Origin of the sequence: Bacillus sp. SDLI1 (genome assembly GCF_001553895.1) — a bacterium.
GTDB classification, from domain to species: domain Bacteria; phylum Bacillota; class Bacilli; order Bacillales; family Bacillaceae; genus Bacillus; species Bacillus siamensis.
This window is the reverse complement of record NZ_CP013950.1, coordinates 630,878-861,563: the sequence shown is the minus strand read 5'-3', so window position 1 is coordinate 861,563 and position 230,686 is coordinate 630,878. Positions and strand designations below refer to the sequence as shown.

The 230,686-nt window shown below is 45.6% G+C and carries 183 protein-coding genes, 3 pseudogenes, 2 riboswitches and 1 other annotated feature (2 of these 189 cut by a window edge); of the genes and pseudogenes, 153 read left to right on the top strand and 33 right to left on the bottom strand.

The window, feature by feature from the left end:
- Positions 1–1,741, top strand: the 3' portion of a protein-coding gene (locus AUL54_RS03685; RefSeq protein ID WP_060965046.1) for a methyl-accepting chemotaxis protein. The gene continues 227 nt to the left of window position 1, outside the view; 1,741 of the gene's 1,968 nt are visible here — the last part of the coding sequence; its start codon lies off the left edge, out of view; it ends in the stop codon at positions 1,739–1,741.
- Between the two features lie 79 nt (positions 1,742–1,820).
- Positions 1,821–2,687, top strand: a complete 867-nt coding sequence (locus AUL54_RS03680) for an NAD(P)-dependent oxidoreductase (RefSeq protein WP_060962928.1) — start codon at positions 1,821–1,823, stop codon at positions 2,685–2,687.
- A gap of 556 nt (positions 2,688–3,243) precedes the next feature.
- On the opposite strand, the gene AUL54_RS03675 is transcribed toward AUL54_RS03680, so the two are convergent.
- On the bottom strand, positions 3,244–3,636 hold the full coding sequence (locus tag AUL54_RS03675; protein WP_082761602.1) for a hypothetical protein: 393 nt from the start codon (positions 3,634–3,636) through the stop codon (positions 3,244–3,246).
- A gap of 380 nt (positions 3,637–4,016) precedes the next feature.
- Positions 4,017–4,793 (bottom strand): CAP domain-containing protein, encoded by a 777-nt coding sequence (locus tag AUL54_RS03670; RefSeq protein WP_060962927.1) that lies wholly within the window; start codon positions 4,791–4,793, stop codon positions 4,017–4,019.
- Positions 4,794–5,133: 340 nt separating this feature from the next.
- On the opposite strand from AUL54_RS03670, the gene AUL54_RS03665 reads away from it, so the two are divergent.
- Positions 5,134–7,266 carry a peptidoglycan D,D-transpeptidase FtsI family protein gene (locus AUL54_RS03665; protein ID WP_060962926.1) on the top strand — a complete coding sequence of 711 codons (2,133 nt, stop codon included), beginning with the start codon at positions 5,134–5,136 and terminating at the stop codon, positions 7,264–7,266.
- Between the two features lie 177 nt (positions 7,267–7,443).
- The gene (locus AUL54_RS03660) at positions 7,444–9,264 is read left to right on the top strand and encodes a PAS domain-containing protein (RefSeq protein ID WP_060962925.1); all 1,821 of its coding nucleotides are present in this window, start codon (positions 7,444–7,446) and stop codon (positions 9,262–9,264) included.
- Here AUL54_RS03660 and AUL54_RS03655 read toward each other — a convergent pair.
- Together AUL54_RS03655 and AUL54_RS21445 are read right to left on the bottom strand one after the other, a co-directional pair.
- Positions 9,245–10,458, bottom strand: a pseudogene (locus AUL54_RS03655) (aminotransferase A). The gene AUL54_RS03660 and the pseudogene AUL54_RS03655 sit on opposite strands and share 20 nt — an antisense overlap.
- Positions 10,459–10,659: 201 nt before the next feature.
- Positions 10,660–10,821: a hypothetical protein gene (locus AUL54_RS21445; RefSeq protein WP_167388676.1), complete on the bottom strand. Its 162-nt coding sequence runs from the start codon at positions 10,819–10,821 to the stop codon at positions 10,660–10,662.
- 188 nt (positions 10,822–11,009) lie between these two features.
- On the opposite strand from AUL54_RS21445, the gene cheV reads away from it, so the two are divergent.
- The gene (gene cheV, locus AUL54_RS03650; protein ID WP_060962923.1) at positions 11,010–11,921 is read left to right on the top strand and encodes a chemotaxis protein CheV; all 912 of its coding nucleotides are present in this window, start codon (positions 11,010–11,012) and stop codon (positions 11,919–11,921) included.
- A gap of 43 nt (positions 11,922–11,964) precedes the next feature.
- Here cheV and AUL54_RS03645 read toward each other — a convergent pair whose 3' ends face one another.
- The 4 genes from AUL54_RS03645 to AUL54_RS03630 form a co-directional block, all read right to left on the bottom strand.
- A complete protein-coding gene (locus AUL54_RS03645) occupies positions 11,965–12,429 on the bottom strand; it encodes a YkyB family protein (protein WP_013352067.1) in 465 nt (154 codons plus the stop codon).
- Between the two features lie 122 nt (positions 12,430–12,551).
- A complete protein-coding gene (locus AUL54_RS03640; RefSeq protein ID WP_060962922.1) occupies positions 12,552–13,844 on the bottom strand; it encodes an MFS transporter in 1,293 nt (430 codons plus the stop codon).
- A gap of 75 nt (positions 13,845–13,919) precedes the next feature.
- Positions 13,920–14,414, bottom strand: coding sequence for a L,D-transpeptidase family protein (locus AUL54_RS03635; RefSeq protein ID WP_095240832.1), 495 nt, complete (start codon positions 14,412–14,414; stop codon positions 13,920–13,922).
- 74 nt (positions 14,415–14,488) lie between these two features.
- Complete coding sequence (locus AUL54_RS03630) at positions 14,489–15,352, bottom strand: metallophosphoesterase (protein WP_060962921.1); 864 nt, start codon at positions 15,350–15,352, stop codon at positions 14,489–14,491.
- Positions 15,353–15,495: 143 nt separating this feature from the next.
- Here AUL54_RS03630 and fadH point away from each other — a divergent pair, with 143 nt between their 5' ends.
- The 14 genes and pseudogenes from fadH (at position 15,496) to AUL54_RS03555 (ending at position 25,724) form a co-directional block, all read left to right on the top strand.
- Positions 15,496–16,260 carry a 2,4-dienoyl-CoA reductase gene (gene fadH, locus AUL54_RS03625; protein ID WP_060962920.1) on the top strand — a complete coding sequence of 255 codons (765 nt, stop codon included), beginning with the start codon at positions 15,496–15,498 and terminating at the stop codon, positions 16,258–16,260.
- Between the two features lie 114 nt (positions 16,261–16,374).
- Positions 16,375–16,859: pseudogene (locus tag AUL54_RS03620) on the top strand (hypothetical protein).
- Positions 16,860–16,992: 133 nt separating this feature from the next.
- On the top strand, positions 16,993–18,213 hold the full coding sequence (locus AUL54_RS03615; protein ID WP_060962919.1) for an EAL domain-containing protein: 1,221 nt from the start codon (positions 16,993–16,995) through the stop codon (positions 18,211–18,213).
- Positions 18,214–18,658: 445 nt separating this feature from the next.
- The gene (locus AUL54_RS03605) at positions 18,659–18,898 is read left to right on the top strand and encodes a YkuJ family protein (protein WP_003154613.1); all 240 of its coding nucleotides are present in this window, start codon (positions 18,659–18,661) and stop codon (positions 18,896–18,898) included.
- 124 nt (positions 18,899–19,022) lie between these two features.
- A complete protein-coding gene (locus tag AUL54_RS03600; RefSeq protein WP_016936302.1) occupies positions 19,023–19,541 on the top strand; it encodes a ribonuclease H-like YkuK family protein in 519 nt (172 codons plus the stop codon).
- Between the two features lie 140 nt (positions 19,542–19,681).
- Positions 19,682–19,873, top strand: coding sequence for an antirepressor AbbA (gene abbA / locus AUL54_RS03595; protein WP_013352076.1), 192 nt, complete (start codon positions 19,682–19,684; stop codon positions 19,871–19,873).
- Between the two features lie 143 nt (positions 19,874–20,016).
- A complete protein-coding gene (cbpB, locus tag AUL54_RS03590; protein WP_060962917.1) occupies positions 20,017–20,460 on the top strand; it encodes a cyclic-di-AMP-binding protein CbpB in 444 nt (147 codons plus the stop codon).
- A 139-nt stretch (positions 20,461–20,599) separates the two neighbouring features.
- The gene (gene ccpC, locus AUL54_RS03585; protein ID WP_060962916.1) at positions 20,600–21,481 is read left to right on the top strand and encodes a transcriptional regulator CcpC; all 882 of its coding nucleotides are present in this window, start codon (positions 20,600–20,602) and stop codon (positions 21,479–21,481) included.
- A 111-nt stretch (positions 21,482–21,592) separates the two neighbouring features.
- The gene (locus tag AUL54_RS03580; protein WP_016936300.1) at positions 21,593–22,066 is read left to right on the top strand and encodes a flavodoxin; all 474 of its coding nucleotides are present in this window, start codon (positions 21,593–21,595) and stop codon (positions 22,064–22,066) included.
- Positions 22,056–22,949: a WD40/YVTN/BNR-like repeat-containing protein gene (locus AUL54_RS03575; protein ID WP_060962915.1), complete on the top strand. Its 894-nt coding sequence runs from the start codon at positions 22,056–22,058 to the stop codon at positions 22,947–22,949. Before AUL54_RS03580 ends, AUL54_RS03575 begins: the two co-directional genes overlap by 11 nt.
- Positions 22,950–22,975: 26 nt before the next feature.
- The gene (locus AUL54_RS03570) at positions 22,976–23,431 is read left to right on the top strand and encodes a flavodoxin (protein ID WP_060962914.1); all 456 of its coding nucleotides are present in this window, start codon (positions 22,976–22,978) and stop codon (positions 23,429–23,431) included.
- An 81-nt stretch (positions 23,432–23,512) separates the two neighbouring features.
- Positions 23,513–24,223 carry a 2,3,4,5-tetrahydropyridine-2,6-dicarboxylate N-acetyltransferase gene (gene dapD, locus AUL54_RS03565; protein ID WP_060962913.1) on the top strand — a complete coding sequence of 237 codons (711 nt, stop codon included), beginning with the start codon at positions 23,513–23,515 and terminating at the stop codon, positions 24,221–24,223.
- 70 nt (positions 24,224–24,293) lie between these two features.
- Positions 24,294–25,418, top strand: coding sequence for an N-acetyldiaminopimelate deacetylase (locus AUL54_RS03560; protein WP_060962912.1), 1,125 nt, complete (start codon positions 24,294–24,296; stop codon positions 25,416–25,418).
- A 60-nt stretch (positions 25,419–25,478) separates the two neighbouring features.
- On the top strand, positions 25,479–25,724 hold the full coding sequence (locus AUL54_RS03555; protein ID WP_013352084.1) for a YkuS family protein: 246 nt from the start codon (positions 25,479–25,481) through the stop codon (positions 25,722–25,724).
- Between the two features lie 33 nt (positions 25,725–25,757).
- On the opposite strand, the gene AUL54_RS03550 is transcribed toward AUL54_RS03555, so the two are convergent.
- Positions 25,758–26,564 carry a mechanosensitive ion channel family protein gene (locus AUL54_RS03550; protein WP_060962911.1) on the bottom strand — a complete coding sequence of 269 codons (807 nt, stop codon included), beginning with the start codon at positions 26,562–26,564 and terminating at the stop codon, positions 25,758–25,760.
- Positions 26,565–26,859: 295 nt separating this feature from the next.
- Between AUL54_RS03550 and AUL54_RS03545 the strand changes: the two genes are divergently transcribed.
- Together AUL54_RS03545 and rok are read left to right on the top strand one after the other, a co-directional pair.
- Positions 26,860–27,318, top strand: coding sequence for a TlpA disulfide reductase family protein (locus tag AUL54_RS03545; protein ID WP_060962910.1), 459 nt, complete (start codon positions 26,860–26,862; stop codon positions 27,316–27,318).
- A 468-nt stretch (positions 27,319–27,786) separates the two neighbouring features.
- A complete protein-coding gene (rok, locus tag AUL54_RS03540; RefSeq protein WP_060962909.1) occupies positions 27,787–28,383 on the top strand; it encodes a transcriptional regulator Rok in 597 nt (198 codons plus the stop codon).
- A 24-nt stretch (positions 28,384–28,407) separates the two neighbouring features.
- On the opposite strand, the gene AUL54_RS03535 is transcribed toward rok, so the two are convergent.
- Complete coding sequence (locus AUL54_RS03535; protein WP_060962908.1) at positions 28,408–29,379, bottom strand: coiled-coil domain-containing protein; 972 nt, start codon at positions 29,377–29,379, stop codon at positions 28,408–28,410.
- A gap of 144 nt (positions 29,380–29,523) precedes the next feature.
- On the opposite strand from AUL54_RS03535, the gene AUL54_RS03530 reads away from it, so the two are divergent.
- From AUL54_RS03530 to lepB, 14 genes are all read left to right on the top strand, one after another.
- On the top strand, positions 29,524–30,126 hold the full coding sequence (locus tag AUL54_RS03530) for a molybdenum cofactor guanylyltransferase (protein WP_060962907.1): 603 nt from the start codon (positions 29,524–29,526) through the stop codon (positions 30,124–30,126).
- 51 nt (positions 30,127–30,177) lie between these two features.
- Entirely contained in the window at positions 30,178–31,197 is a 1,020-nt protein-coding gene (locus tag AUL54_RS03525; protein ID WP_060962906.1) for a MoeB/ThiF family adenylyltransferase, read from the top strand.
- Between the two features lie 17 nt (positions 31,198–31,214).
- Entirely contained in the window at positions 31,215–32,507 is a 1,293-nt protein-coding gene (locus AUL54_RS03520; RefSeq protein WP_060962905.1) for a molybdopterin molybdotransferase MoeA, read from the top strand.
- On the top strand, positions 32,468–32,989 hold the full coding sequence (gene mobB / locus AUL54_RS03515; protein ID WP_060962904.1) for a molybdopterin-guanine dinucleotide biosynthesis protein B: 522 nt from the start codon (positions 32,468–32,470) through the stop codon (positions 32,987–32,989). The genes AUL54_RS03520 and mobB overlap by 40 nt, the downstream gene beginning before the upstream one ends.
- Positions 32,990–33,460, top strand: coding sequence for a molybdenum cofactor biosynthesis protein MoaE (locus AUL54_RS03510; protein WP_045926916.1), 471 nt, complete (start codon positions 32,990–32,992; stop codon positions 33,458–33,460). It begins immediately after the preceding gene.
- Positions 33,457–33,690, top strand: a complete 234-nt coding sequence (gene moaD / locus AUL54_RS03505; RefSeq protein WP_060962903.1) for a molybdopterin converting factor subunit 1 — start codon at positions 33,457–33,459, stop codon at positions 33,688–33,690. The genes AUL54_RS03510 and moaD overlap by 4 nt, the downstream gene beginning before the upstream one ends.
- Positions 33,691–34,034: 344 nt before the next feature.
- Positions 34,035–34,733, top strand: coding sequence for a YknW family membrane protein (locus AUL54_RS03500; protein WP_060962902.1), 699 nt, complete (start codon positions 34,035–34,037; stop codon positions 34,731–34,733).
- A 1-nt stretch (position 34,734) separates the two neighbouring features.
- Entirely contained in the window at positions 34,735–35,871 is a 1,137-nt protein-coding gene (locus AUL54_RS03495) for an efflux RND transporter periplasmic adaptor subunit (protein WP_060962901.1), read from the top strand.
- On the top strand, positions 35,872–36,564 hold the full coding sequence (locus AUL54_RS03490; RefSeq protein ID WP_060962900.1) for an ABC transporter ATP-binding protein: 693 nt from the start codon (positions 35,872–35,874) through the stop codon (positions 36,562–36,564).
- Positions 36,561–37,754, top strand: a complete 1,194-nt coding sequence (locus AUL54_RS03485) for an ABC transporter permease (RefSeq protein ID WP_045926920.1) — start codon at positions 36,561–36,563, stop codon at positions 37,752–37,754. Before AUL54_RS03490 ends, AUL54_RS03485 begins: the two co-directional genes overlap by 4 nt.
- A 284-nt stretch (positions 37,755–38,038) precedes the next feature.
- Complete coding sequence (locus AUL54_RS03480) at positions 38,039–38,794, top strand: DeoR/GlpR family DNA-binding transcription regulator (protein ID WP_060962899.1); 756 nt, start codon at positions 38,039–38,041, stop codon at positions 38,792–38,794.
- Positions 38,791–39,702: a 1-phosphofructokinase gene (gene pfkB / locus AUL54_RS03475; RefSeq protein ID WP_016936279.1), complete on the top strand. Its 912-nt coding sequence runs from the start codon at positions 38,791–38,793 to the stop codon at positions 39,700–39,702. Before AUL54_RS03480 ends, pfkB begins: the two co-directional genes overlap by 4 nt.
- A 14-nt stretch (positions 39,703–39,716) precedes the next feature.
- Complete coding sequence (locus AUL54_RS03470) at positions 39,717–41,621, top strand: PTS fructose transporter subunit IIABC (protein ID WP_060962898.1); 1,905 nt, start codon at positions 39,717–39,719, stop codon at positions 41,619–41,621.
- Positions 41,622–41,715: 94 nt separating this feature from the next.
- Entirely contained in the window at positions 41,716–42,333 is a 618-nt protein-coding gene (gene lepB, locus AUL54_RS03465; protein ID WP_395940959.1) for a signal peptidase I, read from the top strand.
- Positions 42,334–42,369: 36 nt separating this feature from the next.
- Here the strand turns inward: lepB and AUL54_RS03460 are convergent, their stop codons facing one another.
- On the bottom strand, positions 42,370–42,639 hold the full coding sequence (locus tag AUL54_RS03460; protein ID WP_007409641.1) for a hypothetical protein: 270 nt from the start codon (positions 42,637–42,639) through the stop codon (positions 42,370–42,372).
- A gap of 163 nt (positions 42,640–42,802) precedes the next feature.
- On the opposite strand from AUL54_RS03460, the gene AUL54_RS03455 reads away from it, so the two are divergent.
- Both AUL54_RS03455 and AUL54_RS03450 read left to right on the top strand, forming a co-directional pair.
- Positions 42,803–44,422, top strand: coding sequence for an ABC-F family ATP-binding cassette domain-containing protein (locus AUL54_RS03455; protein WP_016936276.1), 1,620 nt, complete (start codon positions 42,803–42,805; stop codon positions 44,420–44,422).
- 111 nt (positions 44,423–44,533) lie between these two features.
- Positions 44,534–45,442, top strand: coding sequence for a ketopantoate reductase family protein (locus tag AUL54_RS03450; RefSeq protein WP_060962897.1), 909 nt, complete (start codon positions 44,534–44,536; stop codon positions 45,440–45,442).
- A 29-nt stretch (positions 45,443–45,471) separates the two neighbouring features.
- On the opposite strand, the gene AUL54_RS03445 is transcribed toward AUL54_RS03450, so the two are convergent.
- The 3 genes from AUL54_RS03445 to mreBH all read right to left on the bottom strand — a co-directional run bounded on the left by AUL54_RS03445 (position 45,472) and on the right by mreBH (position 48,018).
- Positions 45,472–46,704 carry an aminopeptidase gene (locus AUL54_RS03445; RefSeq protein WP_060962896.1) on the bottom strand — a complete coding sequence of 411 codons (1,233 nt, stop codon included), beginning with the start codon at positions 46,702–46,704 and terminating at the stop codon, positions 45,472–45,474.
- Between the two features lie 100 nt (positions 46,705–46,804).
- A complete protein-coding gene (locus tag AUL54_RS21055) occupies positions 46,805–46,939 on the bottom strand; it encodes a protein YkpC (RefSeq protein ID WP_101605501.1) in 135 nt (44 codons plus the stop codon).
- A 71-nt stretch (positions 46,940–47,010) separates the two neighbouring features.
- Positions 47,011–48,018, bottom strand: coding sequence for a cell shape-determining protein MreBH (gene mreBH, locus AUL54_RS03440; RefSeq protein ID WP_029575211.1), 1,008 nt, complete (start codon positions 48,016–48,018; stop codon positions 47,011–47,013).
- Between the two features lie 270 nt (positions 48,019–48,288).
- Between mreBH and AUL54_RS03430 the strand changes: the two genes are divergently transcribed.
- From AUL54_RS03430 to ade, 5 genes are all read left to right on the top strand, one after another.
- Positions 48,289–48,573 (top strand): transcriptional regulator AbhA, encoded by a 285-nt coding sequence (locus tag AUL54_RS03430; RefSeq protein WP_013352109.1) that lies wholly within the window; start codon positions 48,289–48,291, stop codon positions 48,571–48,573.
- Between the two features lie 171 nt (positions 48,574–48,744).
- A complete protein-coding gene (locus AUL54_RS03425) occupies positions 48,745–50,049 on the top strand; it encodes an ATP-binding protein (RefSeq protein WP_060962895.1) in 1,305 nt (434 codons plus the stop codon).
- 1 nt (position 50,050) lies between these two features.
- Positions 50,051–50,878: a gamma-glutamylcyclotransferase family protein gene (locus AUL54_RS03420; protein ID WP_082761601.1), complete on the top strand. Its 828-nt coding sequence runs from the start codon at positions 50,051–50,053 to the stop codon at positions 50,876–50,878.
- A gap of 40 nt (positions 50,879–50,918) precedes the next feature.
- A complete protein-coding gene (ktrC, locus tag AUL54_RS03415) occupies positions 50,919–51,584 on the top strand; it encodes a Ktr system potassium transporter KtrC (protein ID WP_003154554.1) in 666 nt (221 codons plus the stop codon).
- A gap of 149 nt (positions 51,585–51,733) precedes the next feature.
- Positions 51,734–53,467 carry an adenine deaminase gene (gene ade, locus AUL54_RS03410; protein WP_060962893.1) on the top strand — a complete coding sequence of 578 codons (1,734 nt, stop codon included), beginning with the start codon at positions 51,734–51,736 and terminating at the stop codon, positions 53,465–53,467.
- A gap of 33 nt (positions 53,468–53,500) precedes the next feature.
- Here ade and rnjA read toward each other — a convergent pair whose 3' ends face one another.
- Positions 53,501–55,168 (bottom strand): ribonuclease J1, encoded by a 1,668-nt coding sequence (gene rnjA / locus AUL54_RS03405; protein ID WP_029575210.1) that lies wholly within the window; start codon positions 55,166–55,168, stop codon positions 53,501–53,503.
- A gap of 5 nt (positions 55,169–55,173) precedes the next feature.
- On the bottom strand, positions 55,174–55,383 hold the full coding sequence (locus tag AUL54_RS03400) for a DNA-dependent RNA polymerase subunit epsilon (RefSeq protein ID WP_060962892.1): 210 nt from the start codon (positions 55,381–55,383) through the stop codon (positions 55,174–55,176).
- 353 nt (positions 55,384–55,736) lie between these two features.
- Between AUL54_RS03400 and AUL54_RS03395 the strand changes: the two genes are divergently transcribed.
- Positions 55,737–56,510 carry a Cof-type HAD-IIB family hydrolase gene (locus AUL54_RS03395; protein ID WP_060962891.1) on the top strand — a complete coding sequence of 258 codons (774 nt, stop codon included), beginning with the start codon at positions 55,737–55,739 and terminating at the stop codon, positions 56,508–56,510.
- 34 nt (positions 56,511–56,544) lie between these two features.
- Here AUL54_RS03395 and def (AUL54_RS03390) read toward each other — a convergent pair whose 3' ends face one another.
- Positions 56,545–57,099 carry a peptide deformylase gene (gene def, locus AUL54_RS03390; RefSeq protein ID WP_060962890.1) on the bottom strand — a complete coding sequence of 185 codons (555 nt, stop codon included), beginning with the start codon at positions 57,097–57,099 and terminating at the stop codon, positions 56,545–56,547.
- A gap of 112 nt (positions 57,100–57,211) precedes the next feature.
- On the bottom strand, positions 57,212–57,388 hold the full coding sequence (locus AUL54_RS03385) for a YjcZ family sporulation protein (RefSeq protein ID WP_060962889.1): 177 nt from the start codon (positions 57,386–57,388) through the stop codon (positions 57,212–57,214).
- A 252-nt stretch (positions 57,389–57,640) separates the two neighbouring features.
- Between AUL54_RS03385 and AUL54_RS03380 the strand changes: the two genes are divergently transcribed.
- The 14 genes from AUL54_RS03380 (at position 57,641) to lpdA (ending at position 117,410) form a co-directional block, all read left to right on the top strand.
- Positions 57,641–58,279, top strand: a complete 639-nt coding sequence (locus AUL54_RS03380) for a YkyA family protein (protein WP_060965044.1) — start codon at positions 57,641–57,643, stop codon at positions 58,277–58,279.
- A gap of 452 nt (positions 58,280–58,731) precedes the next feature.
- Positions 58,732–61,038: an ACP S-malonyltransferase gene (gene fabD / locus AUL54_RS03375; RefSeq protein ID WP_060962888.1), complete on the top strand. Its 2,307-nt coding sequence runs from the start codon at positions 58,732–58,734 to the stop codon at positions 61,036–61,038.
- 21 nt (positions 61,039–61,059) lie between these two features.
- On the top strand, positions 61,060–73,317 hold the full coding sequence (locus AUL54_RS03370) for an SDR family NAD(P)-dependent oxidoreductase (RefSeq protein WP_060962887.1): 12,258 nt from the start codon (positions 61,060–61,062) through the stop codon (positions 73,315–73,317).
- Positions 73,317–78,080, top strand: a complete 4,764-nt coding sequence (locus AUL54_RS03365; protein ID WP_060962886.1) for a type I polyketide synthase — start codon at positions 73,317–73,319, stop codon at positions 78,078–78,080. The genes AUL54_RS03370 and AUL54_RS03365 overlap by 1 nt, the downstream gene beginning before the upstream one ends.
- A 47-nt stretch (positions 78,081–78,127) precedes the next feature.
- Positions 78,128–86,839 (top strand): type I polyketide synthase, encoded by an 8,712-nt coding sequence (locus AUL54_RS03360; RefSeq protein WP_060962885.1) that lies wholly within the window; start codon positions 78,128–78,130, stop codon positions 86,837–86,839.
- Positions 86,832–93,836 (top strand): SDR family NAD(P)-dependent oxidoreductase, encoded by a 7,005-nt coding sequence (locus AUL54_RS03355; protein ID WP_060962884.1) that lies wholly within the window; start codon positions 86,832–86,834, stop codon positions 93,834–93,836. Before AUL54_RS03360 ends, AUL54_RS03355 begins: the two co-directional genes overlap by 8 nt.
- A 23-nt stretch (positions 93,837–93,859) precedes the next feature.
- Positions 93,860–99,571, top strand: coding sequence for a type I polyketide synthase (locus tag AUL54_RS03350; RefSeq protein WP_060962883.1), 5,712 nt, complete (start codon positions 93,860–93,862; stop codon positions 99,569–99,571).
- Entirely contained in the window at positions 99,571–106,953 is a 7,383-nt protein-coding gene (locus AUL54_RS03345; protein WP_060962882.1) for a type I polyketide synthase, read from the top strand. Before AUL54_RS03350 ends, AUL54_RS03345 begins: the two co-directional genes overlap by 1 nt.
- 50 nt (positions 106,954–107,003) lie before the next feature.
- Positions 107,004–110,852 (top strand): alpha/beta fold hydrolase, encoded by a 3,849-nt coding sequence (locus tag AUL54_RS03340; RefSeq protein ID WP_060962881.1) that lies wholly within the window; start codon positions 107,004–107,006, stop codon positions 110,850–110,852.
- 32 nt (positions 110,853–110,884) lie between these two features.
- Complete coding sequence (locus AUL54_RS03335) at positions 110,885–111,976, top strand: serine hydrolase domain-containing protein (RefSeq protein WP_060962880.1); 1,092 nt, start codon at positions 110,885–110,887, stop codon at positions 111,974–111,976.
- A gap of 469 nt (positions 111,977–112,445) precedes the next feature.
- Positions 112,446–113,561: a pyruvate dehydrogenase (acetyl-transferring) E1 component subunit alpha gene (gene pdhA, locus AUL54_RS03330; protein ID WP_060962879.1), complete on the top strand. Its 1,116-nt coding sequence runs from the start codon at positions 112,446–112,448 to the stop codon at positions 113,559–113,561.
- Positions 113,562–113,564: 3 nt separating this feature from the next.
- The gene (pdhB, locus tag AUL54_RS03325; RefSeq protein WP_003154528.1) at positions 113,565–114,542 is read left to right on the top strand and encodes a pyruvate dehydrogenase complex E1 component subunit beta; all 978 of its coding nucleotides are present in this window, start codon (positions 113,565–113,567) and stop codon (positions 114,540–114,542) included.
- Between the two features lie 122 nt (positions 114,543–114,664).
- A complete protein-coding gene (gene pdhC / locus AUL54_RS03320; RefSeq protein ID WP_014417649.1) occupies positions 114,665–115,993 on the top strand; it encodes a pyruvate dehydrogenase complex dihydrolipoyllysine-residue acetyltransferase in 1,329 nt (442 codons plus the stop codon).
- Positions 115,994–115,997: 4 nt separating this feature from the next.
- Positions 115,998–117,410, top strand: coding sequence for a dihydrolipoyl dehydrogenase (gene lpdA / locus AUL54_RS03315; protein WP_007409663.1), 1,413 nt, complete (start codon positions 115,998–116,000; stop codon positions 117,408–117,410).
- A gap of 49 nt (positions 117,411–117,459) precedes the next feature.
- Here the strand turns inward: lpdA and AUL54_RS03310 are convergent, their stop codons facing one another.
- Positions 117,460–117,834: a hypothetical protein gene (locus tag AUL54_RS03310; RefSeq protein WP_016936259.1), complete on the bottom strand. Its 375-nt coding sequence runs from the start codon at positions 117,832–117,834 to the stop codon at positions 117,460–117,462.
- Positions 117,835–118,082: 248 nt separating this feature from the next.
- Between AUL54_RS03310 and AUL54_RS03305 the strand changes: the two genes are divergently transcribed.
- Together AUL54_RS03305 and AUL54_RS20435 are read left to right on the top strand one after the other, a co-directional pair.
- Positions 118,083–118,886, top strand: coding sequence for a polysaccharide deacetylase family protein (locus AUL54_RS03305; RefSeq protein ID WP_060962878.1), 804 nt, complete (start codon positions 118,083–118,085; stop codon positions 118,884–118,886).
- A 113-nt stretch (positions 118,887–118,999) separates the two neighbouring features.
- The gene (locus tag AUL54_RS20435; RefSeq protein ID WP_076982563.1) at positions 119,000–119,119 is read left to right on the top strand and encodes a GapA-binding peptide SR1P; all 120 of its coding nucleotides are present in this window, start codon (positions 119,000–119,002) and stop codon (positions 119,117–119,119) included.
- A 48-nt stretch (positions 119,120–119,167) separates the two neighbouring features.
- On the opposite strand, the gene AUL54_RS03300 is transcribed toward AUL54_RS20435, so the two are convergent.
- On the bottom strand, positions 119,168–120,640 hold the full coding sequence (locus tag AUL54_RS03300) for an aminotransferase class I/II-fold pyridoxal phosphate-dependent enzyme (RefSeq protein WP_060962877.1): 1,473 nt from the start codon (positions 120,638–120,640) through the stop codon (positions 119,168–119,170).
- A gap of 179 nt (positions 120,641–120,819) precedes the next feature.
- On the opposite strand from AUL54_RS03300, the gene AUL54_RS03295 reads away from it, so the two are divergent.
- On the top strand, positions 120,820–121,086 hold the full coding sequence (locus AUL54_RS03295; protein WP_060962876.1) for a UPF0223 family protein: 267 nt from the start codon (positions 120,820–120,822) through the stop codon (positions 121,084–121,086).
- A gap of 34 nt (positions 121,087–121,120) precedes the next feature.
- Here AUL54_RS03295 and AUL54_RS03290 read toward each other — a convergent pair whose 3' ends face one another.
- On the bottom strand, positions 121,121–121,753 hold the full coding sequence (locus AUL54_RS03290; RefSeq protein WP_060962875.1) for a YktB family protein: 633 nt from the start codon (positions 121,751–121,753) through the stop codon (positions 121,121–121,123).
- Between the two features lie 238 nt (positions 121,754–121,991).
- Between AUL54_RS03290 and AUL54_RS03285 the strand changes: the two genes are divergently transcribed.
- The 3 genes from AUL54_RS03285 to AUL54_RS03275 all read left to right on the top strand — a co-directional run bounded on the left by AUL54_RS03285 (position 121,992) and on the right by AUL54_RS03275 (position 123,553).
- On the top strand, positions 121,992–122,180 hold the full coding sequence (locus tag AUL54_RS03285; protein WP_003154513.1) for a hypothetical protein: 189 nt from the start codon (positions 121,992–121,994) through the stop codon (positions 122,178–122,180).
- A 133-nt stretch (positions 122,181–122,313) separates the two neighbouring features.
- Positions 122,314–123,114 (top strand): inositol-1-monophosphatase, encoded by an 801-nt coding sequence (gene suhB / locus AUL54_RS03280; protein WP_060962874.1) that lies wholly within the window; start codon positions 122,314–122,316, stop codon positions 123,112–123,114.
- On the top strand, positions 123,101–123,553 hold the full coding sequence (locus tag AUL54_RS03275) for a GNAT family N-acetyltransferase (RefSeq protein WP_060962873.1): 453 nt from the start codon (positions 123,101–123,103) through the stop codon (positions 123,551–123,553). Before suhB ends, AUL54_RS03275 begins: the two co-directional genes overlap by 14 nt.
- A 49-nt stretch (positions 123,554–123,602) precedes the next feature.
- Here AUL54_RS03275 and AUL54_RS03270 read toward each other — a convergent pair whose 3' ends face one another.
- Complete coding sequence (locus AUL54_RS03270; protein WP_060962872.1) at positions 123,603–125,168, bottom strand: M4 family metallopeptidase; 1,566 nt, start codon at positions 125,166–125,168, stop codon at positions 123,603–123,605.
- Positions 125,169–125,490: 322 nt separating this feature from the next.
- Here AUL54_RS03270 and AUL54_RS03265 point away from each other — a divergent pair, with 322 nt between their 5' ends.
- The 5 genes and pseudogenes from AUL54_RS03265 (at position 125,491) to AUL54_RS03240 (ending at position 129,761) form a co-directional block, all read left to right on the top strand.
- Complete coding sequence (locus AUL54_RS03265) at positions 125,491–127,428, top strand: hypothetical protein (protein ID WP_060962871.1); 1,938 nt, start codon at positions 125,491–125,493, stop codon at positions 127,426–127,428.
- Positions 127,418–127,687, top strand: a complete 270-nt coding sequence (locus AUL54_RS03260; protein ID WP_060962870.1) for a hypothetical protein — start codon at positions 127,418–127,420, stop codon at positions 127,685–127,687. Before AUL54_RS03265 ends, AUL54_RS03260 begins: the two co-directional genes overlap by 11 nt.
- The gene (locus tag AUL54_RS03255) at positions 127,688–128,209 is read left to right on the top strand and encodes a sigma-70 family RNA polymerase sigma factor (protein WP_060962869.1); all 522 of its coding nucleotides are present in this window, start codon (positions 127,688–127,690) and stop codon (positions 128,207–128,209) included.
- On the top strand, positions 128,206–128,499 hold the full coding sequence (locus AUL54_RS03250; protein ID WP_047475184.1) for an anti-sigma factor family protein: 294 nt from the start codon (positions 128,206–128,208) through the stop codon (positions 128,497–128,499). Before AUL54_RS03255 ends, AUL54_RS03250 begins: the two co-directional genes overlap by 4 nt.
- A 112-nt stretch (positions 128,500–128,611) precedes the next feature.
- Positions 128,612–129,761 (top strand): annotated as a pseudogene (locus AUL54_RS03240) (IS3 family transposase).
- Positions 129,762–129,823: 62 nt separating this feature from the next.
- Here the strand turns inward: AUL54_RS03240 and AUL54_RS03235 are convergent.
- Positions 129,824–130,441: a hypothetical protein gene (locus AUL54_RS03235; RefSeq protein ID WP_060962867.1), complete on the bottom strand. Its 618-nt coding sequence runs from the start codon at positions 130,439–130,441 to the stop codon at positions 129,824–129,826.
- Positions 130,442–130,750: 309 nt separating this feature from the next.
- Complete coding sequence (locus tag AUL54_RS03230; RefSeq protein ID WP_016936245.1) at positions 130,751–130,939, bottom strand: YlaF family protein; 189 nt, start codon at positions 130,937–130,939, stop codon at positions 130,751–130,753.
- 111 nt (positions 130,940–131,050) lie between these two features.
- Between AUL54_RS03230 and typA the strand changes: the two genes are divergently transcribed.
- Positions 131,051–132,889, top strand: coding sequence for a translational GTPase TypA (gene typA / locus AUL54_RS03225; protein ID WP_016936244.1), 1,839 nt, complete (start codon positions 131,051–131,053; stop codon positions 132,887–132,889).
- Positions 132,890–132,944: 55 nt separating this feature from the next.
- The gene (locus AUL54_RS03220; protein WP_015239793.1) at positions 132,945–133,265 is read left to right on the top strand and encodes a YlaH-like family protein; all 321 of its coding nucleotides are present in this window, start codon (positions 132,945–132,947) and stop codon (positions 133,263–133,265) included.
- A 41-nt stretch (positions 133,266–133,306) separates the two neighbouring features.
- Here AUL54_RS03220 and AUL54_RS03215 read toward each other — a convergent pair whose 3' ends face one another.
- Complete coding sequence (locus AUL54_RS03215) at positions 133,307–133,516, bottom strand: YlaI family protein (RefSeq protein WP_016936243.1); 210 nt, start codon at positions 133,514–133,516, stop codon at positions 133,307–133,309.
- 102 nt (positions 133,517–133,618) lie between these two features.
- A complete protein-coding gene (locus AUL54_RS03210) occupies positions 133,619–134,245 on the bottom strand; it encodes a YhcN/YlaJ family sporulation lipoprotein (RefSeq protein WP_060962866.1) in 627 nt (208 codons plus the stop codon).
- Positions 134,246–134,401: 156 nt separating this feature from the next.
- On the opposite strand from AUL54_RS03210, the gene AUL54_RS03205 reads away from it, so the two are divergent.
- Positions 134,402–135,730: a PhoH family protein gene (locus tag AUL54_RS03205; RefSeq protein ID WP_060962865.1), complete on the top strand. Its 1,329-nt coding sequence runs from the start codon at positions 134,402–134,404 to the stop codon at positions 135,728–135,730.
- Here AUL54_RS03205 and AUL54_RS03200 read toward each other — a convergent pair.
- On the bottom strand, positions 135,725–136,201 hold the full coding sequence (locus AUL54_RS03200; protein ID WP_060962864.1) for a hypothetical protein: 477 nt from the start codon (positions 136,199–136,201) through the stop codon (positions 135,725–135,727). The genes AUL54_RS03205 and AUL54_RS03200 overlap by 6 nt on opposite strands.
- A 102-nt stretch (positions 136,202–136,303) precedes the next feature.
- Between AUL54_RS03200 and glsA the strand changes: the two genes are divergently transcribed.
- From glsA to pyc, 4 genes are all read left to right on the top strand, one after another.
- Positions 136,304–137,233, top strand: a complete 930-nt coding sequence (gene glsA / locus AUL54_RS03195; RefSeq protein WP_060962863.1) for a glutaminase A — start codon at positions 136,304–136,306, stop codon at positions 137,231–137,233.
- Positions 137,234–137,340: 107 nt separating this feature from the next.
- Positions 137,341–137,622, top strand: coding sequence for an Fpa/YlaN family protein (locus AUL54_RS03190; protein ID WP_016936238.1), 282 nt, complete (start codon positions 137,341–137,343; stop codon positions 137,620–137,622).
- Between the two features lie 204 nt (positions 137,623–137,826).
- The gene (locus AUL54_RS03185; RefSeq protein WP_049628415.1) at positions 137,827–139,038 is read left to right on the top strand and encodes an FtsW/RodA/SpoVE family cell cycle protein; all 1,212 of its coding nucleotides are present in this window, start codon (positions 137,827–137,829) and stop codon (positions 139,036–139,038) included.
- A 75-nt stretch (positions 139,039–139,113) separates the two neighbouring features.
- Positions 139,114–142,560 (top strand): pyruvate carboxylase, encoded by a 3,447-nt coding sequence (gene pyc, locus AUL54_RS03180; RefSeq protein ID WP_060962862.1) that lies wholly within the window; start codon positions 139,114–139,116, stop codon positions 142,558–142,560.
- Positions 142,561–142,653: 93 nt separating this feature from the next.
- Here the strand turns inward: pyc and ctaA are convergent, their stop codons facing one another.
- On the bottom strand, positions 142,654–143,580 hold the full coding sequence (ctaA, locus tag AUL54_RS03175; RefSeq protein ID WP_060962861.1) for a heme A synthase CtaA: 927 nt from the start codon (positions 143,578–143,580) through the stop codon (positions 142,654–142,656).
- A 343-nt stretch (positions 143,581–143,923) separates the two neighbouring features.
- On the opposite strand from ctaA, the gene cyoE reads away from it, so the two are divergent.
- The 6 genes from cyoE to ctaG all read left to right on the top strand — a co-directional run bounded on the left by cyoE (position 143,924) and on the right by ctaG (position 149,896).
- The gene (gene cyoE, locus AUL54_RS03170; RefSeq protein ID WP_060962860.1) at positions 143,924–144,841 is read left to right on the top strand and encodes a heme o synthase; all 918 of its coding nucleotides are present in this window, start codon (positions 143,924–143,926) and stop codon (positions 144,839–144,841) included.
- 217 nt (positions 144,842–145,058) lie between these two features.
- The gene (gene coxB / locus AUL54_RS03165) at positions 145,059–146,129 is read left to right on the top strand and encodes a cytochrome c oxidase subunit II (protein WP_060962859.1); all 1,071 of its coding nucleotides are present in this window, start codon (positions 145,059–145,061) and stop codon (positions 146,127–146,129) included.
- Between the two features lie 31 nt (positions 146,130–146,160).
- Positions 146,161–148,029 carry a cytochrome c oxidase subunit I gene (ctaD, locus tag AUL54_RS03160; RefSeq protein ID WP_060962858.1) on the top strand — a complete coding sequence of 623 codons (1,869 nt, stop codon included), beginning with the start codon at positions 146,161–146,163 and terminating at the stop codon, positions 148,027–148,029.
- Entirely contained in the window at positions 148,029–148,652 is a 624-nt protein-coding gene (gene ctaE / locus AUL54_RS03155) for a cytochrome c oxidase subunit III (RefSeq protein ID WP_013352146.1), read from the top strand. The genes ctaD and ctaE overlap by 1 nt, the downstream gene beginning before the upstream one ends.
- A gap of 2 nt (positions 148,653–148,654) precedes the next feature.
- A complete protein-coding gene (gene ctaF, locus AUL54_RS03150; RefSeq protein ID WP_007409686.1) occupies positions 148,655–148,987 on the top strand; it encodes a cytochrome c oxidase subunit IVB in 333 nt (110 codons plus the stop codon).
- 24 nt (positions 148,988–149,011) lie between these two features.
- Positions 149,012–149,896 (top strand): cytochrome c oxidase assembly factor CtaG, encoded by an 885-nt coding sequence (ctaG, locus tag AUL54_RS03145; protein ID WP_101605498.1) that lies wholly within the window; start codon positions 149,012–149,014, stop codon positions 149,894–149,896.
- Positions 149,897–149,929: 33 nt separating this feature from the next.
- Here the strand turns inward: ctaG and AUL54_RS03140 are convergent, their stop codons facing one another.
- Positions 149,930–150,289: a YugN family protein gene (locus tag AUL54_RS03140; protein ID WP_016936230.1), complete on the bottom strand. Its 360-nt coding sequence runs from the start codon at positions 150,287–150,289 to the stop codon at positions 149,930–149,932.
- A 140-nt stretch (positions 150,290–150,429) separates the two neighbouring features.
- On the opposite strand from AUL54_RS03140, the gene AUL54_RS03135 reads away from it, so the two are divergent.
- The 8 genes from AUL54_RS03135 (at position 150,430) to coaD (ending at position 155,024) form a co-directional block, all read left to right on the top strand.
- Positions 150,430–150,873 carry a CBS domain-containing protein gene (locus tag AUL54_RS03135; protein ID WP_016936229.1) on the top strand — a complete coding sequence of 148 codons (444 nt, stop codon included), beginning with the start codon at positions 150,430–150,432 and terminating at the stop codon, positions 150,871–150,873.
- An 83-nt stretch (positions 150,874–150,956) separates the two neighbouring features.
- Positions 150,957–151,997 carry a CAP domain-containing protein gene (locus tag AUL54_RS03130; RefSeq protein ID WP_060962857.1) on the top strand — a complete coding sequence of 347 codons (1,041 nt, stop codon included), beginning with the start codon at positions 150,957–150,959 and terminating at the stop codon, positions 151,995–151,997.
- 171 nt (positions 151,998–152,168) lie between these two features.
- Positions 152,169–152,579 carry a YlbD family protein gene (locus AUL54_RS03125; RefSeq protein WP_047475165.1) on the top strand — a complete coding sequence of 137 codons (411 nt, stop codon included), beginning with the start codon at positions 152,169–152,171 and terminating at the stop codon, positions 152,577–152,579.
- Positions 152,580–152,594: 15 nt separating this feature from the next.
- The gene (locus tag AUL54_RS03120; protein ID WP_003154475.1) at positions 152,595–152,834 is read left to right on the top strand and encodes a YlbE-like family protein; all 240 of its coding nucleotides are present in this window, start codon (positions 152,595–152,597) and stop codon (positions 152,832–152,834) included.
- A gap of 70 nt (positions 152,835–152,904) precedes the next feature.
- Positions 152,905–153,354: a regulatory iron-sulfur-containing complex subunit RicF gene (locus AUL54_RS03115; RefSeq protein WP_016936226.1), complete on the top strand. Its 450-nt coding sequence runs from the start codon at positions 152,905–152,907 to the stop codon at positions 153,352–153,354.
- A gap of 57 nt (positions 153,355–153,411) precedes the next feature.
- Positions 153,412–153,684: a YlbG family protein gene (locus tag AUL54_RS03110; protein ID WP_016936225.1), complete on the top strand. Its 273-nt coding sequence runs from the start codon at positions 153,412–153,414 to the stop codon at positions 153,682–153,684.
- A 298-nt stretch (positions 153,685–153,982) separates the two neighbouring features.
- On the top strand, positions 153,983–154,537 hold the full coding sequence (gene rsmD, locus AUL54_RS03105; protein WP_045927180.1) for a 16S rRNA (guanine(966)-N(2))-methyltransferase RsmD: 555 nt from the start codon (positions 153,983–153,985) through the stop codon (positions 154,535–154,537).
- A 4-nt stretch (positions 154,538–154,541) separates the two neighbouring features.
- Positions 154,542–155,024, top strand: a complete 483-nt coding sequence (gene coaD / locus AUL54_RS03100; protein ID WP_016936222.1) for a pantetheine-phosphate adenylyltransferase — start codon at positions 154,542–154,544, stop codon at positions 155,022–155,024.
- A gap of 17 nt (positions 155,025–155,041) precedes the next feature.
- Here coaD and ylbJ read toward each other — a convergent pair whose 3' ends face one another.
- On the bottom strand, positions 155,042–156,268 hold the full coding sequence (ylbJ, locus tag AUL54_RS03095) for a sporulation integral membrane protein YlbJ (protein ID WP_060962856.1): 1,227 nt from the start codon (positions 156,266–156,268) through the stop codon (positions 155,042–155,044).
- Between the two features lie 178 nt (positions 156,269–156,446).
- On the opposite strand from ylbJ, the gene AUL54_RS03090 reads away from it, so the two are divergent.
- Positions 156,447–157,226, top strand: a complete 780-nt coding sequence (locus tag AUL54_RS03090) for a patatin family protein (protein ID WP_014304961.1) — start codon at positions 156,447–156,449, stop codon at positions 157,224–157,226.
- Between the two features lie 5 nt (positions 157,227–157,231).
- Complete coding sequence (locus AUL54_RS03085; RefSeq protein WP_060962855.1) at positions 157,232–158,254, top strand: SepM family pheromone-processing serine protease; 1,023 nt, start codon at positions 157,232–157,234, stop codon at positions 158,252–158,254.
- Positions 158,255–158,272: 18 nt separating this feature from the next.
- On the opposite strand, the gene AUL54_RS03080 is transcribed toward AUL54_RS03085, so the two are convergent.
- Positions 158,273–159,520, bottom strand: a complete 1,248-nt coding sequence (locus AUL54_RS03080; protein ID WP_060962854.1) for a nucleotidyltransferase — start codon at positions 159,518–159,520, stop codon at positions 158,273–158,275.
- Positions 159,521–159,728: 208 nt separating this feature from the next.
- Between AUL54_RS03080 and AUL54_RS03075 the strand changes: the two genes are divergently transcribed.
- From AUL54_RS03075 to gerR, 3 genes are all read left to right on the top strand, one after another.
- Positions 159,729–160,247 (top strand): YceD family protein, encoded by a 519-nt coding sequence (locus AUL54_RS03075; RefSeq protein ID WP_016936218.1) that lies wholly within the window; start codon positions 159,729–159,731, stop codon positions 160,245–160,247.
- 21 nt (positions 160,248–160,268) lie between these two features.
- Positions 160,269–160,448 (top strand): 50S ribosomal protein L32, encoded by a 180-nt coding sequence (rpmF, locus tag AUL54_RS20425; RefSeq protein ID WP_003154457.1) that lies wholly within the window; start codon positions 160,269–160,271, stop codon positions 160,446–160,448.
- 156 nt (positions 160,449–160,604) lie between these two features.
- Positions 160,605–161,180, top strand: a complete 576-nt coding sequence (gene gerR / locus AUL54_RS03070; protein ID WP_016936217.1) for a sporulation-specific transcriptional regulator GerR — start codon at positions 160,605–160,607, stop codon at positions 161,178–161,180.
- Positions 161,181–161,221: 41 nt separating this feature from the next.
- Here gerR and AUL54_RS03065 read toward each other — a convergent pair whose 3' ends face one another.
- A complete protein-coding gene (locus AUL54_RS03065; protein ID WP_060962853.1) occupies positions 161,222–161,704 on the bottom strand; it encodes an N-acetyltransferase in 483 nt (160 codons plus the stop codon).
- A gap of 163 nt (positions 161,705–161,867) precedes the next feature.
- Between AUL54_RS03065 and AUL54_RS03060 the strand changes: the two genes are divergently transcribed.
- The 50 genes from AUL54_RS03060 (at position 161,868) to AUL54_RS02815 (ending at position 218,932) form a co-directional block, all read left to right on the top strand.
- Positions 161,868–162,749 carry a 2-dehydropantoate 2-reductase gene (locus tag AUL54_RS03060; RefSeq protein ID WP_060962852.1) on the top strand — a complete coding sequence of 294 codons (882 nt, stop codon included), beginning with the start codon at positions 161,868–161,870 and terminating at the stop codon, positions 162,747–162,749.
- A gap of 86 nt (positions 162,750–162,835) precedes the next feature.
- Complete coding sequence (gene bshC / locus AUL54_RS03055) at positions 162,836–164,455, top strand: bacillithiol biosynthesis cysteine-adding enzyme BshC (RefSeq protein WP_060962851.1); 1,620 nt, start codon at positions 162,836–162,838, stop codon at positions 164,453–164,455.
- A 125-nt stretch (positions 164,456–164,580) separates the two neighbouring features.
- Positions 164,581–165,012, top strand: coding sequence for a division/cell wall cluster transcriptional repressor MraZ (mraZ, locus tag AUL54_RS03050; protein ID WP_013352164.1), 432 nt, complete (start codon positions 164,581–164,583; stop codon positions 165,010–165,012).
- Positions 165,013–165,078: 66 nt separating this feature from the next.
- On the top strand, positions 165,079–166,014 hold the full coding sequence (gene rsmH, locus AUL54_RS03045; RefSeq protein ID WP_016936213.1) for a 16S rRNA (cytosine(1402)-N(4))-methyltransferase RsmH: 936 nt from the start codon (positions 165,079–165,081) through the stop codon (positions 166,012–166,014).
- Positions 166,015–166,052: 38 nt separating this feature from the next.
- Positions 166,053–166,406, top strand: a complete 354-nt coding sequence (gene ftsL, locus AUL54_RS03040) for a cell division protein FtsL (protein WP_060962850.1) — start codon at positions 166,053–166,055, stop codon at positions 166,404–166,406.
- Between the two features lie 6 nt (positions 166,407–166,412).
- On the top strand, positions 166,413–168,557 hold the full coding sequence (gene pbpB, locus AUL54_RS03035; protein ID WP_060962849.1) for a penicillin-binding protein 2B: 2,145 nt from the start codon (positions 166,413–166,415) through the stop codon (positions 168,555–168,557).
- A gap of 112 nt (positions 168,558–168,669) precedes the next feature.
- Entirely contained in the window at positions 168,670–170,589 is a 1,920-nt protein-coding gene (locus AUL54_RS03030) for a stage V sporulation protein D (RefSeq protein WP_003154438.1), read from the top strand.
- 195 nt (positions 170,590–170,784) lie between these two features.
- The gene (locus AUL54_RS03025) at positions 170,785–172,257 is read left to right on the top strand and encodes a UDP-N-acetylmuramoyl-L-alanyl-D-glutamate--2,6-diaminopimelate ligase (RefSeq protein WP_060962848.1); all 1,473 of its coding nucleotides are present in this window, start codon (positions 170,785–170,787) and stop codon (positions 172,255–172,257) included.
- 107 nt (positions 172,258–172,364) lie between these two features.
- Positions 172,365–173,339: a phospho-N-acetylmuramoyl-pentapeptide-transferase gene (gene mraY / locus AUL54_RS03020; protein ID WP_007409707.1), complete on the top strand. Its 975-nt coding sequence runs from the start codon at positions 172,365–172,367 to the stop codon at positions 173,337–173,339.
- Positions 173,340–174,695 carry a UDP-N-acetylmuramoyl-L-alanine--D-glutamate ligase gene (gene murD / locus AUL54_RS03015; protein ID WP_060962847.1) on the top strand — a complete coding sequence of 452 codons (1,356 nt, stop codon included), beginning with the start codon at positions 173,340–173,342 and terminating at the stop codon, positions 174,693–174,695.
- Positions 174,696–174,753: 58 nt separating this feature from the next.
- The gene (gene spoVE / locus AUL54_RS03010; protein WP_003154430.1) at positions 174,754–175,854 is read left to right on the top strand and encodes a stage V sporulation protein E; all 1,101 of its coding nucleotides are present in this window, start codon (positions 174,754–174,756) and stop codon (positions 175,852–175,854) included.
- A gap of 116 nt (positions 175,855–175,970) precedes the next feature.
- Positions 175,971–177,062: an undecaprenyldiphospho-muramoylpentapeptide beta-N-acetylglucosaminyltransferase gene (gene murG, locus AUL54_RS03005; protein WP_016936207.1), complete on the top strand. Its 1,092-nt coding sequence runs from the start codon at positions 175,971–175,973 to the stop codon at positions 177,060–177,062.
- A 25-nt stretch (positions 177,063–177,087) separates the two neighbouring features.
- Complete coding sequence (murB, locus tag AUL54_RS03000) at positions 177,088–177,999, top strand: UDP-N-acetylmuramate dehydrogenase (RefSeq protein WP_047475120.1); 912 nt, start codon at positions 177,088–177,090, stop codon at positions 177,997–177,999.
- A 128-nt stretch (positions 178,000–178,127) separates the two neighbouring features.
- The gene (locus AUL54_RS02995; RefSeq protein ID WP_060962846.1) at positions 178,128–178,919 is read left to right on the top strand and encodes a cell division protein FtsQ/DivIB; all 792 of its coding nucleotides are present in this window, start codon (positions 178,128–178,130) and stop codon (positions 178,917–178,919) included.
- Between the two features lie 547 nt (positions 178,920–179,466).
- Entirely contained in the window at positions 179,467–180,780 is a 1,314-nt protein-coding gene (gene ftsA / locus AUL54_RS02990; protein ID WP_060962845.1) for a cell division protein FtsA, read from the top strand.
- Positions 180,781–180,815: 35 nt separating this feature from the next.
- Positions 180,816–181,964 carry a cell division protein FtsZ gene (ftsZ, locus tag AUL54_RS02985; protein WP_060962844.1) on the top strand — a complete coding sequence of 383 codons (1,149 nt, stop codon included), beginning with the start codon at positions 180,816–180,818 and terminating at the stop codon, positions 181,962–181,964.
- A 272-nt stretch (positions 181,965–182,236) separates the two neighbouring features.
- A complete protein-coding gene (locus AUL54_RS02980; protein WP_060962843.1) occupies positions 182,237–186,526 on the top strand; it encodes a S8 family peptidase in 4,290 nt (1,429 codons plus the stop codon).
- Between the two features lie 215 nt (positions 186,527–186,741).
- Positions 186,742–187,671, top strand: coding sequence for a sigma-E processing peptidase SpoIIGA (gene spoIIGA, locus AUL54_RS02975; RefSeq protein ID WP_060962842.1), 930 nt, complete (start codon positions 186,742–186,744; stop codon positions 187,669–187,671).
- A 57-nt stretch (positions 187,672–187,728) separates the two neighbouring features.
- Entirely contained in the window at positions 187,729–188,448 is a 720-nt protein-coding gene (gene sigE / locus AUL54_RS02970; RefSeq protein ID WP_016936200.1) for an RNA polymerase sporulation sigma factor SigE, read from the top strand.
- Positions 188,449–188,588: 140 nt separating this feature from the next.
- Positions 188,589–189,371, top strand: coding sequence for an RNA polymerase sporulation sigma factor SigG (sigG, locus tag AUL54_RS02965; protein ID WP_013352181.1), 783 nt, complete (start codon positions 188,589–188,591; stop codon positions 189,369–189,371).
- A 127-nt stretch (positions 189,372–189,498) separates the two neighbouring features.
- On the top strand, positions 189,499–190,296 hold the full coding sequence (locus AUL54_RS02960) for an ABC transporter ATP-binding protein (RefSeq protein WP_060962841.1): 798 nt from the start codon (positions 189,499–189,501) through the stop codon (positions 190,294–190,296).
- Positions 190,297–190,300: 4 nt separating this feature from the next.
- A riboswitch (TPP riboswitch) is annotated at positions 190,301–190,409 on the top strand.
- 73 nt (positions 190,410–190,482) lie between these two features.
- A complete protein-coding gene (locus AUL54_RS02955; protein ID WP_060965042.1) occupies positions 190,483–191,763 on the top strand; it encodes an acetylornithine deacetylase in 1,281 nt (426 codons plus the stop codon).
- A gap of 60 nt (positions 191,764–191,823) precedes the next feature.
- Complete coding sequence (locus tag AUL54_RS02950; RefSeq protein ID WP_003154415.1) at positions 191,824–192,075, top strand: YlmC/YmxH family sporulation protein; 252 nt, start codon at positions 191,824–191,826, stop codon at positions 192,073–192,075.
- Positions 192,076–192,227: 152 nt separating this feature from the next.
- On the top strand, positions 192,228–193,064 hold the full coding sequence (gene pgeF, locus AUL54_RS02945) for a peptidoglycan editing factor PgeF (protein WP_060962840.1): 837 nt from the start codon (positions 192,228–192,230) through the stop codon (positions 193,062–193,064).
- A 6-nt stretch (positions 193,065–193,070) separates the two neighbouring features.
- Positions 193,071–193,763, top strand: coding sequence for a YggS family pyridoxal phosphate-dependent enzyme (locus tag AUL54_RS02940; RefSeq protein WP_060962839.1), 693 nt, complete (start codon positions 193,071–193,073; stop codon positions 193,761–193,763).
- On the top strand, positions 193,760–194,218 hold the full coding sequence (sepF, locus tag AUL54_RS02935) for a cell division protein SepF (RefSeq protein ID WP_060962838.1): 459 nt from the start codon (positions 193,760–193,762) through the stop codon (positions 194,216–194,218). The genes AUL54_RS02940 and sepF overlap by 4 nt, the downstream gene beginning before the upstream one ends.
- Positions 194,219–194,224: 6 nt before the next feature.
- A complete protein-coding gene (locus tag AUL54_RS02930; RefSeq protein ID WP_016936193.1) occupies positions 194,225–194,503 on the top strand; it encodes a YggT family protein in 279 nt (92 codons plus the stop codon).
- 61 nt (positions 194,504–194,564) lie between these two features.
- Positions 194,565–195,335, top strand: coding sequence for a YlmH family RNA-binding protein (locus AUL54_RS02925; protein WP_047475109.1), 771 nt, complete (start codon positions 194,565–194,567; stop codon positions 195,333–195,335).
- A 95-nt stretch (positions 195,336–195,430) separates the two neighbouring features.
- Positions 195,431–195,925, top strand: coding sequence for a septum site-determining protein DivIVA (divIVA, locus tag AUL54_RS02920; RefSeq protein ID WP_003154406.1), 495 nt, complete (start codon positions 195,431–195,433; stop codon positions 195,923–195,925).
- Between the two features lie 61 nt (positions 195,926–195,986).
- Positions 195,987–196,214: a binding site (T-box leader), on the top strand.
- Between the two features lie 51 nt (positions 196,215–196,265).
- Positions 196,266–199,031 carry an isoleucine--tRNA ligase gene (gene ileS, locus AUL54_RS02915; protein ID WP_060962837.1) on the top strand — a complete coding sequence of 922 codons (2,766 nt, stop codon included), beginning with the start codon at positions 196,266–196,268 and terminating at the stop codon, positions 199,029–199,031.
- 150 nt (positions 199,032–199,181) lie between these two features.
- A complete protein-coding gene (locus AUL54_RS02910) occupies positions 199,182–199,553 on the top strand; it encodes a TraR/DksA family transcriptional regulator (protein ID WP_060962836.1) in 372 nt (123 codons plus the stop codon).
- Between the two features lie 101 nt (positions 199,554–199,654).
- Entirely contained in the window at positions 199,655–200,116 is a 462-nt protein-coding gene (lspA, locus tag AUL54_RS02905; protein ID WP_060962835.1) for a signal peptidase II, read from the top strand.
- A 1-nt stretch (position 200,117) separates the two neighbouring features.
- The gene (locus AUL54_RS02900; RefSeq protein ID WP_047475104.1) at positions 200,118–201,032 is read left to right on the top strand and encodes an RluA family pseudouridine synthase; all 915 of its coding nucleotides are present in this window, start codon (positions 200,118–200,120) and stop codon (positions 201,030–201,032) included.
- Between the two features lie 188 nt (positions 201,033–201,220).
- Positions 201,221–201,766, top strand: a complete 546-nt coding sequence (pyrR, locus tag AUL54_RS02895; protein ID WP_003154392.1) for a bifunctional pyrimidine operon transcriptional regulator/uracil phosphoribosyltransferase — start codon at positions 201,221–201,223, stop codon at positions 201,764–201,766.
- A gap of 153 nt (positions 201,767–201,919) precedes the next feature.
- Entirely contained in the window at positions 201,920–203,230 is a 1,311-nt protein-coding gene (pyrP, locus tag AUL54_RS02890; RefSeq protein WP_060962834.1) for a uracil permease PyrP, read from the top strand.
- Between the two features lie 141 nt (positions 203,231–203,371).
- Positions 203,372–204,286, top strand: a complete 915-nt coding sequence (locus tag AUL54_RS02885) for an aspartate carbamoyltransferase catalytic subunit (protein ID WP_060962833.1) — start codon at positions 203,372–203,374, stop codon at positions 204,284–204,286.
- On the top strand, positions 204,270–205,556 hold the full coding sequence (locus tag AUL54_RS02880; RefSeq protein WP_060962832.1) for a dihydroorotase: 1,287 nt from the start codon (positions 204,270–204,272) through the stop codon (positions 205,554–205,556). Before AUL54_RS02885 ends, AUL54_RS02880 begins: the two co-directional genes overlap by 17 nt.
- The gene (locus tag AUL54_RS02875; RefSeq protein ID WP_049628440.1) at positions 205,553–206,647 is read left to right on the top strand and encodes a carbamoyl phosphate synthase small subunit; all 1,095 of its coding nucleotides are present in this window, start codon (positions 205,553–205,555) and stop codon (positions 206,645–206,647) included. Before AUL54_RS02880 ends, AUL54_RS02875 begins: the two co-directional genes overlap by 4 nt.
- Positions 206,632–209,847: a carbamoyl-phosphate synthase large subunit gene (gene carB, locus AUL54_RS02870; protein ID WP_060962831.1), complete on the top strand. Its 3,216-nt coding sequence runs from the start codon at positions 206,632–206,634 to the stop codon at positions 209,845–209,847. The genes AUL54_RS02875 and carB overlap by 16 nt, the downstream gene beginning before the upstream one ends.
- Positions 209,844–210,614: a dihydroorotate dehydrogenase electron transfer subunit gene (locus AUL54_RS02865; protein WP_060962830.1), complete on the top strand. Its 771-nt coding sequence runs from the start codon at positions 209,844–209,846 to the stop codon at positions 210,612–210,614. The genes carB and AUL54_RS02865 overlap by 4 nt, the downstream gene beginning before the upstream one ends.
- Positions 210,614–211,549, top strand: coding sequence for a dihydroorotate dehydrogenase (locus AUL54_RS02860; protein WP_060962829.1), 936 nt, complete (start codon positions 210,614–210,616; stop codon positions 211,547–211,549). The genes AUL54_RS02865 and AUL54_RS02860 overlap by 1 nt, the downstream gene beginning before the upstream one ends.
- On the top strand, positions 211,518–212,237 hold the full coding sequence (gene pyrF / locus AUL54_RS02855) for an orotidine-5'-phosphate decarboxylase (RefSeq protein ID WP_060962828.1): 720 nt from the start codon (positions 211,518–211,520) through the stop codon (positions 212,235–212,237). Before AUL54_RS02860 ends, pyrF begins: the two co-directional genes overlap by 32 nt.
- Positions 212,234–212,866, top strand: coding sequence for an orotate phosphoribosyltransferase (gene pyrE, locus AUL54_RS02850; protein ID WP_016936179.1), 633 nt, complete (start codon positions 212,234–212,236; stop codon positions 212,864–212,866). The genes pyrF and pyrE overlap by 4 nt, the downstream gene beginning before the upstream one ends.
- Positions 212,867–212,966: 100 nt before the next feature.
- Positions 212,967–213,071, top strand: a riboswitch (SAM riboswitch).
- 126 nt (positions 213,072–213,197) lie between these two features.
- The gene (locus AUL54_RS02845; protein ID WP_047475086.1) at positions 213,198–213,899 is read left to right on the top strand and encodes a phosphoadenylyl-sulfate reductase; all 702 of its coding nucleotides are present in this window, start codon (positions 213,198–213,200) and stop codon (positions 213,897–213,899) included.
- Between the two features lie 12 nt (positions 213,900–213,911).
- Positions 213,912–214,976, top strand: a complete 1,065-nt coding sequence (locus AUL54_RS02840) for a sulfate permease (RefSeq protein ID WP_060962827.1) — start codon at positions 213,912–213,914, stop codon at positions 214,974–214,976.
- Positions 214,977–215,023: 47 nt separating this feature from the next.
- Positions 215,024–216,172, top strand: coding sequence for a sulfate adenylyltransferase (sat, locus tag AUL54_RS02835; protein WP_016936175.1), 1,149 nt, complete (start codon positions 215,024–215,026; stop codon positions 216,170–216,172).
- 13 nt (positions 216,173–216,185) lie between these two features.
- A complete protein-coding gene (cysC, locus tag AUL54_RS02830) occupies positions 216,186–216,779 on the top strand; it encodes an adenylyl-sulfate kinase (protein ID WP_060962826.1) in 594 nt (197 codons plus the stop codon).
- A 124-nt stretch (positions 216,780–216,903) separates the two neighbouring features.
- A complete protein-coding gene (cobA, locus tag AUL54_RS02825; RefSeq protein ID WP_060962825.1) occupies positions 216,904–217,677 on the top strand; it encodes a uroporphyrinogen-III C-methyltransferase in 774 nt (257 codons plus the stop codon).
- Positions 217,678–218,463, top strand: a complete 786-nt coding sequence (locus AUL54_RS02820; RefSeq protein ID WP_060962824.1) for a sirohydrochlorin chelatase — start codon at positions 217,678–217,680, stop codon at positions 218,461–218,463.
- On the top strand, positions 218,444–218,932 hold the full coding sequence (locus tag AUL54_RS02815) for a precorrin-2 dehydrogenase/sirohydrochlorin ferrochelatase family protein (RefSeq protein WP_060962823.1): 489 nt from the start codon (positions 218,444–218,446) through the stop codon (positions 218,930–218,932). The genes AUL54_RS02820 and AUL54_RS02815 overlap by 20 nt, the downstream gene beginning before the upstream one ends.
- Positions 218,933–219,240: 308 nt before the next feature.
- On the opposite strand, the gene AUL54_RS02805 is transcribed toward AUL54_RS02815, so the two are convergent.
- Positions 219,241–220,947 carry an Rqc2 family fibronectin-binding protein gene (locus AUL54_RS02805; RefSeq protein WP_060965041.1) on the bottom strand — a complete coding sequence of 569 codons (1,707 nt, stop codon included), beginning with the start codon at positions 220,945–220,947 and terminating at the stop codon, positions 219,241–219,243.
- 119 nt (positions 220,948–221,066) lie between these two features.
- Between AUL54_RS02805 and AUL54_RS02800 the strand changes: the two genes are divergently transcribed.
- The 9 genes from AUL54_RS02800 to fmt form a co-directional block, all read left to right on the top strand.
- Positions 221,067–223,739, top strand: a complete 2,673-nt coding sequence (locus tag AUL54_RS02800; RefSeq protein WP_060962821.1) for a calcium-translocating P-type ATPase, SERCA-type — start codon at positions 221,067–221,069, stop codon at positions 223,737–223,739.
- An 81-nt stretch (positions 223,740–223,820) separates the two neighbouring features.
- Entirely contained in the window at positions 223,821–224,696 is an 876-nt protein-coding gene (locus tag AUL54_RS02795; RefSeq protein WP_060965040.1) for a YicC/YloC family endoribonuclease, read from the top strand.
- A gap of 76 nt (positions 224,697–224,772) precedes the next feature.
- A complete protein-coding gene (gene remA, locus AUL54_RS02790) occupies positions 224,773–225,042 on the top strand; it encodes an extracellular matrix/biofilm regulator RemA (protein ID WP_003154355.1) in 270 nt (89 codons plus the stop codon).
- 7 nt (positions 225,043–225,049) lie between these two features.
- Positions 225,050–225,664 (top strand): guanylate kinase, encoded by a 615-nt coding sequence (gene gmk, locus AUL54_RS02785; protein ID WP_016936166.1) that lies wholly within the window; start codon positions 225,050–225,052, stop codon positions 225,662–225,664.
- Positions 225,665–225,667: 3 nt separating this feature from the next.
- The gene (rpoZ, locus tag AUL54_RS02780) at positions 225,668–225,871 is read left to right on the top strand and encodes a DNA-directed RNA polymerase subunit omega (RefSeq protein WP_003154346.1); all 204 of its coding nucleotides are present in this window, start codon (positions 225,668–225,670) and stop codon (positions 225,869–225,871) included.
- 89 nt (positions 225,872–225,960) lie between these two features.
- Positions 225,961–227,181 carry a bifunctional phosphopantothenoylcysteine decarboxylase/phosphopantothenate--cysteine ligase CoaBC gene (gene coaBC, locus AUL54_RS02775; RefSeq protein WP_060962820.1) on the top strand — a complete coding sequence of 407 codons (1,221 nt, stop codon included), beginning with the start codon at positions 225,961–225,963 and terminating at the stop codon, positions 227,179–227,181.
- Entirely contained in the window at positions 227,178–229,589 is a 2,412-nt protein-coding gene (gene priA / locus AUL54_RS02770) for a primosomal protein N' (RefSeq protein WP_060962819.1), read from the top strand. The genes coaBC and priA overlap by 4 nt, the downstream gene beginning before the upstream one ends.
- A gap of 23 nt (positions 229,590–229,612) precedes the next feature.
- Entirely contained in the window at positions 229,613–230,095 is a 483-nt protein-coding gene (gene def / locus AUL54_RS02765; protein WP_047475069.1) for a peptide deformylase, read from the top strand.
- Positions 230,096–230,099: 4 nt separating this feature from the next.
- Positions 230,100–230,686: the 5' portion of a methionyl-tRNA formyltransferase gene (fmt, locus tag AUL54_RS02760; RefSeq protein WP_060962818.1), read on the top strand. 367 nt of this gene lie beyond the right edge of the window; 587 of the gene's 954 nt are visible here — the first part of the coding sequence; the start codon lies at positions 230,100–230,102; its stop codon lies beyond the right edge, outside the window.

Here is a 230,686-nt window from a genome sequence, read left to right as displayed (position 1 = left end):
CACATTTTTGACAGATGGGAATAAAGAAACAGCGCGGCTCTTTAACGATGAGTTAAAGCAGATCGGACAGAATGACAAATATGTCGCGCTTGCATACGTCGGAACCGCAGACAAACAAATGTTTACATATCCGAAGGCTGACTTTGCCAAAGACTATGATCCGACAAATAGAACGTGGTATAAAATGGCGGCCGAAAAACCCGATAAGGTTGTCTGGACTGAGCCTTATAAAGATGCTGTGACAGGGGATATGATCGTGACGGCTTCAAAAGCCATTCAAAACAGCGGAACCGTCATCGGAGTGGCGAGCTTAGATTTGAAGCTGTCCTCCATTCAGAGTATGGTCAATCAGCAAAAGGTTCCGTATAAAGGATTTGCGTTTTTAGCGGATGAAAACGGTTCTCTTCTGGCGCATCCGTCAAAACAGGGGAAAAATATTTCGGAAGATCAGGCATTAAAAGACATCAGCTCAGACAAAGAAGGCATCAAAGAGCTGCAAGGGAATATGGTCGTCTATCAAACGATAAAAGAAACCGGATGGAAAGTCGGAACGCAGTTTGAAAAAGATCAGCTGATGGGAGTAGCCGACAAAATGAATACGGTGAGTATTTTTATGTCGCTGATCACCCTTGTGATTACGATCGGGCTCAGCTATTTCCTTGCGAAAACGATAACCGGACCGATTCAGCAGCTGATCGCCAAAACAAATTCGGTCTCAGCGGGAGATTTAACCGTCCGCGCCCAGACAAAATCAAAAGATGAAGTAGGCGAATTAACAAAAGACTTTAACCAAATGGTTGAAAATATGAAAGACATGGTCGAACAGGTCAAGACTTCTTCAGAAAAAGTGTCCGATACATCTGACCAATTAACGGTCATTTCACAAGAGACAAATGAAACGAGCGGACAAATCGCAAAAGCGATAGAGGAAGTCGCCGCCGGAGCGACTGAGCAAGCGTCAGAGGTTGAGACGATCAATGAAAAATCTGAAAATCTCTCAGTCAAAATAAGAGGAATCGCCGATCGCGCGGGCAGCATAAAACAACTCTCAAAATCTTCAGAGGACGCCAGCTACAAAGGCCTGGATGCGCTCGGCCAGCTGCTGATGAAGTCAAATGAAGCCAATTCAGAAACGAAAAAAGTAGAAGCAATGCTGACTGGTCTGGAAAACCAAACGAAAAACATAGAGGAAGTCGTAACGGCAATATCCGCGATTTCGGATCAGACGAATCTCTTGGCGCTGAATGCGAGTATTGAAGCCGCAAGAGCGGGAGAAAGCGGACGGGGTTTTGCCGTTGTCGCTGAAGAAGTCCGCAAGCTTGCTGAACAATCAGCTCTTTCCTCCGGCCATATCAGTGAGACGGTCCGGCTGATTCAATCAGAGACGAAAGAAGCGTCGCACGCAATGATCGAGGCAAGCAGAATGAATGATGAACAAAACAGCGCCATTCATGAAACGGGCGAAGTGCTCAATCTGATTACGACGGAAATGCAGTCTCTCGTTCAAGGAATAGATCATATTTACAATGACATTCAAAAAATGAGTGAAGAACAAGCCGCGATACAAGAAGCGATTCAAAGCATCTCCGCCATTTCTCAAGAATCAGCGGCAGCCGCGGAAGAAGTGAATGCTTCAACTGATGAACAGCTAGTTACGCTTGAAAAAGTGAAGCAATCGACCGACATGTTAAAGAGCGCGAGCGAAGATCTGATCAGCGCCATTTCTAAATTCACCTTGTAACGCGGGCTCTATCAGCCTGTCATATGGTAATATAGACATGAAATAGTATATATGAAACGCAGCAGGGGAGGAAAGCGCAGTGAACAAAACGGTCGGATTTATCGGTTTAGGTGTCATGGGAAACAGTATGGTATCGCACATTTTAGAAGCGGGCTATCCTGTTTTAGTCTACACGCGGACGAAACAAAAAGCGGAAGAGATTCTGAATAAGGGAGCGGTCTGGCAGGAGACGGTCAAAGACCTTTCGGAGAAAGCTGACATCGTTATTACCATGGTCGGCTATCCGAGTGATGTCGAAGAAATCTATCTCGGCGAAAACGGCATTCTCCGTCATGCAAAAGAAGGAGCGTTTGTCATTGACATGACGACATCAAAACCGTCTCTGGCGAAGAAGATTGCGGAGAAAGCCAAAGAAAAATCGATTCACGCCCTGGATGCACCCGTTTCCGGCGGTGACATCGGCGCCCGGAACGGAACGCTTGCCATTATGGCCGGAGGAGAAAAAGAAGCGTTTGAAGCATGTCTGCCGCTTTTCTCCGTAATGGGGGAAAATATTCAGTATCAAGGGCCGGCAGGGAGCGGCCAGCATACGAAAATGTGCAACCAGATCGCGATTGCAGCGGGAATGGTCGGAGTGGCTGAAGCGATGGCTTACGCTGAAAAATCCGGTCTGAACCCGGAACAAGTGCTGAAAAGCATTACAACCGGAGCTGCCGGAAGCTGGTCATTGTCCAACCTCGCTCCCCGTATGCTGAAAGGCGATTTTGCACCAGGATTCTACGTGAAACACTTTATTAAAGACATGGGAATTGCTCTTGAAGAAGCGGAGCTCATGGGAGAAGAAATGCCTGGATTGGCGCTGGCCAAATCATTATACGACAAGCTTTCCGCGCAAGGAGAAGAAAACAGCGGGACTCAAAGTATTTATAAGCTTTGGGTGAAATGAAATAAGATTGCCCGAACGCGACTATTTTATGGATGCCGAGGAAGCGAATACTTACGATATTGTTGGTAGTGTTTTGTAAACAATGATCTGCAAACCTTGTATTCTTAGGGCCTTAATGAAGACAGGAACTTGGCAGGATAATGTATTAATGTATATCCGTTTATAATATTCTACTGTTTGGAATCCCCCTCGTTTGTTTGATGCAGATTGTCTATTATAAATCAAAAGGGGGATTTCCGAATAATTATAAGGATTAATACAACTTTCCAACAGTAGGATGTATCATGTTTGATTCAACTATGAATTCGAGTAACCCAAATGTACATAGCAATAAATCGAGTTGATTCCCGCAATTAAAACCTAATAATTTGGCATCCGAAAATTGAAATACTATAGATTAGCCTTCTAGCAAAACTGAAAAATAAAAGAGGATGTATCGTAAAAATTCAAGAGATTTACGAAAACATCCTCGATTCAGAGATTTCATCATTACATGTTGTTTTTTGAGAATTCCAGATGAAATCAACGTTAAATCCATTTGTTAATAATATGAATTTTAATGTTGTACAGTAATATAGTGTTTCAGTTCTCCTATATGGGTTTGAGTTCCCCAGGTCAATGCTACTTGCACATCATACTTGCCTGCTGGAATATTTTTCGTCAAAAAGCTTACTTTAAAATTGCGAACATTATGTCTATTAACATCTATATATTTGACTATATCTCCTTTTTTATTTTCAAGAAAAACTGTAACACCCCAGTTTACCTCATATTTTGAAGGCACAGTACCTGTTACGACAATAGAAGTAGCGTGTTTTGAGTAAGTATTAGCATCTGTTTGGAATTTAATTGCTCCTTTTGAAGTCATGGCTAACGCTTCTGAACTGTTTGAGAAAATCCCGAATGTCAAAAGAGCAGCTGTGAATAGTGTCATTACAATTTTTTTCAATTGAAACTTCCTTTCGCCATTTATTTAGAAACCCATTCACTATACTAATAAATTTTGGAAAAGTATTCAACGGAAAAATAGGTAAATTCTACTTTTTATTATAAAAAAGTATTACTAAAGAAGTAAAGGCTAGCAAAACCACTTTAATCCTCACGTTTAAGATTTTACAAAAAAGCTCCCGGCACAGAGGTGCCGGGAGCTTCAAAAGTTTATAAATTTATAAAATGTCAGGCCCTTGCCCGTACGCATGTTGATTATGTTGTGAATTTCATAAATAAAGATTTTGGCGTCTCCGGGTTACCGGTTTTGAGCACTTTTGCGCCGTCTCATTCACTTTTTCGACAGAAAAAAGATTGCCCCGCGGGGCAATCTTTTTTTGTTTATTTTCCGATGAATTGCTGTGTCCAGATGTTTCCTGATTCTACATAACCGACACCGATTTGAGTGAACTCAGGATTCATGATGTTCTCTCTGTGGCCTTCACTGTTCATCCAAGCTTTGACGACTGCTTCCGGAGTCGGCTGCCCTTTGGCGATATTTTCACCGGCAGTTTTATAAGTGATTCCGAAAGACTTCATCATATCGAAAGGTGAACCGTAAGTAGGGCTTTGGTGATCGAAATAGTTTTTGTCTTTCATATCTTGTGATTTTGCGTGAGCTGATTTGCTTAGTTTATCATCAATCTGCAGAGGTTTTAAGCCTTGCTTTTGTCTCTCTGCGTTTGTCAATTCAACGACTTTCTTTTCATACGCACTGACAGATGAAGGAGTTTTCTCGCTGCTGTTGTTTGTGTTATCTGTCTGTTTTGCATTGTCAGCCGTCTGGTTTTGATCGGCTTTCGGTTTTTCAGCAGCTGCCGGTGCCGTTTTTGCCGGTGTTTCTTTTTGAACGTCTTTAACTGTCATATCAGAATGCTTTGCGTGTTTTTGCAGCTGTTGTTTCAGTTCTTTCTCATTTTTAAAGCTCAGCTGTTTCGCGCTCTTTTTCATATGTAGTTTTTCAACAGCCTCTTGAAGAGTCAGATGCTGTACGGTGTTTCCTTTTTTCACAGTAACGACGTGCTGGCATGACAGCTCTTTGGCAGATGCCTGCTGAATGCCTCCGAATGTAATCAAACTGACTGCCGCGGCGGCAGATAAGAGAAATGCTTTCTTCATAAGTTTATAGCCTCCCAGAGAAGTTGTTTTTTTCTACATGAAAAATCTTATCACAGCTTTTTTGTCATAATGCAGGCATTTATTTCCTTTGACAACAAACGTTTGTCATAATTGTAATTGAGCATAGAAAAATGGCTTTATATCAGGAAAAACGATCTGTATTTATATTTTAAAATCCGTTACATCACTTCAAGTTATTTGAAGTGTTAGATATTTTTTAAGATAATTTGATCTTGACAGTTTTTTTTACCTGTTTTCGCTGTAACAACTTTTACAAAAATGTTACAATTAAAATCTGTTTATGTAAATATATTCAATGATTTGAGAGGTGTAACAGAAAGTGGCTGAAGTCGCGCGTGAACCAAAGAAAAAAACGAAACGTTACAGAGCGCTGAGAATGAATCTCTATTTTTTAGTTGTTTTCCTTCTCTTTACGGCACTGATTTTTAAACTCGGCATCGTCCAGATTGTCGAAGGGGATAAACACCGCCAGGATGCGGAGAAAGCAAATGCAAAAACCGCCTATTATCCGACACCGCGGGGAAAGATGTATGACAAGCGGAACAGAGTGGCGGTTGATAACCAGGCTGTGCCTGAAATTGTATACGTTTCTACCTCAAAAACCTCGGCAAAGGACAAATTGAAAACGGCAAAAAATCTTGCCGCACTGATCCATATTGATACTGAATTTATGAAGGATCGAAATATCATTGATTACTGGCTTGCCGCACATCCGAAGAAGGCGGAAAAGCTTATGAAGGATTCAGAAAACAGCCTGAAATCCCAAGAAGTGTACAAACGCCAGATTGAACGCGTCCCGAAGCAGGAGATTGATGCGATCAAAAAAGATAAAAAAGAGCTGCAAATTGCGGCGATTTATACGCGTTTTTCAAGCGGAAACGCCTATCAGCCGCAAGTCGTCAAATCAATGGACCCGAATAAGCTGAACGGAAACGGAAACAGCGGTTCACTGCTTGACGAACATGAAAACAACAAACAGAAACCGAAAAGCGACCTGACATATGAAGAAGTTTCCGTCGTATCCGAGCACCTGAAAGAGCTCCCCGGCATTGACGTAATCAATGACTGGACGCGGAAATATCCGTACGACAAAACGCTGTACTCTCTGTTCGGCGGTGTGACGACACCGGAACAGGGATTGTTGGGCGAACGGAAAGATTATTATGTCACAAGAGGCTACTCACTGAATGACCGGGTGGGTAAAAGCTACATTGAATATCAGTATGAAGACTATTTAAACGCACATAAAGAAAAAGTAGAGTATGTGGAAAACAGCAAAGGTGAAGTCATCAGCCAAAAGCCCGTCGATGAAGGCAGCAGAGGCTACGATCTGCAGCTCTCGCTCGATATGGAATTACAGTCGAAAGTCGAAAAAGTCATTGAAAAAGAGCTGAGAAGAAGCCGCGCCGCCGGCAACTATATGGTTGACCGAGGATTTGCCGTCATGATGGATCCGAACAACGGGGATATTCTCTCAATGGCGGGAAAACGCATTGATCTCGAAACGAATAAAACACAGGATTTTGCGATCGGAGCATTTACGACCCAATATGAGATGGGATCTTCTGTTAAAGGAGCGACTGTTCTTGCGGGTTACCAAAGCGGCCTCCCGCATTATAAAACGTTTGTCGATGCGCCCCTTACGTTTAAAGGCGGAACGAAAAAACAATCGTGGACACAAATGGGAGCCATTACTGAGCTGACCGCGCTGCAAAGAAGTTCAAACGTATATATGTTTCATGTGGCCATGCATATAGCTGGCATTACCTACAAGCCGTACGGCACACTGCCGGCCGGATTAGACGATATTAAAAAAATGCGCAACTACTACGCCCAATTCGGCCTAGGTGTGAAAACCGGGATTGACCTTCCTCAGGAATCAGCGGGAATGCAGTCAAATCCGCAATTGGTCGGGGGATTGCTGCTTGACTTTGCGATTGGCCAGTTTGATACATATACGCCGCTTCAAATGGCTCAATATATCTCGGCCATCGCAAACGGCGGATATCGCGTGCAGCCGCGGATCGTCACAAGCATTCATGAACCGGACAGCAAAAACAAACTTGGAAAAGCGATTGAACAGCGTGATATTAAAGTTTTGAACAAAGTAAATAACAGCCCGAGCGATTTTGATCAGGTTCATAAAGGAATGAAATTGGTCACAAGCTCACCTCAAGGAACGGCTTATTCAACATTCCAAGGTTCCGGCTCTGATGTTTCCGGAAAAACGGGAACCGCGCAGACGCACTATTACGGCACGAACAAAAACTGGTGGGGAAAAGAGCCGTATAATCTGACCTTTGTCGGTTATTATCCGTCAGAACATCCACGAGTGGCATTCAGCGTCGTCGTTCCGTCTGTTCGAGATGATCACGATCCCGTCAGTAAAAACATTGCCAAGGGAGCAGTTGACGCTTACAAAGAGCTTGAAAAGAAATACAATAAAAAATAACAAATGAAAGGGCGGCCGAACATATCGTGCGCCCTTTCTTTCATTCAGGAAAATTGACGTTCACAATAAGAATAGAAGGAGAATGCTCATTTTTTAGCGAATCAATCTAGTGGAAATTCTTTTAATATCAGCCTGTGACCAGCCTGCAGTGTGAGTAAAATGCAAAGGAGGGATTCTGTGGAACAGGATACTCAGCATGTCAAACAGCTTCAATCGAAAACCGATCTTCATGCCGTTTTGACGTCTAATGGGCGTATTATGTATATTTCTGCAAACTGCAAATCGTATTTCAGTTATTCCCAGGAAGAGATGATCGGATCGTTTCTCAAAACGTTCCTGCATGAGGAAGATCAATTTTTGGTTGAAAGTTACTTCTATAATGAGCATCATTTAATGCCTTGCACCTTTCGCCTTATTAAAAAAGATCATACCATTGTTTGGCTTGAAGCAGGTGTGGAAATTGTCACACCGCAAATGGAGGGGACAGATCGGGAAATTATCCTTAAAATCAAGGTGCTTAAGGAGAAGACACCGTGCAGGTCTTATATGTATGAACAAAAGAAGCCAAAGGCAGAACAACAGTCAGCAGAAGCGGCTGGAAACGGCGAATTTGAGCGTCTTGTTGAAACGCTGCCGAATCCTCTATACGTCAGTATCAACGGCACAATCGCCTATGCCAATAACGCGATGCTTGCCATGCTGGGAGCCGAAAGCAAAGACGAGGTGATCGGCAGGCGCTCTTATGAGTTTATCGAAGAAGAGTATCATGACATTGTGAAAAACCGAATTGTGCGGATGCAAAAAGGAATGGAAGTCGGAATGATTGAACAGACGTGGAGAAGGCTTGACGGCACGCCCATTCATTTAGAAGTGAAGGCGGCGCCGACGACATATAAAAATCAGCGGGCGGAATTACTGCTTCTGATTGATATTTCTTCACGGAAAAAATTCCAGACGATTCTTCAAAAAAGCAGAGAGCGCTATCAGCTCCTCATTCAGAATTCAATTGATACGATCGCCGTGATTCACAATGACAAATGGGTATTCATGAATGAGTCGGGTATTTCGCTGTTTGAAGCCGAAACCTATGAAGATTTAATCGGAAAAAACGTCTATGATCAGCTTCATCCCTGTGATCATGACGACGTGAGACAGCGGATTCAACATATTATCGACCGAAAGACCGAGTCCGAAATCATTAAACAATCGTGGTTTACTTTTAAAAACCGGCTGATCTACACGGAAATGGTCTGCATTCCGACGACGTTTTTCGGAGAAACGGCCGTGCAGGTCATTCTGCGTGACATTTCTGAGCGGAAGCAGACGGAGGAATTAATGCTGAAGTCGGAAAAGCTGTCTATCGCAGGGCAGCTGGCGGCGGGAATCGCTCACGAAATCCGCAACCCCCTGACGGCGATCAAAGGATTTTTACAGCTCATGAAGCCGACGATGGAAGAAAACGAACATTATTTTGAAATTGTGTTTTCTGAACTGAGCAGAATCGAATTGATTTTAAGTGAACTTTTAATGCTTGCCAAACCTCAGCATAACGCAGTGAAAGAGCGTGTAAACTTAAAGAAAATTATAAGTGAAGTAACCGCTCTTTTAGAGACGCAGGCAAATCTTAAAGGGATTTTCATCAAAACGGATTACGAACGGGACAGCATGTTTATTAACGGTGATCAAAATCAGCTGAAGCAGGTGTTTATCAATCTGATAAAAAATGCCGTTGAGTCGATGCCTGATGGAGGAACGGTCCACATTCTCATGACAGAAGATGAATATTCCGTTAAGGTGACGATCAAAGACGAGGGTGACGGGATACCAGAAAACGTGCTGAAACGAATAGGCGAACCGTTTCTGACAACGAAAGAAAAAGGAACCGGCCTGGGGCTGATGGTCACATTCAACCTTATTAAAAACCATCAGGGAGCGATCCAAGTAGACAGCAAACCGGATAAAGGCACAGCTTTTCACATTACATTCCCGAAACAATAAAAAACAACGGCGTAACGCCGTTGTTTAAATAGTCTGCATGGATTCTCTCGTTTTTAAAATAAACGCTTCCAGCCGGTCCAAACCTTCTCTCAATGTATCCAGTGAATATGCGAATGACAGCCTCACATACCCTTCACCCAACTTTGAAAATGAGCTGCCGGGCACCAGAGCCACACCTGCATCCTCTAAAAGAGCCATACTAAAATCAAACGATGACATTCCGAATGACTTAATGGAAGGGAAGATATAAAATGCGCCTGACGGCTTTACGACGTCAAGCCCCATTGACACAAGACGGTCATATACATAATCAAGCCGCTTTTTATACTGTTCTCTCATAATAAGCGCATCATCAACGCCGTTTGTCACCGCTTCAAGCGCCGCTTTCTGGGAGATCGAGGAGGCGCATGTCACACTGTATTGGTGAACTTTTAAGATGTGCTTGGCAATGTCTTTCGGTGCGAAAATGAAACCGATTCTCCAGCCCGTCATGCTGTGTGATTTTGACAGGCCGTTGATCACGATCGTCTGGTCTCTCAAATAAGACGCAATCGAATAATGCGGCCTGTCATAGGTTAATTCGCTGTAAATCTCATCCGACAGTACAAAAACATTTCTGCCTTTCAGTACGGCTGCGATGTTTTTCAGCTCTTCTTCTGACAATGTCACTCCGGTCGGATTTGACGGATAAGGAAGAATAACGCATCTTGTTTTAGGCGTCAGCGATTCTTCAATGAGCCGCGCCGTCAGCTTAAATCCGTGTGTCGTCGTGTCCACATGAACGGGAACGGCGCCGGACATGCGGATAATCGGTTCATAGCCGGGATAAATCGGTCCGGGCAGAATGACTTCATCGCCGGGAGATAAAATCGTCCGCAAAGACGCGTCAATCGCTTGGCTCGCCCCGGTTGTGACGATGATTTCCGTTTCGGCCTCATAATTCAGATCCGCTTTTTTCTTCATATAAAGCTGTACGGCCTGTCTCAGCTCAAGACCGCCCGCATTCGGAGTATACGCCGTAGCGTTCTCGTCGATTGCTTTTTTGGCCGCCGCTTTGACATGGTGCGGCGTGAAGAAATCCGGCTGGCCGATCGTAAGCGAAATGACATTATCGTGCTGAGCTACAAGATTTGAGAATTTGCGAATTCCTGAAATTTCAATTTCTTTTACATTCGGATTAAGCAAATGTTCCATAATTCATCACCTTATACTATATATTGAGTTTATCCTATTTTACCACTAGCTGAGCATTTGTCATCTATTTAAGTGAACTATCCCGAGTATATGTCCGATATGTGAAAACATACCTTCTTTCAGAAAAAAATAAGACAACCAGCTGAAATGATTGTCTTCATTGTATCATGATCTATCTATTGTGATATGTGGCGAATGTCATTAATACCCGTATTCAAAGCTGATGTTTTCCCGCCATACGATATACGGAGCGGGCTTATCGGGACACTCATTCGCTTCTTTTTTCATTTGCAGGTAAGCCGTTTTACTGATATCTTCTAGCACCGTCATTTGATCTTGGTCGAATATAACTACTGTACCCATTTATTACACCCTTCTTCCTGAAAAATCCTTGACTATTTTACCACTCGATGTCAAAAAGTCAATGGGATATCAGAAAAAAGAATCTTTTTATAAAGAGTTAATAGCCAGTTGGCCTGAATACATTCACTTTTTCCGTTTACAGCCGATATAAACAGTACAATACTGAATGCGGATAGCGAGGGATTGAATTGTCTTTACAACAATACGATATTTTATTGGATTCAGGCACAAATGAATTAGAAATCGTCAAATTTGAAGTAGGCGTCAATACATTTGGCATAAATGTGATGAAAGTCCGGGAAATCATTCAGCCGGTAGATGTCACATCTGTGCCCCAGTCTCACAAAGACGTAGAAGGGATGATTAAGCTGAGAGGCGAAATTCTTCCCGTCATCAGCCTGTATACCTTTTTCGGCGTTGATGCCGAAGGGGCAAAAGACGATAAATATATCGTGACGGAATTCAACAAGCGGAAAATCGTCTTTCACGTCGGTTCCGTATCACAGATCCACAGGGTGTCCTGGGAGGCGATTGAAAAGCCGACTTCGCTGAATCAGGGCATGGAGCGGCACTTAACGGGTATCATTAAACTGGAAGACACGATGATCTTTTTACCTGATTATGAGAAGATCATTTACGACATTGAATCGGCATCCGGAGTTGAGACTTACCATGTCCATCAGGAAGGATTTGATGAAAGACGGGCGGGTAAAAAACTGATTATCGTAGAAGATTCTCCGCTTCTGATGCGCCTTTTGACGGATGAACTGACTGAAGCGGGGTACAGTGAAATCGTTACGTTTGAAAATGGAAAAGAAGCGTATGAATATGTCGTGGAATTAACGGATAAAGGAGCAAATCTGTCAGACCATATTGACATGATCATCAGCGACATTGAGATGCCGAAAATGGACGGGCACCGTTTGACGAAGCTCCTTAAGGATAACCCGCAAAGCTCTGACGTGCCGATTATGATCTTTTCGTCCCTGATTACGGATGATCTGCGCCACCGGGGCGAAGTCGTCGGAGCGGATGAACAGATCAGCAAGCCTGAAATCAGCGAGTTAATTAAAAAAGTGGATACGTACGTGATTGAATAGAAAAAAAGCCGATGCGTCATGCATCGGCTTTTTTGCAGTGGAATTAAAAATAACTCTCACCAAGTTTTTTAAACACGGGTTTATGATAAGCGGGCTGCTGCCTGTTGGCGGCTAGCGGTTTTTCCTTTAAGCCCACATATTTTTGCAATAAGTTTTTCGCTTTTGTCAAAGACATTTGTGCTTTAGGATTGCGGTACGATTGATTTAATGTACCTAAATGCGGAAGATGCTGGAAGTCTTCTTTTGTTGGAGGCATGTGAAAATAGTAGTCTCCGATAGAGATAAGTACGTCTGACTGCTGTTGGCTAAACCTGGGATTATTTGAAAAGTGAAGCCCTATTTTTTTCCCTTTGCCTTCTTTCACAAGCTTTTGTAATGCCCGTTTTTTCAGCAGATAAAGGTATTTAGGGTTGGGGGCGGTTTTGGCATGGCGGTTCACAGTATAAACAGCTTTTGAAAGATTCTCGATGGTTGGCTGCAGCTCTTTCGAATAAGCGTGGTCGTCCATTATTTCTCTCCTTTGCATTGATCAAGTTCATATATAGATTATACTTTTTTAGCGTTGAAATGCAAATATTGAATATAAAAATACGCCTTTTTCTGATGAAAAGGGCGCATTTTTTTCCTTTATTAGACAGGATTTGCATGTTTTTCAGAATCAGCTTTTAATGATTGCTGCACATCGATTTCCGCCGCCTCGGCGCTGTACTTCGGAAGGGCGATAAAATAGAACACAAATACCGCCAAAATCACGATTCCCATGCCGTAATAAAGGTAATCAATATTGGAAACGAATTTCGGGAATAACAGGGCGACAAGTCCGAGTGTAATCGATTGGGCAAACATCATAAAGGGATCCTGCCAGCCGCTGACCCGGCCCATTATTTTCGGATGAACGATTTTCGGCATCCAGCCGCCGATGGCGATATTGACAGGGCCGATGCACATGCCGAGGACAAAAGCCGCCGCATAATAAATCCACAGCTGATCCGTATAGCCGAGGACAAAAATGAGCAGTCCGGCAGCCAAAATCGGAAGCGACATCAAATGATGCGGTTTGACTTTTTTTGCGATCATCGTTCCGATCACACTTCCGGCAAGCAAACCGAAGCCGAGTGCGACGGTGAAGATGGAAGTGTGTGATTCGTAATGATCGGGCGCTAGTCCGTATTTCATCGTAAACATCGGAAGTACGGCAAAGCCGCCGTTGACAAATCCAAAAATAAAAAAGCCGAAAATAAGAGAAGCAAGCAATTTGTTTTTAATAATATATACGATCCCTTCTTTAAAATCAGCGACCGAGTCTTTCAGAAACGAATCTCCCCATTTAAAAGGGCCGTTCGGCTGACGGGCTTCTATCGGAATGCGGCAGGCGCGGATCAGAAAGCCTGACACAATAAAGCTGACAAAATCAAGGATGATGGCTCCGTGAACACCGATCGTTTTATACATAAACGCACCCATACCGACGCCGAATACCATAAAGATGCTGAACAGGATCTGGTTAAGCCCCGCTGCTTTCGCATAATGCTCCTTAGGCAGAATAGCTTGTACAAGGCTGGCTTCTGCCGGGAAAAAGAACTTGGTCACGGCGCTTCTGATGAACAAAATGCAGAACACGAGAGGAATATTCCCGCTGTATAATGCCGCAAACAATACGATCGTCAGTCCCGCCCTGATCCAGTCACAATTTTCTGCGACCTTTTTCCTGTCGAGCCGGTCAGCTGCGACACCGACAATCAGAAATACGAAAACTGTCGGCAGCGAATACATGAGCTCTGCCAAAGTCGTGTATGCCGGCTGGTTGGCAAAGCGATCCAGCAAGTAAAAAGCGAAAGCCATATTACCTACAGTCGTTCCCATTTGAGAAGCGAGTGCTGCGAAAAATAAACGGACAAAATTGCGATTTTTAAATATATCCATAAACACGCTCCTTACCCTAAAGGTCCCACTGTAATATATTATCATCAGCTCGTTCCATAAACAAATGAGATCTTTCTATCTTATAATCGTCACCCTTGTTCCATTAGGGACGGTAGCGGCAAGTTCAGTGACGTCCTGATTATACATGCGGATGCATCCTTTTGATACCGCTTTGCCGATGGAGGAAGGATTATTTGTCCCGTGAATGCCGTAATGGAGCTTAGAGAGGCTGAGCCAATAAGCGCCGAACGGACCGCCGGGCTTAGGCTGGCGATTCACGATGTAAAATTCTCCGGTCGGCGTGGTCGTCAATATTTTTCCGACTGCGATCGGATACGTACGGATGAGCCTGCCAAGGCGGTATAACTCCAGTTTCTTCGCTCCGATATACACGACAATGGAATAGGGAATAGTGGATGGGTCGGGAAGATTCGGTATGATAATATGCTGTCCCGCATAAATGACCGATTGGATTGAGGGATTTGCCTGAAGGAGAGCGGCCGTGCTTATTCTGAAGTCTTGCGCAATGCTTGAGATGGTTTCTCCTTGTTTCACTTGATAGGTCAGCAGTTTCATCACCCTCCTTTTTGTTCTTTTCCATATACATATTAAGGAGGGGCTGTTTGCGCATCGGGATAAAAGTCTTATTTTTGTGCGGTTTTCAATGTGAACAGCGTGATTTCCGGTCTTGCTAAAAATCGATACGGCAGCCTTGTCGTACCGAGCCCGCGATTGACATAAACGGTTGTGTCATGCAGCGAATACATGCCGTCGGTATACGTTTTTCCGTAAGGGGGCGTAATGAGAGGCCCGAAAAACGGAAGCTGCACCTGACCGCCGTGAGTATGTCCCGACAGCTGCAGGTTTACGGGATGTCCGCCGATCTTGAGTGCGGCATCCGGCTCGTGAACGAGTAAAATGGAAAACGCATCTTCGGAAAGACGGGATAGAGTGCCTTCATAATCTGGCTTTCCGAGCATTAAATCATCCAAAGACGCAAGTTCAATCCGGCTTCCATCTGCCAGCTGCACCTGACGAAAGCCGTTTCGAAGCACTTGAAAATCAGCTGCTTCCATCAGGGTCTTGTACGTGTTCGTGCCATAGCCTCCGTGGTCATGGTTTCCGTATACACAAAGCTTGCCGAAAGGAGCTTCAAGCCTTTGCAGCACGGCGAGCGCATGCTGATGATCATGATATAAATGCGGCTTATCAATTAAATCTCCCGTAAAGATAAGCAGATCGGGCTTCAGCTGATTGATCTTTTCCGCTGTTTTATTCAAGTCTTCGGCTGTAAACACGTCACTGAGATGCGTATCGCTGAATTGAACGATTTTAAAATTGTCAAATCCGCGTGGAATCAGGCGGCTGGTGATTGTATGCCGAGTGATTTCAATCATGCGCGGTTCAATATACCGGGCATAGCCGTAGCCTCCGCAAGCCGTCGCAAGAACCGTGCCAAAAATGCCGAATCCTCTTTTTAAAAATGTTCTTCTCGTCATTTTCTCCATATGTAAAACCAACCTTTGTCAGAGTTTTTCTATTATATCATCAGCTTGGCCGGAAAATCCCTTCTCAGCATGTAATGACGGGCAGAGCCATCTGTGATAGAATTATGAATGATTATTCATTCAATAAAAGGGGTGGGGTTGTTATGGATAAGAAAGCGGTAATCATTACAGGCGGTTCAAGCGGCATGGGAAAAGCCATGGCGAAAAAACAGGCTGAACTGGGATGGCACGTCATGGTGACGGGGAGGAACCAGGAAGCACTTGAGGAAACAAGAAAAGAAATTGAGACCTTTGAGGGACAGGTCGCCTGTTTTCAAATGGATGTCCGTTCAGAATCCGCCGCTTCAGACATGATGACAGAAGCGGTAAAAGTCTTTGGCCGGCTTGATGCGCTGATTAACAATGCGGCCGGTAATTTTATTTGCCCGGCAGAAAAGCTGACGCCCAACGGATGGAAAGCGGTTATTGAGATTGTTTTAAACGGCACTTTTTTTTGCAGCCAAGCTGCGGCAAGACATTGGATCGAGCAAAAGCAGAAGGGTGTCATATTGAATATGGCCGCCACATACGCATGGGGAGCGGGAGCAGGGGTCGTTCATTCCGCTGCAGCCAAAGCGGGGGTATTGTCACTGACAAGAACGCTGGCCGTTGAATGGGGGAGCAAATACGGCATCCGCACAAACGCGATAGCCCCAGGCCCGATTGAACGAACAGGCGGTGCGGAAAAGCTGTTTGAATCGGAAAAAGCAATGTCCCGCACTATGAACAGTGTCCCGCTTGGCCGGCTGGGCACACCGGAAGAAATCGCCGCGTTGGCAGCGTTTTTGCTTTCTGATGAAGCGTCCTACATAAACGGGGATTGTATCACAATGGACGGCGGGCAGTGGCTGAATCCTTATCCGTTTTAATTTTTCGTATATTGACTATTTTGCAAAACAAGCGAACGCCAAAGCCGGCCGTTCGCTTGTTTTATTTTCTATTCAAAATTATGATATAATTTTGAAAGATTAAGGGGCGATTAATTGAAGAAATTATTAAAATGGTTCGTTGTACTATTTTTAAGCAGTTTAGTTATCATCTTTAATATTTGGTACTTTATGATTTGTGCTTTTACTCCACAGTATTATCAAAATACCAATCTTACATCTGATGAAATAATCAGATTTGAAAAGCTATATCACATCGATTTTCCTGATGAAACGAAATTTATTAAAGCCAGGGAGTATTTGAGTGGGCTCGGAGGCGATACATCGGCTGTAGTATATGTGTCTCTGCCAACTAAGCTGGCGGAAACAATTTTATCTGATTATACGTATATGCCAATAAATTTGGCACTTTAGATAAAAAAGGAACTTTCTTTCAGTTGGAACATGAGGATGATTGGATATATAACAGAACTGATTGGAGCCATTATTTTTGGACAGCTGCCGGTTATAATGCTCTTATATTTATCCTTTTATTTGTGATTGTGAAACAAATGAATAACGTCCTTAATGAATCGGTCTAAAGAGTGATCTTAAAAATGTTCCCCCTTTTATTTTAAGCTGCTGCCATACTCCCTCCTTTTCCCCTAATCTAAACATTTGTGGTGCTGATATAATTGTGTATAATCAGACAAAGATAGAGAAGCAGGTGATAACATGTTGGACCCACTTGATATACTGACGAATATTGATGATGTCATTCCGTATTACCAAGCGATTTTTAACGCTGAGGAACAAAGAGTCGCAGGCTACGAAGTGCTTGGCCGGATTTTGGCAGATACGGAGATTGAGAGCCTAGGGCCGTTTTTCTTAGATTCCGGCATTCCGGAAGAATATAAGCTTGAGGTCGATGACAGAGTCATCAGGCAGGCGCTGGAGAGGTTTAAAGAAGCTGATCGTGATCTGTTGATTTTTATCAATCAGGATGCGAATGTATTGATGCTTGACCACGGCGAAAGCTTTCTTGAGCTTTTGAAAGAATACGAAGAGCAGGGCATTGAATTGAACCGTATTGTGCTTGAGATCACCGAGCACAATTTCGAAGGCGACATTGAACAGCTGTACCATATGCTTGCCTACTATCGTACATACGGCATTAAAATCGCAGTGGACAATATAGGTAAGGAGAGCAGCAACCTGGACAGAATCGCGCTCCTTTCACCGGACCTTCTGAAAATAGATTTGCAGGCGCTGAAGGTATCTCAGCCGTCACCATCATATGAGCATGTGCTGTACAGCATTTCATTGTTGGCGAGAAAAATCGGCGCCGCGCTGCTGTATGAAGATATAGAAGCTGATTTCCAGCTCCAGTACGCATGGAGAAACGGAGGCCGATTTTTTCAAGGCTATTATCTGCAGGCGCCGAGCGGCGATTTTATAGACCGGAGCCTGTTAAAAGCACGCTTGAAAACGGAGTTTCAGCAATTTATCACGAGAGAAAAAAAGAAGCTGGAGACAGTATACGAACACTCTGAGAATTTTTATAAGCGGGTCAATCAGGCAGTGTCCGAGCTGAAGAAAACCCATCAGGCGGATGATGAGTTTATTAAGAAACTGGCGGAAAACCTGACGGACTGCTGTTTCAGAATTTATATGTGTGATGAAGAAGGCTATCAGCTGACGGGAAATGTGTTCAAGCAATCAGGCGAATGGCTTTATCAGCCTGAATATAGGGAGAAAAACTGGAGCTGGCGTCCGTACTTTCTAGAAAACATCATGAAAATGCGTAATTCAAGAAAAGGCTTTTTCAGTGACCTGTACAGTGATATTGAAACGGGTGAGATGATCAGAACCTTTTCATACCCGATGGATGACAATATGTATTTATTTATCGATCTGCCTTACTCTTATTTATATGAACAGGACGGATTACTATAAAGCTGCTGCTGTAGGCCGCTTTTTTTATAAATGTGAAAAAGTTTATAAAAAACGATTGACAATGATACTGATAATCATTATCATTTAGTTATAGAGAGAAGTTACTCTCTGTTCCCCAACCCCTCTATCAGATCAAGATCCGAAAAAGCTTGGCGCTACCCCCGCCAAGTTTTTTTATGCCTTCCTGCGCATAAAAAGGCTCCTTCTCACATATATCTGACAATGGCGGCTCAAAAAGCGAAAAATCATTTATAAAAGGTGTATGACATTCCGAAAAAAGCTTCAAACTATTCGAAAACACGGTTTTCCCGTTTATTTTCTTATTGAAAATCCAGCGGGAAAATGCCATCCCGGTCTACTTTATGGTATGATGCTCTGTAGAACTTGTATTATAATAAATACTTGTTGATTTGAAGTTGTTTTTTGAAAGGAGTCTTTTTTTAGAATGTCACAATTAATGGGTATCATCACACGGCTGCAAAGTCTGCAAGAAACAGCCGAAGCGGCTAATGAGCCGATGCAGCGTTACTTCGAAGTAAATGGTGAGAAAATATGCAGTGTTAAATATTTTGAAAAGAATCAAACGTTTGAGCTGACGGTTTTCCAAAAAGGTGAAAAACCTAACACATATCCGTTTGATAACATTGACATGATTTCTATTGAAATTTTTGAGCTCCTTCAGTAATTTGGTTTGATTTTTCAGGCTGACCAAGCTTCCCGTCTTTTAGCAAGCGGAGCTTTATTAAATCATGCAAAGGAACCGTGCTCGTTCGTTTGGTTGTAGATTTTGGAAAGAGGAGTGTCCGTACATGGCTGATTCTTTTCTGTTTTATAATCTTTCTGAGGCACAGATGACCTTTCAAGACGTGATGGAGCGGCTGAAACGCTTTGTCAATAAAGACCCCCGATCAGCATACGTGCTGTCTGTGGGGACTGATTCACAAGTTTACCGCGACTTCACGAAGTTTATTACGGCTATACACTTGCACCGTACAGGCAAGGGAGCTTGGGGCTGTTTGAAAAATCACGATCTCGCCAGACCGATACATAGCCTTCGCGAAAAAATTTCGTTGGAAACCGCATTCAGCCAGGAGATGGCTGCGCATATCCTCGACGGACGTTTCATGGAAATTACCGATTTGCTCCTGCCTTTCGCTGATGAAGGAGCGGATCTTACATTTGAAGTGCACTTGGATATCGGCCAAAAAGGGCTGACAAAAGAATTGATACAAGAAATGACCGGCCGTATTACCTCGATGGGCATTGAAGCGAAAATCAAGCCCGATTCCTGCACAGCATTCAGTTATGCCAATCGTTACACAAAATAATATGTCATACAGAATCCGCAAATTGTCGAATTATGCGGTTGACGATTTTTTTCTGTTTACTTATCCTAGCGGTAGAGCTGAAAGCAAATATCAACTTGCTTTCAGAGGTATTCAGTTAAAAATAGGGGGCCTGATTACGTATGAGTCTTATCGGTGAACGATTTACGGAAGAAGAACAAAAACTTCTGCTGAATATCCTGATCAATCATGAATATGCCATTGAGCTTTTGACCAGCGAAATCAACGATATAGAAGCAGGGTCAAAAAGCGTTGATGGAACCACTTATAAAAAACTCGTAACGCTTTATGACCGTTTCCGGAATGAAAATTAATCAGCGGCCTAAAAATTGATACTCGATTGCAAAGAGTATCTTTTTTATTGACGGAAACTTTTCGACAAAAAATGATAATGTTTATATTATGGCGATATAGGGAATACATGTTTTGATGAAAAATGTAAAGGGGTCGAAGTGACATGATTAGCTTACAATCAGATCAGCTTCTTGATGCAACAGTCGGACAATTTATGATCGAGGCGGATAAAGTGGCGCACGTACAAGTCGGAAACAACCTTGAGCATGCTCTTTTAGTGCTGACGAAAACCGGCTATACCGCTATTCCAGTCCTTGACGCTTCGTACCGTCTGCATGGTTTGATCGGCACAAATATGATTATGAACAGCATTTTCGGACTTGAGCGGATTGAGTTTGAGAAGCTGGATCAAATGACGGTTGAGGAGGTCATGCTGAAAGACATTCCCCGTCTCCACATCAATGATCCGATTATCAAAGGGTTCAGCATGGTCATTAACAACGGCTTTGTCTGCGTTGAAAATGATGAAGGTGTCTTTGAAGGCATCTTTACGAGAAGAGTCGTATTAAAGCAGCTGAGCAGCCATCTCAGGTCATTGAATAAGTAGGCTCGTACGATCAGCCTATTTGTTCTTTGTATGTCAGAAAAAGAAAGCGCATACATATTTGTTGCACTTGCTTCGGCAGCCTTTATTTTATTAGAATGGTAGATAAGAAATACGAAAAGGCATTGAAAAGGAGGACGACATGCAGCTTCAAGAGCTTCATATGCTCGTAGTTTTAGCTGAGGAATTAAACATGAGGAAGGCTGCCGAACGGTTATTCGTGTCACAGCCGGCCCTGTCCCAGCGATTGCAGACCATTGAAAAAGCCTGGGGAACAAAGATCTTTCTAAGATCTCAAAAAGGACTCACGGTAACGCCGGCAGGAGAAAAAATCATACAATTTGCAAATGATGTCACGGACCGGCAAGAGAGAATAAGAGAAAATATTGATGAACTTGAAGGGGAAATTCACGGTACATTGAAGCTTGCCGTCGCCTCCATTATCGGGCAGCACTGGCTTCCGAAAGTGTTAAAAACATATGTGGAGCGTTATCCGAATGCAAAGGTTTCCCTCATTACAGGATGGAGCAGCGAAATGCTGAAAAGTCTGTATGAAGATCAGGTACATATCGGCATCATCCGGGGAAATCCGGAATGGAAAGGCCGAAAAGAATATCTAATGACCGATCATTTATATTTGGTCGATACGGAAATTTCCTGCATTGATGATATAGCCCATACCGACCGGCCGTTTATCCAGTTCAAAAGTGACAGTACATATTTTCAGGAAATTCAGCATTGGTGGCATCAAAAATTCAAAACCTCGCCGAAACAGACGATCCTCGTCGATCAGATTGAAACGTGCAAGCAGATGGCGCTGCACGGAATCGGTTATGCCATTTTGCCGTCAGTCACCTTAGCTGAGGAAGACAAAGTAAATAAAATGCCCCTGCTTGATGCAAAGGATCATCCGATCGGCCGCGACACATGGCTGCTCGGTTATGAGCCGGCATTTGAATTAAAACAGGTGCAGGCTTTCGTTTCTGTCATCAAAGATATGCTGAAGCAGGAGAACCCTTTTTAGAAAGACAGCAATGAGGCTGTCTTTTTTTATTTTTTATTGACAATGAAAATCATTATCATTTAAAGTAATGTATATGTTAATGAAAATCATTATCAATTACGAGGTGATCATATGCAGAAAGCATTAATGATATACGCAAGCATGTCGGGGAATACGGAGGATATTGCCGGCATTATAAAAGAAACACTGAGCGAGCATCAGATTGCAATTGACTGTCTTGACATGGATGAGGCAGATGCAGATTGTCTCGAAGCATATGATTATGTTTTTGTCGGCACGTACACATGGGGAGATGGTGATCTTCCTTACGAAGCGGAAGATTTTTATGAAGATATTCTGCACCGCCAGCTCAACGGACTGAAAACGGCTTGTTTCGGTTCAGGCGATCACGCCTATCCGAAGTTTTGTGAAGCGGTTACGCTGTTTTGCGATGCGTTTGAACAGGCCGGAGCCAATTTATATCCGGAAACGCTGAAAATCGAATTGGCGCCTGAGACGGCTGAGGATCAGGAATGCTGCAAAGAATTTGTCCGCGGTTTTCTTGCATGGGCTGCTCACCAAGGAGACCGGTGCCATGTTTCATAAAGGCGCGACGGCTGTCATGGCATCAGTGTCTTCAGGATTTTTTGTCGCAGTAAAAGGCGAAGGCATTTTTCATTTTTCTGCAGAAGAAGGCTGGAATAGACTGTACCGGATGAAAAGCAAGATTCATGTGCTGACTTACATCGGACCTTACATATTCGCGGCGGGGGAAAAAGGCGCCGTCCTCAGATCGGCCGATCAGGGAAAGACCTGGACGGCATCTCGATTTCCGACCAGCGCCTCCGTTTGGGCCGTTGCCGGGCGGAATGACGGTTTTGTCTGTGCGCACGGCACGCACTGCCTCTACTTATCTGATGATTTCGGCGTCACTTGGCATGTGGCTAAGCCCTTTTCACATTTAAAGGAGCCGCCTGTCATCCGCTCGCTTTGTTTGCACGGTCAGACGATTTATATCGGCACCCGGATTCATATGAATTATGGCGGCATTTGGGCGTATGATCTGACAGAAGACCGCATCCGGCGTATAAGCCGTGAAAGACAGCGCATGACGGCTTCCATGCTCATGTACAAGAAGGACTGGCTCATTGCCGCAAAGGGAGCGGCAAAGGGAGAACGGGGCGAGGTTGCCGTCCGAAACGTGCGGACGCAAGAGGCGTTTGCCATTACAGCCGCGCCCGCCGTACGGGAAAAATCATTTCTCGACGTTTCTGAGGATGACGGTATTATTTATGTCACTTCGGCACAGGACGAAAACGGATTTTCGCGCATTTACCAAGCTGATTTCGCCGCCGGAGAATTAAAATGGTTTGATACGATCCGCGGTCACGGATGGCGGGTGGCCAATCAGAAAGAAAGCTTTTTTTGCGCGGGCCTTTACGAATGTAAGTTTGTCAGACCGTATGAGGCGGCCCGGCTCGCACATTAGTTTCTATACATAAAGGAGAGACGGAGATGGGGAAAGTATTGCTTGTTTATGCGACAATGTCAGGAAACACCGAGGCAATGGCGGATTTGATTGAAAAAGGGCTGATCGAAGCACAAGCATCTGTAGACAGATATGAAGCGATGGATATCCATGCCGAACTTTTTAATGACTACGAGTATATTTTATTAGGCACATATACGTGGGGAGACGGGGATCTTCCTGATGAAATGCTCGATATCGCTGAAGATATGGAAAACCTGGAGTTTGCAGGGAAAACATTTGCTCTGTTCGGTTCCGGAGATACGTCCTATGCGTTTTTTTGCGGAGCGGTTGACGAATTGGAAAAAGTGATCACGGCCCGGGGAGGACGGGTGGTGCTGCCATCGGTCAAAATTGAAAACAACCCTGAAGACAGCGAGGAAGAAGAGCTCAGGGAATTCGGAAGACAGTTTGCCGCACTGTGCAGACAGCCGGCAGAATAAAGGCTTGTTCCTTTTTTTCTTGTTTTTGCATCCTTCCTTTGTTACAGTAATGAGGTAGAAAATCAGAGGAGGACAATACATATGAAAATGATGGATGCAAATGAAATTATTTCATTTATTCAAAATAGTACAAAATCAACGCCTGTAAAAGTGTATGTAAAAGGCAATCTTGAGGGAATCAGCTTTGGCGATTCCGCTAAAACATTCCTGAACGGCCAATCCGGCGTTGTTTTTGGCGAATGGACTGACATTAAAGCGGCAATTGAAGAAAACAAAGACAAAATTGAGGATTACGTCATTGAAAATGACCGCCGCAACTCTGCGATTCCGATGCTTGACTTGAAAGATGTAAAAGCGCGCATCGAGCCCGGCGCTATTATCCGCGACCAAGTCGAAATCGGCGATAATGCCGTTATCATGATGGGGGCGTCCATTAATATCGGTTCAGTCATCGGCGAAGGCACAATGATTGATATGAACGTTGTGCTCGGAGGACGCGCGACTGTCGGAAAAAACTGTCATATCGGAGCGGGTTCTGTATTAGCGGGCGTTATTGAGCCGCCAAGCGCTAAGCCTGTTGTCGTGGAAGATGATGTTGTCATCGGCGCAAATGCGGTTGTGCTTGAAGGCGTAACAATCGGAAAAGGCGCGGTTGTCGCTGCGGGAGCCATCGTAGTAAATGACGTTGAGCCATATACCGTTGTAGCAGGAACACCAGCGAAAAAAATCAAAGATATCGATGAAAAAACAAAAGGCAAAACAGAAATCAAACAGGAATTACGCCAGCTGTAAGGAATGGTTTGATAGAATGGGCGTGGATGATAAAATCCACGCCTTATTCTTATCTTAAGGAGGAATACATATGGAAAAAGAGCGGCTCATAGCAATCCGGAGAGATCTGCACCGCATCCCGGAAATCGGCTTTCAGGAATATAAAACACAGCAGTACCTGCTGAATATATTAAAACAATATCCGGAAGATAGAATTGAAATCGAAACGTGGAGAACCGGCATCTTTGTCAAAGTCAACGGCACGGCTCCGGAAAAAATGCTCGCCTACAGAGCGGATATAGATGCTTTATCGATTGAAGAACAGACGGGGCTTCCGTTTGCATCTGAACATCCCGGTTTTATGCACGCATGCGGCCACGATATGCACATGACCATCGCGCTCGGCATTATTGATCATTTTGTCCATCACCCGGTCAAGCATGATCTGCTCTTTTTATTCCAGCCGGCTGAAGAAGGACCGGGCGGAGCGGAACCGATGCTTGAAAGCGATGTGCTGAAAAAATGGACGCCGGATTTGATCACGGCTCTCCATATAGCACCTGAGCTGCCGGTCGGCACAATCTCCACCAAAAGCGGATTGCTGTTTGCAAATACGAGCGAGCTTGTCATCGACCTTGAGGGGAAAGGCGGACATGCGGCATATCCGCATACAGCAGATGACATGGTCGTCGCCGCAAGTACGCTTGTCACGCAGCTGCAGACGGTCATATCCAGAAATACGGACCCGCTTGACAGCGCGGTAATTACTGTCGGAACGATTACCGGAGGCACGGCGCAAAATATCATCGCAGAGCGTGCTCATCTGGAAGGAACGATCCGGACGCTTTCTGAAGAATCAATGCATATGGTGAAAAAGCGGATTGAAGAACTCGTCAAAGGAATTGAAATCGGCTTCCGCTGTAAAGGAAAGGTCACGTACCCGTCCGTTTATCATCAAGTTTATAATACAAGCGGCCTGACCGAAGAATTTATGCAATTTGTCAGTGATCATCATCTTGCAGAAGTGAAGACGGCGAAAGAAGCGATGACCGGAGAAGATTTCGGGTATATGCTGAAAAAATATCCCGGCTTCATGTTCTGGCTCGGTGCCGATTCTTCCCACGGGCTTCATCACGCAAAGCTGAATCCGGATGAAGCTGCGATGGAAACCGCAGTAAATGTCATGGTCGGATATTTTTCGGAGTATGCCAATTAAATCCGAAAAGAAGAATAATCTAACAAAAATTGAGCATTCTACGTAACGGAGGTGTTCAATATGACGAAAAAAATTGGAATTGAACAATCTTTATCGGATGTAGAACAGGCGTTAAAACAAAAGGGATATGACGTAGTGATGATGAAGACTCCTGAGGATGCGAAGGATTGTGACTGCTGTGTCGTAACCGGACTTGACAGCAATGTCCAAGGCATTGCCGATACGTCAACTCAGGCTCCCGTCATTACGGCTTCCGGAATGACAGCTGACGAAATCTGCAGCGAAGTAGAAAAAAAATTTCATTAAAAAGAAAAAACCGAAGCTTATGCTTCGGTTTTTCTATTCGGCAGAAGAGGCGTTTTTCAAACGGTCGAGCGCGATTTTCATTTCTCTCCGCAGCACGCGTTCAACCCGCCATTGCTCCATATTTTCTGTTTTGGCGATGATTCTGATGACCATTTCTGATGTGCTTAAATCCTGAACCCCGATAACGTCCGGTCCTTCCTTAATCTGCGGAAGCTCAAGGGCTGCTTTGTCACAGGCGTTTTGCAGGACTTGAATGGTTTCATCAAGGTTTTTTTCAAGCGGCACCTTAATATCGACAAGCGCCTGCATCGTTCCGCGGGAATGGTTGCTCACATTCGTGATCCCCCGGTTGGGAAGATAGTGAAGCGTGCCGTCAAAGCTCCGGATTTGCGTCGTACGCAGCCCGACCTGCTCGACAATGCCGCTGTAGCCGGCAACCGTAATATAATCACCGACATCGATCTGTTTTTCCAAAAGGATAAAAAATCCGGTGACAATGTCACTGACAAGCCCCTGAGCGCCAAAGCCGACTGCAAGACCGACCACGCCGGCGCCTGCTATGAGAGCGCTCGGATTGTAGTGAAATAAATCCAATATCATGACGATGAAAACGAAAATCAGTATGTATCCGTACAAATTCAGCGCGAGACTCCGCAAAGTATAAGCGCGGCCCGTGGAGAGGTTGTTTTGCTGCTCGAATTTCTGAAACAGATGTTTAATCAGCTTTTTGCCTGCCGTTCTGAAAATAAAATACGCTAAAATAATAAGTGCCAGCTTGACGATGATAATCCCCGCAGAAGTGATGAGCCCGGCCCAATCAAAGTGTTTTAAATCAATCATAGTGATGTCTTCCTTTCAAGTCTATTGCAGAAAAAGCTAAAAGTTATTTACCCGTTTTTCAATAGAATAAACCTTTTAATAGAAATCAGTTATTTACCGTTATGATTTTTTCTATTGAACGGTTTCAATCTCATTATTTTCGTGAAGATATTAACTAAAGATTCTCCGCTCTCATTTTAACATGGCAGTTCAGCCAAATCATTTACTTTAGAGGGGAAAACAGCCTGATGTTGCCCGATCGAAATGAGAGTGCGGACGAAAGCTCACAAATCTTTTTCATAAGGAGGGACATCAGATGAAATTACATCAGCAAATGCCTGAATTGACAGGCGCCAAAGCCTGGATTAACGGAGTAGTCACGAAGGAACAGCTGATCGGTGACAAGCCGGTATTGATTCACTTCTGGTCCGTCAGCTGCGGCATGTGTAAAGAAGCGATGCCTGAGGTGAACGGGCTTCGTAATAAATATAAAGATCAGCTGAATGTGGCAGCCGTTCATATGCCCCGTTCCGAAGATGATCTTGACCTTGAGAAAATCAAGGAAACAGCGGCTGAACACGATATCTCTCAGCCGATTTACGTGGACAGCAACCATACGCTGACTGAAGCATTTGAGAATCAATATGTGCCGGCTTATTACGTTTTTGATAAAACCGGACAGCTCCGTCATTTTCAAGCGGGAGGAGACGGGATGACAATGCTTGAAAAACGCGTCAGCCGCGTACTTTCAGAAATGGAGCATGCTTCTGAATAATTGGGACAATCTCCATCGGACTATTGTCTCGGTTCTGCAAACCCTTTGCCGTTAGGTAATAGGGTTTTTTTGTGCTTATTGGATAAAAAATTCCAAAATGACGTGCATGATTGTTGAGCCGGAGTGAAAACGAAAATGAAGAAAAACAGGAGAAAACACGCTGTATCGCATGTTTTCTCCGTATCTTTAGCTTTTACATATTATAGTCGAAAATTGTAGATATTACGCTAATTTTCATTAAACAAGTAATTTCAAGTTATATTTTGAAGTGATTGAATAAAATGGAACACCGCCCAGAATCCCCTATATGATAAGGGTTTTTGTATAGAAAGTACCATTTTCAGAAAATAAGCAATTTTTCATAGAGTAAATAAAATAGTAAAATGCTAAAATAATAGTTGATAAAATTACTTTTGTAATCTAATATCTAAATAAAAGCGTTTAAATTTTTGACAGGGGGTTTTACACATGTTTAATGAAAGAGAAGCGCTGCGCTTACGTTTAGAACAATTGAACGAGGCAGAGGTAAAAGTCATTCGTGAATATCAAATAGAACGTGATAAAATATATGCAAAACTGAGAGAATTAGACAATACGGGCAGCCTGTCCGATACAAAAAAAGAGTTTCGTCCGGAGAAAAAAAGTGACTCTCTCCCAGTGCTTGCAGAGCTTGCGGCACAGGAAATGAGAAGCTACCAAAAGCCGCAGACACAGCCTCAATCCTCACAGTCGCAAATGCAGTCTATTACGTCTCTTCCCGCCGGCATTCCGGACGGTTCTACAAGAAGAAGAAGAGGGACGGCAAGACCGGGTTCAAAAGCGGCAAAACTGCGCGAAGCAGCCATTAAAACATTGAAGCGCCACAATGCGGCGATCAAAAGTTCGGAGCTGCAAAAGGAAATTGAGAAGGAAAGCGGCCTTGAAATCCCTAATATGACAACGTTTATGCAAAGTTTAATTAAAATGTATCCGGAAGTGAAAAAACCATACCGCGGCCAATATATTCTTGAGGGAGAAATTTCTCAGGAAACAGAAGAAACGGCAAATGATACGGCTGCTGAATAAACAGTAAAAAACTGCTTGCGTTACTCAAGCAGTTTTTTTTGCGTTGTCCCGCGTATCTTTTAACGCCTTTTTTTCAAGCTTGACGACATATTTCTGGAACGGTTTTTCTTCATCAGCCCGTTCTTTCAACGCGTCGAGCTTTTCTTCAAACGACTGATCACGGGACTCTGATTGTGCAAACTGTTTTTGCAGGGAGATGACTTGTTCGGTGACCGCTTTAAGCAAGTCTTCTGCCTGAACAGTCCCGGCCGCAGCGGAAGGAAGTTCCAGCTCTTTTTCTGCCGGTTCCGCCGTCCGGCTGTCAATATCAGCAAAATGGCCGGCAATCCAAGCATCACTTTCGTCCAGCTGCCTTTTGTACGAGAGAATGGTTTCTTGAAATAACTTTTCTTTCGTTTTTTCTATTTCTACAAGCCGTTCTTTTGTTTCTAGTATTCGATCTCTCATATGATTAATTTCTATTTTAATATGTTTGAGCTGGTATTCTTTTTCTGTCATTTGTGTTTGCAGCCGGATATTTTCTTCTGCAGCAGCCTGAAAACGCTGTTTCGTATCTTCGTGAGCAGTCTGTTCGGTTTCCATGGCGGTCTCAAGTGAGCGGATACGGGTATGTAAGTTTTTATTTTCTTCTTCAAATTTTACATTCGTAAGATGGAGACGGTGTTTTTCTTCCATCTCATTTTTCCGCCGAAACGTTTCCTTCTGCAGCAGTTCTTGCAGAATGACGATTTTATCGAGCAGCCCGGCCCTGATTTCATGCAGAGACCGTTCCGTGTTACTTGTCTGTTTGTGTTTTTGAGCCATTGCTTCCAGTTCGTCAGTAAGCTTGTGAAGCCGCTCTTTAATATTAGCGTTTTCCTCTTGAAGCTTATTGTTTTTTTGATGAAAGTAGCTTGCTTCAAACTCAGAAATCAGTTTTCTGCATCTCGAAAGTTCAGACTTCAAATAAAGGTTCTCTTGAGAAGTGTCGTGGAAAAACGGACCTGATATTTTCATAAGAACCATCTCCCTCATGATGTTAACACTACAATATGGGATGGGACAGACGGCTATTCCTCTTAATTAAACTGACAAGCACTGTAATATTGTATTTCGGCTGAGGCGTTTGCTATGCTTTTATATAGAATGGGGAGAGATGACATGAAACGGGTGAATGTAATATTAGCAGGGGGAGCTTCCCGAAGGTTCGGGGAACCGAAAGCTTTTGCAAAGTGGAAGGGCGGCATGTTTTATGAACAGGCGAAAAAAGCCTTCGGCTGCGGAGAGACGGTGATGATCAGCCGCCCTGAACATATAAAAAGGTTCTTAGCAAACAAAGAGAGACATGTTTTTGCCGATGTGCCGCAGTTTCGGGGAATGGGGCCGCTGGCCGGCATATATACGGCAATGAAACAAACGGAAGGCGAAACATACACGGTCATATCCTGTGACACGCCGCTCGTGACTAGAAAGACCATGGCAGCGCTTGAAATGAAGCTGACCGGAAATGTGGACGCTGTCATTCCGATTTGTGAAAACAGAGCGCAGCCTCTCTTGGCGGTTTATCATAAACGGGTGCAAGAGGTGCTTTTTGATCAGCTGGCACAAAACAAGCTGAAAATGGCAGACACGCTGAAACATCTGTCTGTCTGTTATGTTCAGGCTGAAGACATCGGCGCCGGGCCGGAAGAGTTCGTCAATATCAACACCCGGGATGATTACGCCAGACTTTTGGCGCTTATCGAGTCTTCACATCAGGACTGATGGTGAGGAAACATGGTATGATGGAAATAAAAATGCAAGGGGACAACACAGATGGAAGAGCGCTATTCGCGGCAGACAAGATTTAAGCCGATAGGGGAAAAAGGGCAGAAGGCGCTGGCTGACAGCAGTGTCCTGATTGTCGGGGCCGGGGCCCTCGGAACAGCCGCAGCAGAGGGGCTGGCAAGAGCCGGAGCAGGCCGTATGGCGATTATTGACCGGGATTATGTGGAATGGAGCAATTTACAAAGACAGCAGCTGTATACAGAAGAAGACGCGAGAGGACGCCTGCCGAAAGCCGTGGCGGCAAAGACGCGTCTTTTGGCGATAAACAGTGACATACATATAGATGCTTATGCAGCCGAAGGTACGGCGGAAACGCTCGAACCGCTGATCGAACAAGCGGATTGCATCGTGGATGCGACAGATAATTTTGAAACGAGAATGGTCATCAATGATCTGGCGCTGAAAACGAAAACGCCTTGGATTTACGGTGCCTGTGTCAGCAGTCAGGGGATGTGTATGACGATTATCCCTGAGGTTACGCCGTGTTTATCCTGTCTGTTTGAGCAAATACCCGTAGGCGGAGCGACATGTGATACAGCAGGCATCATACCTCCGGCGGTTCATATCGTCTCTGCTTATCAGCAGGCTGAGGCGCTGAAATTGCTGACAGGTAACCATGAAGCGGTCAATCGGCGCTTTTTTACGTTTGATGTGTGGAATAACACCAATATGAGCGTAAATGTGGATCAGACCAAACGGGATCATTGCCCTTCCTGCGGCGCGGAGCCCGTATACCCGTACCTGCAGCCTGAAAACAGGCCGAAAGCAAGCGTGCTGTGCGGAAGAGACACCGTTCAAATCAGATCGGAAGCGTTAAAGAGGCTGGACAAAGAAGAGCTCGTCAAACGTCTGAAGCAGATCGGCAAAGTCGAAGCAAATGAATTTCTGCTGCACATGGCATACGAGCGCTTCAGAATCGTTATTTTTCAAGACGGACGGGCTCTGATTCACGGTACAAATGACATCAAAGAAGCAAATTCAGTTCTGGCCAGAGTGATCGGACTGTAGTAAGGGGAGGTATTGCTATGCTTGAAAAAAGAACGCCGATACAGGTGGGCGAAGCAGTCCGCCGAGTGAGCCGATATAAAAAACAGGGGGATACCGAATGGGTGCCGCTGGAGGACAGCCTTCACCGCTATTTGGCGGAAGATGTTAAGGCGGACCATGATGTGCCTGCCTTTGACCGTTCTCCGTATGACGGTTTTGCCATCAGGGCGTGCGATTCAAAGACGGCTTCCCGTGACAATGCCGTCACGTTTGAAGTCATTGACCATATCGGAGCCGGCGCCGTGTCAGAAAAAGAGCTCGGACCGTATGAAGCGGTCCGCATTATGACAGGGGCGCAGATTCCAAAAGGCGCGGATGCCGTAGTGATGCTTGAGCTGACAAAAACGCACTCTGAAAACGGCACGGATTACATGTCGGTAAAACGCCCTTTCCATGCGGGTGATAATATATCATACCAAGGAGAAGATGCGAAAAAGGGCAGCTCGCTTTTAAAAAAAGGAACGAAAATCACGCCGGGCGTCACCGCTCTTTTGGCAACCTTCGGCTATTCTTCTGTTCCTGTAGTGAGAAAGCCGGTGGTCGGGATTATCGCCACGGGAACCGAACTTCTTCATGTAAGCGATCCGCTTGAACCCGGGAAAATCCGCAATAGCAACGCGGCCATGGTGTATGCCCAGATCATTGAAGCGGGTGCGGTGCCGCTGAACTTAGGCAAAATTTCCGATGATTTTGATGACAGTTATGCGGCGGTGAAGGAAGCCATGAAAAAAACCGATTTTCTGATCACGACCGGCGGCGTGTCAGTCGGTGATTTTGATTTTCTTCCTGACATTTATGCTAAGCTGGGAGCGGACGTTTTATTTAACAAAGTGGCAATGCGCCCGGGGAGTGTGACAACTGTCGCACGGGCTGATGACATGCTGCTGTTCGGCCTTTCAGGCAATCCGTCGGCATGTTACGTCGGTTTCACCCTGTTTGTCAAACCGATGATTCAGTCGTGGCTTCTGAATGAAAAACCTCACGCCGGATGGGCGGAAGCCGTGTTAACAAACGACTTTCCAAAGCCGAATCCGTTTGCGAGATTTGTGAGGGCGTTTGTTTATCACAAAGATGGAAAGATGATGGCGTCACCGGTCGGTCTCGACAAGTCAAGCTCAGTCACATCTCTTGCTGAAGCAAACGCGTTTATCCTTCTGCCGGGAGGAACGAGGGGATATGAAGCGGGACGGACGGTTCACGTGCTTCTCATCCGCGATGAGAATGGAAGTGAATGGCCGTGGTCAATTCTTTCCCGATCGTCCAGATCGTAGGCTTTCAAAACAGCGGTAAAACAACGTTTATCGAACGTATACTGAAAGCGGCGCCGAAAGAATGCACGGTTGGATGTTTAAAGCATCACGGACATGGCGGAGAGCCGGAACCTTTTTCTGACGGAAAGGATTCAGAACGCTTATCAAAAGCCGGTGCCGCGGTTACGGCAGTAGAAGGGGACGGGGTCTTGCAGCTTACGGCGCGAAAAAAATGGGATCTGGCTGGTTTGATCGGCCTGTATGAATATGTGGGAATCGACTGTCTTCTCATTGAGGGTTTTAAACATGCGCTGCATCCGAAAATCATTATGATTAAAAGCAGCGAAGATTGGCAAAAGCTGAAGCATTTGGAGCGCGTGCTCGCGGTTGTCAGCAGAAGTACGGAGCATATGCCTGCAGATGCGGGCATACCCGTATTCCATGCGGATGATCCGGATGCCATTATGTTTGTGCTTTCGCAGCTGAAAGGGGGATCTGCATAAATGGAACGTTTTCAAATTACAAGGGAACCTATCATTGCGGAAAATATCGTGAAAAAAGTTGAAAAGCGCGAAGCCGGGGCCATCACAACGTTTATCGGCACGGTCAGAGAGTGGACTGCCGGACGGCGGACGGTGCGTCTTGAATATGAAGCATATGAACCGATGGCTGTTCAAATGCTTTCTCAAATCGGCGATGAAATCAGCGCGAAATGGGAGGGAGCCGAAGCTGCGATCACTCACCGCGTCGGCGTCCTTGATATCGGAGAAGCAGCGGTCGTAATCGCCGTGTCTTCTCCGCACAGAAAGGCGGCATATGAGGCGAATGAATATGCCATTGAACGGATAAAACAGATTGTTCCGATTTGGAAAAAAGAGATCTGGGAAGACGGCGAAGAATGGATAGGCGATCAGCTGGAAACGACGCCTTATCCGAACGGAAAACCGGATTTAAATAAAGGGGAATCACGATGATTAAAGTACTTTTGTTTGCCGGGCTTGCGGAGCAGGCGGGAACACCGGTCATTGAACTTGACGAAAAGAAGGCGGCAGCGTCTGCTGTAAAAACGCTGTTAAAAGAACGGTATGGCCTTCAGACGATAGACAATGCCATGATCGCAATCAATGAAACTTACGTAAAAGACAACAGCATCGTAACAGAAGGCGATACCATTGCCTTTATCCCGCCTGTAAGCGGAGGGTGAATAAAAGCCGGATGTGCATTATTGTCATCCGGCTTTTTTGCACAGTACGCCGATAACATCGGCAAGAAAGGCTAAATTCCCGGGGGAGACCAAATGGAATTTAAAGGGGATTTTTAATTGTGTGGTTTTCTTTACATACACAGGCTTAAAACGGTGTCATCACAAGGTTTTGAGCCTGCTTTCATATCTGTCTGGCGCTAGTCATTTTTTACATAATTATGGAACGTACATTTAAGATTTTGTGTTACAATTTAGCATAAATACGCAAACGGCAAAAAAATTGAAACTTTTATAAGCCGGATGCGTACGTATAAACAGAATAATACATAGGAGGCATCAGCAATATGGAACCAAATCTGGAAAAAAACAATACGGCAGTAACGGAAAAGCCGTCAATTTTCGGCGTCATTACAAGTCCTGTTGTGCAGTTTAAAAGATTAAGAGAACACCCGGTCATCGGCCTTCCTCTCCTGATTGTCATCATTCTCATCGCGGCGGGGAGTATTTTGCGCGGGCTCGGAATGAATTATGAAGAACTGCTTAACAGCTCATCTCTTGACGGATTGACCGATGATCAGATTGAAATGACCAAAACCATCGCGAAATTCGGCTCGATTTTCGGCTCGATTTTCGGAGGCATTATCGCTCTCTTTATCGTTCCGCTTATTTATTGGCTGTGCGTCAAAATTTCAGGCGGCGTGACAACTTATAAAAAAATGCTCTCACTCGGCCTCTTTACTGCATTGATTACTAACATCGGCTTAGTCATTAACGGACTTGTCATTTATTTTACCGGTGCGGGCTCACTGTACCCTGTCACATCTTTGGCGAGTGTCATACCTGCCGGAGACGGCGTATCGGTCTTTTTAAGCGCGATCGATATTTTCAGCATCTGGAGCTATATTCTGCTCGCGTTAGGTCTGCGCTATACCGGCGGCATTTCTAAAAAAGCAGGCTGGATTTCCGCAATTGTCCTGTTTGTTATTATGCTTTTGGTATCGGCAGTCGGAGGACTGTTAAATTCAGTGGCAGCAGGTGTATAACATGAAAAAACTTTGGATCGGAATCGGCATCGCAGTCATTGTAGCAGTATTCATCAGTATCAATATTTATAAGTCGGCCGCTCCCGCGGGTGGCAGCGCCGGGGAAAAAGTCGATACCGGGACTATGGAAAAAAGAGAAATCTCATCTGCGGTCATGGTTCCGGGAACACTTAAATTCTCCAAAGAACAGTATGTTTTTTATGAAGCGGATAAAGGAACCCTTGATAAAGTAAAAGTAAAAGAAGGCGACAAAGTAAAAAAAGGGTCATCGCTAGTCACGTATACAAACGAACAGCTCAACCTTGATAAAGAGCAAAATGAGTTGACAGAACAATCAAAACGGCTGCAAATCGAACAAATTCAAGAAAAACTACAAGCCTTAAACAGTAAAGAAAAAGATTTGGCAAAACAAGCGGGAGAAGCGGAAGCAAAAAAACAAATTGAATCCGAACGGACTGATCTGCAGCTTCAGCAAAAAACGGCTGAAATTGAATTAAAGCAATCTGACCTGCAAAAGCAATCTCTTGAAAACCAGGTGGCGAATCTCAATGTCAAGAGTGAGATGGACGGAATGGTTATCTCGGTAAATCAAGAAGCCGCTTCTAAAAAATCGGATATTCAAGAACCGGTAATACATATAGGCGACCCGGAACACCTGATCGTTGCCGGCAATTTGTCTGAATATGACACACTGAAAGTGAAAAAGGGACAAAGCGTTACAATTACATCAGACGCCATTCCGGATAAAACATGGAAGGGAAGAGTGACGGCTGTCGGTCTCGTTCCGGAACAAAAGTCAGGAGCTGCTTCGGGTGAAAGCACGGAACAAGCCGTGCAGTATCCGTTTCAGGTCAAGCTGATCGGAAAGCTTCCGGAGGGCAAACCGGGGTTTAAACTCATTATGAACATTGAAACCGACAAGCGGAAAGCCGATACGCTGCCGTCCTCCGCAGTTAAAAAAGACGGAGATGAGCACTGGGTCTTTACGGTAAAAGACGGGAAGGCCAAACGCGTGAAAGTCAAAGTCGGCGACACCTCGAATCAGTTAACGGAGATAAAAGAGGGACTTTCAAAAAATGATAAAGTCATTCTTAATCCGGCTGACGGTTTGACTGACGGAACGGATGTGAAAGCATAGATGATTCAGCTTTCAAAGGTGAAAAAAAGCTATCAGATCGGCAAGGAAACGTTTGATGTTCTCCGTTCAATCGACCTGACGATTGAACAAGGGGAATATGTATCCATTATGGGACCGTCGGGATCAGGTAAATCTACGATTATGAATATCATCGGCTGTCTGGACAGACCGACATCAGGCAGTTACAGACTTGCGGGAGAAGATGTATCTTCATGCACGGAAAAAGAACTTGCGGCGGTCCGGAACAAATCAATCGGATTTGTCTTTCAGCAATTTCAGCTGCTGCCGCGATTGAATGCAAGAAAAAATGTCGAACTTCCCATGATTTACGCAGGTATCGGCAAAAAAGAGCGTGAGGAACGGGCCGAATATGCACTGGAAAAAGTCGGCTTAGCGGATCGGATGCTTCACATGCCGAATGAGCTGTCCGGCGGCCAAAAGCAGCGTGTCGCGATTGCAAGAGCCATCGTTAACGAACCGAAGCTTATCTTGGCTGATGAGCCGACCGGCGCGCTGGATACGAAAACAAGCATTTCCATTATGGAGCAGTTCACAGAGCTTAATACAGAGGGCGTGACCGTGGTGCTTGTCACACATGAGCCTGAAGTGGCGGATTGTACAAACAGAGTGATCTTCGTCCGTGACGGCAGTATCGTTTCCCGCGATTCTGAGCAGAGGAGAGTGGGGGAATGAGCCTGTTAGAAAATCTCCGGATGGCTCTCAGCTCCGTCAGAGCTCACAAGATGAGATCGATTCTGACGATGCTCGGCATCATTATCGGCGTCGGTTCAGTAATCGTTGTTGTGGCTGTCGGCCAGGGCGGAGAGCAAATGCTGAAGCAATCCATCAGCGGGCCGGGCAATACAATTGAATTGTATTATCTGCCGAGCGATGAAGAATTAACAGCCAATCCGAACGCTTTGCAGCAAGCGAGTTTTACAGAAGAAGATATTAATGGATTAAAAGGAGTGGACGGCGTAAAGCAGGTTGTCGCTTCCGCTGTAAAATCAATGACGGCCCGTTATCATGAAGAAGAAACGGACATTACGCTGAATGGCATTAACAGCGGCTACACGGACGTAAAAAAGCTGGACGTTCAGGATGGGCGGACATTTACGGATAACGATTTCCTTTCCGGGAAAAGAGCGGGCATCATCTCGAAAAAAATGGCTGAAAAGCTGTTCGGGAAAACATCTCCGCTTGGAAAAATCGTCTGGGCCGGCGGACAGCCCGTAGAAGTAATCGGTGTATTAAAAGAAGAGAGCGGGTTTTTATCATTAGGGCTCAGTGAAATGTATGTCCCGTTCAACATGCTGAAAACGTCTTTCGGCACAAATGACTACAGCAACGTTTCGATTCAGACGGAATCCGCTGATCAAATCAAAACAACAGGAAAAGAAGCGGCCCGCCTCTTAAATGACAATCACGGCACAAAAGAGGCCTATCAAGTCATGAATATGGAGGAAATCGCCGCGGGCATCGGTCAGGTCACGACCGTCATGACGACTATCATCGGTTCGATCGCCGGTATTTCTCTCGTCGTCGGCGGAATCGGGGTCATGAATATTATGCTCGTATCAGTAACGGAACGGACAAGAGAAATCGGCATCCGCAAATCGCTCGGTGCCACGAGAGGCCAGATTCTGACACAATTCTTAATTGAATCCGTTGTGCTTACTTTAATCGGCGGCTTAATCGGAATCGGTCTCGGCTACGGGGGAGCATCACTCGTTTCCCTTATCGCGGGCTGGCCGTCGCTCGTTTCCTGGCAGGTGGTTTGTATCGGCGTGCTGTTCAGTATGCTGATCGGTGTCATCTTCGGCATGCTGCCGGCCAACAAAGCATCCCGCTTAGATCCGATTGAAGCGTTACGGTATGAATAGTGAAACGTCCCCATGCAGTCCGCATGGGGTTTTTTCTGTGTTTTAAAGATTGAATGAATATAATAGACTTTTTTCATTTATGATAAAAAGAAATGTCATACAATTGTCCCCCTTTTTGTCGAATTTACAGTTTACAAACCCTATGTACATACGTTAATATGAACAAATGTGAAAGATTTTGATAGTTATTGAATGAATTTGAGTGATTTTAGTTGCTCGAAGTAAAAAAAGCGTTTACAATAATCTTGTAGGTGAAATGAATACGTTTTCAAAGGAGGCGGAATATGCTCACTCCTGAAAGGTATCAGCTGATCCTTGATCAGATTGAAAAGCGTGACGTGGTAAAGATTCAAGAGCTGATAAGCATGACAAACGCTTCTGAATCAACGATAAGAAGAGATTTATCAACGCTTGAAGAGCGCGGGTTTTTAAAGCGCGTTCACGGCGGGGCATCTAAGCTTTCCAACAGCCGGCAAGAACCCGATATGCTTGAAAAATCCTCCAAAAACCTTCAAGATAAGCTGAAGATTGCAGAAAAAGCGGCATCTTTATTAGAAGAAGGTGACTGTATTTATCTTGATGCGGGAACAACTGCATTGCACATGATTGATTTTATAGATCAAACAAAGGATATTGTGGTTGTCACAAACGGAGTTATGCATATCGACGCTTTAATAAGGAAAGGGATCCCCTTTTATCTTCTCGGAGGATATGTGAAGCATCGAACAGGTGCGATGATCGGCGGCGCCTCATTAACAGCAGTCAGCCAGTACCGGTTTGACAAAAGCTTTCTCGGAGTGAACGGCGTGCACATTGAAGCCGGTTTTACAACACCCGATCCGGATGAGGCTCTTCTGAAGACAAAGGCTGTGAGACAGGCGAAAAACGCGTATGTTTTAGCCGACCCTTCCAAATTCGGCGAGATTTCTTTCGCAGCGTTCGCCGCTTTGGGCGATGCCGTTATCATTACCACTGAAGCTGAAGAACTTGCATTCGATAATTACCAAGAAAAAACTGTCGTAAAGGTAGTGAAATCATGATTTACACTGTAACCCTCAATCCGTCTGTTGACTATATCGTTCACGTTGAAGATTTTGCCGTAGGCGGTTTAAACCGTTCCAGCTATGACACGAAGTACCCCGGCGGGAAAGGCATTAACGTTTCGAGATTACTGAAAAGACACCATGTGCCGTCAAAAGCATTGGGGTTTGTCGGCGGATTTACCGGAAATTATATCACGTCATTTTTGCAGCAGGAAGGTCTGGAAACGGCTTTTTCTGAGGTGGATGAAGACACGCGTATAAATGTAAAACTGAAAACGGGCGATGAAACGGAAATTAACGGTCAGGGCCCGACGATTTCAGACGAAGTGTTCAGTGCCTTTTTAGAACAGTTCTCCGCTCTGAAAGAAGGAGACATCGTCGTTTTAGCGGGAAGCATCCCATCTTCTCTTCCGCATAACACGTATGAAAAAATTGCTGAGGCATGCAGAAAGCAGAATGCCCGGGTTGTGGTAGACATCTCCGGTGAAGCGCTTATGAAAGCGACAGAAATGAAACCGTTTTTGATGAAGCCGAACCATCATGAGCTTGGTGAAATGTTCAATACGGTCATTGACTCAGCCGAAGCAGCCGTTCCGTACGGCAAAAAATTAATTGAACAAGGCGCTGAACATGCGATTGTTTCGATGGCTGGCGACGGTGCGCTTTTATTTACGAAAGAGGCGGTTTTCCTCGCTAATGTTCCTAAAGGAAAGCTGGTCAATTCGGTAGGCGCGGGTGATTCCGTTGTCGCGGGATTCCTTGCGGGAATCTCAAAACAGCTGCCTTTGGAAGACGCATTCCGTCTAGGTGTTGCTTCCGGAAGCGCGACGGCGTTTTCTGAGGAGCTCGGAACTGAAGAGTTTGTACAGCAGCTTCTTCCTGAAGTTAAAGTCACACGTCTATAGAGGAGGAAAGAAAAGTGAAGATAACTGAGCTGTTAACAAGAGATACAATTCATCTCAATATAGAAAGCAAAGAGAAAGAAAACGTTATCGATGAAATGGTGACAGTGCTTGACAAAGCCGGCAGATTAAATGACAGAGAGGCTTACAAAGCAGCCATTTTAAATCGTGAAAGCCAAAGCTCGACGGGAATCGGCGAAGGCATTGCCATTCCTCACGCGAAGACGGCGAGCGTCATTAACCCGGCCATCGCATTCGGACGTTCAAAAGAAGGTGTGGACTATGAATCATTAGACGGTCAGCCGGCACACCTGGTCTTTATGATTGCGGCAACCGAAGGAGCAAACAATACGCACCTTGAAGCATTATCAAGACTTTCAACGCTTCTCATGCGTGAAGAAATCCGCAAACAGCTTCTTGAGGCTGAATCAGAAGATGCGATCATTGACATCATCAATCAGCATGACAAAGATGACGATGAGGAAGAAGAAGAGCAGGAAGAACAGGCAGCGCCGTCAGGAAAGGGCAAAATTCTTGCGGTTACTGCATGTCCGACGGGTATCGCCCATACATTCATGGCTGCTGACGCACTGAAAGAAAAAGCGAAAGAGCTCGGCGTCGACATTAAAGTAGAGACAAACGGCTCAAGCGGAATCAAGCATAAGCTGACGGCTCAGGAAATTGAAGATGCACCTGCGATTATCGTAGCGGCTGATAAACAGGTTGAAATGGAGCGCTTTAAAGGCAAACATGTTCTTCAAGTGCCCGTAACGGCCGGTATCAGACGTCCTCAGGAACTGATTGAAAAAGCGGTTAATCAAGATGCGCCGATTTACGAAGGCAGCGGCGGAGGATCTGCCTCTTCTAATGAAGACGGCCCGAAACAGAAATCAGGCACAAGCATCGGAAGCACTTTCTATAAACACTTAATGAGCGGTGTCAGCAACATGCTGCCATTTGTCGTCGGCGGCGGAATCCTCGTTGCGATTTCATTCTTCTGGGGAATTCATTCAGCTGATCCGAAAGATCCGACATACAACACGTTTGCTGCAGCGCTGAACTTTATCGGCGGCGATAATGCGTTAAAACTGATTGTTGCCGTTCTTGCCGGATTCATCGCAATGAGTATTGCGGACCGTCCGGGATTTGCGCCGGGTATGGTCGGCGGATTTATGGCTACGCAGGCGAATGCCGGATTCTTGGGCGGACTGATTGCCGGATTCTTAGCCGGTTATGTCGTAGTCCTGCTGAAAAAGCTGTTTGTCTTTATTCCTCAGACTCTTGACGGATTAAAACCTGTATTGATTTATCCGCTGCTCGGTATTTTTATCACCGGTGTCCTGATGCAGTTTGTCATTAACACACCTGTAGCAGCGTTTATGAATTTCTTAACAAATTGGCTTGAAAGCCTTGGAACCGGAAACCTTGTCTTAATGGGTATTATTTTAGGCGGTATGATGGCTATCGACATGGGCGGCCCGCTCAATAAAGCGGCGTTCACTTTCGGTATTGCGATGATCGATGCCGGAAACTATGCCCCGCACGCAGCCATCATGGCGGGCGGAATGGCCCCGCCGCTTGGAATCGCACTTGCGACAACATTCTTTAAACATAAATTCTCTAAACGTGACCGTGAAGCCGGTATTACGTGCTACTTCATGGGAGCTGCTTTCGTTACAGAAGGCGCCATCCCGTTTGCAGCGGCTGATCCGCTTCGCGTCATCCCTGCAGCCGTTATCGGTTCTGCGGTAGCGGGCGGACTGACAGAGTTTTTCCGGGTAACACTCCCTGCACCGCACGGAGGAATATTCGTTGCATTCATTACGAACCATCCGCTGCTTTACTTAATGAGCATCGTAATCGGAGCGGTTGTAACAGCGGTTATCTTAGGAATCATCAAAAAACCGGTAGTAGAGAAATAAGCAAAAAGCGTCCTTTACGGGCGCTTTTTTCAATCATATGCGCATAGAAGCGTTATGTATTTTGTGATGAGTTGTGATAAAGTAAAGATAGTACATGAACCGTAACAGTGATCGTCTAGGAGGAACCACGTTGACTGAAGAACAAAAACCTACTTCTGAAAAATCGGTAAAAAGAAAATCCAACACGTATTGGGAATGGGGAAAGGCCATTATTATAGCGGTCGCTCTTGCGCTTTTAATCCGCCATTTCCTGTTTGAACCGTACTTAGTGGAAGGATCATCAATGTACCCGACATTACATGACGGTGAAAGGCTGTTTGTCAACAAAAGCGTCAATTATATCGGAGAAATCGAGCGGGGGGACATCGTCATTATTAACGGCGATACATCGAAAGTCCATTATGTAAAGCGGCTCATCGGAAAACCCGGAGAAACGGTGGAAATGAAAAATGATACGCTTTATATAAACGGCAAAAAAATCGATGAACCGTACCTCGCGAGCAATAAAAAAGAAGCGAAAAAACTGGGAGTCAACCTGACGGGAGATTTCGGCCCCGTAAAGGTTCCGAAAGGCAAATACTTCGTCATGGGCGACAATCGGCTGAACTCAATGGACAGCCGGAACGGACTCGGTTTAATTGCCGAGAAACGGATCGTCGGCACCTCGAAGTTTGTGTTCTTCCCGTTTCATGATATGCGTCAGACAAAATAAAAACGCCGCGCTGCCCGATTCGGACGGCCGGCGTTTTTATTTGGCAAACGAGGCGGCGACGGCGATGAACATTACCGTGGCCAGCACTGATCCGACAATGGCCAGAACGCTGAAAAAAAGATTCACCTGCTGCTTCTCTTTGCCGCGTTTTTCAAGCATCCGTTTTGAAAAGAGATGCGAAAACGTGTAAATGAGGGCGATTCCGACGTACAGGCCGATGTCACGTGCGGTAAAGCCTGTGACGGCCAGAAAAACCCCGGTAAAGAAAATCATAAGACAATATTCTGTGAGTGTTAAAAGCTTCAACTTGTTCCTCCGTGATGAATATGTATATATATCTATTGTATCACAGGGCTTCGGGTTTGGCGCTTGCGTCTTTTCAAAACCCTTATATTCGCAGGGAAACATTTCTCTTCCCCTTTATTCATGGTATACTTTTATTGATGTTAGACACGATGGAGGATTATAAATGATTGCTGTAAATAATGTGAGCTTGCGTTTTGCGGATCGCAAGTTATTTGAAGATGTCAATATTAAATTTACGCCGGGCAATTGCTACGGATTAATAGGCGCAAACGGTGCCGGAAAATCAACATTCTTGAAAATTTTATCCGGTGAACTGGAGCCTCAGACCGGCGATGTCCATATGAGCCCGGGCGAACGCCTTGCCATTCTGAAACAGAACCATTTTGAATATGAAGATTACGAAGTTCTGAAAGTCGTCATTATGGGACATAAACGTTTATACGAAGTCATGCAGGAAAAAGACGCGATTTATATGAAACCGGATTTTTCTGATGAGGACGGCATCCGCGCCGCCGAGCTTGAAGGAGAGTTTGCGGAATTAAACGGATGGGAAGCTGAAAGTGAAGCCGCTATTTTGTTAAAGGGTCTGGGCATCTCTGAAGACCTGCATACGAAGAAAATGGCGGACTTAGGCGGTTCAGAAAAGGTGAAAGTGCTTTTGGCGCAGGCGCTGTTCGGCAAGCCGGACGTTCTGCTGCTTGATGAACCGACGAACCACTTGGATCTGAAAGCGATTCAGTGGCTGGAAGAGTTTCTGATCAACTTTGAGAACACAGTCATCGTCGTATCCCATGACCGTCACTTTTTAAATAAAGTGTGCACGCACATCGCCGATCTTGATTTTAATAAAATTCAAGTGTATGTCGGCAACTATGATTTCTGGTATGAATCCAGCCAGCTTGCTTTAAAGCTTTCTCAGGAAGCCAATAAGAAAAAAGAAGAGCAGATTAAACAGCTTCAGGAGTTCGTGGCCAGATTCAGCGCCAACGCCTCTAAATCAAAGCAGGCGACATCAAGAAAGAAACTCCTTGATAAAATTACGCTTGATGATATCAAACCGTCATCACGCCGTTATCCTTACGTCAATTTCACGCCGGAACGCGAGATCGGAAATGACGTGCTGCGGGTAGAAGGCTTAACGAAAACGATTGACGGCGTTAAAGTGCTTGATAACGTCAGCTTTATTATGAACAGAGAAGACAAAATCGCGTTTACGGGCCGCAATGAGCTTGCCGTTACGACATTGTTCAAAATCATTTCCGGGGAAATGGAAGCTGACAGCGGCACATTCAAATGGGGCGTCACCACTTCTCAGGCGTACTTCCCGAAAGACAACAGCGAATATTTCGACGGTAGCGATGCGAACCTTGTAGACTGGCTCCGCCAATACTCGCCGCATGACCAAAGCGAAAGCTTTCTGCGCGGCTTCTTAGGACGCATGCTGTTCTCTGGGGAAGAAGTCAACAAAAAATCAAACGTTCTTTCCGGAGGAGAAAAAGTACGCTGCATGCTTTCAAAAGCGATGCTTTCCGGCGCGAACATTTTAATTCTGGATGAACCGACAAACCACTTAGACCTGGAATCCATTACGGCGCTTAACAACGGTTTAATCAGCTTTAAAGGCGCTATGCTGTTTTCATCTCATGACCATCAGTTTGTACAGACAATTGCCAACCGCATCATTGAATTAACGCCTAAAGGCATCGTTGACAAACAAATGTCTTATGACGAATTTCTTGAAAATGCGGATGTGCAGAAAAAGCTTGAAGAGCTATACGCGTAATAAAAAAGCAGAGGAGACTCTGCTTTTTATTTGCGGGAAAAGTTTTCAATCTTCTGACTTCCCGTTACAATAAAGGAACATATGAATTGAAAAGAGACGGAGGAATGCATCATGAAGTTTTTAGTTGTCGGAGCAGGGGGAGTGGGCGGATATATCGGCGCACGTCTTGCAGAGAAGGGAAATGACGTTACGTTTCTCGTCCGTCAGAAGCGGGCGGAACAATTAAAAGAGACGGGATTGACCGTCAAAAGTGCAAATGGTGATGTTTCAATCAAGCCGAAAATAATCATGGCGGGCGAAGAAGGAGAGTTTGACGCCGTTATCATCGCATCAAAAGCGTATTCTTTACAGGACGTTATTCGAGATGTCAAACCGTTTGTCAAACCTTCGTCGGTCATTATTCCTTTTTTAAACGGGTACAGGCACTATAACGAGCTGTTCGAAGCTTTTTCAAAACGGCAGGTGTTAGGAGGCCTCTGCTTTATTGAGAGCGCTCTTAACGAAAAAGGGGACATTCTTCATACGAGCGCTGCCCACCGCTTTGTGTTCGGTGAATGGAGCGGGGAACGCACAGAACGTATAAATGAGCTGGAAAAAGCGTTTGCGGGTGTGAAAGCGGATGTCATCATCAGCCGGGATATTGAAAAGGATATTTGGAAAAAGTACATGTTCATTGCCGCGCAGGCGGGAGTAACCACTTTGTTTCAACAGCCGGTCGGACCGATTTTAGATACAGAAGGCGGCCGCAATACGGCAAAGCGTCTTTTTGCAGAAATCGGAGCCATTTTCAAGGCTGCGGGCATTCCGAAGGACGCTGACCTTGAAGAAGAGAGTTATCGTACGTTGACAAGCATGTCTTATCACATGAAATCGTCGATGCTGAGAGACATGGAAAAGGGCCGGGTGACAGAAGGTGATCATTTACACGGTTTTCTGCTTGAGAAAGCGAAAGGCTTGTCAGTTGATACCCCTGTTTTGGAAACTGTCTTTGCCAACCTGCAAATGTATGAAGCAAAATAAAAAAGGAGGCCGAAGCGCCTCCTTTTTTATTAAAATGCCCAGTTTCCGTTTCTGAAGATCGGTTCTCTTTTGCCGTCAGCGGTAATCCCGTCGATATTCATATCTTTGGAGCCGACCATGAAATCTACGTGCGTAATGCTTTCATTTAAGCCCTCTTTGACAAGCTCTTCCCGTGTCATTTGCTTGCCGCCTTCGATATTAAAGGCATACGCGCTGCCGATCGCCAAGTGGTTTGATGCGTTTTCATCGTACAGTGTGTTGTAAAATAAAATATTCGATGTTGAAATCGGTGAATCGTACGGCACTAAGGCCACTTCTCCGAGATAATGCGAGCCTTCATCGGTTTCGACGATGCCTTTTAAAATCTCCTCGCCTTTTTCAGCTTTCACATCAACAATGCGGCCGTTTTCAAAGGTAAGTGTAAAGTTATCAATAATGTTGCCGCCGTAGCTCAGCGGTTTCGTGCTGGAAACCGTGCCGTTCACCCCATCACGCTGCGGAAGAGTGAAAACCTCTTCTGTCGGCATGTTGGCCATGAATTCGTTCCCGTTCTCATTCACGCTTCCCGCACCCGCCCATACATGTTTTTTCGGCAATTCAATGGTTAAGTCTGTTCCTTCAGCTTGATAGTGCAGGGCGCTGTAATGTTTTTTATTCAGGTGTTCCACTTTCTCATGAAGGTTTTGGTCATGTTTTTTCCATGCTTCCACTGGGTTTTCTTCATTTACGCGGGTCGTTTTGAAAATTTCTTCCCATAAAAGCTGAACGGCTGTTTCTTCCGGCCGATCCGGGAACACTTTTTTCGCCCAGCCTGTTGAAGCGGCTCCGATCACCGTCCAGCTGACCTTATCTGATTGAATATATTGTCTGTATGTATGCAATGCTTTTCCGGCGGCTTTTTGGAACGCTGCAATCCGTTTCCCGTCAGTGCCTTTTAACAGGTCGGGGTCGGATGAGACGACAGAAATAAACGCAGCTCCTTTTTTCGCGAGCTCTTCTTTGCCTTTCGCTTCCCATTCAGGATATTCTTCAAACGCTTCAAACGGAGCCATTTCGTATTTTAATCTGGACAATTCATCGTCCTGCCAATTTACGGTGACGTTTTTTGCGCCTTTTTCATACGAATGTTTGGCCAGCAGTCTGACAAGTTCCCGGACATCGGTTGAGGCATTGATGACGACATGCTGTCCTTTTTGGACATTGACGCCGACTTCTACCGCCAGCCGAGCATATGTATTTAACTTTTCAGTAAACGAACTCATCGTTCATTCCTCCTCATCGGTTTTTCTCATCATATCAAATATCGCCTCATAAAGAAAAGAAAGGAGCGCAAATGAAAAAGACACAGCCTTTGCTGCGTCTTTACGGATGATTCAGTTTTACGGTGCTGCCGGCCGGAGAATGGGGCATATTGGCCAGCGAAATGCTCATACCCCCCAAGATAATTCCGCTTAAAATGACAGCTACCGCTATGCGTCTTCCCACATCTCTAAGCATATGCTTCCTCCTTAATGTTTCTCCAGTTCTCACAATATGAGCCGGCCGGAGAAAAAAGAAGCACAATCTTATTATTTAATCGCTTTTTGCAGCTTGTCGATGACGTCTAACGAACGCCCCGTGCCGATAGCCACTGATTCAAGCGGATTTGCGGCCAAATGAACGGGAACGACGATTTCTTCTGTCAGCCATTCTTTCATCCCGTTTAAAAGCGAACCCCCGCCGGTTAACACGACGCCGCGGTCAACGATGTCCCCGCTGAGTTCCGGCGGACAATCTTCAAGAGTCGCTCTGATGGCTTCAAGAATATGTAGGAGCGATTCACGCATCGCGTGCTGAATTTCATTAGACTGCAGTCTGATCGTCTTCGGCAGACCGGTTACGAGGTCACGGCCGCGGATTTCCATCGTTTCCGGCACATGTTCAATCAATGCAAAACCGATTTCCATTTTCACCTGTTCTGCCGTACGTTCTCCGATCAGCAGGTTGTATTTTTTTCTGACGAACGAAGCGATATCTTCATCAAGCTGGTCGCCGCCGATTCTGATAGAGTGGCAGGACACGACGCCTCCGAATGAGATGATGGCGACTTCAGTCGTACCGCCTCCGATATCCACGACGACGTTTGCGACCGGCTCGTCAACCGGCAGGTCGGCTCCGATTGCAGCTGCTACGGGTTCTTCAATTAAGTGAACGTTTTTTGCTCCGCAGTTTTTGACAGCGTCACTGATGGCGCGGCGTTCAACGGCTGTTGATCCTGAAGGTGTGCAGACGACGACATTCGGTTTGCGGAAGGTCATCCCGATTTTTTTTCCGGCTTTTTTCATAATGTGTTTTAATAAGTCAGTTGTCATATCATAATCAGCAATGACACCGTCTTTCATCGGCCGTACGGCGACGATTTTCCCCGGCGTCTTTCCGATCATGTTTTTGGCATCCGTTCCGATGGCAAGCACCGCTTTCGTTGTTGTATCTACAGCGACAACGGAAGGCTCGTTTAAAATAATTCCTTTATTTTTACTGTAAACAAGTATATTAGCGGTTCCTAAGTCGATTCCGATCTCAGTTGATTGAAACATATTTTCACCCAATCCCTATCCTGATTTAATTGATTCTACATTTAAAGTTTCTGAGAAAAACCACGATTTTTGGGGGTTTCCGCCGGGAATGAAATGTTTTTGTAAAAAAGGAGGGAAAGTCTGTATCCCGTATTTCAAAAAGGCTTTCTTCTGTAAAAAAACATTCATTACCGGATGCGGAGAAACTTTTGCTCCGTTACTTTCGTCTACGTTTATGAAGGATTTTCCTTGGACATATATAAGAGACATTAAAGGAAGTAGGGGATTTCTATGAAATCAATTGGTGTAGTAAGAAAAGTAGACGAACTAGGGCGTATTGTCATGCCGATTGAATTGAGAAGAGCATTGGATATCGCTATTAAAGATAGTATTGAATTTTTTGTTGACGGAGACAAAATTGTCTTGAAAAAATACAAACCGCACGGCATTTGCTTAATGACCGGAGAAATTACCCCCGACAATCAGGAATACGGCAACGGTAAAATCATCTTAAGCCCTGAAGGAGCGAAAATGCTGCTTGAGGAAATCGAGGAAGCGTTAAAAGATAAATCATAATGATAAAAAGGGCGGAGCGTCATTCCGTCCTTTTATTATGAACTTGTGCAAAAACTCACGGTAAAATCAAGCAAACCTGCTCAAATAATTGGGAATAGTTATCATTTTTTAGTCAATAATGCGGTCAACAATGTTACAATATATGTAGAAATGCTAGCGGCAGGTGGGACTATGGGAAAATATCAAGCGCGTATCATTTCATTAATCTTGGCAATGATTTTTATTATGTTTTGGGATTATTTATTTTACATAATTGAGCGGAATCCGATTAACTGGCCTGTTGATATCACCTTTACCGCCGTCACGTTAATCAGCGTCTGGCTGCTGGCTTATTATGTAGATCATAAAAAGCAGCTGCTGGCGGAGCTGAAGGACAGCGAGCAGAAAGCAAAGGCGCTTTCAGATGAGAAAAACCGGATCATGGACAATCTGCAGGAAATTGTTTTTCAGACGGATTCACAAGGGAATATTACATATTTGAATCAAGCTTGGACGGCGATTACGGGCTATTCCATCAGCGAATGTATGGGCACGATGTATAATGATTATTTTATAAAAGAGAAGCATATCATTGATTATATTATCTCCCAAATTAAGCAGCTGTCCCCGTCAGGAATGTTCACGGCTAAATATATTAAAAAAGACGGCACTATCTTTTGGGGAGAAGTTCATTATAAGCTGTATTATGACCGCAGACAGAAATTTGTCGGAAGCCTGGGGACGATGTCTGATATCAGTGAACGGAAAAAAGCGGTTGATGAGCTTCTGGAAACGAATGAACGGCTTGCCATGCAATCTCAAAAGCTGGCTATCGCCGGTGAACTTGCGGCAGGAATCGCCCATGAAGTAAGAAATCCTTTAACATCAGTCAGCGGCTTTCTTCAGCTGATGAAAGCTCAGTATCCGGAACGAACGGATTATTTCGATATTATTTTTTCGGAAATTAAAAGGATAGATCTTGTGCTGGGAGAGCTGCTACTGCTCGCCAAGCCGCAGACCGTGACGTTTACCGCCCATCATCTCAACCATATTTTAAGGCAGGTGGCGACGCTTCTTGACACAAACGCGGTGCTGTCAAACACTGTGATTGAGAAGGATTTCAGGCAGACTGAGTCCTGTATGGTCAACGGTGACGAAAACCAGCTGAAACAGGTATTTATCAATATTATTAAAAATGCGATTGAGGCGATGCCTGACGGCGGGAATATTCATATTTACACAAAACGGGATGAAGAATACGCGGTGATCAGCATACAGGATGAAGGAAACGGCATGTCGAAAGAAAAGCTTAAAAACATCGGGAAACCGTTTTTCTCGACAAAAGATCAGGGGACAGGCCTCGGCCTTCCGATTTGTTTACGAATTCTCAAGGAGCATAATGGTAAACTTAACATTAAGAGCAAAAATGGAGAAGGCAGTACGTTTCAGGTATTTCTGCCGTTAGAAGCGGATGCTGTCCAAAAGGAGGAAAAATAACTTGCTTCTTTTTGTATACGGTTTGTTACGGAAGCGTGAAGAAAATCATGAGCTGCTGAAAGGCGCTCCGTGTGTGTGCGAGCAGGCCGCGATAAACGGCGTGCTGTATAAAACAGAAAAAGGCCAGCCCGCGGCGTCTTTAGCAGAAACAGCTTTTGTATACGGAGAATTGTATGAAACAGATCATCAGATGATCCGTAAGCTGGATGCGCATTATGCCGATTTTGACCGGGAGGAAGTCGCTGTGACGACGGATCTCGGGAATAAAACGGCCTTCGCATATGTCGTAAAGCCCGAGCAGTGTGCTTCATTCAGCCGGATCAAAAGCGGAGACTGGAAAGAATATCGTTTTATGAAACGGGAGGATGACAGCCCGGTTTATTATTTCGCTTACGGTTCATGTATGGATAATGCCCGTTTTAAACAGGCGGGGGTCGATCACTTTTTCGCCGAGCCGGTCGGAGGGGCGGTTGTTAAAGGGTATTCGACGAGATTCACGTTAAGGCGTCCTGACGGTTCCAGAGCCGATCTTGTTGAAGACGGCGGCCGTACTGAAGGCGTGCTGTACAAGCTCCCGTTTGAAGCGGCAACCTATCTGTATAAAAGGGAAGGTGTTGATAGCCATACATATCGTCCCGCGTTCATAGAAGTGAATGCCGGCGGCCGTATATACAGGGGCTGCCTGACGTTTCTTGTGCTTGATAAAGCTGAGGAAATTGCGCCTCCGGGTCACTATCAGGAAGAAATCGAACGCGGAGCAGACCTGTATTTATCGCCCGCCTTTTCAGAAAAGCTCAAACGCCATATGAACTCATTGCCGAAAATGTGATACTATTCCTATTAGAGATATTGTTTAAAGGAGTACTGTTATGAGAAAAGAGTTTGCCGTTATCGGTCTCGGACGCTTCGGCGGGAGTATTTGCAAAGCATTAAGTGAAGAAGGCCTTGAAGTCATGGCAATGGATATTGATGAAGATAAAGTAAATGAATATGCCAAAATCGCATCACACGCCGTCATCGGCGATTCAACCGATGAATCGGTGCTGAAAAATCTGGGGCTGCGCAATTTTGACCACGTTATTGTGGCAATCGGCGAAAATATACAGGCGAGCATTTTAACGACGCTGATCTTAAAGGAACTCGGCGTGAACACGATCACGGTCAAAGCGCAGAACGACTATCATGAAAAAGTGCTTGCGAAAATCGGGGCCGACCACATCGTCCACCCTGAACGTGACATGGCAAAACGCATTGCCCACAACATCGTATCAAATAATGTGCTTGATTATTTAGAGCTGTCTGACGAACACAGCATCGTGGAGATCGTAGCCAACAGCAGGCTTGCGGGCAACACACTGCTTGATCTGGACATACGCGCGAAGTACGGCATTAACATCGTGGCCATCAAGAGAGAAAAAGAAGTAATCGTATCTCCGCTGGCGACTGAAATGATCCAAAAAGAAGATATTCTCATCGTTATCGGCTCTCTTACGGACATTTCCCGATTTGAAAAAAGAGTGCTTCATACAAAGTGAAAAGCCGTCCGTAAAAGGACGGCCTTTTTTATATGTCAGAATAGAAAGACATTTATCGTGTAAGCGGTATATTCTGCAGTTTTTATTGACTATGATCAGGCGATCCGATAGCATATTGTACCATATAAAGAAAAAGAGGAGGCCTCATTTTGAACAAAGAAACACTGGCTGAACGGCTGAATGCATCGGCCGGCCGACAAAAAGCCGATACCGTCATTAAAAACGGAAAAATCATGGATGTATTTAACCAGGAATGGATTTCTGCAGATATCGCCATTACGGACGGAGTGATCGTCGGGTTGGGCGAGTATGAAGGGGAAGAAGTCATTGATGCAGAAGGCCAAATGATCGTTCCGGGCTTTATTGACGGACATGTTCATATCGAGTCCTCTATGGTTACTCCGATTGAATTTGCAAAAGCAGTCCTCCCTCACGGAGTGACGACTGTCATTACTGATCCTCACGAAATCGCGAACGTTTCCGGGGCAAAAGGCATTTCATTTATGATAGAGCAGGCGAAAAAAGCGCCGCTGAACATCCGTTTCATGCTTCCTTCCTGTGTTCCGGCCGCAAGCTTTGAACGCTCGGGAGCCGTATTAAAAGCCAAAGATTTAAAGCCTTTTTATCAGGAAAAAGAGGTGCTTGGACTGGCGGAAGTAATGGACTACGTGTCTGTTGCCGAAGGTGAAGAGGATATGCTTCAGAAACTGCTTGACGCCAAGCTTCACGGAAAACGGATTGACGGACATTTAGCCGGCCTGTCTTCAGATATCATCAATATATACAGAACCGCGTTAGTGTCAAATGATCATGAAGTGACGACAAAAGAAGAGGCGCTGGACAGAATCCGGCGGGGAATGTATGTCATGCTGCGCGAAGGATCGGTGGCCAAAAATACGCTTAATGTGCTGCCGGCGGTGAACGAAAAAAATGCGCGCCGCTTCTTCTTTTGTACGGATGATAAACATGTAGACGATCTGCTTTCAGAAGGAAGTGTGAACCACCAAGTCAAAATGGCAATAAAAGCGGGACTTGATCCATTCCTTGCGTATCAGCTCGCCAGCTTAAATGCGGCCGAGTGCTACGGCCTTGAAACAAAAGGCGCGGTGGCACCGGGTTTTGACGCGGATCTCTTGTTTATTTCAGATTTACGGGAGGCTGCCGTCACAAAGACCTTGGTCGCCGGCCGGACCGTTGCCGAGAACGGCTGCCCGGTTTATGAGCAGTCCGCCGGCTCTTATTCTCAGGATCAGGCGCTGTTAGATACAGTACGGCTGAAAGCGCCGCTGACTGAATCAGATTTTCGCATGCCGATTCAAGAGGGCAGGCTGATGAATGTAATCGAAATTATACCAAATCATTTAGAGACGAGGAAAAGAGAAGTCCCTGCACCGTCTGCCGGCACATTTTGCCCTGATACAGAAAATGATTTATTAAAAATCGCCGTCGTTGAACGCCACAGCGGAGAAAAAATGATAGGTCTCGGGATTGTACAAGGGTTCGGGTTAAAAGAAGGCGCCATTGCCACAACCATTTCTCACGATTCCCATAACATCATCGCTGTCGGTACAAACGATGCCGATTTGGCAAAAGCAATCAACAGACTGCGTGACACCGGAGGAGGGCTGACAGCCGTGAAAAACGGAGAATTGCTTCACTCTGTCCCGCTTCCGATCGCCGGGCTTTTGTCTGATAAGTCTGCGGAATGGGTGAATGACAGCCTGGGCGTGCTTCATGAAAAGCTTCCTTTGCTCGGATTCACCGGTAATTTCAATCCGTTTCTTACATTATCGTTTTTAGCGCTTCCGGTGATTCCGGATATTAAAATGACGGCAGCCGGTCTGTTTGATGTCAAAGCCTTTCAGCATATTCCGCTGCAATAAAAAAACTGCACTCATCACGAGTGCAGTTTTTTTTTAGACCTCCATAATGATCGGAAGGATCATCGGACGGCGTTTTGTTTTTTCATATAGGAACGGAGCGAGCGTGTCGGTAATTTCGTTTTTAATTTCGGACCACTGCGTTGTTTTCCGATCCATTACTTTCTCAAGATGGTTCGAAATGAGCTGCTGTGCGTCGTTGATTAAATCACCGGATTCTCTCATGTATACAAAACCTCTTGAAATTAAATCAGGTCCTGCCGATACTTTAAAGTCGTCCATGTTGATGCTGACAACAACGATAACAAGGCCTTCTTCTGAAAGAATGCGGCGGTCGCGGAGCACGATATTGCCGATGTCACCGATTCCGCTTCCGTCAATGTACACGGAACCGGACGGGATTTTGCCTGCCACAGCGGCTTCTTCGCCTTTGAGCGCCAGCACTTCGCCATTGTCCATGATAAAGCAGTTTTCTTCAGGAATGCCGCAATCAGTCGCGAGTTTGACGTGCATTTTCTGCATTCTGTATTCCCCGTGAATCGGCATGAAGAACTTCGGTTTAATCAGACGGAGCATTAATTTTTGTTCTTCCTGTCCGCCGTGTCCGGATGTATGGATGTCATTCAGCGAACCGTGAATGACTTCTGCGCCCGCACGGTACAACTGGTTGATAGTGCGGCTTACGCTGATTGTGTTTCCGGGAATCGGAGAAGAAGAAAAGACAACCGTATCTCCGGGATTAATGGATATCTGACGGTGCGTGCCGTTAGCGATGCGTGATAGCGCCGCCATCGGTTCACCTTGACTGCCCGTACATAAAATCGTTACTTTATTGGCGGGTATACGATTGATTTCGTTATGCTCAATAAACGTATTTTTAGGGCAGCTGATGTAACCGAGAGTCTGTCCAATTTCAATAGCCGATTCCATACTGCGTCCGAATACGGCAACTTTTCTGCCGTTTAAAACGGCAGCTTCAATCACTTGCTGAAGACGGTGTATGTTCGAAGCGAATGTCGCAAATATAATTCTGCCGTCCACTTTTCGGAAAATATCGTGAATGCTTTCGCCTACACGGCGTTCTGACATGGTGAAATCGGGCACCTCACTGTTCGTGCTGTCAGAAAGCAGGCACAAAACACCTTCTTTCCCGATTTCGGCCATCTTTGTCAAGTTTGCCGGCTCGCCTACCGGTGTGAAATCGAACTTAAAGTCCCCGGTATGTACGATATTGCCCGGCGGTGTTTTGACGACGATTCCGTATGAATCCGGAATGCTGTGTGTCGTTCTGAAGAAGGATACAGACGTCTTCCGGAACTTAACGATGTCGTCTTCACCGATGATGTTTAATTTTGTCTGTCTTAACAGCCCGTGCTCTTCAAGTTTATTCCGAAGTAAGCCGATCGCGAGTTTACCGCCGTAAACGGGAATATTTACTTGTCTGAGCAGGTACGGAATACCGCCGATATGGTCTTCGTGACCGTGGGTGATAAACAGACCTTTAATTTTGTCTTCGTTTTTTACTAAATACGTGTAATCGGGGATTACGTAATCAATGCCGAGAAGTTCATCTTCAGGAAACTTAATTCCCGCATCAATCAGTACAATTTCATCCTGAAACTGCACCCCGTACGTATTTTTCCCGATCTCGCCCAATCCGCCGAGGGCAAAAACGGCAGTCTGGTCATTTTTTACAAATTTCATTCCGCTCATAACTCCAATACTTTAAAATTTTCGCTCTGCTTCTCATATTCTAAAAAAGCACCGTCCACAGGCTGAACAAATTCAATGTTGTATTTCTTATCTTTCAGTTTCGTTCTGACGTCCCGTTCTGAAACGCCCTCAATGTAAAGTGAATCTGTTTTTTCCCGAACAGGTACTTCGTCAGCCTTCTTTTGATAAAATACCTTATAAATCATCCAAATCTCTCCTTAAATGCCGTATGTTAGACTCGCTTATTCTATTATATTCGAAAACGGATTATAAGGAAAGTCTCGAGCAAAAAAGGGACTTTCAAAAACCGAAAGATCCCTTCTACGCGATGACTTTTTTCCGGAGCATTCCGCCCCACTGTCTTCTGAGTTTCTTCCGTAATCGGCGCAGCATCATATACCTCCTTTAAAGCCCTTTATAGCAGTAGTATGCGGCAAAACCGGATTTGTTTTCGTGGGTAAAATTGGAATTTCATCAAGGCTGTTTGCCGGAAGAAAAACTTTCTGTATGATGATATTGAACAAGACACGACTGATAACGGGATAAAGGAGAAATTGACATGAAACCAAAACTGATCTTTTTTGATATTGACGGCACGATCTATGACCATGATAAACATATCCCCGATAGCGCAAGAAACGCCGTGGCGGCGCTTCAAGAGGCCGGCCATCACGTTTTTATCGCCAGCGGGCGGTCTCCGTTTATGGTAAAACCGATTCTGGAAGAGCTGGAGATTGAATCATTTATTTCATACAACGGCCAGTTTGTCGTGTTTGAAGGCAATGTTATTTATAAAAATCCGCTGCCGGAAGATGCGGTCGCGCGTTTATTAAAGCAGGCGGCGGAAGGGGAGCACCCCGTCGTATTCATGGCGGAAGACACGATGAAAACGACCGTTCCGGGACATCCGCACGTCTCGGAAGGAATCGGCAGTCTGAAAGCGCCTTATCCCGAAGTTGATGAAACATTTTATAAAGGAAAAGATATTTATCAGCTGCTTTTATTCTGCCGCGGACATGAAGAAAAAGCATACGCTGCTTTTCCGGAGTTTGATTATGTCCGCTGGCATGAACTGTCAACGGATGTGCTTCCGAAGGGCGGTTCAAAAGCGGAAGGCATTAAAAGAGTGCTTGAGCGCCTTCCGTACAGCATAAGCGACACTTATGCCTTCGGAGACGGACTAAATGATCTTGAGATGATCCGTTTTGTCGGTACCGGGGTGGCGATGGGAAATGCAGTTCCGGAATTAAAGGATGCCGCTGATTTCGTCACAAAGCCGGTTGATGAAGAGGGAATCATCTGGGCTGTCAAAGAACTGGGGCTTTTGAAATGAAGAAAACCGGCACTTCAAGAAGTGCCGGTTCTTTTTAACGGTCAATAGCAATGGCGTTTTCAGGTTCTTTTAACGGATTTTCCTGATCGATATGATCGTAAAACATCACACCGTTCAAATGGTCGATTTCATGCTGGAACACGATGGCCGGAAAACCTTTGAGGCGGATGTCAATCTGTTCCCCTTCAAGCGTCGTCGCCTTTACTCGGATGCGTGCGTAGCGCGGCACATAGCCGGGAATGGGTTCGTCTACTGACAGGCAGCCTTCTCCGCTCGTCAAGTAGCTTTTTTCCACTGAGTGGCTGACGATTTTAGGATTGAAAAGGGCATAGCTGTATAAAGTGCCTTTCGCATCTTCAGCATGAACGGCGATCATCCGTTTTTTTACGTCTATTTGAGGAGCGGCAAGACCGACTCCGGGACGAAGGTTGTATTTCTCGGCTAATTCAGGATTTTGGCTGTTTTTCACAAACTCAATCATATCAGCAAGTTGCTGTTTTTCTTCGTCAGAAGCGGGAAGCCGGACCTCTTCAGCGATCTCTCTGAGCACGGGATGTCCGTCGCGGACAATATTTTCCATAGTAATCAAGAAACTTCACTCCTAAAGCTTAATATGTAAATTATAGCGAACTTCCTTATCGCGGCGCAACGAAACAATTGGCCGGCCATAGCAGGCCGGCCGATGTTCATGGTGTATAAGGTCAGCAGCCGCAGCCTAAATAAGCGGCACCGACGATGATTAATAAGATAAACAATACGACGATTAATGCGAATGTGCGGCCGTAACCGCCTCCGCAGCCATATCCGTATCCGCCGCCATAACCGTATCCGCCGCAGCAACCGCCGCCAAATCCGCCGCCAAATCCATATCCGTACATAAAAAAACCTCCTCTTTTAATTACGCTGACCCTTTTCAGCAGGGCCGGCGTCTACTATAAACTATGTAAAAGCCAAAAAGATGTATGGTCATCCGCCCTGTTTTCTCAATTTTTTACGCAAGTACGCTCTCGCGGCGCCATAAATGTCTTTTCCCAAAAATTCCGGGAATACCAATTACAGCTCAGCTATTGTCAAAAGGCGTTCGGGCTTCTATAGTGGAAATTGTCAAGATTGGGGGATTTTAAGTGAATATGTTACAAAAAAAGATGCTGGCGGGAATCGGAGCGCTCGCCGCCGCAAGTATGCTGCTTGCAGGCTGCGGGGGGAAAGACCCGGTTGAAACGATTCATGATTCGATGGAAAAAGCCGTACAGGCGGAAAAACCGTTTCAAAAAGAGCAGAAAACATTAGAAAAATTGGAGAAAAAAGAGCATCAGCTATACGACAGCGCGGTTAAGTTGAATATGGATGATTACCAGAAAATTGTCACACTGTCTGATCAGGCTCTGAGCAATGCAAATCAGCGAAAAAAACATCTGAAAGCAGAAAAAGACAGTATTGATGATTCAAAAAAAGCGTTTGAATCCGCAAAAAAAACTTCTCAAGAAATAAAGGATAAGAAAGTAAAAGAAAAAGCCGGGCATGCTGTCGCTTTAATGGGGAAAAGGTATGCATCTTATGATCTTTTGTACAAAAAGTACGAAAAAGCCATTTCACTTGACCAGGACCTTTATAAACTGATTAAAGATAAAAAGCTCACATTAGCGCAGCTGGAAGAGCAAATCAGCAAAGTAAACTCAGTTTACGAAAAGGTGCATAAACAAGCAGATGAGTTCAATCAATATACTAAAGACTACAACAAAGAGAAAGAACTATTATTCCGCAAATAGTATAGTGAAGGCAAATCGGCATGGGCTGATGAACTGATAACAACCGAGTTCAGCCGCCTGTAAAAAGGCGGCTGAAGAATTGGTATTTACGTGTGTTTCCCATTGACAACAAGTAAATCATGGTATAGGATTTATTTAGGGAAATATTCACATAAAACCAATCGTTGTTTCGGCACGTTGGAATGTTTTTATTATATTGATATATATATAAAGCAGAATGAAAATGCGATTTTAATTATCAGAAAATTCTATCTATTTATATTTACGGTAACATGGTATTTGTACATGCTTTTTGCTTTTAAACCTTTATCCGGCATAAAGGTTTTTTTATTTTGCTTAGTAATGCAAGTAAGGGTGCTGAGAGTAAACGACAATTTTAAAATTGAAGTGAAAAAGTTAATCAAAATCGGAACGAAAAGAAACGGCAGAAATACGGAACAGGAGGAAAACAAATGCTTGCTTACGTCTTTCCCGGACAGGGAGCGCAGTTTAAAGGAATGGGCAGAGACTTATTCGATGAATTCAGTGAGCTCATTAAAAAGGCAGATCATATTTTAGGATACTCCATAAAGGATTTATGCCTTTCAGATGAAAAAGAGAGGCTGACTGATACAAAGTATACACAACCTGCAATTTATACAGTGAGCGCACTGCAATATTTAAAGAGTTTAAAAGAAGGTCATATACGCCCTGATGCTGTTGCAGGACATAGTCTGGGTGAATATACTGCGCTTTTGGCGGCCGGCGTTTTTAATTTTGAGACAGGTCTCCGGCTGGTTGCTAAAAGAGGCGAGTTAATGAGTGAGGCTTCCGAGGGCGGAATGGCTGCTGTGATCGGACTGGATGAGGATCACATAAAAAAAATACTTCAAAAGTATGAATTCGGCCAAATAGATATCGCCAATTACAATACATCTTCACAAATTGTGATAGCAGGGGCTGCAGATGAGATAAAGCAGGCAGCCTCTTTTTTTGAAAAAGAAGGGGCGAAAGCTTATATCGTATTGCAAGTCGGCGGAGCTTTTCATTCTCGTTTCATGGAAAGTGCACAGCGTGAATTTGCGGAATTTATCGAGGAGTTTCATTTTTCTGAATTGAATTTCCCAGTCATTTCTAACTATACGGCAAGACCTTATAAACAAGAAGATATCAAACGGAATTTAATTGAACAAATAACAAACTCGGTAAAATGGACTGAAAGCATCAGGTATCTAATGGGACAAGGCGTAACTGTGTTTGAAGAGATCGGTCCCGGCAACATTCTGACTAAATTAATTCACACCATACAAAGAGATGAGGAACCGCTTACTATCAGTGCGCCGGAAGACAGTCTCTTTTTTTCTGAAGGGAACAAGGACAATTCGGAAAGCGGGAAAGAGCATAGGCTCTTGGCCGAAAATATAGAGAGCGGTACAGCTTCACCGGTGTCCCGATTGGGTGATCAATCTTTCAAAGAAGATTACGGTTTGACATACGCGTATTTGGCTGGTGCGATGCATAGAGGGATCTCTTCTGCTGAAATGCTGATCCGCCTCGGGAAGAAAGGAATGCTGGGGTTCTTTGGCACAGCGGGTTTACTTATAAGGGAAATTGAACAGGCCCTTATTTCTATTAAGAAGACACTCAAAAATGGTCAGCCCTACGGAATGAATCTGCGATTTGAGCCGGATCATCAAGATAGAGAAAAGGAATTGATAGATTTATATATCAAGCATGACGTACGAGTAATAGAAGCGTCTTCGTATCTTTCCGTCAGCGCACCATTAATTTATTACAAAGCGCATCAGTTGAAGATAGACAAAAGCGGCAGGGTTATACCTCATAATCGGATCATTGCCAAAGTTTCACGGCCGGAAGTTGCGGCCGCATTTCTGAGTCCGCCTCCTCAAAGTATCGTAAAGAGAATGTGTCAGCACGGTATGCTGACGGAAGAGCAGGCGGAGTGGCTCAGCCGTATTCCGGCAGCAGACGATATCATTATTGAAGCAGATTGTGGTAGTAATACTGAACAGGGCTCATTGACGGCGATGCTGCCGTTTTTTGTTAACCTGCGGGATGAGATGATGGAAACACACAAATACGCAAGGAAGATCAGAGTCGGGGCTGCGGGAGGAATCGGAACTCCCGAGTCTGCGGCGTCTGCTTTTTTAATGGGCGCTGATTTTATTATGACGGGATCCATTAATCAATGTACAGTTGAAGCCGAAACAAGCGGTTTTATTAAAGAAATGCTGAGTGAGACAGGAATATGCGATACTGCTTATGCGCCTTCGGAGACTCTGTTTGAGTTCGGAACAAAGGTTCAGGTGCTGAAAAAGGGCACGCTGTTTCCGGTCAGGGCAAATAAATTATTTCAAATCTACCAACAATATGAGTCTTTGAGTGAGATAGATGAAAAGACAAAGATTCAGCTCGAAAATGATTATTTTAACAAGACTTTTGATGAAATCTACGAAAGCATAATAGAAAAACAGCCGAACCTGGCCCAAAAAGCTGAGCGCAATCAAAAATATAAGATGCTGTTACTATTTAAGTGGTATTTGCAAAGAGGATGTCTGCTTGCTTTGGAAGGGCAGGAAGAACAAAAGGTGAATTTCCAAGTTCATTGCGGCCCGTCTTTAGGCGCTTTTAATCATTGGGTAAAGGGCACGGATTTGGAATCATGGAGAAACAGACATGTCGATGACATTGGTGAAAAATTGATGAATGAGACCGAAAGTCTGCTAAGGCGCAGATTGGATACGTTATTTCTACACTAAAGAAGGGGCGGGTGGAGGCCAATGGTTCATTTGAATAAACAGGGTGCGGATATCGCGATAATCGGGGTTGCTTGCAGATTCCCCGATGCAGATCATTATCATGAATTCTGGGAAAACATAAATAGCGGCAAAGATTCCATCCGGGAAGTGCCGATTGAACGGTGGGATCCCGATCTTTATTATTCAGCTGATATCAGTATACCGAACAAAACAATCAGCAAGTGGGGAGGTTTTATTCATAAAGCTGACCATTTCGACCATAAGTTTTTTAATATCTCTCCCCGGGAAGCGAAAAACATGGATCCTGAGCAAAGAATCCTTTTAGAAGAAACTTGGCGGTGCATCGAAGATTCCGGGGTCTCTTTACAGGATCTCCAGCGTAAAACCACTTCTGTTTTTGCGGGCATTATGAATTCTGACTACCGGCAGACAGGTCATGCTGAATCGGAAATCGACAGTTATGCCTGTTTAGGAAGTTTCGAAGCTATGCTTTCCAACCGGCTTTCATACACATTCGGTTTGACCGGAAAAAGCATGTCTGTAAATGCCGCTTGTGCATCGTCGCTTGTTGCTTTACATGAAGCGGTTAAGTCATTGCGGACAAAAGAAAGCGATTATGCAATCGCATCGGGAGTAAACTTGAATTTCCAACCCGGAAAATATATTTCTTTTTCTAAAGCCAGAATGCTGAGTCCTGACGGCAAATGTAAAACTTTTGACGCAGCGGCGAACGGGTACGTTCCCGGAGAAGGGGCAGGCGTTGTATTGTTGCAGCGCCTTGGTGATGCAGTAAAAGCCGGTCACCATATATACGGGATCATAAAAGGGACAGCTGTTAATCATGGCGGTAAATCCCGTTCCATAACCGCTCCCAGAGCAGAAGCGCAGTGCCGGGTCATCTCAGAAGCTTTACACAACGCTGCTGTCGATGCTGCGACGGTTTCTTATGTAGAAGCACATGGCACAGGTACATCTCTGGGCGATCCGATAGAAATAGAAGCATTGACAAAAGCGTATCGGCAATATACTGAGGATACTCAATATTGCAGGATCGGAAGTGTGAAAACAAATATCGGTCATACAGAAGCAGCAGCGGGAATGGCCGGATTGATAAAAGTTCTAATGATGATGAAACACCGGAGGGTGCCGAAAAGCCTGAATGTACATACGGTAAATCCAATTATACAGTTTGAAAAAACACCGTTTAGGCCGGCGCTTGATTCAAGTGATTGGAAGGCGGCAGACGGGGCTCCGCTCAGGGCGGGAATCAGCTCCTTCGGTTTTGGGGGTGTTAACTCTCACGTCATCATCGAAGAATTTATACATACAAAAGACGAATCTGACAGAAAAGGAAGGGTACCCTTCCTTTTTTCCGCTAAAAGTGAAGAAAGCATGAAACAAATGATACATCATTGGAGAACCTTTGCTGACGATTCAGAGGAATTTTGCAAAATATCAAATGAAGTGATCAGCAGCACCCTTTTAACAAGGACATCGTTTGATTACAGGGCTGGTTTATTGGCAGGCAGCAAGGAGGAATTTAAAAATCAGCTTAAAGAGGGATTAAGTTTTCGGAGGAAACAAGATTCTGAATGGGCGCTTGCCATCGGTGATTTCAAATGGGAAAGTTATAAACAATTTGCCGTTTTGAAACGGGTGTTCCCTGATTTAGAAAAGAACGTAAGGCCGGTGCTGAAGGGTATACCAACATTGCACAGTTCATTTAAAAGAAAATGGACGCCTGAGAAAATCCGCTTGTATTCTTTAGTTATCAATACGGAAATCATAAAAAGTATCCTGGCATCCGGTTTTAAGCCAAGCCTCATTACAGGCGCCGGAGACGGATATTACGTCGCTCTTGCAGCAGCGGATATCATCAAAATTGAAAAGGCCATTTCTGTAATCACAGGCGCTGAAAAACCTTCGCACATATCCTGTAAGCCGCCGTCCATTCCATTTGTCAATCCGTACACTTCAAAAACGTACCCGCCGGTTCGATTAAATGAAGATTATGTAAGGATGCTGCTGAACGGTCTGAGCTTCCCGGCTGATTTTACAGACCGTCTGTACGGGAAAACACGGCTGCTTCTTGAGCACCAATATACGTTTAAAGGGTTTTTAGAAGAGTGGGATAAAGCGGGAAAGACTCAGGAAATCGAGATTTTATCTTTAATTGTGAATCGCACGGCGGATAAAAGAAACGCATTGCCGGCTGATGAGGAAGCGGCGATCATGGCTATCCTTGCCTCTTTGAGAAGACTGTATAAGAGATGGGATTTAACAGATTATGATGGATTCTTTAATAATGATTATGTTCTGGAAATATTAAATTTACTGGACGAAGGAATCTTGTCTAAAGAACTTTTTCTGAGCATGTTATTGAAAAAGCAAGACGGAATTAAACAGGCTGTTGCTTGTATGAATGAGCAGCCGGCAGGTTTTTATGATAAAACTCGTTTTCCGTTGATGACAGAATACAATCAAATGGATGCCGTGTCTCAGGAGATAGCTGATCATATGCCGGATCACACGGAAGAAAAGGGAACGGAGCCGGATATGGATATTTCTGATTTTTCAGTTTTTCAATTCGGATCGCTCCCTCCATCAGCAAAACTAAACAAAGCGGCTGCTTTTGAAACGGACAAAGCAGCTGATGAGGCTCTTTATCATTCATTTATGCAAATGTGGCTTTCAGGAGAAGAGATTGAATGGGCGAAACTAGGTGTCCATCATAAAAGAAAAGCCCCGCTTCCGCCTTATCCGTTTGAGCGCTGTCAATTTTCTTTAAACCCTCAGCAGGTAAAATCAGACGCGGCTTTTTCAGAAAAGAAGAATCAGGCACTTTATACGCCGGTATGGAAAGAAACCGCACTTGAGAATGAAGCGGACAGCGGACAAGCCTGTACTATTTTGTTGTTCTCCGGAAACAAAGACTATTTTGAAGAGTTGAAAAAAAGAGAGAATACGTCCGCATATCTTATTATGCCCGGTGACCGTTTAGAGCAGATAAGCGACAGTGTTTTCACGATCAACAGGCAGCGTCCCGAAGATTATCAAGGTGTCATTCGTTTGTTAAAAGAAAAAGGCGCAGCGACTGATGCAATTTTGCATACGTGGTCTGAAAAACGGCCTGAACTGGAAGAAACACTCGAATCAGGAATTTATTCCGTGTTTTATCTGACTAAGGCTTTAATCAGCGAGAACCTTATAAACAAAGTAACGTTCATTTATACATTCAGCGCAGATCAAAAAGAAAAATTGCCGTATTTTGAAGGTGTGAACGGTTTTTTAAAATCGGTAAAACAAGAATATCCGCAGCTGCATTGTAAGACGGTTTGCTTTGAACATGATTCTGCAACCGTTTCATTTTCAGAGAAGGCTGCCATTCTTTATAAAGAAATAAACACAGCGCCTGATCGGCATATTCATATCACTTACAGAGGCTGCGTAAGATATGCACGGATGTTAGAGAAGCAGAGAGAAACATACACAAAGACCATTCAATACCCTGAAAAAGATAAAGTGTATTTAATTACAGGGGGATTTGGGGGGATTGGCAGTAAAGTCGCTGAATATTGCGCGAAAACTGAAAAATCCACCATTATTCTATCGGGGCGATCTGTTTTAAACGGGGATAAGCAGAAACATTTAGAATACCTGAACAGCTTTAAAGCAAAGGTTTATTATATACAGGCGAATATATCCGATAAAGAAGCGGTAAAAAAAATGATTGACGGTATTACAGATCAGCATGCAGGTCTTCATGGCGTCATTCATTGTGCAGGAGTTATCAGAGACTCGCTGCTTTTTCGAAAAACAAAGCAGGAACTTTCAGAGGTGATTGCTCCAAAAGTTCATGGTGCATTGAATCTTGATCATGCAACGAAGTCGCTGGAATTGGATTTTTTCGCCGTTTTTTCTTCAGTCGTCTCTATTGCAGGGAACGAAGGACAGTGTGATTATGCATATGCAAACGGCTTTTTAGATCATTTTGCAGAATATCGGGAACAGAAACGGCAAAATTCTCTGCGCAGCGGCCGCACGCTGACAATCAATTGGCCTTTATGGAAAGACATCGGAATGGGGGCGAACCTGTCAGGTCAAGGGCGGACGTCTCTTTTTCATGGTTCCGGGCTCGAAGAACTTCCTGCTGAAGACGGAACGCAATGGTTTTCGCGGATTGTAACTTCGGGTCAGCTGCATAATATTGCAGTCTGCGGTGATCATGAGCGCTTTGAACAATTTATGCAGCAGCGATTTTTGACGGACGAAACAGAGACAGGCAGTGCTATTCCTTTGGCTCAAGGCGATATTTTGGATCAGACAGTTTTGTTTTTAACCAATATCATCTCCTCTGAGATCGGTGCAGAACGGGAAGAGATCGATCAAAATGTGCATCTGGCTGAATATGGAATGGATTCGGTTATGATTCATCAATGCAACACAAAGCTGGAGCAGTCACTGGGAGCAATTTCGAAAACGCTTTTATTTGAATTTCATACAATCAGAGATTTAGCAGATCATCTTGTAAAGGAATATCCGGATCGGCTGGGGCGTTTATTTTCACGGGAGGAAAAAGGAAAACAGATTCAGAGCATTACCCCTGCCAGGCCGGAACAAAACATCACTGCACCTGCGGCGGAGGAAAAAGAACATCTTGACGGGATAGCGGTAATCGGTATCAGCGGCCGTTATCCCGGGGCTGAAAATATCGAAGAATTGTGGGAGCTTCTATCAAAAGAGAGAACCGCAATCACAGAAATTCCGAAAGAACGATGGAATTATGAGACCTACTATGATCCAGATCCCGCTAAAGCGCATGAGGGGAAAATTTATTGCAAATGGGGCGGATTTTTAAAGAATGCTGAATCATTTGATTCTTTGTTTTTCCAAATATCGCCGAGAGAAGCAGAAGCGATGGATCCTCAGGAACGAATATTTCTCGAAACCGTGTGGAAAGCATTTGAAGATTCGGGTTATACCATTGAAGGGTTGAGAAAGCAGACCGAAAAACATGTCGGTGTATTTGCGGGAGTGACAACCAATTCTTACAAGCTGTTCGGCGAAAGAATACCGACGGATAAAAACGATGTACTTCCAAATTCGTTCCCATGGTCTCTCGCGAACAGAGTGTCTTACACATTTGACTTTACGGGTCCCAGTGTCCCTGTAGATACGGCTTGCTCTTCATCCTTAACGGCAATTCACATGGCTTGCCAAAGTTTAACAAAGGGTGAGTGCTCGGTTGCGGTTGCGGGAGGAGTAAATTTGTATCTTCATCCTTCTGACTATTTATACCGATGTCAGATGGGGATGCTTTCAAAATCGGGAAAATGCAGAAGTTTTGGAGAAGGCGGCGACGGTTTCGTACCCGGGGAAGGTGTCGGGGCCGTTATTCTTAAACCGCTTAAAGATGCCATACGTGATAATGATACTGTGTACGCCGTCATTAAAGGAACGGCAATTAATCACGGCGGAAAGACGAATGGCTATACGGTGCCTAATCCTGCCGCACAGGCGGATTTAATTCAAGGAGCTCTTAAAGCGGCCGGGTGGAGCGCCAGAAGTGTCAGCTTTATTGAAGCCCACGGCACGGGGACGCCGCTGGGTGACCCAATTGAAGTCCGAGGCCTGACCAAGGCGTTTAGAGCTTATACCGAAGATGTTTCATTTTGCTCTCTCGGATCGATTAAATCTAACATCGGTCATCTCGAAGCGGCTGCGGGTATTGCCGGCCTGACAAAGATTATCTTACAAATGAAGTATAAAAAAATAGCCGCAACACTGCATGCTGAACGGGTGCATCCGGATCTTTATCTGGAAGAGACACCTTTTTGCCTTCAGCAGGAAACCGCCGACTGGATAAAACCCGCGAATGAAAAACATTCTGACAGCAAATATCCGCGGCGCGCGGGATTAAGTTCTTTCGGAGCGGGCGGGGCAAATGCTCATATCCTTGTGGAAGAGTATGAGTCTGCTGCTGACTGTCATACGGATTGTGAGGAAAGTGAGGAACTTATCGTACTCTCAGCCAAGCATTCACTGAGTTTACGGGAATCGGCAAAACAGCTGGAGGAATATCTTCAAAAGGCCCGTCATAAGCAGGACGAGTTTTTGCAGCCGGCGGGAACAAATAAGCCGCTTCACCTTTCTGATATTGCGTATACCCTTCTTGAAGGGCGTGAAGCCATGCCAGAAAGGCTTGCTGTCATTTCAAATAATATCGATGATCTGATGTTGAAATTAAATCACTTTTATAATGGAATTGACGATCACGAAATATTTAGAGGAAAAAAACCGAATCATAAACGCGGACAGCGGCAATCGGATCTTCCGCTCAAATCCGGCAGAACCACATTAGCCGAAATGGCTGAATTTTGGGTATCAGGAGGCAATTTAAGCTGGGGTGACTTCCGCACCGGCAGAAAACCGGCAAAAATTGCGCTGCCGACTTACCCTTTCTTAAAAAACAGACTGTGGGTGTCAAATAAGGCGCAAACAAAATCAGCAGCCGGTACAGCTCCTTTATTTGATTTTTCTGCAGGTGAGTGCCGATTTTATAAAACGCTTTCAGATTCTGAATATTATTTAAAAGACCATGTTGTGCATGGGAAAACCGTTCTGCCTGGAGCGGCAATCATCGAAGCGGCCAGAGAAGCGGGAGAGAGGCTGTACGGAAAATCAGTCATAAAACTGAGTCAGGTTGTATGGGCGGTTCCGATAACCGTTGAAAAAGAAAAGACGATAATGATAGATCTGCTGCCGAATCAAAAGGACGGCAGATTTGTGGTGAAAACCGATATGCAACCTGATGCGGCAGTTCATTGCCAAGGAAACATTATCACATGCGGAGATAAAGATGCCTCTCATACAGAGCATTTTAAGTTGGACAGCTGGTTAACCGGACAGAAAAGATTAATCAGCGGCGCAGAGTGTTATAGGAACTTCCGGCAGAGCGGTTTGGACTATGGAGCCAGCTTTCAGGTAACAAAACAGCTGTTTATCCATGAAAATGCTGTTCTTGCACGAATATCACTTCCTGAGAGCATTCATAAAAAATCCGGCACGCTGCTGGAACCGTGTTTATTGGATGGGATTTTTCAATCCACAACCGGGTTTATGTCCGGTCAAGAAGGGGATCACACCGCATATTTGCCTTTTGAATTAGGTGAGCTGGAGATTCTTCACGCACCTTCGGCAAACGGCTATGCTTACATTACAGCTGCCGATGAAAGACAACATGATGATGTCAAAAGGTTTCATATACTATTTATGGATGAAAACGGATCTGTAAGTCTTAAAATAAAAAACTTAGCGTTGAAGGCATTAAGGGTTACACCGCAGACTCAAAATGAGCGGCATTCAGCTAAGTATTACACTGATATGTGGAAGCGGGCCCCTATGCTTCATCAGCCTGAAGGCAGCGGTTTAAACAGCTGCCTTGTGATTTCACTCCGTCAGGATATATCAGAACCGCTGATCCGCAAGGCATATAAAGATATCGGCCTGAACATGATCTTTGTCCGCCATGGCGGCAGTTTTCAAGAAAAAGAAGCTGATTCCTTTGAATTGAACAGCGTCAAACTTGAAGGCTATAAGAAATTGCTGGCGATTCTTAAAGAAAGACAAGTGACAATTGACCGCGTCATTTTAATCGGGATGAGCCCTGAAACGGGAATTGAGCATAACATTCATGAAAAGCTGGAAGAGGCTGTTTTGCCGGTTTTCAATGTAACGAAAGCTCTGCTAGCAACAATCCCAAGACATAAAATCCTGATATCACATGTATTTTTCACAAGGAACAATCAAATCTACCCTTATCAAATGGCAATCAGCGGCTTTTTTAGGTCGCTTCATTTAGAACATCCAATGTTGTCCGGTAAAAATATTGAAATACACAGCGATGAAATTCAGTTACAGCTGAACACCGGTCTGCCTGAATTAAAAAACCTTGTGAAAGAAACAGTCACAAGCGATGATACTTCTTCAGAAATCAGATACAGAGATGGAATCAGGCAGGTGAAACACTCTGCAGAAATTGAAAGTGCAGAGCCCCCCAAAAAGATGGAAGTAAAAGAAGGGGGAGTTTACCTCATTACAGGAGGAACAGGCGGTCTGGGACTGATTTTCGCCAGACATCTTGTGCGAAAAGGGAGAATCAAGCTTGTGCTTATCGGCAGGTCAGAGCTTTCTGAGGAAGCCGTAAGCAATGTAAAAGAGCTCGAAAAAAACGGATCAGAGGTTTTTTATGTAAGAACCGATATTTCTGATAAGGAAAATGTCAACAACCTGATAAAACTCGTCAAAAGCAAATTAGGTCCTGTTAAAGGAATTATTCACAGCGCCGGTGTGATAAAAGATTCATTACTCATCAATAAGCGTGAAGAGGATCTCGATTCAGTCTTGGCCAGTAAGGTTTACGGAACGATATGGCTTGACCGGTATACAGACAGAGAACCTCTGGACTTTTTTGTTATGTTTTCATCTATCAGCGCAATAATCGGGAATGCCGGACAAACCGATTATGCTTATGCAAACCGGTTTATGGATTATTTTGCGGAAATGAGAGCGGCGGAAAATAAACCTGGAAAAACAGTCTCGATTAATTGGCCTTTATGGAAAGAAGGCGGTATGCAAATTGATATTCATTCAGAGAAGTTCCTTTATGACCGTTTCGGAATGCTGCATCTGGAAAAACGAGAAGGCCTTGCAGCATTTGATCAAGCAATGACAGGGTGTGAACATCAAATAATGGTATTTAGCGGTAATGAATTAAAGCTGGAACGAATGATAACGATTGACAGCGGAAAAAGTGACCCGGCAATCGCCGACGAAAATCACGAACCGAAAAAGCTGTCAATAACTGAATCTTTAAAAAGCACTTTGACGCGCATCATCACCGGCGTATTAAAAATTGAAGAACGGGAATTTGATTTTGAACTGCCGATAAGTGAATACGGATTTGATTCAATTATGTTTACAATGCTAGGCAACGAATTAAACGAAACATTAGAAATATCAATGATGCCGTCAGATTTTTTCGGCCTTACTGATTTTAATGAACTTCTTGACTTTTTAAAGAGTGAGTATTCCGAAGAGCTTCATCTGTACGGCTCTTTTTCTTCGGAGGAATCTGAAGCGAAAGACCGGAGAGAAATGCTGATTGAGGGCATCGCAAAGATGATGTCAAGTATTTTAAAGATTGACAGAAAGGAAATAGAAGAAGAGACTTCATTCGGCGAGTACGGATTTGATTCTATTACGTTTACCAGACTCGGAAATGAAATCAATCAACAATATGGTACGGAATTATTGCCGTCCATTTTCTTTGAATGTAATTCACTGGCTGAATTTACTGATTATGTAATCGAGCAATACGGAGAAATCCTTTTTGCTGAGACAGAATCTTTTTCTGCAGCTGACGAAAAAACATTGTACAGCGCGCCTCCGGCGGAATCCTATGAACATTCCCCTGAGCCTGAAAACAAAACCAGGCAAGAGGAAAGACATATGAATGAGCCGGTTGCAATAGTGGGAATAAGCGGCCGTTTCCCCCAAACAGATTCGCTGGAAGACTTTTGGGAAGGAATTGAAAAAGGGCGGGATATGATTACACACATTCCTGAAGACCGTTGGAACTGGAAAGAGTTTGACGGCGATCCGATCAGGGACGTCAATAGAACAAAAATAAAAAAAGGCGGATTTATCAAAGGCGCGGACAGTTTTGATCCGTTGTTTTTCGGGATTTCTCCCGCCGAAGCAGAATTTATGGATCCCCAGCAAAGAATTTTTATGGAGACTGTATGGAAAACAATAGAAGATGCGGGCTATAAGCCGTCTGATTTGGCAGGGACGAAAACCGCGGTGTTTGCAGGGGTCGCCACAACGGATTATGCGGAACGTCTGAATGAAAATGGTGTCTCTGTTCAGGCGCAGACCGCAACCGGTTTAAATCATTGTATATTGGCAAATCGTATTTCTTACCAGCTGAATCTGACGGGTCCGAGCGAACCGATTGACACTGCCTGTTCAAGTTCGTTAGTTGCGCTTCATCGTGCGGCTGAGGGGATTCAAAGAGGCGATTTTGAAATGGCGATTGCAGGCGGTGTGCATATTATGACAAGCCCTACTCTGTTTATAGCTTTTGATAAAGCAGGTATGCTTTCCAAAGATGGAAAGTGCAAAACGTTTGATAAAAGCGCTGACGGCTATGTAAGGAGTGAAGGGGCGGCTGCAGTATTGCTTAAGCCGCTCAGCAAAGCACAGGCAGACGGTGATCATATATATGGTTTGATTAAAGGGTCAGCTGTAAATCACGGCGGCCGCGCCAATTCTTTGACAGCTCCGAATCCGAACGCACAGGCGGACTTATTAACCGAAGCTTGGCGGAAGGCGGGGGTCAGCCCTGCCACTGCGGGATATATAGAAGCGCATGGCACAGGGACAAGTCTTGGCGATCCGATTGAAGTGAACAGCATCATAAAGGCATTTAAAACGTTATATCATGAATGGGACATTCCCTTTACGAAACAGAAATGCTGCGGAATCGGGTCTGTGAAAACAAACATCGGCCATCTCGAAACCGCTGCCGGAATAGCCGGAGTGATGAAAGTGTTACTGGCTTTTAAATATCGCAAACTACCGGGACTCGCCCATTTTTCAGAACTCAATCCATACATCAAACTGGAAAATACGCCATTTTATATCACAGAAACCGCTCAAAAGTGGAATCCGATAAAAGATGAAGAGAACAACGATCTGCCGAGGAGAGCAGGTGTCAGCTCATTCGGATTCGGCGGTGTGAACGCGCATATTGTTTTAGAGGAATATAGGGAACCTCAAAAAGAAGTGCCGGAAAACAACGGTAAAACACACATTTTTGTTTTATCTGCGAAAACCAAAGATCAATTACTTGAGTATATCCGGCTTATGGTTCAGTACTTGGATCGTGTGATTGCCGGTGACAGGACCGTTAATGCCAGTGACATGGAATTTACATTGCAAAACGGCCGGGAAGCAATGAACGAAAGAATTGCCGTATGTGCAGCGAGTCTGACTGAGCTGAGAGATAAGTACGTCAGCTTTCTTGATGACAGCAAGGTGCAAAAAGGCGTATTTATAAGCGAAAACACTGAAGAGCGTACAGCTGTTTCTGAATATATAATTCAGGAGGCTCTTCAAAGCGGAAAAGAGGAGCTGCTCGCACAATGGTGGGCCAATGGAGCCGAGTTTGAATGGAAGACAATCGGCAATCAGAAATTGAATAGAGTGCCGCTGCCAACCTATCCGTTTGCAAAAGAGAGTTATTGGTTTACTCCGAAAAAGAACAAAAGCGAGGTTAATAGCAAAAGTCTTCACCCATTAATCAGCGAGAATGTCTCAACATTAAAGAAACAAGCATTTAAAACTGTTATTTCCGGAATTGAATTTTTCGTCACTGATCATCTTGTTTCAGGAGACTACGTGTTGCCGGGAGCCGCTTCGCTTGAAATGGCTCTTGTTTGTGCGGAAATAAGCGGAGAAAGTAAAGTATATAAAATAAAAGACGTGATGTGGAACAGACCTATATTATATAAAGGAAAAACACTGCACATTTATACCGACTTGGAAATGAAACAAGATAAGTTGAACGTAACGATATGTAAAGAGGGTCCGGATGGCGTGCAGCAAATCTGCACACAAAGTGAAACAGTATTCGGAGACATAAACAGCAATCCTGAGTATGTCGATATTGATAAGTTCAAACGCAGCAGTAAGGCTGCCATAACCCGGGAAGAGTGTTATCACCGCTTCAGTCGTATGGGCCTGACATATTATAGCAGTTTTCAAACGTTGAAAGCCGTATACCGCAGTGATATGGAGTTAATGGCAGAATTGGAGCTTCCGGCTCATTTAGCGAACGGGTTTTCACATTTTACACTCCATCCTTCATTAATTGACGGCGGTTTTCAGGCGGCGGCATTTTTGTTAAGAGATAATGAGAAAGAGGGCTTATTTGTTCCATATTCACTTAGAGAGCTTCACATTAAGAGGGCGCTTACTGCCCGATGCCATGTCTCGGTGAGAGAAACCGGTTTTTATACGTATAACATTGATTTTATTAACGAGAGCGGCGAACTAGCCGTGAGCATGAAAGACTTTTCTGTCAGAAAAGTGACCGGGGGAGAATTAACCGCAGGACGTAAAAATGAAGATCAGGAAATTCTCTTCTTATTAGAACAATTGAAAAACGGTGAACTTTCTGCTGACCAAGTTTATCAGCTGCTGGAGGGAAAATAGTGCAGATCAAACAAATACTTTCCTTAATTGAAGAACAGCAAATGTCTCCTGATGCAGGACTGGAGCTAATTCGCACTTACAGAAAAGAACAAATGGAAAAAAAGGCGGAGCAAGCTCCGTCCCCAACCATTTTTTTAAAGAACGATTGGGTAAGGACAAATAACATTGATATGCCGAATCAGCAGGCACCGGGGAATATGCTGATTTTTGATCAGGATAACCGTCTTTTTCAGCATGCCGAGATGATGAATGGAGATCATAACCGTGTCATTCTCGTAACGCCCGATTCTGATTATAGAATTGAACGGAATAGATGCACAATCAATCCTTCTGATGAAAGTCATGTCGAAATGCTGCTGTCTGATTTGGATGAAAACGGATTTACACCTGATGTCGTGCTTTATTTATGGAACGGAGAAATCAGAGAATTTACTGAAAAATCCGTTAATGAAACTCTTTGCAGAGGGATAAACTCGCTCTTTTTATTATCAAAAGCTTTAATGCGGAGAAACGAACCTGTTACGTTATTGCATATTTATTGGACAAGGGGTCTGAATCAGCCGTTTCATGAAGCTGTCGGAGGTTTCATTAAAACGGTAAACATGGAAAGCTCCAAGCTTAAAGCGAAAACCATACAGATTCGCCATGAGCATTCTGACATAAATCCTCCGGTTTCTGAGATATGGGGTGCTGCAATCAGTGAAATACAGCGCTTTCAATCCGATGAATGTGAGATTTTAATAGACTCACATACCCGTTTTGTGAAAGGGCTGCAGCATATTGATATTCCGGAACACAATAAAGGATCTGTAACGTATCAAAAAGGCGGCATATATATCATTACCGGAGGAGCCGGAAAACTCGGGCTGCTGTTTGCGGAACACATCGCTAAAGAAAACCAAGCCGTGATTATACTTACAGGCCGTTCTGTTTTAACAGCTGATCAAAAAGAACGGATCGGTAAGCTTAATGAGAGCGGCTCTATTGTTGAATATCAGCGGACGGACATAACAGATCGAACAGAGGCAGAGCGATTCATTTTCGGCGTTAAACAGCGGTACGGCAGCATAAACGGGATCATTCATGCTGCCGGCATCCTTCGTGACTCATTTCTTGTAAATAAAAGTCTCAGTGATTTTACGGACGTACTGAAACCGAAAGTTTACGGGACAATCTGGCTGGATGAGCTGACAAAAGACGAAGATCTTGATTTTTTTGTTCTCTTTTCTTCTTTTTCCGCTTACGGAAATGCCGGCCAAAGTGACTATGCGTACGCAAATCATTTTATGGACAGTTTTGCAATGCTTCGATCTCAGCTCTCCCGAAACGGAAAAACCCTTTCAATCAATTGGCCGTTATTGAAAGATGGCGGGATGAGTCTCGACAGCAATGGAATCATTCAAATAAAAGAAAAATACGGAATGACTCCGATGCGAACTTCCTCTGTTCTGGAAGCGTTTCTGAAAATGCTGCGGTCTTCATTTACCAGCTTAATGCCTGCAGAAGGAGAGCGGGATAAAATGATAAAAGCGCTTTCGATTCAAAGAAACACAGCTGCAGCAGATCAAGATACACTCACGGCGGAACACAATGAAGAAGAGGAATATGCTGCGAAAGAAAAAGTCAATGACTATTTAATCAAGATCATCAGCGGTGTCTTGAAAATCCAAGCTCATAAAATAAATGCGAAAGACTCTTTTGAGAAATTCGGAATCAACTCACTTATGATCATGTCACTTATTTCAAAGCTTGAAGATACTTTCGGGGATCTTCCAAAAACAATCTTTTTTGAATATCAGAACATTGAAGAGCTTTCAAACTTCTTCCTAACATCTTTTAAAGAAAAAGTGCTTAAGGCCGCAGGGGCAGCTCCGGTAACAAGAGTGCCGAAGAAAAGAGAAAATCTGAGTAAAAAACAGCACCGGCAGCATAGAGTTGCAGCTGAACCGAGCATGGTTCAGCCGGGTGAGGATATTGCCATTATCGGTGTGAGCGGAAGATATCCGAATTCCGATACTCTTGAGGAGTTCTGGGAAAACATTGCCGGAGGGAAAAACTGTATTATTGAAATCCCCGAGGAACGTTGGGATTTCAGATCGATTTACAGTCCCGACAGAATGGAGAAGGGGAAAATCAACAGTAAGTGGGGCGGTTTTATCAGCGGTGTTGATCAATTCGATCCGCTGTTTTTCCACATTTCTCATAAAGAAGCTGAGCTGATGGACCCTCAGGAGCGAATTTTTCTCGAAACCTCCTGGCATACGTTTGAAGATTCAGGATATACAAAAGAGAAGCTTAACGGTATGAAAGCCGGTGTGTTTGTCGGAGCCATGTACGGACAATATCAATTATTCGGCGCAGAAGAAACTGCGCGGGGCAATCCGATTGCGCTCAGTTCCTTCTTTTCATCTATTGCGAACAGGGTTTCATACTTTTTTAATCTCTCCGGTCCGAGCATTGCACTGGATACGATGTGTTCATCATCGCTGACGGCCATTCACTTGGCATGTGAGAGCATTAAAAGAGGGGAAAGTGAAATTGCGCTTGCGGGCGGCGTTAATGTGTCCATACACCCCAGCAAATACCTTTGGCTGAGTCAAGGTAATTTTGTTTCCACCGAAGGATTGTGCAGAAGTTTCGGAGAGGGCGGAGACGGCTATGTCCCGGGAGAAGGTTCGGGAGCCGTCCTGTTGAAACCTCTGGAAAAAGCAATTGCTGATCAGGATCATATATACGGAGTAATTAAAGGAACATCTGTAAATCATGGCGGAAAAACCAATGGATTTACGGTTCCGAATCCGAATGCACAAGCTGAGCTGATTGCTGAAAATTTCAAGAAATCGGGCATCAGTCCGCGATCCGTCAGCTACTTGGAAGCACACGGAACGGGTACCTCGCTCGGAGATCCGATTGAGATCGCAGGATTGACAAAAGCTTTTGAGAAATTTACGGACGATAAACAATTTTGTGCCATAGGTTCAGTGAAGTCTAATATCGGACATTTGGAGTCTGCTGCAGGTATAGCAGCCCTTACAAAAGTTCTTTTACAATTTAAGCACCAGAAATTGGCGCCATCCATCCACTCGGAACAGCTGAACCAAAATATCCGATTTGAAAAGACGCCTTTTTACGTTCAGCAGAAAGAAGAAGAGTGGCGGAAAGAATCAGGCGCCTCCAACAGGAGAGCAGCAATCAGTTCGTTCGGAGCGGGAGGAGCAAATGCCCATGTCATTGTGGAAGAATATCAAAACCATGCGGACACACAAACAATAAGCGGTCCGTTTGCCGCAGTTCTCTCTGCCAAAAATGAAGACAGACTGAAAGAATACGCTCGGCGCCTTCTGCAATTCACAGAGCGGGAGACAAAGGCCTCGGCAGCTGATATCGCTTTTACATTGCAGACATGCAGGGAACCGATGGAAGACAGACTTGCTGTTGTAGCTTCTGATTTGCCGGAACTTAAGGAGAAGCTGAGAACTTTCTGTACTGAAGGAACAATTGGAGAGGGCGTATACAAAGGCAATGTTACGAAAGATTTTGATAAAGTCTTTATCTTTCATGATCAAAAGATGAAAGATAAATTCCTCGAGGTGATGATGGAGACAAAGGACTTGAATCTTCTTGCAAAATTATGGTCTTTCGGGGCTGATATTCAATGGAGAGAGTTATATGAAGAATATACCCCGCAAAAGGTCAAGCTTCCTTTATATCCATTTGCTGAGGAGTCTTACTGGGTGCCTGGAAACCAAAGTGCAGTATTTCCAGAAATATTGCCGCAGCAGTCTTCACTGCACCCGCTTCTGGATTCGAATGAATCTACTCTGGAACAGCAGTTTTTTAAAACGACATTAAGAGAAAAAGAGATTTGGTTAAAAGACCACATTGTAAAAAACAAGAGCATTCTCCCGGCAGCTGCTTTTCTTGAAATGGCATGCGCAGCGGGAACACGGTCATATCGAAAGAAAAAGGTCACTCGTTTAAAAAACGTGATATTTGCCAGACCGGCCATGCTTTTGCAAGCGAGCCTGACCATTTACACTCACATTTCCGTAAAAGACGGCAGCATATTATTTAACATGTCACCTGACGAGGATGCTGCTGTAAGGACTGGATTTGTGACGGGTGAATTAGATTATGATCATGATTACGGTGATGATGATATAGAGAATACGGACAGACAAGAGATAATAAACAGAAGTGCTTTTGTCCGTGAACAAGATGAATGTTACGAGTATTTTCGGGAAAACGGGTTCCTGTATGGGCGCGCTTTTCAGCCGATTCAACGTTTATGGGGCGGCGGAACGGAAGCGGTTGCACACTTATTGCTGCCAAAAGAAGCCGCATATGCTCTTGAAAATTATACATTGCATCCGTCTTTAATTGATGGGGCTCTGCAATCTTTGTTCGGCATTACGGACGGAAGAGAAGAGGCATCTGTTTATGTTCCTTTTTCAATAGGAGAGATTACGATTCGGAAAAAAGTTTCAGCAGAATGCTGGGCTTATGCGCGTAAAACAGGCCAAAAAGGTCAATCCGAGCTTATTTACGATATTCAGCTGCTTAATGAACACGGAGAGAGACTTGCAGGTTTAAAGGATGTAACCATTCGTAAAAAAGAAACGTTTTCCGCGGAGCCACAGAATCATGCAACAGCGGATTCCAATCGAAAGAACGAGAGAGTAAAAGAGCTCCTCAGACAATTAAAAGCGGGCGAACTGACTGCGGAGGAAGCAGATTATGCGCTGGAGCGTATGCAGGATTAGTTTATCATTTTGCGGCAGTGCCATTTGTAAAGGGGATGAAGATTTTTATGAAAGAAGCCCGTCATATTAGAAAAAAAGTACTTTCTGACATAGAAAGCGGCATCATTTCTTTGGAAGAAGGAGTAAAGCGGATACAGCAGCTTGGTTCTCATTCCGCAGGGGGTAACGGACAGGCGATATATTATCAGATGGTCTGGCAGCGGACAGATCTCAGCATTCATGTAAAAGGCGGCCGACGTGAGGGCAGCCTTTTATTATTTGATAAAAGTGAAGATGTGAGTAAAGAACTTGCTGCATTGCATGATACAAGGGTTATTTTGGTTAAGCCGGGGAAAGAGTTTCGAAAAATCGGGGACGGTGTATTTGAAATCGATCCCCGTTCTGAAAGAGATTACATAAACCTGTTAGGATGGCTTATAGAAGAAGAGAAGTCAGATATACGGGAAGCGGTGCATTTGTGGTCAGACATGCCGTTTGAAAAGACAGAGAGAGCGATTCGTGAACAATGCGACAGCGGAGTCTATTCTTTGTTTTTACTACAACAGGCGCTCTTCAAAAATAACTGCCGCAAACCGATCAAGCTGTTATATGGATATTTTTCGCATCTTTCTGGAGAACAGCCTCTTTACGCGGCGGCAAGCGGATTTTTGCGGACATTGCAGCTGGAAAATCCGTTAATCTCAGCAAAAAGCATTGAAATGGAGCAGTCAATAGCAGCCGTTCACGCAGCTGATATCATACGCAATGAGCTGAGTGATTTCCAGCCTTCAGATGTAGAGATCCGTTATAAAGACATGCAGCGTTATGTCAAACAGCTCAAAACGTATGAACCCGAAAAAAATTCCGGAAGCGGAGATGTGCCGCTGAGAGAAAATGGAGTATATATTATCGCAGGAGGCGCGGGCGGATTAGGATTTACTTTTGCAGAATATTTGGCTTTTCAAACAAAATGCTGCCTTGTTTTAACGGGGAGATCTCCGCTTTCAGATCATATAAGAAAACAGCTGAGACGATTGGAGGATGCCGGTTCTTCAGCTGTTTATGTTCAGGCTGATATTACCAATAAGGAAGAAGCCGAATATGTAGTCAAAAAAGCCAAAACTTCTTATGGAAAAGTAAACGGGGTCATTCAGGGCGCGGGAATCATCCGTGACTCTTTCCTTCTTAACAAGTCACGAGAGGAATTCGATCAGGTAATCAGACCGAAAGTATTGGGCACGATGTGGCTGAATGATGCTGTTGAGAAAGAAAATCCTGACTTTTTCATTTGCTTCTCCTCTACTTCCGCAGTGTTGGGAAATGTCGGGCAATCTGATTACGCGTTCGGAAACAGTTATATGGATCATTTCATGAATATGCGTTCTGCCCAGGATTCTGATACGATTTCTCTCTCTCTGAACTGGCCGCTGTGGAAAGAAGTCGGCATGCAAGTGGATGAGCGCACGGTAGAGACAATGAAAAAGGCGGGTTTTTATCCTTTAGAAAAAGAAGAAGGTAAAGAAGCGTTTGCAGTCGCATTGTCCTCCGGTTTTTCGCAATTTACTGTATTTTACGGAGATGAGCAAATTGACAATCATGTTCATCAATTATATGAACGAAAAGACAATATTCCGGCAGATGAAGGAACAGGGAGAAATATCGAATCATTTGATTCAGAGAAACTGACAGCTGAAACATCTGATTTTATTATAAAAATGATTGCTGCAGAATTCAGGATGCCTGCGGACAAAATAGATGCAGAAGAGGCATTGGAAAAATACGGACTTGATTCCGTTATGATTATCAATATGACGAATGAGCTTGAAAAACATTTCGGCGCGCTCTCAAAAACGCTGTTATTCGAATATCAGACTGCGGCAGAATTGTCACAGTATTTCGTTGAGGAGCACAGGGATACTCTTCTTCATAAACTCCGGTTAGGAGAAAACAGGAGCAGCACCCCATCTCAGAAGAAAAAAGACAATAAACAGACAGCCGAAGTTAACGGGAAACAGAAAATCCAGATGAAAAATCAGGTGCAGCAGCAGGAGAAGTATCATGACAATGATATCGCGATTATCGGTATCAGCGGACGTTACCCGATGGCAAATGATCTTGATACTCTGTGGGAAAACTTATTGAACGGTAAAGACTGTATAACTGAGATACCTAAGGATCGGTGGGATTCGGGGCTGCACTATCAGCCCGCAGCGGGCGATGAAGTAAAAAACCAAAGCAAATGGGGGGGATTTATTGACGATGTGTATCATTTTGATCCGTTGTTCTTTAATATTTCTCCTGCCGAAGCTGAATTAATTGATCCGCAGGAGAGACTGTTTTTAGAGACGGTTTGGCACACCATAGAAGATGCGGGGTACGCAAAGAAAACGCTTGAAAGAAAAAACGTCGGTGTTTTTGCAGGGGTTATGTACGGCCAATATCAGCTGTACAGCGTTGGTCACGAAGCGGCCGTTTCTTCCTCATATGCATCAATCGCCAACCGGGTATCTTACTTCTTTAATTTCAGCGGGCCAAGTATTGCTTTGGACACGATGTGTTCCTCATCATTAACGGCTGTTCATTTTGCCTGTGAAAGTTTAATCAGGAATGAATGTGAAATTGCAATTGCAGGAGGCGTCAATTTATCCATTCATCCCCATAAATATGAACTCCTGACTCAAGGCGGATTTTTATCCAGTGATGGCCGGTGCAGAAGCTTCGGTTCAGGAGGAGACGGCTATGTGCCGGGAGAAGGGACAGGTGCCGTGCTGCTGAAACCCGTAAAAAAGGCTATTGCCGACGGTGATCAGATTTATTCAGTTATTAAGGCAACAGCCATCAACCACGGTGCTAAGACGAATGGATATACCGTGCCGAATCCCAAAGCTCAAAGTGAGGTCATTACGAGAGCCTTAAAAAAAGGATTTATTGATCCAAACAGCATCAGCTATATAGAGGCTCACGGAACAGGCACCGCGTTAGGAGATCCGATTGAAATCACCGGTCTGACCAAAGCATTTTCAGGTGCCGAACGCGATAAGAAGACATGCGCGATCGGGTCGATTAAATCAAATATCGGACATCTTGAGGCTGCTGCAGGCATAGCGGGCATTACGAAAGTTATTCTTCAAATGAAACATAAAACAATTGTTCCGTCACTGACTCATTCTGCTGAATTGAATGAAAATATACCGTTTCAAAAAACACCTTTTTATGTACCGGACAGTGCCGAAAAATGGGAGTCATCCGTTCCCAGGCGTGCCGGAATCAGTTCTTTCGGGGCAGGAGGAGCTAATGCCCATGTTATTTTAGAAGAATTTGCGGATGAAGCTATCTCTCCTCTCGCGGCTGAAGAACCTGAACAGCTTTTATTTGTTTTTTCTGCAAAAAATGCCGACAGGCTGGCAGAATATGCAAAACGCGCAAAAGAACATATAGCAGCCAGAGATTATCCATTAGAAACACTTAGAAATACAGCATTTACTTTACAAACCGGCAGAGAAGAAATGCCGCACAGATTGGCTGTTATCGCCTCCACAAGAGATGAATTGCTTAAAGGACTGACAGACTATACCCTCGGAAACGCGATGGATCATATTTTTACAAGCGGCAAAGGCACAACAGAAGCAAAAAGGATGAACAAAGCTGAGATTGAAGAAGCAGCCGCAAACAGGGATCTTGTGAAGATTGCTGAATACTGGGTTGCCGGAAACGGGGTAGATTGGCCGTCACTTTATAAAGGTGCTACTCTGAGACGGGTATCAGCACCCGGATATCCATTTGCCAAAGAGCTGTGCAGAATAGATGCGCAAAATACGGGAAGCCGCCGGATGAACGGTAATAACGATCTGCATCCTTACATTTCATGCAATATATCTGATTTTAAAGCACAGAAGTTTCTTATCAATGTAAGCGATACCGGTTTGTATATAAAAACAAAGTATCAAGACAAGGAAATGTTTCCGTTTCTCAGCCAGATTGAAATGGCGAGAGCTGCCGGAGCGATGGCTTCAGGGAATCCGATTATTAAATTAACAGAGCTCTCCTTTAGAGAACCGATGTTACAAAGCGGAAGCAATGAGCAGATCCGGATTGTATTAACCGCGGATAATCAGGGTGCATCGTATTCTATAGAAAAACAGAGCGACTCATCCATTTATTCCTCAGGGCGGCTCGAATTAGAAGGCGGGGCGTACGAGAACGGAAATATTCATCTTGAGCCGTTCCTGTCTCAGCGCGCAGACCGCATACCGTACGAAGCGTTTTATCAGCGGCTTGCCGAATTCGGATACAGCTGCAGTGACAGTCTGAAAGCCGCAGAGCACTGCGTCAGCAGGAACGGACAGGTACTTTTAAAGATAAAAGCAAAGGCCGAGCCGAAAGGGTGCATAATCAAACCGGAAGTTATTGAGAGCGTATATCAAGCCGTCATATACCTTGCGGGGGAAAATGCCGGCGAGCTCCCGGAAAATATTAAAGAATGTACGATTTTTGATCATGAGACTGAACCCGTTTATGTATATGCAGAACAAACTGAAGAAAGCGATTCGGCTTATGATGTGTATGTATTAGACAATGCCGGCGGGATTTTGATGGAACTGAGCGGACTGGTTTTTGGCGGAAAGCCTAATAAAAATGTACGTTTTTATGAGCATAAGTGGGATCAAAAAAACCCTCTGATTGAAATGAAAGATAGGGAGCCTAAAACAATTCTGGTCTTTGCAAAAGATGAAGCATTGGCTGGAGCTCTGAAAAATCAATCAGACAGCCGTGTCATTCTCGTCACGCCGGATCAGCGGCAGACCGATCAAAACCTGCTGACATTCTGTATAAACCCGGAAGTGACGTCAGATTACATTCGTTTATTCGAAGAATTGGAGAAAAAGGGGTTTTCTCCTGATGTCATCTTGCACACGGGAGAAACATTTTACGCGGGTGACCGCCTTCTCAGCGGCCTGGAATCAATTTTTTATTTATTAAAAGCGCTGAGCGCCCGCAGTGACGCCTCTCTTTATCTTCATTCTCTGCTTCTTGTTCACTCTTTTAAAGAAGGCGTGAATGATCCGTATACGGGCGCTCTTGCAGGCTGTTTAAAAACGGCGAATATGTTGGTGCCATCCGCAGAGAATGTGAAGTCAATCGGTTTTTCAGAACGTATATCAATTGAAAAAATGGCTGAATTTTGTCTTAACGAAATGGTTTCAGGCGTGGAACGGCAGGCGGAAGAAGTTAAATATATAAATGACAAGAGGTATGTTAAGACATTAAAGGAGTATGTATTCAATCATACAGAGCACTCTCATCAGCTGAAACAGAAAGGGATTTACCTCATAACGGGCGGTTTGGGCGGTCTGGGCCTGATTTTTGCAAAGTATTTAGCCTCTCAATATCAAGCAAAATTAGTATTGACGGGAAGGTCACCGTTAACAGCTGATAAACGACATAACATTGACCGGCTGCAGGCGCTTGGAGGAGATGCGGTATATTATCAAGCTGATGCCGCAGATCAAAAGACGATGGGACGGGTCATAGAAGAAACGAAACGGACTTGGGGCTCCATTCAAGGTGTTATTCATTCAGCTGGTCATGCCGATGATCGGTTATTTACAGAGATGAATCTGACTGATTTTTCAGAAGGCATGACTGCTAAAATTGAAGGAACGATATGCTTAGATGAATTAACGAAAGATGAGCCGCTTGATTTCTTTATCGTATTTTCTTCTATTTCTTCGGTCTTCGGAGATTTTGGACAGGTTAATTATGCGTTGGGCAATTATTTTCAAGATCAATATATAAATTGGAGATCCGAACAGAGCCGCCGGCAAGAGAGACAAGGCAAGAGCATTTCGATTAACTGGCCGTTGTGGCGTAAAGGCGGAATGCATTTAAACAAAGAAGCTGAAGAAGCATATCTTTCCGCATCCGGGTTTGATTATTTGGAAACGGAAGAAGGGATAGCGGCTTTTGAGACGATTTTGGCAAGTGACTGTCCGCAAATTTCGGTTGTTACCGGGGATGCCGAAACGACACCAACAAAAAAAGATCTGCCGCATCAAAAAGTAAATACGCTTCCGGTTCGTCAAGAGGAAATTTCTTATACAGCACCGGCTTATACAGACAATGTCCTGGAAGAACTGAAGCAAATGGTATCGGAATTATTGAAAATTAACATTGAACAGCTGGATACGGCAGAGAATTTCGGCAATCTCGGCTTTGATTCTATCAGTTTGAAAACATTAGCTGTCCGACTGAATAAAAAATACAAGCTTAAGCTGACACCTGCCGTTTTCTTTACTTACAGCCATATTAAGTCTCTTTCAGAATTTCTAAACAGTGAACTGCGTACTGTTGCAAAAGGGAATACAGATGCAGAAAAAAACATTTCTGAAAAAAGGAAAGTAGTGCACGCTGGGAAAACCGCCGGGAAAACCGTGAAGCCGCCGCGAAGTTTTCCGTTTGAAAAAAAGACAACAAGACAGGCTGACCATCATCCAGAGAAGCAGCCAGTTGCCATTATCGGGATGAGTTGTGTTTTTCCGGGATCAAAAAATGCAGATGAGTTTTGGATCAATTTAATCAATGAAAAAGATTTGATTCAGGAAATTCCCCCGGATCGCTGGGATTGGAAAAAATACGCCGAAGGCAAAGGAAGCAGCGAAGTACATTCGAAATGGGGCGGCTTTATCACAGATGCCGATAAATTCGATGAGGCGTTTTTCAATATTAATCCGCGGGAAGCAGAACTCATGGATCCTCAGCACAGAATTTATTTGCAGGAAACCTGGAAAGCGATAGAAGATGCGGGTTACAAAGCTTCAAAGCTGTCTGGCAAAAATATCGGGGTGTTTACGGGCATTCAATTTAATGATTACCGCCAGCTGCTGATGAGGCATTCGGACGGGGCGCATGCGTTTGCGGGAACCGGAAACAGCCAGGCGCTCATCAGCAATCGTGTATCCCACTATTTTAATTTCAGAGGTCCGAGTGAGTCCATTGATACAGCCTGCTCAAGCAGTCTTGCAGCAATCCACAGAGCTGTGCGCTCGATTCAAAATGGCGAAAGTGAGCTGGCGGTAGCAGGCGGGGTTTCGCTGCTCTTAGATCCAGTCACGCATATGTATACTGATAAACTCGGTATTTTGTCTAGGGACGGCCGGTGTAAGACGTTTGATAAACTTGCCGACGGTTATGTCCGCGGTGAAGGTGCAGCTGTTCTGTTATTGAAACCATTGCAAGCGGCAATGAATGACAGAGACAATATTTACGGAGTCCTGAGAGGAACCGGAGAAAATCACGGAGGAAGATCTGCTTCATTGACCGCTCCGAACCCGGAAGCTCAGGCTGAACTGTTAACATCTGTTTACAAAAATGCCGATATTCCTGTTGATACGATATCTTATATTGAAGCACACGGAACCGGGACAGAACTGGGAGATCCGATTGAGATTGAAGGCTTGAAAAAAGCGTTTGGATCTTTTGAGCCGCATCCAGGAAAGAATCATGACCAATATTGCGGCATCGGTTCAGTAAAAACGAATATCGGTCATTTAGAGCCCGCCTCTGGAATGCCGGGGCTGATTAAAGTATTACTATCCATGAAGTATAAAACATTGCCTGCCACACTTCATGTCAAGGAGCTGAACCCTTACATTCAATTAAGCGGAACACCGTTTCATATTGTCAATAAAACGATGAAGTGGGCCAGATTAAAAGATCGAAAAGGAAATGAAATTCCGCGCCGTGCCGGAGTCAGTTCCTTCGGATTCGGCGGGGCAAATGCTCATGTCCTTGTGGAAGAATTTGAATACGGACAAGATAAAGCAGTAACTGCCGAGCGGGAACAAATCATTGTTCTATCGGCCAAAACAAAGGAAAGGCTGATGGTTAAAGCCAAAGAGTTAACAACATTTTTACATGAAGAACGATCAGTTCAATTCAGTCAGCAAGAGGTGCAGGAACGTGATTTACAAGAGGCGGTTCGGGAAGCGGCAGCGGGTATCCTGCGTTTAGATACCGCAGATATAGATGCAAAGACACCTCTTTCGGAATTCGGATTTGATCCGTTGGCTTATTCCGAATTAATCTCTTTTATAAACCAAATGTACGGCACAGAAATATCACTTGACATATTTCAGGAATTAATGACCCTGAGCGAGCTGTGCCGCTATATCAGCAGCGTCCGGAATCGATCAGCTGATAAACCGCATAACGGCAATTTTAGAGAAAAGTCCGGAATCGGTCTTGAAGAAATAGCATATACGCTGCAAACCGGAAGGGAACCATTTGAATGCCGCCTTGCGATTACTTGCTCGAATACCGGAGATCTTCTTGAAAAATTAAACGGTTACATCCGGGGGAGCAGGCTGCAAGGTGTTTATGAAGGAAATGTAACGGATTTTGATAGTCTGTACGCTCCTTTATTCGGCGGCCCCGAAGGTCATGCATATGTTCAATCACTGATTCAGCAAAACAAGCCGGCCAAACTGGCTCAGTTGTGGACGATCGGTTGTGAAATCAGCTGGGAAGACTTGTATGAGGAGGAACTCAAACCGGTTAAACTGTCTCTTCCTCTTTATCCTTTCAGCAAGAACAGGCATTGGATTCATTTAAATAAAGATGAAGCGCAGAAGGCTGAGGCTTTCTCGGGTACTGAGCTTCACAACTCAAATAAAGATGCAGCAGATGGAACAATCATGTCGCTTCTTGAAAAAGCACAAACAGGTGAGATGAATACGAAAGAGACGTCAGAGCTGATAGAGGAGTTGCTTTTCCATGAATGAAAAAACGATGCAAATTGAGCAAATCGTGAAAAAGGTGAAAGAATGCAGCCTGACGCCTGAAGAAGGGCTGGAATTAATTAAGAGCTTGGGGAAAACCCATCTATATGAAATGGTATGGGATAGACATGAATTTAAAGGCAGTGAAAAATTCCCGCATACGAAAGAGCCAATTTTATTTTTTTGCGAAGACGACAGCATGTATACCGTAATGAAGAGGCAGCTTGAAGGCTATGAGGCACCTTTCATTTACGTGACTTCCGGCGAGCGTTTCGAAGATTGCCGGAACGGTCGTTTTACAATGAACTTTGCAAAAGATGAGGATTATGATGCGTTATGCGGGGTTCTGCGTTCTCAAAATATAAGACCCCGTCATATTATTCATTTTTTGGCTGCCGGTCTCTTCAAAAATACAGAAGATGCAATGAGAAAGCAGCTCAATAAAAGTCTGTATTCCTTGTTTCACATGTTTCAGGCCTTCATGGCGAACAAACTTTGTCCGAAAGCAGAAATTTTGTACCTGTATGAAAATACCGAGGGCGAGGTTCAGCCGATTTATAACGCGGTTGAAAGTTTTCTTAAGACCGTACAGACCGAAAATCCGAATTTCACATGTAAGGCTGCAGAGCTGAAATCAATGTTTGACGAGCCGTTTACAAAGCAGCATGTTGCAGATGTCATCTCTTTTGAATGGAACAATCAATGTAAGACGAACCACGTTACCTGTTATGAGCCGAGGCATTATTATAAAAGGCAGCTTCAAAGAGTAAAAAAAGAAGATGGGGAGAAACATAGTTTCAGTGTAAAAAAGAACGGTGTGTATTTAATTACGGGAGGAGCCGGCGGTCTCGGGTACCTGTTTGCGGAATATCTGGCGAAACAGGCAGAAGTCAAGCTGATATTAACCGGGCGTTCCCCGGCCTCCCGTGAAACGGCTCAAAAATTGAGCGCTCTTGAAAATCTTGGCGCTGAAGCCTTATATGTCCCGGCAGATATTTCAAAGGAAAAAGAGACGGCCGCGTTAATGAAGCACATTAAGCAGACATTCGGAGAATTAAACGGAATTTTGCACAGCGCCGGACTTGTTAAAGATGCATTTATCATAAAAAAAACAAAAGAAAGCATAGAAGAAGTTATAGCGCCTAAAGTATTCGGAACCGTTTGGCTGGATAAAGCAGCTGAAGAAGAGCCTCTTGATTTCTTCGTTATGTTTTCGTCCCTTTCGGCCGTTCTGCCTAATGCGGGTCAAAGCGACTACGCCTTCGCTAACGGATGTATGGACGGATTCACCCAGTATCGAAGCATTAAAGGACGTCCCGGGAAAACACTTTCTATTAATTGGCCGTTATGGGATGCGGGGAATATGACAGTCGGGCCGGGAGAGCTGCAGGCTTTAAGACATGCAGGGCTGGAACTTTTATCCGCTCAAGCCGGCCTTGCCGCTTTTCAGGACAGTATGAGCCGCTCTGCTTCTCAGCTGGCTGTTATCAGCGGAGACAAAGATAGAGTAAATGAATTACTCTCAACGGATCATAAAGAAATAGAGACTGTGCCTGGAAACAACAGTAATCTGCTGCAATTAAATGAAAAAGATCTGAAAAAGCAAACGATCCGTCTTTTGACAGAGATCGTCGGTGCGGAAACGGGAAGACCGGCGGACAGTATTTTACCCGAGGAAACGTTTGACTGTTACGGAATTGATTCTCTAACGATTTTAGGTCTTAACTCCCGTCTGGAAAAATATTTTGGAAGAGTGTCTAAGACTCTTTTCTTTGAATACAGCAGTGTTGAAGAGCTGTCAGAGTATTTTCTTGAACACTATCATCATGAGTTGAAGAAGGTGTTTTTACCGGCAGCCGAACAGCGAATTGATCATTCGGCGCCGGCGAAACGAGAGAAGCTTTCCGTTTCCCGCATACCATCCGCACCTTCCGAGGAAGATATTGCAATTATCGGTATATCCGGCCGCTACCCGATGGCGAAGGATGTGGAACAGTTTTGGGAAAATATTTCTTCCGGAAAAGATTGTATAACGGAAATACCGAAAGAGCGCTGGGATTTTCGGAAATATTATCACACAGGTGACAATGCCCGTCATGACAGCAAATGGGGGGGGTTTATAAAAGACGCTGATAAATTCGATCCGCTGTTCTTCTCAATTTCGCCCCGTGATGCCGAGTTAATTGATCCTCAGGAACGGTTATTTTTAGAGACAGCGTGGCACACGTTTGAAGATGCGGGTTACACAAAGAAAAAGTTGAAACGGCATAAGACAGGTGTATTTGTCGGTGTCACCTACAGCCACTATCAGTTATTTGCAGCCGGTGCTTCAGATGATGAGGAACGTCAGGCGCTCCTGTCTTCTTATTCGTCTATCGCAAACCGGGTATCATATTTCTTTGACCTGCATGGACCCAGCCTTGCAATTGATACAATGTGTTCTTCTTCACTTTCTGCTGTTCATTTTGCATGTGAAAGTTTAAAAAGGGGAGAATCCACCCTCGCCATAGCCGGAGGAGTGAATTTATCCTTACACCCGGATAAATATACTTTGCTTTCACAAAATCATTTTGTTTCAAGCGATGGGCGCTGCAGAAGCTTTGGAGCGGGAGGAGACGGATATGTGCCGGGAGAAGGAGTCGGGGCCGTTCTTTTGAAACCGCTTTCTGCCGCAAAGGCTGACGGGGACAGGATTTACGGTGTGATTAAGGGAACATCTGTAAATCACGGCGGAAAAACAAACGGATACACTGTGCCAAATCCGGGCGAGCAGGCAAACGTCATCAGTGAAACTCTTGATAAGGCGGGGATTGATGCAGACAGCATAAGTTATATTGAAGCGCATGGCACTGGAACATCTTTGGGAGACCCGATTGAAATTTCAGGTTTAATCAAAGCTTTGCACAGCTCGAAAAGCGATTATCGTTGTGCAATTGGTTCGGTTAAGTCAAATATCGGACACCTAGAGGCTGCGGCGGGAATTGCTTCTATCACAAAAGTGCTGATGCAAATGAAATATAAACAGCTTGCTCCTTCCCTTCATTCCGGTAACTTAAATCCTAATATTGATTTTGAGGAAACACCGTTTTACGTGCAGTCTGAACTGACCGATTGGGAGACGCCGCAAAATCAAGCCAGAAGGTCAGGCATCAGTTCTTTCGGCGCTGGAGGATCTAATGCCCACATTATCATCGAAGAGTATAAGAATGAAGAAAAGATGGAAACGGTACAGAGCAACAAGACGCAAATTATTCTGCTTTCTGCTAAAAATGAAGAACGGCTCAGACTCTTGATTGATGCATATATAAAAGAGCTGGAGCCAAAAACGTCACTAGCTGATGCTGCGTACACTTCGCAGACCGGGAGAAACGCTATGGAAGAGCGGCTCGCTGTTGAGGTTAGCAGCATTGACGATCTTCGCAATAAGCTGACGATGTATTTGCGGTCAGATCAGAAGGTAAACGGTTTATATAGGGGAAAGGCCCGCCGAGGCGCTGGTCAAAAGAATGCCCTGTCAGCCGCTCACTTTAAAAGTGCAAGAGAAATGGCCATTCACTGGGTGAACGGAGGAGACGTTGAATGGGAAGAGATGTACACTGCGGAATTACCGAAGCTTATCTCTCTTCCTGTATATCCTTTTGAACGGAACAGATATTGGGTGCCTGCCGCAAAAGCAGCACAGAAAGAGAAAAAAACAGGTGTACCGCAAAGTCTGCCCCATGCACCGATTGACTTATCATTTGATGTATTAAAAAAATCATGGAAAAAACAAAAGGCTGCGCCTTCCGCTTTTATGAAAGGACAGGTGATGATCCTGGCTAATAGTGAAAGTGAGCGGCTTGCATTCAAATTGTTTGATTCAGATCCTCTGATTGAATCCGCTGTCATTTGCGCAGATAACTGGGATCCTTCGGATGGGGAAGCCAAAAAAACGGCTCTAGCAGTCATAGAAGAAAATCCGGAAATCATCGGCATAATTGACCTGTCAGATTTGCGGAGTGATCAAAACGGGGCTCGCACCGGCACAATCGGGAAGCTGACACTGCTGCAGGAAATCATAAAGACACGTAAACAGCTTTTCGTTTTACATGTGACCAGAGGGCTGCAGACATTTCTGAATGACAAGCCGTCGTTAGCCGGAGCCGAAACAGCCGGACTATATAAAATGCTGAGTGCGGAGTATCAAAAGATAAAATCAAAAACAATAGATGTAGACGGGCATGTCGGGACTGCGGCGGAATTGAGACAGGTAATCACAGATGAAGCTTGTGCTGACGGGCTGTATAGTGAAATCTGCTACCGGAACGGTGAACGTTATATTCCATACGTCGAGAAATTACATGCAGCGGAAATAAACCGGAAACTATCCGGCCTGCCGGTATGCCGTACGGATCAAACTCTGGTTATTACAGGGGGAACAAGAGGGATCGGGGCAGAACTTGCCAGACATTATGCCGGAAAGGGAGTCAAAAAACTTGTGTTGATGGGAGTAACCGACCTTCCGGAATCTGATAAAATAGCCGGCATGTTAAAAGACACCGATGAAAAGTCACCTCTTTATTCGAAATTACAACTGCTGCATGAGTTGGATCAAAAGGGAGTTCAGGTGGAAGTGTATTCCGGGCCGCTCACGGAAAAAGAAAAATTACAACGCTTCTTTTCAGAGGTGAGACTGAAGTTCGGCAAAATCGGCGGGGTCATTCATTGCGCTGGTGCAGCCAATCATTCGAATCCGGCTTTTATTCATAAATCTGATCAAGAAATAAGAGAAGTATTTGAGCCAAAGGTGCAGGGGATGCAGGTACTCCATGACATTTTTATTGATGACAAACTTGATTTCTTCATTTTGTTTTCATCTGTTGCGAGCGCCTTTCCTTTATTAGGCGCCGGAACAAGTGACTATGCCGCAGCGAACGCTTTTATGGATTACTTTGCGGCGTATCAGCATGCAGCCGGCAGAACATATTATCAATCAATTAACTGGCCGAGCTGGAGGGACATTGGGATGGGCGAGGTGACAAGTCCATCATATCAGGCACTTGGTTTACTTTCACACTCAACAGAAACAGGTATTGCCATGCTGGATGAAATGATGACGATAAACGGATACCCCTGCCTTATACCGGCAAAGACACATCCGGAGAAATTCAAGCTGGAGCAGCTGCTTCAGACAAGAATTCAAGTTGCTAAAAATAACCCGGATGCTGAAGAAAAAGAGATCTCTGGTCAGGGAGACAATGAAGCTATGATCAGGAAGTTAATGGAGATTTTTTCCGCGGAGCTGAAAATACCTTACGAGAATTTAGATCAGGATACGTCTTTTGCGGATTACGGAGTTGATTCAATCTTACTGGTTCAGCTTGTCAAAAAAGCGGAAGATGCATTTCAAATAAAAATTGAACCATCAGCTTTTCTGGAGTATCCGAGTTTTTCACAACTGGGCGTCTATTTAAACGAATTATTTGCAAGTGAGGGGATCAGTCCTCAAATTGATTCAGAAAACATTGAGATTCGGAAAAAAGAGCAACATATAAATCAAAATGCTTCCGAAGTACGGGACAGCGGATCTCAAATACAACAAACCAGTCTGAACCAAATCGCTATTATCGGAATGGGCTGTGAGTTTCCGGATGCTCCGGACACAGAAACGTTCTGGAGAAATTTGAAGAAAGGACAAAATAGTGTCCGCGAAGTCCCGGCGTCGCGATGGGATATTTCTTCATACTACTCTGACACCTATGAAAAGGGAAAAAGTATCAGTAAGTGGGGCGGATTTCTTCAAGATATTGAGTCTTTCGATCCCGCGTTTTTTAATATGAACAAAAGTGAGGCATCAGAGCTTGATCCGTTAATCAAAAAATGCCTTGAGGTCAGCGTCCAGACATTGAGAGATGGCGGCTATACAAAAGAAGAAGTATCAAACAAAGAAGTCGGCGTCTTCATCGGTTCGCGGACCGGGACGTTTATGTCCAAAATAGGTTCCCCTTCAAAAAATACGATCGTGGGTATAGGACAAAATTTCATAGGTGCGCATATCTCACACTTTTTTAATCTGAAAGGACCGAATCTGGTTGTAGACACGGCTTGTTCTTCTTCATTGGTCAGCGTCCATCTCGCTTGTCAAAGCCTGATGTCAAAAGAGTCAGATATGGCGATTGCGGGCGGGGTTGACATTTTGCTGGATCAAAAGCCTTACGTCATGCTGAGTGAGGCTCGGGCGCTTTCACCTGAAGGAAAGTGTCATACATTTGATGAGAAGGCAGATGGATTTGTACCGGGAGAGGGATGCGGCGCAGTCCTTTTGAAAAGACTTGATGACGCCCTTGCCGAAGGTGACAGAATTTACGCGGTAATTGACTCATCCGCGGTTAATAATGACGGACAGACAATGGGAATGACAACACCTAATCCGAAAGCGCAAAGCGCAGTGATAAAAAAAGCCCTGAAAAAAGGCGGAATTGATGCAGATACTCTCAGTTATGTCGAGACGCATGGCACCGGTACGATGATAGGAGATCCGATTGAATTAAAAGCGCTGACAGAAGTGTTCCGGGAGGTTACGGAAGAAACGCAATTTTGCGGAGTGGGCAGCGTAAAAACGAATTTCGGACATTTAATGAGTGCAGCGGGGATAGCGAGTATTATAAAGGTTGCCTTATCCATAAAAAATCAGATGCTCCCGCCGACATTACATTGTAAAACGCCAAATCCGCGTTTTAAATTTGATCAGTCGCCATTCTTTCCGAACACGTCTTTAAAAGAATGGTGTCCCAGAAAAGGGGTTTTGCGAGCCGGAATCAGCTCTTTTGGATTCGGGGGCACGAACGCACATATGATATTAAGCGACAGCCATCTCACATTAGGATATGGAGAGACAAAAAGACACCCGCTTTCTCCGATTATATTCAATAAGGAACAATGCTGGATCGACAATGGAGAAACTCCAGAAAAGGAAGAGTCAGAATTGCTGATTCCTTTACTTGATTTCAAAGAATTATAAAGAAAAGAAAAGGAATGAGACAGGTGGCCAGTAATCAAAACTATCAGTTCACATTAACAATTAAACATACGGACTATATTGTCAGGGATCACCGGGTGCATGGCACCCGGATTATACCCGGTGTCACATTTTTAGATATGATATACCGTATGGCGCTGAGCAAAGGTTTGCCTATTGAAGAACTCGAGTGTCAGAATATTTTGTATTTGGAACCTGTAGCAACATCGGATACCTTTGACAGAGAAATCCGCATCCGTTTTCAGGGATTGGAACAGGGATGGGAAATTCAGGCGAAGAGCAGAAAGGTAAAAGATGACCGCATTCTGGATGAAAGCTGGGATGAGAATATGAACTGCAGGCTCATGCCGAAAATCCCGGAAAGCATGAGTTCAATTCATATCCATGAAATCAAACATGCCTCCGTCCGTGAAGCTGATATGGAGATATGTTATGACTATTTAAAAAAGGTTGATATAGAGCATTTTGAATTTATGAAGAGTCTGGGGAAGGTTTATGCGTCTGACCATTCTGTACTTGCAGAGTTGACGCTCAGCCAAATTGCAAATCAATATACCGGCTATTTTCAATTGCATCCCACTTTTCTTGATGCGTCTACCATCATATCGATCCTTTATCAGGCATGTCCCGAATATTTTACACAAGGATCTCCGGCAAGCCGGATGAAAACGTATATTCCCATTCATATTGAATCTTTCCGTATGACGAAGCGCCTGGAAGACAGGTGTTATGTGTACATAGAGAAGCAAGACCAAAATCATGATTCAGGGGATGTCATCCAAGTAAGTTACGGTTTGTACGATGCACACGGGGAGATGATCGCTTATTTTACGCGGCTGTCTGTGAAACATATTCGCTCAAAAGATTTAATTGAAAACCTGAAGCAGACTCGTTTGGAAACTGAAGCGGCTTCTCAGCCAAAAGACAGCCTGGTCAGAAAAGATTCAATCATAAATCGAAGCGAAAGCATCGAGACACACCTTAAAGAATTAATATCCGGGGTTTCAAATATAGATCTGCGTGACATAAGGACAGACATTGGTTTTTATGAACAGGGCCTGGATTCAGCTTCTTTGCTTGCCATTGTCAAAGAACTTGAAAACAAAACAGGGGAACAGCTGTATCCTACACTCCTGTTTGAGCAGAAAACGATCCGGGAACTCGCCGCATATATTAAAGAAAATCAAAAAATGTCCGATTATTTCTTAACGCAAAATCAACCGGCTGAAAAGCCTGACATGAAAAAAAGTAAGAACGAAAATCTTTCTGCTCTTATAACAGAAGGAGACATTCAGCAGCTGATCGCAGATATCAAAGGGACTGCCCCTGAAACACTCTCTGTGGTAAAAGGTTTTTATGAACAAGGCCTCGATTCCGTAACACTTATGCAAGCCGTAAAGGCATTGGAAGAGAAAACAGGCAGGGAACTGTACCCTACTTTATTGTTTGAGTATCCGACGATTCAAAAACTTGCAAACTATTTTGCAGAGAGCGGCGAAAAAACTTCCGTTGAAAAAGACCTCCCTCTTCATCATGCAGAGAATCATACGGCTCTGACCTATTTAACGCCGCATTGGAGACAAAAGGCTGCCGCTTGGGACCCAAATTGCGGAAATAAAAAGAATAGAACATACCTGCTGTTTCAATATGACAGAGAGCTTTTTCATTTTATGCGGGAAAATGCTGAAAATGGATTCGGAAATACACAGATCATTCTCGTTTTATCAGGGAATCGTTTCTCCTATCACGGAGACGGTGTTTATGAGATCGATCACAGGGAGGAAGCTCACTTTGACAGGCTTGCAGCTGATCTGAAAAAAAGGGGGCAAATGCCCGACACCGTGGTTTACGGGTGGCCGGAAGGGGCATTTGCCAGCCCGGAAAAAATAAATGAACAGCTTTCTAAAGGGGCTTACCCGCTATTCTTTTTCAGCCGGGCATTGATGCGTAGCAAGGCGGAAAAAAAGGTTGTATCGCTTTTCCTTTATCCGGCGGACCATAAAAATGATCAGCCGCTTTACGCTTCAGTCCATGGTGCAGGGCAGTCTATTTTGCTTGAGAACCCGAAACTGGCCCTTAAGACAATCGGGATATCAGTTTCAGACAAGTCATCGTTGCCGGATCTCACAGCTGAAATCATCAGATGCGAATCAACTGAAGCGCATCCGGGAGAAACCGATCTTTATTATGAAGGAAATGTGCGCTGGGTCCGTGCCTTACGGGAAGCGGAACCGGCTCAAAACTCAGGTTTCTCCTTTAGAGAAAACGGAGTATACATGATTACAGGAGGGTCCGGCGGCTTAGGCCTTATATTTGCAGAACATATCGCAGCCCAAACAAAAGCCAATATTATTTTAGCGGGCCGTTCTGAACTTACGGAAGACAAAAAGAACAAAATCAGCCGAATGAAAGCAGGCGGTTCTTCGGTTCAATATATAAGAGGTGATTTTTCAGATAGCCGCGATGCAGAGCGAATCATAAAAACCATTAAAAGGCAATTCGGAGAAATCAACGGTGTGATACACAGTGCCGGTGTGACGCACGACGCTTTATTGATTCAAAAATCAAAAGATGAAATCAAGGAAGTGATCGCTCCGAAAATAAATGGGACGGTCTTATTGGACAGCTTGCTGCAAACCGAACCTTTGGACTTCTTTGTGATGTTTTCATCAAGCAGCTCGATGTACGGGAATATCGGACAGACGGATTACGCATTGGCCAACCGGTTCATCGATCTTTTTGCTGAGTGGCGTGAAGGAATGAGGCGGAAAAAAGAACGCTCCGGCGTCTCAGTAGCCATCGGCTGGCCGCTATGGGAAGACGGCGGCATGAAAGTGGATAAACAAACTGAAAAATGGATGAAACAAAAAATCGGTATGGTTCCTCTTAGTAAAACCAATGGGATCAAAGCTTTTCAAGATTCACTCTCTCTGAACGCATCACAGCTGATAGTGTTTGAAGGTGACAAAGAAAAACTGAAATCTGCACTTCAAGATACCTTCATGGAGGATGAAAACCGTGAGATCCAAATAAATGAAACAGCTGATACAAGGCATGAGGACATTGCCATTATCGGATTAAGCGGGAAGTATCCGATGGCTGAAGACTTACCTGAATTTTGGGAGAATTTAAAGAGCGGAAAAGATTGTATTACAGAAATCCCGCCTGACCGCTGGAATATGGATGATTTCTTCAGCGAAGACAGAGATATGAAAGGGAAGTCTTACAGCAAGTGGGGAGGTTTTATCAGCGGAGCCGATCAATTTGATCCGCTTTTCTTTCATATTTCCCCAAGGGAAGCAGAACTTATGGATCCCCAGGAAAGGCTCTTTTTAGAAACGGCCAAAAATTGTTTTGAAGACTCAGGATACCCGAGAAACATGCTGGAAAAGATGAAAGTCGGTGTATTTGTCGGTGCAATGTGGGGCCAATATCAACTATTTGAAGGAGAAGAAAATGGAGTGGCTTTCTCGCCGGCATCCGTCTATTCTTCAATTGCCAATCGGGTGTCTTATTATTTTCATTTAAAAGGTCCGAGTTTGGCTCTGGATACAATGTGCTCTTCATCACTGACCTCTATTCATTACGCATGCCAAAGCATACATTGCGGAGAGAGCGATATGGCATTAGCCGGCGGAGTGAATTTGTCAATACATCCGAATAAATATAAGTTCCTCAGCATGGGACAGTTTCTATCAAGTGACGGCAGATGCCGGAGTTTTGGAAAAGACGGAAGCGGTTATGTTCCCGGTGAGGGAGTCGGAGCCGTATTGTTAAAACCATTGAAAAAAGCAATAGAAGATCAAGATCAAATATACGGTGTGATTAAGGGAAGCGCCGTTAATCACGGAGGAAAGACGAGCGGGTATTCCATACCGAATCCGGATGCGCAGGCGGAGGTCATTTCAGAAGCGCTTCGTAAAGCTGACATTGATCCGAATACCGTCAATTATATTGAAGCGCATGGAACGGGTACGTCATTAGGCGATCCGATTGAAATTCAAGGACTGAAAGATTCCTATCAACTGAATCATCCTTGCGCCATCGGTTCGGTGAAATCAAATATCGGACATTTAGAATCTGCGGCAGGAATCGCTGCGGTAACGAAAGTGCTTCTCCAAATGAAGAATAAGCAGCTTGTTCCTTCTCTGCATTCCGATATTGTTAATCCGTTTATAGATTTTGATCAGGTTCCTTTTCAAGTGCAGCGGAAAGCGGCTGAATGGAATATTCCGCAAAACAGCAATGCTGTTCATCCTTTGAGAGCCGGGGTAAGCGCTTTTGGGGCAGGAGGGACAAACGCGCATCTTATATTGGAAGCGTATGAGCCGCCAAAAGCTTTTGATCATCAAAGCGGCCGAGTGATCTTTGTTTTATCGGCTCAAGACAAACAACGGCTGATAAAATATGCGAAGGTTATGGCTGATTTTCTATCAGAAAATGAATCGAAGGATAACAATCATAAACTGCGTCTTCAGGATATTGCCTATACACTTCAGACGGGACGCGATCATATGGAAGAACGGCTGGCGATAGTGGCAGATTCCGGGCAGGTCATTGCTGAAGAGCTCTCAGCTTATATCAGGGGAGAAAAAAGCAGCTTGAGCTATACCGGTAATACATTCGAATCAGAAGTTCACAATGAAATGCCTCACGTTTGTTCAGATTACGCCGAAGCAGCATCCAAATGGGTAAATGGAAGAAAGATAGATTGGGAGACTTTTGAGGTGAATTGGAATGCTCGCAGGATTTCTATTCCGGGACAACCGCTGATCAAACAGCGGTATTGGATAGCGGAAAAAGGGGAAACGCTTGTTTCAACAGATGTGAGTAAGCCGACTCACCCTTTCTTGGGGAGTAACACGTCCGATTTTAATCAGTTCAGTTTCACGAAAAAAATCAGCCGTAATCATCCGTTCGCACTAAGTCTGTCTGAAGGAAACGTGTCCTTTTTCCCTTATGCATCTTTGGCTGAAATGGCTATCGTCAATGCAGCGGAGGCATTTGGACAACCAGTTCATACATTAACTGATTTATTGTGGACTGAAAGGATGAACGGAATGACTGATATACGGGAACTGATGATTACGCTGACGCCTGAGCGCGACTTTGCGCGGTTTGACATATATGCAAACACACAAAATGAGAATAAAGTACGTCTTGCCAGGGGAAATGCGCATATTGTTAAGCCTGAAAGCGGTATGCTTCCTGAAGCGCTTGATATTGCTGAAGTCAAATCAGAAATGACTGAACATCCTGCTGAATCGCCTTTTGTCATTGAATCAGCGAAAAACAGTGACGGAATGCTGTCGTTTCATTCATTGCCGGATGAGCTTTATGCAAAAAGAGAGAATTTTACGATCTCTCCCGAAGCGCTTGAGTCCGCGATTGAAGCCAGTGCGTTTTTTGTCAGCGGAGAAACCTTTCCGGAATTGATCGGAATGGGAGCAGCGGATGTCTATCAGCCTCTCGCTCAAAATTTTTATGTCTATACTCAAAAAGAGAACCGGCAGAACAGCCGTGATGTAACGTGTCATATGACATTTACAGATGAAAACGGAAGCATTCTGGCGGAGTGCAGAGATGTGAGATTCAGATATGGTCATAAAAAAGGCACTGTTCAGACGGACGACGAACTCATTCGTCTCCTGCGTCAATTGGAAACCAATGATATTGATCAGAAGGCTGTATTGAAACAATTAATGGGGGAAGAATGATGAACGGAAAACGTGAACAAATCAGCGATATTCTTGATCTGATTCAATCAGGACAGATATCGGCTGACGAAGGCTATGCCCGTGTGACATCCATTCAGAATCAAAAATCACGGGCATCGAACCATCCGCTTTTTTATTACAAGCCGGAATGGACAGAATCGTTCATTCCGAATAAGAAGAGCGTACCCTTGACGGGATTGCTCCTGATTTTTGCAGAAAATGAACGGCAAATACAAGAATTGAGCGGTTTGTTTAAGGACTGTACTCTCTTGTTTGTTATCCGCGGAAAAGAATTTGCTGTTTTACATGATGATACGATTTGTATGAATCACGTGAAAAAAGACGATCATCTAAAGCTGTTCCGGTACATTTATGATCATTATCAGCTGCCCGAAAAGATTCTTCACTTGTGGTCTGATTCTCAGGCTGACATGAGTAAGGGAGGTATACAGAAACAATTGGAAAACGGATTGTTTTCTCTTCTGTATATTACACAGGCGCTGATTGAACTGAAATGGAAAAAGATAATAAAACTGACGCATATTTTTCAAACTGAGAATAAAGAACAACTGCCGCTGCATCATGCTCTCGGCGGATTGGTGAAAACCGTTCACCAGGAACACCCCAATTTTCACTATCAGATTATCAATATCACGCAATCAGAGGGTACGGGAGCCGCTCTTCCAGCAATAGCGGATATATATCAGAGAGAGTGTGACGAAAAACGGGATATCCATTTTGAAGTGCGCTATGAAAACGGCAGACGTTTTACGAAAAGCTATAATAAAGCCGGCTCATTCGATTTAACCCAGCCGCTGAAACATCATGGGAATTATCTGATTACAGGAGGCCTGGGCGGTCTCGGTTATATATTGGCAAAACATCTGTCGGAAAAATGGAAAGCGAACCTCATATTGACGGGGCGCTCTGATTTAACTGAAGAGCAGGAGAAAAAGATCGAATATTTAAGAAGTTCAGGTTCAACAGTTGTATATATCCGATCTGATGTTTCAAAACAAAGTGATGCTGAACGGATGTTTGCTTTTGCAAAAGAGCAGTTCGGCACCTTACATGGAGTATTTCACAGTGCCGGCGTACTCCGTGACTCTTTTATCTTAAGAAAGACAAAAGAAGAAATGGATCAAGTCACAGGTTCGAAAGTTTATGGCACGTTGTGGCTGGCGGAAGAAATCAAAAAAATGAAAGTTGAATTACTTGTTTTGTTTTCATCCACATCGGCAGTCTTCGGCTCAGCCGGCCAATGTGACTATGCTTTCGCCAATGCCTGTTTGGATCAGTATGCAGCAGTTATGACTGCAAAAGAGTCTGCCGGAAGGGTAGTGTCAGTCAATTGGCCGCTATGGACTTCCGGCGGGATGAATATTGACGATGAAGGAATATCCTACATGAAACAGGAACTCGGTCTTGACCCGTTAGATGACAGTGACGGAATACAGGCTCTGGAGAACAGCTTGTGTCAATCATCTGAACAGCTGATTGCCCTGAAAGGCCGAAAAGAAAAGATTGAGGATGTGCTGATGCGTGCCGGCACAATCAACTTTCATTCAGAGCAGCAGGAAGATGCTGATTTGAAAAACGATGAATTAAGACAAAATATAATCAGTTATCTGAAAAATATAATGTCCGAAGAGTTGAAATTACCTGCCTCACTCATAGATGAAAAACAATACCTGGAGAAATACGGCATTGATTCAGTGATGATCATGCGTCTGACCAAAAAGCTGGAGCAAAGTATCGGCAGATTGTCGAAAACATTATTTTTTGAATATCATTCAATATCTCAGTTAGCTGAATATTTCCTGAGTCATCACAGCGAACGAATGATGAAACTGCTGAAACCGGCCGGCACATCTGAACTTGTCTCATATCAAAAAAAGCCAAAAAGAAAACCAGTGGAAACAAAAGCGCCGGTACGCTCTGAAGGAGAAGATTCAAAAGAGCACATTTCGGCCGATCCCCTTTCTGCTGATATAGCCATTATCGGTGTCAGCGGCAGATACCCGGGTGCGGAAAACATCAGGGAGTTCCAGAATGTGCTGATGAATGGACGGGATTGCGTAAGCGAAATTCCTGATGACCGGAAGGAAATGCTGGAGGGAAGCTGCTATAAGTGGGGAGGTTTTCTGAAAAATCCAGACCGGTTTGATCCTTTATTTTTCCGGATATCACCGAAAGAAGCGGCTTTTCTTGATCCTCAGGAACGCCTCTTTTTAGAGACAGTGTACAATACCATAGAGGATGCGGGTTATAAACCTTCAGATCTGACCCGCAAAAAGGTCGGAGTATTTGCAGGCGTCACATATGGAAGCTATCAATTTTTCGGCGTTGAAGAATCACTTAAAGGAAATGAACTGGCCGTCGGGTCTCCATTTTCTGCAATAGCAAACAGAATATCATATTTCTTTAACTTTAAGGGGCCGAGTATGGCGGTTGATACAATGTGTTCATCCTCTCTTAACGCCATTCACTTAGCCTGTGAAAGTATACGAAGAGGAGAAAGCACCCTTGCTGTTGCGGGCGGGGTCAATCTTACGCTTCATCCGAATAAATATACATTATTAAATCAAAGCCGCTTCTTTGCAAGTGATGGCCGGTGCCGTACATTCGGCGAGGGCGGTGACGGTTATGTACCGGGAGAAGGAGTGGGATCCGTACTTTTAAAGCCGGCGGCGGAAGCGGTAAGGGACGGAGATCATATTTATGCGCTGATTAAAGCGACAGCGGTCAATCACGGAGGGAGAACAAACGGTTTTACGGTTCCTAATCCAAATGGTCAGTCTGAACTGATACAGGACGCGCTTCAGAAAGCTTGTATTGACCCTCGTACAATTAGTTATATTGAAGCTCACGGAACGGGAACTTCTCTGGGAGACCCGATTGAGATCACCGGATTAACAAAAGCGTTTCGGGAATTTACGGAGCACACTCAATATTGTTCAATCGGTTCTGTCAAATCAAATATCGGCCATCTTGAGGCCGCAGCGGGAATTGCCGGTTTGACAAAGGTTCTTTTGCAAATGAAACTGAAAAAACTGTTTCCTTCCATACATGCGGAGACGTTGAATCCAAATATTGATTTTAAAGCATCTCCCTTTTATGTACAGCGGTCATTGCAAGACTGGAAGAAACCGAAACTGCAGGAAAACGGAAAAACAGTAACTGTTCCGAGAAGAGCGGGGATCAGCTCATTCGGAGCCGGAGGAACGAATGTTCATATCATTATAGAAGAATATGAAGAAACAAACGTCTCAACAGAACATGTTGAGAACGAACCGCATATTGTCCTGTTATCTGCCAAAGACAATGAACGTCTTCTTGAGTATGCCGAAAACATGAAAGATTTTATTCAACGTTCACTAAGTCCTGAAGTAAAGGATAAACAGCCTGATATGAAAGAAAAGGTGAATGAAGTACTCAAACCGTTTGTTTCGGAATTGCTTCATATCCATCCGGAAGAAATTAATATTGCTGATCACCTGAGTGAATTTGGCGTAGGGCCTTTGGAATTAAGCCGGATGGCGGATTTTATTAACGAAATGTTTCATATTGAACTCACGATGTATGAATTAACTGATTGCGCCTCCATTCAAGCGGTTACTGAATACTTATTGAAGGAATATGCCGGAGCGATAAGAAACATGTTCCCGAATGAAGTGATGGAAGCCGGCCATTCGGAAAGCGTCGTTTTACGGGATCTGGCATACACTACACAATCGGGCAGAGAAGCGATGGAGGCCAGAGCGGCGATTACCGGTACCTCTCTTAAAGAAATGAAAGATAAATTATTTGAGTTTTGCCGCGGTGACAAGCAAGTTCCAGGCGTATATGTTAATCAGCAATCAGCAGATGCATTCGCTGAAAAAATGAAGGCGTTAACGGAAGGCAGAGCAGGTGAATTGTTTGTAAAGACCATTATTGAGAACGGTGAAGCGGAAAAGCTGGCTCAATTATGGGTTTGGGGGGCGGATATCGACTGGAAATCCGTTCATCAACATTTACAGCAGCCGGGTAAACGGATCTCAATTCCGACTTATCCGTTTGCAAAAGAACGTTATTGGGTTCCGTCCAGGACTGAGAAGGCAGAGATCCCTCAACATTCCTTTCAACATCACTTGCAAAAAAAATGGAGAGAGAATCCGTTTGTAAATCCATCCGAAACAAAAGAGTACGGACTGACAGTAGCATTTGTAAATCAAGACACAGAATCAATTGCCCGCACCATTTGTTCGGATATAGATCAGGAGAATCTGATTGTCATAAAACATCACTCTTCATTTATAAAACACTCTGATCAAATGTTTGAGTGTTCTTTATTAGATGAAAACCACGCATACGACGTTATCCGTGAGATCTTCTCGGGCGGTGAGCGGCAGGTCGAAAATATATTTGATTTCTCAGATATCGGAAACCAGAGTGAAAATCAGAACGGCATCCCATATGGTAAATTCTTATTTATACAAGAAATAATTAAGAGGAGTAAAAAGGAAACACCATTATCCATTTTACAAATCACCAATGGCTTGCAGGTATTTAAAGCGGAAAAACCAAAGCTGACGGGGGCAGAATCAGCGGCTTTTCTGAAAGCCCTTTCTGCGGAATACGGCTTTGTTCATGTGAAAACAATAGATATAGACAGCATGAAAGAAACGCATGAGCTGAAACAAATCTTTGAGAATGAAAGGGCGCAATATACCGCAGAGAATGAAGTATGCTACCGCAGCGGCATCAGATATGTTCCGTATTTTGAAGAAGAAAGAATCCATACCGGCGGGCCTGTTTCATTTCCTGCGGATAAAGCCATCGTGATTACCGGCGGGACAGGGGGCATTGGCAGAGCAATAGCTGAAGATTTGGTGAAACGGGGAGTGAAAAAACTTGTGCTGACGGGGACGCGTCCATTACCTTTGCGAAGTGAATGGGATCATTTGCTGAAAGAGGGCAGACAGGACGAAAAGACAGTCAGCAATATCAAACTGTTTCAAAGTTTTGAAGAGAAAGGTGTCAACTATCTGTATTACAGCGGTTCTCTCACAAATGAAGAGAAGCTGCGTTCATTCTTTCACCAAGTAAGCCTTGAATTTAAAGATATAAGCGGTGTCATACACTGTGCCGGACTGCACAGCGGCGGAAATCCGGCCTTTATTCATAAAAGAATGAGTGAATTTAAGACGGTGTACGGGCCGAAAGTCACTGGACTTCAGAATTTGGAGCGGATTTTTAATAATAGGCCGCTGGATTTCTTTATTCTATTTTCATCAATTGCTGCACAGTCACCCAAACTGTCGAAAGGAATGACTGATTACGCGTCTGCAAACGCATATATGGACTATTTCGCGGCTTATCATTTTCAAAAGGGGAGAACGTATTTCACGTCCATCAATTGGCCGAGCTGGAAAGAAGTCGGAATGGGTACTGTGACGAGTCCTTTATATGATGAATTGGGATTGGACTCTCTTTCCACACGGGAAGGACTGGCGATTTTGTATCATGCACTGGAGAGAAAATCGGCCAATATCATTCCTATCGTGAAAAAAGGAACAGTGTTTCATGCAGACAGTCTCCTGAATATCAATAAAACCGGCAAGGCTTCATTTCCAGTGCGAAGACAGGAGACTCCCGACACTTTTGATCATTCAGAAGGGCTTGTCAGTGAACTTTCTGCCGTATTTGCCGAGGAATTGAGCATTCCCCTTGAAAAGCTTAACCCAAATACGGATTTTCAGGAATACGGTGTGGATTCTATACTTCTTGTCAGCATTATACATCGTATAGAAGCAATGATTCAGAAAAAAATTGACCCTACTGTGCTTCTTGAACACAACACGATTCATGGTCTTGCGGAATATATCGGTAAGACGGCGCCGCCGTTGAAAAAACAAATCGAACAGACTGATTCTCAAAGCAGCAATCAGCATGATATGCAGTCTGTGACGAGCCGAAATACAGAACCGCAGACGGCTTCCTCTGCAAAGATAGCTGTTATCGGAATCGGATGTAAGTTCCCTGGAGCGGCTGATAAAGAGGAATTTTGGGACAATCTGAGAAAAGGGAAGAATCATATTAAAGAAGTACCTGATTCCCGGTGGAATATAGAAGAAAATTACTCTCCGGTGCAGCAAAAGGGAAAAAGCATCAGCAAATGGGGAGGATTTATCAATGGAATCGGCAGCTTTGATCCGGAGTATTTCCGCATGGAAGAGGAGAAAGCCATCCAAACGGACCCGCTGATAAGACATTTCTTAGAAACGAGTGTACAGACTGTACGGGATGCCGGTTATGAAGAAACAGAATTATCGGGAAAAAAAGTCGGCGTATTTGTCGGTTCCAGAATGGGCGGCTACGGTCACAAACTGCCGAAAGAAAGCAGCAGCCACATCGTCGGGCTTAGTCAAAACTTTATTGCTTCACATGTGTCGCATTTCTTTAATTTTCACGGTCCAAGCATGGTTTCTGATACCGCTTGTTCTTCTTCATTAGTCAGCATTCATTTAGCCTGCCAAAGCATAAAAAACGGTGATTCAGAGATGGCGCTGGCAGGAGGGGCGGATCTGCTTTTGGATGAAATTCCTTACCTGATGTTAACAGAAGGAGGAGCTCTTTCGCCGGACGGTCAGTGTTTTACTTTTGATGAAAGGGCAAACGGCTTTGTACCCGGAGAGGGTTTTGGCGCTGTTCTGTTAAAACCGCTCGAGAAAGCGAAAGCGGACGGAGATCGGATATACGGTATCATTGAAGCATCAGCTATTAATAATGACGGTGCGACAATGGGAATTACGACCCCGAATCCTAAGCTTCAAGAGCAGGTTATTCAAGATGCATTTGAAAAAGCCGATATCACTCCCGGATCAGTCAGCTACGTCGAAACTCACGGCACAGGCACGATGATTGGAGATCCGATTGAGCTACAGGCTCTGACAAAAGTATTCCGAAGAGACACAAACAAAACGCAATTTTGCGGAGTAGGAAGTGTAAAAACCAATATCGGACACTTATTAAGCGCTGCCGGAGCGGCAAGTTTCATTAAAGTGATTTTATCAATATGGCATAAGGAAATTCCGCCTACATTGAATTGTGAAACGCCAAATCCCCGCTTTGAATTTGAAAAGTCGCCTTTTTATCCGAATACAGAGCTGAGAAGCTGGAAGGATGGAAAACGGAGGGCGGGCATCAGCGCTTTCGGTTTTGGCGGAACAAACGCCCACCTTTTGGTAAGCGGCCTGGATGATTCATATCATTCCGTCAGAACTCCGCTGCCGCCTGCCGAGTTTGTCAGAAAAGAGTACTGGCCGGATTCAAATCGGAAAAAACAAATCAAACAGAATAAAAAACGGCTTCTTGAAATTATTGATGAAACAGAGTAGCACCTGCTCTGTTTCTTTACTTTGTAAAAGAAGAAAGGTTGTCGAGTTGCATGAGGTTCAGCGTATTAGTCAAACATGACGATTATATTGTTTCAGACCATGTCCTTCATCAAGTGCGTACGATACCCGGCGTAACGTATCTGGATTTAATAACACGATTTTTAGCTGAGAAAGGGATATCCCCCCGAAGTCTTGAAATCAAACATGTTTTATTCCGTGAACCTGTTGCGACGTCAGTCCATTTTGATAAAAAAGTCACCTTCCAGTTTACGGAACAAGAAAACGGCTGGCTTGTTGAAACAACAAGCAGGAAATGGGTCGCTGAAAAGGCGGAAGGTGAAGCGTCAGTCAACTTGCAGGCGGAAATCATAAGAAAAAATGCGATAAACGAAAAGACAATTTCAATCGAAGAATTAAAGAAAGGAGCCGTCCGGATTTCGGATGCTGAATCCGCCTATCGTAATTTGCGCAGGGGCGGCCTGATTCATAAAGATTTTATGAAATTGGAAGGTACGGTATATGAAGGTGAAAATTATATTCTGGGAGAGGTAAGTTTAAGCGGACTTTCAAAAGAATATACAGATGACTTTTACATGCATCCCGCATTTTTGGATGGGTCTCTCAGCTTGTTGGGAATCCTTACATCAGACTTGCCGGATGAAGGAACAAATGCGTTTATCCCTATATATATTGAGACATTCCGGGCACTGCATAAAACAACTGGGTCTTGTTTTGTGTATATTGATAAAAACAGTATAACGCAGCCGCCTTCTAAAGACATTTTATATGCGGACATAGAAGTATACAGGCCTGATGGAGAGCTCGCTTTTTATTATGAGCGATTCGGTGTGAAAAGAGTCAGAAATGAAAAATCAATACAAAGGCTGGAGCATTCCCAAAAAGCTAAAGAAGTCGGCAGCGCAACGAACAATAAAGAAATGATCAGAAATAATTTGATCCAAGAGATAGCCGGCATGATTGAAAAACCTGCTGAAACAGTGAAGAATGATATTTCCTTTTACGAGATGGGCTTGGATTCTAAACAATTATTAGACTTATCCAAAAAATTAGAACTGATGTTAGATACAAAGCTGTACCCGACTTTATTATTTGATTACTCCACAATCGGTGAATTGACGGAATATCTGCAGGAGAAATACGGAGCTGACATTACAGACTCTATCTCTGATACAGTTTTGCACCAAGACAGTCAAAAAACATTAACAGATGAGCTGTCATCCATTATTGGAGAGGTTACAAACACACCGCCAAATAAAGCGGACAAACACCAATCTTTTTACGAACTGGGTCTTGACTCAAAACAGCTGCTGCATATATCGAAAATGCTCGAGGAAAGATTGGATACACAATTGTATCCGACATTGCTTTTTGATTATAACAATATTCATGATTTAGCGGCTTATTTAGAAGAAAAATATGATGTGCGTAATACACCGGCTGCAGCTTTTAAAGAAAAAACGCAAACGAAAGAGCCGTCTGAAAAGCCGATGCTTGAATCTTTGTATTTACAAAAAGAATGGATTGAGTCGCCATTAAAGTCCGGAGAAGTGTCTAAGGAAAATACTTTGATTTTCGATTTCGACAGTTCATTGAGTGATGAAATCCGCAACTACACCGGCAGTGAAAATGTTATTTATGCGGAAGCCGCCGCTGAATATGAAATGGTAAATGAAAAGCATTATAAATTTAACCCGGAGCAGTCTGCTCATTACACCAGACTGTTAGATGATATGAAAAAGTCCGGAGCGTTTCCGGCGTCAATCATTCATTACCTGTCAAAAAAAGCTTATACTGAAGCGGCGTTAGACCTGACTCACAGCTTTTATTCAATCCTTTATTTAAGTAAAGCTTTGATCCGTCAAAAAACAAAAGAAAACATCAACATTCTGTACGTACATGACAAGGATCAATATACAAATCCGGTTTACGCCGCGATTGGAGGCTTTTTTAAAACGCTGAATGCGGAGCAGCCGAATATAAAGTGTAAAACGGTTGAGATTTCTTCAAGACAAACCATTGAAAAAGCACCTTTGCTTCTCAATGAATTAAGTGCCGGACATCATCAGGCTGTGAAATATGACGGCGATCAAAAAAGGTGGGTGACAGCATATAGAGACGCTTCGCTGCAAACAAGACAAAAGGCCGCAAAGTTTGCAAAAAACGGGGTGTATCTCATCATCGGAGGGTTAAGCGGCATCGGCTGGATTATTTCAGCGTTTCTTTATGCAAATCACGGAGCCAGCGTTATCATTGCCGGGCGATCGAAAATGACAGCAGACATGGAAGAAAAATTAGACAGCATCCGATATGACGGGGCAAGCATTTCTTATATCCAGGCTGACATGTCAGATAAGCAGCAGGTCATCAAGTTAGCGGAAAAAATTCGTGCTGATTATTCCGAAATCAACGGGGTCATTTACAGTGCAGGCGTGTTAAAAGACTCTCTCATTATGAATAAAACAGACGCGGAAGCTCAAGCGGTGCTGCAATCAAAGGTCAATGGTGTGATTCATTTGGATGAAGCGCTCAGAGATATGCCTTTAGACTTTTTTGTTTTGTTTTCTTCCATCTCCTCAGAAATCGGAAGTCTGGGTCAAGCCGATTATGCCTACGCCAATCGTTTTCTGGAGCATTTTGCCGAGTGGAGGGAATGTATGAGAAAGGCGGGGGGAAGATCAGGAAAAACCATCGCTGTAAATTGGCCTTTCTGGAAAGACGGAGGCATGACAGTTGATCCCGGCATTCAAGATATTATGAAAAGGGAGTACGGACTTCACCCATTAGAAAATACTGCCGGAATCAAAGCTTTTGAACACTCGCTTCTCGGCCAAGGCCACCAGCTGATCGTGTTATACGGAGAAAAAGAAAAAATACAAAACGATTTCAAGCCGTTATCCGCCCGTTCAGCACCGCCTCTGGTAAGAGATTCAGCGATTGCAGCCGATTTTGATGCTTCGTCAATCGTTACGGAAGCTGAAAGTCCTTTCCGGATACTCGGCACGGCTTCCAATCGTCATCTCGACGATTATTTGCATTATTGGAGCAGACTGAAGAAAGGAGCCCTTCAGCACAATCAAAGCGATGCCGCAAAAAAACTCATCGCTTTTTACCAGACAGAAGAAACGGAAACCGTTCATTTTCTGGCAAACACAGAAAATGCCCGGCATATGGAAATATTGATGAGCGGTAAGGGCGAAACAATTTTACTGATTTGCGGTTTCGCTACCACTGCTTACATGTGGAAAGAACAAATGAAGGAGTGGGCAGATCAATTTAATGTAATTGTCATACACACACCGGGTTACGGGCTGAGTGAGGGGAGCGCCGATTTTACACTGAGCGGGCTGGCTCAGACTTTTATCGAAGTGCTGAACGAGATAGGGGTTGCTTGGCCGATCCACATTGCGGCTGCTTCTTGGGGAGGCATGATAGGGCAGAGGATAGCCTATGAATACCCCGAAAAAGTAAAAACACTCATTCTTTCCGGAAGTTACACCGAATACGAAGAAGACCCTGAAAGCAGTGTCGAGGAAAAACTGAAAAATGATTTTATAGCTATAGGAAAGTCGCATGAATATGAAAGTTTATACAGTAATCAATTCTTAAATGCTTCTATTGAACGTTTTATGAAGATACATCAACAAGAAGGCTATTCTACAATCGGCTTTTTAAAAGACATTCATACAAGAACGCTTATCCTTACAGGTGAGAAGGAAAGCGTAGTTGATCAGAAAGAAACAAAAAGGCTGCGGAAACTGCTGAGCAATGCAGAATTAAAGAAAATTAAGGGAGCGGGGCATCTTCCGAACATCACACATCCGGAAGAATTTAATAAAGCGGTGTCAGAATTCATCAAGAAATCGGTAAGTAAAGGATGAAAACGATACATACAGTACAGGGGGAGAAAACAATGAAACAAACAATAAGCAATCCGGCATTTGATATGAAACAAATTAACGCTCTTAACAGCCATTATCAGACGATGATAGACAATGGAGTTCTGCAATGTGCGAGTTATATGATGTCAAGAGGAGGTGAGGTTTTTGCAGCTGAGTCGTTAGGGGAATTTACCGGCGGACAAAACGAAAAGCAAACATTTCAGCTTGATACAATCAGAGAAATCGGTTCTTTGACAAAAGTGTTTACCGCTGTAGCCGTCATGCAGCTCGTCGAAAAAGGTTTGCTCGATCTGAAAATGCCGGTCAAGCTCATTTTGTCTGCGTTTGATAAACCGGGTTTCGGAGAAATTAAAATTTTGCACCTTTTGACTCATACGGCGGGATTAAGTTTTGAGCTGGATATTCAAAAGGCTGAAGGCATTGACTTAACGAATGAGGAAGAATGGATAAACTATCTCGTCAGTACGCCTTTGGAGTACGGAGTGGATGAAGCATGGAACTATTCCAGAACCGGTTTTGTTATACTTGGCATCATTATTTCAAAAGTAACAGGCGTATCCTACGAACAGTATGTAACAAAGCATATTATTGAAGCGCTCGGATTAGAAAGAACGTATTTTTATGTGCCTGATGCTTTAAAAGAAGAAGTTTGTGTGATCAATGAGCACGAGTGCGTACAGCTGGAAAAAAGTCATCACCCGTATTTTCCGAATAAAGCGACAAGCGGTCTGTACTCTTCGTTGCGAGATATTTGGAAGTTAGCTGAAATGTTTAGAAATAAAGGCAGATTGAAAGATAAGAAGCTGCTTGGAAGAAAAACAGTCGAAGCGATGCTGAGAAATCAAATAAAGCCTGGTCTTCCTTTTTACTTCTTCGGAGCGCCCAGAGAGGAAGGCGGCTTTGGTTTAGGCATTAATTTGTGGCCGGCCGGTGACCATTATTTCATGACAGAAGGCACCTTCTCACATCTTGGAATGGGTTGGTGCGGCATGTTTTCTGATCCAGCCGAAGATTTTACGTATGTATTTTTCACTCCGGTTTCCGAGTTTCATCCTCATGCCGTGCTGACGCCGCTGAATATCGTGTGGGCGGGTATTGAATAATTAGACAAAAGCATCGTCCCGTCTGTTCGGCAGGCGGGACGATTGCTAACTGCCCGTTTTTATCCCGAGCATCTTTTCAAAGCCCGCCCCTAAGTTAAATAACTTAATTTACTCTTTGTAATTTTTTTAAATTATAGTACAGTAGAGCATTTTTATAATACAGTTTAAAGTCTTTTATAGTACAGTTTGGCGCAATATGATCTTAAGTTTTATAAGCGGTTTCAAAATGAGGTTATAAACAATTGACGGCTTTGTTTAATTACTGTAAACTATGGTTGTTGATCATATTGTACTAATAAAAAATCTTTTTTTATTAGTACAGTTTAAACGTCATTATCTTTGCTTAAGCGCTATGTGAATTTCTGAATGATTAATTTTAGAATTGCAGAGCATGATAAGACTGTTTTTAATACGGATGGCTAAACGGTATCCTAACCCTGTTAAATCAAAAGAAGAGGTGGTTTAAAAAATGGCTGCAAAGACAAAAACTTCAATTGTTGATAGCAAAAAACAATTTGATGCTATTAATAAGCAGTTTGAAACGTTCCAAATTTTAAATGCTGAAGGTGAAGTCGTAAATAAAGACGCAATGCCTGATCTTTCAGATGATCAGTTAAAGGAATTAATGAGAAGAATGGTGTATATCCGCATTTTAGACCAGCGTTCAATTTCTCTTTCCCGTCAAGGACGTTTAGGTTTCTATGCACCGACAGCGGGCCAGGAAGCTTCTCAAATTGCATCACACTTCGCGCTTGAACAGGACGATTTTATCCTTCCGGGTTATCGTGACGTTCCTCAGCTGATTTGGCACGGTCTTCCTTTACATCAGGCATTCCTGTTCTCAAGAGGCCATTTTAAAGGTAATCAGATGCCTGAGGGAGTAAATGCTTTATCACCTCAAATTATTATTGGTGCTCAAATTATTCAAACCGCAGGTGTAGCTTTAGGTCTTAAAAAGCGCGGTAAAAAAGCGGTAGCTATTACTTACACTGGTGACGGAGGAGCTTCTCAAGGTGACTTCTATGAAGGAATGAACTTTGCCGGAGCATTTAAAGCGCCAGCGATCTTCGTTGTTCAGAATAACCGCTATGCGATTTCAACTCCTGTAGAAAAGCAATCATCCGCACAGACAATTGCCCAAAAAGCAGTTGCCGTCGGTATTACAGGTGTTCAAGTAGACGGAATGGATGCACTAGCCGTTTATGCTGCAACCGCAGAAGCACGCCAGCGCGCAATTAACGGTGAAGGTCCGACTCTGATTGAAACTCTTACATTCCGTTACGGACCTCATACAATGTCCGGTGACGATCCGACTAAATACCGTACGAAAGAAATAGAAAATGAATGGGAGCAAAAAGACCCGCTCGTACGTTTCCGCAAGTTCTTGGAAAACAAAGGACTATGGTCTGAAGAAGAAGAGAACAAAGTGATTGAACAGGCCAAAGAAGAAATCAAACAAGCTATCAAAAAGGCTGACGGCGAAACAAAACCGAAAGTAACAGAGCTGATTGAGAATATGTTTGAAGAGCCGACGTTCAACTTGAAAGAACAACTTGAAATTTACAAAGCGAAGGAGTCGAAGTAAGCCATGGCGCAAATGACAATGATTCAAGCAATCACTGATGCGTTACGCACAGAACTGAAAAACAATGAAAACGTTCTGCTTTTCGGGGAAGATGTAGGCGTTGCCGGAGGCGTATTCCGTGCAACTGAAGGCCTTCAAAAAGAATTCGGTGAGGACCGCGTATTTGACACGCCGCTTGCTGAATCCGGTATCGGCGGTCTCGCTCTCGGTTTAGGCCTGCAAGATTACCGTCCTGTTATGGAAATCCAATTCTTCGGATTCGTATATGAAGTAATGGATTCAATCTCAGGACAAATGGCTCGTCTCCGCTACCGTTCCGGCGGACGCTGGACTTCTCCGGTGACAATCCGTTCTCCATTCGGCGGAGGGGTTCATACACCTGAACTTCACGCTGACAGTTTGGAAGGCCTTATCGCTCAGCAGCCGGGTATTAAAGTTGTTATCCCTTCCACTCCTTACGATGCAAAAGGACTGCTGATTGCCTCTATCAGAGACAATGATCCGGTTGTTTTCTTAGAGCATATGAAACTTTACCGTTCTTTCCGTCAGGAAGTTCCAGAGGAGGAATACACAATCGAGCTTGGCAAAGCTGATGTGAAACGCGAAGGTACTGACCTTTCTATCATCACATACGGCGCGATGGTTCATGAGTCGCTTAAGGCTGCTGAAGAGCTTGAAAAAGAAGGCGTTTCTGCTGAAGTTATCGACCTTCGCACTGTAAGTCCGCTTGATATTGATACGATTATTGCTTCTGTTGAAAAAACAGGCCGCGCAATTGTCGTGCAAGAAGCTCAAAAACAAGCCGGCATCGCTGCCAACGTTGTAGCTGAAATCAATGACCGCGCGATTCTGAGCTTGGAAGCTCCGGTTCTGCGTGTTGCGGCGCCTGATACAGTATTTCCTTTCTCGCTTGCTGAGAGCGTATGGCTTCCAAACCATAAAGACGTTCTTGAAACTGCGAAAAAAGTTCTTGAATTTTAATCAGGCATCATAAAAGACGGTAAAGAGAGTCCTTTTCTCTATATGAAGGAGTCTGTTTACTAGGTTCAATGCTTGCGAATGCATAACTAAAATTTGCTTAATCAACTAGGAGGTCGAAAACTGTGGCATTTGAATTTAAACTTCCGGATATCGGGGAAGGTATCCACGAAGGCGAAATCGTAAAATGGTTTGTTAAGCCGAACGACGAGGTAGAAGAAGACGATGTTCTGGCTGAAGTACAAAATGATAAAGCAGTGGTAGAAATTCCTTCACCTGTTAAAGGAAAAGTATTAGAATTAAAAGTTGAAGAGGGAACAGTTGCAACTGTTGGACAAACGATTATTACGTTTGACGCACCTGGTTACGAAGATCTTCAATTTAAAGGAAGCCATGATTCAGGAGATGCGAAAACTGAAGCTCAAGTTCAGTCGTCTGCTGAAGCAGGGCAGGATATCGCTAAAGAAGAGACTCCTAAAGAGCCTGCAAAAGAAACCGGCGCAGGACAGCAGGACCAAGCGGAAGCTGATCCGAACAAACGCGTGATCGCGATGCCTTCCGTACGCAAATATGCCCGTGAAAAAGGCGTGGATATCCGTAAAGTAACAGGTTCAGGCAATAACGGACGTGTTGTAAAAGAAGATATCGACAGCTTTGCAAATGGAGGAGCGGCTCAAGAAGCGGCACCGCAAGAAACAGCTGCACCTCAGGAAACAGCTAAACCTGCAGCGGCTCAGGCTCCTGAAGGCGAATTCCCTGAAACACGCGAAAAAATGAGCGGTATCCGTAAAGCGATCGCGAAAGCAATGGTGAACTCTAAGCATACTGCACCGCACGTAACTCTTATGGATGAAGTTGACGTAACAAATCTTGTTGCTCACCGCAAACAGTTCAAACAAGTTGCTGCTGATCAAGGCATCAAGCTGACTTATCTGCCTTACGTCGTCAAAGCATTAACATCCGCTTTGAAAAAATTCCCTGTTTTAAACACATCTATTGATGATAAAACAGATGAAGTGATCCAAAAACATTACTTCAACATCGGAATTGCAGCGGATACCGAAAAAGGCCTGCTTGTGCCGGTAGTGAAAAATGCCGACCGTAAAGCCGTTTTCGAAATCTCTGATGAAATCAACAGCCTTGCTACAAAAGCGCGTGAAGGCAAGCTTGCACCTGCGGAAATGAAAGGCGCTTCTTGCACGATCACAAATATCGGTTCTGCCGGAGGCCAATGGTTCACACCGGTTATCAACCACCCAGAGGTTGCGATTCTCGGTATCGGCCGTATTGCTGAAAAAGCGATCGTCCGTGACGGTGAAATTGTAGCTGCTCCTGTCTTAGCTCTTTCTCTCAGCTTTGACCACCGTATGATTGACGGAGCAACTGCACAAAATGCGTTAAACCACATCAAGCGTTTACTGAACGATCCACAACTTATTTTAATGGAGGCGTAATGTTATGGTAGTAGGAGATTTCCCTATTGAAACAGATACTCTTGTGATTGGTGCGGGACCTGGCGGCTATGTAGCTGCCATCCGCGCTGCTCAGCTTGGACAAAAAGTAACAGTCGTTGAAAAAGCAACTCTTGGAGGCGTTTGTCTGAACGTCGGCTGTATTCCTTCAAAAGCGCTCATCAATGCAGGCCATCGTTACGAGAATGCAAAACATTCAGATGACATGGGAATCACTGCTGAGAACGTAACAGTTGACTTTACAAAAGTCCAAGAATGGAAAGCTTCTGTTGTAAATAAGCTTACCGGCGGTGTTGCAGGTCTTTTAAAAGGAAATAAAGTGGACGTTATAAAAGGAGAAGCTTATTTCGTAGACAGCAACTCTGTCCGCGTAATGGATGAGAACTCTGCGCAAACATACACATTTAAAAACGCAATCATTGCTACCGGTTCTCGCCCTATCGAATTGCCAAACTTCAAATATAGCGAACGCGTTCTGAACTCTACAGGCGCACTTGCGCTTAAAGAAATTCCGAAAAAGCTCGTTGTTATCGGCGGCGGATATATCGGTACTGAGCTTGGAACAGCGTATGCGAACTTCGGAACTGAATTGGTTATTTTAGAAGGCGGAGATGAAATTCTTCCTGGCTTCGAAAAACAAATGAGTTCTCTCGTTACCCGCAGACTGAAGAAAAAAGGCAACGTTGAAATCCATACAAGCGCTATGGCTAAAGGCGTTGAAGAAAGACCTGACGGCGTAACAGTTACATTCGAAGTAAAAGGCGAAGAAAAAACGGTTGATGCTGATTACGTATTAATCACTGTCGGACGCCGTCCGAACACTGACGAGCTCGGCCTTGAGCAAGTCGGTATCGAAATGACTGACCGCGGTGTCATTAAAACAGACAAGCAGTGCCGCACAAACGTACCGAACATTTACGCAATCGGTGACATCATTGACGGACCTCCATTGGCTCACAAAGCGTCTTACGAAGGTAAAATCGCTGCGGAAGCTATTTCAGGAGAGCCGGCTGAAATCGATTACCTCGGTATTCCGGCGGTTGTATTCTCTGAGCCTGAACTGGCTTCTGTCGGTTACACTGAAGCACAGGCGAAAGAAGAAGGCATTGAAGTCGTTGCTGCTAAGTTCCCGTTTGCTGCAAACGGACGCGCGCTGTCTCTTAACGAAACTGACGGCTTCATGAAGCTGATCACTCGTAAAGAAGACGGTCTTGTAATCGGTGCGCAAATTGCCGGCGCGAGCGCTTCTGACATGATTTCTGAATTGAGCCTGGCGATCGAGGGCGGAATGACTGCTGAAGATATCGCAATGACAATTCACGCTCACCCGACATTGGGCGAAATCACAATGGAAGCTGCCGAAGTGGCAATCGGAAGCCCGATTCATATCGTAAAATAATCATTGCAAGAAAATGAACAGCCCCCGCTTTTAAAAGCGGGGGCTGTTTTTATTGTGCAAGCACATGCTGCATAGGCTTGATAATATCCTCTTTTTTCTTTACCGCGCCTTCAATCTTCATGACGACATGCCGGTGATTGACCACCATCAGTGCCGGGAATGTGTTGATTTCTTCTTCCCAGCCCTTTCTGTTATCATAAACTTTCATTTGATCAACATGATGGGGGTATTTCTTTTCTAAATCAAGAATCGCATCGTAGTAGGGCACTTCTTTATCTATATGATTTTCATCGGAAAAAAACAAGATTTGAGTGTGATGAATGCTGTCGATCCGGTTATTTTTGAATGGACTGACAGTAGAAACCGAACAGCTTGACAGAACGAACAGCATCAAAAAAAAGGGAATCACCGTACGGTAGCGCATCTATCTTACTCCTCTGTTTTATATAATATATTGGTTCATCCATTTATAAGGACTATATCAAGTGTATCACGAGAGGTGAAAAACCTAAGGCTTGTTACTTAATTGTTATATAATTGAAACCGTTTTTAATGAAGAAATAATACGTGTGACAACTTGTGAAGCCGATGTGTAAAAAAGGCACATTATGTTTCGTGAGAGCGCCGTTTTTTCGTTATACTGTGGGCAAAACCATATCAGGAGGGATTGTCATGTATAAAGCCGCTGCCGCCGTCATATGGATGTGCTTGCTCGTCGGCTGCCAATCAACTGAAAAAACGCAAACAAATAAACAACCCCATTCTCAAGCTACAGTCAATCATGCTAAACAGGAAAACACTCATACAAAAGAGGAAAAACAGAAAAAACAGAAGGCAGAGCCCCGTTACTATATCAATCCGAAAACCTTTGCCGCGGAAAAACTGGATGACCAGAAAGACAAAAAACCGATTGCATTGTTAACGATAGATGATGCACCCGATCAGCATGCCGCTGAGATTGCGGACAAACTGCATGATCTCCATGCGTCAGCGATCTTTTTTGTGAACGGCCAATTTTTGAAAAAAGATGAAAATAAGAAAGCGCTTCAGCATATTCATGAGTTAGGCTTTATGATCGGAAATCATACAATGACTCATCAAAATTTAAAAGAACTTTCCGAACAAAAACAACGGGAAGAAATTATCGGCGTCAATAAAGCTGTTGAAAAGATAACAGGGGAGAAACCGGCGTTTTTCAGGGCGCCTTTCGGAAGCAATACGGACTACAGTGACAAACTTATAAAACAAGAAGGTATGGTGAAAATGAACTGGACCTTCGGCTACGATTGGGATCAGAAATATCAATCCAAAAAAGCGCTTACCGATATCACGCTGAGCAGCCCTTATCTGCGGGACGGCGCCAATATATTGATGCATGACCGGAAGTGGACGGCTGAAGCCATGCCGGACATTGTAAAAGGATTGCGTACTAAAGGATATACTGTGATTGATCCTCGAGCTATAAAAAGACCGTAAAAAATAAATGTGTTATACAATTTATCGGTTGACATATTAAATGTGACATAATAATATAATAACAACAAGTAAGAATTAAGCGTTTTCAAATTCTGAGAAATGGGGAATGAGAGATGGGTACGATTGTTTGCCAAGACTGTAACGAAGCGATTCATTACTTTGAGGATGAGAAGGTAACGACGTTATACGGAACATGCTGCGGACAATGCCGGTGTCATCTTGAAGAGGAGTAAAAAGCGTAAAAAAGGCCCGAAACGATTTCGTTTCGGGCTTCTTTATGTTTATTGGATGGCTTTTTGTTCTTTGATGACTCTGATCATTTCAAGCGTCGCGTCTTCAGGACCCTGCACGGGTAGGCCGGCGTCCAGGTTTTTGAAAATGTAGCTGATGTTTTCTTCAGTAATGATTTCGCCCGGAATAAAGATCGGAATTCCCGGCGGATACACCATGACAAACTCTGCGATGATCCGTCCCGCGGATTCTTTTAACGGAATGACTTCCGTATTTGCGTAAAACGCGTCTCTTGGCGTCATCGCTAAGAGAGGAATTTCAGGAAGCAGAACCTCTGTTTGCTGATGAGCATATTCATTGGCAGCCGCCTGCTTTGAAATGTCTGTAAGCGCGTTTACGAGGCGGTCGGCATCTCCTGCTCTGTCTCCGGGAGTGAAAATACATAATATGTTATATAAATCGGACAGCTCGACTTCGATATTATATGATTCGCGCAGCCATTTTTCAACGTCATGCCCGGTCAAGCCGAGGTTTTTGACCGAAATGATTAATTTAGTCGGATCATAACTGAAGGCGGCTTTAGATCCTGTGATTTCTTCGCCGACACAGCGGATGCCTTCAATTTGATTGAGGCGTTCCCGTGTCTGATTCGCCAGCAGAATCGTATCTTCAAGAAGGCCGCGGCCTTCTGTAGCGAGCCGCTTTCTTGCGACATCCAGTGAAGCGAGCAGCAGATAGGATGTTGATGTTGTCGTCAGCATGCTTAAAATCGACTGCACTCTTTCTTTGGACACAAGGCCTTCTCTCACATTTAAAATGGAGCTCTGCGTCAGAGAGCCGCCTAATTTGTGCACGCTAGTGGCTGCCATATCAGCGCCCGCCTGCATGGCGGACAAAGGAAGCTTATCATGAAAATGAATATGCACGCCGTGCGCTTCATCGACAAGAACAGGCACATTGAAAGAATGCGCGAGCTTGACGATGCTGCTCAGGTCAGCCGCCACACCGAAATACGTCGGATTTATGACAAGCAGACCTTTTGCGTCAGGGTGCTCAGTCAAAGCCCGCTCGGCAGACTCAAGCGTGATGCCGTGAGAAATCCCGAGCTCATCGTCAATTTCCGGGTGTATAAAAATCGGCACCGCTCCGGAAAATACAATGGCCGTCATAATCGATTTATGAACGTTTCTCGGGATGATGATTTTATCTCCGGGTCCGCATACGGCCATGACCATCGTCATAATGGCGCCGCTCGTCCCTTGTACGGAAAAGAAGGTGTGGTCTGCGCCGAATGCTTCCGCGGCCAGGTCCTGCGCTTCTTTAATGATGCCCTTTGGCGCATGTAAATCATCCAAAGGTTCAATATTAATTAAATCTATGCTTAACGCGTTTTCTCCGATAAATTGTCTGAATTCCGGATCCATTCCCGCGCCTTTTTTATGGCCCGGAATGTGGAATTGGACAGGCTGTCTGTCCGCGTGCTTTTTCAGTCCGCTGTACAGGGGTGTTTCATGTTGCGGCAATTGTTTTCCCACCTTTATCATAATACCTACGGATTAGTTTGTATTACATTCAGTATGATTACCCGTTTTTTAAACGTAAAACAAATGAATTATATTATGAACTTGAAAGAAAGTAAAGAACAATTTATGATCTATGGAAGATGCTTATTTTGAGCATGATTATAAAGGAGTGAAGACATTTGGAATATCAATATCCGATGAATGAAGACTGGACGACAGAGGAGGCCGTGGATGTCATCGCGTTTTTTCAGCAGGTGGAAAACGCCTATGAAAAAGGAGCTGACCGCAACAGACTTCTGGATGCGTACCGCCGCTTTAAAGAAATCGTTCCCGGAAAGGCGGAGGAAAAGAAAATCTGCAGCCAATTTGAAGCGGACAGCACCTATTCCCCGTACCGGACTGTGAAAGAGGCGAAACAATCAGATCAAGCGGTTATCAAAATGTAAACAAAGCGAGCCGGAAACCGGCCCGCTTTTTATGTTATGAGACTTTCTGAGTCAGTGTGTATAAAAAGGAAAGCTTCTTAAAAGTATCTTCAATGGTTTGAAGGAATTCATTGTTGTTCATGTTGATCACGTCTTCTTTTTGCAGCTGGATGCCGCACAAAAGCTCTGCTTTTTTCACGGTCTGCAGACGTTCAAATAATGTTTTCAGCTGCTCCTGATCCATCTCCGACTGCTTGTACGCACCGGGCTTCGTGTGATCCGGCGACCATACGAAATGACCGGGAATCTGTTTTGTGATTTCATCCTGCTTTGCTTCCAGCAATCTGCCGTATTCCTCTTTTATCGGAGACTCATAAATGATGGCAAACCATACAAACATATGAGTGTCCCATAATCCGATCTGAAAGTGGGGGAGCTTCTTATAGCCGCGTTTGCTGTTTGCAAAGGCAACCCAGCTGTCAGCCGGCGGGTTGACAGATCTTCTCGCGTGCTTGGCGACATGCGGGAACATTTCATCTCCCGTCAATGCCGACAATGTCGGTGCGAAATGTTCTCCTAAAAGAGTCAGCTTCGGACGCACTTGTTCTTTTAACACCTCCATGCGCGGATCTAATCCTTCTATTGTAAATGTGTCAAAGTCTTCTTTTGTAAAACGCATCTGAGTCATCTTTTTCCTCCTTATCGTAAGTATTCATATTTTACCACAGCCCCTGCCGGCCGCAAAAACATTGAGAACGTTTGAGCGGAGGGGAGTGGTGGTAAAAAATGAATAGGTAAACACACAATTTTAAGAATGTTGTTACAGCCGAATATAAGTTTCCATAGGATATAAGAAGTATCATTAATAATGAATTGGAAAATGGGATGCTTTTTTAACAAATGATCTCTGGAAGGGGCGAAAGACAATGAGGCAAGTGGTGAAGGAAGGATTCAGGGAGGAAAAAAATAACCGTGTAGCTGTCTGGAGACTAGAGGTTGATTATGAATTGGCAACCCTTTATGAGGCCATGCAAAAAGAGAATGAAGATCAAATCGATCTCAGTAAAAGAAAACTGGAACGTCTCAGAAAAGAATGGATTCGTCTTAACGGATAAAGAATAGTAAAAACGAACCGCAGGAAATGGTTCGTTTTTACGTGAGAAGGCATTTTTTTCATTTTCCTTGCTTTTTAATCGTTTTTATCAGTATGCTATAGAGTAAGCTATACATAGAAAAGAGGTACACGGTATGACAAATTGGACGGAAATTGATGATATCGCAAAACAATGGGTAAAAGAAGCCGGAACGAGAATCAGACAATCCATGCAGGAAAGCTTGACGATTGAAACAAAATCAAATCCGAATGATTTAGTCACAAATATGGATAAAGAGACGGAACGCTTTTTCATTGACCGTATACAGGGAACTTTTCCCGGACACCGCATCCTCGGCGAAGAAGGGCAGGGAGATAAACTCCGCTCCCTTGAAGGAATTGTCTGGATCATTGATCCGATTGACGGGACGATGAATTTTGTCCATCAAAAGCGGCATTTCGCAATCTCCATCGGTATTTTTGAAGACGGAAAAGGCAAAATCGGCTTAATTTATGATGTGATGCAGGACGAGCTGTATCATGCATTCAGCGGAAAAGGGGCATATCTGAACGACACGCCGCTTGCTCCTTTGAAAAAAGAGGTTTCCATTGAAGAAGCGATTATTGCAATCAATGCCACATGGGTGACGGAAAACAGAAGAATCGACCCGAGTATTTTGGCGCCGCTTGTAAAACGGGTAAGAGGAACGCGTTCCTACGGCTCGGCGGCACTTGAGCTGGCCAGTGTTGCAGCCGGCCGCATTGACGCATACATCACAATGAGACTCGCGCCGTGGGATTACGCTGCCGGCTGCGTGCTGCTGAACGAAGTCGGCGGCATTTACACGACAACAGACGGCGAACCGTTTACGTTTTTAGATAACCACAGTGTGCTTGCGGGGAATCCGGCGATACATAAAATCATCTTTGACGACTATTTACATGCTGACAGATAGGGAGTTTGAAGAAGAAGATCTGGAATTTCTGGAGCAGCTGGCGGCGGCACACCCGGTGTGGAGAGCCGAAGAATTCGGAACAAAAAATGCGGCGGAGTTTATGCTTGCATACTCCATGTACAATGGAACGTGGCTCGTATGGGAGCTTGACGGCGCTCCTGCCGCCGTCAGCTTTCACTTAGAATGGGCGCCCTCAAACGGAAAACCGTGGCTCGGGACTGTGGCCGTCGCTCCAGAGGCAAAAGAGAAAGGAATCGGCCGGGCGGTCATTGAAGAAATTGCCGGCCGGCTGAGAGCGGCGCATAAAGCGATGTTTGCAGCCGTTCCCCTGGACAGGCAGGAATGGGTTCTGTTTTTAAGCCAATGCGGTTTTGAACAGCTGAAGCTTGAAAAAGACGATCGGGAAAAGACATATATGATCATGGTGAAGCCATTGTGAAATGTATCAGATATAAAAAAGAGACCGGACATCCGGTCTCTTTTCTTATTTACAAGCCGACTGAATTCCAGGCCGCTTCTACGCTTGCAGCATCCTGAGAGCCGTAAAGGTCCCGCGCTGATTGAATCAAAGCTGCTTTTGCATCTTTAAAGGTTGATGACGGAGTGAGGTATACCGTCAGGGCGCGATAGTAAATCTGCTCCGCTTTGTTCACGCCGATTTTTGTAATCGTATTGTAAGCGGCTTTGTTCGGAATTCCGCTGTTTGTATGCACGCCGCCGTAGTCGCCGGCATCAGTGTTCGGAAGGTTTTTGTAATTTTTGTAGTTGTCAGGCTGTCCGTATTTTGTCGGATTTGATAAGCTGCGGAGAGCCGGCTGGCTGACCGTAATATCTTCACCGATATCCCAGTCCTCAGTATCGTTGAAGTACCCAAATACATCAGAGAAGGATTCATTTAAAGCGCCCGGCTGATTTTCATAGTTCAGGTTGGCTGTTTCCTGTGTAACGCCGTGTGTCATTTCATGGGCCGTTACGTCCATTGAACCGGAAAGAGGCGAGAAGAATGAACCGTCACCGTCTCCGTAAATCATTTGGTCGCCGATCCAGGCCGCGTTATTGTATTTGCTGCCGTAATGAACGGAGGATACGATCTTGCCGCCTCTGTTGTCGTAGCTGTTGCGTTTGAACTTCTGATAGAAATAATCATACACTTTGCCGAGGTTGTAATGCGCATCAACGGCAGCGCGCTGAGAAGAAGTTGTAAACTGGTTTGTGGTGCTGGATACGAGTGTGCCCGGCAGGTTATACTCGCGGTTTTGCAGATCGTACGTAATAATTTGTGTTCCGGTAGGTTTAGAAAGATCGCGCAGCACGTATTTGCCGCTTTCAGAAGAAATATTTAATGAGACCGTTTTTCCTTTAAGAGTCGTACCTGTTCCGGTTGCCGCCGCATGTTCCACTTTGTTTTGCTTTTTCAGGATTTTCCCTGTTTCCGCATCAACGGTTACTTCCCAGTTTGCAGGTTCCGGTTCGATATAGCGGATCGTTACATCATAGGCGAGGCGGTATTTTCCGTCTTTTGTAGCTGCTGCTTTGAGCTCGGCTTTATTTTTGTTTGCGACGTTTCCGTTAGAAACGGCTTCAGGTGATTTGCCGATTGCCTTAAAAGCATGGTCCAGCGCCTGATTTGCAGATAATTTTTTGCTGTTTGCCGTTTTGGCAGAAGTATCGTTGTTTAATTCACCGTTAATCGCATAGACGTTGTTGGATTTATCAACGTGAATAATGACTTGAGAGTCTTTCACAGGCACACCGTTCACAACAGGCACATAACGGAAGTGTTTATAGCCGAGATCATCGGTCGTTTGGTCAATCAGCTTCAGCCTTTCAGAAGGATTGCCTTTAAAGACTTTGCCGTTTTGTTTCAAATATTGCTTGATTGCTTTGTCACTGACAGAAGGCAATTCAGATTGCACCAAAGAATGCTTCGGCACAAAATTTGTCATGTTTTCTTTAAGCTGAGGATTCTCAGCGGCCTGAACACCCGGCAGACTGATCGTTAAACTCATAAAAGAAGCGGCGACAGCAACAGACAATTTCTTACCTAAACCCACAATAAATCCCCCTTTTTGAAAATAATGAAAACTTATATTGTTATAATAAACCAGCAATCTCTCATTCTGCAATATAAAACTAGACTCCGCAGCTGAATTGATAGAATCGTCCCGTACAGGCTCCTGGGAGGCGGTGTCAGGGGATAAGCCGAGAGGCACGTGTCGGAATAGACATGAGTCGAATGACGCGATTTCTTCTGAAAAAAATGACAGATGAAGACGGGAAAAATGATAGGGGAAAAATGTTAGGATCTTTAAAACTTTTTTTAATGCCGGTTGTCTAAATGGGTGAGGCCTTAATAAACGTAAAGGATTGTTACAGATGTCAGAGATTTTCAGTCATTTTATTCAGCACTTCGACAGATATTTCATTTTGAGCAGACAGAGTGTGTTGATCATCCAGTGGTCGGCCGTCTGCCTTGCTGTTTTATACGGGCTGACTTTCCATCCGAAAATCAGCCCTGAAAGAGTTTGGTTTTATGGCGGGATCATGCTCCGGGCCGTATTATTGGCTGGCATAACGATTGAATTGGTTCATCAGGTGCAGAGCACTCATTTTAGCGCTCACTATTTGACAACGGAAGAAAGAGAGCTTCTTCCGATCGTTCATCTCTTAATGTACGGATATGTGCTGCTCACTGCGTTTCACTATATGCTGATGCCGCAGGAGCAGAGAGGAAGGGGCATGTTTTATACGTTTGATCTCACTGTGGTGACACTGCCCGTCATTCAGCTGATTTTCAGTTTTTTTGCTTTCTGGAACAGCAATCGTGACACGATGGCTGCAGAGGATATAGTCTCCTCGCTTTGTTCCGTTGCGGTTGTTTTACTCCTTCTGATTTCTATGAATGTTTTATTTTTTAAAATGTATTGGAAACCGAGGCCGGTTTTTATCGGCGTGTTTTATGCAGCGGTCATCGGGCTATTGGTGTGGGTGCTCTCTCCGTCCTCGGCCGGGGTATCAAAAGATTACGGCAGGCTTCTCCCGTTTACGGTGTATTTAACAATGGCGGGTTTTCTGATGACCCATCATTTATTTCATCGGTCAGACAGGATCAGACGGCGGACGAAAAGCTTTCTTGCGGCGGCCGTTGCCGCTGGTTTTATCGTCTTTTTGAATCCGGTGTACAACGCGGGAGATGCCGCATTTGCGGTTTCGAAACCGATAGCTGAAGATTCTGTTGATTATGTGGGCGAACATATTACTTCAGACCAGGCGGAACGGATCCTTACGTCATTTTTTCCGGCGGAGAATCCGATTTATTTGACAGAAACCAATCAGGATCTCCATTACTTTTACCGCTTTAAAACGGAAGATTATGAAGCGGAAGTGGACGAGGTTTCCCGAATGATTACAAATTATCAATATCTTAAAAAACCGGAAGGCCGGACATTAACAGAAGATGAGTACCGGAAAAAGTCGCTGGATTTCTTGTCGGCGCACGGCCGAAAACTAAAAACACAAGGCATTCAGACAACAGTGAGAAAAGAAGACGGACAGTTTGTCGTGGAGATCGCGCCGAAAAGACAAGGGAAGCATCACGAACAAACGGGTTCTGTATTTTACTGGGAAAAAGAAACCATCATGGGTTTTTCAGAAGACCCGTCTAGTTATCAGCTTCAGTCGCTGCCGCAGGTGCACATGACGGAAAAAGACATAATGAAAGCATCAAAAGCCGCCTTTCATACGCTGCAAATGCCTGATCAGACATTTGAAATCATAAATACAGATATCAACAGCCTGATCGGCAGCAGTGTGACCGTAACAGCGAATAACGGGGCGGAGCTGAGATTTAATGCCGAATCCGGACGCCTTATGAAAATCAGAATCTCATCAGGCAGCACCGTTTTGACAAAAAAAGAACTTCAGAAGAGGCTTTTTACATTGCTGGGCGCGGATACTTCAAAGCTTAAACAAATGGACAAATCGGAAGACGGCCTCGTTTTTGAAAAACCTGAAGGAACGTCCGTTTTTACGCTCCGGAATGAAGAAGGCATGATAGAGGCCTCATCCTGCGGACAGGTAAGCGCCAAAACATTCCCGCATACATACAGAGACGGGGAAACAGCCTTCAAAAGAGTGGCGGGGGCATATAACGGCATCATTTACAAAAAGCGGGTAAAGCCTGTCATAGCGGTGAAAGACGGCGTAACATATAACGCATGGCTTGTTATTATTCAGCCGTTCGGTTCAAACCGCCATGACGCATATGTGGTGAATGCGGATACTTACGAGGTGGTGAACCTTTATGAACAATAAAGAAAGAAAGGCTGTCTTCTTCGATTTATACGACCTGTATAAGGAAGGGGAACTTGAAGGCGGCACGCTTCAATGGATGAAAGAACATGAACCGGAATTCGGAGCAGAGGCGGAAAACAGAAAAAGACAGAATGGACATGGTATAAAGCCGCCGCCGGACGACATCCGCCAAATTAAATATATGAAATGCCTGACGTATGGACTGTATGGTTTCTTCATTGTGCTCTCAATCTGGATGACAGTGTGGTTTTATTTTTAAATGAAAAACAAGATGTCAATTGAACAGTTGTACCGTGAACATTATCAAGATATTATGTATTACCTTTACAGACGCACACATCAAGCTGAGACAGCTAAAGATCTCGCTCAGGATACATTTATGAAAGCATTTAACGGGCTTGAGTCGTTTAAGGGGCACTCGTCTATCCGTACGTGGCTCTATGCAATTGCCCACCATACCTTCATCAATTGGTACAGACGGGACAGAAAATACCAATTTTCAGATATCACCTTGAATGAAGGGATTCAGCAAACAACATATGAACTGCCGGAGCATTACGTTGACCGGACAGAGACAAAGAACGCGCTGGCCGGGCAGATTCAGCGTCTGAAAAACGATCAGCAGACCGTTTTAATTTTAAGGGAATTTCAAGAGCTGTCATACGAAGAGATTGCTGATATTTTGGGCTGGAGCCTGCCGAAGGTGAAGAGCACCTTATACAGGGCGAGAATGCAGCTGAAACAGCACTTGGCGGTAAAAAGGAAGGACGGACACATATGACTTGCTGTTTAGTGAGAGATTTACTCCCTTTATATATTGAAGGCGATTGTGAAACAGAAACAGAGCGGTATATTTCCCGCCATCTTGATACATGCGGTGAGTGCAAAAGGGTATATCATATGATGAAGGAGCCGCTTGACTTTGGCGAAGCTGAGATGAAGGCGCCAGACGGTTATGAAGAGGAGGAGAGGCGGTTTCAGGAAAGATATTACGGGAGGCTGCTGACAAAAGCCGCCTGTATGTTCGGGGCTGTATTTCTCATCATGCTTGCGCTTAAACTGCTGAATTAAAAAAACGCCCGGCTGAATGGGACTGACCCCATAATATGAGACAAACAAAAAACACCTTCAAGTTTGAAAACGGATCGTTGTTATCCGAAATTAGACTTGGAGGTGTTTTTCTATGAGGACAAGAGTGAGTTATCCGGTTGAAGTCAAACAGAAGGCTGTAGAAATGAGATTGGCGGGCGTGCCTGTGAAGGAGATCATGCAGGAATTGAATATAAAGAATAAGACGCAGGTGCAGACATGGGTCAGGTGGTATAAAGCTGGGGATACACATCGATTCGAACAACCCGTCGGAAAGCAATATTCTTATGGAAAAGGTCCAGAGTATTCTTCCGAATTAGAGAAACTGCAGGCAGAAAATCGTTATCTGAGACAACAGAATGAAGTGTTAAAAAAGTACAACGAATTGGAAAGGAAGCTGATAGCGAAACGCCAGTCGAGCTTGTAGAAGCATTGCGCGGCACAATGACCATAAAGGATATCTGTATTCATTTAGGTATCTCACGAGCATCTTATTATCGTTGGAAGAAGAATCTGATGAAAGATAACCCTAAATACCATTTAGAAAAACAAATCGGCACGTTGTGCCGAGAACACAAGTATCGATATGGCTATCGGAAAATCACAGCCATATTAAAAAAGGAAATGCGTATAAATCATAAAACGGTTCAGCGCATTATGCAGAAGAATCAGTGGCAATGCCGGGTTAAGGTGAAAAAGCGCAAGAAGAATGGGCAGCCATATGCCGTGGCCGAGAATATATTGGATCGGAACTTTCAGTCTGATCGCCCTCTGGAAAAGCTAGTAACGGATATCACATATTTGCCTTATGGGCAGAAACAATTGTATCTTTCCAGTATATTGGATTTATACAATGGAGAAGTGATTGCTTTTACGATTGGCGATAGACAGGACACAGACTTTGTCTTACACACACTTGATCAGCTGCCTGCACTGCCAGAGAACTGCGTGTTACATAGTGACCAAGGTTCTGTTTATACATCTTATGAGTATCAGAAAGCTGTTAAAACAAAAGGCATTACCATGAGCATGTCCCGCAAAGGGACGCCCGCTGATAATGCCTCCATCGAATCGTTTCATTCCTCACTAAAGTCTGAAACGTTCTACCTCGACAGGTTGGAAAGCACTACGACGACCATCGTAGAACAAACTGTCGAAACCTATATACACTATTATACCACATTCGTATTCAAACGAAACTAAACAACCAGCCGCCGGTCACATACCGACAGCTGGCTGCTTAAAGGTGTTTTGATCCCTGTCTCAAAAACGGGGGTCAGTCCCGAATGACCGGGCGTTTTTTCGTTTACTCAGCCGGGTGAAAGGCTGTATAAATGCCTTCAAGTAATTCCTGCGGCAGTGAATTAAAGAATCCGGCACACAGCTTTGCTTCTTTTTTACCTGCACCTGCTTTTTCAGCAAGCTCCTGATCAAACGTATACACGCCGTCTTCTTCAACCAGTGCAGATTGAAGAATATGAAGACTCTGGGAGAAAGCGGTGAACAGCTGATCAACGATAAGAGCTTCTTTTTCCGTAAAGCCGAGCTCCACTGCTTTTTCTTTATTAAATGTATATTCGCCGTCCGTTTTCTCGATACATTGGGAAAGGACGGTTAAAAATTCCGTTGAGCTGTCCCACAGCTTTTGAATGGTCTGTGCGGCTTCTTTATCTAATCCCAATTCAACCGCTTTTTCACTGTCAAAATAATAGACGCCGTCTTTTTCGTAAATGGATTGGCTGATGATGTCTAAAAGCTTTGCCGCATCTTCCGGTGTTTTCTCGGCAAAAGCCTGCAAGACAGGCGGTTCATTTGCCTGAATTGTTTTTGCACCGGCAGACTCAAGCGGACTGAATGCAAGCAAGGCGGCTGAAGCGGTTGCAGCGGCAGTTACAGCGGTTTTCTTCAAAAAAGATGTTTTCATTTCGTTCTCTCCTTGTTATGTGTATTTGCTTACAGCCACAAGTATAAAAAGCCAGTGATGGAATTGAAATAGGAAGTTTGGTATTTTCTGCATAACGATGCCGGACTAATTCCGGCTGCCTTTTCTGACGGACTCTGCTGTTGTCACTAGGATGCATGCCGCTGTTTCCGGCTTCCTGACTAGGCGGCGGGGGAGATAAGCCTTACATCCCGCCGGTTTTGAGGATGCAAAAAAGCCTGAATTTTTCATTCAGGCTTCATACAATATTGTGCTTTTCATGTTTACGGAATTTTGCAAAGGGTCATGCTTTTAATCAAGCAGTCCCTGTTCGCGCATTTTTTTCTTTACAGTGAAACCGCTTCCCATCATGGCGATAACGAGAACAATGCTTCCGATGACACCCCATGCGCTTTTCTCAGCGATTGATACGCCGATCAGCATCATGCTGAAGACTGCTGCGAATGCAAATAATAATAAGAGCCAATTCAATTTTTTCATATTTCCATCCCCTTTAACGTCATACTTTCAGTTTACAGAAAAACGTGACGCTTTTAAAGAGGATGTGTGGTATAATATGAAAGTTATCTAATTTTTTTAGGAGATGAAAATGTGAAACTTCGAAACGATCTTCGCAATATCGCGATTATTGCCCACGTTGACCATGGGAAAACGACTTTGGTAGACCAATTGCTTCACCAAGCCGGAACATTCCGTGCCAACGAAAATATTGCCGAACGCGCAATGGATTCAAACGATCTTGAACGTGAACGCGGTATTACAATTCTCGCGAAAAATACTGCGATTAACTATAAAGATACACGCATTAATATTTTGGACACTCCGGGACACGCCGACTTCGGCGGAGAGGTTGAACGGATTATGAAAATGGTTGACGGCGTTCTGTTAGTCGTTGACGCATATGAAGGCTGCATGCCGCAAACCCGTTTCGTTCTGAAGAAAGCCCTTGAGCAGAACTTAAATCCGGTTGTCGTCGTAAACAAAATCGACCGTGATTTCGCCCGCCCGGAAGAAGTTATCGATGAAGTGCTTGATCTGTTCATCGAGCTGGATGCAAACGAAGAACAGCTTGAGTTCCCTGTCGTCTACGCTTCTGCGATTAACGGAACGGCAAGTCTTGATCCGAAAAAGCAGGACGAAAACATGGAATCACTGTATGAAACGATTCTTGAACATGTCCCTGCGCCGGTTGATAACGCCGAAGAGCCTCTTCAATTCCAAGTGGCGCTTCTTGATTACAATGACTATGTCGGCCGTATCGGTATCGGACGCGTTTTCCGCGGCACGATGAAAGTCGGCCAGCAGGTTTCATTGATGAAACTTGACGGAACGGTCAAATCATTCCGTGTAACGAAAATCTTCGGTTTCCAAGGATTGAAACGCGTGGAAATTGAAGAAGCGAGAGCGGGAGACCTCGTTGCCGTTTCCGGTATGGAAGACATCAACGTCGGTGAAACCGTTTGTCCGGCTGACCACCATGAGCCGCTGCCGGTTCTGCGTATTGATGAGCCTACGCTTCAAATGACATTTGTCGTAAACAACAGCCCGTTTGCAGGCCGTGAAGGCAAATATGTCACAGCCCGTAAAATTGAAGAGCGTCTGAACGCACAGCTTCAAACAGACGTCAGTCTTCGTGTCGAACCGACGGCATCGCCTGACGCATGGGTTGTTTCAGGACGCGGTGAGCTTCACCTGTCTATTTTAATTGAAAACATGCGCCGCGAAGGCTATGAGCTTCAAGTGTCTAAACCTGAAGTTATCATTAAGGAAATCGACGGTGTAAGCTGTGAGCCTGTTGAGCGCGTGCAGATTGACGTGCCTGAAGAGCATACCGGTTCTGTTATGGAATCAATGGGTGCGAGAAAAGGCGAAATGCTCGATATGATTAATAACGGAAACGGCCAGGTCCGCCTGATCTTTACCGTACCTTCACGCGGGCTCATCGGCTATTCTACTGAGTTTCTGTCACTGACACGCGGTTTCGGTATCCTGAACCACACGTTTGACAGCTATCAGCCGATGCAAAAAGGCCAAGTCGGAGGCCGCCGTCAGGGTGTGCTCGTTTCCATGGAAAATGGAAAAGCGACATCTTACGGAATTCAAGGTATTGAAGACCGCGGCGTCATCTTCGTTGAGCCGGGCACAGAAGTATATGAAGGCATGATTGTCGGCGAACATAACCGTGACAATGACCTTGTCGTCAATGTCAGCAAAATGAAACAGCAGACAAACGTCCGTTCCGCAACGAAGGATCAAACGACTACGATTAAGAAAGCGCGCATTATGTCGCTTGAAGAATCACTCGAGTACTTAAACGATGATGAATACTGTGAAGTAACACCGGAATCCATCCGTTTAAGAAAGAAAATCCTGAACAAAAACGAACGTGAAAAAGCGGCGAAAAAGAAAAAAACAGCAGGAATGTCTTAATCACTTGCAGAATTTGAAAAGATAGAACCCGAACGGAAAAGGGGAGGGGATCTTTTTGAATGAAGTAAGTGAACGGCTGTCGTTCTTTGCTGCGCTTTACCAAGTGGATGAGCATCCGCTGACGGGAATGTGGCTGTTATACGGAACGATCGTCGTGCTCTCGGTGATTGTATTTAAACTCGGCTTTGCCAAAAGGCTGCCGGTTTTAAAGGCTGCGGCAGTTTATCTCTTTCTCGTGCTCGGCTGCACCGTGCTGACTTTTTTCGGTGTGTTTCTGCCGGTCGGAGAAGGGCTTGTTGTCGCCGCCTTGATTTTGATCATTTACAAAATCCGTCTGCACCAGTCCAAAAAAAGCCAGTCAGCTAAACCGCAATAAAAAAATGACCTTGCCTTTCGGCGGGTCATTTTTTTATTGGTTTATTTTTTCACTTTATCTTTTTTCGTTTTTTGCCCTGGATGAAAGGAGAAATGTCCGGTATTCAGCCGCGCCTCTGTTTTGACTTTGATTCGGTCATGGCATTCCTGGCACATATATGTATGAATCGGACGGTTGCGGAGGCGTTTGGCTGTCAGTGTTTCATCATCAATTTGTTCAATTTTGTCGCAAATGGAACATTTAACTCTCATTGATTTTTCACCTCTTTCACTATGACAAGCATTATATCATGGATGACCCGCCTGCCAAAGGGAAAGAAAGCAGCGCCCTTCCTTTGTAGCGGGCGCTGCTTTTTACCGGCGGTTATTCATGTGATGATCCGATTGATCATTCTGCTCTTTTTGCAGCTTGTTCTGCTCTCTTTGGTTCAGCTGGTCATCATTCGATTTAGTCGGTGATTCTTTTTCATTGTCGGTCACATCATTCGGAACTTCCGGCATGACACGTCCGACGATGGCGGCGAGTTCGTCTAAAATGCCTGAAACGGGACGTCCGGCCTTAATATCGCTGCCCATGCCTCTCAGGCGGGAGACTGTATCAGGATCAGCGACGACAACGGCATTGGCGCCGTAAGGATCGTTTTTTAACGCTTGGGCAACGGTGTATTTAATGCTTTCCACTTTGCTCCGTTCTAAATTGTCATCCACATCGATTCCGACGACTGAGTATCTTCCGAGTACGACCGCGGTGGCATCTGTAATGCCTGGGATTTTTTCAGTCACTTCGACTAGATGCTTTGCAATGTCTGTCCGGCCGGGATTCGCAGCTGTTTCAGGAGCTGTATCACTCACATGAATCGGTTTTGCTCCGCCCTGATCGGTTGATTCGTTTTGGATATTGCTGCGCCCGCGGCCGTCCTGTACAGCGGTGCAGCCGGTCAGAATAAATAAAGCTTGTATGATAATGAAAAGAATTCGCACGTCAGATTACCTCCTTTAATGCTTTCATTTCTTTTATTGTTGAATTAACCTTCTATCTTTATTCACCAAATCATATATTTTAGCAGGCATCCCCGTTTTTCACGAAAAGAGAAGCACACGCTGGGCTTTGATCCTTATTTTTCAGGAGGCTGAGACTTGAGTAAAATTTATGTGTTAGATACGAATGTACTTTTGCAGGATCCTAACGCCATTTTTTCTTTTGAAGAAAATGAAGTTGTCATCCCCGCCGTCGTGCTGGAAGAGGTCGATTCAAAAAAGCGGTATATGGACGAGGTCGGGAGGAATGCGAGGCACGTATCTAAGCTGATAGACGGGCTCAGGGAGAAAGGAAGGCTGCACGAAAAGGTTCCTCTTGAAAGCGGAGGAACGCTCAGAATTGAACTGAATCACCGGTCATTTCATCAGCTTCAGGAAATTTTTATCGAAAAAACAAATGATAACCGCATTTTGGCGGTGGCAAAAAATTTAAGCCTTGAGGAGGAAACGAAAGAAAACGGCCGCCCCGTCATCCTGGTCAGCAAGGATGTGCTGGTCAGGGTAAAGGCGGATGCCATCGGGCTTTTGGCGGAGGACTTTTTAAACGACAGAGTCGTTGACCATGATGAGATATACAGTGGGTACAAAGATATATTTATGAATAAAGAGCGGTTTGACTCGTTTTATAAAAACAAACAAATTTCAGTCAAGGAGCTTCAGCAGCATCAGGTTTATCCGAATCAATTTGTGCTGATGAAAGATGAATTAGGAGGATCTTCTTCTGCGGTCGGCATGGCAGATAAGAAAGGGGAGACCGTAAAAAGACTCGTTTTCGATGATGAGCACGTATGGGGCATCAGGCCGAAAAACGTCCAGCAGACAATGGCGCTTGAACTCCTGCTGAGAGAAGATATCCCGCTTGTCACCCTGATCGGAAAAGCGGGAACGGGAAAAACCTTGCTTTCTCTTGCAGCGGGGCTTCTGCAGACGGAGGATCTCGGTATTTATAAAAAGCTGATCGTCGCTCGTCCCATCGTTCCGGTGGGCAAGGATATCGGATATTTGCCGGGTGAAAAAGAGGAGAAGCTCAAGCCGTGGATGCAGCCGATCTTTGATAATCTTGAATTTTTGTTCAATGCGAAAAAGCCGGGTGAACTTGAAGCGATTTTAGCGGGCATCGGATCAATTCAGGTCGAGGCCCTGACATACATTCGGGGAAGAAGCATTCCGGATCAGTTTATTATTATCGATGAGGCTCAGAATTTGACGAGGCACGAGGTAAAGACACTTTTGACACGGGTGGGAGAAGGCAGCAAAATTGTCCTGATGGGCGACCCGGAGCAAATAGATCACCCATATTTAGACAGTTTAAATAACGGACTTGCTTATGTCGTAGAACGGTTTAAAGGACAAACCGTCTCCGGCAGCGTGAAGCTTATGAAAGGCGAAAGGTCCGGCCTTGCACAGCTTGCGGCCGATTTGTTATAAAACTTCGATTTCTGTGACGCCTGTTATCGGTTTTTCAAAGTTTCCGTTCAAGTAAAAATGGACCGGGCCGCCGTCTTGAAGAGGCTTCCCTGACTCACAGAAATGGGCGATTGCGTCCATCGCCTTTTCAAGCGGCACCTCGGTTCTTTCAGATCCTGAAATAAATACGCAAAGGACAGCGCTTTCTTTCGGCTCGGCATTTGCTAAGACAGCACCGAGCTTCATGGCGAAGCTGCCGTTCATTAATCTTTCTTTTTCAAAACGTTTCTCGCTTTTTAAAGTCGGCGGCGAAATGCGCCCTTCTCTGATCAACCGTTCCGGATCGAGTGTATGCTCCTTAGTTTCTGCCGAGCCGTCTGAGTGAACGGGCTGATTGTTTTCAAACGGAAACTTGCGGTCATCGAAAATCCAGACACTCGGATCAATTGTAATCGGGTATGTAACATTGCCTTTAACTTGAATAACGCTCATGGTGAAGCCCCCCTTTACTTAAAGTATAAAAGTTTTCGCATGAATTGTCACTTTGCGTCGCAAATTAGATGTATACAACGGCAGCGAAGTGAGGGGATCGAAATGGTATGCCGGCATTACCAAGAGCTGGACGCACTCGTTCAAGAAGCGAAAAAAAAGACCGGAGAAGGCAAAGTGGCAGACTATATTCCGGCTTTGGCAGAATCGGGGCAAGACAGCCTTTCAGTCACGATTTATCATGCGGAAAATACATGTCTGACGGCAGGAGACGCCGACCGGACATTTACGCTGCAGAGCATTTCGAAGGTGCTTTCTCTGGCGCTCGTACTGATGGATTACGGAAAGGAAAAGATATTCAGCTGCGTAGGGCAGGAGCCGACCGGCGACCCGTTTAATTCCATTGTGAAGCTTGAGACGGTGAACCCGGGCAAGCCTTTAAATCCGATGATTAATGCGGGCGCTCTCGTCGTTACGAGTTTTATTAAAGGGCATACGCCGAAAGACCGTCTGGATTATCTGCTCGGATTTATCAGAAGGCTTGCGAATAATCAGGATATTACATATTGCAGACATGTCGCAGAATCAGAATTCAGTTCCTCCATGATCAATCGGGCAATGTGTTATTACATGAAGCAGTATGACATTTTTAAAGGCGATGTTGAAGAGGTCATGGATTTGTATACAAAGCAGTGCGCGATTCAGATGAGCAGTCTGGATTTAGCCAAAATCGGCTGCGTATTCGCACTTGACGGCAAGCATCCGGAGACCGGGGAACAGGTCATTAAAAAAGATGTGGCGAGAATCTGCAAGACGTTTATGGTGACATGCGGCATGTACAATGCGAGCGGGGAATTCGCGATCAAGGTCGGCATTCCCGCCAAAAGCGGGGTTTCGGGAGGAATCATGGGCATTTCGCCATACAATTTCGGAATCGGTATATTTGGCCCGGCGCTTGATGAAAAAGGCAACAGCATCGCGGGTGTGAAGCTTTTGGAAATCATGTCTGAGAAATACAGGCTGAGTATTTTTTGAAACACTTTTTATCATGACATCTGCTTAAATCCTCTTGCAATTTCACCTGATACCCTTTATGATAAATAGAAGAATTAGGTACTCGCCTGGGGAACGGAGGGATACTTTTGGCTTCAGAGATTATAGTTGACCATCAGCAGAAAGCATTCGAACTGTTGAAGTCAGATGCTGAGAAGATTTTGAAGCTGATCCGAGTACAAATGGATAACTTAACGATGCCTCAATGTCCTCTGTACGAAGAGGTCTTGGATACTCAGATGTTCGGACTGTCGAGGGAAATCGATTTTGCTGTCCGCCTGGGATTAGTTGATGAAAACGACGGAAAAGAGCTGCTGGACAGACTTGAAAGAGAACTGTCTGCTCTGCATGACGCGTTTACAGGAAAATAAATGATCAAACTCAAACTATTCAACGGTTTGGGTTTTTTTATAACCGTAAACCGTTTTTTTGCATCTTCTTTTCGTGAGACGGTCTATTAATCTGCATTTCATCCGAAAAACTATAAAGAAACTGCGTAAATTGTTTATGAATTATAGTAAAATATAATACGCAATAGGTATTAAACGTAAGCTTTAAGCAGGAAAGAGGATGTTATGTTTAAAAGAATGTTAAAATCTTACGATTATTCATTGATAAGCGCTATTATTCTGCTGTGCAGTTTCGGATTGGTAATGGTATACAGTTCAAGTATGATTACCGCCGTTATGCGTTACGGCGTGAGCAGCGACTATTTTTTTAAACGGCAGCTGTTCGCCGTCATTGCAGGGCTCGTGCTGTTTATCATCGCGGCCGTTTTTCCGTACAAAGTGCTCGCCCATCAAAAGGTCCAGAAAATATTACTGCTTGCGTCAGTGGCTGCGCTTTGCGCGCTGTTTGTTTTCGGACATGTTGCCGGAAACGCGCAAAGCTGGTTTAAAATCGGCGGAATGGCCATTCAGCCGGGGGAATTTGTCAAGCTGACCCTGATTCTGTATCTTGCCGCGGTGTACGCGAAAAAACAAAGCTATATCGATCAGCTTTTGACAGGAGTTGCTCCGCCGGTGATCGTCACCGTAGTCATTTGTGCGCTTATCGCCATTCAGCCTGACTTCGGAACGGCGATGATTATCGGTCTGATCGCGTTTTGCGTCATTATGTGTTCGGGATTCAGCGGAAAGACGCTGCTCAGGCTGGTTATCATGGCGGGAATCGTATTACTTCTTGTCAGCCCGATCATTTATCTGAAATGGGACGATATTTTGACACCAGGGCGCATGAGCCGGTTTGAAAGCCTTGAAAATCCGTTTAAATATGCCGGCACATCAGGCCTGCAGATTATAAATTCGTATTATGCGATCGGCTCAGGCGGTTTTTTCGGCCTCGGTCTCGGAGAAAGCATTCAAAAATACGGATATCTGCCGGAATCGCATACAGACTTTATCATGGCGGTGATTTCAGAGGAGCTCGGCATTTTCGGCGTCCTGTTCGTCATTGTGCTGCTTGCTTTTGTTGTGTTAAAAGGTTTTTATATTGCGAGAAAATGTGAAGATCCGTTCGGCAGTCTCCTGGCAATCGGGATATCCAGTATGATTGCGATTCAGACCTTCATCAACCTCGGCGGTGTCAGCGGTTTAATTCCGATTACGGGTGTTCCGCTGCCGTTTATCAGCTACGGAGGCTCATCCATGTTTTTATTATTGACAAGCGCCGGTATATTGGTGAACGTCAGTATGCATGTCAAGTACTCAGAAAAGAAGAAAAAGAGGGAACCCGTTCCGTCTAAGGGGATAAAAAGACGGCAGACGGAAAAATCTGTGTATCTGTAAAAAACAAGTGTATACACAGGGGGGATATTCCTTTATTATAAACTACATATTTAATAGGCCAAGGGGGAGAGAAATTTGTCACAACAATCCATCCAAAAAGTGTTAGTAGCAAACAGGGGAGAAATTGCGATCCGGATTTTCCGGGCGTGCACAGAATTGAACATCAGAACGGTAGCCGTTTATTCAAAAGAAGATTCGGGTTCCTACCACCGCTATAAAGCGGATGAAGCCTATCTTGTCGGAGAAGGCAAAAAACCGATAGACGCGTATCTTGATATTGAAGGGATTATTGAGATTGCGAAAAGAAACGGTGTTGACGCCATCCATCCGGGTTACGGATTTCTGTCTGAAAATATCCAATTTGCGAGACGCTGTGAAGAAGAGGGCATCGTATTTATCGGACCGACGTCAGCGCATTTGGATATGTTCGGAGACAAGGTCAAGGCCAGAGAGCAGGCAGAAAAAGCCGGCATCCCCGTTATCCCGGGGAGTGACGGGCCTGCTGAAACATTAAAAGATGTCGAACAATTCGCAAAAGTTCACGGGTATCCGTTTATTATTAAAGCTTCGCTCGGAGGCGGCGGCCGGGGGATGAGAATCGTCAGAAGCGAGGGCGAATTGAAAGATTCGTTTGAACGGGCCAAATCAGAAGCGAAAGCCGCATTCGGAAACGACGAAGTGTATGTTGAAAAACTGATCGAAAATCCTAAGCATATTGAAGTTCAGGTGATCGGAGATAAAGAAGGCAATGTCGTCCATCTGTATGAGCGGGACTGTTCCGTTCAGAGACGCCATCAAAAGGTCATTGAGGTGGCGCCGAGTGTATCCTTACAGCCTGAATTAAGGGACGAAATCTGTGAAGCGGCTGTCGCCCTTGCGAAAAATGTCGGCTATATCAACGCGGGAACTGTGGAATTTCTCGTAGCGGACGGTGAGTTTTACTTTATTGAAGTGAATCCTCGCGTACAAGTGGAGCATACGATTACGGAAATGATTACGGGGGTTGATATCGTTCAGACGCAGATTCTCGTTGCGCAGGGCCACGGACTCCACAGCCGTGCCGTCAATATTCCTCAGCAAAAAGACATTTTTACAATCGGATATGCGATACAATCACGTGTGACCACTGAAGATCCGCTGAATGACTTTATGCCTGACACGGGTAAAATTATGGCTTACCGCTCAGGCGGCGGCTTCGGCGTCCGCCTTGATACAGGGAACAGCTTCCAGGGCGCGGTTATCACGCCTTATTACGATTCACTGCTCGTCAAACTGTCGACATGGGCGCTGACGTTTGAGCAGGCATCGGCAAAAATGGTCCGCAACCTGCAGGAATTCAGAATCAGGGGCATTAAGACCAATATCCCATTTCTTGAAAACGTGGCAAAGCATGAAAAATTCCTGACCGGGCAATATGATACATCGTTTATCGACACAACGCCTGAACTGTTTGTTTTTCCTAAACAGAAGGACCGCGGGACAAAAATGCTTTCTTACATCGGCAATGTAACGGTAAACGGTTTTCCGGGAATCGGGAAAAAAGAAAAACCTGCGTTTGATAAGCCTCAGGCCATTGCGTTAGGTATCGGAGAAACGCCGGTAAACGGCACGAAACAGATTCTCGATGAAAGAGGCGCTGAAGGGCTTGCTGACTGGGTGAAAGAGCAAAAGTCTGTACTCCTGACTGATACAACGTTCAGGGATGCCCATCAGTCTCTGCTTGCGACCAGAATCAGAACAAATGATTTGAAAAAAATCGCGAACCCCACGGCTGTCCTGTGGCCTGAACTGTTCAGCCTTGAAATGTGGGGAGGCGCGACATTTGATGTAGCATACCGTTTCTTAAAAGAAGATCCTTGGAAACGCCTTGAAGATCTCCGCAAGGAAGTGCCGAACACATTGTTCCAGATGCTGCTTCGTTCATCAAATGCCGTCGGTTATACCAACTATCCGGACAATGTCATCCAAAAATTTGTCCGGCAGTCAGCAGAATCAGGTATTGATGTATTCCGGATCTTTGACAGTCTGAACTGGGTGAAAGGGATGACGCTGGCCATCGATGCCGTCCGTGAAACCGGAAAAGTGGCGGAGGCTGCGATTTGTTATACGGGAGATATTCTTGATAAGAACCGGACGAAATATGATTTGAAATATTATCTTTCCATGGCGAAAGAACTTGAGGCGTCTGGTGCGCACATTCTCGGCATTAAAGACATGGCCGGTCTTTTGAAACCGCAAGCAGCATATGACCTTGTCTCCGCGCTGAAGGAAACGATTGATATTCCCGTTCATCTTCACACGCATGATACGAGCGGCAACGGCGTCTTTCTCTATGCCAAAGCTGTTGAAGCGGGTGTGGATATCGTGGATGTCGCCGTCAGCTCAATGGCGGGGCTGACTTCACAGCCGAGCGCAAGCGGATTTTATCATGCGCTTGAAGGAAACAGCCGCCGTCCTGAAATGGATGTCCGGCAGGTTGAAAGACTGTCACAATACTGGGAATCCGTCCGTCAATATTACAGTGAATTTGAAAGCGGGATGAAGTCTCCGCACACTGAGATTTATAATCATGAAATGCCGGGCGGGCAGTACAGCAATTTGCAGCAGCAGGCAAAAGGAGTCGGCCTGGGTGACCGCTGGAATGAGGTGAAAGAGATGTACAGCGTCGTCAACCGCATGTTCGGCGACGTCGTTAAAGTAACACCTTCTTCCAAAGTCGTCGGAGATATGGCGCTTTACATGGTGCAAAACAATTTAACAGAACAAGATGTTTATGATAAAGGCGAAACACTTGATTTTCCGGATTCAGTCGTTGAGCTCTTTAAAGGGCAGATCGGCCAGCCGCACGGCGGATTTCCGGAAAAACTGCAAAAGCTCGTGCTGAAAGGGCAGACGCCGATCACGGTAAGACCGGGTGAGCTGCTTGAACCGGTATCTTTTGAAGGCATTAAAGAAGAATGGAAAGAAACGCATCAGATGGAATTGAGTGATCAGGACGCAATCGCGTATGCTCTTTATCCGAAGGTTTTCACTGAATATGTACAAACGGCTGAACGCTTCGGTGATATTTCCGTATTGGACACACCGACTTTCTTCTACGGCATGACGCTGGGTGAAGAAATCGAAGTGGAAATCGAGCGCGGAAAAACGCTGATCGTGAAGCTTGTATCTATCGGTGAACCGCAGCCTGATGCGACACGGGTCGTTTATTTCGAATTGAACGGCCAGCCGCGTGAGGTAGTCATTAAAGATGAAAGCATTAAATCATCCGTAAAGGAAAAATTAAAAGCCGATCGGACAAACCCAAGCCACATTGCAGCATCAATGCCGGGAACCGTTATTAAATTGTTAACTGAAACCGGCGCGAAGGTGAACAAAGGCGATCATCTGATGATTAATGAAGCGATGAAAATGGAGACGACGGTGCAGGCGCCGTTCTCCGGGACGATTCAGCAGATCCATGTGAAAAACGGGGAACCGATTCAGACAGGCGATTTACTGATCGAGATTGAAAAAGCGTAAAAGAATGAACATTAAAAAACCTGATCCATGTGCGATCAGGTTTTTTGTATGTAAAAAGACCGAAGCTCTGATGCTTCGGCCTTTTCATGTGCCTCAGATGTTCCGCTGTTTTGATTCATAACGGAAGCGGGCGATTAATAATAAGAAATAGCATAGGACACCGAACAGCCCGGCAATAAAGAGTGAATGGGCAAGTGCAAAACCGGTGGCCATTTCTGAATAAACAACCATGATTCCGGAGAGCGCCTGTAATAAAACAAAGACAAGAGCCGCCGTCCAGCCACCAAGAATCTGTTTTTGGTCTTTGTAGGAGCGCACCGCATGCACGAAAGCGATAAGGACCCATACGAACAGAAGCAGCGCTGCCGTTCTGTGGCCCATCTGCACCCACTCCTGAAATTGGGACGGAAGCCCGTGGTTCAGTCTGCTGCAAAGCGGAACATCAGGACAGGCAAGGCTTGATTGCGTATGGCGCACATAAGCCCCCGTATAAACGACGATATACGTGTAAATCGAAAGGCCGATCATATGAAACTGCATTTTCCTGCCGATTCTGAGCGGCTTGACGAGCTTTTTGTCTGATTTATCCGCTTCAAAGATGAGCAGCGTCAAAATCAGAACAGAAGCGAAAGAAATCAGCGATATGCCGAAATGAAGCGCCATAACGAGCGCATTTGATCCGAAAACAACCGCTAATGCGCCGAGAAGCGCCTGTAAAAATAAAAAGATAATGGACATAATGGCGAGAAAGGTTGTTTCACGGAAAACAGGCGTGACTTTTCTCCATGCCCAAAACGCGAGGCTCAGCACGAGAACGATTGAGACACCGCTTGCGAGTCTGTGGCTCCATTCAATGATAGAAGCGGCATTAAGCTCCGGGAAAAAGCGGCCGTGGCAAAGCGGCCACTGTCTTCCGCATCCGAGACCCGACCCTGTCTTTGTGACAAGAGCGCCGCCGATCAGCACGACGAGCATGACGAATGTCGTCAGTACACCGAGTGCTTTTAAAGCTTTATTCATTTTACATTCACCTTCTTAACAAACTGGACAAAATGATATACGTACCAAGTGTAAGCGAATATGTGTTTTGTGGCAATTCTCAATTCTGTTTGTTCACAAAAATATAATAGAATCAGGACTTCTTAGATAATGGGGTTGATTATTCCAGATGGGTCTGATAGAAATAAAGTAACCGCTTTATTATGCAATCGGCGGATTTAGTAAAATTCATAAAACGTTCACAAATAAATTCCTGTTTCTCGTTTAATATTTAAGAGGATGTTTTTTTACAGGTCATTATCTTGTATGATAGAATTGCAGGTCTTAAAAAACCTGCTTTAGGTTTGTAAGGGAGGTTTACGTTATGGCTAATTCCAGAATTTTAAACGATACAGCTATAGACGGACAGATTGAAGAGACGACGGCATGGAAGGATTTCCTTTCGCTTATTAAAATAGGAATCGTCAATTCGAATTTAATTACGACTTTTACCGGCATGTGGCTTGCGTTACATATATCCGGTCTGAGTTTTTTAGGCAATTTAAACACCGTGCTTCTTACATTAATAGGATCTTCACTGATCATCGCCGGTTCTTGTGCGGTTAATAACTATTATGACCGTGATATTGATCATTTAATGGAACGCACGAAAGTAAGACCGACGGTTACCGGAAAGATTCAGCCGAATCAAGCGCTGTGGTCAGGAATTTTACTCATTGCTTTAGGACTTATCATGCTTTTAATGACCACCGTAATGGCGGCAGTCATCGGTTTTATCGGGGTGTTTACGTACGTTGTTCTTTATACAATGTGGACGAAACGCCGCTATACGATTAATACGGTTGTCGGAAGTGTATCGGGCGCGGTTCCGCCGTTAATCGGCTGGACAGCGGTTGAAGGGCACATCGGTGTTGTCGCATGGGTATTATTCATGATTTTATTCATCTGGCAGATTCCGCACTTTTTAGCGCTTGCGATTAAGAAGACGGAAGATTACAGAGCAGCGAATGTTCCGATGCTTCCGGTAGTGCACGGCTTTGAGGTGACGAAAAGACAGATTATCGTCTGGGTCGCATGCCTGCTGCCGCTTCCGTTTTTCCTCGGCAGTCTCGGTCTTCCGCTCGTCATTCTCGGCACTCTGCTGAATGTGGGATGGCTTGTTCTCGGACTGATGGGTTTCCGTATGAAAAACATTATGAAGTGGGCAACTCTTATGTTTGTCTATTCGCTTAATTACATGACCATTTATTTCGTAGCAATGGTGGTCTTCACGCTGTTTTAATTGAATAATGAGCTTGTTTGATCGCCAAAACAAACAATGACAACTAGTAAACGCCGCCTTGACCTTTTGTTTAATCAGGCGGCTTTGCTTTTATACATAGATGGAATTTTAAGTAAAAAATCTCATATTTTAAGAAATGAGGAAATGAAGTATTTCAGCTGGAAGCAGATTTACTGCTCGTGCATTTTGTACTGATTCAAAAAAGGGGTTGGGTGAAATGTTAAAGCGTTGGCGTCTTTTATCATTATTAGCCTTAGTGCCGCTTTTATTGAGCGGCTGTGGAAAACCGTTTCTGTCCACACTCAAGCCTGCCGGCGAAGTGGCTGATAAACAGTATGATCTGACGGTGCTCAGCACACTTATCATGGTTGTCGTCGTTGCGGTCGTAGCAGTTATTTTCTTTTACGTCATTGTGAGGTTCAGACGGTCGCGTATAGGGGAAGACACGATACCGAAACAGGTGGAGGGGAACCGTTTTTTAGAAATCACCTGGACCGTTATTCCGATCCTGCTTCTGATTATTCTTGTCATCCCGGTTGTCATCCAGACACTGGCGCTGGCGGATACGTCGCCGATGGATAAGAAAAACCGTAAAGCAGAGGATGCGCTCGTGATTAATGTAAGGGCGAATTTATACTGGTGGGAATTCGAGTATCCTGATTACGGGTTTGTGACCAGTCAGGAGCTGATCGTTCCCACAGATGAACGCGTTTATTTCAAGCTGAAGTCCTCAGATGTGAAACACTCTTTCTGGATTCCGTCAGCCGGAGGAAAAATCGATACGAATACTGATAACGACAATACTTTCTTTCTGACCTTCGATTCTAAACGCAGCAAAGAAGCGGGGAAATATTTCTTCGGGAAATGCGCGGAGCTGTGCGGACCTTCGCATGCGCTGATGGATTTCAAAGTGAAACCGCTGCCGTCAAAAGAATTTAAACAATGGACGAAAGCGATGAAAAATTATAAGCATACAACAGATTCCGATTTAGCCGCGCAAGGAGAAGAGCTGTTTAAGGAAAAAAACTGCCTGAGCTGTCATGCGGTTGAGCCTAATGATAAACGGGCTGAAGCGGCAAGAACGGCTCCGAACCTGGCTACCTTCGGCGAACGTGTCAAAGTAGCCGGCATCAAGGATGCGAATAAAGAGAATATAAAAGCTTGGCTGAAAGATCCGGACAGCATTAAACCGGGCAATAAGATGACAGGCACTTATCCGAAGCTTTCGGACTCTGAAACAGATGCGCTGTATGAATATTTAAAAGGGCTGAAAGCGGAGAACAAGTGAGGACAGGGAGATATCAGGGGGGAGGTCGCAAATGATGAATACGCTTACAGGGAAGCAAAGAAAAGGCTCTTTGCTTTGGGACTATTTGACGACGGTTGACCATAAGAAGATCGCGATTTTATATATGATCGCCGGGGGATTTTTCTTCGTCGTCGGCGGACTTGAGGCCATGCTTATCAGGATTCAGCTCTTGAGACCGGGAAACGATTTTGTGAATGCGCAGCAGTTTAATGAAATTATGACGATGCACGGCACGACAATGATCTTCCTGGCCGCAATGCCGCTGTTATTCGGGCTGATGAACGCGGTTGTGCCGCTACAGATCGGGGCGCGTGACGTATCATTTCCATTTCTGAATGCGCTTGGGTTCTGGCTGTTTTTCTTCGGGGGAATCTTCTTGAATCTGAGCTGGTTTTTAGGAGGCGCTCCAGATGCAGGCTGGACGTCGTATGCGTCGCTTGCGCTGAATTCGAAAGGGCACGGCATTGACTTTTTCGTGCTCGGCCTGCAGATATCAGGCTTAGGGACGCTGATCGCGGGGATTAACTTTCTGGCAACCATTATTAATATGAGGGCGCCAGGTTTGACGTATATGAGACTGCCGCTGTTTACGTGGACGACATTTGTGGCGTCGGCACTCATTTTATTCGCATTTCCTCCGCTTACCGCCGGTTTAGCGCTGATGATGCTGGATCGTCTGTTCGGGACGAATTTCTTTAATCCTGAATTGGGCGGAAATACGATTATCTGGGAGCACTTGTTTTGGATTTTCGGGCATCCGGAAGTATACATTTTAATTCTTCCTGCTTTCGGGATTTTTTCAGAAATCATTCCTGTGTTTGCGAGAAAGCGTCTGTTTGGTTATTCCTCTATGGTTTTTGCGATCGTGCTGATCGGCTTTCTCGGGTTCATGGTATGGGTTCACCACATGTTTACGACCGGACTCGGACCGATTGCCAATGCGATATTTGCGGTTGCGACAATGGCGATCGCGGTGCCTACGGGCATTAAGATTTTCAACTGGCTTTTGACGATTTGGGGAGGAAACGTCAAATTCACGACGCCTATGCTGTATGCCGTCGCTTTTATTCCGTCTTTCGTGCTCGGAGGTGTGACGGGTGTCATGCTGGCGGCCGCAGCGGCAGATTATCAGTTCCATGATACGTATTTTGTCGTAGCGCATTTCCACTACGTCATCATCGGCGGCGTGGTGTTCGGCATTCTGGCGGGCGTGCATTTCTGGTGGCCGAAAATGTTCGGGAAGGTGCTTCATGAAACGATGGGGAAAATTTCCTTTGTCTTGTTTTTTATCGGGTTTCATCTTACCTTCTTCATTCAGCATTTCCTCGGCTTAATGGGAATGCCGCGGCGTGTTTACACATATCTGCCCGGTCAGGGGCTTGATACCGGCAACCTGATCAGTTCAATCGGCGCGTTTTTCATGGCGGGCGCGGCTGTATTGCTCGTCGTCAATATTATTTATACTTCTGTAAAAGGGAAATACGTCGGGAATGACCCGTGGCTGGACGGACGTACGCTCGAATGGGCGGTCTCTTCGCCGCCGCCTGAATATAATTTTAAACAGCTTCCGTTTGTGCGGGGACTTGACCCGCTGTGGATTGAAAAGCAGGCCGGAAATGAAGGGATGTCTCCTGCAGAGCCTGTAGAGGACATTCATATGCCGAACGGCTCCATCATGCCGTTTATCATGTCCTTCGGGCTGTTTGTCGCAGCGTTCGGGTTTTTATACCACTCCGATTATTCATGGGGGCTTCCGGTTATCTTTATAGGCCTCGGCATCACATTCTTTACCATGCTGCTTCGGTCCTTGGTCGATGATTACGGCTATCATATTCACAAAGAAGATCTGCCGAATGATGATAAAGGGGTGAAGGCGTAATGCAGCTACAGGAAAAAATGACGGCTGAAACCTTTCCGGCTTCTCCTGAAAAAGCAACGCTTGAAGGGAAAAATAAGTTTTTAGGATTTTGGCTGTTTCTCGGCGGGGAAACGGTTCTGTTCGCCTCGCTTTTTGCGACATTCCTCGCGTTGCGGGAATCTAAAGCGGGCGGGCCGTCAACGGCTGACATGTTCGAGCTGCCGATCGTGTTTATCGCTACGATGCTTCTGTTAACGAGCAGCTTAACGAGTGTGTATGCAATGTATCATATGAAAAATTTCTCCTTTAAAAAAATGCAGGTGTGGCTTTTGATTACCGTTTTATTGGGAGCGGGATTTTTAGGGGTGGAAATTTATGAATTTAAGCATTACACTCATGAGTTCGGCTTTACCATTACTAGCTCTGCGCTTGGCTCGGCGTTTTACACGCTGGTCGGCACACACGGAGCACACGTGGCATTCGGGTTATTATGGATCAGCGCACTGATGATCCGGAATGCTAAAAGAGGGCTCAGCCTTTATAATGCGCCGAAATATTATGTGGCCAGTCTATATTGGCATTTCATTGATGTCGTGTGGGTCTTTATCTTTACCGTTGTATATTTGATGGGGATGGTGGGATAACGATGGACGATAACAAAAACAGAGGGACTGTCAGTACGGATCTCGAATATCGGAAAAAGAAAAATGCCGAGGAGATGAAATATCAGGTCATATCCTTCGGTTTGATGATCGGCCTTACGCTTGTCGCTTTTTTGACGGTGGCTGCTGACGGCATTGCCGGATGGTTTACGATGCCGTTTCTTATCCTGCTTGCGGTCATCCAGGTCATCTTTCAGCTGTTTTACTTTATGCATATGAGCCAGAAAGGGCATGAAGCGCCGTCACTATTTCTGTATTCGGGAATATTTGTCGCGTTTATCACCGTGCTTGCATTTGTCACGATTATTTGGTGGTAATCGGGGCGGCGGGGAGTGAGAGATTTGATTAATTTGGAAATGTTCGGGTTTCGCGCCATGTGGAGCCCGTATCTGTTTTGTATAACTGCCGTGATAACAGGTGTTTACTTTTACTGGTGCAGCCGGCATAAAGGACGTGTGTCGGCTAAAGAGAAGGTGCTGTTTGTGCTTTCCGCGCTGTTTTTTTACGCGGCTGCGGGAAGTCCCGTTGATTTATTGGGCCACGTGATGTTCAGCGCTCATATGGTGCAGATGGCGGTTCTGTTTTTAGTCGTGCCGCCGCTCTTGATTTCCGGAATTCCCGGCTGGGCATGGAAAAAACTGATTTTCCGTCCCGGCGTAAAGCCGCTGTTTTCATTTTTTTCACAGCCGCTTATCGCTTTGCTGCTGTTTAACGGCATTTTTTCACTGTATCACATTCCGTTTATATTTGATTTCGTCAAAATGGATTCGCTGTATCACGCGCTGATGAACGGACTCATCTTTGTAACGGCGTTTTTTATGTGGTGGCCGCTTGTGCATCAGGTGGACGGTCTGCCCCGGCTCAGCGGTTTAATGAAGCTTGGGTATATTATGGCGGACGGGATTCTGTTAACGCCGGCTTGTGCGCTCATTATGTTCAGCGGGGCGCCCATGTATGCCACGTACACAGATCCGGCGGCTTGGGCCGAAGCTATGAAGCTTTGTGTCCCTTTAGACTTGGTGGAGAAGATCCCTTTATCCGGTCCGGAGATATTTAACACGCTTCCTCCTCTGGAAGATCAGCAGCTCGGGGCAGTGCTGATGAAAATCATACAAGAGATTGTTTACGGAACATATTTGGCTGTCGTCTTTTTTCAGTGGGTCAGAACGGAACGGGAAAAAGATACGCTCTCAGAGCCGCCGTATATTGAGCATACCGTCTCATAAAAAAAGTACAGCATATTCTGCTGTACTTTTTTATTACATTTGCACTGTTTTTAAAGACTCTGCCAATTCAAGCAGTAATGCCTTGCTTTTTGCGACGACATGTTCCGGAAATTCTTCATCGCTGCCGTATTCTACGCCGTGCGGATAATAATGCTTTCCTAAAAGAGGGGCCTTCAGCTGAATCACGGCACGGCTGCCGCCTACATCGCCCTCTTTTGCCGTTCCTTGAATCCGCAGATAAAATGTCCCCTCAGCAACTGAAAACTTTTTGTCGTAAGTCACTCTTTCATAATCCCATTGTCCGGCCAGAATGAGCCCTTTGCTTTCCATCAGATCATTCAAGCGGCTGAGCTCCGCAGTTACCCCTTCAAGACCGCTGTTTTCAAACTTCAAACCTTCCCCCTCCTTTTAAAATTTACCTTTCCTGACAATCATAGTATGAAAGCGTTGCACATTCAATGATTCATACGGTGAAAGTATGCAAAAAGAAAAATTTGACGACAATAGTAGCAGAAAAAAGGAGGAATTCCGCAATGACAAAGATCAATAAGCTCATGACGTCAGACTTGCAATATTGTACAGTATTAGATAATGTATATGAAGCTGCGGTGAAGATGAAAGACGCGGATGTCGGCGCTATTCCGATAGTGGATGAAGACGGAGCGACCCTTGTCGGGATCGTGACAGACAGAGATCTCGTATTACGGGGAATTGCTTCCAAAAAGCCGAACTCTCAAAAAATAACCGACGCAATGACAGAGCGGGTTATCAGTGCAGAAGAAGACGCTTCTGTGGAAGAAGTGCTTCATATGATGGCTGAACATCAGCTCAGAAGAATCCCCGTCACACGGGATAAAAAACTGGTCGGCATTGTCACGCTCGGCGACCTTTCCTTGGCTGAGCAATCAAATGAGCAAGCAGGCCGGGCGCTGTCTGACATTTCTGAAGACGAAGGTCCGGAAGGGTTTATCCATTAAACATAAATGACGGGCGCTGCAAATAGGCTGTACTGTATAAGAAAAACAATAATAGAACGGTTTGATTTCATGGGGGTGAGAGGTTGAAAAATATCGCCAGGGCTCTCGTTATCCTTTTGCTTATTTACGGAGCGTATGTTCTGTTTATACAATATGGATCGGCTCCTCAGAAAAAAACGAATCAGGAGGAGCCTCAGGTTTCCAATGAGGAGGCGAGCGGAAAACGACTGAAAATACCGTCATCCGGACTGCTTTCTCTTATGGGGAAATCTGCTGCCGATGTGAAAAAGAAACTCGGGGAACCGTCCCGGAAAGATCCTTCTGCCTATGATTATGAATGGTGGGTGTACAACCAGGGGAAAGACCAATATGTACAAGTCGGTATTCTGAATGATAAAGCCGTGACTTTATACGCTTCAGGAAGCGGCATCAACGCAAAACCGTTTAAGATCGGCGAATCGACGGGCGAAGTCTTTAAAACGACGCAGGTTGCTCCGTTTGTCAATGTGACGGATAAGGGTAACACGTACCGGTTTGAGTTTTCTGAAGAAGATATCAATACCCGTCCCACTGTCAAGATCGGCGGTATGTATGTTCAGCTGTACATGGACAAATTTGACGGGAATCTGTCAAGCATCAGGGCATTTGATGCGGAGACGTTAGTAAAACAAAGGCCGTACGAGGTCATGTACAGAGGAAGACTCACAGAACCCGAGCCTGTTTCCGATAAAAAATGGGACAGCATTGAACGGGCGAGCGAACAGCAGATTCTCGATATTACAAATGTCATCCGCGTGAAACACGGACTTACAAGGCTGAAATGGGACGAAGGCGCTGCAAAAGTGGCATTCGGCCACAGCCGGGACATGAAGGACAACAAGTATTTCTCCCATGTCTCAAAGAAATACGGGACTTTGAAGGACCGCTTGGAAAAAGGCGATGTGAAATACCGGGAGGCCGGTGAAAATATTGCCTACAACTATGTGGACGGTCCGGCGGCAGTGGAGGGCTGGCTGAACAGTGAAGGACACAGAAAAGCGCTGTTAAGTCCTGATTACACCCACCTCGGGGTCGGCGTGGACCGGAAATATTATACGCAAAACTTCATTAAGCCTTGGCAGTAAAAACCGCAGAGGGCGCAGCCCCCGCGGTTTTTTTGTGTTTTTCGCGAGCGGGCTCCTGCCGGGAAAAATAATTTTTGCATATACCTGCTTTTTTTCGCAATTTAGGCGAACATTAAGGCGCCTGAACCGATACATTATAGCAGGCAAAACTTTTCGGAGGGGGTGAGAATTGTGGCGAATCAGCAATCACGGCAATCAATCGATGATTTTAAACAATTCGTAAAAAAGCATCCCAAACTGATCCAAAATGTTCGCAAGGAACAAAGAAGCTGGCAGGAAGTCTATGAAAATTGGGTTCTCCTCGGCGAGGACGATTCGATGTGGGACCCATTTAAAGACGAGGCCGTTCAGTCTGCTTCTGAAGCGGAAACCAAACAGGAACCAGCTGAAAAGAACGATTTCGTTTCAAAAATGGTCACTGCCGTCAAAAAGATGGATATCAACCAAATGAATGAGCAGATCAATAAAATGAGCCAGTCTATTTCATCATTGCAAAGCCTTTTAAGCCAATTTTCGAGCAGCGATACGAAGCAGCCCCGGCAAGGCTCCGGACAACATCCTTTTTCGTTCAGGAAGGATTAAAGAAGGGGATCGTGTATGCGAAAAGAGGTTCAGGAATTCATATCTGCAGATGAGGAACGGAAACGGTTTATACGGCAGCGCCCCGTCTGGTACCGAAGACTCGCGAGAAAGCCGGACGATCTCAATTCATTTCAGCTGGACATGATGAATTTTTATGAAAAAACAATACCGCACCGGGTAAGCCAATTTTCAAATGGGATTCAGATGGCGCAGATGATGATGCAGATGGTTCACGCCATGCGTTCGCAGGATTAAAAAGCATTTAAACGCCACATTTTCCAATTGGCAGGTTTCGTGGTAAACTAACAACTGGAGGTGCGTATTAATGTATGCAACAATTGAGTCCGTCCGGCTTCAAAGTGAAGCGGAGCAGCTTGCCGGCATGATTCTGCAGTCTGAGACGGCTGAAAATTACCGCGATTGTTACAAGCGTCTCCATGAAGATGAAGAGGCAGGGCGGATTATTCGTTCTTTTTTGAGCATTAAAGAGCAGTATGAGGATGTGCAGCGCTTTGGCAAATACCATCCTGATTATAGAGAAATTTCCCGCAAAATGAGAGAGTTGAAGCGGGAGCTGGATTTAAATGATAAGGTGGCCGAATTTAAAAAAGCGGAGACTGAGCTTCAGTCGCTGCTTGACGAGATCAGCATCGAACTCGGCACGGCCGTTTCGGAGCATGTAAAAGTTCCGACGGGGAATCCTTATTTTGACGGCCTGTCATCCTGCGGCGGCGGCTGCGGTTCCGGCGGCGGCTGCGGATGCAAAGTTTCCTGACGAGACGGCCGTCTCGTCTTTTACATAAAATGAACAGAGAGTCAGGCGGTGATCATGATGGAAAGCAAGCGCCAAGGCATAATCGTATATCTGCATTCTTTAAAACACAGTAAAATGCTGAGAAAATTCGGCAACGTTCATTATGTTTCCAAGCGGCTGAAATACGCAGTGCTGTATTGCGATATGGGCCAAATCGAAAAAACGATGGAAAAGATTTCTTCTTATTCATATGTGAAGAAAGTAGAGCCTTCATATAAGCCCTTTTTAAAGCTGGAATTTGAATCAAAGCTTGATAAAGCGAAAGAGTACGATTATAAGATCGGCATATAAAAAAATCCCCGCAGAAACCTGCGGGGTCCTTCTATTCCTTAACAAGTTAAGGAGAAGGCAAAGGGAGAGGAGAAACCGGAGGAAGAACTTATGGGGAAACGTAAGTCTTCTCCGCGGTTGGCAACAACATCATTTATTGATGCTGTTACACGTAGTTTTGACAAGAATGTGAGCATGTATACATGATTTCACGCTCATTGTTTGAAAGAATGCTTTATGATAAGATAGGGATTGTTTTTGTACATAACGGCTCAGCCGATGCGAAACATCAAAGTTTTCAGAAAAAGTGGTGTGAAAAATGAGAGTAATTTCCGGTTCAAGAAAAGGACGAGCCTTAAAGGCTGTGCCGGGCACATCAACAAGGCCGACGACGGATAAAGTAAAAGAGTCTATTTTTAATATGATCGGCCCGTATTTTGACGGAGGAACGGGGCTGGATTTGTTTGCGGGGAGCGGCGGTCTCGGAATTGAAGCGCTGTCGCGCGGATTTGACCGCTGTATCTTTGTGGATCGGGATTTCAAAGCCATCCAAACGGTAAAAGCGAATATAAAAGCGCTGGATCTGCTGTCTTCAGCGGAAGTATACCGCAATGATGCAGAGCGGGCCCTCTATGCCGCGGCGAAACGGGAAAAAGGTTTTGACGGAATTTTCTTAGATCCCCCGTATAAGGAACAAAAGCTGAAAGCGCTTATCGAAATGATTGATGAAGAGAACATGCTGAATGAAGGCGGTTTTGTCGTAGCCGAGCATGATAAAGCGGTTGCGCTTCCTGAAGCCGTCGGCGCGCTTACTGTAACAAGAAGGGAAATTTACGGGCTTACAGGAGTGACGATATACCGAAATAGGGGGTAATGATGTGGCAAGTATAGCTGTATGTCCCGGAAGTTTTGATCCCGTCACCTACGGACACATGGACATTATCAGGCGGGGAGCAAACGTGTTTGAGCATGTGTACGTATGCGTGCTTAATAATTCTTCCAAGCAGCCGCTGTTTACAGTCGAAGAACGCTGTGAGCTATTGCGGGAAGTGACAAAAGACATACCGAATATTACGGTCGAGACGTCAGGGGGACTGTTGATCGACTACGCGAAAAAAAAGCAGGCGAATGCGATTATCAGGGGACTCAGAGCTGTTTCTGACTTCGAATATGAGATGCAGGGAACCTCTGTCAACCGCGTGCTTGACGAGTCAATAGAAACCTTTTTTATGATGACGAACAATCAGTACTCTTTTTTAAGTTCAAGCATTGTAAAAGAGGTCGCAAAATATAACGGGCCTGTTTCAGAGTTTGTTCCTCCGGAAGTCGAACAGGCGCTGCAGCAGAAATTTAAAGGATGAGAAGCGCGTATGGCGTCTCATCCTTTTTTTATTCGTGCTGACAGCCTGTAACAATAAATCAGTGCGTATACGGTGAGGGCAGCCAGGGTTACGGCGGGGCCGGCTTCAACAAGTGTGTTCCATCCGCTGACGGCAGCCGAGGCCGCGCCCTGATCGCGGAGCGGAAGGAATACGGACTGGTAAGGTTCGTCCAATGCAAGATAAAGCGGCTTCCACAGTAAAAGAATAAAAAGGGCGGCATAAATGCCTTGAAGGATACGCGCTGCGAAAAACGGTTTAAAGCGGATGTCTGTTTCCGATAAAATGCCGGCCACTTGGGCCTGTACGGAAAGGCCGCTGAAACCGAGAATAAAACTCACAATCATCGCTTTCGGCAGCAAGGCGGCATCCGCTTCACTGACCAGCTTGCTCCCAAGCGTAATCTCAAACATTCCGCTGATAAGAGGAATGTCCAGACTTACGGGAAGATGGAAGAGCGAAAGAAGCGCGTTTGTAAATACAGAAAGCACATCCATGACTTGTACGATTGATAATAACCGGCTGAAAACCGAAAACAATATAATAAAACCGCCCACCATCAGCAGGGTTTGTACAGAAGACGTGACGGCGTCGCTTAAAATTTTTCCGAGCGGCCGCTTTTCCGAAAGCCGCGCTTTGTGCAGCGCCAGAAATGCTTCTTTCAGTGAAGGAAGAGAGAGCGTCTTTTTCCCGGTATACGACGCTTCTTCTTTCCGTCCGTATGAACGCATCGTCAGGCCGACGGCGATGTTTCCGAGATAGTGAGCTGATGCTAAAAGAATGCCGAGAGAGGCGTTATGAAAAAAGCCGACCGCCACAGCCGCGAATATAAATAACGGATTGGATGAATTGGTAAAAGAGACGAGGCGTTCAGCCTCCACTCTGGAGATCTGTTTCTCCTGGCGCAGCCGTGCAGTCAGTTTCGCGCCGGCCGGATTTCCTGAAGCCATGCCCATAGCCAGTACAAATCCGCCGACCCCCGGCACTCTGAAAATGGGGCGCATAAAGGGTTCGAGTAAAAGGCCGACAAACCTGACAATACCGAATCCGATTAAAAGCTCAGATAAAATAAAAAACGGAAGCAGCGAAGGAAAAACTACCTCCCACCACATGGAAAGTCCGGTTTTGGAGGCTTCGAATGAGGCCTGCGGGTGTGAAATAACCGTCGCCGTCAAAAAAATAAAAAACAATGAAATCAAAAATGTATGAAACTTAGACAAGTTCATTCTTACCTCCCCAATGCTAAAATTGCACACTGACATTTATATCATGATAAAATATAGAACAGACCTTAAGGACGGCCGGGCAAGTACCTATTTGTCATCCTGTACTAATATACGAGCATAGGGGTTCAATTTAGACCATAGAATTCATGTATAGGATGTCTATAGGGGGTTCGTCGCGTTGGCCAAACCTACAATCGGGTTAGCGTTAGGTTCGGGAGGGGCAAGAGGCATTGCTCACCTCGGAGTGTTATCCAGTTTACATAAGCATCAGATTCCAATTGATATGATTGCCGGCAGCAGCATGGGAGCGTTAGTCGGAAGCTTTTATGCGGCCGGGCATGACGTGGCCACGATGAAAAAAGTCGCCAAAGCATTTAAGCGGCGGCTGTATGCAGATTATACGATGCCGCGTCTCGGATTTTTAAAAGGGGACCGCATCAGGCAGCTCGTACATGCGTATACGTACGGCAAGCCGATAGAAGAACTGCGGATCCCGCTCGGCATTGTGGCATGCGACCTCCAGACCGGAGAAAAACTCGTTTTTACAAAAGGCTCTGTATCCGAAGCCGTCCGCGCGAGCATCAGCATACCGGGCGTTTTCGTTCCGCAAAAAATGAACGGGCGCATGTTAGTGGACGGCGCGGTGGTCGACAGAATCCCGGTTTCCGCGGTAAAAGATATGGGCGCTGATATCGTCATCGCCTCCGACGTATCGCGGGTGAAAAAAACGGAAAAAGCGGCACATATTTTTGATGTAATCATGCAAAGTATGGATATACTGCAAAATGAATTGGTCCGTCACCAGACCATTGCCGCAGACGTCATGATCCGCCCTTCTCTTGAATCATTCAGTTCAAGCTCTTTTGCCAACATTGATCATATGATCACAGCGGGCGAAGAAGCCGCAGACCGGATGATCGGCCGGATTAAACAAGAAATAGAGAACTGGGAGGGCTAACTCATATGAAAGCAAAACATTTTCGCTGGGTGTTTATCATCCTGATCTTATTAATCGCTGTTACATTTATTAAGCTTCCGTATTACATCACACAGCCGGGAGAAGCATCAGAGCTGAGACCGCTGATTAAGGTGGACGGAGGCTATCCTGAAAAAGGAAGCCTTTCCTTGATGACTGTCAAAGTAGGCCCAGCCAATCCGTATACATATCTTTGGGCGAAAGTGCATCCTTACGATGAAATCGTCCCGGATGAAAGCATAAAAGAAGAGGGCGAAACAGATTCAGACTATATGAAGCGCCAGCTGCAGATGATGAAAAGCTCTCAAGAAAACGCGGTCATTGCCGCTTATCAAAAAGCCGGAAAACAGGTAAAATACTCATTTAACGGCATTTACGCCAGCTCAGTCGTCTCCGGCATGCCGGCAAAAGGAAAAATAGAGGTCGGTGATAAAATCATCAGCGCGGATGGGAAGAAATACGAATCCGCTGAAAAGCTGATTGATTATATCAGCAGCAAAAAAGCGGGGGAAAAAGTCACGTTTCACATTGAACGGGACACGAAAGAAAAGACCGTTGACATTGGGCTGAAATCATTCCCGGACGACCCGAAAAGAGCGGGAATCGGTGTCGCCTTATATACGGACCGGAACGTGAAAGTGAAGCCCGATCTTCATTTCAGCATTGAAAACATCGGCGGGCCTTCTGCGGGTCTCATGATGTCTTTAGAAATTTACAACCAGCTGACAAAACCTGACGAAACAAAAGGCTATAATATAGCCGGAACGGGAACAATCGACGTTGACGGCAAAGTCGGACCGATCGGCGGAATCGATCAGAAAGTCGTCGCCGCAGACAAAGCGGGGAAAGATATTTTCTTTGCGCCGAACCAAAACGGTGCTGAAAACTCTGATTATAAAAATGCGGTAAAAACGGCAAAAGCTATCAAGTCCGATATGAAGATTGTTCCGGTCGACACCATGCAGGACGCACTTGATTATTTGGATAAGCTGAAAGTAAAAAGCACCTGATACAGTCAGGTGCTTTTTTTACGCATTCAAAAAACGTTTTTCGTCTTCATCGTAGCGGATCGGCGCTTGTGAAAATTCCTGTTTCTCAAACCATGTGCGTTCAGGTTCTTTTATCGGCAGGCTGTAAACCCGTCCCGCCGATATGTCCAGATCCAGAGCGGGATGGGAGAAAGAGGAGAGCTTGCTGACGAGCGGCGCGGTAAGCTCTTTTTTCTTTGCCGACAGATATGCCTGTCCTTTTTTCGTCATTCCGAGAAGACGGATATAAGGTGCGCTTGCAGGCTTTAAAAGCCGGTGCATGTCTTCTTTTTTCGTCCGTGTCAGAATGTGCGTATTCATCCGCTGCAGCCTCGTCCACGTGTATCGTTTTGTTTTCAATCGTTCCATCATTTCCTGGTAGGAGCGGGCTTGTCTGATGGTGCGCATAATTCTGTGCTCAAGGCCTTCTTCCACTTCATAGATTTGGCTCAATTCTTCAGCGGACAGAGTGCTGAGGCTGTATTTTACATATGAAAAATAGTCTTCCGTGCTGTGCCATAATCCGTATGAGCGTCTGTATGCGTCCAGCTCGCGCACAGACGCTTCCGGGAGAAAGCTCTTTGCGGCTGCCGTTCCTTTTTCGATCAGCGCTTTTCTGATACTTGTGGCGCTGGCTATCCGGCTGTCATCCCCGGGAAGCTCGGCGTCATGATACCCGGAAGCGATCCTGGCTGTCGTATAAGGTTTCATGGCGGAACCGGAGGCGTGTATCGCTTTGACGTAGTGAAAACCGAGAATATTGTTCGGCTTAGACAAATCAAGCATGTCCTGTCCTTTGAATATGTGTGAAAAAGCTTTTGAGGCGGCGGCCGGATAGCTGAGCCCCTTTTTCAGCTCCTCTTTCAGAATCTGGATGCAGTCAGATTCCTTTCGGCTGAACGCTTCAGCGGCTTCAATAAAGGGGTCAATCCGTCCGTTTTCACTGCCGAAAAATAAGCTGTTGCATCCTAATTGGTGAAGAAGCGAAACACTGCCGCGCGCGAATAATTCCGCTTTTTGTACGGCATACATATAAGGGAGCTCAATGACGATATCCACGCCGTTTTCCAGCGCCATTTTTGTCCGGGCCCACTTTGAGACGGCGGCCGGTTCCCCGCGCTGCAAAAAAGGGCCGCTCATCACCGCCGCCGCGACGCTGCTGTCCGTCTTGATTTTTGCTTGTTCCGCATGATAGCGGTGTCCGTTATGAAAGGGATTATATTCAACAACGAGGCCGACTGCTTTCATATTTGTTCCGCCTTTCTTGCTATGTTTTGCTTCGTATGGTACATTTGCAAATGAAGTGCATATTTTCGTCCGTTTCGTTTAGTGTATGATTAGCCTATCCGGCTGTCAACGATTGCATGACGGCGGCATTATGCTGTAAAGAAAAAATATTGACAAAAACATTCTGAAAAGCTATAATCATGTTTGTTGCTTTCCTGAGGTGATACAAATGAAATGGACGATTTATCAGCTTCATCAAATGGCGAAAAAGAGCTTTGAATTTGATGAAACAGTTGAGTTGAATGAGCTGACAAAATTGAATTCTGACATCCGCCGCATTTCTCCCGTCCGGGTGAAGGGCCGCGCGGAGATTGAATCCAAGCAGGTTTCGTTTGACTTTACGATTTCAGGCGAAATGGTTTTGCCGTGCTCAAGAACTTTAGTTGATGTGCCGTATCCATTTACAATCGCGACAAAAGAACTGTTTAGATTTCATAAGACGGATGATATAGAAGATGAGGACGTTCATATTGCTGAAGACGATACCGTCGACTTGACTCCGATCGTAAAAGAAGAGATTCTTTTAGAAATTCCTATGCAAATCTTTTGTGAAACTGAACAAAAAGAAGGGGCCGCTCCCCAAGTGGGAAAGGATTGGCAAGTGATTTCTGAGGAAGAGAAGAAAAATCAGATCGACCCCAGACTTGCGGATCTGAAAAAGCTCTTAACACAAGATGATGAATCTTAACTCTTTAAGGAGGTGGGAATAATGGCTGTACCTTTTAGAAGAACTTCTAAAATGAAAAAAAGATTGCGCCGTACACATTTCAAACTAAATGTACCTGGTATGACAGAATGCCCGTCATGCGGAGAGATGAAATTGTCTCACCGTGTATGTAAAGCATGCGGATCATACAACGGCAAAGACATAAATGTAAAAAGCAATTAATGTATGAAGAAAAGCGCGGGAATTTCGGTTCCTGCGCTTTTCTTTTTTTCTTCCTCCGGCCTGCTTCCGCCGAAAAAATTGTGAGCGCCAATAGTCTATCTAATCTATCAGCGGCATATGTATGAGGTAAATGAGCAAATATGGAGGGAGATACGATTGACGATTACGAGACAAGATGCGTGGACGCAAGATGAAGATTTGCTGCTGGCCGAAGTGGTGCTCAGGCACATACGGGAAGGCGGGACGCAGCTTTCCGCTTTTGAAGAAGTCGGCAGAGCGCTGACGAGAACGGCTGCCGCCTGCGGGTTCAGGTGGAATTCTTATGTCAGGAAACAATATCAGTCAGGGATAGAACTGGCGAAAAAACAGCGGAAGGAATTAAGAAAGCAAATCGGGGTGCATTCCGCCAATCTGCCGGGAACCGTCAAGCAGCCCCCGATCCGCAGGGCGGAAGGAGAAAAAGAGCTGTCCATTGATGATGTGATTTTGTTTCTGCAGCAATTTAAAGAGTCGCCAGCCGCAGCGGATGTGCGTCATGAAAAAGAAAAACTCACAGAACAGCTGACCGCGCTGCAAAAAGAAGTCGAGGATCTGCGTGAGGAAAACGAAAGCTTGAGAAACAAGCTGGAGATGACGGAAGAAGATTACAAAGCGTTAATTGATATTATGGACAGGGCGAGAAGGATGGTCAATTTGAAAGATGATGAAAGAAAATCGGCGCAGAGCCTGTAAAATCAACCGGCCTGAGGGCATTGTCCCGGCCGGTTTTTTTATTATGCCGTTTCCCCGGCTGTCATTTCACCGTCCATATCAGGATGCCAGATGTAAGGGTTTTCTCCTTTATCACGCGCCATATCATATTTAACGGGCTCGAAATTCATCTTATCCCAGAATTCTGCTGATTTCATGCGTGAATTCGTCCTGATCGGCATTCTGAAGGATTTTGCAAAATCGACAAGCGCTTTGCCATATCCGTTGTTTTGATAGCCGGGAAGAACCTCCAGCTTCCATAGTTCCAAAAAGTCCTGACGCTGATCAAAATACGGATTCGCACTGCCGCTTACCTGATATAAACTCATTCTCGCCACTAGTTTATCCCCGAAGTAAATCCCGTAAAAAGGCGAGGTGCTGTCATTTTCAATGATATTATCCTGCAGATCTTCAAGCATGGACAGCTCCTGCATCCCGTATTCTTTAAACCTTTTAAATTCTTCGAGTGTCTTAAAGTTGATGAGCAGGCGCTCTATTTTCAACACAAACTCCCCCTTTGTTGTGTTCTACTTATTATTGTAAACGCTTTAATTGAAAATTCCAACTATAATATGTTCGTCTGTCATTTTGTTCAAAACGAAATTGAAGTAATTTGCGGCGGCTTCTGCTATGATAATATGGAAAAAAGCAGATATAGGGTGTGACAGTGTGAAAATCGGAATTATCGGCGGCGGAGCGGTGGGCCTTTTATGTGCTTACTACTTATCGTCCCGCCATCAGGTAACGGTCATCACGAGGCGGACAGAGCAGGCTGATGCGATTAACTCAGGCGGTATACGCCTGGTGAAAGACGGAAAAGAATTTACGGCGTCATGCAGAGCGCAAACAGGCATCACTTCCGGATTCGATCTCTTAATCGCAGCTGTTAAACAGCACCAGCTCAGCGATGTTTTGCCGGATCTTGAGACAATAAAAGGGACGAATGTGTTGTTTTTGCAAAACGGCATGGGACACATACACGACATCAAAGATTGGCATACAGATCATTCGCTTTATGCCGGCACGGTTGAGCACGGGGCAAAAAGGATATCAGATCATGTCGTTGAACATACTGGGACCGGAGCCGTAAGATGGAGTGTATTCCGTGCATCCCGTCCGGAAACGCTCAAAACCATCTTTTCCGGAATGCACCGGGATTTTCCCGTATATGATGAAAACGACTGGTATCAGCTGTTAACGGGAAAATTGATCATAAATGTATGCATCAACCCGTTAACTGCATTGCTGCGCGTGAAAAACGGAGAGCTGTTAACAAATGCCGCTTACAAAACATATATGAGAAACGTGTTTGAAGAAGCGGAGACAATACTTGGCCTCGCGGATAGAGAGGAAGCGTGGAACAGGGTTTGCGAAGTTTGCAGCCTGACGGAAAAAAATCATTCTTCCATGCTTGTCGATATCTTGGAGGGAAGACGGACGGAGGCCGATGCGATTATCGGATACCTTGTGAAAGAGGCGGAGAGCCGGGGATTGCCGGCCGTTCATCTCCCGTTTTTACACCGCAGCATAAAAGCGTTAGAAAGAAACTGAAACAAAGTCTTTTGAGGTTTTCCGCTAACATGCTATACTCATTTCGGAAACCTAACTATTTATTGGAGAAAGGAAGTTCCAGACAGATGCAGCTAACTGAACTTTCCATCAAAAGTCAAAATACGTTTGTGCAGCACTATATAGATGGAGAAAACATGTCTTCATTTTTTGATTATGATATTCATTCTGAGGATGTATGGCAAAAGCGGCTTCAAGACCTGTCTTCAAGGCCGTTTGCCAGAGAGGAATTAGCCGATTACCTATCCTCGTATCACGAAAAATTTAACTCCGCCGCCATGCAGGCCTCCATCAAAAAACTGAGAGATCCAAATAGCGCAGCAGTTGTAGGCGGACAGCAGGCCGGTCTTTTAACAGGACCCCTTTACACCATACATAAGATTATCTCCATTATCGTACTTGCCAGACAGCAGGAAGAGGCGCTCCGGATTCCTGTCGTTCCGATTTTCTGGGTGGCGGGTGAAGATCACGATCTGGAAGAAATCAATTATGTGCATACGTCAACAGAGAAAAAAGGCCCGGTGAAACAGAAGCTGCCGCAGTCTTACTGGAAAAAAACATCGGCAGCCAATACCTCTCTTGATCAGGAAAAATGTGCGGCGTGGATTGATGAGGTGTTCGCTTCTTTTGAGGAAACGGATCACACAAACGCACTCCTTCAAAATGTGAAGCGATGTTTACGCTCATCAGAGACATTTACGGATTTTTTTGAACTGTTAATCGCCGGCTTGTTTCAAGAAGAAGGACTTATTCTGATGAATTCCGGAGATCCCGGAATTAAAAAGCTGGAAACGGGAATGTTTCAGCAGATTTTAAAGCACAATAATGAACTTGCCGAAGCAGTGTCAAATCAGCAACGTCTTATGCGGGAAGCCGGTTATCACCCGATTATTGAATCGGACAAAGAACAGGCCAACTTATTTTACGAGTATGAGGGAGAGCGCTTCTTAATTGAAAAAGAAAATGGCGTTTTTGTCATTAAGGAGCTCGACCTCGAGTGGACGGACGACGAACTTCATACCCATATGGAAGAAAAACCGGAATGTTTCAGCAATAACGTTGTGACAAGGCCGCTGATGCAGGAGTTTCTCATCCCGACTCTTGCGTTTATCGCAGGGCCGGGGGAAGTCAATTATTGGGGCGAGCTGAAGCAGGCTTTCTCATTAATGGGCTTTTCTATGACTCCGGTAGTGCCGAGATTAAACATTACGATTCTTGAGCGCCATATTGAAAAGAAGCTTGCAGAACGGAATATCCCGCTTCAAGAAGCGATCGAACACGGCACCGGACATCTGAAGGAGACTTATTTTAACGAGCAGATTCCTGAAGAATTTTCTTCTGTGATGGAACAGGCGAAGTCACAGATTGAAGCTGCCCATAAAAAAGCAAGAGACGAAGCGCTTAAAGTCGATTCAAGCCTTGAGCCGCTCTTACAGAAGAATGCCGCCTTCATTCAAGATCAGCTCTTGTTTCTAGAACGGACGGTAACAAAAAGAATTGAAGAAAAAGAAGGTTTTGTGCTTCGTGACTATGAAAGAATCCAAAACAGCATCAGACCGCTCGGCGCTCCGCAGGAACGGATCTGGAATGTAATGTATTATTTGAACCGTTACGGTCCAAAATTCTTCACAACCTTCAAACATCTGCCATTTTCTTTTCAAAACCAACATCAGATTGTCAAACTTTGAAATAAAGTTTTAAAGAACCCTGAATAGTTCAGGGTTTTTTTTTATGTTTAAACAGTGTAAAATGAGGTTGTGGAGAGAAGTGGCGGATAGTGGTGAGTTTAGGGGAGAAAGTGGGGGTCCTTATCATGTTTATGGGTGAATACCAGCATACAATTGATGCAAAGGGCCGCATGATCGTACCCGCAAAATTCAGAGAAGGCCTCGGTGAGCAGTTTGTGCTGACAAGAGGACTTGACCAATGTCTTTTCGGCTACCCGATGAATGAATGGAAGCTGATCGAAGAAAAGCTGAAGGCGCTGCCGCTCACCAAAAAAGACGCCCGCGCATTTACCCGTTTCTTTTTTTCCGGTGCGACCGAATGCGAACTGGACAAGCAGGGAAGGGTTAATATTGCGTCATCTCTTCTGAATTACGCAAAACTGGAAAAAGAATGTGTTGTCATCGGGGTTTCCAATCGAATTGAATTGTGGAGTAAGGTAATCTGGGAACAATACACAGAAGAGCAAGAAGATTCATTCGCCGAAATTGCTGAAAACATGATTGGATTTGATATATAATGGATCTTCGTGCATCACAGCAACTGACAATTCAATTCATTCCTGATAAAGGTGGGACCGACACAAATGTTTCAGCATAAGACAGTACTTCTACGTGAAACCGTCGACGGTTTAAATATCAAACCGGACGGAACCTATGTGGACTGCACCCTGGGAGGCGCCGGGCACAGTACATATTTATTGCAGCAATTATCGGAAAAAGGGCGTTTAATCGCCTTTGACCAAGATGACACGGCGCTTGAAAACGCAAAGCAAACATTGTCTGAGTACAAAGGACAGCTCATTTTGGTGAAAAGCAACTTTCGTTATTTAAAAGAATGTTTACACGAACACGGCATTACGAGTGTCGACGGAATTTTATTTGATTTAGGAGTATCCTCACCGCAGCTTGATACACCGGAACGGGGATTCAGCTATCATCATGACGCACCGCTGGACATGAGGATGGACCAGTCGGCCGCCCTTACGGCGAAAGAGGTCGTAAATGAATGGCGGTATGAGGATCTTGTGCGGATTTTCTTTAAATACGGAGAAGAAAAATTCAGCAAGCAAATCGCCAGAAAAATTGAAGAGGCAAGAGAGAAATCGCCTATTCAAACAACCGGCCAACTGGTCGATCTAATAAAGGACGCGATACCGGCTCCGGCGAGAAGAAGCGGCGGTCATCCGGCCAAACGCGTATTTCAGGCCATTCGAATCGCCGTAAACGATGAGCTTCAAGTATTTGAAGAGGCTCTCTTGCAGGCGATAGAGATGCTGAAGCCGGGCGGAAGGGTATCTGTGATCACTTTTCACTCACTGGAAGACAGAATGTGCAAGACGACATTCAAGGAAAAATCATCACTTCCCGAACTGCCTCCGGGTCTTCCTGTGATACCGGAAGAATTTGAACCGGAATTAAAACTGATTACGAGAAAACCCATTACGGCATCAAAAGAGGAGCTTGAAGAAAATAACCGCGCCCGCTCAGCGAAGCTCCGCATTGCGGAGAAACGAAAATAACGGGCAGCAAATGACAACATAAAGGAGGTCATCAGCCTATGAGCAACTTAGCTTACCAGCAGGAAAAACAACAACGGCCAGTGATAAGTCCCGAAAAAAAGGTGATTGTCAAAAAAGGGGCTTCCATTACACTCGGGGAAAAGGTGCTGCTCGTCCTGTTTGCCATTGCCGTTCTCTCCACTTCAATGTTTATCGTATCAAAGGCATACGCGGCGTACCAATCCAATATTGAGGTGCAAAAACTGGAGGAGAAAGTATCAGAGAAGAATAAGCAGATCGGTGATCTCCAAAAAACAGCGGGTGACTTAAGCCAGCCGCAGCGATTGATGGATATCGCCAAAAAGCACGGTTTGAATCTGAAAGATAAAAAAGTGAAAAACATACAGGAATGATAACCCATGCCTAAAAAAAATAAGTTTATGAACAGAGGAGCAGCGATACTGAGTATTTGTTTCGCTCTCTTTTTCTTTGTCATTCTCGGGAGAATGGCGTACATTCAATTAACCGGTAAAGCTAACGGGGTGGAACTTGCAACAAAAGCGACCGAGCAGCACGAAAAAAAGCGGACGATAGAAGCGAGCCGCGGCTCCATTCTTGACCGGAACGGCAAAGTGCTCGCTGAGGACACGGCGACTTATAAGCTCATTGCCGTGCTTGATAAAAAGATGACGACCGACAAGAAGCACCCTCAGCATGTCAAAGACAAAGAAATGACAGCGGAAAAGCTGGCGTCCGTTATTGACCTGGACAAAAGCGAGATTCTGGACATCTTAAACAGGAATGGCGCGAAGCAGGTGGAATTCGGTTCAGCTGGCCGCGATATCTCTTATGCGAAAAAGCAAAAGATCGAAAAAATGAATCTTCCGGGTATTTCTTTCTTAAGAGATACGAAGCGCTACTATCCGAACGGCGTGTTTTTATCAAATGTTCTCGGCTATGCCGATGTAAATGAAAAAACAAACCAGATACAAGGATCTTTAGGGCTGGAAAAAATACTGAACAGCTATCTGACGGAACGCGACGGATCTGTCACGTATGAAAGTGATAAATCCGGCTGGAAACTTCCGAACAGCAAAGAAAAAATCACCGCACCTAAAAACGGTGACAATGTATATTTAACCATTGATCAGAAAATTCAAACCTTTTTAGAAGACAGCATGACGAAAGTGGCGGAAAAATATAAACCGAAAAAAATTATGGCGGCTGTCGTAGAACCGAAAACAGGCAAAGTGCTTGCGATGGGGCAGCGTCCGAGTTTTGACCCGAATCTCAGAAACGTCACCAATTATTACAACGACTTAGTGTCGTACGCGTATGAACCGGGATCGACGATGAAGATCTTTACGCTTGCCGCGGCGATTCAGGAAAACGTGTTCTCTGCAAACGAGAAATATAAATCAGGAACATATGAAGTAGGCGATAGACCTGTTAAAGATTGGAATGATGGCGCCGGCTGGGGCATGACAAGCTTCCATGACGGCCTCATGAGGTCATCCAATGTTGCTTTCGCCAAACTGGCCAATGAAAAACTCGGGTTTGACCGGTTTAATGAGTATCTGCACAAATTCGGGCTCTATCAAAAAACAGGGATTGATCTGCCCGGTGAAGTATCAAGTAAAATTAACTTCAAATATGATTTTGATAAAGCGTCTACGGCTTACGGCCAAGCATCGGCGATAACGCCGATTCAGCAGCTTCAGGCAGTCACGGCGATTGCCAATAACGGCAAAATGATGAAGCCTTACGTGATTGACCATATTGTCGACCCTGATACGAAAAAAGTCGTCAAGCAGACAAAGCCCGAACAAGCAGGTACGCCGATTTCGGCTGATACGGCCAAACAAGTCCGGAATCTGCTTGGAGAAGTCGTGACGTCAGACATCGGAACGGGAAAACCTTATAAAATTGAGGGTTTTGATGTTGCGGGGAAAACAGGAACCGCGCAAATCGCGGGGACGGGCGGATATTTATCTGGAACGAGCAACTATGTGTTTTCATTCATGGGCATGGCGCCGAAAAATGATCCTAAGCTCGTCATCTATGTAGCCGTGCAGCAGCCGCAATTAAAAGCGGGCCAAAGCAGCTCCGATCCTGTCGCGGAAATCTTTAACCCGACGATGAAAAACAGTTTGCATTATTTGAACATCGAGCCGACGGAAAAGTCAGATTCCGGCCAGGAAGAAACGAAAAGCCAAAAGATGCCTGATCTGACAGACAAGACGGTTACGAATTCTGAGAAGGAAGCGAAAAATGAACATCTCACACCGATTGTCATCGGCAGTGATGTTGCCGTAAAAGAGCAGTATCCGAAAGCCGGAGAAGATGTGATCACCAATCAGAAAATCTTCTTAAAAACAGACGGAAAGATGACGATGCCGGATATGTCCGGATGGTCGAGACGGGAAGTGCTTCAATTCAGCAAGGTATCAGGCATTCACATTGATGTGAGCGGCGAAGGTTACGCTGCCAGCCAAAGTGTCAAAAAAGGCAAAGAACTGAAGGGAAATACCGTGATCAAGGTGAAATTTAAAAATCCTGATTAACGGGACAGAGAAGTCCGCGGATGCCCGCGGGCTTCTTTTTTATGCGCGCCGTTCTATGTGTCCAAGCTGAGGCATAAAATGAAACAAGCCTAAATAAGGAGTGGACGGTCCCTTGCGCGTTTCAAATGTAACGGTTCGAAAACGTTTATTACTGGTTTTGCTTTTTGGCGTGATCATTTTTTTGATCATTGACAGCAGATTAGGCTATGTCCAATTTGTAATGGGGGAAAAGCTGACTTCGCTGGCGAAGGATTCCTGGAGCCGGAATTTGCCGTTTGAGCCTGAGCGGGGAGAGATCCTTGACCGGAACGGCGTGAAGCTGGCTACTAATAAAAGCGCGCCGACCGTCTTTGTCGTACCGCGCCAGATTCAAAATCCCATAAAAACGGGCAAGCTTCTCGCGTCAGTTTTAAATATGTCAGAAGAGAAGGTCTACAAACACATTACAAAGAAAACATCCATAGAAAAAATCTCACCCGAGGGCCGGAAAATTTCAAATAAAAAAGCGAAAGAAATCAAAGCGCTCGATTTAAAAGGAGTTTATGTAGCTGAAGACAGCATCCGTCATTATCCGTACGGAAGTTTTTTGTCCCATGTTCTCGGTTTTGCCGGTATTGATAACCAGGGCCTTCTCGGACTGGAGGCTTATTATGATGATGACTTGAAAGGTGTAAAGGGCTCCGTGAAATTTTATACGGATGCCAAGGGGAAGAAAATGCCTGATGAAGCGGATGATTACACCCCTCCGAAAGACGGACTTGATATGAAATTGACGATTGACGCCAAGGTTCAGACGATTATAGAACGAGAGCTCGACAATGCAGCGGCGAAATACAACCCGGACGGAATGATTGCGGTCGCAATGAATCCGAAAAACGGAGAAGTGCTGGGAATGTCAAGCCGTCCTGATTTTGATCCGGCTGACTATCAATCAGTGGATCCGTCCGTTTACAACCGGAATCTGCCGGTATGGAGCACGTATGAACCGGGTTCGACCTTTAAGATTATTACGCTTGCGGCGGCGCTCCAAGAGCAAAAAGTAAACTTGCAAAGAGATCATTTTTATGACAAAGGATTTGCCGAGGTGGACGGCGCCCGCCTCAGATGCTGGAAAAAGGGCGGCCACGGTTCGCAGTCTTACCTTGAAGTCGTTCAAAATTCCTGCAACCCTGGGTTTGTACAGCTTGGGGAACGGCTCGGAAAACAAAAGCTGTTTCAATATATTAAGGACTTCGGATTTGGAAAGAAAACAGGCATCGATCTGCAGGGGGAAGGAACGGGAATCTTATTTCCGCTTGACAGAGTCGGCCCGGTCGAACAGGCGACAACCGCTTTCGGACAAGGGGTTTCCGTCACGCCGATTCAGCAGGTGGCAGCCGTATCCGCAGCAATAAACGGCGGAACGCTTTATACTCCGTTTATCGCCAAAGAGTGGGTTGATCCCGTCACGAAAAAAACCGTTAAGAAACAATCGCCGATTGCGAAAAGACAAGTTATTTCCCAGGAAACGTCAAAGCAGATCAGATACGCTTTAGAAAGCGTCGTCGCTCAGGGAACGGGGCGGAATGCCTTTGTAGAAGGATATCGCGTCGGGGGGAAAACTGGAACGGCTCAAAAGGTCAAAGACGGCAAATATCTCGAAAACAACCATATCGTCTCCTTTATCGGTTTTGCGCCGGCTGATGACCCGAGCCTTGTCGTATATGTCGCGGTTGATAATCCGAAAGGCACGATTCAATTCGGGGGAACCGTCGCCGCGCCGATTGTCGGAAATATGATGAGAGACAGTCTGCCGGAGCTCGGCGTTAAACCGCGAAAAAATCAAATCGAGAAAAAATATCAATGGAACGACACAAAAACAATAGAGGTTCCGAATGTTGTAGGGATGTCTGTCTCTGATCTTGAGTCGCTGCTTGTCAATTTGAATATAGACTCCTCAGGAAAAGGAAGCAAAATTGTGAAGCAATCACCTGCAGCCGGAACGAAAGTAAAAGAAGGCTCAAAGATCCGTGTTTACTTGAGTGAAGAATGAGTCTTTTTGAGGCAGCCGATTGTTTTCGGCTGCCTTTTATCATAAAGATAAAAAAAGAAGATAACTTTTAAGATTAACTGGATGTATCCTTTTATTTACGCTAAAATATGAACTGTATGTTTAAAAGCCATTCTGACTTTTACAAACAATTATCATGATAAAAGAATGAATAGAATTTCTGAGAGGTTTGATACAATGAAACTTACAAAGCTGCTTACATATTTAATGGCCGAACCTGTTCAAAATGACTTTCATGACCCTGATATAACTTCAATTGAGATGGACTCCAGGGAAGTGAGAAAAGGGAGTCTTTTTGTGTGTATAAAAGGGTATACGGTGGACGGACATGATTTCGCCCAAAAAGCCGCAGAAAACGGCGCAGCGGCCATCGTCGCCGAGAAAGAGCTTGACGTCGATATTCCTGTCATTATCGTCCGCCGGTCACAGCGGGCGCTCAGCGTTCTTTCTGATGCGTTTTACGGGCAGCCGACAAAGCAGCTTCAGCTTATCGGCATCACCGGCACAAACGGCAAGACATCAACGACGCATATGGTGGATGAGATTTTCAAAAAAGCGGGAAGACAGACCGGTTTAATCGGAACGATGTACATTAAAATCGGTGATGAGACATTCCCGGTCAAAAATACAACACCTGAAAGCGTCACACTGCAAAAAACGTTCAAGAAAATGAATGACGAGCATGTTGATACAGCCATTATGGAAGTGTCTTCTCACGCTCTGTCACTCGGCAGGGTTCACGGCTGCGATTATGATATCGCCGTGTTCACGAATCTGACGCAGGACCATTTAGACTATCACAAGACGATGGAAGACTACAGACAGGCTAAAAGCCTCCTGTTTTCCCAGCTGGGCGGCTCTTTCAACCATGAAAAGCCGAAGCGGGCCGTTTTAAACGCAGATGACAAAGCCAGCGCTTATTTTGAAAGAGTGACGGCGGCACACATCCTTACATACGGAATCGAAAACGATGCCGATGTCATGGCGAAACAAATTGAGATCTCTGCGCAAGGCACAAGCTTTGAACTCGTTACGCCAAAAGGAACAAAACAGATCACGGTTTCACTCGTCGGCCGGTTCAACGTGTATAACGTACTGGCTGCAGCGGCGACAGCGATCGCAGCGGGTCTCCCGTTCGATACGATCACAAGCGCACTTGAAGAGCTGCAAGGTGTCAGAGGCCGGTTTGAACTGGTGAATCACAATCAGCCGTTCCCTGTCGTCGTCGATTACGCGCACACGCCTGACAGTCTGGAAAACGTCCTGAATACATGCAAAGACATGACAGAGGGCAAGCTTTTCGTCGTCGTCGGCTGCGGCGGTGACCGGGACAAAACAAAACGCCCGAAAATGGCGGAAATTGCGGTGCGGATTGCCGACGAACCGATCTTTACCTCAGATAATCCGAGAAGCGAGGACCCGCTGGCCATATTAAGAGATATGGAAAGAGGAGTAGAAGGAACTTACTATCACAGTATCGCCAACCGCGAGCAGGCCATCTTTTTTGCCATTGCCAACGCGAAAAAGGGTGATGTGGTCCTGATTGCCGGAAAAGGGCATGAAACCTATCAGCAGATCGGCAATGAAACATTCGACTTTGATGACGCCGAAGTAGCGGGAAGAGCTATCGTTGAGCTGAATAAAAAGTAAAACAGGAAAGAGTGTTAGAATGAGGGAAATGAAAAGAATTACGGGGAAACAATGTGAATATGATAAATACGTATGTCGTTTGAACGAAACGGGAGGAGAAAAGAGCAATGCTTGAGCAAGTGATTTTATTTACAATAATAATGGGATTTTTAATCAGTGTTCTGATATCTCCGATTCTTATCCCGTTTTTAAGACGCTTAAAATTCGGCCAGAGCATCAGGGAAGAAGGGCCGAAATCACATATGAAAAAATCAGGGACGCCGACGATGGGCGGGGTCATGATTATCGTATCCATCGCCATTACGGCGATTGTCATGACGCAGAAATTTTCGCATTTGAGCGCGGAAATGTTTCTTCTGCTGTTTGTCACGATCGGATACGGCCTGCTCGGCTTTTTGGATGATTATATTAAAGTGGTGATGAAACGGAATCTCGGATTAACGTCGAAGCAGAAATTGATCGGCCAGATCATTATCGCCATTGTATTCTACGGAGTATATCATTACTGCCATTTTTCAACCGGCATCAGGGTGCCGGGAACACATCTGTCAATCGATCTCGGCTGGGGATACTTTATCCTCGTTCTCTTTATGCTTGTCGGAGGTTCAAACGCCGTCAACCTGACAGACGGTCTGGACGGTCTCTTGTCCGGTACTGCTGCTATCGCATTCGGCGCTTTCGCGATCCTTGCGTGGAACCAGTCACAATATGACGTTGCGATTTTCTCGGTTGCCGTTGTCGGCGCCGTTCTCGGTTTTCTTGTATTCAACGCCCATCCCGCCAAAGTATTTATGGGGGATACCGGTTCGCTTGCGCTCGGAGGAGCGATCGTGACCGTTGCCATTCTGACGAAGCTTGAAATTCTGCTCGTCATTATCGGCGGAGTTTTTGTTATTGAGACCTTATCTGTTATCTTACAAGTCATCAGCTTTAAAACGACAGGAAAACGAATCTTTAAAATGAGTCCGCTTCACCACCATTACGAATTGGTCGGATGGTCTGAATGGAGAGTTGTCGTCACATTCTGGACTGCGGGACTGCTGCTTGCCGTTTTAGGAATTTACATCGAGGTGTGGTTATAAGTGGAAAACGAACTTTTTTTGCAAAAACAAAACTTTCTGGTCCTCGGACTGGCGAAAAGCGGATATGCGGCTGCGTCAATTCTTCATGAAAAAGGCATTAACGTCGTCGTAAATGATCAAAAAGCCTTTGAAGAAAACGAACCTGCCCAAAGGCTTTCAGAAAGAGGAATTGAGGTTATATGCGGTGAACATCCGACATCACTTTTTGATCAGCATGATATTACCATTCTGATCAAAAATCCCGGAATCCCGTATGAAAATATCATGGTAGAGGAAGCGCAAAGAAGAGGCATCCCGGTCTGGACGGAAATCGAGCTTGCGTATTATATCACCAATGCAAAATTCATCGGCATTACAGGCTCGAACGGGAAAACAACAACGACGACCCTGGTCTACGAAATGCTGAAGGCTGACTCGATAAAGGCGCTGATCGCGGGGAATATCGGCACTGTCGCCAGTGAAGTGGCTTATCATGCTGACGGTGATGAATGGATCGTCACGGAGCTTTCTTCGTTCCAGCTGATGGGGACTCATGCGTTCAGACCTGAAATCGGCCTGATTTTAAATGTATTTGACGCTCATTTGGATTATCACCACAGCCGTGAAAATTACGAAAAAGCCAAGCAGAAGGTGTATCTGCATCAGCTTGAGAGCGATACGGCCATCGTGAACCAAAGCGATGAAACAGTCGTGCGGCTTGCCGAAGGCGGAAAAGCCGGCACCGTTCCGTTTTCAGTTCATCAGGAACTGTCCAGCGGTGCATTCATTAAAGACGGGATGCTGATGTTCGGCGATGAAGCGATTCTGCCTGTTGATGACATCGTACTGCCGGGCGCGCACAATTTAGAAAATATTCTAGCCGCTGTAGCCGCGGCAAAAACGGCGGGCGCATCCAATAATGCTATTCAGAAGGTACTGACAAGCTTTACCGGTGTTAAACACCGTCTGCAGTATGTGACTGCGATTCAGAATCGTAAATTTTATAATGACAGCAAAGCGACGAATATTTTGGCCACAAGCAAAGCGCTTTCCGCGTTCAACGCTCCGGTTATACTGCTTGCAGGCGGACTTGACCGCGGCAACGGCTTTGACGATCTGAAACCGTATATGGACAATGTCAAAGCGGTCCTTACGTTCGGCCAGACGGCGCCGAAGATAGAAAAACTGGGCAATGAGCTGGGAATACAACATGTCAAACGTGTCGATAATGTTGAACAAGCAGTATCTGCGGCGTTTGCGCTCTCAAATGAAGGAGACGTCATCCTCTTGTCACCTGCGTGTGCAAGCTGGGATCAGTTCAAAACATTTGAAGAACGCGGTGACATGTTTATAGATGCCGTGCATATGCTTAAGTAAGGGCTTGTCTCTGTTCATCGGCAGCCCTAAATGACTTATGCTTGGGGTGTCGATTGCTTTGACTACTAAAAAAACAGCGCCTGATTTGTTATTAGTTATCATTACGTTATTGCTTTTAACAATAGGATTAATTATGGTTTACAGTGCAAGTGCGGTTTGGGCGGATTATAAATTTGACGACTCGTTTTTCTTTGCGAAACGGCAGCTGCTGTTTGCGGGAATCGGCGTCATTGCCATGTTTTTCATTATGAATGTGGATTATTGGACATGGCGGACATGGTCGAAGCTGCTTCTGATCATTTGTTTTTTCCTGCTTGTGCTTGTACTGATTCCGGGAGTCGGAATGGTGCGGAACGGTTCAAGAAGCTGGATCGGAGTGGGCGCGTTCAGCATTCAGCCTTCGGAGTTTATGAAACTCGCGATGATTGCGTTTCTGGCTAAATTTCTTTCTGAAAAACAGAAGAACATTACGTCATTCAGACGCGGATTCGTTCCCGCGCTCGGAATCGTGTTTTCTGCATTTATTATTATCATGTGCCAGCCCGACCTTGGAACGGGGACGGTGATGGTGGGCACGTGCATCGTGATGATATTTGTTTCCGGTGCGCGAATCGCTCATTTCGCGTTTCTCGGACTCATCGGTTTAAGCGGATTTGCGGCGCTTGTTCTGTCCGCTCCTTATCGGATTAAACGGATCACCTCCTACTTAAACCCGTGGGAGGATCCGCTTGGAAGCGGATTTCAGATCATTCAGTCGCTCTATGCCGTAGGTCCGGGCGGTCTGTTCGGAATGGGGCTCGGTCAAAGCCGGCAAAAGTTTTTTTACCTGCCGGAGCCGCAAACCGATTTCATTTTTGCTATTTTATCTGAGGAACTCGGCTTTATCGGCGGTTCGCTCATATTGCTGCTGTTCAGTATTTTATTATGGCGGGGCGTCAGGATTGCCCTCGGCGCTCCGGATTTATACGGAAGCTTTGTCGCCATCGGCATTATTTCTATGATTGCTATTCAAGTCATGATTAATATCGGCGTTGTGACAGGGCTGATCCCGGTAACAGGAATTACGCTGCCGTTTTTAAGCTACGGAGGGTCATCATTGACGCTGATGCTCGCAGCGGTCGGCGTGCTTTTAAATGTCAGCCGGTACTCGAGGTATTGATCTGTATCTTGCCTCATCACTCATGATATATTCGTCATTTATAAAAAAACAGACAACATCAATAACCCTGTCCTAAAAAACAGGGTTATCGCTGTGTGATTAAGGGGGACATACGAATGCGTATTGCAGTAAGCGGAGGCGGAACCGGAGGACATATTTATCCGGCTTTGGCCTTTATTAAAGAAGTTCAGCGCCGGCATCCTGACGTGGAATTTTTATATATCGGAACAGAAAACGGTCTTGAGAAAAAAATTGTTGAACGGGAAAATATTCCGTTTCGCGCCATTGAAATTACAGGTTTCAAACGAAAACTTTCTTTTGAAAATGTAAAAACGGTCATGCGTTTCTTAAAAGGCGTGAAGAAAAGCAAATCGTATTTAAAAGAATTTAAACCAGATGCTGTTATCGGCACAGGCGGCTATGTATGCGGTCCGGTTGTATACGCGGCGGCAAAAATGGGAATTCCGACGATCATTCATGAGCAAAACAGCCTTCCGGGCATCACGAATAAGTTTCTCTCGAAATATGTTAATAAGGTGGCGATTTGCTTTGAAGAGGCAAAATCGCATTTTCCTGCTGAAAAAGTTGTTTTTACGGGAAACCCGAGAGCCTCTGAAGTCGTCTCAATTAAGACAGGCCGCTCGTTAACTGAATTCGGGCTGAAAGAAGATCAAAAAACAGTGCTCATTTTCGGCGGAAGCAGAGGTGCGGCTCCTATTAACCGTGCAGTTATTGATATGCAGGAAGAATTGAAAACGAGACCTTACCAAGTGCTTTATATTACCGGGGAAGTGCATTATGAGAAGGTAACGGCTGAGCTGAAAGGCGGAAAAGCCGCTGATAATATGGTGACAAAACCGTTTTTGCACCAAATGCCGGAGTACTTAAAATCAATTGATGTCATTGTGGCCAGAGCCGGGGCGACAACGATTGCGGAAATCACCGCACTCGGCATTCCGAGCGTGCTCATTCCGAGCCCGTACGTGACAGCCAATCACCAGGAAGTCAATGCGAAGGCGCTCAGCCAGCATGACGCTGCAATCGTACTGAAGGAAACCGAGCTCAGCGGAGAAAAACTGATCGCTGCGCTGGACAAAATCGTAATGAATGATGAAACGTTAAAAGACATGAGTGAGCGGACAAAATCACTCGGTGTTCCCGATGCGGCAGCCAGACTGTACAGTATCATGGAAGACATTAAAAAATAGAGCAAATGGAATGCGGAGGTTTACGATGGAGAACGTAATTCAGGAATTAAGAGACCGCGAAGTCGGCAAAGTGCTGGAACAAGAACCGCTCGCGAATCATACAACGATGAAAATCGGCGGTCCGGCGGACATTTTAATCATCCCCAACCGTGTGGAAGCGGTCAAAGATATTATGGATATTGTGAAGAAACATGACCTGCCATGGACGGTTATCGGCCGCGGTTCAAATCTGCTCGTGCTTGATGAAGGCATAAGAGGAGTTGTTATTAAGCTGGGAGCGGGACTCGATCATTTGGAGATTGACGGCGATCAGGTGACAGTCGGAGGCGGTTATTCAGTCGTCCGTCTTGCGACTTCGATGAGTAAAAAAGGAATGTCCGGACTCGAATTTGCAGCAGGCATTCCGGGATCAATCGGCGGAGCCGTCTATATGAATGCGGGGGCGCACGGATCTGATATGAGTGAGATTCTCGTGAAAGCCCGTATCTTATTTGAAGACGGCACGATCGAATGGCTGACGAACGAAGAGATGGACTTCAGCTACAGAACATCTGTATTGCAGAAAAAACGTCCCGGCGTGTGTCTCGAGGCAGTTCTAAAGCTTGAGCAAAAGGAACGGGAAGCCATCACGGCGCAAATGCAGCAAAACAAAGATTACAGAAAAAATACTCAGCCGTACTCAAGCCCCTGCGCCGGAAGCATATTCAGAAATCCGCTGCCGGATCATGCCGGAAACCTCGTTGAAAAAGCGGGATTAAAAGGATATCAGATCGGCGGAGCGAAAGTGTCTGAAATGCACGGGAATTTTATCGTCAATGCCGGCGGGGCGACTGCCAAGGACGTCCTTGACCTGATTGAGTATGTGAAAAAGACCATCCGTGAGCAGTATGATGTTGACATGCATACAGAAGTTGAAATCATCGGCGGGAATCGCTAAAGGTTCTCTGATTTACGTGAGCTCATGTGATATACTTTTAACAAATGTCAAACGGCATCACAGCATGCCGTTTGTTTTTCAATCAGACGAATGTCAAGCTGTTTCATTCTTAGCGAGGTGGACAGGCAGTGAACCCGAATCATGAAAGAGAAAAAATCGTAAATATTGAAGAACGGATTCCGAAAATCAAAGAGCAGCGGAAACAAAAAGCAAACCGCCGGCTGATTTCATTCATTGTGCTCTTTTTTATGATGGTTTTAATCATCGTGTATTTGCAGATGCCGATCAGCAAAGTCTCTTCTGTCACCGTTTCCGGAAACGAAAACGTGTCTGTAAAAGAGATCAGCGCGCTTTCTGATATACATAACGGACAGACCGAGTTCTGGAGTCTGAACAAGAAAAAAACAGAAGAAAAGATTGAGCAGAATAAGCTGGTGAAAAAGGCGGAGCTTTCAAAAGCATTTCCTAACAAAGTCAGAATTCACATTGAAGAATATAAGACCATCGCGTATCTGCAGCGGAATGATGTGTATTATGAAGTGCTGGAGAACGGCACCGTGCTGCCGAACGAAGTCACGCCCGATGACGCGGGTCCGATTTTGGTAGACTGGACAAACGCGAAAAAGCGGGTCAAAATGGCGGAGCAGCTTGATAAGCTTTCAGGTTCGTTAAAGCAGTCGATTTCTGAAATCTACTACACGCCGGTAAAAATGGATCAGGATCGGATTAAGCTGTATATGAACGACGGATATGTGGTGACCGCTTCAATTAAAACGTTTGCCGCCCGGATGAAGACCTATCCTTCTATCGTTTCTCAGCTGGACGGCGAAAAAAAGGGAATTATCCACTTAGAAGTCGCTACATATTTTGAAGAATTTAAAAAAGGTAAATCCGGCAAGAAAAAAGAAACTGATCAATAGTTCTAAAGAACTAATTTTAAGGTGATTCAAAAGGGACTGTTACAATCAGCACGGCAGCCGATATAACCGATAGCGGAATAGTTATGACTATGTTTGTTTTGTGCCGGCGATCCGGCTGCCGGACAAGCGGAAAATTCTTAATGCAATGGGCGTGTCTTCTGCAGTGAGCATTGCATTTGGAATTTTCCTCCTGTTTCTTCTTTTTTCGGATGTTTCTGGCAATATCTATCGCTTTTCTGAAGGTTCATCTTAGTGTAGACTAATGGAAAGCGGGTATATTTGCATCTGGATTGCACAGGATGACCCCGTGACAAGAAATCTTACGGTAAGGTGGGCCATCTCCAAAAAAAATAAAAAAAATGCGATATAAAAGAGGATATACATAGAATATAACGAATAGTTTCATTAAACATAAATTGTGAGAAATCAGATGAAAATTTGTTGATGCTGTTGTTTTTGTTACACACTTGTAAAGCCACATCCATTGTATTGTTGTTCCGCAAATAATAGAATAGAATTTGATCGAAATGTGAGGAGGTGCCATAGAATGAACAACAATGAACTTTACGTCAGTCTTGACATCGGTACGTCCAATACAAAAGTGATCGTCGGAGAAATGACAGATGATTCCCTTAACATTATCGGAGTGGGAAATGTACCGTCTGAAGGGTTGAAAAAAGGCTCAATCGTTGATATAGATGAAACCGTTCATTCTATAAGAAAAGCGTTTGACCAAGCTGAAAGAATGGTAGGTTTTCCGCTGAAAAAAGCCATTGTCGGCGTTAATGGAAATTATATTCATATTCAAGATACGAACGGCGTTGTCGCTGTTTCCAGTGAAAACAAAGAAATTCACGTTGAAGACGTCCGCAGGGTAATGGAAGCGGCACAGGTCGTGTCAGTTCCGCACGAGCAGCTGATCGTTGACGTCGTTCCGAAACAGTTTATCGTTGACGGAAGAGACGAAATTACCGATCCGAAAAAAATGCTCGGCGTGCGCCTGGAAGTAGAAGGCACGCTGATTACCGGCTCCAAAACGATCTTACATAATTTACTTCGCTGTGTGGAGAGAGCGGGCGTCGAAATTACAGATATCTGCCTGCAGCCGCTTGCGGCCGGTTCAGCGGCTTTGTCAAAAGACGAAAAAAACCTCGGAGTCGCCATGATTGATATCGGCGGCGGCTCGACGACGGTGGCGGTATTTGAACAGGGGCACCTGAAGGAGACAGCCGTCATTCCGCTCGGAGGCGAAAACATCACGAAAGATGTATCGATCGGATTGCGCACTTCCACCGAAGAGGCTGAAAGAGTAAAAAAACAATTCGGACATGCATTCTACGATGAGGCTTCAGAAGATGAAGTATTTGAAGTCACCGTCATAGGAACGAATCAAAAGCAATCTTTTACACAGCAGGAAATTGCCAATATTATTGAAGCAAGAGTGGAAGAGATTCTTGAGATTGCCGCAGCCGAAATTGAGCATATGGGAATTACAGATCTGCCCGGCGGCTTTGTGCTGACCGGCGGACAGGCCGCAATGCCCGGAGTGCTTTCATTGGCACAGGAAGTGCTGAGGCACAATGTTAGGGTCGCAAGCCCGAATTATATCGGTGTAAGAGACCCTCAATATATGACGGGTGTCGGCTTGATACAATTTGCCTGCCGAAATGCCAGAATTCAGGGAAGAAAAATAGGCTTTCATATGCCGGAAGAAGCCGTGCAGGAAATCGCGGTCTCTCACGAAGAAGAACATCATCAGCGGCCTGAGGCGCAGCAGCGTCCAAAAGCAAAACAAAAAAAACAAGCCGAACACAACAAACCGAGCAAAATGAAAAAACTATTAAGCATGTTTTGGGAATAGATTGATAGTCATTCGGCAGATTAGGAGGATTTAGCATGTTGGATTTCGAAACAAACATAGACGGCTTAGCATCAATTAAAGTAATCGGAGTAGGAGGCGGCGGTAATAACGCGGTCAACCGAATGATTGAAAACGAAGTACAGGGTGTAGAGTACATCGCGGTCAATACGGACGCGCAAGCTCTTAACCTGTCAAAAGCAGAAGTGAAAATGCAGATCGGAGAAAAGCTGACCCGCGGTCTCGGAGCGGGAGCGAATCCGGAAGTCGGCAAAAAAGCCGCTGAAGAAAGTAAAGAACAAATCGAAGAAGCGTTAAAAGGCGCTGACATGGTGTTCGTTACAGCCGGAATGGGAGGCGGTACCGGAACGGGAGCCGCACCGGTTATTGCGCAAATCGCAAAAGACTTAGGCGCTTTGACTGTCGGAGTCGTAACAAGACCGTTTACATTTGAAGGACGAAAACGCCAGCTGCAGGCTGCAGGCGGTATCACGGCGATGAAAGAAGCCGTTGACACGCTGATCGTTATTCCGAATGACCGGATTTTAGAAATTGTCGATAAAAACACACCGATGCTTGAAGCATTCCGTGAAGCTGATAACGTGCTTCGCCAAGGGGTGCAAGGTATCTCAGACCTTATCGCGACGCCCGGTTTAATCAACTTGGATTTTGCCGATGTTAAAACCATCATGTCCAACAAAGGTTCAGCATTGATGGGTATCGGGATCGCAACAGGAGAAAGCCGTGCTGCCGAAGCCGCTAAAAAGGCCATCTCCAGCCCGCTCCTTGAAGCGGCAATCGACGGAGCGCAAGGTGTTTTAATGAACATTACGGGAGGTACAAATCTGAGCCTCTACGAAGTGCAGGAAGCAGCCGATATCGTCGCTTCTGCGTCTGATCCTGATGTGAATATGATTTTCGGTTCAGTTATCAATGAAAATCTGAAAGATGAAATCGTCGTTACCGTCATCGCGACCGGTTTTATCGAACAGGAGAAAGATGACTCAAAACCGCAGCGTCCGAATTTAAACCAAGGCTTGAAGTCTCAAAGCCAGCCTGCTGCGAAACGTGAGCCGAAACGAGAAGAAACACAGCATCAAAACACGGTAAACCGCCATACTTCACAGCCGGCGGATGATGCCCTTGATATTCCTACATTTTTAAGAAACCGCAACAAACGCGGCTGATGCAAAAAGGACAAAACCACATGGTTTTGTCCTTTTTCTTTTTTCGCTCAGTCTTCCTGCCTATCTCCATGATCTATACAGCAAAAATAGAAACTTTATACCTATGACCAATTGATTGTTTTCTAGTTTCGTCCGGCTTTCTGACAGAATGTGACAATATCTGAATAGAAGATTGTCTACATTTAACGTACAGCATCGAAATGACAAACCATTCCAATTGAGAGGGGAGGAATACAAATTTATATTGCATTTCCAAATAAGGGGGGATACGATTGAAGAAAAAAATGAGAAACAGATGGACAGGCTCCGTTTTAAGCGCGATTGTCGTCAGTTCACTGCTGTTTCCGGGTGCAGCCGTAGCGGAGACCGCACCGGGAACAGTTTCTGCCACCAAAGATCTTTCTTCCTCTAAGAGCATTCAGCATAAGATTTCCGATTCGGTCAAGAAGCGTTTTGAGAAAAATGATAAAGTCACATTTCTCATCAAATTTAAAGAGAAAGCCGATACGAAAAAAGCGGTCAAAGAAGCAGAGAAAAACGCCAAGTCCCAATCGCTTTCTGCAGCAAAAACAGAATATCAAAAGCGGTCAGCGGTCGTCTCTTCTTTAAAAGTAGCGGCTCATAATGCCCAGCAGAATATAAAAACATATTTGGAAAAACAAAAAAAGAAAGGCAAGGCGGAGCGCATCCATTCCTATTATATTGTCAACGGAATGGCAGTCACGGCTTCGAAAGAGGTGATGGAGAAAGTTGCCTCATTTCCTGAAGTAGAAAAAGTTCTCCCGAATGAAAAGCGTCAGCTTACTCAATCGAAAGCTCCTTTTCAATTGAAGAAAAAACAAAAAGAGATCAAGGCAAAGGGAGGCGTTGAATGGAACATCAGCCAAATTGATGCGCCGAAGGCCTGGGCCTCAGGGTACGACGGCACCGGTACGGTTGTCGCCTCCATTGATACAGGGGTTCAGTGGGATCACCCGGCGCTTAAGGAGAAATACCGGGGGTACGATCCTGAAAATCCCGCAGCGCCGAACCATGAAATGAACTGGTATGATGCCGTGTCTAAAAAAGACGCGCCCTACGATGATCTTGAACACGGCACTCATGTAACAGGAACCATGACGGGTTCAGAACCTGACGGCTCAAATCAAATCGGTGTCGCTCCGGGCGCGAAATGGATCGCAGTAAAAGCATTTTCAGATGACGGAGGAACCGATGCCGATATTTTGGATGCCGGTGAATGGGTGCTCGCGCCAAAAGATAAAAACGGCACTCCGCATCCCGAGATGGCGCCGGATGTTGTCAATAATTCCTGGGCAGGCGGTTCAGGTATGGACGAGTGGTACCGCGATATGGTGAATGCATGGAGAGCAGCCGAGATTTTTCCGGAATTCTCTGCGGGAAATGAAGACTTATTTACACCGGGAGGACCCGGTTCAATCGCAAATCCGGCCAATTATCCGGAAGCATTTGCGACAGGTGCGACTGACATCGACAAGAAACTCGCTGATTTCTCACTTCAAGGCCCCTCACCGTATCATGAAACTAAGCCGGATATTTCGGCTCCGGGAGTGAATATCCGTTCCTCTATTCCTGGGGGAACATATGAAGGCGGCTGGAACGGAACTTCAATGGCCGGGCCGCATGTGGCGGCGACGGCGGCTTTGTTAAGGCAGGCGAACGCGTCTATTACGGTTGATGAAATGGAAGACGTTTTGACGCGCACCGCTGAAAAGCTGACAGACTCCGTTTTTCCAGAATCACCGAATAACGGCTACGGCCACGGTTTAGTCAATGCTTTTGACGCCGTTTCTGCCGTAACAGACGGAATCGGAAGCGTAGAAGGCAAAGTATCTTCTGCGGGCGAAGATCACAATCCCCCCAGCTGGCAGCATGAACCCGTCCATGAAGCTTACAAAGGGGCAAATCTGCCGTTAACGGTTACAGCAGAAGATGATGTAAGCGTGACTGAGGTGTTACTTTCCTATCAATTTGATAAAGGAGAGTGGAAAACGATCGCCGCCGTTCAAAAAAGCGGTGATGAAAAAAAGGGACTCTATCAGGCAGAAATTCCGCACGTAACGGGCAGCACGGTAAGTTATAAATGGACAATAAAAGATTTCGGGGGTCATTCTGCAGAATCTGATACGTACCGGGCTGATGTAAAACCGAGCATTACGGCGGGGTACAAAGAAGATTTTGAATCACAGCCGGCCGGCTGGTCCAGTTACGGGACACATGACCAATGGGAATGGGGGATTCCGAGTTCAGGCCCCGGCGCTGCATTTTCCGGAGATAAAGTGTATGCGACGAACCTGTCCGGACCGTATGCCGATTCAGCCAATATGAATTTGGTGATGCCTCCGATCCAGGTTCCGGATTCAGGACGATTGTTTTTGCAATTTAAAAGCTGGCACAAGCTCGAAGAATTTTTTGATTACGGGTACGTGTTCGTTCTGCCGGAAGGAAAATCGAATTGGGAGCAGGCTGCTGTTTACAATGGTGACTCCGCAGGGTGGAATGATGAAGAAGCAGACTTATCCGCGTATAAAGGCCAAAATATAAAGCTTATGTTTAATATGCAGTCAGACGAAGTACTCAATGAAGACGGATGGTATATTGATGACGTCCGGCTTTCAAGCAGCCCTCTCGGCAAGGCGGCCAAAAAAAGTAAACACAATAGACAAACACCGCCCGGCCATCTGAAGAAAAAAGCCGTCAGTCCGAAACTGGCCAAACCGGCGGTAAAATCATCCGGAAAACCGGTGAAACGAGAAACGAATCTCCTGCCGCTCAGAGCGCAAATCAGTGTCGCCGAGACGGGGAAATCCGTGTATTCCGACCCCGCAACCGGAAGCTACAGCCTGTCTCATAAAGCGGGAAACTATACGCTGAAAGCCGAGGCATACGGATTTAAACCCGCTGCAAAACAAGTTTCTGTTCAAGCAGACAAAACCGCACAGGCAGACTTTACACTGGAGCAAATGCCGTCCGGCACGTTAAAAGGAACCATCACCAATCAGTCGACAGGCGAACCGGTGGAAGGGGCCGCGCTTTATGTAGTGGAGGACGCTGCAATTGAGCCTGCGGTGACAAATGATAAAGGGGAATATTCGCTTCAGGCGTACGAAGGCTCATACACCATTAAAGTAGCCGCAAAAGGCTTTTACAACAGTGAATTTTCTGTTGACATCAAAGGGGATGCTGAAAAAAACGCCAAGCTTAAGCCGTATATCGGCTATGAAGGGGAAATTGCCTATGATAACGGAACTGAAGAAGCCGGACTGTCCTATTTTAAGGCAGGCAGCAAATCTGCCGTTAAGATGACGCTTAAAGATGGAAAAGAACACGGTATGCTGACAGGAGGCCTCTTTAAATTTTGGGGCGCGGACTGGCCTGATCCGGGCGGTACAGAATTTCAAGCAGAAGTATATGATGCATCCGGCCCTGACGGGGGCCCGGGCAGCAAAATTGCCGGCCCGTTCCAAGCTGAAGCGCTTCGAAACGGAGAATGGACCAAAGTGGATCTCAGCTCAAAAGGAATCGAGGTCGGAAAGGATTTTTATCTTGTGCTCCGCCAGACGAAACCCGATCCTTATTCACCTGCCCTGTCATCTGACGACGGCAGTCCATATTCGAACAGAAACTGGCAATACCTCGACGGCAGCTGGTCAAAAGCCGATAAATCAGACGGAAACTTTATGATCAGGGCTTTAGTCGACTACGAAGCTTCCGTGCCTGACATCACGTCGCCTGATGACCGGTCATTTACAAACAAGAAGTCCATCACGGTGAAAGGAACGGCTTCACCAAGAACCGCAGTCCGCCTGACCAATAACGGTAAAACCGCCGCTGAAACGAAAGCGGATGCAGACGGCCATTTCCAGGCTGATGTCACACTGCGTAAAGATGCCAATCGGCTGACGGCGGCATCTGTGACGGACAAGGGATCAACCGATGAGTCACGCCCTGTCACGGTCATACTCGATCAGGATAAGCCGGATGTGACGATTGACAGTCCGGCAAACGGAGATAAAACAAATAAAGAAGCGGTGACTGTAAAAGGAAAAGCTTACGATAACCATCTAAAATGGGTGAAGGTGAACGGCAAAAAGGCCGAGGTGAGTGACGGCTCTTATCAAGCAAGAATCCTTTTGGAAAACGGCAGCAACGAAATCAAAGTCACGGCCTCAGACGAAGCGGGTAACAAAACAACAAAAAAGACGGTGATTGATGTCAATTATCACGCTCCCGTCATCTCCGGATTGGTTCCCGGAGCGGATAAAGAATTAAAAGCCGGAGAATCAGTGAAAATCGCTTTTTCAAGCGGGAAGAAATTAGACGCCTCTTTCGTGATCCGTATGCCTCTGGCAAACGCCCGGACAGGGACCCAAAACGCGACGGAGCTTCCGCTGAGAGAAATTTCTCCGGGACGATATGAGGGTTACTGGACGGCGACTTCTTCCATCAAGGCAAGCGGAGCAAAAATTGACGTTATTGCAAGAGATGACTATGGAAATGAAACGAGACAGACAGCAAAAGGAAAACTTTATATCAATGAGTAAAACAGAGCGCTGCCGGGACACGGCAGCGCTTTTTTTGCTGAGACGGTCAATAGGAAATCAATCTCTTCGACCCTCGACAAATAAAACGGTTATCCCTTAAAAATTGTACTTTCCCCTCAACATTAATTGACAGACTTTCCCACAGAGCTTGCTTTATACTTATGAAACAAGAGAGAGAAACAGATATGTAAGACAAAAGAGGAAAGGGGTCAGATGTGAAAATCTATCTGGATGTCATTTGGCTGTTGAACTTTTGTTTTGATTCTCTTTTGCTTTTATTAACCGCCTTTATTTTAAAACGCCAGGTGAAAAAAAGAAGAGTGGCCGCCGGCGGTTTCATCGGATCAGCCATTGTGCTTCTGATGTTTACGCCTGTTTCTCCCTTTGTGGAGCATCCGGCGGGAAAAATGGCATTTTCAGTTGTCATCGTGCTTACGGCTTTTGGCTTTAAACGATTTCGGTACTTTTTTCAAAATTTGTTCGCCTTTTATTTCGCGACCTTTCTCGTCGGCGGGGGAATGATCGGCGTACATTCCCTGCTGCAGACAGAATCAATTGTAGAACACGGCGCCATGGTTACGAGCCAGACCGGCTTCGGTGACCCGATCAGCTGGATATTTGTTGTCATCGGATTTCCGGCCGTATGGTTTTTTTCGAAAAAGAGAATCGAAGACATCGAGACGAAGTCCATTCAGTACGAAGAACTTGTCATGGTTCAGGCAGAATTCAGCGGGCAGACAATCCGCGCAAAAGGCCTGGTGGATTCCGGGAATCAGCTTTATGATCCGCTGACAAAAACGCCGGTCATGATCCTTCACATTGACAAATTCGCTCCGATTCTCAGTGAAAAGGAAACGGACATCATCAAATCTGCCAGTCCGCTTGAAGTGATAGAGCAGCTTGATGATTCGTTCCGTCATGCGGATAAGCTGAGGCTGATTCCATACAGGGGCGTCGGTCAGGACAATCAATTTTTACTCTGTTTAAAGCCGGATTACGTCACGATTATAACGAAAGACGAGATGATCGCATGTGAAAAATGCCTGATCGGCATCAGCGCGAAACCATTATCAGCGGATGGTGAATTTGACGGAATCGTTCACCCGAAGATGCTGACCGGGAAGGCTGTGAAGCATGTATCCTGACGAAAAGTCTGTTATTCATCATACTCAAAACGCATTGTATTTAGAAGGGGGAGGAAGATGAAAAAACTTAAGTTGCGTCTGACATATTTATGGTATAAATGGCTGATGAAACTCGGACTGAAAAGTGATGAAGTATATTACATAGGAGGGAGCGAAGCGCTGCCGCCGCCTTTGTCTAAAGAAGAGGAGCAGGTGCTCTTATTAAAGCTGCCGAGCGGGGATCAGGCGGCGCGGGCCATCCTGATTGAGAGAAACTTACGCCTTGTCGTTTACATTGCCCGCAAATTCGAAAACACCGGCATCAATATCGAGGACTTAATCAGCATCGGCACAATCGGTTTAATCAAAGCGGTAAACACGTTTAATCCGGAAAAGAAAATCAAACTCGCAACCTACGCGTCACGATGTATTGAAAACGAAATTTTAATGTACTTGCGCCGAAACAATAAAATCCGTTCAGAGGTGTCCTTTGATGAACCGCTGAACATTGATTGGGACGGAAACGAACTGCTGCTTTCGGATGTGCTCGGCACAGATGATGATATTATTACAAAAGACATTGAAGCCAATGTGGATAAAAAACTTTTGAAAAAAGCGCTTGAGCAATTAAATGATAGAGAAAAGCAGATCATGGAACTGCGATTCGGGCTTGTCGGTGAAGAAGAAAAAACACAAAAAGATGTAGCCGACATGATGGGGATTTCACAATCTTATATCTCCCGGCTCGAAAAGCGGATTATTAAAAGACTGAGAAAAGAGTTTAACAAAATGGTGTAAAATTTTTTCCATCTGACAGTCCTTACTGCTGCAAGGATTGCCGGTGCCGGATGTTTATTTCTGTAAAATGACGGTGCATATTTTTCCCACCCGAGGAGATACTTAACGTTGTACAGCAGCTCCTAGTGGGAGGGAAAAACGTGTCAAGAAATAAAGTCGAAATTTGCGGGGTGGATACCTCCAAATTACCGGTACTCAAGAATGAAGAGATGAGAAAGCTGTTTAAGCAATTGCAGGATGAGGGCGATGATTCAGCGAGGGAAAAGCTTGTAAACGGCAATCTGCGCCTTGTCTTAAGCGTCATTCAGAGGTTTAACAACAGAGGAGAGTATGTTGATGACTTATTTCAGGTCGGCTGCATCGGACTAATGAAATCCATTGATAATTTTGACCTAAGCCATAATGTTAAGTTTTCAACATACGCTGTACCGATGATTATCGGAGAAATCCGCAGATATTTGCGGGATAACAATCCGATCCGCGTCTCGAGGTCGCTTCGCGATATCGCATATAAAGCGCTTCAAGTAAGGGAGCGGTTAATCAGTGAGACAAGCAGGGAGCCGACAGCAGAGGAAATCGCCAAAGTTCTTGAAGTGCCCCATGAAGAAATTGTGTTTGCCCTTGACGCCATCCAAGATCCGGTATCACTGTTTGAGCCGATTTATAATGACGGCGGCGATCCGATTTACGTGATGGACCAGATCAGCGATGAGCGCAATAAGGATACACAATGGATTGAGGAGCTCGCTCTGAAAGAAGGCATGAGAAGACTGAACGAACGGGAAAAAATGATTTTGCGAAAACGCTTTTTCCAGGGGAAAACCCAAATGGAAGTCGCAGAAGAAATCGGCATATCCCAAGCTCAGGTCTCAAGGCTTGAAAAGGCAGCCATTAAACAAATGAATAAGAATATCCATCAATAACGGAGAAAGCCTTTAAACATTGTTTTAAAGGCTTTTTTCGTGCGCCGGTTTACGTTTGCGAAAAAGTGATGTATTCTAATGTGTAAAAGTTTTAAGAAAATTGAAACAAATAAACGGGGGAACTGCAATGATTTTACAGCTGGACAATGTGTCATTAAAAAGAAACGGCCAATGGATTTTGAAAAATATCAACTGGCGCGTTGAGAAAAACGAAAATTGGGTGCTGTTCGGACTGAACGGAGCCGGAAAAACAGCCTTGCTGAATATGTTATGTTCTTATTACTTTCCCACTTCAGGAGAGATGCAGGTGCTCGGCCATCAATTCGGCAAAACAGAGCTCGGTGACAGGCTCAGAAAAAAAATCGGTCTTGTTTCGGCGGGTCTGCAGCACAAATTATATGCCGCGGATTCCGCTTTTGAAATCGCCCTCAGCGGCGCGTACGCTTCAATCGGGCTTTACGAAACGCCGAGTGAACAAGTGAGGGAAAAAGCGATCGGTCTTCTGAAGGATTTAGGCGCCATTAGTTTCGCGGACAGACGGTATGAAACGTTATCTCAGGGGGAAAGGCAAAGAGCGCTGATTGCGCGGGCGCTTATGGCTGATCCGGAACTGCTGATTTTGGATGAGCCCGTGACGGGTCTCGATTTTATGGCAAGAGAGCAGCTGCTGGACACGATAACGTCGATCGCTGAAAAAGAAAATGCGCCGTCCATCCTTTATGTCACTCATCATGCTGAAGAAATTCTGCCGGTATTTGATCAGGCGCTGCTTTTAAAACAAGGCGAGGTGTTCGCTGCCGGGAAAATCAAGGACATGCTTTCTGACGAGCGGCTTACAGCGTTTTTCGATATGCCTGTCAACGTCTTATGGAACAACGGCCGTCCATTTTTAACGCGTGCAAAAGCGGCATCATCCGTCAACTAAAATCAATTCACCCTGGGGGTGCTGCTGACGTGCAGCTGAGAGAGACATTGGTCTCAACCCTTAACGGACCTGATCCGGATCATGCCGGCGGAGGGAAGCGGTGAAAAAAAGCGGAGGGAAATCCGTTTTTACCCGTTTCATTTGATGAAACGGGTTTTTTTAATACAGCAAAAGGAGAGATGTTCAATGAATCAGCTTGACATGCTGCTGCAGCAGGCGGATAAACGGCGGGGCGATTTAATACATATTGCTGAAAGGTTGATCGCCTTTCCGACACCGGCTCCGCCTGCAAGAAATACAGCAGAAGCTCAGAAGTGGGTGGCCGGATTTTTAAAAGAAATGGGCTGCTCGGTCGATATGTGGGATGTGTACCCGGAAGACCCGAACGTAGTCGGTGTTTTAAAAGGGACAGATTCAAGCGGGCATCAAAGCCTGATTTTAAACGGACACATTGACGTAGCCGAAGTCAGGGATGAAGACTGGGACTCTGACCCGTTTCAGCCGCTCGTTAAAGCCGGCATGCTGATCGGAAGAGGCGCCGCTGATATGAAAGGCGGATTGGCGTGTGTTCTTTTTTCTCTGAAGCTGATCCATGATGCCGGCATTGAGCTTGCGGGCGACCTCATTGTACAGTCTGTGATCGGAGAAGAAGTCGGCGAGGCGGGGACGCTGGAATGCTGCAAACGCGGCTATCACGCGGATTTTGCGGTTGTCGCGGATACGAGCAGCCTGCATATTCAAGGGCAGGGCGGAGTCATCACCGGCTGGATAGAATTGAAAAGCAAACAAACATTTCATGACGGCATGAGGCGCAATATGATTCATGCGGGCGGAGGCATATTCGGAGCGAGCGCAATCGAAAAAATGGCGAAAATCATCACTGCCTTGGGAGAGCTGGAACGCCACTGGGCGGTAACGAAAAGCTATCCCGGCTTTTCACCAGGCACCAATACGATCAACCCCGCCGTTATTGAAGGGGGAAGGCACGCAGCGTTTGTCGCCGATGAATGCCGATTATGGATTACCGTCCACTTTTACCCGAACGAAACGCACGAACAAGCTGCGGCAGAAATCGAAGACTATATCAATCGTGTCTCTGACGGTGATCTGTGGCTCAGGGAAAACAGGCCGGTGTTCAAATGGGGCGGATCTTCCATGATTGAAGACAGAGGAGAGGTCTTCCCGGCGCTGGAAATCGACCCGGACCATCCGGCCGTTTCTGTTCTGGCGGAATCGCACTCAGCCGTCAAACAACAGGAGCCCGTCATTGATGTTTCCCAAACCGTAACAGACGGAGGATGGCTTTATCATGCCGGGATTCCGAGCGTCATATACGGACCCGGCGATTTAAAAAACGCCCATTCCGTAAACGAAGAAGTGTCCGTCGATGAGCTGATGGACTATACGAAAATCATGCTGAGATTTATCCACACCTGGTGCAGCCGCAAAAAAGATTGCCCGATGTGACAAGGTTCAGCCCGGCCGCTCATATAATAGGAAAAAGAACGGGCAAAGGGCGTGATACAAATGATCAGCATATCTGAATTTCAAATAAAAGATGTAGTAAACGTGTCGAACGGAAAAAAACTCGGAAGCATCGGTGATATTGATATTAATGTGACAACGGGAAAAATTCAGGCGATTATTTTAGGCGGCAGCGGAAAAGTTCTCGGTTTTTTCGGAAAAGAAGAGGAAATGATCATTCCTTGGCGAAATATAGTTAAAATTGGGGAAGATGTCATCTTAGTGCGTGTAAACGAACCAAAGGGGGGAGCATAATCCTCCCTTTACTTGTAAAAAGCCGGAAATCTCAATGTTTCCGGCACATTTATTTATCTCATTTTTCAATCAGCCGCTAAACGTATGCTTAAAATTGTGTTAAAATGAGTGGGAAATTCGCTTTTTAATGTTTGTCGAAAGGTTGGATCTTCATGAATACATATCACCCGTTTAGTTTTACCACCCCCTCGGCACTCATGATAGAAGACTGGAACCGTGTGAATCAGCATAACACAAAGGTCATCGCCGGATTCACAACGAAAAACGGCGGTGTCAGCAATCCTCCGTATGAGTCATTAAATACCGGATTGCACGTCCGGGACGAAGCTCATGATGTTGTGAAAAACCGTGAAATCATAGCGTCCTTATGCGGTACTGATCTGGATTCCTGGGTATTCGCCGATCAGACACATGAAAACCGCGTCCGATGCGTGACAGCGGGAGATAAAGGTAAAGGGGCGAGAGACTATTCCTCCGCATTCCGCGGGACTGACGGGCTCTATACGAAAGATACGGATCTTTTTTTGGGCCTGTGTTTTGCAGACTGTGTGCCTTTGTATTTTTATGACCCGGTGAAATCCATGATCGGCGCTGCCCATGCCGGATGGAAGGGGACGGTCAGACAAATCGGGTGCATCATGACGGAACGCTGGGTAAACGAAGAAGGCTCCCGCTTAACAGATATTCAGGCCGTCATCGGTCCGTCCATCAGCGCGGACAGCTATACCGTCGACGACCGCGTCATCAATGAAGTCCGGGCGCTGCCGTTTTCCGCAGAATCCGCCATACGCGAAACGGAAAAAGGCCGGTATCAGCTTGATTTAAAAGAGGTCAACCGCCTTCTTCTGATACATTGCGGCATTCCGGAAGAAAACATTTCAGTCAGCGGTTTATGCACCGAACAAGAGCGTGAACTATTCTTTTCACATCGCCGCGACAAAGGAAAAACGGGACGCATGATGTCCTTTATCGGAATGAAGGAGGCATAAGTTATCTTGCGTGTTGCTGATCAATTACGACATATAAACGAAAGAATAAACGAAGCATGTAAAAGATCGGGCCGAAGCCCCGAAGATGTAACCGTCATCGCGGTTACAAAATACGTATCAGCCGAAAGGGCTCAAGAGGCCGTGGATGCCGGTATTACAAGTCTGGGAGAAAACCGGGATGCCGAGCTTATCCGTAAGCAGGATGTCATCAAAGGCAGCCCCGTGTGGCACTTTATCGGCAGTCTTCAGTCCAGAAAGGTGAAGGCCGTCGTTGACCGTGTATCTTATATACATTCCTTAGACAGACTGTCATTGGCTAAAGAAATTGAAAAACGGGCGCAGCATGCGGTTCGCTGTTTTGTGCAGGTGAATACTTCGCTTGAGCCGTCTAAGCACGGTTTGAAAACAGAGGAGGTCATCCCCTTTATCAGAGAGCTTTCTGAGTTTAGAAACATTTCTGTAGAGGGCCTGATGACGATGGCTCCCCTGACAGACGATACAGAAACAATCAGAGCCTGTTTCCGACAATTGCGTGATCTGAGGGACCAGGTGCAAAAGCTGAACCAGACAAACGCACCGTGCCGGGAACTGTCAATGGGCATGTCAAATGATTATGAAATCGCTGTTGAAGAGGGCGCTACTTTTATCAGAATCGGCTCTTCATTAGTCGGAAATGAAACAGGGGGTGTAAACAAATGAGCATGAAAAATAAACTGAAAAACTTTTTCTCGATGGATGAGGAGGAGTACGAATACGAATACATTGAAACGGAGCAGGATCGTCCGGAAGAGCATGAACAGCAAAAAGATAAACAGAGTGCCTACGCTCAGAAGCCTGCGGGCAAACAGAACGTAGTAAGCTTGCAAAGTGTTCAGAAATCCTCTAAAGTGGTGTTGAGTGAACCGCGTGTATATGCGGAAGCGCAGGAAATCGCCGATCATTTAAAGAACAGGCGGGCGGTTGTCGTCAATCTTCAGCGCATCCAGCATGATCAGGCGAAAAGAATCGTCGACTTTTTAAGCGGAACCGTCTATGCCATCGGCGGCGACATTCAAAGAATCGGTTCGGATATTTTTCTGTGCACGCCTGATAATGTCGATGTTTCCGGCACGATTTCGGAGCTTATAAATGAAGACGAACATCAGAGGTGGTAAAGCAGGATGATTCTTTATCAAATTTTTTCCGTTCTGAGTTATTTAATTTACATCTACTCGTTTGCCCTGATTATCTACATCTTTATGTCATGGGTGCCGAGTACGAGAGAAACGGCGGTCGGACGGTTTCTCGCATCGATTTGCGAACCGTATTTAGAGCCGTTCAGAAGGATCATTCCGCCCATTGCCATGCTGGATATATCCCCGATTGTAGCGATTATCGTGCTTCGGTTTGCCACGACGGGACTTTGGGGCCTATACCGCATGATCGCAATGTATACTTGAATGCGACAGTTTGATACGGGCTTGGCACCAGCCAAGCCTCTTTACATAGAAAGGAAAGAACATGAGCGATATTTACCAGCACTTCAGACACGACGAGCGGCCTTTTATCGACCAGGCGCTTGAATGGAAAGAGATTGTCCTGGACCAATATCGGATGAAGCTGACTGATTTCTTAGATCCGCGGGAACAGGTGATTGTAAAAGCCGTCATCGGCGATGCGTGCGGTCTTGCTTTTTTTGGGGGATATGACAGAGCTGAGCGCAAACGCGCGATTTTATACCCTGAATATATGGAACCTGAACAAGATGATTTTGAGCTTCAGGCCTTTGACGTTCAATACGCTGAAAAATTCGTCAGCATCGATCACCGCTCTCTTCTCGGATCATTAATGGGGATCGGCTTAAAGCGGCAGAAATACGGCGACCTGATTTTCTCAGAGGAAGCCGTGCAGCTTATCGTTTCCGGTGAAATCGCCGATTTTGTCGGCACTCAGCTGACCAAAGCGGGCAAAGCGCCGGTAAAGCTTGAGAAAATCGAGCTTTCGGCCCTTCACATTCCCGCTTCAGATGTCGAAATAAGGGATGACACGGTTTCTTCATTGCGTCTCGACGCCGTCTGCGCTTCGATGAGCAGGCAATCCCGGCAGAAAGCGCAGACCCTTGTGAAAAACGGGCTCGTTAAGGTGAATTGGAAAGCCGTTGAGGATCCGTCCTATCAGGTTGCTGAAGGGGACATGCTTTCGATTCGGGGCTTCGGACGATGCAGTTTGACAAAAGTAGACGGAAAAACGAAAAAAGACAAATGGAAAGTCACATTCGAACGGCAAAAATGAGTCGTTTTTTCAGATTTTTTCTCCATCTATGGCCGTATTTGTTTTATAATGTGAACTAGATAACCGTACTGAAATGTAAAAATGGAGGTGGCAATATGCCATTAACGCCGAATGATATCCATAACAAAACGTTTACAAAAGGTTTTCGCGGATATGATGAAGATGAAGTAAATGAATTTTTAATGCAGGTCAGAAAAGATTACGAAATCGCACTCCGTAAAAAAACGGAGCTTGAGGCGAAAGTGAACGAGCTGGATGAAAAAATCGGACACTTTGCCAATATTGAAGAAACGCTGAATAAGTCAATTCTCGTAGCTCAAGAAGCGGCAGAAGACGTAAAGCGCAATTCGCAGAAAGAGGCGAAGCTGATCGTCCGTGAAGCAGAAAAAAATGCTGATCGAATCATCAATGAGTCGCTTTCCAAATCAAGAAAAATCGCAATGGAAATTGAAGAGCTGAAAAAACAGTCTAAAGTGTTCAGAACGCGTTTCCAAATGCTGATTGAGGCGCAGCTTGATCTGCTGAAAAACGATGATTGGGATCATCTGTTAGAATACGAAGTCGACGCGGTATTTGAGGAAAAAGAATAATTTTCAGATTTTCTTGACATTCTTCGGCCCGTTCGAATATAATACGTTCATAAATTCAGATGAAAAGACGATGAAAGGGACCGGCATGACTCAAAGCAGGCCATAAAGCGAACCGGGGAAGGTGAAAGCCCGGGATGGCCGGAATCATGCAGATCAGCCCTTTAGTTTCCTTTCTGAACCGAGAGTAGGAAAGGACGTTCCATCACGTTACGATGTTCGAGAGGAAAAGACGGATGATCCGTTTTTTCTAAAAGGGTGGTACCGCGAGATAAGCTTTCTCGTCCCTTATGGGATGAGAGGGCTTTTTTTATTTTCTGAAAAATGTTGTGGAGGAATGAAAATGGATTATAAAGATACGCTGTTAATGCCGAAAACAGATTTTCCGATGCGCGGAAATCTGCCGAACCGTGAGCCTGACATGCAGAAAGAATGGGAGGAGCAGGATATTTACCGTCTTGTTCAAGAACGGACGAAAGACCGCCCGAAATTCGTACTGCATGACGGACCTCCTTATGCAAACGGAGACATCCACATGGGTCATGCCCTGAATAAAATCCTGAAAGATTTTATCGTCCGCTATAAATCAATGAGCGGCTACAACGCACCGTATGTGCCGGGATGGGACACGCACGGTCTGCCGATTGAAACGGCACTGACAAAAAACAAAAAAGTGAACCGGAAAGAAATGTCTGTAGCCGATTTCCGCAAGCTTTGCGAAGAATATGCATGGCAGCAGATCGAAAGACAGCGCGAACAATTCAAGCGTCTCGGCGTCAGAGGCGATTGGGAAAACCCTTATGTTACGCTTCAGCCTGAATTTGAAGCGCAGCAGATCCGCGTTTTCGGCGAGATGGCGAAAAGAGGCTATATTTATAAAGGCCTGAAGCCTGTCAACTGGTCGCCTTCAAGTGAATCTGCCTTAGCAGAAGCGGAAATTGAATATCAGGATAAACGTTCGGCATCCATTTATGTTGCATTTAAGGTGAAAGACGGTAAAGGCGTTCTCGAGAACGGAGAAAGCTTTATTATCTGGACGACGACGCCGTGGACAATGCCTGCCAACCTCGGAATTTCCGTTCATCCTGATCTTGAATACAATGTCATCAAGGTTGGAGACAAGCGTTATGTAGTAGCGGCTGAATTAATCGAAAGCGTAGCGGAGGCATGCGGCTTTGAAAATCCTGAAGTTGTCGCATCGTATAAAGGCAGAGAGTTAGAATACATCACTGCAGAACATCCGCTTTACGGCAGAGATTCACTCGTCATGCTCGGTGACCACGTCACAACCGATGCCGGAACAGGCTGTGTTCATACTGCTCCGGGCCACGGGGAAGATGACTTTATCGTCGGCCAAAAGTACGGCTTAGAAGTACTTTGCCCTGTCGATGAAAAAGGCAACATGACCGACGAAGCGCCGGGCTTTGAAGGAATGTTTTACGATAAAGCCAATAAACCGATCACAGAGAAGCTTGAAGAAAACGGCGCGCTCTTAAAGCTCGAGTTTATTACACACTCTTATCCGCATGACTGGAGAACAAAAAAACCGACTATCTTCAGAGCGACAGCGCAATGGTTTGCGTCAATTAAAGATTTCAGACCGGATCTGCTTGATGCCATCAAACAAACGAAGTGGGTGCCGGAGTGGGGCGAACAGCGCCTTTACAACATGGTGCGCGACCGCGGCGACTGGTGTATTTCAAGACAGCGCGTCTGGGGCGTTCCGATCCCGGTATTTTATGCTGAAAACGGTGAGCCGATCATCACTGACGAAACGATTGAACACGTTTCTGAGCTGTTCAAACAGCACGGCTCAAACGTCTGGTTTGAAAGAGAGGCAAAAGACCTTCTGCCTGAAGGATTTACACATCCGGGAAGCCCGAACGGAATCTTTACGAAAGAGCAAGACATTATGGATGTATGGTTTGATTCAGGTTCTTCTCATCAGGCCGTTCTTGAGGAACGTGATGATCTCGTCCGCCCGGCTGATTTATACCTTGAAGGCTCTGACCAATACCGCGGCTGGTTTAACTCATCTCTTTCAACTGCCGTTGCAGTCACCGGCAAAGCGCCGTATAAAGGCGTATTAAGCCACGGATTTACACTTGATGCAAACGGCCGTAAAATGAGTAAATCACTCGGCAATACGATTGAGCCGACAAAAATCGCAAAACAGCTTGGAGCTGAAATTCTGCGTTTATGGGTTTCTTCCGTAAACTATCAGGCCGATCACCCGGTTTCTGAAGATATTCTGAAGCAGGTCGCGGAAGTATACCGGAAAGTCCGCAACACGTTCCGCTTCCTTCACGGCAACCTGTTCGATTTCGATCCAAGCGTCAATGCCGTTGATGTAAAAGATCTTCGTGAAGTGGATCAATATATGCTGATCAAGCTGAATAAGCTGATCGATAAAGTGAAAAAAGCGTACGATGAATATGAATTTGCGGTTGTTTATCACAGCATTCATAATTTCTGTACGATCGAGCTCAGCTCTTTCTATCTTGATTTCGCAAAAGATGTCGTGTACATCGAGCATGCGGATCATCCGGACCGCCGCAGCATGCAGACAGTCTTTTATGAAACGCTGCTGGCGTTAGTAAAGCTGACTGCGCCGATTCTCCCTCATACGGCGGATGAAATGTGGTCTCACTTATCATTTGTTGAAGAGGCGAGCGTGCAGCTGACAGATATGCCGGAAACCATCTCTGTTCCGAACAGTCAGGCGACAGAAGAAAAATTCGACCGTTTCATGGAGCTTCGCAATGACGTGCTGAAAGCTTTGGAAATTGCCCGTAACGAAAAAATTATCGGAAGATCATTGGAAGCGAGTCTGACTTTGTATCCGAACAAAGAAAACCGCGACCTCTTATCATCCATTAAAGAAAATATCGCACAGCTGTTTATCGTCTCAGAACTGACAGTAAAAGACGAAAGCGAAGCGCCGGAAAACGCGCAAAGCTTCACAACAGGAAAAATGACCGTAGAAAAAGCGGAAGGTCAGATGTGTGAGCGGTCCCGCGTGATTTCTAAAGATGTCGGCGCCAATCCGAAGTATCCGACATTATCACTGCGCAATGCGGAAATCGTTGAAAAATATTATCAAAATTAATGAATGAGAAAGCGCCCGGCTGACAGCCGGGCGTTTTTTTACATGCCACTAATGTCATCGATTAGAACGATAGGAAAAATCTTATGGGCTTCAAATGGCGCTCTGGAGGCAACAATAAAGCTATAACATCAAGAGCAGGAGTTGTGATGAATGAATGATCAACTGACCGCAATCCACACGGAGCTTCTCATGATGAAAGAAGAACTTCAATCAAGATTATTCGAATATTCTTGCTTTCAAATGTCAGCATCTGTTGAACCTTCAATGAACGACCAGGAAGCAACTCTGATCTATCATGTAAAAGAAGAACTGCAGGATGTTCTTCTTGCCCTGTCTAAGTTTGAAAACAATACGTACGGTTATTGTGAAAAAACAGGCGCCCCCATTCCGATTGACAAGCTTGCGGTATTGCCGACGGCCAGAACCGCTGATGATTTTTATTATCCCGCTCAATTTGAAAAGAAAACCCTTCCATACTGGGTACCCGGAGATTATGCATATGATCAGGCGCTGTATGAGTGACAGCGTCTGTCTTCATGCCCTTATGATCTGCCTTTACTCCGGCATCTTTTACTGATAAAATTCATAAAGGATAAAAGTAACTGTATACTGGAGGAACGTGTGTGCTTTATTATCTTATCGCTCTTTTTATTATTATTGCCGACCAATTAACCAAATGGCTTGTCGTCAGCCATATGGAATTGGGACAAAGCATACCTGTCATCGATCAGGTGCTTTATATCACCTCTCATCGCAACACGGGAGCGGCATGGGGAATTTTAGCCGGCCAAATGTGGTTTTTCTACGTCATTACCATCGCCGTGATTATCGGAATCGTTTATTACATACAGCGTTATGCAAAAGGGCAGATGTTACTCGGAATTTCTCTCGGCTTAATGCTGGGAGGTGCAGCCGGAAATTTTATCGACCGGGCGGCACGCCAGGAAGTAGTCGATTTTATTCATATCATCATCGTGAATTATCACTATCCGATTTTTAATATCGCGGACTCCTCACTGTGCGTCGGCGTCATACTTTTATTTATTCATATGCTGTTTGACAGCGGGAAAAAGAAGGAGCAATAACATGAATCAATTTGAGATAACCGTTCAGCCTGAACAAAAAAGCGAACGGATTGATAAATTTTTGGCCGCAGCAGGAGAAAACTGGTCACGCACTCAGGTGCAGCAATGGGTGAAAGAGGGACTGGTAACCGTTAACGGCAAATCCGTCAAAGCCAACTACAAAATGCAGCCCGGCGATCAGGTAACCGTCACCATTCCTGAACCGGAAGAACTGGACGTGCTTGCAGAGCCGATGGATCTGGATATTTACTATGAGGATCAGGACGTCTTGGTTGTGAACAAACCGCGGGGCATGGTCGTACATCCGGCGCCCGGCCATGTGACAGGGACGCTCGTAAACGGACTGATGGCTCACTGCAATGATCTTTCAGGCATTAACGGCGTCATGCGCCCGGGAATCGTCCATCGTATTGATAAAGATACCTCCGGCCTGTTAATGGTCGCTAAAAACGATATGGCGCATGAATCACTCGTTAATCAGCTCGTCAATAAAACCGTGACGAGAAAGTACACAGCGGTTGTCCACGGGTTGATTTCACATGATGACGGAACGATTGACGCTCCGATCGGAAGAGATAAGAAAGACCGTCAAAGCATGACCGTAACAAGAGAAGGCAGCAAAAACGCCGTCACGCATTTCCACGTGCTTGAGCGTTTTCAAGACTTCACGCTCGTAGAGTGCCGTCTTGAAACCGGAAGAACGCATCAAATCCGCGTTCATATGAAATATATCGGGTTTCCTTTGGCAGGCGATCCGAAGTACGGACCGAGAAAAACCATTGATTTCAACGGCCAGGCGCTTCATGCCGGAATATTAGGTTTTGATCATCCGCGGACGGGCGAATACATGGAGTTTGAAGCGCCCCTTCCTGAAGATATGCAAAAACTCATTGAACATTTGAGAAATAGCCATTGACAGCGACTTTCTTTTCTGAAATAATAAAAACAAGCTGAATAGATTCTTTAACACAGTCCAGAGAGGCTGAGAAGGATAACGGAAAGGACAGAAGAGATACGTGTGTGTCTTCGTCCTGGAAAGGAACCCCTCTATGCTCTGGCAGGAGGGGTTTTTTCTTCTTATATACGAATGGAGAGGTGTCACGAGTGAATCAAAAAGCTGTTATTCTCGACGAACAGGCCATCAGAAGGGCGCTGACAAGGATAGCCCATGAAATGATCGAACGGAATAAAGGAATGAATGACTGCATTCTTGTAGGGATTAAAACAAGAGGCATTTATTTAGCAAAGCGGCTGGCTGAACGGATCGAACAGATTGAAGGAAATCCGGTCACCGTCGGAGAAATTGATATTACCCTTTACCGTGACGATCTCACCAAAAAAACGAGCAATGAAGAACCGCTTGTAAAAGGCGCGGACATTCCGGCTGATATCACAGACCAAAAGGTCATTGTGGTCGATGATGTGCTTTATACCGGCCGGACGGTGAGAGCGGCGATGGATGCACTCGTTGATGTCGGACGGCCGTCATCGATACAGCTTGCCGTGCTTGTCGACAGAGGGCACCGGGAGCTGCCGATCAGAGCGGACTATATCGGGAAAAACATCCCGACTTCAAAAGCTGAAAAAGTGATGGTTCAGCTGAGTGAAGTTGATCAGACTGATATGGTCGCCATATACGAAAATGAATAATCACCCTTTTTAAATGCATTCCAGAGAGTCTGCAAAGAGGATTTTAAAACACAAAGCCGGGCGGATCGACGCGGCCGGGTTTTGTATGCCTCTTTGCGTATAAGCAAAGAGGTTTTTTTATACCATTTGAAAGTCAACCGGGAGGAAAACGCCATGAGTAAGAAAAAAGTAAACCTGGGAGTCAGGGACGTCCCCAATCCATTGTCCTGGCTGACATTCAGCCTGCAGCATTTATTCGCCATGTTCGGCTCAACCATACTCGTGCCGAAACTGGTCGGAATGAGCCCGGCAGTGGCGCTTGTCACGAGCGGAATCGGGACACTCGCCTATCTATTGGTGACAAAAGGCCGGATTCCCGCTTATCTCGGCTCATCATTCGCCTTTATATCACCGATTATCTTGGTGAAAGCGGCGGGAGGGCCGGGGGCTGCCATGGTCGGCGCTTTCCTGGCGGGAATTGTGTACGGCCTGATCGCACTGCTCATCAGGCAGCTTGGAACGGGGTGGCTGATGAAGCTGCTGCCGCCGGTGGTCGTCGGACCGGTCATCATCGTCATCGGCCTCGGATTGGCGAGTACAGCTGTCAATATGGCAATGTATGCTGATCCGAATGCGAAGGAACTCGTCTACAGCCTGAAACATTTCAGTGTAGCCGGCGTCACTTTGGCCATCACCATTATCTGCGCCATCTTTTTACGGGGATTTTTAAGCCTGATTCCGGTATTGATCGGCATTATAGGCGGATATCTGTTTGCGCTGACGCAGGGCATCGTCAATTTCCAGCCGGTCATTGATGCAAAATGGTTCGCCGTTCCTGAATTTATCATCCCTTTCAAAGACTATACGCCGTCAGTGACGTTGGGCATTGCGGCTGCGATGGTGCCGGTCGCTTTCGTGACGATGTCAGAACATATCGGCCATCAAATGGTGCTGAGTAAAGTTGTCGGACAGGATTTCATTAAAAAGCCGGGACTGCACCGCTCCATAATGGGGGACAGTGTTGCGACGATCATCGCTTCGTTAATCGGCGGCCCGCCGACGACGACATACGGCGAGAACATCGGAGTACTTGCAATTACGAGAGTGTTCAGCGTCTTTGTCATCGGCGGCGCCGGCGTGATTGCGCTGTGCTTCGGATTTATCGGCAAAGTTTCAGCGCTGATCAGCTCTGTTCCGTCAGCGGTTATGGGAGGCGTTTCCTTCCTGCTCTTCGGAATCATCGCCTCCAGCGGCTTGAGAATGCTGATTGACAACAACATTGATTATGAAAACAAGCGAAATTTAATTATCACATCCGTCATCCTCGTGATCGGCGTCGGCGGTGCGTTCATTCAAGTATCAAAAGGCGGGTTTCAAATATCCGGCATGGCGCTTGCGGCAATCGTCGGAGTCATCCTGAACCTTGTCCTGCCGCACGCAAATGACGAAGACACGGACGTAACGGAAAAACAAAATCATATGTAAACCTTTTAAAGAAAGTCCAGAGAGGCTTGGAAGGGTTATAACGGGAAGAAGCTGTACGCCGCTTCTCTCTTTAACCGCACCCCGAGTCTATAGACCGGGGTGTTTTTTACGGCCTTCAAGCGGAAACGGAGGAGAAAAAACATGAATCATTTAACGGCGATGTCTGAACTGAGCGCGGCTGAAATTACAGAACTGCTGTGTGAGGCAAAAGCGATAAAAGAGGGTACAGTCCGCCCTGATCTCGCGGGAAAATTCGTTGCGAATCTGTTTTTTGAACCGAGCACGAGAACGCGGTTCAGCTTTGAAGTGGCGGAAAAGAAACTCGGAATGAACGTGCTCAGCTTAGACGGCACGAGCACAAGCGTTCAAAAAGGCGAGTCCCTATACGACACGGTCAGAACACTGGAATCAATCGGAGCGGACGCCTGCGTCATCAGGCACAGCACGGATGAATATTACAAAGATCTGACAGACAGAGTCAATATTCCGATCTTAAACGCAGGCGACGGCTGCGGCCAGCATCCGACTCAGTCATTGCTCGATTTAATGACGATTCAAGAGGAATTTGAGACCTTTCAGGGTCTGACAGTTTCCATTCATGGCGATATCAAACACAGCAGGGTGGCAAGGTCAAATGCCGAGGTGCTGACAAGGCTCGGCGCACGCGTGCTGTTTTCAGGGCCGCCGCAATGGCAGGATGAGAAAAACGCCTTCGGCACCTGTGTACAGACGGATGAAGCCATACAAGCTTCAGATGTCGTCATGCTGCTCCGCATTCAAAATGAAAGGCATCAGACAGAAGCCGACCAAAAAGGCTACCTGGAAGCATACGGGCTGACCGCAAAGCGGGCGGAAAGCATGAAGCGGCATGCCATTATCATGCATCCCGCACCGGTGAACAGAGGAGTCGAAATTGACACAACATTAGTAGAATGCGAAAAATCAAGAATTTTTAAACAAATGGAAAACGGTGTGTATATCAGAATGGCAGTCTTAAAAAGAGCACTGCAAACCAATGCGAAAAGGGGAGAAGCGGCTTATGTCTTATCTCATTAAAAACGGCTGGATGCTAAATGAACAGGGAGAAAAAGTGAAACAGGATATCCGGGTAACAGGAGAAATCATTGCGGAAACCGGCATTCTGACCGCACAAGACGGAGAAACGGTGATTGACGCTGACGGACTGTTCGTCTCACCGGGACTCGTGGACCTTCATGTGCACTTCAGAGAACCGGGCGGCGAGAAAAAAGAAACCATTGAAACTGGCTCTAAAGCTGCGGCGCGCGGCGGTTTTACCACAGTCGCCGCCATGCCGAATACAAGGCCTGTGCCGGATACGAAAGAGCAGATGGAATGGCTGCAAAACCGGATCAAAGAAACCTCATCTGTCAGGGTTCTTCCTTACGCATCCATTACGATCAGACAAACCGGCCAAGAAATGACAGATTTTAAGGCGCTTCATGAAGCGGGCGCATTCGCCTTTACCGATGACGGCGTCGGCGTTCAGACGGCCGGAATGATGTATGAAGCCATGAAAAAGGCGGCTTCAATAAATAAAGCGATTGTCGCTCATTGTGAGGATAACTCACTTATTTACGGCGGAAGCGTGCATGAAGGTTCTTTTTCAAAAGCGAACGGCCTGAACGGTATACCTTCCATTTGTGAAGCGGTACATATCGCCCGTGACGTGCTTCTGGCGGAAGCGGCGGGCTGCCATTACCATGTGTGTCATATCAGCACGAAAGAATCCGTCAGAGCCGTAAGAGACGCAAAAAAAGCGGGAATCCGCGTGACAGCCGAAGTGTCGCCGCACCACCTGCTGCTTTGTGACGAAGATATCCCGGGACTTGATACCAATTTTAAAATGAATCCGCCGCTTCGCAGCAAAGAGGACAGAGCGGCGCTGATCGAAGGGCTTTTAGACGGCACGATTGATTTCATCGCCACAGACCATGCGCCGCATACAGAAGAAGAGAAAAACACGGACATGAAGCTTGCGCCTTTCGGTATCGTCGGTTTAGAAACAGCCTTTCCGCTTCTGTACACACATTTTGTGAAAAACGGGGCGTGGACGCTGAAGCAGCTGGTTGATTTCATGACAACAAAACCTTGCGAGGCGTTCGGTCTTCCGTACGGAACGCTTGCACCGGGCGCGCCGGCTGACATCACCCTGATTGATCTGGAAAAAGAAGCGGCCATTGACAAAGATACATTTTTATCTAAAGGAAAAAATACGCCATTCAACAAGATGAAGTGCTTCGGCTGGCCTGTTGCAACGATGGCTGCCGGTAAGCTTGCATATGAAGAAGGGAGACTCGTCAAATGAAAAGAAGACTAGTGCTGGAAAATGGAGCGGTATTTGAGGGTGAAGCATTCGGGAGCCTGGAGCATACCGCGGGTGAAGTCGTATTCAACACGGGAATGACCGGTTATCAGGAAATTTTATCAGACCCTTCCTACTGCGGGCAGATCGTGACGCTGACGTATCCTCTGATCGGCAACTACGGGATTAACAGAGATGACTTTGAATCCATCACTCCCTTTGTAAAAGGGCTGATCGTAAAAGAACTGTGCGAGCTGCCTTCCAACTGGAGATCTGCTTACACGCTTGACGAGTACTTAAAAATGAAAAATATCCCCGGCTTACAAGGGATCGACACGCGAAAGCTCACAAGAATGATCCGCACGGCCGGTGCATTAAAAGGAACATTTGCATCTTGCGAGGAGGATGTCGAAGCGGTTCTGACACGTCTGAAAGAAACGGAACTGCCGAGAAATCAAGTCGCTCAAGTATCGGCGAAAACGGCTTATCCGAGTCCGGGCCGCGGCAAACGCATCGTACTCGTTGATTTCGGCATGAAGCACGGCATTTTAAGAGAATTAAACAAACGAAAATGTGATGTCATCGTTGTGCCGTACAATGTAACGGCGGAAGAAGTGCTCCAGCTGAAGCCGGACGGCATCATGCTATCTAACGGACCCGGAGATCCGAAAGATGTGCCGGAAGCGATTGAGATGATAAAAGGCATTCTCGGGAAGGTGCCGTTATTCGGAATCTGTCTCGGCCATCAATTATTTGCGCTGGCATCAGGAGCGGATACGGAAAAAATGAAATTCGGACACAGGGGCTCCAACCATCCGGTTAAAGAGCTTGCGACAGGGAAAGTCGCTTTAACCGCTCAAAACCACGGATATACAGTTTCTTCTATAGATGAGACGGAGCTAGAAGTGACGCATATTGCGATCAATGACCAAACGATCGAAGGCCTCAAGCATAAAACATTGCCGGCATTTACAGTTCAGTACCACCCCGAGGCTTCACCGGGGCCGGAAGATGCCAATCATTTATTTGACAGATTCATTGATTTGATCGAAACAACTGAGAAAGAAGGGGAAGCGGTATGCCAAAACGCGTAGATATTAAAAAGATTTTAGTGATCGGATCAGGCCCGATTATTATCGGACAGGCGGCGGAATTTGATTATGCGGGCACACAGGCGTGTCTCGCTTTAAAGGAAGAAGGCTATGAAGTCATTCTCGTAAACTCAAATCCGGCAACGATTATGACGGATACGGAAATGGCCGACCGGGTATACATCGAACCGCTGACGACGGAATTTCTCACGCGTATCATCAGAAAAGAGCGGCCGGATGCCATCCTGCCGACCCTTGGAGGGCAGACCGGACTGAATCTTGCCGTCGAGCTGTCTGAACTCGGGGTTCTTGAGGAATGCGGAGTGGAAGTGCTCGGCACAAAACTGTCCGCCATCCAGCAGGCGGAAGATCGCGACTTATTCCGTACACTGATGAATGATCTGAATGAACCGGTGCCGGAAAGTGAGATTATCCGCACTTTGCAGGAAGCTGAGGAATTTGTCAGCCGGATCGGATTTCCGGTTATCGTGCGCCCCGCTTACACATTAGGCGGAACGGGAGGAGGCATCTGCTCGAATGAAGCGGAGCTGAAAGAGATTGTCGAAAACGGATTAAAACTAAGCCCCGTCCATCAATGCCTATTGGAAAAAAGCATCGCCGGCTACAAAGAGATCGAATATGAAGTCATGAGAGACAGCAGAGATCACGCGATCGTCGTCTGCAATATGGAAAATATCGACCCGGTCGGCATCCATACGGGCGACAGCATCGTCGTTGCTCCGAGCCAGACGCTGAGCGACCGGGAATACCAGCTTTTGCGCAATGTTTCATTAAAGCTGATCCGCGCGCTCGGCATAGAAGGCGGCTGTAATGTTCAGCTCGCGCTCGATCCCGACAGCTTCCAATATTACATTATCGAAGTGAATCCGCGGGTGAGCCGCTCATCAGCACTCGCCTCAAAAGCGACGGGTTACCCGATCGCAAAGCTTGCGGCGAAAATCGCCGTCGGGCTTTCTCTTGATGAAATGATGAATCCCGTAACGGGAAAAACATATGCGGCTTTTGAGCCCGCGCTTGACTATGTCGTGTCAAAAATCCCGCGCTGGCCGTTTGATAAATTTGAGTCGGCAAACCGCAGACTCGGAACGCAGATGAAAGCCACCGGAGAGGTCATGGCTATCGGACGCACCCTTGAAGAATCGCTGTTAAAGGCGGTCCGCTCATTGGAAGCCGATGTCTATCACCTGGAACTGAAGGATGCGGAAGAGATTTCTGACGGACTTTTGGAAAAACGGATCAGAAAGGCCGGAGATGAACGGCTGTTTTACCTTGCCGAAGCGTTCAGAAGAGGCTACACAGTCGAGCAGCTTCATGAGTTTTCCGCAATTGACGTCTTCTTTTTGCACAAGCTCTGTAAGCTGGTCGCTTTTGAAACCGAGCTGAAAGCGGAAAAAGGCAGCCTCACCGCCCTGCAGACAGCGAAGGAACTCGGTTTCTCCGACAAATACATCAGCCGGGAATGGAATATGCCGGAACAAGAGCTGTACCAAATGAGAAAAGAAGCATCCATCAAGCCTGTATATAAAATGGTGGATACGTGCGCGGCGGAATTCGAATCAGAAACCCCGTACTTCTACAGCACATATGAGGAAGAAAATGAATCTGAAGTGACATCAAGAAAAAGTGTCGTCGTCCTCGGCTCCGGCCCGATCCGCATCGGACAGGGCGTCGAATTTGACTATGCGACCGTTCACTCTGTCTGGGCGATCAAGCAGGCAGGCTATGAAGCAATTATTATCAACAACAACCCTGAGACAGTGTCAACTGATTTCAGCATTTCAGACAAGCTGTATTTTGAACCGCTGACGGTTGAAGATGTCATGCATATCATTGATTTGGAACAGCCGGAAGGCGTCGTCGTTCAATTCGGCGGCCAGACGGCGATCAATCTTGCGGAAGAATTGAGCGCCCGCGGCGTCAAGATTCTCGGCACATCACTTGAGGATCTAGACCGTGCGGAAGACCGGGATAAGTTCGAGCAGGCGCTTGAGGCGCTGAACGTGCCGCAGCCGCTCGGAAAAACCGCTGTGTCGGTGAATGAAGCGGTCAAAATTGCCGAATCCATCGGCTATCCGGTTCTTGTCCGCCCTTCATATGTGCTCGGCGGCCGGGCGATGGAGATCGTCTATCACGAAGAAGAGCTGCTTCACTATATGAAAAATGCGGTCAAAATCAACCCGCAGCATCCGGTGTTAATCGACCGTTATCTGACGGGGAAAGAAATTGAAGTCGACGCCGTATCTGACGGCGAAACAGTCGTCATCCCGGGAATTATGGAGCATATCGAGCGGGCCGGAGTCCATTCAGGGGATTCAATCGCCGTCTATCCGCCTCAGTCTTTAAGCGGAGACATTAAGAAAAAAATCGAACAATACACTGTAGCCTTGGCAAAAGGCCTCAACATTGTCGGCTTGCTGAACATCCAATTCGTCCTGTCGCAAGGTGAAGTGTATGTGCTTGAAGTAAATCCGCGGTCAAGCAGAACCGTGCCGTTCTTAAGCAAAATCACAAAGATTCCGATGGCGAATCTGGCGACAAAGGTCATTCTCGGCCAAAAGCTTGCTGATTTCGGCTATCAAGAGGGACTGCAGCCGGAACAGCAGGGGGTGTACGTGAAAGCGCCTGTCTTCTCATTCGCGAAGCTGAGAAGAGTGGATATTACATTAGGGCCTGAAATGAAGTCGACGGGAGAGGTCATGGGCAAAGATTCAACTCTTGAAAAAGCGCTCTATAAAGCACTGATTGCCTCTGGCATTCAAATTCCGAATTACGGATCGGTGCTGTTGACCGTTGCTGATAAAGATAAAGAAGAAGGACTTCTGATCGCGAAGCGGTTCCATGCTATCGGCTATAACATCATGGCGACGGAAGGAACAGCCGCTTATTTGAAAGACGCTCAGATTCCGGCTCAGGTTGTCGGGAAAATCGGCGAAGAAGGGAAGAATCTCATCGACGTCATCAGAAACGGAGAAGCGCAATTTGTCATCAATACGCTGACAAAAGGAAAACAGCCGGCCAGAGACGGCTTCAGAATCCGCCGTGAATCCGTTGAGAACGGAGTCGCCTGCCTGACATCTTTAGATACGGCCGAAGCCATTTTGCGGGTGTTGGAAAGCATGACATTCCGGGCGGATCATATGCCTGCATCCAAAACCAATCCAAAGGCGGCCGTTACGGTATGAAGAAAGCGCACTTGACTGTTCAATCCAACTCAGAAATTGCCGACCGGATTTATAAGATGGTGCTGAAAGGAGAGCTTGTCCGGCACTTTACCGAGCCGGGACAATTTCTTCATCTGAAGGTAAGTGACGCGGTCACGCCGCTATTAAGAAGGCCGCTCAGCATTGCGGACGTCAATTTCGCCGCAGATGAAGTATCCGTTATCTACAGAGCTGACGGTGAGGGAACGCGTCTTTTGTCTGAGAAAAAAGAGGGCGGCAGGATAGACGTTCTCGGCCCTCTCGGCAACGGATTCCCCGTCCGGCGGATAGAACCCGGAAAAACCGCGCTGTTAGTCGGAGGCGGAGTCGGGGTTCCGCCTTTGCAGGAACTGTCAAAGCGCCTGACGGAAAAAGGCGTAAACGTTATTCATGTGCTTGGGTTTCAATCAGCAAAGGATGTTTTTTACGAACAGGAATGTCTCGCGTACGGAGATACCTACGTGGCGACGGCTGACGGAACATATGGAGAAAAAGGATTTGTCACCGATGTCATCCGCGAAAAGCAGCTCGAATTCGATGTCCTGCTCAGCTGCGGGCCGACACCGATGCTGAAAGCGCTGAAGCAGCAGTACGGCCATAAAGAAGTTTACCTTTCGATGGAAGAGCGGATGGGCTGCGGAATAGGGGCCTGCTTCGCCTGCGTGTGCCGTACGGGCGAAAGCGATACGTCGTATGTAAAAGTCTGCCTTGACGGGCCGGTATTTAAAGCTGAGGAGGTGGCGCTGTAATGTTAGAGGTGAATCTGCCGGGTCTCCAATTGAAAAACCCGATCATCCCCGCTTCCGGATGTTTCGGTTTCGGGAAGGAATATGCCGGATTTTACGATTTATCATGCCTCGGAGGCATCATGATTAAAGCCACCACGAACGAAGCCCGCTTCGGAAATCCGACACCGAGAGTGGCGGAGACAAGCGCGGGAATGCTGAATGCCATCGGACTGCAAAATCCCGGTCTGGAGCATGTGCTCAATCATGAGCTGCCTTGGCTCGAACAGTTTGACACGCCGATTATCGCAAACGTCGCGGGTTCTCAGGTGGAAGACTATAAAGAAGTAGCCGAACGCATCAGCCAAGCGCCGAATGTGCATGCGCTTGAGCTGAACATCTCGTGTCCGAATGTCAAAACGGGCGGGATTGCTTTTGGAACTGATCCCGCCATGGCGGCCGATCTGACAAAAGCGGTGAAAGAAGTTTCCTCAGTGCCTGTGTATGTGAAGCTTTCTCCTAATGTCGCAAACATAACCGAAATTGCGAAAGCGATTGAAGCGGCCGGTGCTGACGGGCTGACGATGATTAATACACTCGTCGGGATGAGGCTCGATCTTAAGACGGGACGGCCGATTTTAGCAAATAAAACGGGCGGACTGTCAGGCCCGGCGATCAAACCGGTCGCCATCCGGATGGTATACGAAGTCAGCCAGGCCGTTGACATTCCGATTATCGGGATGGGCGGCGTCCAGACCGCAGAAGATGCATTAGAATTTCTTCTCGCCGGAGCAAGTGCGGTTGCCGTCGGGACGGCCAACTTCGTCAATCCGTTCGTCTGCCCGGAAATCATTGAACAGCTCCCTCGTGTGCTGCGCCAATACGGTTATCAATCTGTAAGTGAATGCATCGGAAGGAGTTGGAAACATGCAGAACAACCTGCCCATCATCGCGCTTGATTTTGCATCAGGAGAAGAAACTTTAGCGTTTCTAGATTTGTTTAAAAAGGAAAGGCTGTTTGTCAAAACGGGGATGGAACTTTTTTATCAGGAAGGACCCGCCATCATTCACCAATTAAAAGAACGGAACTGTGATATATTTTTAGATTTGAAGCTTCATGATATTCCGACTACAGTCAATAAAGCGATGAAGCGGCTTGCGGGCCTCGGTGTTGATCTCGTCAATGTGCATGCCGCAGGGGGCGGACGCATGATGCGCGCAGCTCTTGAGGGGCTTGAAGAAGGCACGCCGGCAGGCAAAAAACGCCCGTCATTAATCGCAGTCACCCAGCTGACGAGCACTTCAGAGCAGATGGCGAAGGAAGAGCTTCTGCTGCAAAAGCCGCTGTTAGAAACGGTTGTACATTACGGCAAAATGGCTGAAGAGTGCGGGCTGGACGGAGTGGTATGTTCAGTTCATGAAACAAAAGCCATTTATGAAGCGGTCCGGCCGTCATTTCTGACAGTCACGCCGGGCATCCGCACGGCCAATGACGCAGCTGATGATCAAGTCCGGACGGCGACTCCGTCATTTGCGAAAGAAAACGGTTCGTCTGCCATTGTCGTAGGCCGTTCAATTACAAAAGCGGAAAACCCCGTTAAAGCATATGAAGCCATTAAACTGGAATGGGAGGGCGTTCGCCGATGAAACAGGCTATCGCAAAACATCTATTACACATTGAAGCTGTCTTTTTACGCCCGAATGAGCCGTTTACGTGGGCGAGCGGCATTTTATCGCCGATTTATTGTGACAACCGTCTGACATTGTCGTATCCAAAAGTGAGAAATGATGTGGCGGACGGGCTCGGCAGACTGCTGAAAGAGCATTTCCCCGAGGCGGAGATGATCGCGGGCACTGCCACGGCAGGCATTCCGCATGCTGCGCTTCTCGCAGACCGTACAGGCGCTCCGATGTGCTACGTCAGAAGCAAACCGAAAGCGCACGGCAAAGGAAATCAAATAGAAGGCGCCGTTAAAAAAGGACAAAAAACAGTCGTGATTGAAGACTTGATTTCTACCGGGGGCAGCGTGCTTGAAGCTGCGGCGGCCCTTCAAAGAGAGGGCGCGGAAGTTCTCGGCGTCCTTTCAATTTTTACATACGGACTGCCGAAAGCAAGAGAAGCCTTTAAAAAAGCGGGTCTGCCGTACTACTCGTTAACAGATTATGACACGCTGATTGAAGTAGCGCTTGAAAACGGAACGATACATTCAGATGACATTGAGAAACTGAAATCATGGAAACAAAATCCCGAGTCAAAAGATTGGTTTAAAAAATAATGACAATAAAACAGGCCTCAGGGCCTGTTTTATTATTCCTATCAAAAAACTCGGGTTGACTTCTGTTAGAATTGTGCTAAAATTTAGTACAAATCTAAAAAGCTTATCAAGAGCGGCTGAGGGACTGGACCGATGACGCCCGGCAACCTGCGTGTCATGCAAGGTGCCGCATCCAGAAAAATGCACAGCATTTTGAAGATAAGGGCTATAACGGGTCACTGTCTTTCATTCCGCTGGATTGAAAGTTTTTTATATGAAAAAAGATTGAGGGATAAGACAACCGGCAGAAAACAACAGCTGTTTGATTGTCTCCGGGAGGAGGAAAGAAAAAATGCTAACGTATGACACATGGGAGGAACCGGCGATTACATTTCCGGAAGACGATTCCTATAAAGGCGCGCTGTCCGTTTTAAAATGGGCATACGGCCACTACGGAGACCAGCTTGTTTACGCGTGCAGCTTCGGGATTGAGGGAATCGTCCTGATCGATTTAATTTCTAAAGTGAAAAAAGACGCGGAAATCGTGTTTCTCGATACAGGACTTCACTTTAAAGAAACATATGAAACGATCGAAAAAGTGAAAGAACGTTACCCGGGACTGAACATCATCCTGAAAAAGCCCAGCCTTACTCTTGAGGAACAGGCCGAGGCTCACGGAGATAAACTGTGGGAAAGAGAACCGAACCAGTGCTGCTTCATCAGAAAAATTCTGCCGTTAAGAGAAGCGCTCGCCGGGCGTCCGGCATGGCTGTCCGGCCTCCGACGCGATCAAGGGCCGAGCCGGGCGAATACGAATTTCCTGAATAAAGACGATAAGTTTCAATCCATTAAAGTATGCCCGCTGATCCACTGGACGTGGAAAGACATCTGGAGATATACATCCAAGCATGAGCTGGATTATAACATTCTTCATGATCAGGGCTATCCGAGCATCGGCTGTGAACCGTGCACTTCACCTGCGTTTACCGCAGAAGACCTGCGGAGCGGCAGATGGAACGGAATGGCAAAAACAGAATGCGGACTGCATGAATAAAGGAGCTGCACAATGGAATTAGCCGCTATTTTATTCTGCCTGTTTTTCGCCATGAATATCGGAGCCAGCGGAGCCGCGGCTTCAATGGGGGTCGCTTACGGTTCCGGCGCCGTTAAAAAGAAAACGTATGCGCTGATTATCTGCGCGGCCGGCGTCCTGTCAGGGGCGGTTATCGGCGGCGGAGAAGTCGTTAAGACGATCAGCGGCGGAATCATTCCCGAACAGACCATTACGCTCACCATTGTGTGCATTATTATCGGAGCGGCGGCGTTATCGTTATTCACGGCGAATGTGCTCGGCATTCCGCTGTCGACAAGCGAGGTCACCGTTGGGGCGATTGTCGGGGTCGGCGTCGCGTACAAAGTATTGTTTCTGCAGCATCTTTTGGTCATCGTGATTTTTTGGGTGCTCGTACCGTTTGTTGCGTTCTGTTTCACGTTTCTCGTATCGAAGGTATCCAGTTCTCTGAATATTCGAGTCATTTCGAGCCGGAAACAGAAGGTTTTGGGGGTTGTCCTGCTTATTGCGGGGTTTTGGGAAGCTTTTTCAGCCGGAATGAACAACGTCGCAAATGCGGTAGGGCCTTTAGTTGCCGCCGGCGTGCTCAGCGTGTCCAAAGGGACGCTGTACGGAGGTATCTTTGTCGCTCTCGGCGCTCTGCTTTTAGGACGCAGAGTGCTTGAAACCAACGGGAAAAAGATTACGAGATTTTCCGCCGGCGAAGGCATACTGCTTTCCGGAACCGGAGCCGGACTTGTCATTATCAGTTCCGTGTTCGGTCTGCCGGTTCCTTTGGCGCAGGTGACATCATCATCAATCATCGGTATCGGAATGGCCAAAAACGGGCCGAACGTTTTTCATAAAGAAGTCGTGAAAACGATGCTCAAAGTATGGGTCGTTTCGCCGTTTTTGTCACTGTCGATTTCGTATCTGCTTGTCTCTCTGCTGTTAAAAGGAGATTACTATTCCATCTTTATGATGGCCAGCGTGCTTTTGGCAGCTGGCGGAGCCGCCAGTCTGATGAAAGCCATCCGAAAAGAGAAACGCTCTGTCCATGAACAAGGCGGGGGCATTTAACTATTAATCTGAGTTTATTTATCTGTTAACTGGGAGGAAAATGTACTATGAGTCTAGCACCGCACGGAGGAACATTAGTTAATCGGGTGAATGAGCAGTATGATCTTACATCCGTCCAAAAAGAAATTGAGCTGGATTTGATTTCGTTTGCTGATTTAGAGCTGATCGGAATCGGAGCCTACAGCCCGATTGAAGGATTTTTCACAGAAAAAGATTACGTGTCAGTCGTTGAAAATATGCGTCTGGCATCCGGGGCTGTCTGGTCTTTGCCGATTACGCTTCCGGTCGATTCAGAAAAAGCGGCTGAGCTTGCTGTCGGAGACACCGTAAAACTGACTTACGGCGGAGAAACATACGGCGCAGTGGACATCGAAGATATTTATACGCCGGATAAACAAAAAGAAGCCGTTCACGTATATAAAACCGATGATGACGCTCATCCAGGCGTGAAAAAACTATTTTCACGCGGCGATACGTATGTCGGCGGGCCGATCACATTAATTAAAAAAGCGTCAAAGCAGTTTCCTGAGTTTACATTTGAACCTGCTGAAACGAGACGAAGCTTTGAAGAAAAAGGCTGGAAAACCATCGTCGGTTTCCAAACGAGAAATCCGGTTCACCGCGCTCACGAATATATCCAGAAAACCGCGCTTGAGACGGTTGACGGCCTGTTTTTGAACCCGCTCGTCGGTGAAACAAAATCAGATGATATTCCGGCGGATGTCAGAATGGAAAGCTATCAGGTGCTGCTCGATCATTATTATCCGAAAGACCGCGTTTTCCTCGGTGTATTTTTGGCGGCAATGCGGTACGCGGGACCGAGAGAAGCCATTTTCCACGCGCTTGTCCGCAAAAACTACGGATGCACGCATTTTATCGTCGGCCGCGATCATGCCGGCGTCGGTGATTACTACGGCACATACGAAGCGCAAGAGCTGTTTGATCAATTTACAGCGGATGAGCTCGGGATTACACCGATGAAATTCGAGCACAGCTTCTTCTGCCAAAAATGCGGCAATATGGGAACGGCCAAAACATGTCCGCATGACAGAGAAGACCACGTCATTCTGTCGGGAACAAAGGTCAGAGAAATGCTGCGAAGCGGCGTCATGCCGCCGGCGGAATTCAGCCGTCCTGAAGTTGTCGATGTGCTGATTAAAGGGCTGAAAACAAAAGAAGAAGCAGGCGTTTCTTAAGGAGGAAAAAAGAGTGACAAATCGTGATATCGTATGGCATGAAGCCTCAATAACGAAAGAAGAATACCAACAGAAAAACAAGCATAAAAGCTCTATCCTCTGGCTGACGGGTTTAAGCGGTTCAGGGAAATCCACGATTGCAAACGCCGCAGCCCGCGAGCTGTTTGAACAAGGCTATCAAGTCATTGTGCTAGATGGAGATAACATCCGTCACGGCTTAAACAAGGACTTAGGATTTTCTGATGATGACCGCAAGGAAAATATACGCCGAATCGGGGAAGTGGCAAAGCTTTTCGTTCAGCAGGGCACCATCGTCATTACGGCCTTTATTTCTCCGTTCCGTGAGGACAGAGATCAGGTGAGAGAGCTCGTGGCAGAAGGCGAATTTAATGAAATCTATGTGAAATGCGACCTCGATATATGTGAAAAGCGCGATCCGAAAGGTTTGTATAAAAAAGCCAGAAACGGCGAAATTCCGTTCTTTACGGGAATCGACTCACCGTATGAAGAGCCGAATGCGCCTGAGCTCGTACTTGATTCAGGAAAATATGCACGCGAAGAATGCACCGGCAGACTGATTGATTTTGTGAAAAACAGCTTAGCATAATAAGTCCGAAAAGGCCGCGCAATCAGCCGGATACTCCCCCTAATGGCGGGATATGGTAAAATAGCTGAGGTGCGGCCTCGCGGCTGTTCTGTGAAGATGTCAAAACGGATCGGGGAGACATGCTATGGGGAAAGTATTTATCGTTGGAGCCGGTCCGGGAGATCCGGACTTATTAACGGTCAAGGCAATGAAAGCCATACAGAAAGCGGACGTTATACTATATGACAGATTGGTAAACAAAGAGATTTTACAGTATGCAAGAGAAGAAGCGGATCTGATTTACTGCGGAAAGCTCCCGGATTTTCATATTATGAAGCAGGATACGATCAACCGTTTCCTTGTGAAGTATGCGAAAAAGGGAAAAACCGTGGTCAGGCTCAAGGGGGGCGACCCGTTTGTTTTCGGCCGCGGGGGCGAAGAAGCGGAGGCTCTCGCGCAAAACGCCATTCCGTTTGAGATCGTTCCCGGCATTACATCGGGAATCGCGGCAGCTGCTTACGCCGGCATTCCCGTGACGCACAGGGAGGCGAGCTCCAATGTCGCATTTGTTACAGGGCATTATAAACAAGAAGACGACTTTGAAGAAAAATGGAAAGCACTGGCGACGGGCATTGATACGCTGGTGATTTATATGGGGATTAAAAATATCCGGCAGATTGAAAGAATGCTGCTGGAAAACGGCAGAGACGGCGGCACCCCGGCGGCCTTTATTCATTGGGGAACGACGGACAGGCAAAAAACAGTCGTCTGCACCGTCAGCACGCTTTCAGACACAGTGATAAAAGAAGAAATCAAAAACCCGAGCTTAATCGTCATCGGTGATGTCGTTAATTATCACTGCAAGCTGGATTGGTTTGAATCTGAATTGAAAAATCTGGATCTGAGCGAGGCGTTGTAAATGAAGCAGGCGATTTTATACATCGGGCACGGAAGCCGGCTGAAAAAAGCGCAGGCAGAATCGGCGGCATTTTTAAAAGGGTGCATGCCGCACGCTGACGCTCCCATTCAGGAAATCTGTTTTTTAGAACTGCAGGAACCGTCTATTGAAGCGGGCTTTGAAGCATGTGTCAAACAAGGCGCCACTCATATCGCGGCTGTGCCGCTGCTGCTCTTGACCGCCGCCCACGCAAAACATGACATTCCCGCTGAAATCGCCCGTGCAGCGACCCGGCATCCCGATATAAAAGTAACATACGGTGTCCCGATCGGAGTGGATGATGAAGTCGTCAAAGCGGTGCATCATCGCATTGAGGACACCGGAGTGCCGATTGAGCAGGCGAAAGTGGTGCTGATCGGCAGAGGAAGCACAGATCCGGCAGTTAAAAATGCCGTCAGTGAGATTGCCGGAAAACTTGAGGCGATCACACCTGTTAAAGAAGTTATCCCTTGTTTTTTAACAGCCTGTGATCCCCACTATAAAGAAGTGTTTGCCGGCCTTGAAGAAGATGACGGCGCACCCGTTTTTATCGTCCCGTATCTTCTGTTTACAGGGCTTTTAATGACTGAAATTCAACGGGAAGTCCAAAAACTTCAGACGGTCAATCGAAATGTGCATCTCGCTTCATACTTAGGTTTTCACCCGCATATTAAGCAGGCGTTTTTGAACCGTGTGACGGAAGCTGTTCGAAACCCCGGCGGGCAGTTTGATTTTAAGGGGGGACAGTATGCTGCCTCTTCACATTAATCTCAGCGGAAAAAGAATTGTCATCGCGGGCGGGGGCAATGTTGCCTTAAGAAGGCTCAAAACAGTGCTTCCGGAAGGCGCGGATATTACTGTAATCAGCCCCGATGCCCTGCCGGAAATTAAACAGCTTGCGGATGAAGGATGCATCCGCTGGATTGCCCGGAAAATTGAAATGAAGGATCTCACGCCTGCTTTTTTCATTATTGCCGCGACAAATGACCGAGGTGTGAATCAGAAGATAGCTGCAAGCGCTTCTGAAACGCAGCTGGTCAACTGTGTAAGTAACGCTGAACAGGGCAGTGTGTATATGCCGAAGATCATCCGCAAAGGACGCATTGAAGTATCAGTATCAACAAGCGGCGCAAGCCCGGTACATACGAAAAGACTGGCTGAAAACATTGAGCCCTTGATTACTGATGATTTGGCTGAAGAAGTGGATCGATTGTTTGAGAAAAGAAGAAGACTATAAAAACTATACCTTGTCTGTCATCAGGCAGGGTATTTTTTATGCTTTCCTGACTGCCTTGCTGCTTTCGAGACGAGGAGAAATGATTCAAAAAACGGAAGCGGTTTGCTTATGTGAACGCTGACACGGGAGTCACCGCCGCCCTCATACAAAGGAACAAGCCGATCAGAGAAGGCAGACATGACGGGAAACCGTTCACATCCTGTAAAGATCAGTTCTGACAGCTGAGAGAGTGTCTCCATTTATGTTCAGAAATCAGGAAATAAAAAAAACACCACCAAGCTGAGTGCGGTATCAGCTTGATGGTGCGTTTATTTTTTCAGCCGTATGACAAGATCGGCATCAGGTGTGACAAATACGGTATGCTGGCTGTCATAGGTGACGAAGCCGGGCTTTGCGCCGTTTGGCTTTTTCACATGTCTGATTTTTGTATAATCAACCGGTACGGAGCCGGAATCTTTCGCCTTGGAAAAATAAGCGGCAATTGCAGCTGCTTCCAATATGGATTGTTCATCCGGATCGCTGCTTTTAATCACAACGTGGGAACCCGGAATGTCTTTCGTGTGGAACCATACATCATCCCTTGCGGCGGCTTTTGTCGTTAAGTACTCATTTTGTTTATTGTTTTTGCCGACAAGGATCGTCAATCCCTGCGAAGATTCATATTGCTCTAAAACAGGAACGTGCTGTTTCTGTTTTTTCTGTCCTCTTTGCTGTTTCGGACGCAGATATTTGCCTTCGACAAGCTCCTCCCTTATTTCGTGAATATCCTTTGTGGAAGCGGAGGAAAGCTGCTGGATCAGCTGATCGAAATAAGCGATTTCCTCCTCGGCCAGGCGGATCTGTTCTTTTACAACCTCAACGGAATTCTTCGCTTTTTGATATTTTGTAAAATACATCTGCGCGTTTTCGGACGGTGTTTTGTTCGGATTTAAAGGGATGGTCACCGTCGGACTCTCTTCATCATAGTAATTGATGACGTTTGCTTCTTTGTCGCCTTTTTTCAGCATATACAAATTCGCCGTCAGCAGCTCGCCGTATAGCTGGAATTCTTTCGCATTCTCTGAGTAGTCCAGCGTCTTTTCCAGTTTTTTGATTTTATTGGCGTTCTTTTTCCGTTCATTTGCGACAAACCGCTCAAGATCCTGGGCCTGCTGTTTGACGCGGTCGCGCTCTGCTTTGCCGAAATAAAACCGGTCTAACAGTTCACTCAGTGAGTGAAAGGTTCGCTCTTCTCCGTTTACATGCGTGAGAGACAGGAGATAAAAGTATTCTTTTCCGCCTGCTGTCGTGATGTTCGGTGTGAACCTGCAGTCCTTCACGCTGCGGAACATCTCTGTCAGCGTCTTCGGCAGCGTTATTTTGTTAGCAAGGCCCGCTCTGTGAACGGCTTCTTTTGCAAACAGCGGAGAAACTCCGGAGAAATGTCTGACGATCTGCTGGTCAAGCCGTCCTTCCTGAAAACTGAGATGACGCAAAATGTCCTCTTCATCCGCAGCGAGCGGCGAAATTTTTTCCTGAGCGGGAGGGAGTTTGTAATCATAGCCCGGCAGAACGGTCCGGTAGCTGTTCATCGACGGAGATAAATGCTTCAGTCCGTCAATGATGGCACCTTCTCCGTCAGTGAGAATAATGTTGCTGTGGCGCCCCATAATTTCAACATACAGTGTTCTGACGGTTTCGTCGCCGATTTCATTTCTGCTTTTTATGCGGAATATCATAATCCTGTCTAATCCGGCCTGTTCTATTTTCTCAATAAAGCCGCCTTCTATATGCTTTCTGAGCAGCATACAAAACATCGGGGGCTCGCTCGGATTTTCATAGGCCTGGTTTGTCACGTGCACCCGTGAATAGCTCGGATGGGCCGATAATAATAATTTATGGTTTTTTCCGTTAGCGCGGATATGGAATATCACATCGTGCTTAAAAGGCTGGTGGACTCTCGTAATCCGGCCTCCGGCGATCCGGCTGTTTAATTCATGTGTCATTCCGTATGTAAACATGCCATCAAAAGACATATAAAACACCCTTTCCTTCTTCCTGCATTCGATAATTATAGCATGAAAAGGGACGAGTCAGAATAAGCTTGTTTACAGAGTGACATCTCTAAAGCGAGGCAGGGGAGTGGACGAGAAGAATGAAGTTTCATGAAATGGGTCAAACCGATTTGCTGAAAGCAACAAATACGTCCATTAAACAGGGATTGACCGAAAAAGAGGTGAAAAAACGCCTTGAAAAGCACGGACCGAACGAGCTTCAGGAGGGCAAGAGGACACCGGCGATCGTCGTGTTTTTCGCCCAATTTAAAGATTTTATGGTGCTCGTGCTGCTTGTGGCAACCTTAATTTCCGGGTTTTTAGGCGAATATGTAGATGCCGTGGCGATTATGGCGATTGTATTTGTCAATGGGGTGCTCGGTTTTTTTCAGGAGAGACGGGCGGAGAAGTCATTAAATGCATTAAAAGAGCTGTCAACGCCGTATGTGTCAGCATTGCGGGACGGGAGCTGGAAGAAAATTCAGTCCAAGGAGCTCGTTCCCGGCGATATCGTGAAATTTTCAAGCGGCGACCGGATCGGCGCGGATGTGCGGATCGTTGAAGCGAAGAGCCTTGAAATCGAAGAATCGGCGCTGACCGGGGAATCGATCCCGGTTGTCAAACAAGCTGATAAGCTGAGAAAGCCGGATGTTTCTTTAGGCGATATCAACAATATGGCGTTTATGGGGACGATCGTAACGCGCGGCAGCGGTGTCGGCGTCGTCGTCGGTACAGGAATGAATACGGCAATGGGGAAAATCGCCGATATGCTGGAATCCGCCGGCAACCTTTCAACACCGCTGCAGCGAAGACTAGAAGAGCTCGGCAAAATTTTAATTATCGTCGCGCTGCTTTTGACGGTATTGGTCGTTGCAGTCGGCGTCTTACAGGGACATGAGCTTTACAGCATGTTTTTGGCCGGGGTGTCATTGGCCGTCGCCGCGATTCCGGAAGGGCTTCCCGCCATTGTTACGGTGGCATTATCAATCGGCGTTCAGCGCATGATCAAACAAAAATCAATTGTCAGAAAGCTCCCGGCAGTTGAAACATTGGGCTGCGCCTCTGTCATTTGTTCTGATAAAACCGGCACGCTGACACAAAACAAAATGACCGTCACCCATATGTGGTCAGGGGGAAAAACATTTAAAGTGTCAGGTATCGGCTATGAGCCGGCGGGAGTTTTTACGCGCGATGAGCGGGAAATCAAGCCGAAAGATGAGAAGATGCTTGAACAGATGCTGGTTTTCGGCGCATTATGCAATACGTCCGAAATTGAACTGAAAGACGGCCATTATGTGCTTGACGGCGATCCGACAGAAGGAGCGCTACTGACGGCCGCGAGAAAAGGCGGCTATTCAAACGACTGGCTCAGTGAACAATACCGTGTTGTTGCCGAGTTTCCGTTTGACTCCGTCCGCAAAATGATGACCGTCATCGCCGAAGATAAGGAAAAAAAGCGGTTCGTCATCACCAAAGGAGCGCCTGATGTGCTGATTGACCGCTCGTCACATATGATGCACGGCGGCAGAAGTGCGCCATTTTCAGAAGAAAAGAAAGCTGAGACAGAAGCGGTCTTGAAAGAACTGGCGTCGCAAGCCCTCCGGACGATCGCGATTGCTTATAAACCGTTAAATCCGGGTGAAAAGCCGACAATGGAGCAGGCGGAAAAGAACCTGACGATACTCGGCCTGTCCGGCATGATTGATCCGCCCCGTCCGGAGGTCAGACAGGCCATTAAAGAATGCCGTGAAGCAGGCATTAAAACGGTGATGATTACCGGTGATCACGTCGAAACGGCAAAGGCGATCGCGAAAGATTTGCGGCTTCTTCCGAAAAAAGGGCGTGTGATGGACGGAAAAACGCTGAATAAGCTTTCTGAAAAAGAGCTTACGGAGACGGTCGATGATATTTACGTATTCGCACGCGTATCACCTGAACATAAATTGAAAATTGTCAAAGCGTTTCAGGAAAACGGACACGTCGTCGCCATGACAGGAGACGGAGTAAATGACGCCCCGGCCATAAAGCAGGCTGATATCGGCGTTGCTATGGGCGTGACGGGAACGGATGTGGCAAAGGAAGCGTCCTCTCTCATTCTGGTCGATGATAACTTCGCTACGATTAAATCAGCCATAAAAGAGGGGAGAAATATCTATGAAAATATAAGAAAATTCGTCCGGTATTTACTCGCCTCCAATGTCGGTGAGATTTTAGTCATGCTGTTTGCGATGCTTCTCGCTCTGCCGCTGCCGCTCGTTCCGATTCAGATATTGTGGGTGAACTTAGTCACTGACGGGCTGCCGGCTATGGCGCTCGGTATGGATCAGCCGGAAGATGACCTGATGAGGCGGAAGCCGCGGCATCCGAAAGAAGGGGTATTTGCGAGAAAACTGGGCTGGAAAGTCGTCTCAAGAGGATTTTTAATCGGAGCCGCAACCATTTTAGCGTTTATCGTCGTGTATCACCGCAATCCTGAAAATCTGCCGTATGCACAGACCGTCGCATTCGCGACTCTTGTTCTGGCTCAGCTTATACACGTATTTGACTGCCGGAGCGAAACGTCTGTTTTCTCCCGCAATCCGTTTGAAAATATCTATCTGCTAGGCGCCATCGTTTCTTCTGTTTTCCTGATGGTCATCGTCATCTATTATCCGCCGCTGCAGCCTATTTTCAAAACTGTGCCGATTACGCCGGGCGATTGGATGCTGATTCTCGGCATGTCGGGCATACCTACTTTTTTGCTGGCGGGTTCACTTTTGACAAGAAAAAAATAATTCCATATGATATAATCTTAGGGGTAATAGCATGTCTATTGCCCTTTTATTTTGATAACGGGAAAGAATTGGGTGTTTCATATGATACGGAGTATGACAGGCTTCGGCAGCGCAAGCAGCACAAAAGGCGATCTCTCGGCAACCGTTGAGTTGAAATCCGTCAATTACCGGTTCAAAGAAGTGAACGCCCGTCTGCCAAGGCCTTTGCTATATGTAGAGGATAAGCTGAAACAAATCATATTGCAGCATATACAGCGCGGAAGAGTAGAACTGTTTCTTACTGTAAACAGTGACGCGCTCATAAAAAGAAGCCTGAAAATCGATTGGGAGCTCCTTGATGAATATGTGAGCGCCGCCCGCGTCATGAAAGACCGCTACAGCCTGGCCGCTGAACCCGACGCAATGGATTTCTTTGCTTTTGAACACATTGCACAGATTCATGAAGAGCAGATGCGTGATGACAAGCTTGAAGAAGTCATCAGGGAGGCTGCTGAGCTGGCGGTAAAGGAACTTTGTGACATGAGGGAAAAAGAAGGCCGGCTTTTGGCGGAAGACTGCTTTCTGCACATTGAGCGGCTTGAGACGCTGTCCGAACGGGTGAAAGACCGCGCTTCGGCCGTTGTTACCCATTACCGCGAGCGTCTTTACACCCGAATGAAGGAATGGACGGAGGACGCGATTGACGAAAGCAGGCTGATTACGGAATGCGCCATTTTCGCCGACCGTTCTGATATAACGGAAGAAATTACCAGATTAAAGAGCCATTTTGTTCAATTCCGTGATATATTAAAAGAAGGCGGTGCAGTCGGCCGCAAACTTGATTTCCTCGTTCAGGAACTTAACCGCGAAGCGAACACGATCGGCTCAAAAGCCAATGATCATCAAATCACAAAGCTTGTCGTGGAAATGAAAAGTTCTATTGAAAAATTGAAGGAACAAGTGCAAAATATAGAATAGCGACTGTGCGTATTGTTTACAGACGGTCTCTTCAGGTTACACTAGAGACGTCTATTTTACAGGGGGAACGTAGAAGATGACGATTAAACTGATTAATATCGGATTTGGCAATATCATCTCCGCCAATCGGATGATTTCGATTGTCAGCCCGGAGTCTGCGCCAATAAAGCGAATGATCCAGGATGCAAGAGACCGCGGAATGCTAATAGACGCTACATACGGACGAAGAACCCGTGCAGTTGTCGTCATGGATAGTGATCACATTATCCTATCTGCCGTCCAGCCTGAGACAGTTGCACACAGACTTTCTGTGAAAGAAGAAATTATGGATGAAGGGCAGGGGTAATTGCCGCATGAAAGAAAGAGGGTTATTAATCGTTCTCTCAGGTCCCTCCGGAGTTGGAAAAGGAACGGTTCGGCAAGCAATATTTTCACAAGAAGACACAAAATTTGAATACTCAATTTCAGTCACGACGAGAAACCCGAGAGAGGGAGAAGTCGACGGCGTCGATTATTTCTTTAAATCAAGAGATGAATTCGAACGCATGATTGAAAACAACAAACTGCTTGAATGGGCAGAATATGTCGGCAACTATTACGGAACGCCCGTTGATTATGTCGAACAGACGCTTCAAGAAGGAAAAGACGTCTTCTTAGAGATTGAAGTGCAGGGCGCGCTCCAAGTGCGGAATGCATTTCCGGAAGGCCTGTTTATCTTCTTAGCGCCGCCGAGTCTTTCTGAGCTGAAAAACAGAATCGTGACAAGAGGGACAGAAACAGACGATTTAATTGAAAACAGAATGAAGGCCGCCAAAGCTGAAATCGAAATGATGGACGCGTATGATTATGTCGTGGAAAACGACAATATCCAAACGGCTTGTGATAAAATTAACGCAATTGTTCTCGCCGAGCACTTAAAGCGTGAACGCGTTGCTCCGAGATATAAGAAAATGCTGGAGGTAGAATAACTTATGTTAGATCCGTCAATTGACTCTTTAATGAATAAATTAGATTCTAAATATACGCTGGTGACTGTGTCTGCAAGACGCGCGCGTGAAATGCAGATCAAAAAAGACCAGCAGATTGAACATACCATTTCTCACAAATATGTAGGCAAAGCTTTAGAAGAAATTGACGCGGGCCTGCTTTCGTTTGAAAGAGAAGACAGCGAATAACAAGCACACGTAGCAACCTATCTCTACATAGGTTGTTATTTTTTTCCGTTTGGGATTTGTCCAATGCTTTCATAAAGGAGAGAGACTTCATGAAAAACCGAAACATTCTGCTATGCGTAAGCGGAGGGATTGCTGTTTATAAAGCTTCCGCGCTCACGAGCAAGCTGGTTCAGGCCGGGGCGAACGTAAAAGTGATTATGACTGAGTCTGCGCGTGAGTTTGTTTCTCCGCTGACATTTCAGGCGCTGAGCCGGAATGAAGTGTATACAAATACTTTTAAAGAACAAAATCCGAAGGTGATTTCTCATATTGACGCCGCTGACTGGGCGGATTTAATTATTGTCGCGCCCGCTACGGCAAATGTCATCGGCAAGCTTGCCAACGGAATTGCTGACGATATGCTCACAACGACGGTGCTGGCGGCGGAGGCTCCTGTCTGGGTGGCGCCTGCGATGAATGTCCATATGTATGATCATCCGGCGGTGAAACGGAACATTTCCGTGCTTTATCAGGACGGCGTCCGCTTTATTGAGCCGAGTGAAGGCTATTTGGCATGCGGATATGTCGGCAAAGGAAGATTAGAAGAGCCGGAGCTTATTGTTGAGCGTGTCAGAGAGCACTTTAAGGAGCCTGAAGACGATGCGCCGCTGAAAGGAAAACATATTGTCATTACGGCAGGTCCGACGCGCGAAGCCGTGGACCCCGTCCGCTTTTTCACAAATAAATCCACCGGCAAAATGGGCTATGCCGCTGCCGAAGCTGCCGTCCGGCTGGGTGCGCGGGTGACGCTGATTTCAGGTCCGGTGTCAATAGAACCTCCTGAGGGGCTGTATCAGTTCCTTCCCGTGCAATCGGCAGCAGATATGAGAGAAGCCGTGCTATCTGTGTTTGATTCATGTGACATCGTCATTAAGACGGCGGCCGTGGCCGATTTTACGCCGGCGGCTGTTTCTGAACATAAAATGAAGAAGAAAGACGGTTCACTCGTGATCGAATTCAACCGTACGGCAGACATCCTGAAAGAACTCGGCGAACGGAAAACACACCAGCTTCTGATCGGCTTCGCGGCTGAAACGCAAGACATCGAACGTTATGCGCGCAGAAAACTTGAACAGAAAAACCTTGATATGATCGTGGCGAATGACGTGAAAGCGGAAGGAGCCGGGTTTGGCACAGATACGAATCTCGTCACCTTCTATTTCCGGGACGGAAGAAAGCGGGAGCTTGCGCTTATGTCTAAACTTGACGTTTCCTTTGAAATGCTGAAGGAAATGATCTCTTTGAAAGATGAGGACCGAAAACCCGTATGAATGTAGCTGAAGTCATTGTTGATGTAAGCTCCAAAAACATTGACAGACCCTTTGATTACAAAATCCCCGATCATTTAAAGGGAATGATCGAAGTCGGTATGCGGGTGATTGTCCCGTTCGGCCCGCGCAAGCTTCAAGGGTTTGTGACCGGTTTGAAAGATTCGTCTGAATTAAACGGCGGGTCAATGAAGGAAGTCGAGAAGCTGCTGGATTTGACGCCCGTTCTGACTGAAGAACTGATGCAGCTGTCTTCATGGCTTTCTGACAAAACACTGTCGTTTAAAATCACGGCGCTTCAGGCCATGCTGCCGGCAGCGCTGAAGGCGAAGTACGAAAAAGAGCTGAAAGTCGTTGACGAAGAAGCGCTGACACCGGACATCAGACAGCTTTTCAGAAATCAGAAAAGTCTTCTGTACTCGGATATTACCGATGAACGGCTTCTTTCGTCACTTCAAAAATTCGTGCGCAAAGGAAGCATTGATGTCACGTATAAGGTCGCCCAGAAAACGAATAAAAAAATGATCCGCATGATCGAGGCGGGGGCAGACAGAGAGGAACTCGCCCGGCACGCAGATTCATTGACAAAGCAGGCTGCTAAACAGCTCGCCGTCCTTACTTATTTTATCGGCGGGGGAGAAAAGATTTCCGCGGCTGAGCTTTGCAAAAAGACCGATTCCAGTTCAGCGACGCTGAAAACGCTTCTCAAAAAGGGGCTTCTTACGGAAAGTTTTGAGGAGGTTTACCGCGATCCTTATCAGGACAGAATGTTCAAAAAAACAGAGCCGCTTGCCCTTACTGAAGAGCAGCAGGCCGCTTTTGAGCCGATTAAACAAGCCGTAGCCGATCATGTTCATCACGTCTTTCTGCTTCACGGCGTAACAGGAAGCGGCAAAACAGAAATTTACCTGCAGTCCATTGAAAAGGTGCTGGCAAAAGGAAAAGAAGCCATCGTGCTCGTTCCGGAAATCTCATTGACGCCGCAAATGGTGAACCGATTTAAAGGCCGTTTCGGCTCTCAGGTTGCGGTCATGCACAGCGGTTTATCCACAGGTGAAAAATACGATGAATGGCGGAAGATTCAGCGCAAGGAAGTCCGGCTTGTCGTCGGAGCCAGGTCGGCCATCTTTGCCCCGTTTGAGAATCTCGGCATGATCATTATTGATGAAGAGCATGAATCTTCTTATAAGCAGGAGGAAATGCCGCGGTATCATGCAAAGGACGTAGCCATCCGCCGGGCCGAGCATCACAGCTGTCCGGTCGTCCTCGGGAGCGCCACGCCGACATTGGAGTCATTTGCGCGGGCGAAAAAAGGCGTTTATGAGCTGCTTCCGTTAAAACACCGCGTAAATCGCCAGCTCATGCCGGATGTTTCTCTCGTTGATATGAGAGAAGAGCTGAGAAACGGCAACAGGTCGATGTTTTCAAGAGAGCTGATGGAACAGCTGGAAGAGAAGCTTGCGAAAAAAGAGCAGGCTGTTCTCTTTCTGAATAAACGGGGGTATTCTTCGTTTGTCATGTGCCGGGACTGCGGTTATGTACCGCAATGTCCGCATTGCGACATTTCAATGACTTATCACCGCTACGGGCAAAGGCTGAAATGCCACTACTGCGGTCATGAGGAGTCTGTTCCGGGAACATGTCCGGAATGCGGCAGTGAACATATCCGCTTTTTCGGCACGGGAACGCAGCGTGTGGAGGAAGAGCTTACCAAAGTACTGCCTCAGGCGCGCGTCATCAGGATGGATGTGGACACGACTTCAAGAAAAGGCGCCCACGAAAAGCTATTGTCCGCGTTCGGTGAAGGAAAAGCGGATATTCTGCTCGGCACGCAAATGATCGCAAAAGGGCTTGATTTTCCGAACGTGACTCTCGTCGGAGTATTAAGCGCGGATACGACGCTTCACATCCCTGATTTCAGGGCGGCTGAGAAGACATTTCAGCTGTTGACCCAAGTAAGCGGACGGGCCGGGCGGCATGAAAAGCCGGGAACGGTGGTCATTCAAACGTATACACCGTCTCATTACAGCATTCAGCTGACGAAATCGCATGACTATGAAACTTTCTTTCAGCAGGAGATGGCGCACAGGCGGGCTCAGTCATATCCGCCTTATTATTACGTGGCGCTGGTGACCGTTTCTCATGAAGAAGCGGCAAAAGCCGCGGTCACCGCAGAAAAGATTACAAACTATTTAAGAGCGGGGTGCGGGCCCGACACGAAAATTCTAGGGCCGGCGGCTTCCCCGATTGCCAGGATCAAAGATAGATATCGCTATCAATGCGTGATAAAATACAGACAGGAAAACGAGTTGCAGATTCAGTTAAAAAAAATACTGGAGCACTATAAACGCGACATTGCGCAAAAGCATGTGATGATTTCAATCGATATGAATCCGTACATGCTGATGTAACATTAGTTTTGGAGGGCAAAATTTTGGCTGTGAAAAAAATCGTCACACACCCCGCGGAAGTTCTGGAAACACCCGCTGAAGAAGTGACAGTGTTTGATAAAAAATTAAAAAAACTGCTTGATGATATGTACGATACGATGCTTGAAATGGATGGCGTCGGCCTCGCCGCGCCGCAAATCGGCATTTTAAAAAGAGCGGCCGTCGTTGATATCGGTGAAGAAAGCGGCCGGATCGACCTTGTGAATCCGGTTATTCTTGAAAAGAGCGGTGAGCAGACCGGAGTTGAAGGCTGCTTAAGCTTTCCCGGGGTTTACGGCGACGTCACCCGCCCGGATTACGTAAAGGTAAAAGCTTACGACCGTAAAGGAAAACCGTTTGTTTTAGAAGCGGAAGGCTTTTTGGCCAGAGCCGTCCAGCATGAAATGGATCATTTAGACGGCATTTTATTCACGTCAAAAATCACGGCTTACTACACTGAAGAACAACTGGCAGAAATGGAAGGATGATTGGATGACAAGGATCGTTTTTATGGGAACGCCCGATTTTTCAGTTCCCGTGCTGCGCACGCTTATTGAAGACGGATATGAAGTGGTTGGGGTCGTTACGCAGCCTGACCGCCCCAAAGGCAGAAAAAAAATCATGACGCCGCCTCCCGTAAAGGCTGAAGCTGAACGTCACGGCATCCCCGTGCTTCAGCCCGAAAAAGTAAGGCTTGAAGAAGAAATAGAAAAAGTGCTCAGCCTGAAACCGGACCTGATTGTTACCGCGGCATTCGGACAGATCCTGCCCAAGCAGCTGCTTGACGGCCCGAAATACGGCTGCATTAACGTGCACGCGTCACTATTGCCTGAATTAAGAGGCGGAGCGCCGATACATTATTCGATTCTCCAAGGCAAGAAGAAAACGGGCGTGACGATCATGTATATGGTAGAAAAGCTTGATGCGGGTGATATGATTTCTAAAATCGAAGTGGAAATTGATGAAACGGATAATGTCGGCACGCTTCACGACAAATTAAGCATAGCGGGGGCAAAGCTTTTGTCAGAGACCGTTCCGAACGTCATTTCCGGAAATATTAAACCGATCAGGCAGGACGA

Bases quoted from the DNA above. Each gene is read 5' to 3' on its own strand.
- AUL54_RS03670 (WP_060962927.1), bottom strand. From the start codon at position 4,793: ATGAAGAAAGCATTTCTCTTATCTGCCGCCGCGGCAGTCAGTTTGATT.
- AUL54_RS21445 (WP_167388676.1), bottom strand. From the start codon at position 10,821: ATGGGTACAGTAGTTATATTCGACCAAGATCAAATGACGGTGCTAGAA.
- AUL54_RS03645 (WP_013352067.1), bottom strand. From the start codon at position 12,429: ATGGACGACCACGCTTATTCGAAAGAGCTGCAGCCAACCATCGAGAAT.
- AUL54_RS03640 (WP_060962922.1), bottom strand. From the start codon at position 13,844: ATGGATATATTTAAAAATCGCAATTTTGTCCGTTTATTTTTCGCAGCA.
- AUL54_RS03630 (WP_060962921.1), bottom strand. From the start codon at position 15,352: ATGGAGAAAATGACGAGAAGAACATTTTTAAAAAGAGGATTCGGCATT.
- fadH (WP_060962920.1), top strand. From the start codon at position 15,496: ATGGATAAGAAAGCGGTAATCATTACAGGCGGTTCAAGCGGCATGGGA.
- AUL54_RS03615 (WP_060962919.1), top strand. From the start codon at position 16,993: ATGTTGGACCCACTTGATATACTGACGAATATTGATGATGTCATTCCG.
- AUL54_RS03605 (WP_003154613.1), top strand. From the start codon at position 18,659: ATGTCACAATTAATGGGTATCATCACACGGCTGCAAAGTCTGCAAGAA.
- AUL54_RS03600 (WP_016936302.1), top strand. From the start codon at position 19,023: ATGGCTGATTCTTTTCTGTTTTATAATCTTTCTGAGGCACAGATGACC.
- abbA (WP_013352076.1), top strand. From the start codon at position 19,682: ATGAGTCTTATCGGTGAACGATTTACGGAAGAAGAACAAAAACTTCTG.
- cbpB (WP_060962917.1), top strand. From the start codon at position 20,017: ATGATTAGCTTACAATCAGATCAGCTTCTTGATGCAACAGTCGGACAA.
- ccpC (WP_060962916.1), top strand. From the start codon at position 20,600: ATGCAGCTTCAAGAGCTTCATATGCTCGTAGTTTTAGCTGAGGAATTA.
- AUL54_RS03580 (WP_016936300.1), top strand. From the start codon at position 21,593: ATGCAGAAAGCATTAATGATATACGCAAGCATGTCGGGGAATACGGAG.
- AUL54_RS03575 (WP_060962915.1), top strand. From the start codon at position 22,056: ATGTTTCATAAAGGCGCGACGGCTGTCATGGCATCAGTGTCTTCAGGA.
- AUL54_RS03570 (WP_060962914.1), top strand. From the start codon at position 22,976: ATGGGGAAAGTATTGCTTGTTTATGCGACAATGTCAGGAAACACCGAG.
- dapD (WP_060962913.1), top strand. From the start codon at position 23,513: ATGAAAATGATGGATGCAAATGAAATTATTTCATTTATTCAAAATAGT.
- AUL54_RS03560 (WP_060962912.1), top strand. From the start codon at position 24,294: ATGGAAAAAGAGCGGCTCATAGCAATCCGGAGAGATCTGCACCGCATC.
- AUL54_RS03555 (WP_013352084.1), top strand. From the start codon at position 25,479: ATGACGAAAAAAATTGGAATTGAACAATCTTTATCGGATGTAGAACAG.
- AUL54_RS03550 (WP_060962911.1), bottom strand. From the start codon at position 26,564: ATGATTGATTTAAAACACTTTGATTGGGCCGGGCTCATCACTTCTGCG.
- AUL54_RS03545 (WP_060962910.1), top strand. From the start codon at position 26,860: ATGAAATTACATCAGCAAATGCCTGAATTGACAGGCGCCAAAGCCTGG.
- rok (WP_060962909.1), top strand. From the start codon at position 27,787: ATGTTTAATGAAAGAGAAGCGCTGCGCTTACGTTTAGAACAATTGAAC.
- AUL54_RS03535 (WP_060962908.1), bottom strand. From the start codon at position 29,379: ATGAAAATATCAGGTCCGTTTTTCCACGACACTTCTCAAGAGAACCTT.
- AUL54_RS03530 (WP_060962907.1), top strand. From the start codon at position 29,524: ATGAAACGGGTGAATGTAATATTAGCAGGGGGAGCTTCCCGAAGGTTC.
- AUL54_RS03525 (WP_060962906.1), top strand. From the start codon at position 30,178: ATGGAAGAGCGCTATTCGCGGCAGACAAGATTTAAGCCGATAGGGGAA.
- AUL54_RS03520 (WP_060962905.1), top strand. From the start codon at position 31,215: ATGCTTGAAAAAAGAACGCCGATACAGGTGGGCGAAGCAGTCCGCCGA.
- mobB (WP_060962904.1), top strand. From the start codon at position 32,468: ATGGCCGTGGTCAATTCTTTCCCGATCGTCCAGATCGTAGGCTTTCAA.
- AUL54_RS03510 (WP_045926916.1), top strand. From the start codon at position 32,990: ATGGAACGTTTTCAAATTACAAGGGAACCTATCATTGCGGAAAATATC.
- moaD (WP_060962903.1), top strand. From the start codon at position 33,457: ATGATTAAAGTACTTTTGTTTGCCGGGCTTGCGGAGCAGGCGGGAACA.
- AUL54_RS03500 (WP_060962902.1), top strand. From the start codon at position 34,035: ATGGAACCAAATCTGGAAAAAAACAATACGGCAGTAACGGAAAAGCCG.
- AUL54_RS03495 (WP_060962901.1), top strand. From the start codon at position 34,735: ATGAAAAAACTTTGGATCGGAATCGGCATCGCAGTCATTGTAGCAGTA.
- AUL54_RS03490 (WP_060962900.1), top strand. From the start codon at position 35,872: ATGATTCAGCTTTCAAAGGTGAAAAAAAGCTATCAGATCGGCAAGGAA.
- AUL54_RS03485 (WP_045926920.1), top strand. From the start codon at position 36,561: ATGAGCCTGTTAGAAAATCTCCGGATGGCTCTCAGCTCCGTCAGAGCT.
- AUL54_RS03480 (WP_060962899.1), top strand. From the start codon at position 38,039: ATGCTCACTCCTGAAAGGTATCAGCTGATCCTTGATCAGATTGAAAAG.
- pfkB (WP_016936279.1), top strand. From the start codon at position 38,791: ATGATTTACACTGTAACCCTCAATCCGTCTGTTGACTATATCGTTCAC.
- lepB (WP_395940959.1), top strand. From the start codon at position 41,716: ATGAACCGTAACAGTGATCGTCTAGGAGGAACCACGTTGACTGAAGAA.
- AUL54_RS03455 (WP_016936276.1), top strand. From the start codon at position 42,803: ATGATTGCTGTAAATAATGTGAGCTTGCGTTTTGCGGATCGCAAGTTA.
- AUL54_RS03450 (WP_060962897.1), top strand. From the start codon at position 44,534: ATGAAGTTTTTAGTTGTCGGAGCAGGGGGAGTGGGCGGATATATCGGC.
- AUL54_RS03445 (WP_060962896.1), bottom strand. From the start codon at position 46,704: ATGAGTTCGTTTACTGAAAAGTTAAATACATATGCTCGGCTGGCGGTA.
- AUL54_RS21055 (WP_101605501.1), bottom strand. From the start codon at position 46,939: ATGCTTAGAGATGTGGGAAGACGCATAGCGGTAGCTGTCATTTTAAGC.
- mreBH (WP_029575211.1), bottom strand. From the start codon at position 48,018: ATGTTTCAATCAACTGAGATCGGAATCGACTTAGGAACCGCTAATATA.
- AUL54_RS03430 (WP_013352109.1), top strand. From the start codon at position 48,289: ATGAAATCAATTGGTGTAGTAAGAAAAGTAGACGAACTAGGGCGTATT.
- AUL54_RS03425 (WP_060962895.1), top strand. From the start codon at position 48,745: ATGGGAAAATATCAAGCGCGTATCATTTCATTAATCTTGGCAATGATT.
- ktrC (WP_003154554.1), top strand. From the start codon at position 50,919: ATGAGAAAAGAGTTTGCCGTTATCGGTCTCGGACGCTTCGGCGGGAGT.
- rnjA (WP_029575210.1), bottom strand. From the start codon at position 55,168: ATGAAATTTGTAAAAAATGACCAGACTGCCGTTTTTGCCCTCGGCGGA.
- AUL54_RS03400 (WP_060962892.1), bottom strand. From the start codon at position 55,383: ATGATTTATAAGGTATTTTATCAAAAGAAGGCTGACGAAGTACCTGTT.
- AUL54_RS03395 (WP_060962891.1), top strand. From the start codon at position 55,737: ATGAAACCAAAACTGATCTTTTTTGATATTGACGGCACGATCTATGAC.
- AUL54_RS03385 (WP_060962889.1), bottom strand. From the start codon at position 57,388: ATGTACGGATATGGATTTGGCGGCGGATTTGGCGGCGGTTGCTGCGGC.
- AUL54_RS03380 (WP_060965044.1), top strand. From the start codon at position 57,641: ATGTTACAAAAAAAGATGCTGGCGGGAATCGGAGCGCTCGCCGCCGCA.
- fabD (WP_060962888.1), top strand. From the start codon at position 58,732: ATGCTTGCTTACGTCTTTCCCGGACAGGGAGCGCAGTTTAAAGGAATG.
- AUL54_RS03370 (WP_060962887.1), top strand. From the start codon at position 61,060: ATGGTTCATTTGAATAAACAGGGTGCGGATATCGCGATAATCGGGGTT.
- AUL54_RS03360 (WP_060962885.1), top strand. From the start codon at position 78,128: ATGAAAGAAGCCCGTCATATTAGAAAAAAAGTACTTTCTGACATAGAA.
- AUL54_RS03355 (WP_060962884.1), top strand. From the start codon at position 86,832: ATGAATGAAAAAACGATGCAAATTGAGCAAATCGTGAAAAAGGTGAAA.
- AUL54_RS03345 (WP_060962882.1), top strand. From the start codon at position 99,571: ATGAACGGAAAACGTGAACAAATCAGCGATATTCTTGATCTGATTCAA.
- AUL54_RS03340 (WP_060962881.1), top strand. From the start codon at position 107,004: ATGAGGTTCAGCGTATTAGTCAAACATGACGATTATATTGTTTCAGAC.
- AUL54_RS03335 (WP_060962880.1), top strand. From the start codon at position 110,885: ATGAAACAAACAATAAGCAATCCGGCATTTGATATGAAACAAATTAAC.
- pdhA (WP_060962879.1), top strand. From the start codon at position 112,446: ATGGCTGCAAAGACAAAAACTTCAATTGTTGATAGCAAAAAACAATTT.
- pdhB (WP_003154528.1), top strand. From the start codon at position 113,565: ATGGCGCAAATGACAATGATTCAAGCAATCACTGATGCGTTACGCACA.
- lpdA (WP_007409663.1), top strand. From the start codon at position 115,998: ATGGTAGTAGGAGATTTCCCTATTGAAACAGATACTCTTGTGATTGGT.
- AUL54_RS03310 (WP_016936259.1), bottom strand. From the start codon at position 117,834: ATGCGCTACCGTACGGTGATTCCCTTTTTTTTGATGCTGTTCGTTCTG.
- AUL54_RS03305 (WP_060962878.1), top strand. From the start codon at position 118,083: ATGTATAAAGCCGCTGCCGCCGTCATATGGATGTGCTTGCTCGTCGGC.
- AUL54_RS20435 (WP_076982563.1), top strand. From the start codon at position 119,000: ATGGGTACGATTGTTTGCCAAGACTGTAACGAAGCGATTCATTACTTT.
- AUL54_RS03290 (WP_060962875.1), bottom strand. From the start codon at position 121,753: ATGACTCAGATGCGTTTTACAAAAGAAGACTTTGACACATTTACAATA.
- AUL54_RS03285 (WP_003154513.1), top strand. From the start codon at position 121,992: ATGAGGCAAGTGGTGAAGGAAGGATTCAGGGAGGAAAAAAATAACCGT.
- suhB (WP_060962874.1), top strand. From the start codon at position 122,314: ATGACAAATTGGACGGAAATTGATGATATCGCAAAACAATGGGTAAAA.
- AUL54_RS03275 (WP_060962873.1), top strand. From the start codon at position 123,101: ATGCTGACAGATAGGGAGTTTGAAGAAGAAGATCTGGAATTTCTGGAG.
- AUL54_RS03265 (WP_060962871.1), top strand. From the start codon at position 125,491: ATGTCAGAGATTTTCAGTCATTTTATTCAGCACTTCGACAGATATTTC.
- AUL54_RS03260 (WP_060962870.1), top strand. From the start codon at position 127,418: ATGAACAATAAAGAAAGAAAGGCTGTCTTCTTCGATTTATACGACCTG.
- AUL54_RS03255 (WP_060962869.1), top strand. From the start codon at position 127,688: ATGAAAAACAAGATGTCAATTGAACAGTTGTACCGTGAACATTATCAA.
- AUL54_RS03250 (WP_047475184.1), top strand. From the start codon at position 128,206: ATGACTTGCTGTTTAGTGAGAGATTTACTCCCTTTATATATTGAAGGC.
- AUL54_RS03235 (WP_060962867.1), bottom strand. From the start codon at position 130,441: ATGAAAACATCTTTTTTGAAGAAAACCGCTGTAACTGCCGCTGCAACC.
- AUL54_RS03230 (WP_016936245.1), bottom strand. From the start codon at position 130,939: ATGAAAAAATTGAATTGGCTCTTATTATTATTTGCATTCGCAGCAGTC.
- AUL54_RS03215 (WP_016936243.1), bottom strand. From the start codon at position 133,516: ATGAGAGTTAAATGTTCCATTTGCGACAAAATTGAACAAATTGATGAT.
- AUL54_RS03200 (WP_060962864.1), bottom strand. From the start codon at position 136,201: ATGAGCGTTATTCAAGTTAAAGGCAATGTTACATACCCGATTACAATT.
- glsA (WP_060962863.1), top strand. From the start codon at position 136,304: ATGGTATGCCGGCATTACCAAGAGCTGGACGCACTCGTTCAAGAAGCG.
- AUL54_RS03185 (WP_049628415.1), top strand. From the start codon at position 137,827: ATGTTTAAAAGAATGTTAAAATCTTACGATTATTCATTGATAAGCGCT.
- ctaA (WP_060962861.1), bottom strand. From the start codon at position 143,580: ATGAATAAAGCTTTAAAAGCACTCGGTGTACTGACGACATTCGTCATG.
- cyoE (WP_060962860.1), top strand. From the start codon at position 143,924: ATGGCTAATTCCAGAATTTTAAACGATACAGCTATAGACGGACAGATT.
- coxB (WP_060962859.1), top strand. From the start codon at position 145,059: ATGTTAAAGCGTTGGCGTCTTTTATCATTATTAGCCTTAGTGCCGCTT.
- ctaD (WP_060962858.1), top strand. From the start codon at position 146,161: ATGATGAATACGCTTACAGGGAAGCAAAGAAAAGGCTCTTTGCTTTGG.
- ctaE (WP_013352146.1), top strand. From the start codon at position 148,029: ATGCAGCTACAGGAAAAAATGACGGCTGAAACCTTTCCGGCTTCTCCT.
- ctaF (WP_007409686.1), top strand. From the start codon at position 148,655: ATGGACGATAACAAAAACAGAGGGACTGTCAGTACGGATCTCGAATAT.
- AUL54_RS03135 (WP_016936229.1), top strand. From the start codon at position 150,430: ATGACAAAGATCAATAAGCTCATGACGTCAGACTTGCAATATTGTACA.
- AUL54_RS03120 (WP_003154475.1), top strand. From the start codon at position 152,595: ATGCGAAAAGAGGTTCAGGAATTCATATCTGCAGATGAGGAACGGAAA.
- AUL54_RS03115 (WP_016936226.1), top strand. From the start codon at position 152,905: ATGTATGCAACAATTGAGTCCGTCCGGCTTCAAAGTGAAGCGGAGCAG.
- AUL54_RS03110 (WP_016936225.1), top strand. From the start codon at position 153,412: ATGGAAAGCAAGCGCCAAGGCATAATCGTATATCTGCATTCTTTAAAA.
- rsmD (WP_045927180.1), top strand. From the start codon at position 153,983: ATGAGAGTAATTTCCGGTTCAAGAAAAGGACGAGCCTTAAAGGCTGTG.
- ylbJ (WP_060962856.1), bottom strand. From the start codon at position 156,268: ATGAACTTGTCTAAGTTTCATACATTTTTGATTTCATTGTTTTTTATT.
- AUL54_RS03085 (WP_060962855.1), top strand. From the start codon at position 157,232: ATGAAAGCAAAACATTTTCGCTGGGTGTTTATCATCCTGATCTTATTA.
- AUL54_RS03080 (WP_060962854.1), bottom strand. From the start codon at position 159,520: ATGAAAGCAGTCGGCCTCGTTGTTGAATATAATCCCTTTCATAACGGA.
- AUL54_RS03075 (WP_016936218.1), top strand. From the start codon at position 159,729: ATGAAATGGACGATTTATCAGCTTCATCAAATGGCGAAAAAGAGCTTT.
- rpmF (WP_003154457.1), top strand. From the start codon at position 160,269: ATGGCTGTACCTTTTAGAAGAACTTCTAAAATGAAAAAAAGATTGCGC.
- bshC (WP_060962851.1), top strand. From the start codon at position 162,836: ATGCAGCTAACTGAACTTTCCATCAAAAGTCAAAATACGTTTGTGCAG.
- mraZ (WP_013352164.1), top strand. From the start codon at position 164,581: ATGTTTATGGGTGAATACCAGCATACAATTGATGCAAAGGGCCGCATG.
- rsmH (WP_016936213.1), top strand. From the start codon at position 165,079: ATGTTTCAGCATAAGACAGTACTTCTACGTGAAACCGTCGACGGTTTA.
- ftsL (WP_060962850.1), top strand. From the start codon at position 166,053: ATGAGCAACTTAGCTTACCAGCAGGAAAAACAACAACGGCCAGTGATA.
- pbpB (WP_060962849.1), top strand. From the start codon at position 166,413: ATGCCTAAAAAAAATAAGTTTATGAACAGAGGAGCAGCGATACTGAGT.
- AUL54_RS03025 (WP_060962848.1), top strand. From the start codon at position 170,785: ATGAAACTTACAAAGCTGCTTACATATTTAATGGCCGAACCTGTTCAA.
- mraY (WP_007409707.1), top strand. From the start codon at position 172,365: ATGCTTGAGCAAGTGATTTTATTTACAATAATAATGGGATTTTTAATC.
- murG (WP_016936207.1), top strand. From the start codon at position 175,971: ATGCGTATTGCAGTAAGCGGAGGCGGAACCGGAGGACATATTTATCCG.
- murB (WP_047475120.1), top strand. From the start codon at position 177,088: ATGGAGAACGTAATTCAGGAATTAAGAGACCGCGAAGTCGGCAAAGTG.
- ftsA (WP_060962845.1), top strand. From the start codon at position 179,467: ATGAACAACAATGAACTTTACGTCAGTCTTGACATCGGTACGTCCAAT.
- ftsZ (WP_060962844.1), top strand. From the start codon at position 180,816: ATGTTGGATTTCGAAACAAACATAGACGGCTTAGCATCAATTAAAGTA.
- sigE (WP_016936200.1), top strand. From the start codon at position 187,729: ATGAAAAAACTTAAGTTGCGTCTGACATATTTATGGTATAAATGGCTG.
- AUL54_RS02960 (WP_060962841.1), top strand. From the start codon at position 189,499: ATGATTTTACAGCTGGACAATGTGTCATTAAAAAGAAACGGCCAATGG.
- AUL54_RS02955 (WP_060965042.1), top strand. From the start codon at position 190,483: ATGAATCAGCTTGACATGCTGCTGCAGCAGGCGGATAAACGGCGGGGC.
- AUL54_RS02950 (WP_003154415.1), top strand. From the start codon at position 191,824: ATGATCAGCATATCTGAATTTCAAATAAAAGATGTAGTAAACGTGTCG.
- pgeF (WP_060962840.1), top strand. From the start codon at position 192,228: ATGAATACATATCACCCGTTTAGTTTTACCACCCCCTCGGCACTCATG.
- sepF (WP_060962838.1), top strand. From the start codon at position 193,760: ATGAGCATGAAAAATAAACTGAAAAACTTTTTCTCGATGGATGAGGAG.
- AUL54_RS02930 (WP_016936193.1), top strand. From the start codon at position 194,225: ATGATTCTTTATCAAATTTTTTCCGTTCTGAGTTATTTAATTTACATC.
- AUL54_RS02925 (WP_047475109.1), top strand. From the start codon at position 194,565: ATGAGCGATATTTACCAGCACTTCAGACACGACGAGCGGCCTTTTATC.
- divIVA (WP_003154406.1), top strand. From the start codon at position 195,431: ATGCCATTAACGCCGAATGATATCCATAACAAAACGTTTACAAAAGGT.
- ileS (WP_060962837.1), top strand. From the start codon at position 196,266: ATGGATTATAAAGATACGCTGTTAATGCCGAAAACAGATTTTCCGATG.
- AUL54_RS02910 (WP_060962836.1), top strand. From the start codon at position 199,182: ATGAATGATCAACTGACCGCAATCCACACGGAGCTTCTCATGATGAAA.
- AUL54_RS02900 (WP_047475104.1), top strand. From the start codon at position 200,118: ATGAATCAATTTGAGATAACCGTTCAGCCTGAACAAAAAAGCGAACGG.
- pyrP (WP_060962834.1), top strand. From the start codon at position 201,920: ATGAGTAAGAAAAAAGTAAACCTGGGAGTCAGGGACGTCCCCAATCCA.
- AUL54_RS02885 (WP_060962833.1), top strand. From the start codon at position 203,372: ATGAATCATTTAACGGCGATGTCTGAACTGAGCGCGGCTGAAATTACA.
- AUL54_RS02880 (WP_060962832.1), top strand. From the start codon at position 204,270: ATGTCTTATCTCATTAAAAACGGCTGGATGCTAAATGAACAGGGAGAA.
- AUL54_RS02875 (WP_049628440.1), top strand. From the start codon at position 205,553: ATGAAAAGAAGACTAGTGCTGGAAAATGGAGCGGTATTTGAGGGTGAA.
- carB (WP_060962831.1), top strand. From the start codon at position 206,632: ATGCCAAAACGCGTAGATATTAAAAAGATTTTAGTGATCGGATCAGGC.
- AUL54_RS02865 (WP_060962830.1), top strand. From the start codon at position 209,844: ATGAAGAAAGCGCACTTGACTGTTCAATCCAACTCAGAAATTGCCGAC.
- AUL54_RS02860 (WP_060962829.1), top strand. From the start codon at position 210,614: ATGTTAGAGGTGAATCTGCCGGGTCTCCAATTGAAAAACCCGATCATC.
- pyrF (WP_060962828.1), top strand. From the start codon at position 211,518: ATGCAGAACAACCTGCCCATCATCGCGCTTGATTTTGCATCAGGAGAA.
- pyrE (WP_016936179.1), top strand. From the start codon at position 212,234: ATGAAACAGGCTATCGCAAAACATCTATTACACATTGAAGCTGTCTTT.
- AUL54_RS02845 (WP_047475086.1), top strand. From the start codon at position 213,198: ATGCTAACGTATGACACATGGGAGGAACCGGCGATTACATTTCCGGAA.
- AUL54_RS02840 (WP_060962827.1), top strand. From the start codon at position 213,912: ATGGAATTAGCCGCTATTTTATTCTGCCTGTTTTTCGCCATGAATATC.
- sat (WP_016936175.1), top strand. From the start codon at position 215,024: ATGAGTCTAGCACCGCACGGAGGAACATTAGTTAATCGGGTGAATGAG.
- cobA (WP_060962825.1), top strand. From the start codon at position 216,904: ATGGGGAAAGTATTTATCGTTGGAGCCGGTCCGGGAGATCCGGACTTA.
- AUL54_RS02820 (WP_060962824.1), top strand. From the start codon at position 217,678: ATGAAGCAGGCGATTTTATACATCGGGCACGGAAGCCGGCTGAAAAAA.
- AUL54_RS02815 (WP_060962823.1), top strand. From the start codon at position 218,444: ATGCTGCCTCTTCACATTAATCTCAGCGGAAAAAGAATTGTCATCGCG.
- AUL54_RS02805 (WP_060965041.1), bottom strand. From the start codon at position 220,947: ATGTCTTTTGATGGCATGTTTACATACGGAATGACACATGAATTAAAC.
- AUL54_RS02800 (WP_060962821.1), top strand. From the start codon at position 221,067: ATGAAGTTTCATGAAATGGGTCAAACCGATTTGCTGAAAGCAACAAAT.
- AUL54_RS02795 (WP_060965040.1), top strand. From the start codon at position 223,821: ATGATACGGAGTATGACAGGCTTCGGCAGCGCAAGCAGCACAAAAGGC.
- remA (WP_003154355.1), top strand. From the start codon at position 224,773: ATGACGATTAAACTGATTAATATCGGATTTGGCAATATCATCTCCGCC.
- gmk (WP_016936166.1), top strand. From the start codon at position 225,050: ATGAAAGAAAGAGGGTTATTAATCGTTCTCTCAGGTCCCTCCGGAGTT.
- rpoZ (WP_003154346.1), top strand. From the start codon at position 225,668: ATGTTAGATCCGTCAATTGACTCTTTAATGAATAAATTAGATTCTAAA.
- coaBC (WP_060962820.1), top strand. From the start codon at position 225,961: ATGAAAAACCGAAACATTCTGCTATGCGTAAGCGGAGGGATTGCTGTT.
- priA (WP_060962819.1), top strand. From the start codon at position 227,178: ATGAATGTAGCTGAAGTCATTGTTGATGTAAGCTCCAAAAACATTGAC.